Below are 230,686 nucleotides of genomic sequence, written 5' to 3'. Positions count from 1 at the left end.
GCTTGCCCATGGCAGGCCCTACCCGTTGATAATCAGGCGATTGAAACCATCAGTCGTCAGCATCCAGACGCAGAAAGCTTAATCGTCGCAGGTTAGTGGTGTTGCCTGATTCTCAGCAATCACGACCAGTTCCCGGTCATTTTCCAGCGTTGCCAGGGCAATCTGGTAGCAGTCCTCGATATGACGATTGCCCATCATCTTCATGGCAGTGTAGCTGATGCCGCCAGCCACGGCGCTGCCGACGAAGGGCACGAACCGGGAGACGGCAACCCTGACTCCCATCTTCTGTAGCAGCATCACGATCAGTTTTCTGGTGATGTATTTCCCCGCCAACCTACTGCCCGTATTGGAAATGGCCGTCATCACAAACAGCTTGGCTTCGGTATCCAGACTTTCGATCTGTTCAGGCGTTAGCCCGAACTGGTGGTTGATCCGGGGAATCAGCCGCATCAGAATAGCGACGTCCGACCCGACATCCATCCCCGGCAAAGGAATGATCGCCGCGCCGGCTGAAAGGCGCGAACTACTGGTGACCATCGCTTGGCACGACTGCTTGATGGCGTCGAGATCTTCTCGTGACGTAATCATCATGCGTTTCTCCTTTAAACAACGTCTCGTGAGCCAGCGCTTGCATGTCGATATGGCCACGAAACACCCACACTTCCACTACTTTGGCCCAGTACGGCTGTACTAATCCCACCATGAAACGTCTGTCGGCAGATGGTACTTGTGACATGAGCCAAGCGTAGGATACATTTGCTTAGCGACACGGGGTGCCCTGATAAGACACAAGGGCTGAGATAACACCCGCTGAACCTGATCCAGTTCATACCGGCGAAGGGATGTCATACACGCGGCCATTCATGTGTACGGTAGGCATCCTTGCCATTTATAAGGAACCTGCCCTGATGCTTATATCTCCTGCATTACCGCTTTCCCAACAAGTTGTGCTGATTACCGGCGCTAGCCGCGGCTTGGGTGCATGCTTGACGCGTACCTTTCTAGCCGAGGGCGCATGCGTTGCCGTGAACTACCTGAAAAGTCGCGAAGCAGCACAGACCGTGGTGGCTCAGGCGCCGGAGCGCGCCCTGGCCATTCAGACGGATGTGCGCGACCCTGACGCAGTGAGAGCCATGTTCAACGCTGTGCAGGCCCATTTCGGAAGGCCGGTAACTACTCTAATCAATAATGCACTCTCGGACTTTTCGTTTAACGGCGATGCACGCCCCACCGCCGACACCCTGAACTGGGAAAACCTTGATCAACAGCTGCAGGGTACGGCGCGTAGTGCACTCAACACCATACAGGCAGCGCTGCCAGGCATGCGTCAGCAGGGCACCGGGCGGATTATCAATATTGGCACCAACCTTTTCCAGAACCCGGTGGTCCCCTACCACGACTATACGGCGGCCAAGGCCGCGCTGCTCTCGCTTACGCGTACGCTGTCCAACGACCTGGGGCCTGACGGCATCACGGTCAACATGCTGTCGGGAGGGCTGCTGCGCACCACGGATGCATCTGCCGCGACGCCTGAGGCTGTTTTTGACCTCATCGCTGCCAATACGCCCTTGCGCCGGGTCACCACCCCGGAAGAGTTTGCCGATGCGGCCCTGTTTTTTGCATCGCCCTGGAGCCGAGCGGTCACTGGCCAGAATCTGGTGGTGGATGGCGGACTGGTCAAGAACTGATATTGCCAGGGTGATGGCCGCGTGAATGATGGCTCAGCGCTACACATCACCCATGGCCTGGGCACGAATAGCATCTGCCGCATGGGTTCCGGATAGCAGCGAACACTCACAGCTGCCCATTCGCGCGCCTGTACTGATGTAGTCCCCACAGAAAGCCACTCGGGAGGTGGGACAAAGCGATAGTGCCCTTGGCAAAGGCTGCCCCTCGGGAAAGGCATTACCCCAACGGTGCAGCAATGGGCCCAACACGTACCGCGATTTTTCAATTGCCGGCATCCCAGGGATATCGCCTAGCGCGGTTAACATTTCATCGACGATGGCCTCTTCTCGAGCGCTATCCGATGAGGCATCACCCACCCTTGCCGCACTGGATGAAGCCCCATATACCCCGGCATTGCCACGGGCGTAATCGATCGTGGAGTGCAAAACCACCGAGCAACTCTCCGGGCCACACGGCTGGATTGAAATCTTGGCCAGGACACTGTGGTGCTCGACCCGGCCATCATTGAAAGCCAGACGCTGCCATTGCTCAGCCTCATCACCGGTGCAGTGCATCAAGACCGTGAGCACCGGCGCTGCCGTTTGCCCGGCAATGACCCCAAGGGCTTCGTTTAACTGCCCGTCTGCAAGCTGCGAAGCCACTGCGACAAGGGGCGGCTCACCCCCAAAGGTGTCCGACCAGCGTGGATGGGCGACACCACTACCGGCCACCACCAGCCAGTCGGCACGCCCGACCTCTTCGGCGTTTTTATCCCGGAGTATCCAGGGAGCTTCCTCGCCGTCTGATCGCGATAGCCCCGTGATCATGGTTGAATACGCTGAATTGATGCGCGGCAGGCGTGCGTTGTGATCATCCAGCATCAGAGCCCCGGCGATGGCGGCCATCTCGCCATTGATACCGGTAATCAGCGCTTCACCGGCCAGCTGCTCGCGGCGCTGACACGCACCGGTGCTGCCATCGAGTACACAGCGAACACCCGTATAGGGCGTGATGGCATCACCCAGTGATGACAACAGCTCAAGCCCCTCTGGGGTCGTGATATCCGCATAGGGCGCTCCGTGGTTGATGCCCAACGCCGGGATCGCTCGTGTCTTTCGGGTTGAAGCCCGGCCACCGGGACCACGGCCGATCTCGTAGAGCGTGATGCGGTCAAGTTGCTCTGGCATCGTCAGTGAAAGCTGTCTTGCCGCGGCAGCGCCGGCGATGCCATTGCCGATGATGGCAACGCTGAGACCAGGCTTCGAAACAGAATCAGAAGAGGAAGAGACCATTGATATAGACACCTTGTATATCAGATATTTAAAGAATGCCTTTCGCGCTTAACCGGGCACAAGGATGGCACAGATTTGACACTACCAAAAACAAGGGCCTACGCATTTTGTATATATACTGACACTAAGACATTGACATCTTTGCAGGTTTGACTCAACCGACCCGGATGCCATACCCGCAGGAGATAGGACATGACAGAGGTTGCACACCCCGGTTTTGAGACTGTCATCATTACCGGCGCCAGCAGCAGTATTGGCAGTGCCACTGCTGAGAAACTCGCTGAGCAGGGCAAGGCCCTGATACTGCTGGCGCGCCGCAAGGCCCCACTGGAGGCCATGATGACCCGGTTGCGCCAGCAACACCCGCAAGGCACCTTTATCGCCATTGCCGGGGACTTGGCCCATCGCCAGAAATGCGAAGCAGTGATCAACGGCCTGCAACACACATTACACAGCCACTCATTCAGGCTGGAGGGCTTTATCCATTGCGCGGGAATAGGGACACCCACCGATGATTTGCAACATTGGAAGCCGGATGAACTTGAGGCAGCGCTGGCGCTGAATGTGATGGCCCCGCTAAGATTGATTCAGGCATTGCTACCCTATCTTGACGGCAACGCCCGATCTCATGCCCACTTCTGCCGGATGGTGCTTGTCGGTGCAGGCATTGACCGCCAAGCGCAACCGGGTACTGGTACCTATGGCATCAGCAAGATGGCTTTACGTCGTTTGTTCGAACAGCTTATTCTAGATCTGGCACCTTATTCCGCCACTGTTGCCCTCTTTCAGCCTGGGATGGTCGATACTCCCGGGCTACGCCAGCACATCCGTGCCGCCAGTTCACTCGCCCTGCCTCACGCCGAATATCTCCATCAGCGCCTGGTGCAAGGTAACTGTTTAATGCCAGAGAGGGTGGGAGATGCCCTTTCTGACTTACTTAATCAGGTTCCCATCGAGGAATTTAGCGGCAAGGAGTGGCATGCGCGACAGTTACTGTGAGCGTCGGACGTTAAAGGTTGAACCGTTCACACAGAAAACGGGCGATGCCATCATCGTTATGGTGCCCTATGGTGGCGGTGGCCAGCCGCTTTATTTCATCCGTGGCGTTGGACGGGGCGTAACTTTCATCTGCCAGAGAGAACATGCTGATGTCATTGTCGCCGTCACCAAAGCAGATGATCCGCTCGAACCCCAGTTCTTCTTTCAAGATAGACAACGCACTGCCCTTGCTGGCGGCACTGTGGTGGATATCAAGCCAGAAACGGCCCGGCGCATTCTTGACGTCACCCAGGTAGGCCACCAGATGATCTTCTTCGTCCAGCGCTTCGGAAATCCGTCGTATAGCCTTCTCCGGACCGAGCGCACTGATATTGGTAATACTTGACCTTGGGTTCAGCTTATCCAGTGGGTAAACAGGCAGTTGCCGAGTTTCGGCCAATGATTTCACCAGTGTGGCGCCATGCTCATCCAGAATGGCCGAGTGATACACCGCATGCTGGTTGTCGGGTTCAAGCGTGAATACAAAGGGGGTCAGGTGTACCTTGGCGAAGGCCTCAAGGACGGCTTGGATCTCTGAGGCCGTGAGAAAATTGGGGTGCCGGTAGACACTGGTGCCTGGGTCCCAGATGATCACACCATTCTTGTACACATGCGGCAGTCGGAAAGAATGGCCGGACAGACAGGGTTTGGCAGCATGCAGTGTTCGACCGGTCGCCACAGTATAAGCGATGTGGCGTTCACCAAGTTTGTGCAGCGTCTCCAGAGTGTACTTGGAGATCTGCTGATTATGGTTGAGCAGCGTACCGTCCAAATCAAAAACTACTAATTCCATGCTGATCCATCCGATCTGTACATTCCCTATACAATAACTGAATAGCGCACGGATTGTGAGAGTTAGCCTACAGAAAAGATGACCTGGCGGTTAGTGAAAACACAATGAACATCGGCTATCTACTTTTTACCCATTTTTCCATCCAGTGCTCGACACAGGAGGGCCGATCATAGAAGTAGCCTTGCAAGAGAACATCAGAAAATGGAGCAAAATATTTGGCTTGTTCAGCCGTCTCGACTCCTTCGACCACTGTGCGAGGATGTAAATGGTGAGCAGCTGACAAGGTGTTGGTCACCAACGCTGCATCTGCTTCATCATCAGGCAGACCGCCGACAAACGACTGATCAACTTTCAACTCAGAAACCGGGAGATATTTCAGGTAGGTCAGGGATGAGTAGCCGGTGCCGAAATCATCGATTGAAATGCCAACACCCAACGTCCGTAATACCTCTAACTATTAACGAGCAAGCTCCGGGTCGTCCGGAAACACACGCTCGGTAATCGGCGCGCTAGCCTAACATCTTAAGCATTTGACGGTCAGATCTCCGTCCACGGTAATTACGCCCCCGAGCAAGGCCTCTAAGCTGCGATCTACCACCAACAGATCACCTCGATATGTGGCGAAAATCTGGACAGCACTTCCGTCACCCGATGCGACATATCCCCATATAGCGCGTAGTTGCTCGACAGCAGGATCACCTGACGGCGCAAGCCCGGCGACAGCAGGTGCCAGGTAGTACCCATCGCAACGCCCAGCGCCTTCAGCTCATTGGAGCGGGCGACAATACAACCTTCATTATTGGACAGCCCCCCACCGGGCGCCCCTCCAGCGCCGGGTTGAAAACCCGCTCACAGGAGACATAGAAGTTGTTGCAATCCACCAATGCCACCATAGCGATATAGCACTTGTAGCACATATGTCGCCACGCCCCAGACGTGGGACTCACACTCTTCAAGCGGGATGGGCCGATACGCCGGGTTGCTGGCCCTCAGGTAGGCGCGCAGCCCAACCAGCTCCAGCCGCTTGACGGTCAGATCACCATCCACGGCAATCACTATCACACGCCCAGGCAAGACCCCCAGGCTGCGGTTCGCTAATAGCTTTGTCTCGTTTAAAAGCACATCAGCAATATTAGCATTATAATACATAAAGATTTATTATTTTACATTCTTAAAGGGCAAATGACTTTAACACCCACCTTATTCCTCCTGTTAGCCAATTTTTTTATATCAGGCAAGAGGATGATGGTGATGGAAACGAATGAAAATCAACGTGCACAACTTCTAGAAATACGGTTTTAGAGCGCTGCGGCATGAGCACATCAACGCTTTATCGGCTCATGGATCAAAAGCGGTTTCCGCCACCTGTTCGAATTGGAGGACGCGCGGTTGCATGGGTAGAGAGCGAGATAAATGAATGGATTGCAGCCCGGATCGAGGAGCGAGATAACGCCGCGTAAAACCATAAAACCAGGCACACCTTTTCATTGATGGGTGTGCCTCAGTCTTTATTAGCTACCTGGGTTCAAAGTGAAAACTGCGATTTGAGCTCGGAGGACACCTGCTGCGTATTGATTAGGCAGCCGGCATCTATCTACTCGACACGCGCACCCAAAAGTCAACAGTCATTGACTTGGGTACTCCCAGGGCAGTGGCATCGTGCCACCCGTAACTGGACACCACGCCAGGCGATCTAACTGAACCCTGATCAGGAAGATCCGCTTGCTTAACAGGAAAAACAGTTAGAAGCTGTATGGCCGCAGGTGCCAACAGGCCTGATCGGCATCGATTTTATCCAACTCAAAGCGGCGATGAGTGGTATCAAGGCAGTCACCTTGAGCACGAATACTATCCGATCAATCATCAATAAAGAATCTGCTGATCGTAACATTCTTGAGAGTCAAATAACTTCATGTGGTGTTGGGAAATCCACCATCACAGGCGACTGATGCGCCGAGAAAAAGCCCCTGACTAGACGCCAGTAGGCCATTCCAGTGCTTGCAAAACTAGGGGAACCCGAGGGAAAATCTAATATTTTGAAAATAAGAAGAGAAACTAACACATTGATTTTACTGGCGTCCCTGGCAGGATTCGAACCTGCGACCTGCCGCTTAGGAGTGGGATGAGCCGATAAGCCGGATTGTTGGCTTTCAGATAGGCGCGCTAGCCTAACAGCTTAAGCCGTTTGACGGTCAGATCTCCGTCCACGGCAATTACGCCCCCCGAGCAAGGCCTCTAAGCTGCGATCTACCACCAACAGATCACCATGGTGGATGCCATTACCGGTCATGGAGACCCTTCTGCACACACGTATGTTGGCCCTGCAAGCACCGCGTTGGATAGCAGGGGCAAGGTGAAGGTGTTTACTCGTCACGGCTAATAAAGAGACAGACAACTGCATCGAGAAGTTCACTCGAAAGACCGTTTATTTATCCAAAATAAGCAAGTGATAGTTGAGTACAAGCACTAACATGACGCACCAAACTTAAAAACACATAAAATCGCATAATTTTACATTTCAAAAGGGCAAACAGTTAAACAGCTCACCTTATTCCTCCTGTTAGGTAATTTTCATACCAGACAATAGGAAGGACAGATGACAGACACGAATGAAACCCAGTACCAACAGCTGCTGCGCCGGAACACTGTTTTAGAACGTTGCGGCATGAGCACGTCGACGCTGTATAGGTTGATGGATCAACAACAATTCCCGCAGCCGGTAAGGATTGGAGGACGTGCGGTCGCGTGGGTTGAGAGCGAGATCAACGAATGGATCGAAAAACGGATCGAGGAGCGAAATAGCGCCGCATAAGACTACAACTTGGCACGTCTCATTGATAGGCGTGCCTATATTTTTATCATCTACCTGGGATTAAAGCGCAAGCTGCGCTTGAACTCGGAGAGTAACCCGTGCATATACAGTTAGAAGTATAATTCACCTCACGATGAAAAGGCTTATACCTCACCATCAATGATTCTCACAGGAGGCAACATGTCCGTCATATTGCAGGTTCATTTCCCTTTTAATGGCCCTTTCGGTGAAGAGATGACCAATGCCATGACAACCCTGGCAGAAAGTATCAATCATGAGCCCGGCTTAATTTGGAAAATCTGGACAGAGGATGCTGATCAGCAGCTGGCAGGAGGAATCTATCTATTCGACACCCGTATCAATGCCGAGGCCTATTGCGAGATGCATACCGCACGATTAGGAGCAATGGGAGTGACCGGCATCAAAGCAGTCATTTTAGATGCGAATACCGCTCTCTCGACCATCAACAAAGGGCCTACTGATCCTAGTTATGAGCAAGAAAGTGCACCTGAGTTCAAAGCACAAAACCTGCTTTGAACTCATACCTATCTGCTTGCACTTCTGCAAACGCGACCTCGATACATCATTTATTTCTAATTAAAATGATTGACGCACACAGGCGATTGGATTCCGTTATAGAGCACACAAGCGGAACGTGGCGTTAACGTTGTTGATATGCAAGCTTGTTAAGTTCAAAAAATATTAGTTATTTCTAGAATATAGTGCATGGGCAAAAAATTAATTGGGTGAAAACAGCACCGAAACAAAAAAATTACGCTGTAGGCCGCATGGTCAAAAAGCCAGCAAAAAAGGGGGCATATATGGGGGCATATACTAAAAATACAACTCAATTATATTTTTATAAAACAATACCTTAATACAATTTTTAACGGGACGCCGCCTCCACCACCTTATTAAGCAAATCAAGCACCTACGGGTGCTTTTTTTTGTTTCTGCCGTCTGAAATAGACTTGTTTAGGCATAGCTTGGTCAGCTTTTTGGTATGCGACCGATGAACACACCTTCCGCTGAACAACGATTTCCTTGACGGTAGATGTCCACCTATTTCTTAGTGGACACTCCCATGACCGAATTAAGCGTGTTGGAAGCGCCTTGCAAGCGCCGCCGTTACAGTCCAGAATTCAAATCCTCGTCGCTGGGCGTACTGGACGGCGACGAAGTAATTTATATTGCCCGCTCTTCAGCTCCCCACCGGCTGGTGGCCATTACCTTATCAACAGGGACTCAGCTGCCGGCGGCCTATACTTCCATGGGGCGCATACTGCTAGCCCAGTTATCTGATGGTGAACTCGATGATTATCTGGAAGGTGTGAAACTGACGCCGTATACCGACAAGACCCTTAACCGCCGTGGCGACCTGAAAGCGGCCATTTTAACCGCACGGCAACAGGGCTATGCCATTGTCGATCAGGAATTCGATTCCGGGCTGCGCTCAATTGCCATTCCCGCCTTCGATACTGAGGGCAAGTTGCTGGGTGCTCTGAACATCAGTACCGATGCCGCCCGAGTCGATATGGATACCCTGCTGGACAGCTATTTACCGCTTCTGAAAGAAAAAGCCCGGCAGATACAGTTATCTGTCAGTTCCTGATGTGGCTTCGTAGCTACAATTTCCTTCACTACTTCGGCGCAAATTATTCGCTCTTTTCTGCGGGTAGCGGCTTTACAACCTTTGGACATTGATCTGCTACAATCATGCAATGACTTTTATTGCGTTTTCTACCAGTGACTTCGCTGTAAGTGAGCGTCTGGAGGCTGCACAGGAGGTTTACAGTGCAATCTCACAGGTATCGTTATTGACGCGTCGCAACCAAGTACCGCATGTTGAGACACGCATCAGGCTTTTACCTGGGGTATCAATTGCTAATGTGACGTCCTCCTCCTTGCGGGCAGCACGCGAGTCACCCCAGGTGGTTGATGGCAATGATGATATTACCTTTCTGATTCACCCTGGCGGTGAAGGCGGCTGGCTATCTCATCTGAAGTCCCACGATTCGTTGGCGCTGAAACCAGGCGGTGCACGGCTTGTTTTCAATCATCAGTCTGGCAGCGTTGATTTCTTCGGCGAAAGAACCAACTTTCTCAGCATTGCCTTTCCGCGAGCGCAGCTCGGCCCACTGATCAAGCAGATGGATCACCTGCCTAAAAACCTGCTGCCACCTAGCGAACCCTTACATCACCTGACCCGCCTTGCGCTCTCGCTGACCGCTTGCTCGGATGCGCTGGAAGTGTCGTCAACGCTATCTTATAGCCGTCAAATGCTGGACCTGGCCTGCCTGGCACTGATGGCCAAGCGTGATGCTGCCATGCATGCCCGGCGTGGCAGTTTAAGAGACGCACGCCTGAGAGCCATCAAATCAGATATCAAGCTACATGCACGGTCATCGCTGTCATTGGATCAACTGGCATCCCGGCATGGTGTCTCTCCCAGCTATATTCGCGCCCTGTTTAGCAGCCAGGGCACGTCCTTTACGGATTACCTACTTGAACAGCGGCTACAGCTTGCCTTTGCCATGCTGACCAACCCTAACGCCAGACGCCGCTCAATCAGCGAGATTGCTTTTCAATCTGGCTTCAATCACCTCTCCTGGTTTTACCGTGCGTTCAGAAACCGCTTTGGCTGCGCGCCCGGTGAAGCACGCGCAGCCGCTGATGGCTGTTCCTGAATTCAGGCAATCAATAAACCTTGCCAATGTAGCGCTGAGTGGAAGTCCTGTTTCAAAACCTGAAGCACACTGGCTATTCATTACGGTTAATGATCTAGGTGGTTAGTGTGGATACTGACTATAGCAGTTCGGATGAAGGCTTCCTGATGGGCATCGAGCAGGCATTTGCCGTACTTGAGGCGCTGCCTGACCCCGCTTTTGTGCTGACACGTCAGGGAAAATACGTGGCTGTCTTTGGCGGTAGAGATGCCCGTTACTATCATGATGGCAGTGGCCTGGTGGGGCTAACGATTGCCGATATCATCAAACCTGAAAAGGCCGACTGGTTTCTGGCACAGATTGAGCAGGCGCTGGCATCGAGACAGCTACTGATCACCGAATACGAACTTGATGGTTATGACGTAAAAGGCTTGCCTGATAAGGGGCCAGCGCAGCCGATATGGTTTGAGGCGCGTATCCAGGCGCTGGATTTTCGCGTGGATGGTGAACCGGTTGTTTTATGGGTTGCCAGCAATATCTCAGAGCGGCGCCGCTATGAGCTAAAGTTAAAGGAACTGGGCGAAACCGATCAGCTCACCGGACTTTATAATCGTCGCAAAATGGAGCGTGAACTGACCTTCCAGTTTGAGATTTTCAAACGTCACTCAGTGCCCACTTCGATTCTTATAATGGATCTGGATAACCTTAAACACGTCAATGATACCCAAGGGCATCATCTGGGCGACGGATGTTATTGAGTGTCGCTGACATATGCGCGTCAGAATCACGCAAGACAGATACGGTCTGCCGTTTTGGCGGCGATGAGTTTGTTTTTGTGCTTGCCAATACGGAGCATGATTATGCCCTCCAGTTTGCAAGGCGACTTCAGCGCTGTCTGAGGCAGAAACTGAAACGTTTTCAGCTGGATGACGTGGCAGTGACGGCCAGCATGGGCGTTACCGCCATGGCATCAAGCGATGAGAGCCATGAAGAGACACTCAAGCGCGCCGACAGCGCCTTATACAGGGCAAAGTTCTTGGGCAAAGACAGGACTATTCCCGCTTGAAGCAATCTAGGCCAAAGCTACTACACGGTTTCTACCCGTCTGCTTGGCTTGGTAGAGGGCGTCATCTGCTTTTTGACCAGCTCAAAAGCACTGTTGAAACCTTCGCTTGGCTTGCCCGCCGCGACGCCGAAACTGGCCGTTACTTTTTTGATTGGGGAGCCTTCATGAGCGATATCAAGCGCCTCCAGGCTATAGCGGATACGTTCAGCAATCGCTGCGCCTGACGCCTGGTCGCTATCCTGAAGAATGATGATGAACTCTTCTCCGCCATACCGCGCGGCTATATCGTTACCTCGCCGAGCATGCTGTTTTAACACCAGCGCCACTTCTCGCAGGCCTTGATCACCGACCTGGTGCCCATAGCGATCATTAAACGCCTTGAAGTAATCAACATCCAGCATGATAACGGTCAGGCTGAGGTCATTGCGTTGTGCGGTTAACCATTCTCGTGCCAGAATTTCCTCAAAGTAGCGCCGATTGGCAAGGCCCGTCAGGCCATCAGTGCGGGAAAGCTCCTGCAGCTGCTGGTTGGCTTCTTCAAGTGCCTGAGTGCGTTCCTTGACCTTTTCTTCCAGCTCCTCACTAATTTCGCGGTACCTTTCCAGTAGTTGCTGGGTTTCGGCATTTTCTCGCGAAAAACCTCGGAGGCTCTGGATAACTCCTGAAGCTCGTAGCCTGCTTCATGGCCAGGCTTGATGGGCGCCGTTTCTCCTCGGGCAAGACGCCGGAAAACGCCAGCCAAGTTTTCAATCGGCGTGGCAATACTGCGACCTAACGCATAAGAGAGTCCCACGATAAGCAGCAGCATTGTAACGCTGCCAATGAGCGCCAGCACAAACACCTGCTGCTTTTTATAGTCAACGCTTTCCTCAATCGCGAGCATTTCCTGGCGCAGCTCTTCGGCCAGTCGCTCCGATTGATAGAGAATTTCATAGGTTTCCGCCGCCATAACCACATTGACCAGGAAAAGATAACCCCGCGTGCGCTGCACCGCTTCAAGAATCGCCTCCTGATAAGCGAGTATCGACGCATCCATTCTGGGCAAAAGCCCCGCAAAAGCGTCCTCCTGATGCAACGCCTGAAGCTGTCGAATCAACGCCTGGGACTGGCGTACATTGCCTCTGATTTGGCGAATCAGGGCATTGTCAAGTGAATCAAAATAGTCGCGGGCAAAGCCTTCTATCTGCAATAGCGAGGTGCGTAGCCGCTCGACCAGGGCAGCGGATTCTGCGCCCAGCGCCCTGTCAGCAAAGTTATCGATCAGATTGCCATGCAGCTCGGCCTGGGCATGAATTGCCTCATTGGTCAGCTGGTTCTGGCGCTCGCGCTGCCGTTTGACCTCGGCAAACGCCTCCTGAAAGTTATTCAGATGAACGGCCATGATGCCTGCACGCTGGCTGATCGGCGCGCTGGCATCGTCTTCCAGCATAGCAAGCACAGTGTTAGCCTTTTCCAGGGCCAGATCGATCTGATCGGCGGAAAAACGGTCACCTTCCTGTATAAACTTCTCGGACAAACGTTGCAGAATCACCATTTGGGTAGACAGGTCATACCCCAGTTCAACCCGTTCGCTCACCAGATTAAAGCGGCGAAAGTCTGCATAGATATTGCTGATGGCCAGTCCCATGAAAAGCGCCAAGCCTCCACCTACCAGCCCTATCACCATAAAGCCGGCAAAAAGTCTGTTTTTCAGACGCCAATGGGAAAACCGCTTTATGCCAGCAATAGGTCTCTCTATTTGGTTAAGGAGTATTCATAGGTATCCATGACCGTATTCCAGACCGATACCCTTTCGAACCGGGTCTGATAACTTCCTCCCCGGCGCACTTCGCCGGGCACTGCGACTTCTAACCCATCGGTTCCCGGTATCGAATTTTCAGCAGGTTTGCCTTCATACCAGAAGTTCCACTCATCCGCATTGAGGTACTGCCTGGCCTGCTGAGGATTAGCAATATAGTAGCCCTGCCGGGCAATGAAGGCACCCGGCCACCCGGAAAGCCACCAGTTCATAAAGGCGTAAGCAAGCTCCTTGCGTTCTGAATTGACAGCAGATGACAGGCACATAACCCCATACCAGGCTCGGTAACCTTCTTTAGGCGCTGCGTAGGCACAAGGAATCCCCATACCGCGCAAGCGGAAGGCCGCTGGCGAAAACATACTGGAAATATCCACTTCGTTTCTTGCCATAAGATCAACAGAGTGGGGCACCGATGACCAGAAACCGCGAAACTGTCCTTGGCGCTTGTAATCAATCAGGATCTCAAACAGCTGATCGACTTCCTGTCGGCTCATGTTACCGATATCGCCAAACTGCATCAGGCCTTTGCTCTGGGCGGCTAGCGCCAGATCGAACAAACCAATGCTCGGTTCATTGATAATCGCCACCCGGCCACGCTGTTGCTTGTCCAGTAACCACCCCCAGCTTTCGGTTTCATAGGGAATGCCCTCTTCAATAACATCGGTGCGGTAACCGAAGGAATCTACATTATGGGCATAGGGCAGAAAGCTGATTCTGTCCGTGGGCGTGTGCCCCAGGGTGCCATCCGGCTGGGCATACAGCAGCCGGTGAGGTGCATCGCCCTGGCCCACCCGCGCCGCCGGTGAAATCTTGCCGGTTTTGGGCAGATTATTGATGTCTTTCCAGTAGGTCAGGCGCCGAGTGTCTATCGGTCGGATGGTATTGGCCTGCCAAAGTACGCGAATGCTGTTTGTCCATTGCTCATAGAGATCAAAGGCACCTGGGTCTGTCGCTGCCTTCAGCAGCACTTCGGCACTGCCACCGGGATGAAACTCGATGTTGATCCCCAGATCCTGCTCCGCGCGGCGCCTTATGGGTTCCTGAAGCGTGACATGGGTGCCCACAACGCGCAGGGTCGGCGGGCGATTGAGTGCTTTCACAATGGCAGGAAAGCCTGCTGTTCCCAACAGCAAACCGGCTCCCCCTGCTTTAAGCACATCGCGACGTTTCAACAGGATGCTCCCTGATTGTTGTTGTACTGCATCATGCCGGGTTTGAGTTCCTGAATACAAGACATCAATGCAATATCCAGGCACCTACCGCCAAGGCGCCTGCCTTTCAGGAGGAGAAACCACTGCCAGGCAGGTAGAATGCCGGTAACACCCGCTGATGTGGAGCTTATTGCCTGATGCCTTTTCGTTCGCTTGCCTTCAAGCTACCGGCCTATGTGACGGTCATTGTCATTATGGCACTTGCCATCAGCGGCTACCTGATTGACCGTAACCTGCTGGCCTATCATCGCGATGCCGCAGAAAGCACCCTGGCGACCAGCATTCAGCAGATCAACACCACTCTAAATGACATCAGTCATGAAATACACGAAGAAGCCCAGTGGCTGGAGAGCCAAGCCAGAGTTCTCGCGGCCCTCAGCCTGATCCGCGACTTTGAAGACCCGGAAAACTATCAAGCGATTATCTTCAACCCCGAAAAACAGCGTATCGCCGACGATCTGCAAGCCTTAATTCAGAACGGGCGGGCCAACAGCGCCTATGTATTCAGCCATGATAACCAGCTGGTCAGCTATGCCCGCCAGGGGAGCCAGGGGCTTGAGCAGGGCATTGTCAGCTTTGAGCAGGCCACGGCCAAACTGCAGCAGCATACTCGCCACACAGACAGTGACGATCTGCTGTTATTGGCCGAAATTAACGACGGCTGGCAGGCCGTCCAACATCAAGACGGCGACTACCATTTGATTCACGGTGCTCCTTACTATATTCATGTCCATCCGTTAACCCAGCAGAATCAAGCATTGGGCACCCTGGTTCTGGCCTATGCGTTAAGCGAAACGGTTTTCCAGCAGGTGTTGCCCAGCGGCGTTCAGGCTCACCTGATCAATAAGGCCGATGCTCTGAATCAATATAGTGACCAACCTCAACAAATGCTTGAGACGACGTCTTTACTGCATAACGACAGTGGTTTCTGGCAATACCAAGGGTTCGCCAGCCAGTCCGCTATTCCCGGTGCGCTGCTCCACTATCCAGCCAGCCAGTATCATGAGGAACAGCGTATCACCCGAGAAGGGTTGATCATTGCCATGCTGGTGACGGCTTTGCTGATGGTGCCTTTGTCGCTGTGGCGTATCCGGCAGCTTATCCTGACACCCCTGAATCAACTGATGCGTGGCATTGCCACTATTGGAGCCGGCCAGCATCAGCCTATCCGTAGCACCTTTTCTGTGCGGGAGCTGGATCACCTGGCCCAGACCCTGAACCAGATGGCCAGCAACTGCAGCACCGTGAGCAACGCCTGACAGATTATGCCCAGGAAATGGAGCGCTTAACTCAGGTCATGACCCATCACTTTCAGGAACCTTCTCGGCGTCTGATGGTGTTCTCCAGCCAGCTTGAACATGCCCGCCTGGACGACCCGCAGGATCGCCAGGCCGTTGCGTTTATCAACGCTCAGGCAGCCAGGTTAAGCACGCTTGTCGAGGGGGCCAGACACTATTTGGAGATGACCCAAATGCCACCTGAGCTTGCCGCCGTCGACCTCAATGATCTGGTCAACCAACTGCTGAGCGCACCAGCGCTGGCAGACCGCCTCCAAAAGCTGGGTGCGAAGGTGTCCTTCAGCCCTTTACCGATTGTGATCGGGGATCAGCGGCGGCTGTACCAACTTTTCGAGATACTTTTGGATAATGCCTGCCGCTATCATCATGCCGAAAAGTATCTTTGTGTTAAGCTATGGGCAGAAGAACGCCCCGACCACTGGCAGGTGTTCATCCAGGATAACGGAGTAGGCATCGCCCCGAAGCATCACGATCAGGCATTTTCCCTGTTCACCCGCTTGGTGACCGATAGTGAGCAGCCTGGCATTGGCCTGGGGCTTGCCATGGCCCGCCTGATCATGCGCCAACTGGATGGCGAACTCAGTATTAATGACAGCAGCCCGGAAGGCACTACCTTCAGGCTTTTATTTGTAAAAGGTTTAAGCCATGCACGAGGCGCGTAGACAAGGGGAGCACCGAATTCTCCTGGTTGAGGATGATCAGGCCGATGCCTATATCACCCAGCGGGTTTTCAGGGATATCACCCAGCACCTGCATCAAGGCATATCCCTTGAGCACAGCGAAACCGGTGAAAGCGCCCTGGCGCTGCTGGAAGCGCGTCTGGATGATAGCCAGCCTCTACCTGATCTGATTCTGCTTGACCTTAACATGCCCCGCATGGATGGCTTTACGTTTCTGGAACATATCAAGGCTGATCCGCGACTATGTCTGATTCCTGTTGTTGTGCTCACCACCTCCAGTGCGCAGAGCGACATTCGCCAATCCTATGCCCAGGGTGCCGCTGGTTATGTGGTGAAATCGACCAGCATGGATGAATTCACTCACCATATGCAGCGCCTGGCGATCTATTGGTTCGAACTGGTCCAACGGGCAGCCCCTTGAGTTTCAGGACATTATTATGCAAGCACTTGACATTATTTTGATTGAGGATGAAGACGGCGATGCTGGCCTGATCCGCTATAGCCTCAAATTCAGCGGTGGCGAGCACCAGATTACCTGGCTCAAAAGCCTGGAGGCATTGAACCGGCATCTTGAGACGCTTGATGCCGCCGCAGATGTCATCCTGCTTGACCTTAACCTGCCAGATTCCACCGGGCTTGAAACCGTCTCCCGCTGCAAGTCCATGGCGCGCGGCACACCGATCGTGGTACTGACCGGCCATGATGACATGGATTTTTCCCTGAAAGCCCTGGAAGCCGGCGCCCAGGACTATCTGATCAAGAACCAGCTGAAAGCTGAAAACCTGCTGCGCGCCATACGCTATGCCATGGAGCGCCACCAGTTGGAATACCGCCTGCAGCAGTCAGAAGAATTAATGATGGCCGCGATAGAAGGCGGCAACCTGGGGGTCTGGGAATGGAGCCTCAAAGACGATAGCTATTACAACAGTGAACGTCTGCTGGAAAATATCGGGTTTTATTCGGATGACCCTGAACTGCCCGCCTCGGCTTCGCAATGGATGGAACGGATTCACCCGGACGACCAGAGCGCGTTTCATCAAGCCCTCAACGAACACTTTGAGAACCAGGCTAAACGTTACCAGTGCGAATTCCGTTTACAGCATAAAAAGGGCCATTGGGTCTGGCAGTTTGCCTCCGGCCATGTGGTCAGCTGGGATAGCCACGGCAAGCCGGAGCGTATGGTGGGCATTCAACAGGATATTTCCGAACGCAAGGCCATGGAAGAACAGCTGCGCGACCTGGCCATGCATGACTCCTTGACTGGCTTGCTCAACCGGCGCAGCTTCATGAATGCCATGAACAGTGAATATGGCCGAGTCAAACGCCATAAAAACTACTCGGCCAGCATATTGATGCTGGATATTGACCATTTCAAGAAAGTCAACGATACCTATGGCCATGCGATTGGCGACGAACTTCTCAAAGCCTTTGCCACCACGATTGCCGATGAACTGCGCGAAAATGATATCTTTGGTCGTTTGGGAGGTGAAGAATTTGCCATCCTGCTGCCGGATACGCCAGCAGAAGGAGCCATGCAGGTGGCTGAAAAAGTCCGCGCCAGCATTGAGGCCATGCAGGTGGACACCGACGGCCAAGCCCTTGGCATTACCACCAGTATCGGGGTGGATAAATTACGCGCCGCTGATAATCGCCCGGACGGGGCTCTGGCCCGCGCGGATACCGCGCTTTATACCGCAAAGCAGAAAGGTCGCAACCGGGTATGTCAGCAGGCAGATAATGTTAATGAAAACGCTGTAGCCTCTGAGTAAGCCTGGGTTAACCGAGAATATTTATGCGTCCACCGTCTCATCCACCGCCCCTGTTGATCTGGTTCGTTCTGCTTGTTCTGCTCATATTGCCAGCCGTTACCCAGGCGATGCCAACCACCACCTTGGGCGTTTTTGCCTACCGTAACCCCGCGACCGTAGAGGCGCGCTTTACCCCTGTGATCGAAGCCATGCAGTGGGCCTTGCCCGGCCAGGACGTCCGCATGGAGATTCTCTCGCTTGAGGCCTTTGATATCGCTATTGCCGAAGGACGCGTTGATTTCATTCTGACTAACCCGCGCCATTTTCTGGCGGTGCGTCAGGACTATGCGGTCAGCGGTGCGTTGGCGACCCTTAAGCATATTCAGGGTGGACGTTATGTCAGCTCCCTGGCAGGTGTCATCCTGGTACCTGAAGGCTCAACGTTTAAGGGGCTGGAAGATCTGCAAGGGGCGGACATCGGGGTGCCCGGCAAACGCTTTTCTGGGCGGCTTTCTGACTCAGGTCTATGAGCTCGAGCAGAAAGGGTTTGACTCAAAAACCTTTGCCGATTACCGCGAACTGGGTGGCCACGATGCGGTGATCAGCGCCCTGCTTAGTGGCGACGTTGAGGCAGGGTTTGTGCGCAGTGGCATTGTCGAAGACTGGCTTGCCCAAGGGCGCCTGCAGCCGGGCCAGCTATCCGTAATTGAAGCGCACCCAGCAGACCCTTATTTCCCGCTGGTTCACTCCACCCGCCTTTACCCGGAATGGGCCCTGGCGGCCATGCCTCATGTACCCATGGAAGACATTCGCCGGGTCAGTAATGCCCTGCTTCAACTAAACGGCGTACTGGCAAAGAGGAGCAGTCTGTCGCCTTTGACCCGCCCCAGGATTATCTGCCAGTGGAACTGGCCGCCCGCGCTCTGGGCGTTGCTCCCTTTGCGCCCGAAGACTTGACCCTTTGGCAGCAATTAAAACAGCGCTACGGCAAGGGTCTCTGGCTGATGATTGGGCTGACAGTTGGCATCGTGTTGGCAACCCTGCTGCTGTTGATACTCTATTTGCGGACTTCACGCCTTTTCCAGCGCTTCAACGCCCTCTTTTATCATTCGCCCAGTGCCAAGTTGCTATTGCACGTCAACGAAGACGGGTCAACCCTCGTATCGGATAGCAACCTGGCGGCAATTGAGCTTTTTCAGGCTGATAGCAAACGGGATCTGATCGGTAAAGGCATTTTTGATCTTTCCCCTACTTGCCAGGCGGATGGCAGCCTATCCACAAAAACTTGCCGAGGAACTGATGGAGCGCGCCAACGACCAGCCTCAATCATTTATCTGGCAGCTTATTGACTTTAAAGGACAGAAAGTTACCGCCGAAGCCAAGCTGATCAAATTCAACCAGGATGCCTTGGTTGATAGGCTCGACCACGCACCCACTTATCTGGTCGCCCTGCATAACATCACTCAGCAGGAAAAGGATCACGCTGAACTTGAGGCCGAGCGCAACGCCTTGAAAAACATTCTGTGGGGCACCGCTGCTGGCACCTGGGAATGGAACGTCCAGACCGGTGAAACTCGCTTTAATGAGCGCTGGGCCGATATGGTGGGCTATCAGCTGAAGGAGATTTCACCGACCTCTATCGACACCTGGATGGCGTTATGCCACCCGGATGACCTGCCCTATTCCAAAGCCATGCTGGACGAGCACTTTGCCGGCAAACGCGATGCCTATGATGTGGAAGTCCGCATGCGTCACCGCGATGGCACCTGGATCTGGGTGCAAGACAGAGGTCGTGTGGTTGACTGGGACGACGACGGCAAGCCCCTGTGGATGGCCGGCACCCACAGCGATATCACCCCCGCAAAGAGGCCGAAGCCCGCGCCCAGGCGGCCATGGAGCAGACGAGACAGCACGCCGCCCTACTGCCCGGCATGCTTTACCAGTTCTGGCAACACCCGGATGGACGCTGCGCCTTCCCTTATGCCAGCCAGGGCATTGAAGAAATTTATGGATTCACACCAGAAGCGGTACGCGACGATGCGCGCCAGGTTTTCGCGGTCATCGACAAAGATGACATTCAAAGGATTGCCGATTCCATCCAGCGTTCTGCTGAACAGCTGACGACCTGGCGGGTTCATTATCGCATCAATCACCCGCGCGGCCATCAGCTCTGGGTAGAAGGTATTGCCACCCCGGAACGCCTCGACGACGGTAGCACCCTGTGGCACGGTTATATTCGGGATATCACGGAAGAATATGCCACTCAGCAAGAACTGGAACAGTATCGTGCATCGCTGGAGCGTTCCAATAAAGAGCTTGAGCATTTTGCCTATGCCGCCTCCCACGACCTGCGCCAGCCGCTGCGTATGGTCACCAGCTATGCCCAGCTGTTGGAACGCCAGCTGGGTGATGATCTGGACGAAGACACCAGTACCATGCTGCATTATATGCGTGATGGCGCTCAGCGTATGGACAGCATGCTGCTCTCCCTGCTGGATTACTCCCGGGTCGGCCGCAAGGGCCAGCCCATGCAGGTGATGGCGCTCAAGGAGGCCATTGATGAAGCCCTGCATTTTCTGACGCCTGCCATCCAGGAAGCCGGTGCTCATTTCAACATTGACGATGACTGGCCACAGGTTTACGCCAGCCCCGATGAAATGACCCGGCTTTTCCAGAACCTGATTGGTAATGCGTTAAAATACCGTATGCCTGGGCAGGGCGTTGTCATTGGCCTGCACGTCGCGCTCCGACGCCGATGCTCACACCTGGAAGGTGACCGTCAGCGATAACGGCATTGGCATTTCTCCGAAACAGCAAGACCGCCTGTTCAAGGTCTTTCAACGTCTGCATACCCGCGAGCAGTATGAAGGCACCGGGGTTGGCCTGGCGATCTGCCGCAAGATTGTGGAACGCCACGGCGGTGAGATCTGGGTGGAATCCGAGGGTGAAAACCAGGGCAGCCGGTTTATGTTGACGCTGCCAAAACGACATCAAACCGGGATGATTGGTAATGCGCGTATATAGGCGGTTTTGTCAATCACTCACCTTGGTACTGACCATGCTGGCGGCCGGTAGCAGTTGGGCCATGCCCGATTTCGACGCGTTTTTTAACCAGCACTCCACCCCCATGTGGATGATTGATGTCGAGACCGGCATTATCGAGCGTGCCAACCCGGCGGCTAAAACCTTCTACGGGTTTGAGCAACTGGAAGGCATGCATATCAATAAGATCAACATGTTGAACTCTGCACAGATTAATAGTGAGATTCGCCGCGCTGCCGAAGCCGAACGCAACCATCTGTATTTTCGTCATCGCCTGGCGGATGGCAGCATCAAGGTCATGGGCATCTATACCGACCCCTTCGAGATCGATGGGCGAGAGGTACTGATTTCATCCCTTTATGACACCAGCGACTTTGAGGCTTCCGCCGAGCGTCACTATATTCAGCGCGTGGAGGAGCAGATTGACCTGCAAACCGCAGAGCTGCAGGCCGCTCGCCAACGTACTTTCTGGATAGCGGTCATAGGTACTACGGTTCAGTTAGGTATCATTGCGCTCCTGGTGGCTCTCCTCTTACGCTTGCGTCGTGCGCAACGAGAAAATAAACGTCTGATCAAAGAGCTATCGTTTCGTAACCGGGAGCTGGAAAGGTTGAGCCAGGTAATGGCCCATCACTTCCAGGAACCCAGCCGTCGGCTGGTCAGTTTTGCCCAGCAGCTATCTCCAGCAGCTCTCTGAGCAACACCCAACAATCTTCATCAACAGTCTCAACAACAGTCTCACCATCTCAACAACACCAGAACACCGTCACCCTGGAGGCGGAAAGCACCCGGACAGCCGTTGGCTTTATTGATCATCAGGCCCGTCAGCTCAGGGCGCTGGTGAATGATATACAGCGTTATCTCAGCCTGGAAATGACGCTTAAACCCGAAACCATTGATATTGCAGGCTTGATTGAAGACGTCTGCGCCGAGCCCACCTTGGCGCCGCTGAAACACAGCGGCACTCTAAATATCATGACACCAATGCCTGACATCAAGGCCGATGCGCGCCAACTCAGGATGATTTTCCATGTGCTGTTGCACAATGCCTGGCAGTATCGCCGCCCAGACAAGCCGCTTCAGGTGCGCCTCTCAGCGGTCACCATTGGCGACAACGTCAGGTTCAGGATAGACGATAACGGCATGGGGATCAGCCCGGAATACCGCCCCCAGGTACTTGAGATGTTTACGCGCCTGGTCCCTCATAATGAGCGCTACCCGGGCACCGGCATGGGCCTGGCGCTGGTGGTGAAAGCGTTACGCAATCTGGACAGCCAACTCGACATACAAGATGGCATCGATGGCGGCACGGCCGTCTTGTTTGATTTACCCCTCGCGAGGTGACCCTTGAATACGCCCTGTAACCCATCCATCTCCCCACAACCGGAAGACACTGTGAATGACTTTGTGGTGCTGTTGGTGGAAGACGAACCTGCTGACGTCCATTTGACCCGCATGGCCTTCAAGAAGAGTCGGCTGCTGGTCCAACTGTGCGATGTCGGCGATGGTGTTGAGGCCCTGGCGTTTCTGCGGCAACAGGCCCCCTACCAGGATGCGCCTCGTCCGGATATCATCCTGCTGGATCTTAATATGCCACGCATGGATGGCAAGACCCTGCTGCAGCACCTTAAACAGGACGAAGACCTCAAGCGGATTCCGGCGATTGTTCTCACCACCTCGGAAGCAGAATCCGATATTGTCGATACCTATAATCTTGGCTGTGCCGGCTTTGTGACCAAACCCGTCGACCTTGTGCAGTTTCTGCAGGCGATACAGAACGTTGAAGACTACTGGCTGACCCTGGTCAAACGTCCCCAATGAACCACACCGGGCAAGACACTATGATCCCAGACACCCAGCAGGTGGACTATCAGGCACTCGCTGAGCACCACCCCTTTATGCTCAACCGTTTTCTGCCGGATACCACTCTGGTGTTTGCCAACCGCCCGATGGCGACCTTTTTTGGCACCACCACCTGAGGCCATGGTCGGCCAACGCTGGCTGGATGCCTGCCCGTGCGATGAGCATCATAAATGGATCGAGCTATACCCGAAGTTCACGCCGGACGCCCCTTGCCACCGTATTTGCAATCAGGCAACAAGCGCCGACGGCCAACCGCGTTGGGTCGAGTGGATCAATACTGCTTTTTTAATGATGCCGGTGATCTCCTTTACTTTCAGGGGTAGGGATTGATGTGACGCGGAGAGTCACGGCCCAGAAGGAACTCGAAGAAAACGAGGCACGCTACTCCCTGGCTCAGCAAGCCTCCGGCTTTGGCATCTGGGACTGGTACCCGCAGCGTGACGAGATCATATGGGATGCACATTGCTACCGGATGCTGGGGCTGACACCGTCTGATACTCCATTGACCTTTGCTGACTGGCAGGCGCGCCTGCATCCGGATGACCTTGAGCGCTGCAGCCACGCAGTACATAGCCAGCTTGAGGCGGGTGATGAGTTTATTATCGAATTTCGTTATCAGACGATCCAGGGCTACCGATGGGTTCAGGGGCGTGGTCAAATCGTAGAGCGTGATGCTCAGGATAGCCCTACTCGACTGATTGGCGTGCATCTGGATATTCACACGCTCAAGGAAACCCAGCTGGAGCTGACCCGCTCCAATGAAGAACTTGAGCACTTTGCCTATGCGGTTTCCCACGACCTGCGCCAGCCGCTGCGCATGGTCAACAGCTACCTGCAACTGCTGACTCAGGAGCTGGGCAACGACCTGAGCCGTGATGCCAAAGAAATGATTGGCTTTGCCCGCGAAGGTGCCGAACGCATGGATGCGATGATTCTCGGCATTCTCAACTATTCACGGGTAGGCCGTAAAACATCCCCCATGGCCTGGGTGGATAGCCGTGACGTGGTCGATGAAGTGCTCGCCTACCTTGGCCCACTACTAAAAGAGACGGGGGACACATTGAGGTCCGCGGTGACTGGCCCGAGGTGTATGTCAGCCGCGATGATGAACTGGTGCGCCTGCTGCAGAACCTGTACAATGCCCTTAAATACGTGGACGAAAACACAACGCCCAGGGTGATTATGTCGGGTCATCAGTCATACGATTGCTGGCATGTCACGATCAAGGACAACGGCATAGGCATTGCCCCTGACCAGCAGAACCGCCTGTTTCGAGTATTTTCACGCCTACAGCCACGCAGCCGGTTTGATGGCACAGGCATTGGCCTGGCTGTGTGCAAACGCATTGTTGAACATCACAGTGGCCATATAGACGTCGATTCTCAAGGCGACGGCCACGGCAGCTGTTTCCGGTTTTCCCTGCCGATCTACACTGAACCCTTAACGACCCAGAAATAGACAACCCGCTGATAAATATCAGCGGGTTGTCTAACGTTACTGCAAATCAGTCTTCTGCGGGTGCGTAAGAACCGTCTTCGCGGTGAACTTCGGTTCCCGTGATCGGCGGCGTAAACACGCAGGCTAGATGCATGGTTTTGGAAGCGCGCAGCAGATGGTCGTCGTGTTTATCCAGAATATAGATATCACCTGGCTTGATAGGCCAGACCTTGCCATCCGCCAGTGTTTCCACTTCGCTCCTTCAATGCAGTACACAGATTCGAAGTGGTGCTTATAGTGGATATGGGTTTCGGTTCCTGCATAAATGCGCGTTATGTGGAAGGAGAAATTTCCACCATCAGCAGCCAGTACCAGACGTGTACTGTCCCAGTTACCGTCTTCGGCCTTTACCAGACGCTCTGTTTGACGCGCTTCTTCAATATTACGAACGATCATGATGTTGTCCTTTATATAGTTGTAATGGTGGCGCTCACTCAACGCCACCTGTCCTGATGCAAAAGCGTTAAACGTAAAAGTCCAGGTCTTCCTGAGTCTTCAGTAGATCGCGCATCTTGATGGGGTCATCACCAAAGAAAAATACCAGCCCCCAATGGGTGCCAAATGCTGAGCGATCGGGCACTGTTTCTTCGGCAGGCGCGGTTAATTCGTGCGACTCGAAATACGGATGCTCAATACACTCTTTAGGCATTTCCAGCTTGCTGACCACACGGCGTTTCGGATATACGCCAAAGCAGCCTGCGTAACCTTTGGCATCCACCACTTCGCGTGGGAAAAAGGCAGCCACTTCCTCTTTTGTGCTCTTCGGATCAAATACCAGCATAGACGCCTGATAAGCATTGAACCCGTAAGCACGCTCAATCAGTTCAAACGCCTTGAAGCCCGGCGGACGATAAGCCACCTCACCAAAGTACATTTCACCATCGGCGGTAACAAAGTATTCAGGGTGAATCAGCCCGAACTGAATATCAAAAGTCTTGATCAACAGCTCAATCTGCTTGGTAATCAGGTGGCGCCAGCTTTCAAGCTCTTCGGTGGCAGGCACAAATACCGAATAGCCAAGCGTGACGTATTCGGAAATATTCAGAAACTGGATCTTGCCATCGTGGATCCATGCCTCCACGGCGAACTCCCAACCGTCGAGGTGGCTCTCCATCAGCAAGGGGTATTCTTCTTCGGGGATATTATCAATTTCTTCTACCGTACGGATCATACGGTGGCCAAGACAGCCTGCCTTATCAAAGGCTTTGACATGAATCGGATCATCCACGTCGCCATCAAGCTTCAGCAGCGTCTGGTTGACGCGCTTCATAAAGCGAATGATATCTTCTTTTTCGTGAGCTTCTTCGAAAATCCCGACGCGGATGCCGCCCAGCTGGGCACGGCGCTTCATCAATGCCTTATCGCGAAACAGGATCGATTGCCCAAACATGCGCGGGTTATCCAGCAACACGGAGTTAATCGCACCGGACCATTCCACGGTTTCTTCAAATAATGGAATGGCAACATCCACGCCCTCTGCCTTCAGTCTTTCGGCAATCTCCATTGAGCGGTCGTTAATACGCACAAAGTCCCAGGCAATAAACGGTATCTTGTTAGCCGCACAAAAATCGGTCGCCCATTCTGGCGCAACCACAACATAGCGGCGATCAAATTTCTGAGCCGCCTTGATCGCATTGATGCTCCAGCCCAGCAGGGCGATATAGCCTTTATTGGGATCTTTAGGTGTTTCGGTACCTTTGACGGAATCCATTTCCGGATCGCGCCAGGACAGAACTTCTTGAGACATTTTGTCTTGAGACATTTTGGATTCAGACATAGTCGACATTGATTATTCTCCAGAAATTTATACTTATAAAATCGTCGTCAGCTCATAAAAGGGCTTTAATTAACGCCCTTGAGCACCACGACGCAGCCAGTCATGAACAAAGGCCAGCTTGCGGTGAGCCGCCTCGGAGAGCACAAAGGGATAGATATCCGACAGCCCCATGGAGCGGTTGACGTGGTTGACCCGCATCACCAGGTTAGCAGCGACATTAACCAGCACCTGGGTATCAGGCTCTGCATAAGGGTCCCAGCGGTGGCTCGGCATTTCGGGCGTTAAAAGCCCAGTGGCAATAAAGCTGTCGGTGATATCGGTCAAGTGCAAAGGTGTGCGGCGGTTTCCGCCCAGTCTTCATGGGGGTGCAGACGCGTAGGATGTCAGGTAGAAAAGCTCCCAGTCTTGAGGTGGTCCTTGCTCATAATGCTTTTCAAGCGCAGCGCCATAGTCAGCGCGCTCATCACCAAACATCTCACGGAAAGCTACCAGGAAATCCTCACGCAGGCTGAGACGCCACCACAGCATGTGGGCAATCTCATGGCGCATGTGCCCTATCATGGTTCTGTAAGGCTCATTCAGTGCTTCCTTACGCGTCACGCGTACCACAGGGTCAGCTTCAGATACGCTAATGGTGACCACACCCTCACCGTGCCCCATCGGCGCAAGCGTATAACCATCGGCAAGCATGTGAAAAACAGGGCGTGTACCCGGATCTTCTGGCCTGAACCAGTGCCAGCGGCCCAGGTTATCAATCACCCAGCGCTTGGCCGCTTCGGTTTCGGCCCAATTGGGAATAACATCGGGAATTTCCAGGTCAGGGGCCAATGCGGTCATCGCACATGAGCGACAGAAAGCGCCCTGTTCAGGCGCAATCCAATTACAGCCAATCACATCCCGGTTGGCACAAAATGGAGGTGTCGGCAGAAAAGCCCGAGCCTGGGGATCATACGCAACTGGCGTACCTTCAGCGGTCAAGAGGTTGTGGAACCATAGCGTTCCGTAGCCTACCGGGTTTGAAAATGCCTGCATTAACATGCCCCTCGATAATTGAAAAATACAAAACCTTTAAAGTCACACATAAAAGCCGATAGCCGACACTATAGTTATTTTTTTAATAGAAAGTACCCATAAATTTTTAGCTAAAAACATAATTAAGTGCAAGCACTACTAGACAACAACTTAAAAAATAAGTTTAATTTTGTGAGTTAGACAGATCGCATCATGCTTTAACAATGCTCATTGTTTTACATGAAAACATCCATTCTAGATAACTTACAACACCATGTTTTCATGTCGTCATTGGAAGATGCCTGATCATTCGCTTGAGCCTGAATGCACTTATAAACACACCAAACAAAATACACAAGTATTAAATTAACAGTAATGAAGCTTGCCTGTACAGCGCAGCAAAATCACCACAGATGCGAAAAAGCCAGCACAGGCATAAACATTATTTTTTTAACTTTTTGCAGCAAATTTATAACCGAAACCGTTATTTTTAGTGGAATTCACTGGAAAACAGGGATTTTTTTGAACAACTTACCTTAAAAATGTCTGAGGCATCATGTGCGGCAATTTATGTTAAACGGTAATTAAACTATTTATCCTGCCTTCAGACAGACGAAATCTGAATTTCAAGACCATCTTCAGTCGCCTCCTTGGCATCAGTCAGGGTGCTCTGAAAGCCCAGCCTCTCAACTTTATTGGCATTTGAGGGGGATGACATCATGAGCTATGTCGCTAGCTCATGATAGGCATCAGATTTAGACGAGGAAGTGCCGTTAGATGATGGCGTGGCGAACCTTGGCTGAGATCCATTCCGAAACTAGCACAGTGGCAAAAATCATCACAAAGATGACGCTCACCTGATCCCAGGCCAGGCTGTTGATGGAGGCATTTAGCTGCAGACCAATACCCCCGCTCCCACCAGGCCTAGCACCGTCGATTCACGAATGTTGATATCCCAGCGGTAGACGCTAATACCGGCAAAGGCAGGCAACACCTGGGGCAGCACGCCATAGCTCATCACCTGCATGCGGCTGGCGCCGGTAGCCGCAATGGCTTCCACCGGCGTCGGGTGGATCTCCTCAATCGCCTCATAGAGCAGTTTGCCTACAAAACCAATCGAGCGCAGCGCTATGGCAATAATCCCTGCCAGCACCCCTGGCCCCAGAATCGTCACCAGCAGCATGGCCCAGATCAGGGAATTGATGGAGCGCGACGAAACAATAATTGTCAGTGCCAGGCTGCGAATCAGAGGATGCGGCGTGGTGTTGCGGGCAGCGAGAAACGCCACGGGAAAGGCCATCATGATTCCCAGCGCCGTCCCCAGAGTGGCAATATTGAGGGTATCCCACATGGGCAGCCAGAGTTGATGGGCATAAGTCCATTCAGGCGGCAGCATACGGCTGATCAGGTCTGTACCCTGGCGTCCGGCATCTTCGACAAATACCCACATGGTGTTGTCGGAGATGACTTTCCAGCACAATAGAAACAGGCTGATGCCCGCCAGCCAGGCCAGGTAGCCAAGCCATTGTGCTTTGGTGGTTCGCAGGCGCCACTGCGGCTGCCCCTGGGGAGAAGTGGAAACAGGCATGGTGAGTTCCTTGACTTAAATGGCTGAAGGCAGGCTACTGCGTCCAGCGCCGCACAAAGCTTGAGCTGTATTCAGACAGCAATACGATGGCAATAATGATCAGCAGCACCGCGGCGGAAGTATCGTATTCGTAGCGGTTGATCGAGGTGTTCAGGGTCGCGCCAATGCCGCCCGCACCGACAATCCCGATGACGGCCGATTCGCGGAAGTTGATATCCAAACGATACATAGAAAGCCCGATCAGACGCGGCATGACCTGAGGCTGTACGGCGTGGTTCAGGGTTTGCCACCAGCCAGCGCCTGTGGCCCGTACGGCTTCCACCTGGCGCTCGTCGAGGTCTTCAATATCTTCTGCCAACAGCTTGGCCATGAAACCAATGGTGGCAAACGCCAGGGTAATCATCCCTGCAAAGGGGCCAAAGCCAAACATCACCACAAACAGGATGGCAATAATCACTTCCTGAAAAGTGCGCGAGACGGCGATAATCCCACGGCATACCCAGTAGACCGGCATTGGGGCAATATTGCGTGCCGCCCCCAGCCCGACAGGCACGGCAAGCGCCACACCAATCACGGTGGATGTCACCGTCATGGTCAGGCTTTCCAGCAGGCCTGCCCAGATATCGTCCCAGCGGCTGATAAAGTCGGGTCGGGTAAAGGCAGCTAGAAACTCCAGCCCGCGCCCGGCCCCTTCGGCAACTCTGGCCCAGTTAACCTCGACGCTGCTCAGCGCCAGGATAAGATAGGTCACCAGTCCGACCAACAGAGTCAGGCGCAGGAGAGGGGACTGAATCAAAGGCAGCCGGCGCCACCGCCCTGCTAGAGCGTCTTGCTGGCGCTGCTCGCTGAGTGCTTCTTCGGTTAGCTTCACCGCGCACCTCCTGCGGCAACCCTGGCCATTGGCGTCGGCGGTGTTGGGTCATCCCGTTCATCAACCGAATTATCTTCTGGCTCGGGCGTTGTATCCCAGTCTTCCTCACCGTAGATGGTGGTCAGAATGTCGCTGGTAAGCTCACCGGGCGGGCCATCAAAGACAATCTCACCGGCGCGCAGGCCAACAATGCGGTCAGCAAACTGCTGTGCCAGGGCCACATCATGGATATTGATAATGGCGGCAAGCTCGCGCTCTGCACATAACTCGCGAATCAAGCGCATGATCTGGCGGGAGGTTTTCGGATCCAGGCTGGCGGTCGGCTCATCCACCAGCAGCAGCTTAGGGCTTTGTAGCAATGCTCGGGCAATACCCACCCGCTGGCGCTGCCCGCCGGAAAGCGCATCCGCGCGTTTATCCAGCGCATGTGGAAGGCCAACCCGCTCGAGCAGGCGAAAAGCTTCCACGACAGCCGATTGCGGATAACGGCGTAGAAAGCTGCGCCAGAAGCCCACATAGCCCAACTGACCGGAAAGCACGTTTTCCATCACCGTCAAGCGGTCAACCAACGCATACTCCTGAAATATCATGCCCATAGAACGCCGCGCCTGGCGCAGCTTTTGGCCGGAAAGCCGGGTCAGTTCGACGCCCTCCAGCGTCACACTGCCTTCGGTTGGCTCTACCAGACGATTCACGCAGCGAATCAGTGTACTTTTACCCGCGCCAGAAGGGCCAATCAGGGCCATCACCTGGCCTTTGGGCAGGGTCAGTTCAATATTGGTCAGGGCGCGGTCCCCGGTCGGGTAGCGCTTACCCAGGCCGCTTAACTTCAGCATGTTCTCAATCCCGTTTTTAGCTTGCCTGATACAGCAACACGGCCAGAAGGCAAGCCTCCTGGCCGTTAACATCTTGTTGAATCAGCGATTTAATCGCAGTCGTAGGTCACGCCGTTGGCATCGGCGATGGTGCGAATCACATTCCAGTGTTGCTGGTAAGTGATCGGGATGAACTGGGCTTCACCGGAGTTGGCGAACTCGGCTTTCAGGGCCGTGCCTTCCCAGTCATAGCTGAAGAAGGCTTCCTGAATCTGCTCCTGAAGCTCGGGCGTCAGATTGTGCGCCGTGCCGTAAGCGGTGGTCGGGAAGGTTTCGGAAGTAAAGATAGAAACGTAATCACTTTCCTCGATCACGTCTCGCGCCAGCATACGGTTGAGCACGGAGTTGGCAACAGCAGCAGCTTCATAGTCTTTGTTGACAACGCCCAGAATGGAGTTGTCGTGAGAGCCGGAAAACGCCGTTTCAAAGTCTTCGTCAGCTTCCATACCATACTCGGAACGCAACAGCGCCGAAGGCGCGCGGAAACCGGAGTTGGAAGTAGGCGACGTAAACGCTAGCTGGCTGCCCTGGATGTCTTCAACGCTTTCAATATCGCTGCCCGGGTAGGTAATGATTTCCATCTCATACCCGAAGCTGCCATCTTCTGCTGCCATAATGGTGAACGGACGGAAGCCGCCACAGTTGACCGCCACAGGCACGCCGCCGGTGTTGAAACCTGCCACATGCAGTCGGCCTGCGCGCAGCGCTTCCTGCTGAGCCGCGTTAGACTGCACTGGGAAGAACTGCACCCGCTTGCCAGTTGCATCCGCCAGATGGTCAAGGAAATCGGCCCACACATCGGCATATATGGCTGGGTCTTCCACAGGAGTGTAAGCAAAAATCAACGTATCAGGATCGACCCACTGGGATTCGTCGGCGGGAATATCTGCCACCAGATCGCCGTCACTATCTATGTAACGTGACGACATATCAGCACTTGCCTGAAGGGCAACAACGCTGAAAGCACCGGTAATGGCAACGCTGAGCAGCGAACGCAGAAAGAAGGGCTGCTTAAACGAAAGAGTATGAACGCGCATGGATCACCTATAGGGGATAGGGGGTGAAAAATCATTAACAGTTCAATCCTTACAGAACCGGATGACGTTTCCACGACAACTCCATGACACTTAAATGACACCTGAGGCGGACTGAACGCAATCACTGCCAACCCGCCTGATGGAAAATAACAACGACGATTTAAACCTTCGACACTTTCACCGCGGTGCCTGTGGCGACGAGGAACAGCATTGATTTACCGCCGCCAGAAATTTCGCTGTAGTCGAGGTCGATCCCAATGACCGCATTGGCCCCCATCTGCGCGGCTTCTTCTTTCAACTCATCAAGACAGGCAATGCGTGCATCGCGCAGAGCGTTCTGAGATGACTTGTTGCGACCACCAAAGAAATCACGCACCCCTGCAAACATGTCCTTGAAGACATTCATACCAAATACGCATTCAGCGGAGACGATATCGATGTGCTCTGTCACACGATAACCTTCCAGGTGTGATGATGTGGTAAGCATAACTCTCTGCGACGACATGGATACCTCACGTTTTAATGGATAAAAAAAAAGTAAGTCAAGCCTAAAATATAAGATAATACTTAAAAATACAAAAATACAGTAGCTACGGTTAAAGTATATAAGGCTAAAAAAGACTTTTCAGAAAGCAGAAATCAAATAATAAGTTATCATTTTTCACTTTTAAATGTATTAGCCATCATCACGCTTTTCAACTCTTTTCCAGTTTGTTCAGAAAATAACTAGAAATAGCTATCTGCTGCTTAAATTAGCCAACATCTGAGGTGGACCCAATCAGTTGGACAACCTGATGGTATCCCTAAGCTATAATCCGGTTGTTTCCCTGACTCAGGCTGCCAGAGATATGGGTTGCCCGTAGTACACCTCATCGGGCGTTTGGTAATCAAGGGTTTGGTGGTACCGGGTCTGATTGTAATGCCAGAAGTACCGGTGGAGCGCCTGCTTCAAGTGTTGTCCATCCTCGAAAGCGGCAAGGTAAACACACTCGTATTTGACGCTGCGCCAGAGCCGTTCCACGAATATATTGTCATGGTAGCAGCCCTTGCCGTCCATGCTGATCCGGATGCCATGATCTTTGAGAACGTTTGTGAAGGCCTCACTGGTGAACTGGACACCCTGATCGGTATTGAAGATCTCCGGCGCTCCATGGCGCTGTAGAGCCTCCTCCAGGACATCGACACAAAAGTCTGTGTCCATGGTGTTGGAGACCCGCCAGGACAGCACCTTGCGGCTGTACCAGTCGATGATGGCGACCAGATACATGAAGCCCCGGGCCAGCGGAATATAGCTGATATCTGTTGCCCACACCTGGTTGGGGCGGTCGATTTTCAGCCCTTTGAGCAGGTACGGATAAACCTTGTGCCCGTCGCCCGGAATGCTGGTTCTGGGGCGTGGATACACCGCCTGAATGCCCATGGTGCGCATCAGCCTCTGCACCCGCTTCCGATTGACCCGATAGCCCTGGTGCTGCAAATGGGCACGCATCTTGCGAGAGCCATAGTACGGCGTTTCCAGGTGTTGCTGATCAATCAGATACATCAGGTCCAGATCCTCCTGACATGGCTCACGAGGGACGTAGTACACCGATGAGCGGCTCAGCTTGAGCAGCTCGCACTGGCGTGAAAGACTGATTTGGGGATGACCACGCTCGATCATTGCCAACCGCTGTTGGCGGCTTACTGATCGAGCTTGCGCGACAAAAAATCGCGTTCCACCGTCAGTCGACCAATCTCACGGTACAGCTCGTCTGTGCTGGGCTCATCGGATTACTTGCCGACCTTCTTCTTGCCTTCGAAGAGGTCGGTAGCGTTCTCCAGCAAGTCGCGCTTCCAGGTGCTGACCATGGTGGGGTGGATCTGAAAACGAGCAGCAATTTCGGATGTGGTCTGGTCGCCCTTGATGGCGGCCAGAGCGACTTTGGACTTGAATGATGCGCTGTATTGTTTGCGTTTCTTGCTCATGATTCTCCTCCTTGTGGAGATGATGAATCATAGCTTAGGCACCTGTCCAAATTTTGGGGTCCACTTCAATCAACATCCTTGGAAAATCTGAAAAATTAAAGACAGCAAGCCTTCTTACAAAAAGTTCAGCTTGTTTAAACTTCACATAAATCATCCCCTATGGCATGCTGCAATGCGTTTTTCGATATTTCTCGCGGAGAAAACAATGAGCCTTGGGGCCCGGCTTATCCTGATTGCGGTTGGTCTGGTGTTAGTAGCAGCCCTGGCTACCTGGCAAGTCTTTGATCGAATGATCAATGGCGTTATTGAGCAATGGGGAACACAGGTCGCCGAAGTCCAGGTTCGCTACGATAGCGCCCGCCTGCTGCGACCTCTGGAACGCGAAATAGCCCTGGCGCGGCAAATGGCTGACTCTCCAATCATCCAGGACCTGGCGCATACCCCGGATAATGACAACCTTTTTCAGAATGCCCTGGCTGAAATGGAGCGCTTTCGCGGCAACTTTGGCGCCAATAACTACTTTATTGCCTACGCCCACAATGGCGCCTATTACTACAATAATGCCGATAATGAGTTTGCTGACCAGCGCTTGCGTTACTACCTGTCAGAAGACGACCCTGATGATGCCTGGTTCTACCGTTTGATCGAACAGGGCCGCGATATTCACCTCAACGTTAACCCTGATACCGAACTGAACGTCACCAAACTCTGGATTGATGTGCTGATGCGTGACCGGGTAACCAATGACATCCTGGGTATCGTGGGTACCGGCATAGACCTTGAAACCATCCTGGCTGAAACCGTCGCGATTGATCAGCCCGGCATTACCACTATTTTTGTTGACCATGGCGGTGCCATCCAGCTGTATCGCGACCGTAACTTTATTGAATATGCCAGCCTGGTCAAACCGGAGGGGCAAAAAGCCATCTGACGCAGTTGATCAGCGGGAGTGAAAGCCGCCAGCACACCCTCAGCCTGCTGGAGACGGCCAAGACAACACCGGGTGATATTCACACTGCATTTGTGTCAGTGGAGAACAAACGCCACCTGATGGGCGTTGTCTGGCTGCCCAGTGTTGGTTGGTATGAAGTCACCCTGATGGACCTGGATGTGATCATGCCCTCCTCGCATTTCATGCCTTTACTGCTGACGGGCATCAGCATTCTTATAGTCAGCATCGTGTTGCTGCATGTTGCCGTGCGGCGCTTTGTGTTGAAACCGATCAGCCAGCTCGAAGCCGCCATGCAGGCCCTCAAGGGCGGCTACTATGATAGCCGTGAGCTGCCCAAGGGAAACGGCGAGATGGCTCGGCTGATCTGGCATTTCCGCGACATGGCCAACACCATACAGACACACACCAACGAGTTGGAAAGCCGAGTAGAGGCACGCACGGCTGAACTCGACAAACTGGCCCGCTTTGACTTGTTGACAGACCTGCTGAATCGCCGTGGTACTGAAGAGGCCCTGAAACAGACCCGCCTTAGAGCCGATCGGGAAGAGCAGCCGCTTTGCCTGTTATGGCTCGACATTGACCGCTTCAAGCTGATCAACGATAACCACGGCCATGAAGCCGGTGATCTGGCTCTCCAGCAGGTCGCGGACTGCCTGCGCGAACAGCTACGCCCCTATGATGTAGCAGGGCGCTGGGGAGGCGACGAATTCCTGATCATGCTCTACCCCTCAACCCATCAGGATATGCAGCAGATTGCTGAGCGGCTGCGTCATCGGATAGCGGATCAGGTAAGCCTCAATGGCGAGCCGATTACCGTCAGTATCGGCGGATATTGCACTAACGAAGTCGAACCTCTCGCGGACATCCTCGCCTACGCCGACCGAGCGCTATACAAGGCCAAGTCAGAAGGGCGCAACCGGATCTGCACCGTCAAGGTGCCCCTGGCCATCCATACGCCGGGACGTCCAACCACCGCGAATAAACTCCATCAGATCATCGGCCAGCAGCAGCTCGCCATCCTGAGGGTGAATGCCAATGCGCAATGGGCGCCCCTGACGCCTGGCCTTGTGAGCCTGAACAGCATTCCAGCCGCGCAAAAAGTGGCGCGCAAGCGGGTATCCGCTTCAAACCCCACCAATGGCAGAGGCTCAAGCTGGCCGGAGCGGGTATCCAGCAGGCCACGGGTGACCTCGATACGCCGATAGGGCAGCATCGGCCAGCGTGCCTTGGGCAAGGCCCCCAGCGCCCAGGCAGGGGGCACGTAGCTGCTTGGCGCTGGCAGGCCATGGCGCTCAAACCAGGCAGCACTACGGCGCATCAAGGCTTCTATGCCTTCTGCGTCCAAGGCCAGATGTTCAGCCACATCGCGGGAGATCAGGGTGGAATGCAAGCGGTGCCAAAGCCCTTTTACATGCCGCACTTTATGGTGCCAGCCGTGGGCGGCAAGCTCGATGCCCTGGGCCGACCAGTCGGCCAGTTGGCGAATATCCTCCGCCTGCCAATCCCGCCCCGGCACCACCAGCAGGGTAATAGCGTCATGGCCATTATCCTGAAGCTGCCCGATCAACCCGCGTACCCGCTCCAGGGTTTCAGGCATCACATCATGAATACTGATCAGGGCCTTCATGACCGCCCTCCCCGTGCATGGCCGGCAAGCACGTCCAACCATTGCGCCACGGTTTGCTGGTTCAGTGTGATAGCCGCCTGGCGAGCCTTCTGCGCCATTTCCTGCCAGCGTTCAGCGGGCCACTCGGCCAAGGTATCGAGAATGCTGGCAACGCTCTCCCCCTGGCGCAGCGGAATCAGTACACCTGCCAGTTGCTGCCAGTCGTGAATACCGGCATTCTCGGAAACCAACGCTGGCCGACCGCGAGACAGGGCTTCCAGGGCAATCGAGCCAAACGTTTCCATATGCGAAGGCAGCACCAGCAGGCTCGACTGGTCGATCAAGGCGCGCAAATCATCGCGGCTCAGCCAGCCTCGGTAGTCAAGGTTATCAAGCTCCCTGGCGGCCTGCTCGACGACCTTGCGCAGCGGCCCGTCGCCGCCCATCACAAAATTCAATTCAGGATGGCATCGGGCAGCCTCAATAAAGGCATCAATATTCTTTTCCGCCGCCAGCCTTCCCGCATAGCAGACCTGGGCCAGGGTTCCCGGTGGGGGCACCGCTGGTGCTTCCAGAAACCCCGGTTCGAGAGGTGTTCCCATGATGTCCACCTGGGTGGCGCCAAGTTTTTTCACCTGCTGCACCAGATCGCTATTATTGACCAGCACGGTGCCACTGCGGCGGCTGATAAAGCGGTTAACTCCTTGCAGAAAGCCATTGATCACACGCTTTTTGACAGGCCCCCAGTACAGATCGGCCAGCCCCTCAAAATCCGTGTGATAGGCAGAAATAAAACCGCAGCCATGACGCCGCGCCATCCACAACCCCAGCATGCCAAAAGGCCCGGGCGTGACGCTGACAATGATATTGGGGCGCAACTCGGCCAGCTGGCGGTTAACCCGCCACAGGTTGGGCACCACCAGCCGCTGGGTGGCATCCCCGGGTAACGGGACAGAAAGAATATCCACCCGCCCACGGGGCTTGGGCTGGAGGGTTTCCACAGTAGCCACCTGCTGGTGTAAATGAGCCAGCAAGTCATGGTAGTAAGCGCCTGTGCCATTACGCTCGGCCAGTGAGTCCGAGAAGATCGCAACGCGTAGCTGTTTGGCCGCCAGCCGGGGCGCTTCGGGGGAATACTCGGCAGTCTCGTTCACGTCTTTGTCCGGGTTCGATGAGGAAGAGCTATCAGCTGATAGTAGAGAGGCAACAGGCGTTGCTCAAGCGGTGATTGAGCTAACACCAGGGCAGCGCCGCTATTGGCGCGCGGGCGATGGGGGCGCTTCGGCAGCGCAAGCAGATGGGTTTCCAGCCTCTCGCTCACTTTAACCTCTAACTGCTCAAGGGCTGCGGGAATCACCTCACCGGGGGCAGCGCCCAGGTCGGCCATATCCACCACGACCGCTCGCCCGGTTGGCCAGCGGGTCAGCGTCTCGTTCATATACTCCAAGGTATCCGCGAACTGCTCGGCAAACAGCTGCTGAAAAGCGTCAGCGTTCACGGCGCTGCCAAACAGCGCACGGGCGCTGTCGATGGAGCTGATCTGAGAGTTCAGGGCCGCCAGCGGCTCGCGCACGCAGATAATAAAGCGCCCATCCGGACACAACGCATAAAGCCCCTCAAGCCAGCTGCCGAAGGCGGCATTCTTGGACAGCAGACGCCGCTGGCCACCGTCCACATACATATGGCGCTGCAGACAGCTGTAATAGAATGCCAACAGCCGCTGTCGCCGCTCTCGCGGCATCTGCCGATCCAGATGGCCCAGCTGCTGCAGACCAACAGCAGCGGGAAAGGCCAGCAGCATGATAAAGCAGCCGGCCACCGGCAGCAGCGCCAGGTAATCTTCTTCGGCCGCCTCCAGCCCCACTTCGTGAATATCATCCAGCCCACCCGCAAGGCGTCGCGTCAAGGCATTCACGCCGCGCTGCCCCAGCCCGCCCAGGCGCTGATCCAGCCAGGCCAGAGCATGGATGATTTTGCGCTGAACAATGGACGGCGCCAGCAGCGCCTCCCAGGTGGTCAAGGTGGTATAGCGCTCGTGGTCGATGGCCAGGGTACGGTGCAGAAAAGTGGTGCCGCTGCGCGGAATACCGGTCACAAACAGCGGCTGTTTGATAACCACCTTCCGGTAGCCGGGAAACAGCAGCTCATCCAGCAGCAGGCAGACCGCATGGATCAGCTGCACCAGCAAGAACAGCGGCATCCCCAACAGCAGAACGGCGGCGCGCCTGAGTGTCATGGGTGCCAGCGGGTCGCGCCAGCGCACCAGCGCGCTCAGCCACCAGCCCAGATAGCGGCCAAGCCCTTCGGCCAGGGGGCGTAGATGCTTCATGGTTCCTTGAATACCAGCTTGTGAGAAAAGACGTAATTAAAGCTCATGCCCACCAGGCCTCCCAGCCAGACCCCCAACAGAGGCAGCCAGAAAGTTGCCTCTGGCATAACGCCCATTCGCCCACCCAGCGCCACCGTTAGCGCAAAAACGCCGTAGTTAAGCAGGCCACCCAGCGCAAAGACCGAATAGAACCGCCATAAATCCGCCAGCAGATGACGAAAGCGCCGCTGATGATGGAAGGTAAAATGGCGGTTCAGAAAATAACCGGCGGTCATGGCCATAAAATACGAGAATACCCGGGCCAGATAGACATTGGCATCAAGACCTTCATGCAGCCCGTACAGCGCGCCGATATCGATCAGAGCAATGCTGCAGGCCACCATCGCAAAACGCCCGAAGGTGGCCAGAGAACTGCTGGATGTTAGAAGACGCTTGATCATGCTTTGAGTTTATCTGGCCTGCAGCAGGATACCAGCGGGTAACCTTCATCCGCCAGGCGCAGGGCCAGGGCAGCGATATGGGCAGGGCCAACTTCGCAGCAACCGCCCACCAGGGTAGCGCCTTGCTTAATCCAGCCCAGGGCAATCTCGGCATAGGCGGCTGGGCCCAGATCCTTGCGCGAGGTCAGCTTGTCCACGGTGCCCCCGGTTGCAGCGGTGCCACTGAGGTAAAGCCATTGGCGTAGCCACCAAAGGGTACGCCCAACCCGGAAAGCTCCCCCATGGCAGCCGTCACCGCTTCAGGTACCGAACAGTTGACCAGCACCGTCTCGGCGCCTGCGGCAACCACCGCCTTGGCCGCAGCGGCCAGAGGCTCACCGGAACGCAGCCGGGTGCCATCGCCGTCATCAACGGAGAACGCCACCCACACCGGGAAGCGTCTTTCCACCGCTGCCTGGGTTGCGGCAAGCGCCTCGCGGGCCAGCGACATGGTTTCACACAAAAAGACATCCACTCCCGCGGCCTGCTGCTCAACCAGGCGACGATAATCACGCTGGCAGGTCGCCTCATCCGGCACGCTGTCAGGATGATAACTGGCCACCAGCGGCGGCAGGCAGCCTGCTATGCGCACCTCTTTCTGGCCGCTTTCGTCCCGCGCCTGATGGGCCGCTTTTAGCGCCGCAGTGTGCAGCGTCTCAAACATTGCAGGGTCGCCATCACGGGCCAGGCGCTGGGGCGTGGCGCTGTAGTTATTCAGCTTAATCACCCGAGCGCCCGCCGCGATGTAATCCCGGTGGGCCGCGACGACCAGATCAGGCTCATCCAGCATCACCTGGGCAGACCACAGCGGCGTGACCGGGCGCTGACTGCGCTTTCTCAGTTCCTGGCCCATGCCACCATCAAGCAATACGATATTTTCTTTCACTTGGCTATTCCCCTACCTGGAGGCCGTCGAGTTGCTATCTTCTTGCCCATCGCCAGTGTAACGTTTCAGGCCGATGGTAAGCGCCGAGGTTACAAGATTAACCTTACAATCGCGATGACTTTTCAGAAGGATTCAGCATGCAGTCTGACCCGCATTATTACCCCTGCTCCTCACGCCGCATGGTCACCTTTGGCCAGCACGGCATGGTCGCCACCTCGCAATCACTGGCGGCTCAGGTAGGCAGCGATATCCTCAGGCAGGGCGGCAATGCCGTGGATGCCGCGATTGCCACAGCCGCGGCGCTGACCGTGGTGGAACCCACCTCCAACGGGCTTGGCAGCGATGCCTTTGCGATTGTGTGGATGAAGGGCGAACTCTATGGCCTGAATGCCAGCGGCCCGGCGCCGCAAGGCATTTCCTGCGACGCCGTCACCGCCCTCGGCCATAGTGAGATGCCAGCCAACGGCTTGCTGCCAGTGACCGTACCCGGCGCTCCAGCGGCCTGGGCCGCGCTCTCCGAGCGTTTTGGCAAGCTCGACTTTGCACAACTGCTGACTCCAGCCATTCAACTGGCGGAACGCGGCTTTGCGGTCTCCCCGTGGTCAGCCAGCTTTGGCAGCAGGCGGAACATCGCTACCGCCAGTGCGAGCAGCCCGAGTTTGCCCCCTGGTTTGCTCATTTTGCACCCACAGGCCATGCGCCGCAGCCAGGGGAAAGCTGGCGCTCTCCTGATATGGCCAAGAGCCTGCAGCGTATCGCTGATACCCGAGGCGAGGCCTTTTATCGCGGCGAGCTGGCAGATGAAATCGACGCCTTCTCACTCCAGCACGGCGGTTTTCTGCGCAAACAGGATCTGGCGGACTTTACGCCGGAGTGGGTCACGCCCATCAGCGTGCGTTATCGCGGCCACGACATCTGGGAAATTCCGCCCAACGGCAGCGGCATGATTGCCCTGCAGGCGCTAGGCATGCTGGAAGCCCTTGGCAACGAACCACGCAACCCTGTGGATGCCCTGCATCGGCGTATTGAGGCCACCAAACTGGCCTATGTAGATGGCCTGCATTACATCACTGAGCCCGACGAGATGACCGCAAACCCTGAGCAAATGCTGTCTTCGGATTATCTGACCGCCCGCGCCCGCCTGATTGGCGAAAACGCCCTCCTCCCTAAGCACGGCAACCCCATCAAGGGCGGCACCGTCTACCTGGCCACGGCCGATGCGGAAGGCAATATGGTGTCGTTTATCCAGAGCAACTTTGATGGCTTCGGTTCCGGCATGGTGGTGCCGGGTACCGGTATCAGCCTGCAAAACCGTGGCTGGTCGTTTTCACTCAGCCCAAACGATGCCAACGTGCTGGCGCCGGGCAAGCGCCCTTACCATACGATTATTCCGGGCTTTATTACCCGCGGCGAACAGGCGGTGGGGCCCTTTGGCGTCATGGGTGGTTTCATGCAGCCCCAGGGGCATGTGCAGGTCGTCATCGCCTTACTGGAAGAATTGCTTAACCCCCAAGCGGCGCTTGATAAGCCGCGCTGGAAATGGACCCACGGCAAGACGGTTGAGGTCGAACCGGATTTCCCCGACCACCTGGCTCAGGCGCTGGCCCGGCGCGGCCACACTATTGTCAGAGCCAACGATGGCCTGACTTTCGGGCGCGGCCAGATCATTCTACGCTCAGCCAACACAGGCGGGTTGCAGGGCGGCACTGAACCCCGCGCTGACGGCGCGGTATTGCCTGTGTAGCGCTCATTGAGTGTCACGCTAGGCCTTCCACCAACCGGGCAATAACGCCTGCAGCTTTGGCGCAGTAAAGCGGTCATCCAGCAGTTCAATCAGGCCGTTATCATCCGGGCTGCGGATGACCCGTCCCGCTGCCTGCACCACTTTCTGCAGGCCGGGGTAAAGATAGGTATCGTCATCGCCCTGCCCAAAACGCGCCTGAAGCCGAGCCGCCTGGGCCTGCTTAAAGTGGCCAAAGGGCGGCAGACCCAGAGTGGCAATATAGACGCCGACCAGAGCATCGCCTGGCAGGTCGATCCCCTCGGCAAAGACTCCGCCCAGCATGGCCAGCCCGACCACCCCGCGCTGGCGGCGGAACACCTCGATAAAAGCCTCACGCTCCGCTTCACGCATACCGGCCTGCTGGGCATGCAGCGGCAGCGACGGGGCAACGGCAGCCAGGTGGTGCTGCAGGCGCTGCAGATAGGCAAAGCTGCTGAGGTAGATCAGATAGTTCCCCGGTTGCGCCGCATACTGGCGGCTGACCCGCTGGGCAATTGGCGCCAGCGAGCGGTCCCGGTCACGATAGCGGGTGCTGATCCGCGGATAACGCACCTCGACCTGGGCCGCACGGAACGGGCTGGCAATCGTCTGCGCCACCGTGCGGGGTGGCAGGCTCAACAGGTCACGGTAAAAGCGCGTCGGCGTCAGGGTAGCCGAAAACAGCACGCAGGCATGGGCGGCCTTGAAGCGCTCGGCAATCAGATCCCCCGGCACCACATTGTCAATCGCCAGGGTAGCCAAGCGCCCTCGTCGAGCGCGACCACCCTGGCGGCTCTGACGGCTGACCAGCGTTACCGAGCACAGCGAATGCTCGCCAAAGTCGTCCGCCAAGCGCATAAAGCCTAAGGCATCAAACAACAGCGTCTGCAGCTCGGGCACCACCGCATGCTCGGTCATATAGGCGGTCAGGTCATTCACCAGCCGCTGCAAGGCGCGATTCAGCTCGCCAGGCACCTCTTCCAGATAACGGGTCAGCGGTTCACCATTGGCCTGCTCGCTATCATAGGTCTTGATCAGGCGCCGCCAGGTCCGCTGAAGCGCCTCAAAGGTAGGCGCCAGGCTTTTCGGGGCGGCGCGCTTGGCAATACTGACATCCGCTTGGCGCAAACGGGCGGAATACATACCGCGGGCGCGGTCGACCAGATTGTGCGCTTCATCCACCAGCGGCATCACCCGCCAGCGGTTCTGACGGGTCAACCCATACAGCAGCGCCTGGCGGTCGAAGTAATGGTTCACATCGCCGACCACCACATCGCTCCAGCGGGCCATTTCCTGGCCGAGGTAATACGGGCAGATGGCATGCTCGGCCGCCAGCTGCTGAAGGCGCTGCCGGGTGAGCCAGCGTGCCTGGGCGGCCGCTTCCCTGGCCGCAGGCAAGCGGTCGAAGAAGCCGCTGGCCAGCGGGCAGCTATCGCCATGGCAGGCGCGGTCAGGGTATTCGCAGGCTTTTTCCTTGGCGGTCAGCTCGACGATTCTGAGCGGCAACGGCGAGGCAGAGGATGAGCTATCGACCAGCTGCTGCAGGCTGGCCAGCACGGGTTCGCGCCCTGTGGTGCGGGCGGTGAGTACAAACAGGCGATCAAGCTGCTGCGCTGGCATGGCCATCAAGGCAGGAAACAGCACGCCCAGGGTTTTGCCCAGGCCGGTGGGTGCTTCCAGCAGCAGGGTGCGTCGGGTGCTGGCAGCTTTATAAACCGTCTCGCTCAGGCTGCGCTGGTGGGGGCGAAAACCGGCAAACGGAAAGCGCAGCTGCTGCAGCGCCTGATCCCGCTCGCCGCGGTGTTGCTGCTCCTGACGGTGCCAGGCCTTGAACCGACGGCACAGGGCTTCCAGCTCGGCCATCAGCTCTGCCCGCGTCATGCACGCCTGCTCAACGGTTTCCTGGTGGCTGCTGATATCCACGTACACCAGACGCAGCTTCACCTCTTCCAGGCCATCGCGCTGGCATAGCAGGGCGCCGTAGACCTTGAGCTGCGCCCAGTGCAGACGATGCTGGCCCGCGCCGATGCGCGACAGGTCACCTCGGTGGGTCTTGATTTCTTCCAGATAAACCGGCATGGCTTCCGCGTGGTAGCCGTCTGCGCGACCGCGTAACTGAACGCCCAGGCACGCCCCTTCCAGCAGGTACTCCGCCTGATACCCAGCCGGGCGCTGCGACTGCGCCCATTGATGCCCGGCAATCCCCTCTTCCGCACTGGGCGAGGGCGTATAGCGATACTCCAGGCTACCGGTGCGGGCGGCAAACTCACACAGCGACCTGACCGCGACTTTCATAACGGGTCATCAGACGTCTGGGCGGTTTCGGCCTGCCAGCGCACATGGCAGACGCTAACGTTAACCCCCTGTGCTTGCAGGGCGTTCAGCCACAGCCGCTGGTGATCCTGCAGGCGGTCTCCCGGCCCTTTGACTTCAATCAGCTGATACGCCTCCGCCTGTTGATTAAAGGCAATCAGATCCGGCAGCCCACGGCTGTGATGGCGCAGGTCCAGCAATAGGTGTTCAAAGATAAAGCGCCAATCCGCGGCGGGAATACACGCCAGGGCCGCCTCCACGCGTTCGGGCGTCAGCGTTGGCCAATACACCAAGGAGCAGCGAATACCCTGCTTGCTGGCCAGCCGCTCGCGGATGATCTGGCGATAGCGACCGTCATCCAGCGCCTTGAAGGCCTGATCCACCAACGCCTGGCGCGCTTCAACAAACCCTGGCCGGAATAGATCCACAGGGCCCGCCTGGAAGGGGTGGAAAAAAGCACCGCGCACCGGCGCAAACAGCACCGGCCAGAACAGCAGCGCAAAAATACCGGTAAACAGATTGTTTTCAACGTGATAAAGCTGCCAGTCCGTATTGCTGAGCGCTTCAATCACCGCCTGTTCAACGCGCCCTGCCCCAGGCGGCAGGCTAAGTTCTTGCAACTTCAACGGCTCAACGCCCGGCTGCTCAACTACCAGCCCCGCCTTGCGGGCACTGCGTTGCAGAATGCGCTGGAGTTGAACGCGGGTTTCCGGCTGGGGAATCTGCGCCAGCGCCTCCACGGCCTCGGCGTATACCTGCTCAGGTGGCGCCAATTTTTCCTTCAGGCGCAGGGCGCGAACCCGGGCATCGCGGTGCTGGCTATGGGCATAAAGGGCCAGGGCAAGCTCACGCTCGCCCCGGCGTTCAGCTTCACGGCCAAGGCGAAACAGCACCCGTTGGCGGCGATAGTCCAGCCATTCGGTGCCCACGGCGTCAGGCAGCTGCTGGCTAAGCACCGCCAGCGCTTCACCTTGGGCGGCGCGCGCTTCCAGATCCGCCAGATGCAGGTACAGGTCTACTGCGTCACGCTGATGAAAAGGCCGCGATGCTGAGGTAAGGGGAACCTCTTCAAAGCGCTGCTGCTGCAGTTCGGTGACCACAAACTCTGACCACTGCTGGCGCAGGTTGCCAAAAAACATCAGCCGCAGGCGATCAAACAGTGCCGCCCGGCACAGCTCCACCACCTGCACCGGCGCTTGCGGCCACCAAGCGGTTAACGGCTGAGCACTACCGTCATCGGCCTCCAGCAGTTTCTCCACCAGCTGCGCCTTGCTGTGCGAGGCCAGCCAGCGTTCATTCGGCCTTAGGTGGCGCGCCAGCGCCAGGCACTCCGAGCGTTTCAGTGATTGGCAAAGCTGTTCCAGCGTCAACAAAGGGGCCACACTGACCCAGCCCGCGGTAGACAGAATTACCAGCGCCTGGTCAAGCTCCGGCACCTCCGCATACGTCAGGCCATCACGACGAAACAGCTCGCCTTTACGCATCACCATGCGCATCAACAGCGCCTGGGCAGGCTCAGGCAGCTGCAACAGCTCAGCCAGCGCGTCCGCTTCCTGCTGGGTCAGTAAATCCGCATAGTGGTTAAGGCAAAGGGAGATCACCTGCTCGGCATTGCGCAGGTAATAAAGCGGGTCATCCAGTGAGGTGGCCTTGATATCAGCGCTGGTCATGGTGGATTGAATGGTAATCTGGTTTCCTATGTGCATGATGGCATTATTAACCACAGTCAATCATGCCATCATAAACGTTCATCTTATGAGGACACCATGCGAACCTTGCAACTCAATGCCGATATGGGTGAAAGCTTCGGGCCCTGGGTGATGGGCCTGGATCATGAGGTGATAGCAATCTGTACTGGCTCACTGCCTTTACCCATGACCGTGAAGCCGACGCTTGTTGATCTGGTGCCTTCTGAGACTACCCTGCTGGCCCCAGCAAGAACACGTAATACAACACCATTTCCACCTTCATCATCCCAATACATGGAGAGGATTCTAGACGCTGAATCTTTGAATCCGTCGGGCGTATATGATTGCGTCAAAATCCTTTCTGGCCAGAATAACGCAAAGCTCTAAGGCCAGCTGGTGACTGCCATCTAAAGAAGCTGCGCCATTGTCATCGACATGGCGCAGTTGAATAGCAGTGCCGCTTCAGGGAACCTGACGGCGCGCTTTACGGTGATGGAAGTAAAGATATACCAGGCCAACTGGTGCAAGGAAAACTGCCCACCCCCAACACATAGTCATTGTGAATAGCTTCACTGGCAGCATGATAATGAGCGGGAGGTAAAACACGTTATTTCCCATAACGAAACCAATGATCTGTTCATAAACGAAGCGGGAGTAAGGATACAGCAGGGCATTGAGGACTAGCAGGGGAAACACTCCAAAGGGTACAGAGTCTGGTATGCCTTGGGTTACAGCGAAGTAGGTCAAGGCCGAAAGGCCAATACCGAATATTAGCTGGCGAAAGTAGTAGTTGCGGGACAGGCCGCCGAGGGTATCTTCGATAATAGGGAGCATATTCATCCTTCCATGGGGTTATTTTTTATAACGCAAATCGCTAATGAATAAGATTATATAATGGTATCTCTCAAAGTTCTAGAAGATGTGTAGCGTCTAAAAGTCTGTGCCGCGCAGATCCAGTCAAGGGCTGATGTTTTTATCCAGGTGCTTTTTGTCCAGTCAGAGGAGCTTTCTTATGCCCCAGAAAAAATTACAACTCAACGCCGATATGGGCGAAAGCTTTGGGCCCTGGGTGATGGGCCTGGATCATGAGGTGATGCCGTATATTGATCTGGCCAATATTGCCTGTGGCTTTCATGCCTCCGACCCGGATGTGATGCGCAGCACGGTGCGCATGGCCGTCGAGCATGGCGTGAAAGTGGGCGCTCACCCCGCCTACCCGGATCTGGTCGGTTTCGGGCGGCGCAGCCTGGCCTGTTCCGCGGCGGAAATCGAGAACCTGGTGCTATATCAGATCGGCGCGCTGGCAGCGATCTGCCGGGCGGAAGGCACCGAACTCAGCTACGTCAAACCCCACGGCGCCCTGTACAACGACAAGGCACGCAGTGAAGAGATCTTTACCGCCGTGGCCAAGGCAGTGGTCGCCTTTGACCCCAAGCTGCCCTTGATGACGCTGGCCATCCGCGACACCTCCCGCCTTAGACAGCTGGCCGAGGCGCAGGGCATTACCCTGCTGCTGGAAGCCTTTGCCGACCGTGGCTACGATGAAAATGGGCATCTGCTGTCGCGCCGCCTGCCGGGGGCCGTTCATCACGACCCGGATACCATCATCGAGCAGGCGCGGCGAATTGCTCAGGGCGAGGCGCTGACCGCCAGCGATGGCAGCGATCTGATACTCGAAGCGGATGCCCTGTGTGTGCACGGTGATAACGCCGAATCGGTGGCCTCGGTGCGCCGGATTCGCGAGATGCTGGAGACGCTATGACCATGGCTCAGCCCTTGCCCCGATTGGAGCGCGCTGGTCTGGATGGCTGGATGGTGCGCCTGTTTGAGCACATCGACGATAGCAATCTGCCCTGGCTGACGGCCCTGGCCCATGACTGTGAAGTCGCCTTTGGCTCAGCGCTGGTTGATCTGGTGCCCTCCTACACCACCCTGCTGGTGGTGTTTGACCCAGCCCAGCTGACGGTGGGGGCCGCGCGCCAGACGCTGACTCAACTGCTTACTAACTTAAGCCCGCAGGAAAACGCCACTGAAGGCAAGCTTCACGATATTCCCACCTGGTATGACGAAAGCGTAGGGCCGGATGCTAAACGGGTGGCAGCGCTCTCCGGGCTGTCGACTGAACAGGTGATCGAACGCCATGTTCAGCAGGAGTACCGCGTGTTCGCGCTGGGTTTTGCACCCGGGTTTGCCTTTATGGGGCTGCTTGACCCGGCGCTTCATTGCCCGCGCCTGGACACACCGCGTCAGCGGGTGCCGGCGGGCAGCGTGGCAATTGCCGGTCAGCAGACAGCAGCCTACCCCAGCGTCACCCCCGGCGGCTGGAACCTGATTGGGCGCACCGCCGTCAGGCTGTTTGACCGCCAGCGCGAAGGCTTCAGCCTGCTCAGAGTGAGCGACCGGGTACGTTTTGTCAGTATCGACCGCGCCCGCTTTGAAGCTGACGGTGGCGACACCACGCCGCTTAAGGCAGCACCCAGCCAACAGGAGGCACGCCGCTGATGAGTACGCTGATTGAAAAAGGCCTGGATGGCCTGCGTGTGACCCGCGCCGGGCCGCTGGCGCTGTTGCAGGATGCCGGGCGTTTTGGCGTTCGCCACCTGGGCGTGACCCAGGGCGGCCCTGTCGACCTGCATGCCTGGGCCTGGGCCAACCATCTGGCCGCTAACCCCTGGGGCACCACGGCGCTGGAAGTGACGTTTGGCGGGCTGGAACTGGTGGCGGAACGGGCCATGACCCTGGCCATCACCGGCGCCGACCTGGGCGCCCAGCATAACCGGCAGCCGGCCCCCTACTGGCAAGCATTCCAGGTCAAACCAGGCGACACCTTGACCTTTGCCACCCCAACAAACGGGCTGCGCAGCTACCTGGCCGTGGCGGGCGGCTTGCATGGTGAAGCGGTGATGGGCAGCACGGCCTGCGTGGTACGCGAACAGCTGGGGGAATCGACGGCCTGGGCCAACCCTTACGTGAGGGTGACCGCCTGATGGTGCAAAAAGCCACCCGCCAGACCCGTAAGTCATCGGCTACTGCGCCGCCAAGCCTCCCCGACTACAACGCCGACGCCACCCTCGATTGCCTGCCAGGCGCCCAGATCGACGCATTCAGCGGTAAAAGCATCTTCGATGCGTTCAATAGCCAGTGGCAGGTAGACCAACGCACCGACCGTATGGGCGTACGCCTCACCGGGCCAAGGCTGCGCTGTCACATCGACTCCATGATCTCGGAAGGTATTTCACTGGGTGCCATTCAGGTACCGCCAGATGGCCAACCGATTGCGCTGCTTAACGACAGACAGACAATTGGCGGCTACCCCAGGCTTGGTAACCTCACACTACTTGCTGCGTCACGCCTGGCGCAATGCCAGCCGGGGCAGAAGGTCCGGCTGCAGGCGGTATCTGTTGAGGTTGCGCAGCGCAAGCATCAGGTGTTTTTGGCGGGGTTTAGGGGCTGAGGTAGTGGGGGTTGGTAAGCGATCCACTGACCTCCTACTTGAAAACTCAATGGCTCTGACCCCATTGAGTTTTGAGAGATTTTGTTGGTATCGGCCAAAAACTGTCTTTAGAACTCGTGCATACTTGACCACAACCAATGCTCCTCCATGAAACCGTCCTTCCATTCTTCCTCAATCGTTGCTTGATTGCGATTGGCCAGGAATAAAACGCTGCAAGTTCAGCTTTCTTAAGCCACTTGCATGAATTTGGCTATCGGCGCGTGTGGCTACTTCTTCATCTTCCGATACCCTAAAACGAATCAGCCCTAAGCGCTGTCCGCCTGCCGTCATTATATCAACTCGCCACCGGCCCGTTGGATCCTCGGGGAATTGCAATTTGTGGCTCCAGGCGCGATATCCCTCCTCGCGTCCGCCATTAATATCGAGTTCGATGGAGTCGAGCAGCTCGCCGTTTTGGTGCCAATCGTGAGTAATGGTTTCGCTCAAGCCACGTGGTGCGCGAATCGCGGTATACACATAAAGGCCGCGCGATTTAAGTGCGCCGGGGGTTAATATCATCGCCCCTTCGGGTTCACGCTGCTCTTCATTAAGCGCAGGAGCGAGAGCACTCCCAGTCATCCAGAGCGTTGCCGGCGGTACCCATATCCGCCCAAGCCATCCTGCGCTTGCGAGTAAGAGCGCCAAACATCCGAATATCATCCAGTCTTGCCAGGTACGGCGTCTGAGTAAGTGAAAAAAGCTAGGAAGGCCGGTTAACACCATCACGCCGAGGGCGAGCAGCAAACTTTGCGCCGTGGTGAGCTTCAGCATGATGGGGAGCGTGACAAGGGTGACTAAGAAAACGCAGTGGGCGTGAAACACAAAGTAAGCGCTACGCCATTTCTCAGCGATTTTGTAATACAGCGGGTCGGTGATAGAAAAAATGGCCATCGCCACGACCATAAGGGCGAAAAGCGCTTGGCCGCTATGCCATACCGTGGTTGCGAGAATAAACGGAAGAGTGAAAAAGAGAGTCTCTTGGTGAACCATTTGCGTGATGAAGGTGATGACACTGCGCGGAAACGTCGGGTAGCCGCGCCGACCTAACCAGCGGCTCATCACGCCCTCAGTAAGCAAGAGCACCCAAGCGCAAAGCAGCCCTAAGGCTAGGGCAGCGCCTAGCCACTGTTGGCGGTCAATCAAAAACAAACTGCCAAGCCCCGTAGCAAAGGCTACCGGTGGCCACATCCATGTCCAGGGTTTAGCGAGTGCGACAAGACGTTCGATATGTTGTTGTAGTAGAGCAACGCGGACAGTAGAGAGCTTATGCATGGTGATTCATCATCGAAAAACATCCGTTATATTATCAGTCGCGGGGGTGAGCTCTCTTCGCCCAAAGTCAGGGCTTTACCCCGCCTTATTCATGTCGCAGGTCTGAAAATGAAGATGATCGGGTAGACCGGGCGATTGCTCGACCCGCCCTCCACAGATCCGAGCATGCGCGATTAACGCACTAGGCTCCTCAACCATCAGCTTCGCTGAAGGATTAACATGGGTGCACAATCCTCGCCTTGGGATGTAGTGGTCACCCCAACCCTCACCCACAAAAACACCAGCCTGGTCATGCTGAACCGGGCCGACTAGGTGTTGTTTAGGTGATTGGCATTTTTGCGTCATGTGGCCTCTTCCTTGGCGTCTTTTAACTCACAATATCAGCTAATGTAGTGGGTTTCTATAAGTTACATTTATTGGTTTGTGGCTCTGGGCGTCATTCACTGAGGTGGACCCAATCAGTTGGACAACCTGATGGTATCCCTAAGCTATAATCCGGTTGTTTCCCTGACTCAGGCTGCCAGAGATATGGGTTGCCCGTAGTACACCTCATCGGGCGTTTGGTAATCAAGGGTTTGGTGGTACCGGGTCTGATTGTAATGCCAGAAGTACCGGTGGAGCGCCTGCTTCAAGTGTTGTCCATCCTCGAAAGCGGCAAGGTAAACACACTCGTATTTGACGCTGCGCCAGAGCCGTTCCACGAATATATTGTCATGGTAGCAGCCCTTGCCGTCCATGCTGATCCGGATGCCATGATCTTTGAGAACGTTTGTGAAGGCCTCACTGGTGAACTGGACACCCTGATCGGTATTGAAGATCTCCGGCGCTCCATGGCGCTGTAGAGCCTCCTCCAGGACATCGACACAAAAGTCTGTGTCCATGGTGTTGGAGACCCGCCAGGACAGCACCTTGCGGCTGTACCAGTCGATGATGGCGACCAGATACATGAAGCCCCGGGCCAGCGGAATATAGCTGATATCTGTTGCCCACACCTGGTTGGGGCGGTCGATTTTCAGCCCTTTGAGCAGGTACGGATAAACCTTGTGCCCGTCGCCCGGAATGCTGGTTCTGGGGCGTGGATACACCGCCTGAATGCCCATGGTGCGCATCAGCCTCTGCACCCGCTTCCGATTGACCCGATAGCCCTGGTGCTGCAAATGGGCACGCATCTTGCGAGAGCCATAGTACGGCGTTTCCAGGTGTTGCTGATCAATCAGATACATCAGGTCCAGATCCTCCTGACATGGCTCACGAGGGACGTAGTACACCGATGAGCGGCTCAGCTTGAGCAGCTCGCACTGGCGTGAAAGACTGATTTGGGGATGACCACGCTCGATCATTGCCAACCGCTGTTGGCGGCTTACTGATCGAGCTTGCGCGACAAAAAATCGCGTTCCACCGTCAGTCGACCAATCTCACGGTACAGCTCGTCTGTGCTGGGCTCATCGGATTGCTTGCCGACCTTCTTCTTGCCTTCGAAGAGGTCGGTAGCGTTCTCCAGCAAGTCGCGCTTCCAGGTGCTGACCATGGTGGGGTGGATCTGAAAACGAGCAGCAATTTCGGATGTGGTCTGGTCGCCCTTGATGGCGGCCAGAGCGACTTTGGACTTGAATGATGCGCTGTATTGTTTGCGTTTCTTGCTCATGATTCTCCTCCTTGTGGAGATGATGAATCATAGCTTAGGCACCTGTCCAAATTTTGGGGTCCACTTCACACCTCCTCGCTGCCCCAAAGGCGTTGGACTGGGCTTAACGCCTGCTAACCCCTCTCGCCTGTAGCAAGTTGGCGGATTGCTTTGCGAAGCCATCCTAAAGAGTTTTGACTTTTTGTGTTAGTTGGCAGGGGCTTGGTCTTTAACGCTTTGCTAGCTGATTTTCAGGTCCAGCTTGAAATTACGAATGATTTTTTCATCCAAACAGCTGCGTAAAAACTGATTCATGGCGGTCATATCATTAGAGGAATAGAAGTCGAGCATCAGGGTGTTAAATTCTTGCTGACGCTTTGCTTGTACATTAATGATGGGAAAACCGTTAGCCAAAAGGATCCCATTCATCAGAAAACGACCTGTCCGTTTGTTGACGTCCCAAAAAAACTGCGCACGTGCCATTTGTAAAAATGCTGTGACTGCCTGATCGTAAACATCAGCTTCAGCATTCACTTGATACTCAACGTCAAGCCATTTTGCGTCCAACTCATCTGGTGCGGGCGGCTCATAATCTGCACCCGTAATGGAAACGTAACCAGAGCGGAATTTACCCGACTCTAATGCTTCTTCTTTCCCAGCGATATTGTGAATTTGCAAGGCGGTTGCTTTATTGAACTTAAGGAACCGCTGATCAATTCGTCTCTGAGCGGCTGAAGCGCTCAGGGCGGCATATTCACCGCGTCAGCAGTCACTTTCTGGCCACTGAAGGTGGCTTTTTTACCCTGGCAGCCGAGTTATCCTGCTGCCAGGCCAGATTCAAGACACACTGGCCCCGTCAGCATGGCTCTGGCATCGTCCAGCCAGCACCAAATTGCCGAGGGCGAACAGGGTGAACAGCTGCGCCTGGTTCTTGGCCAGCCCCTTGTAGCGAACCTTTCGGTAGCTGAAGAGGTTCTTGATGACATGAAACGGGTGCTCGACCTTGGCGCGGATGCTGGCCTTGGCCTTCTCGAATTCCAGCAGCAGCACTTTCATGGGACTGTCTTCCATCTTCTTGATGGTGCCGCGTTTGGCGGCGACACAGCACCGGGAATCCGGGTCATCCTTCTCTTCGTCCAGATGCTTCCACATACCGGTGTAACCCGCGTCGCCGTATATCCGCTTGTCATCCTCCCGGACCAGGTGGCCGGCCATGGTGACATCGGCGACGTTGGCCGAGGTGGCGGCGACACTGTGGGTCAGCCCGGTGACCGCATCGACACCGATATGGGCCTTCATGCCAAAGTAGTACTGCTTGCCCTTCCGGGTCTGCTTCATCTCCGGATCGCGTTGCTTGGCCTTGTTCTTGGTGGAAGGGGCGGCGGCCACAATGGTGGCGTCGACGATGGTGCCCTCGCGCATGAACAGGCCCTGCTCGGCCAAGTGGGCGTTGATTTCCTCAAAGATTCGCTGGGTCAGGGCATGCTTCTCCAGCAAATGGCGGAAGCGCAGCAGCGTGGTCGCATCCGGCACGCTCTCGACGGCCAGATCGATGCCGATGAAGTCGCGCATGGCTTGGCTGTCGTAGATGGCATCTTCCAATGCCTCATCGGCGAGCGCATACCACTGCTGAAGGAAGTAGATCCGCAGCATGCGCTCCAGGCCAATCGGCGGCCGGCCTCGTTTGCCTACCGAGTTCGGAAAGTAGGACGGCGCCAGTGCCTCGATCAGCCGCTGCCATGGCACCAAGGTATCCATCTGTGCCAGGAATCGCTCTCGGCGGGTGACCTTCTTCTTGTTCTGGTGCTCAGCCTGGGCGAAAGAGATCTGCTTCATCGGATGGCTCTGTCAGACGGTGGCGGAATGGTTAGATTCTACCCTATCGGTGGCGATCAGGCAGTTACAGTGGGATTTGTGCAGCGTTTCCTTAAAGTCACCTTGGCCGACCCGGTCAAAAATGAACGCCCATGCTTTAGCCTGATTAATGGCCATATTTTGATCACTGATGCGATGCCCCCTACGGTGATCCCATCAAGAATGGTCTGCACCTCAGGTAAGGTCATGGCAACACCTTCGAGATTAACAGCGTCATAAACCAAAGCTGGCAGATCCCTTTTGGCAAGTTGTTTAGCCAAAGGGATATTGGGCTTCATATTCCACCTAGTATCTGTCAATGCTGGCATGGTGATCTTCTTTAATTTCAGTAAAACTGCCCAAATCTACGCGTACAGTTGATGATGATAGTAGACGCTGGCAAACAGTGGCTACACAAAAAACCGGCCTGGCAGAGAAGTCTCTGCCAAGCCGGTGTGGTTAGCCTACCCTGCGTCTAGCTGAAGATCAGCGTTCCACGCCGATGGCGAACTCGTCGCCAGCGTCGAGCAGCCAGCGGTAGGTGTAGTCGGCGAAGCTGCGGCGGACGACCAGCTCCCAGCGGGTTTCGCTGGGGCGGCGCAGGATCACGGTGGCCTTGGCGAATACCGTGGTCACGCCCTTGCCGACCTTGAAGTGCGATGGGTGAACGTCGTAGATGACGCTTTTCATCAGTACCTCGGTGGCGCCCTCACCTTCCAGCTCAAGTAGGGTCTGGCCGCCGCTGACATCGCTGATGGCGTAGTGGGCATCGGCGAGCTCGTGGCGCAGAGCGGTTTCAAGCTCGAAGGCTTCGCCGTCGGGCACGATGACCAGCCATTCATCCGGGGATAACCACTGCACCGAGCGCTGGCCGGACTCATCCAGGGTGAGGGCTTGGGGCTCGCCGGGCAGGTTGATGCCCAGCACCTTGCGCACGGCTTCATCGAGCACGATGGCGCCGCCGCGCAGGATCAGATGCCCCTGCAGCGGGCGTTCGCGCAGCACCACGCGGCTTTGCGGGGTGACGGCAGGCGCACCGCTGTGCGCAAAGCTGTAGGCCATGGGGGTGGCGACCGGCAGGTCGGCCTCGGCACGGGTATCGAAAGTCGCGACCTTAGACATGCTGGCGCTCTCCCTTGGGGTCATAGAAAATCGGGCTGACAATTTCAGCTTCGTGAACCGTGCCATCGACGCAGGGCAGGAAGACGCTCTCGCCCATCCGCTGATGGCCGTCCTTGACGACGGCCAGCGCAAAGCCGCTCTTAAGAGTCGGGCTGTAGTAGCTTGAGGTCACGTGGCCGACCATTGGCATTGGGATATGGCGTGTTGAGGATCGCGAACGATCTGAGCGCCCTCTTCCAATACCACGCTGGGATCCTTGGGCTTCAGGCCGACAAACTGTTTGCGGTCACGGCGTGCCGTATCCGAGCGGGTCAGCGCACGCTTGCCGATCCAGGAAAATGGCTTGTCGTAGCCCACACACCACTGCATACCCAGATCTTCCGGGGTCACCGAGGCATCGGTGTCCTGGCCGACAATAATGAAGCCCTTTTCGGCGCGCAGCACGTGCATGGTTTCGGTGCCGTAGGGGTCAGGCCGTACTTCTCACCGTGCTCAAACAAGGTTTTCCAGACGTGTTCGGCGTAGTTGGCTTGAACGTTGATTTCAAAGCTCAGCTCGCCGGTGAACGAGATCCGAAAAATACGCGCCGGAACGCCCGCCACCTTGCCCGCGCGCCATTCCATAAACTTGAAGGCATCGCGGTTGAGGTCGATATCGGTCAGTTCGCTGACCAGCTTGCGGGCTTCAGGCCCGGTCACCGTCATGGTCGCCCAGTGGTCGGTGACCGAGGTGAAGTAGACATCTAGCTCTGGCCATTCGGTCTGGTGCCACAATTCCAGCCACTCCAGTACCGCCGCGGCACCGCCGGTGGTGGTGGTCATCAGGAAGTGGTTTTCACCCAGGCAGCTGGTAACACCGTCATCGGTAACCATGCCGTCGTCTTTACACATCAGGCCGTAGCGGCATTTGCCGACCGGCAGCTTGGCCCACTTGTTGGTGTAGACCCGGCCGATAAACTCACGGGCATCGGGGCCCTGGATATCGATCTTGCCCAGAGTCGAAGCGTCAAGAATACCGACCTTTTCACGCACCGCCAGGCATTCACGCTGAACGGCCTCGTGCATGCTTTCCAGCTTGCCATTCACTTTCTGTGGATAGTACCAGGGGCGCATCCACTGGCCGACTTCCTCGAATTCAGCGCCGCGTGCCACGTGCCAGTCGTGCATGGCGGTGTAACGCTCAGGGTCAAACAGGCTGCCGCAATGGCGGCCGACAATGGCGCCAAAGGTGACCGGGGTGTAGTTGGGCCGGAAAACGGTGGTGCCGACCTCGGGAATCGGCCGCTTCAAGCAGCGTGCAGCAATCGCCATGCCGTTGATATTACCCAGCTTGCCCTGATCGGTCCCAAAACCCAACGCGGTGTAGCGCTTGACGTGCTCAATCGACTCGAAACCTTCGCGTGTGGCAATCTCAATGGCAGAAGCGGTGACGTCATTTTGCAGGTCAACGAACTGCTTGGGTGCCTTGAGGGTGTCCTTTTCATGGGGCACCTGGAAAAGTGCCACCGCCTTGCCAATGCGCGGCTCATCCGTTGTCGGCAGGGTGATAGGCTCAGGGCTCATGCCCAGGGCAGCCACAGCGCGGGCGGCCACGTCAACGGCCTCAGAGAACAGCGAGCCAAGCGCATAGTTGGCATTGGCGCCGCCGCAGGCATGCACGCCTTCCACCAGGCCGGGCACAAAGCAGATCAGATCGTCGCGCCAGGTCGGGCGGGCGCCGGTGTGTGAGGCCAGGTGAATGACCGGGCTGAAACCGCCGCTGGTGGCGATGGTGTCACAGGCCAGCTCTTCCACCGCGCCGCTGACACAGAAACGCTGCAGGTCAACCTTGGCAATCCGCGCGCCGCTGACCCGGTTACTGCCCTTGGCTTCGATCACGGCACTGCCGGTGATGATGCGGATACCCAGTTCGCGGGCTTTTTCAACCAGGTCGCCGTCCGGGTTGTCGCGCACGTCGGCAATGGCGGCGACTGCATGGCCGGCCTGCTTCCAGGCAATAGCGGCACGGTAGCCGTCGTCGTTGGCGGTGGAAACCACCAGCGTTTTGCCCGGCACCACGGCATAGCGATGAATATAGGCGGTTACGGCGCTGGCCACCATATTGCCGGGAACATCGTTATTGGCGTACACCAGCGGCCGTTCATGGGCGCCAGTGGCAAGCACCACCTGACCGGCCCGCACGCGGTGCATGCGCGAGCGCACCTGGCGGCGACCGTCAACCTGCGGCGCGGTATCGGCCAGATGCTCGGTCCGACGCTCGTGCAAGGTCACAAAGTGGTGATCGTGGTAGCCGTTGGCGGTGGTGCGCGGCAGCAGGGTCACGTGCGGCATACTGGCTAGCTCTTCGACCACGCGTGCCACCCACTGCTCGGCAGGTTCGCCATCCAGAGTATAGGGCGCATCGAGCAATGAGCCGCCAAGCGCTTCCTGCTCGTCAGCGACAATGACCCGAGCACCACTGCGGGCCGCCAGCAGCGCAGTCGCCAGGCCCGCTGGGCCAGCGCCCACTACGAGGATGTCGCAATGCTGGTGAAGGTGATCGTAGATGTCGGCATCCGGCTCCATCGGGCTGCGGCCCAGGCCAGCGGCCTTACGGATGTACTTTTCATAGGTCATCCACATCGAGGCCGGGGCCATGAAGGTCTTGTAGTAGAACCCTGGCGGCATGAACTTGCCGCCAAGCTTACCAATCATGCCCATCATATCGAGCTGAACGTTCGGCCAGCCGTTGGTGCTGGCCGCGCTCAGGCCTGCATAAAGGGCCTGCTGAGTGGCGCGCACGTTGGGTACCTGAGCCGCTTCGCTCGCGCCCAGCTGAACCACCGCGTTGGGCTCGGCGGCCCCAGTGGTGACAATGCCGCGCGGACGCGAGTACTTGAAGCTGCGGTTGACGATATCAACGCCATTGGCCAGTAGCGCCGAGGCCAGGGTATCACCGGCATAGCCCTGGTAAGTCTTGCCATTAAAGGTGAAGTTCAGAGGACGGGAGCGGTCGATCTGCCCGCCTGCCTTGAGCCGGCGACCGGCAGTATCCTGATGCTGGCTCATGCGCGGACTCCTTCTTTCTGAACGCTTTCCGGGGTGGCGGTGGTGGCTGCAACGCTCTCGGCGGTCACCGAGGGCTTTTCGCCCATCTTGTAGGTTTCCAGAATCTTGTAGCTCACCGTGTGGCGGGTCACGTTGAAGAACTTGCGGCAGCCAGCAGCATGCACCCACATTTCATGGTGAACACCGCGCGGATTATCGCGGAAGAATAGGTAATCGCCCCACTCTTCGTCGCTGCAGGCCTCAGGGTCCTTGGGGCGTTCAATGTGCGCCTGGCCCTTGGGGTGAAACTCTTCTTCTTCGCGATATTCGCAGCAATATGGGCAATAAATAATGAACATGACGAAATCTCCTCAGTGCGCGACGCCGGCCGCGCCGTGTTCATCGATGAGCGCACCGCTGTGGAAGCGGTCGATGGAGAAAGGCGCTGCAATCGGATGCATCTCGCCCTTGGCAAGGCTGGCGGCAAACACATGGCCCGAACCGGGCGTGGCCTTGAAGCCGCCGGTGCCCCAGCCGCAGTTGAAGTAGAGGCCTTTGACCGGCGTCTTCGACAGGATCGGGCAGGCATCCGGGCAGGTATCTACCACACCGCCCCACTGGCGGTTCATGCGCACCCGCGAGAAGATCGGGAACATTTCCACAATGGCTTGCAGGGTGTGCTCCACCGTCGGGTAGCTACCGCGCTGGCCGTAGCCGTTGTAGCCGTCGATACCGGCACCGATAACCAGATCCCCCTTGTCCGACTGGCTGACATAGCCGTGCACATGGTTGGACATGACCACGGTATCCAGCACCGGCTTGATGGGTTCGGAGACCAGCGCCTGCAGCGGATGGGATTCCAGCGGCAGCCTGAAGCCAGCCATTCCTGCCAGCACGCCGGAGTTGCCGGCCGCTACACAGCCCACCGTTTTGGCTTCGATATCGCCGCGGTTGGTGTGCACGCCATAGATCTGGCCGTCACGGATCTTGAACCCGGTGACTTCTGTCTGCTGCAAAATATCCACGCCTAATGCATCAGCGCCGCGGGCATAGCCCCAGGCCACCGCATCATGCCGGGCTACCCCGGCGCGCGGCTGCCAGGACGCCCCCAGCACCGGGTAACGGGCATTCTTGGAGCAATCCATGATGGGGACGATTTTCTGCACGCCAGCGGTATCGAGTACTTCACTGTCGATGCCGTTGAGGCGGTTGGCGTTGACCCGGCGCTGAATGTCGCGCATGTCCTGCAGGGTATGCCCCAGGTTCATGACCCCGCGCTGGGAGAACATGACGTTATAGTTCAAATCCTGGGACAGCCCTTCCCAGAGTTTCATGGCATGTTCATAAAGGAAGGCCGATTCGTCCCACAGGTAGTTGGAACGTACGATGGTGGTGTTGCGCGCGGTATTGCCGCCGCCTAACCAGCCTTTCTCGATCACCGCGACATTGGTGATCCCGAATTCCTTGGCCAGATAGTAGGCGGTAGCCAGCCCATGGCCGCCGCCGCCGACAATAATGACGTCGTAAGCCGGTTTGGGAGTAGGGTTGCGCCACTGGCGCTGCCAGTTTTCGTGATGGCTGAGCGCATGCTTGACCAGCCCGAAGCCAGAATAGCGTTGCATGGAAGGCTCCTGAATGCGTCAGGCTTTCTGCAGGCGATTCATTCCACCCCGACAGCCCTACGTCATTATTGTTGGTGAGTAATAGGGATTTCTATAGGGCCTGTTGACGTTTCATCGCGAACCGCGTTGCTGCGCCAAAGAGCGTCAGGCAAGGCGCGACACGACGGCAATGGTGGTGCCCTTACCGAGTGGCGCAACGCCGCATGGCGTTCTTTGGCACGCAACCCGAAGGGACAGGGCCCTTTGGCGCAGCCCTTGCGTTGTTTGTCGCTGATTGGGAGCCACCCAACCACGCTCCTCACGCCTTGTTCTGCACCAAAAGGGCCTCTGTCGCGGTCGTGATGAAACGTCAACAGGCCCTAGGGTTTGATTAAAGGCGATTACGCGCGCCACGAATTGAACAAATGCGACAAAACGCATGAACATTTCAAATATTAACGACCCTGGAGCAAAACAGCTCCCAGCCGGAAGCGGCCGCTAAAGCGCTGGCTGGCCGTCCACATGCAAAAAGAAAGGGTCGACCTGATGGCCATTGGGCAGCGTTGCGTTTTTGCGCAGCTCTGAAGGGGAAGCGCCAAAACAGGCGCGAAACTGGCGGGAAAAGTGTGCGGTATCGGCAAACCCACAGCGGGCGCCAATATCAGTGACGCTCTTGCCGGTATAGTTCAACAGCCACAGGCCATAGCGCAGGCGCAGTTCACGGGCAAACTGCTGTGGGCTGACGCCCAGGGTGGCCTTGAAGCGGCGTTCCAGATTGCGCCGCGAGGTACCTACCCGCTCGGCCAGGGCATCCATGCTGATCACCTGGCCAAGATGCTGCTCAAGCACCAGTATGGCGCGCCTGACGATGCGGTCTTCCACCCGCCCAAATACCACCGGCTGGGGCTGAGGTGACGCGCCCTCACGAGCTTCATCCAGCAGCATGATATGCAGGCTTTTCATCGCCCAGGCCTTGCCGATATGCCGCTCGATCAGAAACGCCGCCAGATCCGCAGCGGCGGCCCCCCGGCGCAGGTGATGCGGTCGCCGTCATCAATGAACAGCTTATCCGCCACTGGCTCAGCGGTGGGAAAGCGTTTGGCCATTTCATGATAGTGATACCAGCTGACGCAGCAGCGTCGCCCTTTCATCAGCCCGGCCTGAATCAGCGCAAACACGCCGGTGCATAACCCTACCAGCGGGATGCCTGCATGATCGGCTTCACGCAGGTAGGCGCTGGTCGCGGCTTCAAGGGCAGCTTTGTCTTCCTGAACGCCGCCAATCACCACCAAGTAATCAAAGCGGGCAGGCGGTTGGAATGGCTGACACGCCGAGATTACCGCGCCGCAGCTGGACGCTACCGGTTCGCCGTGGGGCGTCATAAACACCCATTGAGCGCGCAGCGGGCGGCTACGATCACCCTCATCGGCCGCCAGGCGCAGGCAATCCACAAAGGCCGCAAACGGTAAGAGAGTAAAACGATGCAGCAACACAATACCTACCGACAAGGAAGGTGCATTATTGACTGCGACGCTCATTGAATCACCATGCTTGGCTCACTCCTAAAAACGCGATGCCCTGAATGGGGTCAGGTCAACATCCGTAGCCTTGCCCGCCAGCAGGTCAGCCACCAGCTTCCCGGTGGTGGCTCCCACCGTCAAGCCTAACTGGCCGTGGCCAAAGGCCATCGCCACGTTTTCCAGGGCGGGGGAACGGTCAATCACCGGTTTGGTATCCGGCAGAAAAGGCCGCCAACCGGCGCCAAACTCCATTCCGTTGGTGTTAAGCCCAGGCAATATGCCCTTGGCTTTTTCAAGTATCATCTCGGCGCGCTTGAAATTGGGCTCAGCGTGTTCACTGGCAAATTCTATCGTGCCGCCAATCTGCAGGCCACGCTCCAGAGGAATGATGCCGAAGCCGCCATCGGCATAAAAGCTAGCATGGGTCAGTTCCACACCCGGCGTGGGTAGTACCACCTGATACCCGCCCACCTTGATCAGCGGCACCTTGACACCCAGGGTGTCAAAAAATGCCTTGCTACCATTTCCGGCGGCCACCACAAGCTGTTCCGCGGGATGCCGATCACCGTTTTCCAGGGCCACCCCCACTGCGCGGCTGCCCTGGGTGTCAATCCGCGAGACGCTGCCCTGTACAAGGGTTCCGCCCTGCTCAACGAAGCTGTTGGCCAGCTCGGCAATAAAGGTTTCGGTATCACACACGGTGCGCCAGTCTTCCAGCAGCAAGCCGTGTGAAAAGCGCCCGGCCAGTGCGGGTTCTTTTTCGGCAATCTGCTCGGCATTGAGGACCTCGGAGGCAAACCCCAGCGAGCGGCGCAGCTCAACATACGTCTGCTCATGGGCAAGGCCGGCGGCGCTATCAAAAAGCTCCAGGGTTGGATGCTGGCCAATCAGGTCATCGCGGCGGCAGTTTTCCAGCAGCGGGGCGTAATCCTGAAAGGCGCGTTGAGTCAGGCTGGCCAACTCATGAGCAATGGTATTGATTCTGGACGGGCGGGCATGGGTGACAAAACGCAGCATCCAGGGCAGCAGGCCGGGCAACGCAGCAGGCCGCAAGGCCAGAGGACCTTTCTGGTCGAGCAACCAGCCAGGCACTTTCTTGATGATATCCGGCTTGGACTGGGGAATGATTTCACTGACCGCAATTTGCCCACAGCTCCACTTGGCCGTGCTGTCACCCAGTTTGGCAGGCTCTATCAGGGTCACGGCATGGCCGTCTTTTTGCAGATAAAGGGCACAACATATGCCAACAATCCCACCCCCAATGACAACCGTTTGACGGCTCAGGGTCATGACGTCTCTCCCACCGTTATTAATCTAAAAAACGTTCATCTCAAAAACGAACACCCCGCCTGCAAAAAGGGCGGGGTGTTTGCGGTTAGGTCTAACGCTAGTTCAGATGTTGGCTATTAGCCGTCTCACTAGGTATTGGAACCGGACGCTGGGCTGCTAACAGCCGCATCGGCAGCAGCACCTAACGCATCAGAGGAGGCAATGTGCTCACCCTGCTTTTCCCAGGTGGCGCGTTCTGCATCCGTTGCCTTGGGCGAGAATAGCCCTGTCTGCGCGTAGAAGATACCAATCAGCGGCGACAACCAGCAGGCAAAGGCCAGCGGGATGTATAGCAGGTTTTCGACGTTGCCTTCACCGATCCCCAGACCCAACACACTGATCACGAAGGCACCGCCCGCGTTCCAGGGAATCAGCGGCGACATCAGGGTTCCACCTTCCTCAATACCACGCGACAGGTTCAGGGTCGAGTAGCCCAGACCACGGTAGGTCGGAGCATACATACGGCCCGGCAGCGCAACAGAGAGGTAGGGGTCGCCTGCGACCAGGTTAGTCGCGAAAGAAGTAGCAATCGCAGAGGTCTGAACGCCTTTGAACGAGCGTACTTTGGCCATGATCGCTTTGATGATGGTTTCCAGGCAGCCGGTTTTTTCCAGCGCACCACCAAAACCCAGTGCAATCAGGATCAATGAAATGGTCCACATCATTGACTGGATACCGCCACGGTTAAGCAGGCTATCCATCTCTTCAACGCCGGTTTCAATCGAGTAACCGTAGTTGGCATAGGTCACAATGTCGTGCAAGCCAACGCCCTGGGTTACCATCGCCGTGAACGCACCGGCAAGCACACCGGCAAACAGGGAAGGAATCGGCGGCATTTTCATGACTGCCAGAATGATAACCAGCAATGCTGGCAGCAACAGCCAAGGCGAGATAGTGAAGTTTGCGTTCAACGACGTGGTAATGGCTTCAATGCGCTCAAAAGAAGCAGCCTGATCATCAATCATGGTGAAGCCCACCACCAGATAGATCACCAGTGCAATCAGCATGGCTGGGATAGTGGTTGGCATCATGTTTTTGATGTGCGAAAAGACGTCATTACCGGTGACGGCTGATGCCAGGTTGGTGGTGTCGGAGAGCGGGGAGATCTTGTCGCCGAAGAAAGCACCGGAAACCACTGCACCGGCTGTCCAGTAGATCGGGATATCAAAGCCAGCACCAATACCCACCAGCGCCAGGCCAACAGTACCGACTGTACCCCAAGAGGTACCCAGAGACACCGATACGACCGAACAGATCAGCATGGCGGCAGCCAGGAAGAAGGCCGGAGACAGCATCAGGAGGCCATAATAGATCAGGCTGGGAACGGTACCACTGGCGATCCAGACACCAATGATCATGCCGACCAGAATCAACACCGATACCGAGGGTAGCGAGACGTTGATAACGTGGAAGGCGCCATCTTCAATCCGCTTCCAGCGGAAGCCAAGTTTGATACCTACCAAAGAAGTGATGGCCAAGCCGATAGCCAATGGGATATGCGGAGTGAAGTCGCCAAAATAGAAAATCTGGGTACCGATAGCGATCAGCGTCAGTATGACAGGCGTCAGGGCAAGCCCGAGACCGGGTTTTTGACGAACCTTTTCTGGTTTCTCTTCCATCTTGTAAACCTCATTATTATTGAACGTGTGATGGTTTTGTATTAACGCAATCTATTAGCTGATGTATTCAGACTGGCCACAGAAACGCTTTTTAGGGGGCAAGCTGTTTCAATCTGAGGCCCGTCCCAGCTAATGATTAACGACGCCTGCAGTAACAACATTACTCTTGGCGCTGATTTTTTACATCCCCATTTCTAAAGAATACGAGGGTCGGACAGCATTCACGTGTCTATTCCGCGGGTTTTTATGTTGAATTCAGGGAAATGAAATAGAGCACTCATATAAAACCATTTAGACCTTGGTCTTGATTCGACCTTGGTATTAACTTCGTGATGCTTTATAATGCGCTGCAACAAGCCCTTTTTAGGCTTCTTGCAGGAGACCTTTATGACTCCCAACACATCAACCGCCGCGCATCTACAACGCAGCCTGCGTCAGTGCCTTGCGACAGCGGCTGAACTGCTTTATCACCACGGTCATGTGCTTGAAAGCATTACCTTGCACCATCGCGGCATTGGGCGCCGTGAACTGGCAGCCATCAGCAAGCAGGCGCCTGAATGGGCCACCTGCCAGAAAGTGCTGATCAACAGCGAAGCCGCCATTTATAATGAATACGGTTGCTTTGTGCTCACTTCCATGGGCCGTGAGCTGATGTTTGATATGTTTGGCGAAGGCGCTGCTGACTGCGCCTGACGAGGCTAGACCGATAGCGCGGAATTGAAGACCAGAACGCCACCGTTTCACAACGGTGGCGTTTTTTATTGTTCAGAAGACATTGATCGCCACCAGTACAAAGGTTGCCAGAGTCAGCAGGATACCGGCCAATACCAGACGACCATCGCGGGCGACCAATCCTAGCCCAAGTAACGTCAACGCCAGCCCGGCGCCGTTGGCCGAAAAAGGAATAAACTCCATGGGCGGCATCGCCAGGGCAATGATTAGCGCCGTCACAGCGGTGAGGCGGCTGCCCTGCTTGCCGGTCAGCCATGGCCAACGTACGCGCAGCCAGCGATCCACCCAGCGTGACGGTTTTCGGGCATGTTGTAAGCCTTTCATAAAGGTCGGTCGCGCCAACTGCCGGCGCAGTAGCCAGGCGGGAAGCCAGAACCGTCGGCGTCCGGCCAGCAGTTGCCCACCGATTAACAGGACGATGGTGGCCATCAGGGTCGGTACGCCGGGAATATCGCCAATCAGGGGCGCCAGTGTGATCAGCCCAGCCGCCAGCAGCAAGGGGCCAAAGCCGCGAAAACCGATGGCATCCACCACATCCGATACGCTGATATGCTCACTCTCCGGCGCCACCTGCTCCAGCATGTCAATCAAGCCGATAAGGCTTGAAACGCGAGGGGTATCCTGATCGTTCACTTAGTCATGCCCCTTGAGCTGTTCTTTAAGCTGCTTGGGTACCTGTTTGATAATCAGCCGATCAGCGGCCTCATCGTATTCAATACTGTTGCCGAGCAGGTGCGAGTCAAAACTGATCGACACCCCACCCGCACGACCGGTAAAACGACGAAACTGATTCAGAGTGCGCTTGTCAGGCGGTATCTCTTCTGCCAGGCCATAGTCAGCGTGGCGAATATGCTCATAGAACGCCTTGGGCTGGCGTTCATCCACCAGCGCAGATAACTCATCCAGGGTCATGGTCTCCCCGCGGCTCAGCTGGTCGGTGGCATAATCGACCAAGGCATCGGTCTTTTCGCGGCTGGCCTCTTCATCAAAGGCCTCCTTTTCGACGTAGTCGCTGAATGCCTTGAGCAGGGTACGGGTTTCCTGAGGCGCATCAAGGCCCTCGCCTACGCCCAGCCACTGGGCTACCACCTCGGCCACTTTCTGGCCACCGCGCTCTTTCAGAAAGGACACATACTGGGATTGGGCATCGCCCTGCTGCCACTGGGTCAGGTTGATGCGCGCGGCCAGGGTCAGCTGGCGGGTATTCAGCTGCACGGCAGGTATTGCATGGTGTTCAGCGTTGATACCAATGCCTTCGCGTTGATGCACCAGCGCCACCAGAAGGGTATCGGTATCCCCCTGGCGCTGGTGGGCAAACAGCAGGTAGCCCGCCACCGAAAGGTGCTCGGCCAGCGCCCTGGCCAGCTGCTCGGTCAGGTGCTGGGCCAGGGTAGTAAAGTCGCTGCCATCGGCCAGGTAGCGACGCAGCCCGCCAGCGAAGCTGGTGTCTACCTCTTCAAGGTCAGCGCTGAAACGCCCCCAGCCTTTGGGTTTGGTGTTGTAGGTATCATTCAGGGTAGTCACCAGGGCTTCCATGACATCACTGCCCTGGGGATGCACGTCACCTGCCGATACAATGTCCAGCCGCGCGCCATCCAGGGCAGGTTCCAGGCGATGAACAATACTTTGCAATAATGGCATAGGCGTTCGGGTTTCCTTAACAGCGGTATTAGGGCTTCAGCCGATAGCCGGTGCGGAATATCCAGGCAATCATCGCCAGACAGCCGACCAGAAAGAGCGAAATCACCACGACACTGGCCACGACGCTCACATCGCTGATGCCATAAAAACTCCAGCGAAACCCACTGACCAGATAGACCACAGGGTTCAACAGGGTTACCCCCTGCCAGAAAGGTGGCAGCATATCGATGGAATAGAAGCTGCCGCCCAGAAAGGTCAGGGGCGTAATCACCAGAAGCGGCACCAGCTGCAGTTTGTCAAAACCGTCCGCCCAGATGCCAATAATGAATCCCAGCATACTGAAGGTCAGCGCCGTCAGTACCAGAAACAGCAGCATCCACACAGGGTGAGCCACCTCTAGCGGTACAAAGAAATTTGAAGTCAGCAGAATGAGCAAACCTAATAGCACTGACTTTGACGCTGCCGCTCCCACATAACCAATCACGATTTCAAGATAGGAAATCGGCGCTGACAGCAGTTCATAGATACTGCCGGAGAACTTGGGAAAGAAAATCCCGAACGAGGCGTTGGAGACACTCTGGGTCAGCAGCATCAACATGATCAGACCCGGCACGATAAAGGCGCCGTAACTGATGCCGCCAATTTCTTCAATCCGCGAGCCAATGGCGGCGCCGAACACAACAAAATACAGCGACGTGGAAATAACCGGGGATACAATGCTTTGCAACAGCGTACGCCGGGTTCGTGCCATTTCCGACATATAGATGGCACGGACAGGGTAGAGATTCATGCGCGCTCCTTGACCAGATCAACGAAAATATCTTCCAGCGAGCTTTGTCGGGTGTGCAGATCCTTGACGCCAATGCCAGCGGCTTCCAGGGCGCGCAGCAGGGTCGAAATACCGCTGCTGTCGCGCTGTTTGGAGGAGCTTTCATAGCTGTAGATCAGTTCTTCCCCCGTGTCGCTAAGCGCCAGCTCAAATGTCGCCAGGGAGTCAGGAATGCTGTCCAGGGGGTCGAAAAGCTGCAGCGTCAACTGCTTACGGCCCAGTTTTTCGATCAGGGCATTGGTTTCTTCCACCAGTATCACTTCACCGTTATTGATGACGCCGATCCGGTCGGCCATCTCTTCGGCTTCCTCGATGTAGTGGGTGGTGAGAATAATCGTCACGCCCTGATCGCGCAGCTCGCGCACCACCTCCCACATCTCACGGCGCAGCTCGACGTCAACACCGGCGGTCGGTTCGTCCAGAAACAGGATGCGCGGTTCGTGGGAAAGCGCCTTGGCAATCAGCACCCGGCGCTTCATTCCACCTGACAGGGTCATCAGGCGGTTATGGCGCTTGTCCCATAAGGTCAGTGACTTGAGCACCCGTTCGATATGCTTGGGGTTGGGCGGTTTGCCAAACAGGCCGCGGCTAAAGCTCACCGTATTCCATACGGTTTCAAACGCCTCGTTGGTCAGCTCCTGGGGCACCAGCCCGATTCGCTCACGAGCATCCCGGTACTGTTTGACGTTATCAAACCCATCCACCCAGACAGTGCCCCGCGTGGGCGATGCCAGCCCACAGACCACGCTGATCAGGGTAGTTTTACCGGCGCCATTAGGCCCGAGCAGCGCAAAGATCTCGCCCCGCTCGATGCTCAAATCCACCTGCCGCAATGCCTGAAAGCTACCCACGTCTTCCTTACCTGAACCGCTTTTACCAGCATAGATCTTGTCGAGGCCTTCAATGCGAATGATCGGGTCGCTCACTGCCTACTCCTTGCTGTGTAAAAAAGACAGGCTTGCTGGCATGTGCTAACTGCAAATAGGCCAGCAAGTCAGTTGCTGGCCTATTGTACTGGACACAGACAGGTTTCCCTAAACGCGATAGCACTCTCTGCGCTGGCAGAGCAAAGGGCAATGCTGTTTATATCCCCCGGCCAGCCACAGGCAGGTCACAGTATCGCCTTTTTCAACCTGGGTCTGTGGGGGTATGACGGCCAGCGCATCGGCATCAATGCAGGAAGACAGCACCCCGGAATTCTGATCATCGAAGGCCTCGGCGCTCACCCCGGAAGACGAGAACAACAGCCTGACGCGCATATAATGCTGGCGTGGCCCGGTCGAGGTAGCAAAACCGGCCTTGGCAGTGATTTCCGGCAGCGACTGCAGGACCGGGCAGGCCAGCAAGGCACCGACCAACGGGCGCAGAAACAGCCAGGCGCCCACATAGCCTGACACCGGATTGCCCGGCAGGCCGACAAAATGTGCCTGGCCTTTACGACTGGGCAGCTGCCCCAGCGCCAGCGGTTTGCCCGGGCGAATCGCCAGCCGCCATAGCGTCAGCTTGCCCAGTTCCTCCAGAGCAGTCTTGACATGATCCTCCTCGCCAACGCTTACTCCGCCGGTGCTGACCACCAGATCCGCCTGTTCGGCGGCTTTTTGCAGCTGTTCACGGGTGCCTTGCGGGTCATCCGGCACGCTGACCAGGCTGACCACCTCAGCGCCGAAAGTTTCCAGCAGGCGTTTGAGCATGGGGCGGTTGGAGTTATACAGCTGTCCGGCCTTGAGCGGCGTTCCCGGGTCGATGATTTCATCGCCGGTGGATAAAAGCGCTACCCGCGGGCGGCGAACGACCTGCACCTCGGTCACTCCTTGCCCGGCCAGGTGCCCAAGCGCAGCCGCCTCCAGCCGCGTTCCGGCACGTAGTAGCGTCTGCCCGGCGCGTACGTCGCGGCCGCGTCGGCGGATATTATCACCCATGGGGATATCGGCAGGCAGCAAGGCGTGTTCGCCCTGGCGCTCCACACGCTCCTGCATCACCACGCAATCCGCCCCCGGTGGAATCTCGCTGCCTGTAAAGATCCGCGCACAGGTGCCAGGCATTAGCGGTTTCACGGCAGAACCCGCCGCAATCCGCTGGCTAATCAGCAGCTGCTGGCCCGCCTCAGCGGCGCGCAGGGCATAGCCGTCCATGGCGCTGTTATCAAAGGGCGGCACGTCCAGCTGCGCCTTCACATCTTCCGCCAGCACCCGCCCGGCGGCGTCAGTCAAGGCTACCTGCTCAGTGTCCAGCGCACGGGCATCCTGCAGTAATGCCTTCAGGGCCGTTTCTATCGGTGCCAACTCAGCCATGCTGGCCTCGCTCGGGGATGACCAGATTGGCGAAGTTACACGGCTTGTGACGGCTATCCAGCTGCTCGGCGAGAATACCGTCCCAGCCGGTGCGGCAGGCGCCGGTAGAGCCAGGCAGGCAGAAGATGACGGTGGCATTGGCCAACCCAGCCAGGCAGCGACTCTGGATCGTTGAGCTGCCGATTTCCTCGCCGCTGAGCAGGCGGAAACGCTCGCCAAAGCCTTCTATGCGCTTGTCAAACAGCACGGACATTGCTTCCGGGGTGGAGTCACGGCCAGTAAAGCCGGTGCCGCCGGTGGAGATAATCACCTGCACTTCAGGATCAGCGATCCAGGCGGAGACCACGGCACGGATCTGATAGATATCATCCACTACGATACGTTTGTCGACCAACCGGTGGCCAGCGCTGGTGGCGCGCTCTACCAGCGCCTGACCGCTGCGGTCGGTGTCTTCAGTGCGGGTATCCGAAACGGTCAATACCGCCACTCCCAGGGGAATCATTGGCTCACTCATGGTCGCTATGCCTCCTGGCTGCCGCTGGCTTTCTTGTTTGCCTGACGTGCTTCAAAGGCGGCCAGCTGTTCGGGGGTAGCAGGTGCCTGGTAATGTTCCTTCCATTCGCTATAGGGCATGCCGTAAACGTAGTCACGGGCGGCGTCATAATCCAGCTCGGCGCCCTTTTCCTCAGCGGCTGCCACCAGCCATTTGGACAGGCAGTTACGGCAGAAATCGGCCAGAATCATCAGGTCGATATTCTGCACGTCCTTGTTGTCGTCCAGGTGGGTTAACAGGCGGCGAAAGGCGGCGGCTTCAAGCTCTGTGCGTGTTGCCGGGTCGAGTTCATCAAAGGCTGGCATGATCTTTCCTCTCATTCAATGGGCTTGTCGCAACTGCCGACAGCATAACAAAAGACACCGCCCGAAGGCGGTGTCTTTTGTTATCAGAGCAGTTAAAAATCAGTTAGAGAGCGGTGACGTATCACCGCTTTCACATCGCTAGCCGGAGCTTGATGGCGCGCTGTCTGTACCTGCGCTACCGGCACTTTTCTGCGCAGCGATTTCGTCTTCCGTCAGCGCCTGATCCTTGACTTCTTCATACCAGAGATTGTGGTGCTCTTTCGCCCAGGTTTCGTCCACGTAGCCGGTTGTCATACCTTCCAGTGCCCCTTCAGTACCCAAGGTGCCGATATAGATATGGCCTAATGAGACGGCTGTCAGCCCCAGGGCACCCACCGCATGAATCAGGTTTGCCCACTGCATGGTATCGCGGCCCTGATTGAAGTTGGGGAAGTCGAGTACAAAGCCACTGGCCACGACCAGCAAACCCACTGACGCCAGCAGCCAGTACCAGGCTTTTTCACCGCCGTTGCAGAACCCGGCGTCGACATGTTCCTTACCGAACAGGCCACCGCCTTTCTTGAACCATTCAAGATCATGCTTTTTGGGCATGTTTTCCTTGATCATGCTGATCAACAGAATAACGAGCAGCACACCAAAGATTGGCCCGAGGTAGTTGTGCAGCACCTTAGAGGTGGACACCATCCACGCCCAGGCTCCATCACCCAACAGGCTGCGAAATACAAACTTGCCAAACAGCAGGTTAAGGCCAGTGAGCGCCAGGACGATAAACAACGAAGCAACCGTCCAATGCAACGAGCGCATCAACAGCGACCAGCGAAACAGCTTGCGACCTGTGCGCGGCTCCTCCAGATATTTGCGCCCAATGATGATGTAAAACAGCGCAATGGCTGCTGCCATACCCCCGATGGCGATCAAGCCGAACGGTGAGACCCAGCGGTTACGCCACTGGCGCCAGGTTTCACCGCTTGAGTTGACGAGGTTGTAGTTGCTGTCAAAGCGCGTATCACGGTAGTTGGGGCCAGTTTCGCCGCTGCGCACCTGGCGCCATTGATCAGCATCAATGCCCGGCGCCGCCGTGACCATTTCACTTTCCGAGGTGGACTGTGCACTGGCCAGCGACGCCATGCCCAGGCTTGCCAGCAGCATCAGCGTGACACACAGCCAGCGCCACAGGCCCGTTTTGTTATGAGTCATGACAAGCCTCCTTACCCTTTGCGGGCGGCGTCATAGGCGAGGTCATCAGCACTGGCCTGAGGGTTGCCTGACCAGGCACCGTCCGGATGGCCACGCTGAACCACACGCTGGCGGAAGATATCGGCCACTTCCTGAGCATCACCGGCCAGCAGCGCCTTGGTGGAACACATTTCTGCACATAGCGGCAGCTTGCCTTCGGCAATGCGGTTGGCGCCGTATTTCTCGTACTCTTCTTCCTTGGTTTCCGCCGGGCCACCGGCACAGAAGGTGCACTTGTCCATCTTGCCGCGCTCGCCAAAGGCGTTCTGCTGCGGGAACTGGGGCGCGCCAAAGGGGCAGGCATACAGGCAGTAACCACAGCCGATACACAGGTCTTTATCGTGCAGGACAATGCCGTCATCGGTCTTATAGAAGCAGTCGGTCGGGCAGACGGCCATACACGGCGCGTCGTCACAATGCATACAGGCTACCGAGATCGACATCTCGTCGGCTTCACCATCATTCAGGGTAACCACGCGGCGGCGCTGAATGCCCCACTCGACGTCGTTGGCATTCTTACAGGCGGTGACACAGCCGTTGCACTCGATGCAGCGTTCGGCGTCACACATGAATTTCATTTGTGCCATGATGTTTCTCCTCGCACGGCGCGGGGTTTACCCGCGCCGCTTGGCTGTCAGTCAGGGTGTCAGGCGCGCTCAAGGCGGCACAGTGTGCATTTGGTTTCTTGCATCTGCGTCACGGTGTCGTAGCCGTAGGTGGTCGCCGTATTGGCCGCTTCACCCAATACATAGGGGGCGGTTCCATCCGGGTAGCGGTCATGCAGGCTTTCACCCTGGAACATGCCACCGAAGTGGAACGGCATGAACACCACCTCACGCGCCACGCGGGGGTCACCAGGGCTTTCACCTTGACGCGCCCGCCTTCGGCACCCTCCACCCAGACCATGTCGCCATCACGGATACCGTGATCATTGGCCAGTGCCGGGTTGATCTCGACAAACATTTCCTGCTGCAGCTCAGCAAGCCACGACATGGAACGGGTTTCTTCCCCACCGCCTTCGTATTCCACCAGGCGTCCCGAGGTCAGGATGATCGGGTAACGGTCGCTGTTGTCGTTTTCCTGAATGCTCTTGTAAAGAGTAGGCAGGCGATAATGCGAGGCCACGTCGTCCCAGGTCGGGTAATCCTCAACCAGATCGCGGCGGCTGGTATAAAGCGGCTCGCGGTGCTTGGGAATCGGATCCGGGAAAGTCCACACATTACAGCGCGCCTTGGCATTACCAAAGGGCGCACAGCCATGGGCAATGGCAACCCGTTGAATACCACCGGACAGGTCAGTTTTCCAGTTCTTGCCGTCGGCGGCGGTTTTTTCTGCTTCGGTCAGGTCATCCCACCAGCCCAGATCCTTGAGCATCTGGGCGGTAAACTCAGGGTAGCCATCTTCGATATCAGAACCGGCACTGAAGGAGCCGTCCGCGAGGAGATTGTCACCGTCACGTTCAACCCCGAAGCGGGCACGGAAGGTCAGCCCGCCTTCAGCTACCGGCTTGCTGGTGTCGTACAGAATCGGCGTACCGGGATGGCCCATTTCAGCGGTGCCCCAGCAGGGCCACGGCAGGCCGTAGTAATCGCCATCCGCTGGGCCACCTTCCGCCTTGAGGTCGCGGAAGCTGAAGGTGTGCCAGTTCTTCTGGTGTTCCTTCAGGCGCTCCGGGCTCTGGCCGGTGTAGCCGACCGTCCACATGCCAGCATTGAACTCACGGGTAATATCTTCAGTCACCGGGCGGTTGTTCTCGACGCGAATGTTCTTGAACAGCTCGTTGGCAAAGCCGAGCTTCTGCGCCAGCAGGTACATGATTTCATGATCGGGTTTGGACTCGAACAGCGGCTCGATAACCTGATCGCGCCACTGGATAGAGCGGTTAGTGGCGGTCACACTGCCGGTGGTTTCAAACTGGGTAGCCGCGGGCAGCAGGTAGACGCCATCGGTGCGGTCGTGCATGACGCCTGCCACGGTCGGATAAGGGTCGACGATGACCATCATTTCCAGCTGCTTCATGGCCTGCTGCATTTCCGTGCCACGGGTCTGGGAGTTGACCGCGTGGCCCCAGTAGAACATCGCCTTCAGCTTGGAACGCTGGGAGATGTTTTCATCTTCTTCCAGCACGCCGTCGATCCAGCGCGAGACGGTAATCCCACTGGAATGCATCGGCTTGCCATCGGTGTACTCGGTCTGGTCAAAGCGGCTCTGCAGCCACTCGTAGTCCAGCCCCCAAACGCCAGCCCAGTGGCGCCAGGCACCTTCAGAAAGGCCGTAATAGCCAGGCAGCGAGTGGGACATCAAGCCAAGATCGGTGGCGCCCTGAACGTTGTCATGGCCACGGAAGATGTTGGCACCGCCACCGGATTTACCGATATTGCCCAGCGCCAGCTCCAGAATGCAGTAAGCGCGAGTGTTGTTGTTGCCCGTGGTGTGCTGGGTGCCGCCCATACACCAGACAATGCAGCCCGGGCGGTTATCCGCCAGACGCTTGGCCGTGTCAAACATGGCCGCTTCGGGTACGCCGGTAATCCGCTCAACTTCGGAAGGTGTGAAATTAGCCACTTCAGCGCGCACTTCATCCAGCGCATAGACGCGCTGGTCAATGTACTCGCGGTCTTCCCAACCATTTTCAAAGATGTGCCACAAAAGGCCCCAGATAAAGGCCACATCCGAGCCTGGGCGAATACGCACAAAGCTGTCTGCCTTGGCCGCCGTGCGGGTGAAGCGCGGGTCGACCACGATAATCTGGGCGTGGCTGCGCTCCTTGGCCAGCAGGATATGCTGCATGGCCACCGGATGGGCTTCGCTGGGGTTGGAGCCGATAAACATGATCGACTTGGAGTTCTGGATATCATTGAGCGAGTTGGTCATCGCCCCATAACCCCAGGTATTGGCCACCCCTGCCACTGTGGTGGAGTGGCAGATACGCGCCTGGTGGTCAGTGTTGTTGGTACCGGCCAGGGCAGCAAACTTGCGCATCAGGTAGGCCTGTTCGTTATTGAACTTGGCCGAACCCAACCAGTAGATGCTGTCGGGGCTGTACTGTTCAGACAGCTCCAGCACCTTGCTGCCGATTTCTTCGATAGCATCTTCCCAGCTCAGCCGCTGCCACTCGCCATCCACCAACTTCATGGGATATTTCAGACGACGGCTGGAATGGCCGTGCTGACGCAGCGCCGCACCCTTGGCACAGTGGGCGCCGCGGTTGATGGGATGGTCAAAGGCAGGCTCCTGCTTGGTCCAGATACCTTCCTGAACTTCGGCATAAACACCACAGCCCACTGAACAGTGGGAGCAGACCGTGCGCTTGGTTTCAACGGGGGAATCCAGCACTGGGGTCTTATCGGCAGACTCAGCGCGCTGCATCATCGGCGCGCCCATAAAGCCAGCAGCGGCAATACCGCCGGTCGCGGCACCGCTGCGCTTCAGGAACTGGCGGCGGCTGATACCCAGCCCGCTCGCCTTGGTGTTAGTTTTGCGAGTTAAACGCATGGCAGTTCTCCTGGCGGTGGCCGGTTAATCACGCAGGGTCGCGTAGAAGGCGCGAATATGCTCGGTTTCACGGTAGTTGAGCGAAGGTGCTTCACTGCGAGCAGGCGTTTCCTTGGCATTGGCCAGGGTCACATGACCTACCGCTGCTGCGGCACCGGCCGCCGCTGTACCTAAACCCACCGTTTTCATGAAACGACGCCGCTCAGGGTTTTGGGCGCTGCCATCACTCGGGTTAACGGGACTTGATGTGGACATCGGGGCTCTCCTCTCTGCACGGATCAGGTGTTGTCGGCCACAGGAGAATACGTTCTGATGCAGCCGATGCCTGATATTTTTATATAGTCCGGTCTTACTCGGCGGGCGAGACGATCCGCACCGCCGACTGGCTTGCCGCTTCTTGCAGCCGAGCCGATTCGCTTTCCATAAAGGCGCGGCCCAAGTCACCTAGGGCCGCATAAAACGCACTATCCACCCTGGCCAGATCACCCCAGCAATGGGGCGCCCAGGGCGCAAGATGGTGAAAAAGAAGCTTGCCTGACGAGGCTTTGCCGCATCCGTGACCAGCATCGCCATCACTTCACACAGCGCCGCCAGATGATCTTCCGGCTCCGGTGTATTTGTCGTTCGCTCAAAGCCCAGCGCCCTGAGATCCTGGCGCAATTCCAGCAAGGCGGTTTCCATCAGCTCACCCTGACGATACCAGGAAGCGTAAGGGGTAATATCACCCTGAATGACGCCGACCAGATGACGAAAGTGGGCGCGCTCAAGGGTATCGGGGCTGGCCGCCTGGGCGGCCTGCGACAGCGCCCGCCAGGCCAGGGTCAAGGGGTGCCGTCGGCGTCAATTTCAAGCCCACTCAGCCAGTCAAGCAGCTCAGCATCCGGGGCCTGGCGCAAAAGCACAGCGAGTAACCCATAGATATCGGCGCGCAGGGCATCTTCCTCACTCAGTTCAAGGGCCGCTTGCGGTGAGCCAGAGGCTACATCATGTGATGTTGTGCTCATCGTGGTCATGCATTACACCTTCAATTGTGCATCAGGGTCGCGAGCCATATTCTGCCAGACATCTTTCACTCGGCAGTCCTCGCACATTTCCAGGCGCGCCATGGCATCGCCCGCAAAATAGGGGTGATCCGCCAGTTTCTGCTTGATGGCTGCAACGGTGCTGACCGTGGCAAACGGCTTGCCGCAGTTGATACATTCAAACGCCGCCTCTTCATGGCAGACCTGGCGCGTTTCGCGCTCAGGGGCCGCCAGAAAACCGGGCATCAGAGTAATCGCCTGCTCCGGGCAGGCGTCAGCACATAGCCCACACTGCACACAGTCGGCTTCCAGAAAGCTTAATGCGGGCCGGTCACCACCCGCCTTGAGGGCCGGTGTCGGACAGCTGCTCACGCACGCCATACACAGGGTGCAGGCATCGCTATCTACCGCGATGGCACCATAAGGTGCGCCGGCAGGCACGGCCTGACGCTCAGGCGTTGGCTCCCCCAGTTCCGCCAGGCGCGCCAGCACCTGATTGAAACGCGCGCGCTTTTGAGGTGCCGTCAGGGTCAGCGACTGCTCGGTGAGCGGCATCCTCTTGGGTAGCGCATCACGCGCCGCGTGATCATCCGGGGATAGGGCCTGAACGCGTTCACTCTCCAGCCCAAACGAGGCCAGTAGCGCGCGCGCCTGTGCCAATTGGGCGTCCAGAAATGCGCTCAGCCGTGCCGGCATGTCAGGATGGTACTGAACGCGAATTTCAGCGGCACCTGCCGCCAGCCCGGTCAGCCATTGATCGTGGCCTGCCGACCCCAGCTCTTCCAGCGGGATATCCAGCACATGGCCAGCGGTCTGGTCATTCGCCTGCTGCTCAGCTGCCAGGGTGTCGTGGGTCACAAAGCGCAGTACCGGATGGGTACCACCCGCCTCACGATAGGCGCCGAGCCAGCTGCTCAGGGTTTCCTGCTGGCGGCGGGTTTCCGGCAGGCGGAATTCAATCGCCCCAGTGGGGCAAGCGCTGGTACAGCTGCCTACGCCCTGGCAAAGGAAAGGGTCAATCTCGATACGCGACTCAATCCGCCCCTGATGGCTGCTAATGGCATCCGCCGGGCAGACATCCAGGCAGCGGGTACAGCCGATGTTACCGCTGGAGGAGTGCGCGCACAGATCAGAGTTGACCTGGAAATAGCGTGGCTTATCGAATTCGCCCGTCAAGGCAGCAAAATCGGCCAGCGTCTCTTGACGCCCTTGATCAGCCTGCCAGTCAAGAAGCATATACCCCGGCGGTGGAAGTTCAACTGCCATACAGGGCGTCGGGGTCAAATCGAGAATCAGGTCGAACGCCTCACGCTGGATCAAGGCGCGGGCCAGATCCAATGGCTCGTCGCCGCCAATGCAAACATTGAAGGCGCCCAGATAGCCGCTGATCTGCAGTTGCTCAACCTGATGCCGGGTCAGTGCCTGAGTGGTCAATGCCTGGGTAGCCGCCAACAGATCACTATCGCTATCCAGCGCGCCGCCTTGCGTGGCTGCGGTAAACAGCAGGGTGATGGAAGCCAACCCCTGACCCGCCGGGGTGTTGGCATCCGTCATCAGCAAGCGCGCTGCTTGGCGGGCTTCGCGCTCACTACCCACTACCAGAGCATGGCCACGGCTGTGATAGGTCACGTTGGCAGGCGTCAGGTTTACCGGCCAGGAGACACGCTGGCGTACGGCTTCCTTGGCTTGACTATTACGCTGGTCGTCAACAGACGCCAGGGGGATTGGCTGATTCATGTACTCTCACGGTCAGATATTTATTGTTGTTATTTTTAATAGTTTTGGATTTCAGTTGGCGTCTTGCTTTGTCACGTCTGCAAAAGACGCGTCTTAATATTGGTTTAAGTTTATGGCGAAACTGAGGCGTTTTCCAATCTCATTGGTGACACACTTCAACGCAGCGATGACGCGGGTTAAGCCTATTGGCCTTTATCGCCACTTGCATCACGGGCCTGCTGCCTTGACGGCGACACCCCTGAGAGTCGGCAATTTCGCCTGGCGTGGCATCTTTACCCTCTTCCGTTGCTTGATGACCCTCTTCTATTGGGTGCGTATCCGGCGCATCATCTGCGGGCGGTTCCTCCAGAGCGTCTTCAACTCTTTTAGACCATTGTCTAACCTTGTCGGCCATGTCAGCGGCCATGGGTTTCAGCTGCGCCTTGAAATCCTGATCGTAGTCGTTGAGCCCATCGCGAAGGTTATAATCACCGGTTGACCACAGCTGGCGAAGCGCCCTGCGTCGCAACGCACTACTGACCCCAGGGGACATGAAAGCACTGAAGTCGCTGCCGGCATCGAGGGTTTCCGGGTCAGGCAGGGTGTGATCCAGACTTCCCGGTGCAGGAGGCGTCTCCTCATGAGCTGCCCCTTCTAGCGGCTCGTCAACCTCTCGCCCCCCTTCTTGACGGTTCCATCATCCATCACTTCCGACGACGAAAACGATTCAGCGGTATAGGTGTTCTCTTCCGGTGCTGACGAATCGTCTACCGGCAGGCCGCGCTTGGCCCGCGACCAGCGTTCAAAGCGACTCATAGGCTTGGCTCCTCACTATCTGTCTGACCCGTTTCTGGCGTTTTTCCAGTCGGTTGCTCGCTACTGCGGGAAGTTGGCAGCTCACGTGCCCGCCCGGCGCCCTTGCGTTTTTCTTACGCCCTTCAACAGGTGCCTCACCGTGGCGCGCCAGATAGCCTTCTATCCATACCTGAATGGCCATCGGCATGGGCGCTTCAAAGACCTGCTGTTCACCGTCCATCCAGCCCGCCGCCACTTCCTGACTGGCGCTGATGGTTTCCGGGGCAGGCACGTCACCGCTGAACCCGGCGCGCACAAACAGCTGCGGCGTGTCGGATCTCAGGTTGAAGCGATACGCCGCTCGCTCCGTCATGCTGAGCTGCAACCACACCACATGCGGGCCCTGCTCACCTGGGGTCAGCTGGCCCAGGCGCCATTGACGAATGCTGAATCTGCCGACTTTCTTGGATTCTTCTGTCAACGTAACGCTGAACGGGCGTTGATTATCATGCATGGTTCGGCATCTCTTGGCAGGTGATGTTCAAAGGGGCTGGACAAGTAAGCCTGCTCAGCTCCATCATCGTCAATAATGTTTAAGGCTGACAGTTTTACTCAACTATAAATAAAAATAGTTTTGTACCTGAAAATAGTACTGCACCTAAAAATAGTACTGCACCAAAACCAACCTGTTTATAACGAGGAGCGGCGTATGCCTGATATCGCTTTGAGCCACGCTCGGCTTCCGGCCACTACGCTGGTCGAAGTAGTAGATGCGTTTGGCGATACCCGCGAGCAGGCAATTGCCGCTGAGCGCGCCCTGACGGTTTATCTGAACAAACGGGAGATCGTTACCCTGATGTCACTCGGCGATGACCCTGAAGCGCTGGTGGTGGGCTACCTGCGTAATCAGGGGCTGTTGCGCAGCGCCGAGGACCTGGTGGCGGTTCAGGTCGATTGGGACGTAGAAGCCGCCGTCGTGATTACCCGCCACTTGCCAGCAGACCTGGAAGAACGCCTGGGTACACGTACCGTAACCACCGGCTGCGGCCAAGGCACGGTATTTGGCAAGCTGCTGGATCAGACCGCGCTGACTGCCCTGCCTGACACTGCCCTCGCCCAGTCCACGCTTTATGCGCTGCTCAACAACCTCAACAGCTACAATGAAACCTATAAAAGCGCCGGCGCCGTGCATGGCTGCGCCCTCTGCCAGCAGGCTCAGGTGCTCGATTTTGTTGAAGATGTGGGGCGTCATAACGCTGTGGATACCCTGGCGGGCCGCCAATGGCTACAGGAAGCCGAGAGTACCTCTGCCGATATCTTTTACACTACCGGGCGATTAACCTCGGAAATGGTGCTCAAGGTCGCCCAGATGGGTATCAGCATTCTGGTTTCCCGCTCCGGCGTAACCCAGAAAGGCGTTGAGTTGGCCGAGCGCTTTGGTGTCATGCTGGTTGCCCGCGCCAAGGGCAAGCAGTTCCAGGCCATTAATGCCGGCCAGCGTCTGACTCTGGATGCCATTCCGCCCCGCCCTCCCAGGGCGCGCAGCTCCCAACACGCCATGCAGCTTGACAAAGAATCTGCAAAAGACCGCCTGACCGCTCAGGAGCAGACGCCATGATTGCCACACAGGACCTTACCGCCATGATCCTCGCCGGTGGCGAAGGCCGCCGAATGGGTGGGCGCGACAAGGGCCTTGAAACCTTCAGCGCCCCTGGCTTGCCCGAGGCTCCGCTGATTCGCCACGTTGCCGAACGTTTTCACGGCCAGACCGCTGAGCTGCTGATCAATGCCAACCGCAACCTTGAGAGTTACCGCCAGCATGGCGACCGCGTGATCGAAGACGCTGAAGGCGGCTTTCAGGGGCCACTGATGGGCATCTACAGCGGCCTGCGCGCCGCGCAAACGCCCTGGCTGGTGATTGCCCCCTGCGATTCTCCGGCTCTGCCGATGGATCTGGTGGCGCGCATGGTCGCAGGGATTGGCTCGCATGCCATTGGCGTTGCCGATGATGGCGAGCGTATGCACCCTGTGGTGGCGCTGATTCGCACTGATCTGGCGGATGATCTTCTTGATGCATTACAGGCGGGCGAGCGCAAGATAGACCGCTGGTATGCCCGCCACCCCTGGTGCCGGATTGATATCAGCGACTGCCCGGAGGCCTTTGCCAACCTGAACACGCCAGAAGAAAAATCCCGACTTGAAGCTGCTCTGCTTTCTCGTTCATCATTTCAACAAGGTGCCGTATGAGTCACGCGACCCTTTCCGCGCCTGGCTCACTGTCCTGCTTTGAGTTGGGCGAACAGATGCTCAGCGTTGAGCAGGCGCGCACGGCACTGGCCACCCTGATAGAAGCACCGCTAGGGCACGAAAGGCTTAACTTGGCGCAGGCTCATGGCCGCCGTTTGGCGGAAGCCATTCATGCTCCTATCAATGTACCGCAGAACACCAATGCGGCCATGGACGGCATCGCCCTGGCCTGGCCCAGGCAAGTGACAAAAAGGAGTTAGCGCAGACCCGCTGGCCGCTGGCGGGCAGCGTCTTCGCCGGGGAACAGTTTACCGGCCAGGTCGCGGCGGGGGCCTGTGTGCGTATCACCACCGGCGCCCCTTTGCCTGCGGGTACTGATACCGTCATCATGCGTGAGCAGCTGCAGGAAAACGCCGATGATGTCGTGGTCTTACAGCCCGAAAGGGTACGCCATGGTCAGAATGTGCGTCAGGCTGGGGAAGATATTCAGCAAGGCGAGGTGGCCCTGCCCGCCGGTATCCGCCTGGATGCCGCCTCATTGGGGCTGACGGCATCACTGGGGATCGACAGTGCCAACGTCTGGCGTCGCCCGAAAGTGGCGGTGTTTTCGACCGGCAATGAAGTCACCGCCCCTGGCGATCCGCTACCGCCTGCAGGTATTTATGATGCCAACCGCTTTACCCTGGCAGGGCTTTTAAAGCAGCAGGGCGCTGAGGTCATGGATCTGGGTATCCTGCCGGATGACCAGGCAAAGATTCAGGCAGCGCTCGAATACGCCGCTCAGCACAGCGATCTGGTGCTGACCAGCGGTGGGGTTTCAGTTGGCCAGGCAGATTTCACCCGTGCCGCTCTTGAATCGCTTGGCCAGCTGGCCTTCTGGCGGGTGGCCATTCGCCCTGGTCGCCCGCTGGCGTGCGGGCTATTGACCGAAAGGCGTACCCCTCTGGTGGGATTGCCGGGGAACCCCGTGGCGGTTATGGTCACTTTTCTGCAGTTTGTCGTACCGCTGCTCAAGCGCCTTGAAGATCAGCCTGCCACACCGCCGGATTACCTATATGCCATTGCTGATGAAGCTTTGCCAAGCCGCGCCGGGCGCACTGACTATTTACGTGGTATTTTTCACAGCAAAGCAGATGGCCGCTTGCACGTGCGCAGCACCGGTGCCCAGGGGTCTGGCATCCTAAGCTCCATGGTCGCTGCCAACTGCCTGATTGAACTGCCTGACAGCTGCACAGGTGTCGTCTCTGGCGATATTCTCAGGGTGCAGCCGCTGATGCCAATGGCAGGGGAGAAAACCGTATGACCGAACAACTGATTGATGACTTTGGCCGCCGGGTCAACTATGTACGCCTGTCGGTCACTGACCGCTGTGATTTTCGCTGCGTTTACTGCATGAGCGAGGAGATGACCTTTCTGCCACGTGCCCAGGTACTGACCCTGGAAGAGATGGGCATGATTGCGCGTGCGTTTACCGAGATGGGTGTCGAGAAAATTCGCCTGACCGGCGGCGAGCCCCTGGTACGCCGCGGCATTGAGCAGCTGGTCGATGAAATTGGCAGCCTGCCCGGGTTGAACGATTTCACCATGACCACCAACGGCGCCAGCCTGCGCAAACATGCCAAGCGCCTGCGCGATGGCGGCATGAAACGGTTGAACATCAGCCTTGATTCCCTCGATCCTGAACGCTTCAAGCAACTCACCCGCACCGGTGATCTCAACAAGGTCATCGATGGGCTCCGCGCCGCTCAGGAAGCCGGCTTTGAGCGTATCAAGCTCAATGCTGTGATCCTCAAGGGGCGCAATGACGACGAAGTACTCGACCTGGTGGCGTTTGCCCGCCGCGAAGGCGTGGATATCAGCTTCATAGAAGAAATGCCGCTAGGCGATGTCTCCGACCATAGCCGCGATGAAACCTACTGCTCAAGTGACGAGGTTCAGGCGCTGATTGAGCATCGCTACCCTTTGGTGCCCACCACGGAAACCACTGCCGGGCCCTCGCGCTATTTCAGAATGGCCGACAGTGCTTCACGGATTGGCTTTATCTCGCCTCACAGCCACAATTTCTGTTCCAGCTGCAATCGGGTACGGGTCACGGTGGAAGGCCGATTGCTGCTGTGCCTGGGTAACGAGCATTCAGTGGATCTGCGCGCCGTACTGCGCCGCTACCCCGGTGATATGCCGGCACTGAAAGACGCTATTCGCAAAGCGTTACCACTGAAACCCGAGCGACATCACTTTACGACCGACGGCGACGTTCAGGTCGTGCGTTTCATGAACATGACAGGCGGCTAGACATGGCAATTCCGGTACATATCGTCACGGGCTTTCTGGGCAGCGGCAAGACAACACTTATCCACAACCTGATTTCAAACAAGCCTGTGGATGAAACCTGGGCCATTCTGGTCAACGAGTTTGGCCAGATCGGCATCGATCAGACCATGTTCGAACAGCGTGATGACGTGGTGGTTAAAGGCCTGCCTGGCGGTTGTCTGTGCTGTCAGCTGGCTTTTGTGCTGCAGGCCGGGCTGGTTAACCTCTTGGCCCGTTCCAAGCCCGACCGGGTGATCATTGAGCCCTCTGGCCTGGGTCACCCGGCTGGCCTGATTGACCTTTTGCGCAGCGAAGCCTTTGAAGGCGCCCTGGAAATCCGCGATATCATCGCCACCCTTGACCCGCGCCGCCTGGATGACCCCAAGGCCCGCGAGCATGAGACCTTTAAGGATCAGCTAGCCATGGCTGATGCGATTGCCATCACCCAGTGCGAACACAGCAGCGCCGACCAGCTGGCCCGCGCCCATAAACTTGCCAATAGCCAATGGCCGCCACGCAAATGGGTACAAGAAGCCGTGCATGGTGAATTGCCCATCGATCTGCTGCTGGATAGCGGAACCCATCAGGCACCCGCGGCCAGCATCCCCAGCAGCCATCAGCCCAGTGCGTTACCGCCACAGCTGGAAGGCGGCTTTTTTGACCTGCCGCCTGCGCCGGGCAATCCCCAGCTGGAAACGGGTACCTCGCTGGGCTATACCAGCCTGGGATTACGCTGGCATCCGGCCGACTTGCTGGATCTTGACCTGTTCAGTGCGGCGTTGATCCAGCTGCCTGATGCAGCGCGGATCAAGGGCGTTCTGCATACCCCGGACGGCTGGAAACAGCTCAACCGGGCTGGCGGCGCCTTTCAGCTAGCCGCCACCGCCTGGCGGCAGGATTCACGCTTGGAAATCATCCTGCCTGACGATGTTGCGCTGGATACACAAACGTTTACTATCCAGCTCAAGGCATGTTTGATGGAGAGCCAAAGCACAACCGCCTGACCCTGTAAGCTGCTACATCAGCTTTTCAAAAGCCTAGGGTTTAAAAATTTCATCTAGGTGAGTTGCAAACAGGACGTCGCGCATCCAGCCTTTCAGCCGATCATGATCGGCTTGTACAAGTCGTGCCTCTACCCAGTCAGGCACGTCGCCAAACTTTAAGGCGAGCTGCCTGCGCACAACCTCCCGCGCTTCTTCCAGCCGCCCTTTCTGAATCCCCAACTGTTCGCCTTCCTGCCGTCCTTCCTGCCGTCCTTCCAGACGCTCTTTCTTGACCAAGTTTTCTAAGTTCTCTGCCAACATGTCTTTATCCTCCATCAGGCTATCAAGCCGCTTCAGATTGATCTCCTCCGCACCCAACCGCGATAGATGCCGCCTGAGCCAACGGGTAATGATTCGGTCAATGCGTTCCTTGTCAGGGTCAGCTTGGATAATTGCCACTACACGATCCACTGCATTCTGCAGGGCTTGCCAACTTTCTCCAGCGTTTTCAACACCAAATACGCCGCTAAGCGGTGTCTGACGTAAACCTAACTCTTCATGAGTATAGCGCCCTTCGTCAATCAGATAGTAACGCAAACGCGGTTGATAGACTTGCAGAAAACTGGGCGGTTCCGGCTGCAACATCTCGTAGATATCCTGCGGCGCTGTCCAAGGCTTTGACCCGTTGTAAAGCACCAAAGGAAACACAGGCGGCAGTCCCTTGCCTGGGGTGGTGGCCTTTTGTTTGAGCAGTTCACTGTAAAAGCAGGCAACATAGTGCATCATCCGAATCGGCATGGTGCGATCAACCGCTGACTGAAACTCCAGCAGAATGAACAAGAATACCCGCTGAGTGGTACCTTCCCAAGTGACCTCCACAGACCACACTACGTCTTCTATTTTTTCCTCGAACAACGGCGTGATGTAATGACCATTATATTTCTTGAGCGTCGAGAAATTCATCAGTTCAGCAATTTCTACTGGTGCAAAACCTTCCATCAACTGCTGAACGAACTCAGGATGACTGAATAGCTCTTTGTAACCTGTATCATGGTGGTGTGCGGCCATAACCTGTCCCTGTTAAGCATGTAACAGCAGCATATCACGGTTAAGCAGCAGTAAAATCGTGTGGTGCTGCCACCACCAGCTACATCAGCTTTTCAAGCTCTGCTGCCGACATGGGGCGCCCGAACAGGTAGCCCTGGTAGTGCAGGCAGCCATGATCTTTCAGCCAGCCCCGCTGTGTTTCGGTTTCGACCCCTTCGGCAATGACGCTGAGGCCAAGGCTTTTAGCCAACACTATCGTACTTTCCACGATGGAGGCATTGGCCCGGCTGTCGAGCACCTCACGCACAAAGCTCTGGTCAATCTTGAGCTGATCCAGCGGCAGGTGCGCCAGGTAAGACAGAGATGAATAGCCGGTGCCAAAGTCATCCAACGAGAAGCGTACGCCCTGGTGTCGTAAATGCGACATCTTGCGCAGGGCGTTATCGCTAACGTCCACAAACAGGGTTTCGGTCACTTCCAGTTTGAGTTTATCAGCAGGCGCCCCGGTACGACGCAGAATGGCCTTAACCTTGGGTACAAAGTTGTCTTCCCGGAACTGCACAGGGCTGATGTTCACTGCCATACTCAAGCCTGCTGTCTGCGGTTTTTCCTGCCATTCGGCCAGCTGCTGGCAAGCCGTTTCCAGTACCCAATTACCTACTTCATTAATCAGACGGGTACTTTCCAGCAGTGGGATAAACTCACCGGGTGAGATGATGCCCCGCTCCGGATGCTGCCAGCGTAGCAACGCCTCAACGCCGATAGGCATACCATTGACATCCACCTGAGGCTGGTAGACCAGTTTCCACTGTTCATTGGCCAGTGCCAGACGCATATCATTTTCCAGACGTGCCCGGGAAATCAGCGCGGCCTGCATTTCCGGGTCAAAGAAACTCAGCGTCGCGACCGGCCTCCTTGGCCTGGAAAAGGGCCATATCCGCCTGTTGCAGACAGTTATCTACGCCATGGCCAGCGCCTTCAATCAAGGTAATACCAATGCTGCCGGTGACCAATACGGTATCGTCGTTGACCTCGATCGGACGGCGTATCGCAATCAATAGCTTGCGGGCAATATTTTCTGCCAGTTCTGCTGTCTGTTCTCTATTGTTACCCAGGCCTTCAATCAGAACCGCAAATTCATCGCCGCCCAGGCGCGCCAGAGTATCGGTGTCACGCAGTACATCTGTCAGTTCAAGTGCCATGCTTTGAAGCAGTTTGTCACCGGCGTAATGGCCCAGGGTATCGTTGACCTGCTTGAAATTATCCAGATCAATGAACAGCAAAGCGCCCAGCTTATTATGCCGTTCATGGGCTTTGACCACGGCTTCCATCCGATCAATGAACAGACGCCGATTGGCAAGGCCGGTCAATGGATCATAAAACGCCAGCTGATGAATTTCCTGTTCGGCAGCCTTGCGCGCGGTAATATCGCTTAGCGTCGCCACATAGTGGGTCAGGTTGCCCTGCCCGTCCTGGACGGCACTGATGGTCAGCCACTCGGGGAATATCTGGCCATTCTTGCGCCGATTCCAGATTTCACCTTCCCAGCTGCCTTTTTCCGCTACGCTGGACCATAGCGCCTTGTAGAAATCATTGCCGTGTCGTCCAGAGCTGAACATCCGCGGGTTTTCCCCGAGCACTTCGTCCTCACGGTAACCGGTAATTCGGGTAAAGGTGTCGTTGACCTTGATAATTCTCCCCTGACTATCGGTAATCAGAATACCCAGATGAGTCTGGAAAGCCGTAGCAGCGATGCGCAACTCTGCTTCATTAAGGCGCGCTTCAGTGACGTCACGTACGGCGGCCAGCACACCGTTGAAATCTCCACCGGCATCCGCCAGCGGGCTTAGCACCGCATGGAAATAACGCACACCGTCCGCTAAGGGCAGAGAGTATTCCAACTCTTCAACCTGCCGGTTATGCTGCACGCGATAGAAAACACTGTTAAGTGCTTCGGTAACTTCGGGGGCATGACATCACTGTAGTGCTGACCCAGCACGTCTTCCTTATCCTGTAGCAGTCGTCCTTCATTTAGCGCATGGACATAGGTAAAGCAGCCACGCTGATCAAACACGAAAATCATATCCTGTATCGACTGGACTAATGCTTCCAGGCGCGCTTCACGCATCTGCGCCTGTGCGCGTGCCTCTTCACGCTCTTTAACCCGATGCTGTAGCTGCTCAGCCAGATACAAACGCTTGCAGTAATGGCGCACCACCCAGGCACCTAGCAGGGCAATCACGCTGGCAATCAGGGTTAATATCCAAAAACGCTGTTTCCAACCGGCCAGCAACCGCTCAGTACTTTCCCCCACCACCACGCTGAAGGGCAGCCCTTCAAGACGCTTCATCCAGTAAAGACGTTCCTCACCGTCAACTGGCGAATGAAGCCGCATGGCACGCTGTCTATCATGACTTCCCAGAAAAGCGGCGGTTTCAGGGTTCTGGATAGTTGCCATACCCAGCTCAAACGTAGTGTCAGGGCGACGGGCTAACAAGCGTCCTTCAGTATCCATGATCGCAATACTTTCTCCTGACTGTATATCAAGATGCTGCAGGGGTTGTGAAAACACCTGGGGGCCAACTGCACCACAATAAAGCCTGAAAAACTGTCAGCGTCGTCATGCAGCGCCTGAGCATGGATAATCCGGTAATCGCGATCAAAGGCTGACCAGAAAAGCGGGCTGACATAGGAAGCACCTGGGCCTTCTTTCAAGTGGTGAAAGAAAGGCATACGGCGCATATCGTAACCGGGCGGATGTACCGAGCCGGTGCTGGCCAGAACGCTGCCATGGCGGTTGATAACCGAAATCTCGCTGATCAGGGCCATACTGTCAGCCTTGGCCATCAGTAAGTCTTCCAGGAGAAGACCGTCTCTCAGGGAGATCTTCAACGGCGATGCCAAAAGCAGTACAACGTCTTTTAATACGTGATCGCTTAGTGCAAAGGTGGTGTGAACCCATTCAGCAATGAGGCTGGCTCGAGTGGCATTATGTTCATGGGCATTGCGCACTTCCTGATGGTATTGGTCGAACAGAAGCCCGGAAAAGATGGCTACCATCAAGATCAGCGACGCTACATATATTCCCACAGCGCGCCGCCATAAACGTCGACCAGGTAATGACAGGGAATCAACAGAAGGGTCAGGCAGATGAGGCATATCAATCAGGCACCGGCGCAAAAATTAATAAGCGTTAAACTACAGGATGCCTGATTGAAAGCCTATACACACTACATTGTTATATCTGCTACTTTTTGTATCATCCCGCCAATGCGTCGGCCATGGCAGGGGCTGGGCTGGCAGCTTCTGCATACACCGGGTGCCGCGAGCAGATATCCGCTACCTGCTGGCGAACAGCAGCTTCAACACCTGCACTGCCTTCTTCTGTTGCCAGCGCATCAAGAATATCGCAGATCCAGCCCGCAAGCTCAGCGCATTCCAGGGCATTGAATCCACGTGTTGTCACCGCCGGCGTACCAATCCGTAAGCCTGAAGTCACAAAAGGGCTTTGCGGATCATTGGGCACCGAGTTCTTGTTGACCGTGATATGCGCCCGCCCCAGAGCGGCATCAGCGTCCTTGCCGGTAATGCCTTGGCGAATCAGCGATACCAGAAAGAGGTGGTCATCCGTGCCGCCAGAGACGACATCATAGCCGCGCTCGATAAACACCTCGGCCATGGCCTGGGCATTATCTATGACCTGCTGCTGGTAGCGCACAAACTCCTGGCTCATCGCTTCGCGGAAGGCCACCGCCTTGGCAGCAATCACATGCATCAATGGGCCACCCTGCTGGCCGGGGAAAACAGCGCCGTTGAGCTTCTTGTAGAGGCTTTCATCGTGGTAGGCAGAAAGAATGATGCCACCGCGTGGGCCACGCAGGGTTTTGTGGGTCGTCGAAGTGACCACATGAGCATGTGGCAGCGGGCTGGGGTAAAGCCCTGCCGCCACCAGGCCAGCCACATGGGCCATATCGACCAACAGCCAGGCGCCCACTTCATCGGCGATGTTGCGGAAACGCCGCCAGTCGACCACGCGAGAATAGGCTGAGAAGCCAGCAATGATCAGCTTGGGTTTATGCTCACGGGCCAGGCGTTCCATCTCGGCATAATCAATTTCCCCGGTTTGCGGATCAAGACCATACTGGAAGGCATTGTAGTGCTTGCCGGAAAAATTGGGGGCCGCGCCATGGGTCAGGTGGCCACCATGGGCCAGGCTCATACCCAGCACCGTATCACCGGGCGATACCAGTGCCATAAAGACAGCGGCATTGGCCTGAGCGCCCGAGTGTGGCTGAACATTGGCGTAATCCGCCCCGAACAGGTCACAGGCGCGCTTGATTGCCAGCGCTTCTACCTGATCAACATGCTCACAGCCGCCGTAATAGCGCTTGCCTGGATAGCCTTCGGCGTATTTGTTGGTCAACTGGGAGCCCTGGGCTTCCATCACCGCTCGGCTGGCATAGTTTTCCGAAGCAATCAGTTCGATATGAATTTCCTGACGGCTGACTTCTTCAGCCATGGCCACCGCCAGCGAAGCATCGTAATCCGCCAGTTTCTGATTGGACAATGTCATCCCCATCCCCTTTCCTGAAAGTTGTTGTATGCGTTGTATGCCTTGATAGCTGCCGATGGTAGCGCTGCCCCTCATGGTCAAGATGCCTGTTCACGCCTTGCCAGGGCGTATTTACGACACACTGGATAATGACCGATGCAGGCCGTTCAATCGGTTAAATGATTCAAGGCGGGGTGGCTCAGAATTCAATCACCACATTGCCCCGTGGCTTGCTGCAGCAGGACAGGATCTCGCCCGCCGCCTCATCTTCTTCGGTGATACCGCCGTTGTGCTCCATATCGACCTCACCCTCGAGTAGCGTTACCTTGCAGGTACCGCAGATACCCATACCGCAGGCCTTAGGAATATGCAGGCCAAGTTTGGCAGCCGCATTGTGCACGGTATCCCCGGATGAATGCGGACACTCTTGCCCGTCAGGGCAAATTCAACGCCCAGCATATCGGTCACTTCAAGGTCTTCGGCTTCGCTTTCCGCCTGCTCCGCCAGCTCAAGAACATCCTCCTGAACCTGGGCAGGCGTCGCCCCGAAGGATTCATCGTGATAGTGGCTCATATCAAAGCCGTTGCTGCGCAGCAATGACTTGACGGCGTTCATGTAAGGCTCTGGCCCACAGCAGAAGATTTCACGCTCCATGAAATCAGGAGCCATCAACTCAAGCATGGGCTGATTGAGAAAGCCTCTGAATCCTGACCATGCTTCCCCCAGGTCATCACCGCGCTCACACACGATGTGCATCCTGAAATCGGGTATCCGCGAGAAAATATGCTCAAGCTCTCGATGAAAAATCACATCTTTCGGCGTGCGCGCACTGTGTACAAATTCAATATCAACGGCGGCATTGGTATCGAAGAACCAGCGCGCCATCGACATCAGGGGCGTAATGCCCACGCCGCCAGAGAGCAAGAGTAATTTGTCTGCCGGGTAATCAATCGCATTGAAGTTGCCCACAGGGCCATGGACCGCCAGTTCATCATTTACCTGAAAATTGTCGTGTAGCCAGTTGGACACCTTGCCGCCGGGAATCCGTTTCACCGTTATCGAGAAGCTATAAGGAACAGAAGGCGAACTTGAGATGGTGTAAGAGCGCATCACCTGTTCGCCGTTGATCTCAAGTTCAAGCGTCACGAACTGGCCAGGCTTGAAGAAAAACAGGATGGGCTGTTCGGCCATAAAGCAGAAGGTACGCACATCCCAGGTTTCCTGAATGATCTTGACGCAGCGGACCAGATGGCGGCCGTTGGCCCAGGTCTGGGTGGTAACGGGGTTCAGAAAGTTCATTGTCATAGGGGGTCGCCTGAGATGTACCTGGTAAAGGGATATTCAATCAAGACGCTCGCCCTGATTGCGGCCCTATTCTGCTACCACAGGTGGCGTTGCCACATGCCCATTAGCGACATCAACATACCTCTGCCAACCCTTTATGAACGCGATAATACTGGGGTATGTCGCGGGTTTACCCAAGGCTGTCGCTGACAAGTAAACGCTGACACCTCCTGCCACTTAAAGTTGGCTCAAACAACTCGCCAACGTCAGCTCACCCAGTGCTTTTACGTGTTGAACTCTCTGCCTGAAAGGATAGCCCCATGACGACTCAGCCGATCACCCTGATCGATGACCCTCTTGCTGCTGCACGCCAATCCACCATTGACTTGCTGCACTCGCACCAGCAAGGGTTCTCGCTGCCACAGCCGTTCTATAACGACGAGCGTTTATACGCTATCGATATGGAAGAGATATTTGGCCAGGAGTGGCTGTTTGCGGGGATGACCTGTGAAATTCCGGCCAAGGGTAATTTCATCAGCCTGGATATCGGCGACAATCCGATCATCGTGCTGCGCGGCGCTGAAGGCAAGGTAGCGGCGTTTCATAATGTCTGCCGCCATCGTGGTTCACGGCTGTGCATGAAGGAAAAAGGCAAGGTCGCCAAGCTGGTCTGCCCTTACCATCAGTGGACCTACGAGCTGGACGGTCGCCTATTGTTTGCCGGTAGCGATATGGGTGATGATTTTGACTTGAGTAAATATGGCCTTAAGCCTGTCCACGTCAAGACGGCCGGTGGTTTCATATTCATCAGCCTTGCAGACGTGCCGCCGGCCTTTGAGGAATTTCCTGCCGCTCTTGACCATTATCTGGCCCCCTATGATATGGAAAACACCAAGGTTGCGGCCGAATCCACCCTAATTGAAGAAACCAACTGGAAGTTGGTCATCGAGAACAACCGCGAGTGCTACCATTGCAGCGGCTCTCACCCCGAACTTCTCAACTCACTGATGGAGTTTGACGATACTGAAGACCCACGGGCCACGCCTGCCTACAAGGCACTGGTCGCCAAAAAAGGCGCCGACTGGGACGCCCAACAGGTGCCCTGGACGATGACTAAGGTCGGGCTTCAGAACCGCATGACGCGCACCCCCTGCTCGATGGTGCGGTCTCGATGACGGCTAACGGCAAGCAGGCCTGCCGCAAACTGATGGGCAATCTGCAGAGTGCCGATATGGGTTCACTGCGTATTCTGCATTTGCCCAATTCCTGGAATCACTTCCTGGGTGATCATGCAGTGGTCTTCCGGGTATTACCGCTTGGCCCGCAGAAAACCATGGTGACCACCAAATGGCTGGTGCATAAAGATGCCGTCGAGGGCATTGATTACGACCCACAGGCCATGCGTATGGTGTGGGATGCCACCAATGATCAGGATCGCAAACTTGCTGAAGAAAACCAGCGGGGCATCAACTCAAAGGCCTATCAGCCAGGGCCTTATTCGCCGACATTTGAACGCGGTATCATTGATTTCCTCGACTGGTACAGCGAACGTATGCTGAGCCACCTGGGCGCCCAGTCACCCTACCTCTACGCGGTGGAATCCTGATCGTTCAGAGCGTTCCGGTTGCGAGGTGTGCCCAGCCGTTCGGGGCACACCTTGTAAGGCTTTAATTGCTTATCAGACTGCACTTACGCCGTGCACTTGATGCACGGCGTACCCGTAGCAAGCGCCGTAATGCGCGCCTCAAAGAAAACACTGCCATCGATATCATGGTCAACGCGGTTTTCATCCACCTCAAATACCACGTCCACCTCACCTGCACCGGATTGCAACGCCAACTGCTCGGCACGCTGAGCAGCACTCTCTCGAGCCGCAGCGTAGGCTGCATCCTGGGTATCGTAGTCTTTGGGGCCATTGGGCAGAAACACCCGGAAACAGCCGCGAAACGGCTGAATGACGGTGGCATGCACTCGCTGAACCACCTGCCCCAACACGGTTCCAATGGCGTTAGCCACCTCCCCGTTGACGGGCAATATGACGGCGGCCCCTAGCGCTTCCCCGACGCTTGGGTAATAGCTGGCCGCTGGGCCACCCACGGCTACCACAGGAGCGTCCGGGGAGATGTTCAGCGCAAAGACGGAATCCGCATCACGCTGCCCCCGCTGTAATATCAGGCCTGCCAACGACTGGGCCAATTGGGACGGATCGCGGTTGGTATCAGCATCATGCAAACCTGCTTCAATCAGCTTGGTGGCAATCGCTTTCACCACCCGTTGAAATACATCCTGCGCCGGGCCCTCGGCATCTCCGTCAGCCCAGCGCCCGACACCGTACTGGCGACGCATCCGGCGCGCCCAGCTCAGCGCCGCCAGCCGCGCGGCTTCCACATTCCAGTGGGCGGATAGCCCCAGCACATGAGCCGCATCCGTCGGCGTAAAACCACTGAAAATCACCAGCCCGCGGCGCTCAAGGCTAGCCAGGGCACGCGCCAGCCAGCGCTCATGCTCCACGGCGGTCAACATTTCGATAGGGCCGTCAGCAAGGCGCTCCCAGGCGGCTTTTTCGTTGCGTCCCAACTGGTTGAGGCGCGTGGCATCCGCCTGCAAACGCAGCGCAAAACGCAGATGGTTACTGGTGGGCAGAATATTCAGCTGGCGGCGTAAGGCGTCAAGAAGATGCGGGTATTGGCTCACCAGCAGGCTTAACGGCACCACCCGACGTGGGCCAATTGCTACCCCATGCGCCGTATCGTGAGCCACTTCGCTATCGCCCCCAGGCCGATGGCGTACAGCTTGATCGCTTCAACCATCGGCTGCCAGCTACCTACCCTGGCGCCATCATGGCAAAGCGTTGGTCGGCCGTTGCGCACCACGGCAATGTCCGTGGTGGTGCCACCCATATCGGCCACAATCAGGTTGCGCTGCCCGCTTAGTAGCATAGCCCCGTTGACGCTGGCCGCCGGGCCAGAAAGTACCGTGGTGATAGGCTGCAGGATGGCGCTGTCGGCGGAAATCAGCGAACCATCACCCTTGACGATCATCAGCGGCGCCTGGATGGCGTGCTGTTCCAGAATCCCGCGCACCGCCACAATCAGCTCACCTACATAGGCAATCATGCGGGCGTTCAGCGCTGAGGTCATCGCCCGCCGTGGCGCTCCCAGAGACGCTGCCAGCTCATGGCCACAGGTGACCGGGCTAGCGGTCATTTCACGCACGATCTCGGCAGCGCGCAGCTCATGGGCCGGGTTGCGCACACTAAAAGTCGACGATACCGCAAACGCCGATACCCGCCCCTGCCAGGCGGCAATACGCTCGCGCAGGGTGGTTTCATCCAATGTGCATAGCGGTTGGCCATCGGCATCATGGCCGCCGTCGATATTGGCCACCTCCCGACTGCCGAGCAGCGAATGCAGGCCTGTAGCCTGGGACTGACGCTGATCGTAGCCAATCAGGATGACACCAATCGGCGCGCCTTTGCCTTCAACCGCCGCATTGGTGGTCAGGGTTGAGGAAAGCGCCACCAAAGTGACGTTTTCAAGCAGCTCAGCCGGTAAGGCATCAAGGGCATCGGCGATTCCCTGCTGCAGGTTCAAGCGTGTTGTCAGGCGCTTGGCGGTAGCCACCACAGCGTCGTGCTGATCCAGTATTACGGCGTCGGTATGGGTGCCGCCGGTATCAATACCCAGCCGATAAGTCATTGTTGGCTCACACTTCATCCTAGTGCACCTGCTGCTGGCGACGGCGACGACGGCTACCACGTGATTCACCGCTGCCCTGAGCGTTGACAGGTGCAGGCAACATGACGTGCTGGCGCAGCAGCGGGAAGGGGTCGGTTTTATGCGGAATCGCCATGGCTCCGACAAAGTGCTCCTGAAAGCGCGGCTCAGTGGCAGTTTCAATTTTCTCCACCTGGCGCACCACCTCTTCAATATCCCGGCGTGCCTTACGGCTGAGCAGGGCAATACGCGCACCGGTGCCCGCCGCATTACCGGCAGAGGTGACGTGTTCCAGCTCACAGTCAGGGATCAATCCCAGCACCATGGCGTACTTGACATCAATATGCGCACACCAAAGGCACCGCCAATGCGGATACGGTCAACATGCTGCGTACCAAACTGCTCCATCAGCAGACGAATACCGGCATACAGCGCCGCCTTGGCCAGTTGAATGGCGCGTATATCCGTCTGGGTAATCGCAATGGTGCGCTGATCATCCTGGTGAAGCACATAGCTGAAGGTTCGCCCATCGGCAATAATGCGCTCACTACGTTCAGCCAGCTCCCCCTGAATGACGCCATCCTGATTGATAATACCGGCCAGGAACATTTCTGCGACGACCTCGATAATCCCCGAACCGCAGATGCCCGTCACACCGACCGCTTCTTCTGCAAAGCCGGGCTGGTTGGACCATAGGTCACAGCCAATCACGCTGTAGCGCGGCTCCAGGGTCAGTGGGTCAATGCGTACCCGCTCAATGGCGCCTGTGGCTGCCCGTTGGCCACCACTAATCTGGGCACCTTCAAAGGCCGGCCCCGTAGGGCTTGAGCACGCCAATAAACGGTGACGATTGCCAAGTACAATCTCGGCATTGGTGCCCACATCGACCAGCAGCATCAACTCTTCGCCGAGGTAAGGCGTTTCGGAAAGAATCATACCGGCGGTGTCCGCGCCGACGTGCCCGGCAATACACGGCAGGCCATATACGCGGGCATTAGGGTGAATCACCAGGTCCATCTCGGTGGCCCACAGGCCATCAATGGCTTCATCCGTGGCCAGGGCAAAAGGCGCGCCACCCAGCTCCACCGGGTTAATACCAAACACCAGGCTTTGCATGATGGGGTTACCAACAAAGGTGGCTTCCAGAATGGCATCCACGTTAACGCCCGCTTCCTCGGCAAGCTCTACGGTCAACTCATTGAGTGCATCACGCACTGAGCGGGTCATAGCCTCATCGCCACCTGGATGCATCATGATATAGGACACCCGACTCATCAGGTCTTCGCCATAGCGGATCTGTGGGTTCATACGCCCCGCTGAGGCCACCACTTCACCGGTCTGCAGGTTACACAGGTGGGCCGCTATCGTGGTGGACCCCACATCTACTGCCATACCGTAGACCTGGGACTGGAAACCCGGCCAGACGCCGATGATGCGCTGGTCGTCATACACGGCCACAGTCACCTGCCAGTTGCCCTGGCGCAGCGCTGCCTGCAGTTGCTGCACCACACGGATATCGTTACCCAAGTCACTCAGGTTCCACTCGTAGGCTAGCGCCTCCTTGAGGCGACGTAGATCAGAGGCAGGCAGATGCATGTCCGGCTCCTGCACATCCACCACGTACAGGCGCACAATAGGATCCAGAGCAATATCCAGTACTTCAGCGCGCTTGCGAACGATCTGGCGGTGCACCTGGCTGGCAGACGGCACATCAATCAGCACATCGCCCAGCAGCTGGGTGGAGCAGCTCAGCCTGCGCCCTTCGCGCAGGGCGCCACGGCGTTTTTCCCAGGTACTTTCAGTGTCGCTCTTGTCAGTCAGATGATCAGCGCGGGATTCCACTCCATGCTTGGTAAAGTTGCCTTCACACAGGTCTACCTGACAGCGCCCGCACAGGCCGCGGCCACCACATACTGAATCGATATCGACACCCAGCGCCCGTGCCGCTTCAAGCACCGGCGTACCAACGGGAAAGCGCCCGCGCCGACCGGAAGGCGTAAACACGACAAGCGCATCGACCGCGGCCTCTGGGGTTGCAGATTGTTGATTAACCGACATGCCAGCCTCCATACGTCATCAGACGTGGGCAAAAAGAGCCTCGAAGGAGGCTCTAGGGAATATAACCAGGATATAAACGCAGAAAATCAGCGTACTCAGGTCACCGCACGGCGACGGCGGGTCTGGCGGCGACCACGCCCTTCGCTGCCATCCGCATTGGCGGCAGGCGGTTCGCGGAATTTCTGGATCCAGCGCATGCAGTCGGGGTCATGGTTCATCATGACGTCAGCCCCCATGATGGAGGTCATGATTTCCTGGTGCAGCGGGTTAGTGATCGCTGAGGTCATGCCCGATGCAATCGCCATGCTCATAAAGGCCGCATTGATGCCGTTGCGGTTGGGCAAACCAAAGCTGACGTTGGACGCCCCGCAGGTGGTGTTAACCTTGAGTTCCTTCTGCAGGCGATGACAGAGGGCAAACACCTGACGGCCAGAACTGCCAACCGCGCCAATCGGCATGACCAGCGGATCAACCACCACATCGCAGGCGGGAATGCCATGATCAGCGGCGCGCTCGACAATCTTCTTGGCAATGCTGAAACGTACGTCCGGGTCCTGGGATATGCCGGTTTCATCGTTGCTGATGGCGACGACAGCAGCGTCGTGTTTCTTGACCAGCGGCAGCACCGCTTCGAGGCTTTCATCCTCACCGGTTACCGAGTTGACCAGCGCCTTGCCCTTGTAGACATTCAGGCCCGCTTCAAGCGCCTTGATAATCGAGGAATCGATACACAGCGGCACATCGGTAATCGACTGCACCAGCTGGATGGTCTGGGCCAGGATCGCCGGTTCGTCTGCCAGCGGAATACCGGCGTTAACATCCAGCATATGGGCGCCATTGGCCAGCTGGGCTTCGACATCCTGGATCACCCGGGTGAAATCACCTGCGGCCATCTCAGCGGCCAGCTGCTTGCGGCCAGTGGGGTTGATGCGCTCGCCAATCACCACGAAGGGGCGTTCGAAGCCAATCACGACTTCCTTGCTGGCTGAGCTGATGACGGTGTCAGTCATGAGTCTTCCTCTTTGTGCTTGTTAGTGTTGTTACCAATGCGGCGCAGGTTTTGGCGCCTCACCGCCATCCTTAAACAGTTTCAGGCGTGCTACTGAGGGCATCCGGCGATTCAGGGTTGAGGTCTTCAGGGTTGTCCCGCCCCGGATACCAGGGCACACGGCCCTCCAGCACACCGGTCTTTTCAATGATTTCAGCGACAGCATGTTCCTGGCGATAGGCCATGATATGGGCGCCGCTGACGCCAGGGATTTCACGGATTTCCTGCAGCAGATCCATACACAGGCGTTTGCCTTCTTCCTTCTGGTTCTCGGCGCCTTCCAGACGCTTGATCACCGCATCCGGAATATGCACACCTGGTACATTCTCGCGGATCCATTTGGCACCTCGGGCCGAGGCCAGAGGACCGATTCCCGGCAGGATGAAAATCCGGTTCGGCCCTTCAAGCAAGCCCAGGTCATTGACCTTGGCCATGTACTCACGCAAAAGCGGGACATCAAAGCAGTACTGGGTCTGGATAAACTGAGCACCCGCCGCCGCCTTCTTGGCCGTACGATGGGGGCGCCAATCACGCGGCGGCACAAAGGGGTTGGCCGCACCGCCCAGAAACAGTTTGGGAGGGCTGGTCAGCTTGCGGCCACTCTGAAAGCGGCTCTCATCGCGCATGGTGCGGGCCGTTTCCAGTAGCGACATAGAGTCCAGGTCAAACACCGGCTTGGCCTGAGGATGGTCGCCTGCCTGCACGCCGTCACCGGTCAGGCACAGCAGGTTGCAGGCGCCCATGGCTGCCGCCCCGAGGATCTCGCCCTGAATGGCAATCCGGTTACGGTCACGGCAGGAAATCTGCAGAATGGTTGAATAACCCACTCGTGTCAGCAGCGAGCACACGCCTACGCTGGACATATGGCAATTAGCGCCCGAGCCGTCAGTGGCGTTGATCGCATCCACATAGCCATCAAATACTGCTGCCCGCTTGAGCACTTCGGCCGGGTCGGCGGAATCAGGGGGATCAATTTCACTGGTGATCGCGAACTTGCCTGCGCGCAGCACCCGCTCAAAGCGGCCAGGTGAGGTGTGCCCAGGCAGGATTGGCAGCGAGTAGCCCGGTACGGGTTCATCATCAAATTTCATGGGCGGGCTCCTTAGTTTGCAGGGCTGTCAGGGTCGTGAGTTTCGACCACCTGGCGGACTTCTCGCAGCCAGGAAGAAGACCCCTTGATGCGGTTATCCACCGGCAGCTGTACCGCATGAATCTTGTCACTGCCTTTCATCTGCTGGCTGCCTTCCCAGGCATCCACCCAGACGCAGCGCATCTCGGGCTCAACCTCACAGTGACCGTTTGCCCGCACGCCGCCACAGGGGCCATTACGCAGGTTTTTCGGGCAGTTCATCGGGCATGACATCCCGGTTGAAGACAACGCACACTTGCCGCACATCTGGCAATCAAACAGGAATCCCTTGACGTTTTTTTCAACAAACCTGACCGGCGCTTCAACGCGTCCGTAGCCGATACGCTTCCATACCGGATGCAGCTTGATGATGACCGGTTCAAAGGTCCGGTAAACCGCTTCAAAAAAACGGGAGTGGCGCACCACCCAGCGTCTGACCTTATACATGGCATTTCCCCTGACAGCGTCGGCATAAAACAGCATCGCAAACACATGGCCGGTGGTTATTCTGAACGTCTTTCGCCGTTAATATTTCAATATCCGTATTTCACACTGCATCAGTGGCATCAGTTACTCCTTTCTGGCGAATAAGCTGTTTGAGATCTTCATCGCTGTAGGCGGCTTCAAGGCGCGCGGCTTCGCTTTCTGCTTCGGCTTGCATGTCATCGCCGCAAGGTGTGGGAGCACTGCGCTTCCAGTCCTCCATATAGGCATCAGAGCCGCCTTTGCCGGCGCGCATGGCAGAGCGGTCAATGGCATGCTGGAAACGTTCCGACAGCATCACCTTGGCTGTTCGGCGACCCTGCTTGACGATGATCTGGGCCGGAATATCCCGCCAACTAACAACAATCATTGAGGCCATTCAGGCTCCTCGCTGCCCGACAAGGCAGCCACTGGGGATTCAACAAAGCGCACCAGGCTGGTTTCAAGGCCACCGTAACCGGTATGGCGCTTCTCAAATGCCAGCCCTAACCGCTGTGCGGCACGCTCAGCGAGACGCTGAAGCTCAGCGTCATCACGCTGGGACAAGTACACCAGGCGCTGATACTGGCCAAAATACAGCTGGGCCAGTTCAGGGTGGCGCTCAATACCGAGTTCGTGGAGTACCAGTCGATCAAAGTGTCGCGCCAGGAAATCGGTCAGATAGAAGGTGCCGGGCGCCTGCTCGGCCAATGCAGCAATCACCGCTTCCCCCGCAAACACATCGTAGCAGTGAGCACCCGGTAAACGCTCGGCACCAAACTCCGCCAGCACGCCATCCAGACGCCCGCCGGTACCGCAATCGGCATAGGCCACAAACACCTGCTCGCCTACTTCAAGCTGCAGCAGCTTTTCCCTGACGGCTTCCGGAATGCGGTGGGGCTCGTTGTGCAGGTGTGCCGGTAGGCATTCCAGCCGGACATCCTGCCAGCCGTTAGCGGCTACCACTGCCTTGATCTCACGCGCGAGGGCGCCGCAGGCCAGAATCACCATCGCCATTGATCTACGCGGCTCAGGCGGCGCGACGGCGGGCGATAAGATCCTTGGCCATATCCACAGCCACCCCGGCATCACGGCAGTAGGCATCTGCGCCAATTGCCTGACCAAACTCTTCATTCAGCGGCGCACCGCCCACCATGACGATGTAGTCGTCACGCAAGCCTTTCTCGACCAAGGTATCAATCACTACCTTCATATAGGGCATGGTGGTGGTTAGCAGTGCTGACATGCCGAGAATATCCGGTTTGTGCTCTTCCAGAGCGGCCAGGTAGTCTTCCACCGGAATATTGATACCGATATCAACCACCTCAAAACCGGCACCTTCCATCATCATCGACACCAGGTTCTTGCCGATATCGTGAATGTCGCCTTTCACCGTGCCAATCACGATCTTGCCGATGGTTTCCGAATCGGACGCGGCCAACAGCGGGCGCAGCACTTCCATGCCGCCTTTCATGGCGTTGGCCGCCATCAATACCTCAGGAACAAACAGAATGCCGTCGCGGAAATCCACTCCAACGATTGCCATACCACCGACAAGCGCTTCGTCTAGCACCCGGCTGGCACTCCAGCCGCGCTCCAGCAGAATTTCGGTTCCCTCAACCACTTCTTCACGCAGGCCGTTATAAAGGTCGTCATGCATCTGCTCAACAAGCTCATCGTCCGGTAGCTCGTTGAGATCAAAATCTTCGTCGTCGTAGGTATCTGTCATGGCCTTGCCTCTTGCGTTCATGGGCCTTTAATGCCCAGCGGTTCTGCACACCCCTCAGCGTAAACAGGTTTGAAAATTGCCTAATGCTGGATGGGTCGGAATTATCTGAATTGGATTTGAAGAGTAGGCCCAGCCCAGCAGCGTCACTTCTGCTTGAACGACCTATGGATGCCGAGAAACGTCATCCACCCAAAAAACTTCCGAGTTTTCAATTTCCGCCCCAAGCCACTGATTTACCAATTATTAACGCGATTTTTTATTTTTCAGCAGCCGTCGCTGGAACGACGCTGAACGTCGCCTGCGGGAATGCGCAGCTGGGCAAGCGGAGTAGATTCTCCGAATCAACAAAACCGACACAACAATACGAAGACACAACAATACAAAGACACAACGACAATAACAGGCAAGACAGACGAGGGCCGCTATGACTGCAATGACTCAGGGCAAGAATATCTACGTACTCAAAGCCAGCTGCCGTGGCGCCATCGGCACAGTTTCCCGTGTGAGCACCTATCTGGCACAGCGCAACTGCTATATTTCCGAGCTGGCGCAGTTTGATGAAATCTCCACCGGTAACTTCTTTTTGCGCTGCCTGTTTTCCACCACGCCCGGAATTACACCCTCACTGGAGGAAATGCGCGAAGAATTTGGGAATGGCGTGGCTGATCGCGACAAGATGGAGTGGGAACTTCACGACACCTTGACGCAGCCCAAGGTGCTGATCATGGTCTCCAAGTTTGACCACTGCCTGGATGACCTGCTCTACCGCCAGCGCACCGGTGAGATCAATATGCAGATTCCTGCCATCGTCTCCAATCATCCTGATCTCAAACGCCTGGCCGACTGGTACGAGATTCCCTACTACCATCTGCCGATCACTCCGGACACCAAGCAGGAGCAGGAACAGCGTCTGCTGGACATTATTGACGAAACCGGTGCTGATCTGGTGGTACTGGCACGCTATATGCAGATTCTCTCACCGGAACTGTGCGAAAAGCTCTCGGGTCGTGCTATCAATATTCACCACTCCTTCCTACCCGGATTCAAGGGCGCCAAACCCTATCACCAGGCGTTCGAACGCGGCGTGAAGCTGATTGGCGCCACCGCCCACTACGTCACCACTGACCTGGACGAAGGGCCGATCATCGAGCAGGTAGTCGAACGCGTTGATCATGGTTACAGCCCCGCCCAGCTGGCCGCTGTTGGCCGCGATGCCGAAAACATGGCGCTCTCCCGAGCTGTACGTTTCCACCTGGAACACCGCGTCTTCCCCAACGGCAACAAGACCGTTGTATTTCGGTAACCAGTGAACCGATTGGTCTGCGCTTGAAAAGTAGGTGTTTTAGAAAGTACGTGGTTTGAACAGCACCAGGAGTGAAATATGCCCCATTTGGTAGGTGATAAGCGGGTAGATGGCAAGTTGATAGATGGCAAGGCAATGGCGGCCAAGCTAAGAGAAGCCATTGGTGAGCAGGTAGCCCATCTGCATACCCATCATCAGGTAACCCCAGGGTTGGCGGTCGTGCTGGTAGGTGAAGACCCGGCCAGCCAGGTGTATGTACGCAATAAAGCCCGGCAGGCGGGCGAGGTAGGCATGCAATCATTTGAGCACCGCCTGGATGCCAGCGTCTCCGAGCAGGCGCTGCTGGCACTGATTGACCAGCTCAATCAGGACCCAGCCGTCAACGGTATTCTGGTACAGCTGCCCTTACCTGACCATATTGCCGAAACCCGCATTATCCAGGCCATTGCCCCGGCCAAGGACGTCGACGGCTTTCACCCTATCAACGTGGGCCAGGTTGCCATTGATGGCCAAGGTATGACGCCCTGCACACCGCTGGGCTGCAAGCTACTGCTTGAACATCAGCTGGGCGACTTGAGCGGGCAGCATGCGGTCGTTCTCGGGCGCTCCAACATTGTTGGCAAACCCATGGCCAACCTGCTGCTGCAGGCTAACTGCACCGTTACCGTCGCCCACTCGCGCACCCATGATCTACCTGCTATCTGCCGCCAAGCCGATATTCTGGTGGTGGCGGTAGGTCGACCCGGCATGGTCAAGCGCGACTGGATCAAACCCGGTGCTGTGCTGATTGATGTTGGTATTAACCGTATTGAGGAAGATGACAGAACCCGCCTGACCGGTGATATCGATTTTCAGTCAGTACAGGATCTTGCTGGTGCCATTACGCCTGTGCCCGGTGGTGTTGGCCCCATGACCATTGCCTGCCTGCTGTTGAACACCCTACAGGCCAGTTACCAGCAGCTGAATCTACCTTTCCCCGACGACCTGGCAGAACGTGCCTGGCAGCCTCAGGCGGCAACAACCCCCTGAGCCACAATAAAAAATGCTGGCAAGCCAAGCTCGCCAGCGTTACGCAATCATCACGGAGTTGTCCCATGACCACCACTACTCGTCGCCGTTCTTCACGCTCCAGCGCCTCACGCCGTGGCGCCCAGGCTGCCGCCCCCATCCAGCCTTACATCACCCGCCAGATTCCCTATTTTGAGGTGCTCGGTGACGAGGGCTTATCGGTCATCGAAAACAACGCCGAGACCATCCTTGAAGAAGTCGGCATCGATTTTCGCGATGATGAAGAAGCGCTGCAGATCTGGCGTGACGCGGGTGCAGACGTTCAGGGCGAACGCGTACGCATGCCGCGTGGCCTGTGCCGCCAGCTGATTCAGGCAAGCGCCCCGCGCCAGTTCACCCAGCATGCCCGCAACCCGGAACGCAACGTTGAAATTGGCGGCGCCAACACGGTGTTTGTACCGGCTTATGGAAGCCCCTTTGTGTATGACCTGGACAAGGGTCGCCGCTACGGCACCCTGGAAGATTTCCAGAATTTTATCAAGCTGGCTTATATGTCGCCGAGCATCCACCATTCCGGTGGCACCATCTGCGAGCCGGTCGACCTGCCCGTCAACAAACGGCACTTCGATATGGTCTACAGCCATATGAAGTATTCCGACAAGCCCTTTATGGGTTCGGTCACCCACCCGGATCGCGCCCAGGACACGGTGGAAATGGCCAAGATCCTGTTCGGCGAGCGCTGGATCGACCCGGACACTGGCAAACCGCGCACCTGTGTCGTCAACCTGATCAATGCCAACTCACCGATGACTTTTGACGACACCATGCTCGGCGCCGCCAAGGTCTATGCCCGTGCCAACCAGGCCTGCATCATCACCCCCTTTATTCTGGCCGGGGCCATGTCGCCGGTCACGGTCGCTGGCACTGCCGCCCAGACCCTGGCCGAAGCCATGGCCGGTATGGCTTTCGTCCAGCTGGTTAACCCGGGTGCCCCAGTGATCATGGGCAGTTTTGCCAGCTCCATGTCGATGCAATCCGGCGCGCCCACTTTCGGCACCCCGGAACCCGCCCTGGTGCTTTATATCATGGCTAATCTAGCCCGCCGCCTGGGTGTTCCCTTCCGCTCCGGCGGCTCGCTCACCGCCTCAAAATTACCCGACGCCCAGGCTGCCAGCGAAAGCGCCAACACCCTGCTGCCAACCACCCTTGGTGGGGTCAACTTTGCGCTGCATTCAGCGGGCTGGATGGAAGGCGGGCTGGCCATGGGCTATGAGAAATTCATCATGGATGCCGATCAGACCGGCATGATGCAGACCATGCTCAAAGGCGTGGATCTTTCTGAAAACGGCCAGGCCATGGATGCCATTCGTGAAGTCGGCCCCGGCCAGCACTTTCTCGGCTGCGCCCATACCCAGGCCAACTTCAAGAACGCTTTCTACCTCTCACCGATCACCGACAACAACAGCTTCGAACAGTGGGATGTCGACGGCCGCCTGGATATGGGCCAACGCGCCAACGCCCGCTGGAAGAAGCTGCTGGCGGAATACCAGGCGCCTGAGCTCGACCCGGCCATTGATGCAGCTCTGCTCGCCTATATCGAGGAGCGCAAGGCCTCCTTCCCTGACTCCAACATTTAACCCACTGCCGTGCCCGGTGCTGCCTGACCGGGCACGGCGTTCATTCACCTACCAGGCAACCTAAGCTAAATAATAATAAACGAGGTTATGGCTTATGCAAGATGCAAAACCAGAAACGTCTGATGGCTTTCCAGCTCCAGAAGGCAAGGCTGATTCGACAACCTGATGGCTTACCTTCAGTATCTGCCAGCACTTTCACAGCCCTTCGGGCGTGAAGATGCCAACTTCAGCCAGGGTTGGACAGCCTTCTACTGGGCGTGGTGGATTTCCTGGTCACCCTTCGTTGGCATGTTTATCGCCCGTGTTTCTCGTGGCCGTACCGTTCGCGAATTCCTGATCGCTGTGCTGCTGATTCCGTCTGTGGTCTCGGTGATCTGGATGACCGCCCTGGGCGGCACCGCTGTTGATCAGCTTGTGGCAGTTGGCTTTGAAGGCGTCAGGGATGCTGCCCTGGAGCTCAAGCTGTTCGTGATGCTGGGTGAGCTCCCCCTGACGGCGATTACTTCCTTTGTCGGTATCATTCTGGTGATTGTGTTCTTTATTACCTCATCAGATTCCGGCTCTCTGGTGATTGATGCAATCACAGCAGGCGGCAAGGTGGATGCACCCAAGCCTCAGCGCGTGTTTTGGGCCATTATCGAAGCCATGATCGCAATTGCCCTGATCACAGGCGGCGGCCTGGTCGCCTTGCAGGCCATGGCGGTTTCCACCGGCTTGCCCTTCACCATCGTGCTGCTGGTTAGCTGTATCGCCGTGGTCAAGGGGCTGTTGAGCGAACACCGCCTGATCACCACAGGGAGTGCAGAAAAGGTCAAGAAACCCGCCGTGACCTGATAGATACGCAAGGCGGCCACAGCGCCGCCTTGCTGACATCCCACAACCATAAAACCGGCCCAATGGCCGGTTTTTTTTGCAGACAATATCCACTGACGCGCATAAGCTCAGAAGATGTATTTGAAAGCGACTTGGAGACTATGATGTCGTGTAGGCGGCGCTGGGGAATGCCCGCCTGCCAGATGGTCATGCGCTCCAGTGGTAGTGTCACTGTTGCCGGCATCATCTACAAATTCCGACTACCGCGTGAACATGGTATCCAGGTGATCAGCAAACAGCACTTCACGCATCCACTGTTGTAGTTGCTCATGGTCAGCTTGCATCAGCTGGGTTTCTACCCAATCGGGTACCTCGCCAAACTTCAAGCCAAGCTGGGTGCGCAGCACGTCGCGTGCTTCAGTCAAGCGCCCTTCCTGACGCCCTTTTGAATCCCTACCTGCTCACCTTCCAAACGTTCTTTCTTGACCAGGTTCTCTAAATTCTCTGCCAACATGTCTTTATCCTCCATCAGGCTGTCAAGCTGTGCCAGGTTCACCTCGGTGCCTAGCCAGGCCAGGTGGCTTCCACCGACCACATGACGTCTTCGATTTTTTTCCTCAAACAAAGGCGTGATGTAGTGGCCGTTCCAATACATACACATGCCCGTCCAGGTTTCCAAAATAGGTCCGCCCATTAACTAAATAGCGTGCTGTTCAAGCACCATACGCACGGCCAGATTGGCACTGTCCGGCAAGCCATAAAGCGTGTAGTGCGGCAAGTCATCTCGCGGTTTCAAGATGTGTCATCCTGGCTGGTCAATCACCGGCAACAGGCTTTTCTCAATCGCCTCAAGCACTTCCGGCAGCATGACATCCTTGTAGCGCAGCAGATCCGCGACGGTTTCCGGCAGCGCAGCCAGGCCACCTGCCTGATAGCGGCAGGCGGCGATTTCGGCTAAGTCAGCGGGGCTGGCATCCACCGGCGGCACCAGGCCAATACTGATCAGGCGCTGGCGAAAATCTTCGCCATCCACCAACTCAGTGATCATCATGAGGTGACCTCCTCTTTTTCGACGGCGGCCAGGCGGCAGGCGGCGTATTTGAACTCGGGGATCTTGCCGTCCGGGTCCAGCGCGGAGTTGGTCAGCAGGTTGGCGGCCGCTTCGGCATAGGCGAAGGGGATAAATACCATGCCATCCGGCATGCCGGGGTCAACCCGTGCGGCCAGTGTGATACGGCCACGCCGGGTGGTGATGGTCAGGCGGTCTCCCGGCGCCAACTTCAGCCGCTGCATTTCATTGATGGAGAGACTGGCCACAGCTTCCGGTTCCAGCTCATCCAGCACCTTGGCACGCCGAGTCATCGAGCCGGTATGCCAATGCTCCAGCTGGCGGCCGGTGGTGAGCACCGTTGGGTAGTCGTCATCCACCGGTTCATCTGGCGGAATGGGCCGGGTGGCGGCGAACTTGGCCTTGCCCCCTTCGCGGGGGAAGGCATCGCCAAAGACGACGTCCTGGCCGGGGGCGTCGTCACTCGGGCAGGGGTAGGTCACCGACTGTTCGCGTTCCAGGCGTTCCCAGCTGATATGATCAAGCGAGGCCATGCCCTGCTTCATTTCCGCAAACACCTCACTGGGGTGCTGGTAGTGCCAGCCCAGGCCGAAGCGGTTGGCCAGCTGCTGGATGATCCACCAGTCCGGGCGGGCATCGCCGGGCAGCGGCATGGCCGCACGGCCCAGCTGCACCTGACGGTTGGTGTTGGTCACGCTGCCGTCTTTCTCGGGCCAGGCCGAAGCAGGCAGAATCACATCGGCGAACTGGGCGGTTTCGGTCACGAACAGGTCCTGCACCACCAGATGCTCCAGCTTGCCGAGCGCCTCACGGGCATGGGTGAGATCGGGGTCAGACATGGCCGGGTTTTCACCCAGGATATACATGCCGCGAATGGTGCCTGCATGAATGGCATCCATGATCTCGACCACAGTCAGGCCGGGCTGATTATCCAGCGGCGTATTCCACAGCTCCTCAAAGGCGGAGCGCAGTTGATCATCGCCAACCGGCTGATAGTCAGGCATCACCATGGGGATCATACCCGCATCCGAGGCGCCCTGAACGTTGTTCTGGCCACGCAGCGGGTGCAGGCCGGTACCGGGGCGGCCGGTATGGCCACAAGCCAGGGCCAGCGAGATCAGGCAGCGGGCGTTATCGGTGCCGTGGGTATGCTGGGAGATGCCCATGCCCCAGAAGATCATGGCGCGCTCGGCATTGGCATACAGGCGCGCCACCTCGCGAATGGTCTCAGCCTCTACGCCACACTGCTCGCTCATGGCCTCTGGGGTCATGTCGACCACATGAGCCTTGAGGGCCTCGAAGCCTTCGGTATGCTCGGCAATGTAGGTCTCATCAAAGAGACCTTCAGTGACGATGACATTGAGTAACGCATTGAACAGCGCCACGTCAGAACCGGGTTTAAAGCGCACGCTCAGGTGGGCGTAAGCATCCAGCGCCTGGCCACGGGGGTCGATAATGATGAACTGGGTGCCGCGCTTGGCGGCCTGTTTGAAGAAGGTGGCCGCGACCGGATGGTTTACCGCCGGGTTGCAGCCGGTGAGAATCACCACATCGGCGTTGGCCGCCTGCATAAAGGACGCGGTAACCGCGCCAGAGCCCAGGCATTCCATCAGCGCCGCCACTGAACTTGCGTGGCACAGCCTTGTGCAGTGGTCGACGTTATTGGTGCCAAAGCCGGTACGGATCAGCTTCTGGAACAGCCAGGCTTCTTCGTTGGAGCATTTGGCGCTACCAAAGCCCGCCAGCGCTTGCGGCCCCTGTTCTTTTTCAGGTTGATCAGGCCGGTGGCGGCAAATTCCAGTCCCTCTTCCCAGCTGGCCTCACGGAAGTGAGTCAGCGGCTGGGCGGGGTCGAAGTCTGGATCAAGCCCCTTGGCCACACCCTCACGGCGGATCAGCGGGGTGGTCAGGCGTGACGGATGGCGCGGGTAGTCAAACCCGAAGCGGCCTTTCACGCACAGGCGATTATGGTTGGATGGCCCGTTGCGGCCTTCCACATAGACAATCTCGTCGTTCTTGAGGTGGTAGGTCAGCTGGCAGCCGACGCCGCAATAGGGGCAGACGGAGTCGACCTGTTTATCGGTCGCGGCACTGTCCCCCCGCCGTGTTCGTCAACCAGGGTGGCGGGCATCAGGGCTCCGGTCGGGCAGGCCTGCACGCATTCGCCACAGGCCACACAGGTGCTGTCGCCCATGGGGTCATCAAAGTCGAAAACGATTTTTGAGGCACTGCCACGATGGGCCAGGCCGATGACGTCGTTGACCTGCACTTCGCGGCAGGCGCGTACGCACAGGTTGCATTCAATGCAGGCATCGAGGTTGACCGCCATGGCACTGTGCGAGCGGTCTTTGACGACGGCGCTTTCGCGCTCGGCCACATGGTGCACGGTGGGCGTAGTTCGTTCACTGCGCTTGGGTAAGCGCTCACTTACCTCACCGACATCAATCGCCAGCTGATCGGCCATGGCCCAGAAATGACTGGAGGCGTCCGGACTCTGCTCGCGGGGCGGCTGGTCCACGGCGAGCATTTCCAGCACGCCTTCGCGGGCCACCCGCGAGCGTTCAGAGGTGGCACTATGCACCACCATGCCAGGCTTGGCCTCACGCAGGCAGCTGGCGACCAGGGCGCGTTCGCCTTGCACCTCGACCATGCAGGCGCGGCAGTTGCCGTCGGCACGGTAGCCCTCGGCATCCTTGAAGCACAGGTGCGGAATGGTTTCTCCGGCGCGCTTGGCGACCTGCCAGAGGGTGTCGCCGGGGTAAGCCGTCACGGCTGCGCCATCCAGCGTGAGGGTAAAGGTCTCTTGGTTCATAAGGTTCTCCTTACCCTTTGATAATGACGTTCTGGGCGGCAAGCTCAGTGCGGAAATCGCGCAGCAGCCCCAGTACCGGGTTGGGTGCGGCCTGGCCTAACCCACAGATGGAGGCATCCATCATGACCTGGGAAAGCCGCTCAAGGGTGGCAACCTCCCAGGCATCGCGTTCCAGCAGGGTGAGCATCTTCTCGGTACCCACGCGACAGGGCGTGCACTGGCCGCAGGATTCATCAGCAAAGAAGCCCAGCAGATTGGTGGCGACATTACGCAGGTTGTCCTGCTCGGAAAACACCACCACGGCGGCTGAGCCGATAAAGCAGCCGTGCTCCTGCAAGGTGTCAAAATCTAGCGGGATATCGGCCTTGCTGGCGGGCAGAATACCGCCCGAGGCGCCTCCCGGCAGATACCCGGCCAGGGTGTGGCCGTCCTGTAGGCCACCGGCGTATTCGTTAATCAGTTCGTTCAGGGTGATACCCGCCGGGGCCAGATGCACGCCGGGGTTATTCACCCGGCCAGAGACCGAAAAGCTGCGCAGGCCGCTACGCCCGTGGCGGCCGTGGTTGGCAAACCATTCGGCGCCCTGGGCATGAATGGCCGGAATCCAGTAGACGGTTTCGACGTTATTGACCAGGGTCGGGCGGTCAAATAATCCACGCTGGGCCACAAAGGGCGGCCGATGGCGAGGCTTACCGGGCTTGCCTTCCAGCGATTCGATCATCGCTGACTCTTCCCCGCAGATATAGGCGCCTGCTCCGCGGCGCACCACGATATAGCCCGGTGCCACCAGCCCGGCGGCTTCCAGCTCTGCAATGGCCTGATGCAACACCGTATGCAGCGCCTGGTATTCATCACGCAAGTAGATGTACAGGGCGTCTGCTTCCACGGCCCAGGCGCTGATCAGGGCGCCTTCGAGAAACTGATGGGGCGCGCGCTCCAGGTAATAACGATCCTTGAAAGTGCCCGGCTCGCCTTCATCGGCGTTGATGGCGCAATAGCGCGGCCCGGCCTCGGCGCGGACGAAAAACCATTTTTTAAAGGTCGGGAAACCCGCGCCCCCAGCCCGCGCAGATTGGCCTTTTCCAGGGTGTCCATCAGGCTTTCAACACTCACCTCCCCCGCCCAGCAGGCGCTTAGCAGGGCGTAACCACCGGTTTGCCGATACGCGTCAAGGCGTGGCCAGTCCAAGGGTTCAGGGTGAATGTGATCGGCAGCGATGGCCGCCTGAACGCGCTCAACACTGGCATGGCCCAGATGGTAGTGACCCACTTCCACCACAGGCGCCGTATCACAGCGGCCCATGCAGGGGCGCGCAACACGCGCACCTCGGCGGGGTCGGTGCCTGCCGCAAGTTCATTGCGCAGAGCGTCAGCACCGGCCAGCTGGCAGGACAGGGAATCACATACCCGCAGCGTCAGCGCTGGAGGCGGCGATTGATCGTCGTGGATGACATCAAAGTGGGCGTAGAAGGTGGCGGTTTCGTACACCTCGGCCATGGGCAGGTTCATGTAAGCGGCCAGGGCGCGTAGATGGGTCAGCGGCAAGTGGCCAAGGGCATCCTGAATCACGTGCAGATGTTCGATCAACAGATCACGTTGGCGCCGCTGCGGCTGCTCGCGTTCATCACCGAGCAGTTGACGCAAGGCATCCAGGGCGTCCGGGGCAAGTGAGCGTCCGCGTGGCTTGCCGCGCAGGTGGCGCTTGGGGATCTCTGTGTGAACAGTCATGGCATCTCGATCTTAATGCTGGGGGAAAGAATATAGGGTCGATAGTGGCAAAACAGAGGTGAAAACACGATACCTAAAAACGACTTCGCCCAGCGGATAGCGATTCTGGGCAGGTTGCTTTCCGTTCGCACTTTCACACAGGCCATGCAATCGCACTGAAGAACCCAAGAGGGTCGCCTGGTCTCAGGCGGCCCATCAAGGCATCAGGCGGCGACGCTGCCGTGCGGGTCCATGACAAACTTCTTGGCCACACCACCATCAAAGTCAGCATAGCCTCGCGGCGCATCGTCTAGGGAGATAAACTGAACGTTGACCGCCTTGGCAATCTGCACCTTGTCAAACAGGATTGCCTGCATCAGCTGACGGTGGTATTTCATCACTGGACATTGACCGGTATGGAAGGAGTGCGACTTAGCCCAACCCAGCCCGAGGCGCATGGACAGGTTACCCAGCCTGGCTTCGCTGGTAGCGGCGCCCGGGTCTTCAGTGACGTAAAGGCCAGGAATACCAATCTGCCCCCGGCACGGGTAATATCCATACAGGCATTGAGCACAGTGGCAGGCTGCTCATGGGCGTGATTATGGCCATGGCAACGGGCCTCGAAGCCCACAGCGTCGACTGCACTGTCAACCTCACGCTCGCCAAGAATAGGTTCAAGCATGTCAGCCATCGGGGTGTCCTGACGCAGATCCAGGGTCTCGCAGCCAAACTTACGGGCCTGTTCAAGGCGCTCGGGGTTCATATCACCCACAATCACACACGCTGCGCCAAGCAGCTGTGCCGATACCGCAGCGGCAAGCCCCACCGGGCCAGCACCGGCAATGTAGACAGTACTACCGGGGCCGACGCCTGCGGTATAGCAGCCATGGAAGCCGGTCGGGAAGATATCCGACAGCAGGGTAAGGTCGCCGATTTTTTCCATCGACTGCTCTCGATCTGGGAACTTGAGCAGGTTGAAGTCTGCGTAAGGCACCATGACGTATTCCGTCTGACCGCCAACCCAGCCGCCCATGTCGACATAGCCATAGGCAGCCCCCGGGCGTGCCGGATTAACGTTCAGGCAGATACCTGTCTGGCCTTCCTTACAGTTACGGCAGCGCCCGCAGGCAATGTTGAACGGTACCGAGACGATGTCACCCACGCTCAGAAATTCCACGTCACGGCCACACTCGATGACCTCACCGGTGATCTCGTGACCCAGCACCAAACCTTCCGGAGCCGTGGTACGGCCACGCACCATATGTTGGTCGCTGCCGCAGATGTTGGTGGTGATAACTTTAAGGATGACGCCATGCTCGCACTTGCGCTTGCCAAGTGAGAGCTCCGGGAACGGAATGCTTTCAACGGCCACCTTACCCGGCCCTTTGTAGACGACACCGCGATTACCCTGGCTCATGATGATTTCCTCTTTCATTGTTGTAGTTGTAATGATGGTTGTAGCTGTAATAGTCGTGGCAATGGCTAAAACGCTAGCCTTGCCCTTTCTGACACTGCGACTGATTCGGGGTCAGCGCAGCACACCTTCTTCATTAAGCAGCTTGAGAATGGCATCAGCACCCTGGTCGGCACTCACTCCATCAAGCACCTGGCCACTGCCGCCTTCGGCCTTGGCGGCGGCGGCTTTGAAACGCTCCCGTGCAGAAGCGGCCTTGACAATCTTCAGCCGTTTTGGCCGTTTGCGCGCTGCTGAAAGCGACCATTGCGCCAGCTCAGCATCAGGCTCGGAGGCCAGCGCCTGAGAATCAAATTGTGCCCGCCGCGCGGGGCCAAAGGCACTCTGACGTGGCGCCGGGGCAGCGCTATCCACGCTCATGAGGGCGGGCAGGCGTACCTGAAGGCGTTTGCGCTGGCCACGTGGCAAGGCCTGAAGCACCGTGGCCACCCCGTTTTCAATGCGCTCGATCACCGCCAGGTTGTTGACGACCGGCCAGCCCAGGCGCTCCGCCAGCGCGTAGGGCAGCAACCCGGAGCCTTCACCGCGTTCTGCGCGGCAACCGGTCAGCACCAGTTGAGGCTCACGCTGGGCAAGGTAGTCACCCAGCACCGGAATGACGTCAGCGCCCTCCTCCTGCTCCAGCAGGGTCATCGACGGCAGGCCGGCCATACCCGGATAGCTTCGCAGTGCGGTTTCACTCTCGGTGTTACAGGCGCCAGCGTGAACCAGTTCCAGCTGGGCGTTGGCGTATTGGGATTCCACCCCCAGCGCCAGCTCAACGCCGCGAGCATCGTGATCGGCGCGCCGTGGGCGCCCGGTGAGCGGGTGGCGGCCCAGGGATACCAGCACGGCAATATCCAGCGCTTTATCAGGCTGCATCGCGCGCCCCTCCTTGTTGCTGAACCTTGGCCACCAGCGCGGCCAGAATCTGCGTACTGTCGCCAATCACGGCCAGATCAGCGCGTTTGATCATGTCACAGCCGGCATCCATATTGATGGCAATCACCTTGTCACAGCTCTGAATACCCTGCAGGTGTTGAATGGCGCCGGAAATGCCGACTGCCAGATAAACCCTTGCCGTCACCCAGGTGCCACTGGCGCCCACCTGGCGGTCACGCGCCATAAAGCCATCATCGACGGCCACCCGTGATGCGCCTTCGGTGGCGCCCAAGGCTTTGGCGGCCTGATGAAAGCCCTCCCAATCCTTGACGCCGTTACCGCCGGAAAGGATAAATTCCGCCTCAGCCAGGGCAATGCTGGCCGGGTCGACGGCCACCGCCCCCTGATCATTGATACGCGTGGCAAACGCCGACGGCGTGCCTTCCAGCGTCAGCGCCTCGGCAGCATGACGGCTTTGGTCAACCGGCTCAGCGCATTCCGCCAGCGCCAGCACCACCCTGGGCAGCGGGCGCTGGATGTCCAGGCTGTCCGCCGCTCCGCGAGCCGTGCACCCCCAACCCAGCGGTGCTGAGTCGTCCGGCTCGATCCGCCACACGCCGGTGGCGGGCCTTTCCTGCAAACGCATGGCCAGGCGGCGGCCAAGGTCTCCACCGCCCAGGGCAGAATCCGGCACCAGCCAGTGGCGCGGGCCAAAGGTGCGCTCAACGCTTTCCAACAGAGGCAGCTGATGATCAGGGCCAAACTGGCCTGCCGGGGCTTCGGGCAGAATAATCACCCTGTCAATGCCTGCGTCCCCCAGCTGCTGCTCCCTGTGTTCCGCCGGGAGAATAGCGAGCACGGCTCCTGGGACATCTTCCTTGGCGTCCGCCAGCTGGCGGGCCAGGCCAAGCAGGTCTTTATCGTGGGATGACAGGCGGCCGCCCGTCATATCCGGCACTACAGCGATATAAAAGGCAGGAGACTCAATCACCACCGCGCGGCGGCTTTCCTGCACCTGGGCTGCCCCACCGGCCTGGCGGGCGCTTCCCTGCTGGGCACCGCTTCGGTCAATCCGCTTGATGCCGTTAGGGCCCATAAAGCCGATGGCATGGGGATTCTTGCGCCTCAGGCCATTGGGGCCCTGCCATTCGCTGGCTTGCCCCTGACCCAGTGTGGCCAGCACGCTGGCATGCTCTGGATGCAGACGGTTGCGGGCAATCCACTCAAGGCGTGGGTTACGGCGTTTGAGTTCACTCATGCAGTTACCTCCTCAGCCTGAATACTGGCCGGAGACGCCACCAGGGCATCGGCCACCAGTTCGGCTATATCACGCACCTCGGCGGTAGCATCCACCACGCCTTCCAGCATGGCCGTACATTGCGGGCAGCCCACCGCCACCAGGTCAGCCCCGGTTTCGCCGACATCCTGCATGCGCATGTCAGGAATCCGCTGCTTGCCGGGAATATCGGTGATCGGCGCCCCACCGCCGCCACCACAGCAGCGCGAACGGTAGCCGGAACGCTGCATTTCCCTGACCTCAATACCCAGCGCTTTCAACACATCACGCGGGGCGTCATATTCACCGTTATAGCGGCCCAGATAGCAGGGGTCGTGATAGGTCACACTACCGCCTTTCCAGGGGCTGAAGGCTAGCCGCCCCTCACGGTAAAGCTCGGCAATATAGGTGGAATGATGATTAACATGGTAATTACCCCCAGCTCGCCGTACTCATTTTTGAGCACATGGAAGCTGTGCGGATCACAGGTGACAATTCTCAAGAACTGATACTGGTTAAGAGTGGCGATATTGCGTTTTGCCAAGGCCTGAAACGTCGCTTCATCACCCAGGCGCCGCGCTACATCACCGCTATCGCGCTCGGCATTACCCAGCACCGCAAAGTCGACACCGGCGGCTCTCAGCACCTTGACGAAGGCTCTCAGGGTCCGCTGGCTGCGCATATCAAACACACCGTCACCCAGCCACAGCAGCACATCCACCTGGCCAAGATCGGCAATGTTGGGCAGATTCAGATCCGCCGCCCAGTGCAGGCGCGAGTCGGGGTCAAAGCCGCCGGGGTTATCCGTGGCAATCAGGTTTTCCAGCACCTCGGCGCCCTTGTTGGGGGTCTGGCCGCGTTCCAGAGTCAGGTGGCGGCGCATATCCACAATGGCGTCAACATGCTCGATCATCATCGGGCACTCTTCCACGCAGGCTCTGCAGGTCGTGCAGGACCATAGCGTCTCGGCATCCAGCAGCGCCTGGCCTTCGCGAGCAACGATGGGGCCGTGAGGGTCGCCGTGGTGCTCACCCACGGCCTTGCCCGGATAGGGGCTGCCCGTGTAGGCCGCATCTGAGCCGCCTACCATGCCAACCACCATATCCTGAATCAGCTTTTTGGGGTTGAGCGGCTGCCCGGCAGCAAAGGCAGGGCACACCGCTTCACAGCGCCCGCACTGTACGCAGGCATCAAAACCAAGCCGTTGGTTCCAGGTAAAGTCAGTCGGCTTCTCGACCCCCAGCGGTGCCTTATCATCGTCCAGATCCAGCGCTTTAAGGCCAGTGGAACGCCCAGCACCCTCGGGTGTGGAAAAGCGCTCCGGGCGACGATGAAAGGCCAGATGAAGCGCGCCAGCAAAGGCGTGTTTCATCGGCCCGCCCCAGGTCATACCGAAAAACATTTCGGCCAGACCGCCGCTGACGACGACCAGAAGCACCAGCCCAAGCAGCCAGTAGCCTGCATCCGGCGGCAGCACGCCGACGGTTGGCAGGGTCACCAGAAAGACACCGGCTGAAAACGCCATCAGACTCTTGGGCAGGCGCATCCAGGGGCCTTTGGAGAGGCGTGCGGGCGGGTTGATCCGGCGTTTTGCCACCAGGATGCTGCCCACAAACATGGTCGCACTGGCCAGCAGTAGCAGCCAGCCCAGCACACCGCCCGCCAGCCCCAGGCCATGCACTATCAGCGTCAGCACGGCGGCGGCCACAAAGCCCCCGCTGTCGCCACGTGGGTATGCGAGATATAGCGGTCGCGCTCCACAATATGATGTAGATCCACCAGATAGCGGCGGGGCAGAGCCATCAGCCCCTTGAGCAGATCAACACGGGCCGCGCGCCCTTGGCGCCACAGGCTGATGCGACGCCAGGCGCCTACACCAGCCAGCGCCAGCGACGCAAAAATGACAATGGGCAGCAGCGTTTCAAGCATGGCAATCACCTATTTCCAGAAGCTATTTCCAGAAGCTATTTCCAGAACATTTTTCCAGCACATCGCAAACGCTGGGCGCTCAGAAATCCTTGCAGATCCGCAGGGCATCATAGATGGCCGCATGGATATTACGCGGTGCGGTGCAGTCCCCCAGCCGGAACAGCAGGAAACCTTCACCCTCACTGCTCAGACAGGGTTGCGCCTGAGCGGCATACAGGGCTTCAAGATCAAGCTGACCATGATTGCGCGCCTGCTCCTTGAGCGCGTAATACAGCGCTTCATCCGGACGAACGCCGTTTTCGACTACCACCTGATCGACGACCCGCTCTTCCTGCTGACCGGTGTACTCGTTTTCCAGCACCGCCACCAGCTGATCCCCTTCACGGTAGACCTTATGCAGCATCATGTCTGAGGTCATGATGACCTCCTTTTCATACAGGCTGCGGTAATAGGTCGGGAAGGTGGTGCCCCCTACCGCTGCGCCGGGCTTGATATCGTCGGTGACGATTTCCACCTTGGCGCCTTTATCCGCCAGGAAGTCAGCCGCTGAAACGCCGGCAAACTCACAGATGGTGTCGTAGATCAGCACGTTATTGCCGGGCGCGACCTTACCGCTGAGAATGTCCCAGCTGCTGACCACCAGGCTGTCTTCCGCCACTGGTGAGTAGCCCCACTCCGGGGTCTGCTCCAGAAACGGCTGGCCACCAGTGGCGAGCACCACAACATCCGCCTGCAGGGCGCTAAGTTCCGCAGCGTCAGCGCGGGTATTCAGGCGCACATCGACTTTCAGACGCGCCAGCTCCAGCTGGTACCAGCGGGTAATACCGGCAATCTGGTCGCGCTGGGGTGCCTGGGCGGCAATGGTGATCTGCCCGCCAAGCTCTGACCCAGCTTCATACAGCACCACATCATGGCCACGCTCGGCGGCCACGCGAGCCGCTTCCATCCCACCCGGCCCGCCGCCGACCACCACAACCTTGCGCTTTGGCCCTGTGGATTTTTCGATGATATGCGGCAGGCCCATATATTCCCGCGACGTCGCCGCATTCTGGATACACAGCACATCCAGCCCCTGATACTGGCGGTCGATGCAGTAGTTGGCCCCCACACACTGCTTGATCTGGTCAACCTGATTCATCTTGATCTTGGCAATGATATGCGGGTCGGCAATATGCGCTCGGGTCATACCAACCAGATCCACATAGCCACCTTCCAGAATGCGCTGGGCCTGGTTGGGGTCCTTGATATTCTGGGCGTGAATCACCGGTACGCTGACCACTTCCTTGATGCCCGCCGCCAGATGCAGGAAAGGCTCCGGCGGGTAGCTCATATTGGGAATGACGTTGGCCAGGGTGTTGTGGGTATCGCAGCCGGAGCCCACAACGCCAAAGAAATCCACTTTGCCGGTGGCATCGTAATAGGCAGCGATCTGCTTCATGTCATCCTGGTTGAGGCCGTCCGGATGGAATTCATCGCCACAGATACGCATACCCACCACAAAGTCGTCACCGACTTCCGCACGTACGGCCTTGAGCACCTCCATACCAAAGCGCATGCGGTTCTCGAAACTACCGCCCCACTGGTCGGTGCGCTTGTTGACCCGTGGGCTCCAGAACTGGTCGATCAGATGCTGATGCACGGCAGACAGCTCAACGCCATCCAGGCCGCCTTCCTTGGCCCGCCGAGCGGCCTGGGCGAAGTCACCGACAATCCGCCAGATTTCTTCTTCCTCAATAGTCTTGCAGGTGGAGCGGTGAACCGGCTCACGAATGCCGGAGGGCGACACCAGGGTCGGCCAGTCGAAGCCGTCCCAGCGCGAGCGCCGTCCCATATGGGTAATCTGGATCATGATCTTGCCGCCGTGCTGGTGTACGGCATCGGCCAGATTCTGAAAATGGGGAATGATCCGGTCAGTCGACAGGTTGACCGAACTCCACCAGCCCTGAGGGCTATCAATCGAGACAACCGATGAACCGCCGCAGATACACAGACCACACCCACCCTTGGCCTTTTCCTCGTAGTATCTGACGTAACGTTCGGTGGTCATGCCACCATCCGTGGCATGCACTTCTGCATGGGCTGTGCTGACAACCCGGTTACGGATAGTGAGTTTGCCAATCTCGATCGGCTGGAAGATTGCCTCGAATGCCATCGGTGTTGTCTCCTTTAAAGCGTGGATTGCGAACGCGGAGTGACTTCAAAGTAACCCACGTCGCAGCCTGGTTCGGCGCCACTCTGGGTCTGCTCGGCGACGGTGCGCAGATCACTGCCGGACGCTTGCAGAATCTGATCCATGGCACCGGCAAACCAGCCGGTGAACATGTATTCCACCTTGCGGCCGGTTTTGCCCAGCTGATAGACAAAGGCGCTGTGCTCCAGGCGCACCTTGGCAGTGCCTGCCGACAGGTCGATCTGTTCGGTAATAAACCGGCCCCAGCCACGCTGGGAAAGCCTCAGCATGTAATGTTCAAACACCTCAGTGCCGCTTAACCCATGCAGCTCGGCTTCTTTTTCGCACCAGTGCCAGGCGCTTTTGTAACCGGCGTGATAAAGAATCTCGGCATACTTTTCAGCGCCCAGGGCGTCCTCTACCGCCATATGGTTGTTGATAAAAAAATGGCGTGGCACGTACAGCATGGGCAGCGCATCGGTTGTCCAGACACCGGTTTCGCTATCCACTTCAATAGGCAGTTCAGGGGCGGTCTTGGTCACGGTGGTGTTCCTTGTAGCGTTATTATTGGTTTGCTAGAACGTCAGATGGCTTACTCGCCCCATACATCTTTAAGAATACGCACCCAGTTATCGCCCATGATCTTGCGCACCTGGGATTCGCTGAAACCGTGCTTCAGCAGTGCTTCCGTCAGGTTGGGGAACTCGCCAATGGTGCGGATACCCTTAGGGTTGATGATTTCACCGAAGCTGGTCAGACGGCGGGCATAGCCCTTGTCATGGGTCAGCCATTCAAAGAACGCCTGATCATGCCCCTGGGTAAAGTCCGTGCCGATACCGATGGCATCCTCACCGACAATATTCATGACGTAATCAATCGCTTCTACGTAGTCATCCACAGTGGCGTTGACACCCGCACGCAGGAAGGGCGTGAACATGGTGACACCGACAAAGCCGCCGTGGTCGGCAATGAACCTGAGCTCTTCATCAGACTTGTTGCGCGGGTGTTCCTTGAGGCCGGAAGGCAGGCAGTGGGAATAGCACACCGGCTTTTGCGATTCGAGAATCACTTCTTCGGATGTCTTGCTTCCCACGTGGGAAAGGTCGCACATCATGCCGACGCGGTTCATTTCAGCGACAATCTCGCGACCAAAATCGGAAAGCCCGCCGTCACGCTCATAGCAGCCGGTACCCACCAGGTTCTGGGTGTTGTAGCACATCTGCACGATGCCAACGCCAAGCTGCTTGAAGATATCCACATAGCCAATCTGATCTTCAAAGGCATGGGCATTCTGGAAGCCAAAGATAATGCCCGTCTTGCCTTCTTCCTTAGCACGCAGGATATCGGCCGTAGTGTGGACAGGCCGCACCAGATCGCTGCTCTCTGCCATCAGCTGGCGGGTGCTGACGATATTATCCACCGTGGCCTGAAAGCCTTCCCACACAGACACCGTACAGTTGGCCGCTGTCAGTCCACCACGGCGCATATCTTCAAGCAGTTCACGGTTCCATTTGGCAATTATCAGGCCATCAATAATGATACTGTCATCGTGTAATTCACGCGGGGTCATGGCGGCACTCCAACACGTCTATAAAAAGGTCTATGAAATTAATGTGTCGGCAGCATAGCGCCCCCACCTTTGCAGCGGCGTTTGAAAACGACAGGTAGAATTCCAAAAACGTCAGCGGTGTCGCAATTGCGATACGCCTGGGACTGACTTACAAAATTAACCGCGCCCTATTCGCATAAGGCGCGGTTAACGAACCATCAGAACAGCAGGCTGTTGCTATAACAGCCGGACGCTGGCGTAGGTCGGCTCTCCCTGAGCCTGGGCCAGTGCCAGCACAGCGCTGGAAACCGGTGATGTAGGCTCATCATGGCGGGCAGAGTCGAGAGCGGCCATTTCCATCACCGACTTCGCCGGTGCTCGGCCATTGATCCCCAGGCGTTCATCCCGCGGTGGGATGCCAAAGAATTCCCGGTAGCACTTGGAAAAGTGCGGCGTGGAAACAAAACCGCAGGCCGTGGCCACTTCGATAATCGGCATGGAGGTCTGCTTGAGCAGCTGGCGGGCACGGGTCAGGCGTAACTTGAGGTAGTAACGCGAGGGCGAACAGTGCAGGTATTTCTGGAAAAGGCGCTCCAGCTGGCGGCGCGAAACGCTGACATAATGCGCCAGCTCGTCCAGGCCAATCGGCTCCTCAAGATTGGCTTCCATCAGGGCGACAATTTCCAGCAGCTTGGGCTGGGTCGTGCCCAGCACATGCTTGAGCGGCACCCGCTGCAGATCCTGCTCGCCGCGTACCCGTTCGCAGATAAACATCTCGGAAATACCGGCCGACAGCTCACGGCCGTGGTCACGCCCGATCAGGTTAAGCATCATATCCAGCGGCGCCGCACCGCCGGACGCCGTTGCCCGGTCGCGGTCGATAGTAAACAGACGAGTGGATAGCGCCACCCGTGGGAAGGCCTCCTGCATGGCCGCCAGGCATTCCCAGTGAACGCTGGTTTCGTAGCCATCCAGCAACCCGGCCTTGGCCAGCGCCCAGCTGCCGGTACACACAGCGCCCAAACGCCGCGATGCCCGCGCCTGGGACTGCAGCCAGTTGAGATGTTCACGCTGCACGCTGCGGCTAGGCCCTACGCCTCCGCAAACGATAACCATATCCAGCGCTAACGGCGTTGAGGTGGTGGCATCCGGCACGGTTTTCAAGCCATCACTGGCGCTCACTGTGGTGCCATCCAGGCTGATGGTGAACCAGCGATAAAGCTCGCGCCCAGCCAACTGGTTCGCCATGCGCAGTGGCTCAATGGCTGATGCCAGTGAAATCAGAGTAAAATTATCCAACAGTAAAAAGCCAATGGTCTGCCGCAGGCGCGCAAGCCCTCTCTTTGTTTGTTGTCATGGTTGAATCTCCTCTCAGCCACCCATCGCTTCAGCGATTTTCTTTTTGTATCTGTTATCTGTCTTTCTGCGACCTTTCCTGAGGGTGGTCTGTCGCTGAAAGGCAAGCCCTAGGGTCTGTTGACGTTTCATCGCGAACCGCGTTGCTGCGCCAAAGGGCATCAGGCAAGGCGCGACACGACGGCAATGGTGGTACCCTTACCGAGTGGTGCAACGCCGCATGGCATTCTTTGGCGCGCAACCCAAAGGGACAGGGCCCTTTTGGCACAGCCCTGCGTTGTTCGTCGCTAATTGGGAACTACCCAATCACGCTCCTCACGCCTTGCTCTGCACCAAAAGGGTCTCTGTCGCGGCCGTGAGTAAACGTCAACAGACCCTAGCTCGAATGTAACGCTTATGTCGTATTTTGACATACGCATTTTCCACTAATTAATCTTTCAACCCTTCACAGTCCGGCAAGTGTCGTTTTTGAATATATGGGCGTCGCTCTCAAACTTAGCTAAAAAAGAAACGCCGGACGAGATTTTTCTCTGCCCGGCGCGCGCTCAACTGTTTGCCAATACCTGAGTCAGACACTCAATGATCAGCATTCAATCGCATTGACCGCCAGACCTCCTTTGGAGGTTTCCTTGTATTTGTCCTGCATATCGCGGCCGGTATCGCGCATGGTGCGAATCGCCTTATCCAGTGAAATAAAATGCTCACCGTCGCCGCGCAGCGCCATCTGGGCAGCATTGATGGCCTTGACGGAAGCGATTGCATTACGCTCGATACACGGCACCTGCACCAGCCCCCTACCGGGTCGCAAGTCAGCCCCAGGTTATGCTCAAGACCAATTTCAGCGGCGTTTTCCACTTGTCCCACGCTGCCCCCATAACCTCGGCCAGCCCAGCAGCGGCCATGGCACAGGCCGAGCCAACTTCTCCCTGACAGCCCACCTCGGCACCGGAAATCGACGCGTTTTTTTACACAGGATCCCCACCGCCCCAGCCGCCAGCAAAAAATCCACCACATTGCGTTCGCAGGCATCCGGCTGGAATTTCATATAGTAATGCAGCACCGCAGGGATGATGCCTGCAGCCCCATTGGTGGGAGCAGTGACCATGCGCCCACCCGCGGCATTCTCTTCGTTAACCGCCAGAGCAAAGACGTTGACCCAATCCATGGCCGAAAACGTTGAGGTAATCAGGCTGGGGTTATCCTCAAAAATCTCCAGCCGCCGATGCAGGCTGGCGGCCCGGCGCCTGACGTTCAAGCCTCCAGGCAGGATACTTTCAGTGCTTTGCAACCCAGCCTCAACGCAGGCCTGCATGGCCCGCCAGATATCCCATAGTCCTGCACGCACCTGCGCTTCGCTACGCCAAGCTTTTTCGTTTTCCAGCATCAGTTCACTGATGCTCAAGCCATGCTGCTGGCATAGCGCCATCAGCTCAGCCGCGGAATTGAAATCATAAGGCAGCACGGTGGTGTCGCTATCCAGCACGCCTTCGCAAGCCTGGGCTTCATCCACCACAAAGCCGCCCCCGACGGAGTAATAGGTATTGCGATGCAGTTCCCCCTTGGCACCGTAGGCAATCAAGCGCATGGCATTGGGATGATGAGGCAGACACTCATCATGCAACTGCATATCCCTGAGCCAATCAAAGGCGATGGCCAACCGGTTGTCGAGCAGCAGTGTCTGGGTTTCCAGCAAGGTTTCGATACGTGGGCTGATGACGTTTGGATCAATCTCGTCAGGGCGCTCCCCCATCAGCCCCATGATCACCGCTCGGTCGGTGCCATGCCCGATGCCAGTGGCAGATAGCGAGCCGTATAGCTGCACTTCGACCCTTGCCACCTGGGGCAACACTTGCTGAACGCGCAGTTCAGCCAGAAAATCAAAGGCCGCCCGCATTGGCCCGACGGTATGCGAGCTTGATGGCCCTACCCCAATCTTGAACAGATCGAACACACTGATTGACATCCTGCTTACCCCCAGGCGACATCAAGCATCGCCATTAAGACAACATTATCGTTATAGGTTAATTTTACTAAACTATCTGTTATTTTATCGGCCTTACCCAAGCTTATGCGCTATTGTTGGTGGGATATACAGGTCAGCACAATCGAAAATATCTCTTCCTTGATTTAGTAAAACTAAACCATGAACCGACATCTCAATGCCCAGACCCATGCCTGGCTCAAGGTATTCAGCGTCAGCGCCCGGCACCTTTCTTTCACCCGTGCGGCGGAGGAACTGCATGTCACTACCGGCGCCATCAGCCAGCAGATCAAGCAGCTTGAAGCGCGCCTGGGATTTCGCCTGTTCCGGCGTTTGACCCGGCGCCTGGAATTAACTGATGAAGGGCAACGCCTGGCGGCAGTGACCGAAGAGGCTTATCAGGCCGTCGAACAGGAAGTGCACCGCCTGCGCTCTGGGGTGATGAGTGGCATTCTGCGCCTGCGCAGCGTGCCATCGTTTCTGAACAAGTGGGTGATGCCGCGCCTGCCAACGCTTCAGGCGCGCTTTCCGGATATTGAACTGCAGATTATCGCTGAGGACAGCAATATCTCGCTGCGCGACGGGGATTTCGACCTGGCGATTGATCTCAACGATGGCTATTACCCGGGCTTCAGCATTACCCCTTTGATGGATGAGCTGATTTTTCCGGTATGTGCGCCCGCCCTGTTGACAGGCAAGCCACCGCTGGAACGCCCGGAAGATCTGGCCTATTTTCCACTGCTGCATGATGTGACCGCCTGGCGCGGCAGCCATGACTACGCGGAATGGGAGCACTATCTGAAAGCCATCGCCGCGCCGCATATCAACGTGCGTCGCGGTTATACCTTCAACCGCAATCAGCTGACCATGGAAGCTGCCATTGCAGGGATGGGTGTGGCGATTGCGCGCCGCACCCTGATCACCGATGAACTCGAGAGCGGGGCCTTGACCACTTTGTTTGGCCAGCGTGTGGCCACCGGCGGCAACAGTATGGCATTGTGCATGCGCCGGGGGCACTGGATGACCGTCGGGTAGCCGCCGTGCATGATTGGTTGGTCGAGGAAGCCCGGCGTGACCAGCGCGCAGATATGGGCCAGGCGTAACCTCAAACATGGCAGCCCTCAAAGCACGACGTCATAGCCCTCGAACTGCGGCGGGCCAAGATAGATCCCTTCGGGCGCCTTGGCGTTGGCATGCGCCTTGCGGAATGCCTCGGATTTGGTCCAGGCGCGAAACGCGGCTTGTGACGTCCATTCGCTGTGAGAAATAAATACTGTACAGTCTTCTTTGCTCTCACCCTGGAGCATATGAAACGACTTGAAGCCCGGTACTTCATCCAGGTAACTATCGCGATTACGCCAGATATCCAGGAAATCCTCTTCCCGACCCGGCGCAATGCGAAAGCGGTTCATGGCGATATACATACTGATGCCTCCTTAACGTAACCATCTGATGCTGGAAAAGTTAACGCTACCCTGTTCCAGCGCGCTTGAAAACCGCCACCTACCGCAACGATACTCGACGCCTATCACCTGCGGCCTGGAGCGAAGTGTCGCACAGCGAGGAAGTTGCGTCGGTAAAATGCTTATAATGAAAACTGCAGACCATCAATATTAGTGACCCCTACTTTTTCTACCGCCACGCCAGAGAATTCTTATGTCAACATTACGCTTTGCTACGCTTGCCTTGGGCAGCCTATTATTTGCCGCAACAGCCACTGCCGCTACCGTGACCGCCGACGATCCTTACGTGCGTGAGGTACCACCCGGCTCGCCTGCCACCGCCGCTTTCATGACCTTGCATAATAGTAGTGATAGCGCGGTTCGCCTGATCAGTGCCGACAACAGCATTGCCGAGCATACCGAGCTGCATAACCACGTGGATGTAGACGGAGTGATGCAGATGCGTCAGATTGAAACCATCGAAGTACCCGCCGGTGGCTCTGCCACATTGGCACCCGGCGGCCTGCACCTGATGCTGATTGGCCTGCAAAACCCAGTGAGTGAAGGCGATCAGGTCGGGGTAAGCCTGAACTTTGATAACGGCGAAACGCTGGAACTTGACGCCCCCGTGCGACCGGTCATGCCAATGCGTCACCATCAGGAATAGCGTCTCAAGCGCCATCAGCCCAGCAAGGTGGCCTCTCCCATAGGGTGACCCCATGGCAGAAGACCGTATCGTCCAGGTCGTGTGGTTCAAGCGTGACCTGCGCATTCATGACCACCAGCCCTTGCAACAAGCAGCTGCCCATGGCCCGGTTCTGCCTGTTTTTGCCATTGAGCCTGAACAGTGGCAAACGCCAGACAGCGCGTTACGCCACTGGCAGTTTGCGGCTGACGGCCTAATAGACCTGGCTGAGGCGCTTGCAGGCCTTGATCTGCCACTATGCTGCTGGCAAGGCAGCGTACTGGCGCTGCTAGATGCGCTAAAAGCTTGCTACGGCGACTTTGCCCTCCATTCGCATCAGGAAACCGGCAATGCCTGGAGCCATGCCCGTGACGATGCCGTCGCCGCCTGGTGCCAGACAAACGCTGTCAGCTGGCACCAGAGTCGTCAGCATGGCGTTATCCGCGGGCTAACGCAGCGCCAGCAGTGGGAGACCCAATGGGAAACCCTGATGGCAGCGGCGACTTGCCCCGCCCCGGCCAACGCTGAACCGGCCAGCGGCTGGGAAGCCTTTCATCATGTCAGCATTGCTTCGCTCCCCGCACTCACCTTAGGGTATGACCAAACACCCTGCACTCAGCGCCAGCCTGGTGGCCGTCAGGCTGGCCGGGGCCTGTGGCGGAGTTTCGTGCAACACCGCGGGCGGCGCTATCGCGGGTCGCTTTCCAACCCCTTGTTGGCCTGGGAGTTTGGCTCACGCTTATCGCCACATCTGGCCTGGGGCACTCTGTCCCTGCGCGAAGTCGTCCAGTCCCTGCGCCGCCAACGTCAAAAGCATCAGCATGACCCACGCTGGTCGGCGTCCCTAAGAGCATTTACATCGCGGCTTTACTGGCACTGCCACTTCATCCAAAAGCTGGAAAGCCAGCCAGATATGGAATACCGCACGCTTCACCCTGCGCTGCGTGGCCTGCGCGAACGCGACCCGAAGCATCCGCACCTGCTGGCCTGGCAGCAGGGGCAGACCGGCGTGCCACTGGTGGATGCCTGCATGCGCAGCCTGATCGCCACTGGCTGGCTGAATTTTCGCATGCGCGCCATGCTGATTTCCTTCGCCACCTTTGGGCTGGGACTGCATTGGCGGGAACCCGCACTGCATCTGGCACGGCTGTTTACCGATTACGAACCTGGCATTCACTACCCCCAGATCCAGATGCAGTCCGGGGCAACCGGCACCAATGCCCTACGTGTCTATAACCCACTCAAACAGGCGGAAGACAACGACCCAAAAGGGGATTTCATTGCCCATTGGGTGCCGGAGCTGGCGGCCTTACCGCTTGAGTGGCGCAGAAAGCCCTGGGCATTGCCAACATCTTTACGCCAGCACTTCGGGTTTCAGCCGGGAAGTGACTACCCTTTGCCACATGATTTCGAACGCGAAGCACGCCACTGGAAAGATTGCCTTTATCAGCTAAGACGTACACCGCAGGCACGCCAGCAAAGCCAGGCACTGCTGGGTAAGCTTGCCAGCCAGAGTTCTGCCCCAGGGCGCAAGCGCTCGAAACGGCGCACAGTATCCAGTCGCCAGCTAACACTTTTCGTTGACGGCACGCCCGCTAGTGACAGTTAGAAGCATGGGCACGTCTCTGCACCAGCTAGTAAACTTGTATCGGATTAAGTAGTACGCTCCAAACCCCCATGCCAGAACAAAACGGTTAACGATAATGCACCGAAAATCACTGCTACGGTTATTCAGCCTGCTAGGCCTGGCCTCTATCATGACCGGCTGCGCCATGCTGGCCCCCAGCCCACCGCAGGAACAAAGCAATATCTGCGAGATCTTTCGTGAACAGCCGGACTGGTACGATTACGCCCACGATTCCCAGGAAAAGTGGGGCACATCGATTGCCACCCAGATGGCGTTCATCCAGCAGGAGTCGTCATTCAGAAGCCATGCCAAACCGCCGCGCAGTAAGATTCTAGGCTTTATTCCCGGCCCCAGGCCGTCGTCAGCGAAAGGCTACGCCCAGGCTCAGGATCCGGTGTGGGGAGAATACCGCGACCAGGCGGGCAGCACTTTTGCTCGGCGTACCCATATGAAACATGCCACCGATTTTATCGGCTGGTATAACACCCGCACCCAGGCACAGACGGGCATCTCCCTGAACAACCCCGAACACCTGTATCTGGCCTATCATGAAGGTGCAGGCGGTTATCAACGCGGCAGCTATCGCCAAAAACCGGCTGTTCAGCGGGCAGCGCGTCAGGTCGCTCAGCGCGCCAGTCGTTACAGCGCGCAACTGGCCAGCTGTGAAAGTGAGTTCCAGTGCGACAGTTTTTATCAAATATGGCCATTTTGCCGTGCGGATTGACAGAACCCGAGGATGCCGCTAGATTAAATGAGAATAAATATTATTTGTAACCCTCCTTCGGCCTGAGTCGTTATCCTTAAACCGCCGGGGTCTTCAAAGGTTTGGCACGATGAACTCTGAAACACGTCAACTGCGTCAAACGCTGATCTTTATTCGCACGTCCTTCGAGGCTATTCAAGGCTCCATGGCGGGGCGCCTGGATGACCCTCTGCCCTGCTGGCTGGATGCCAGCCTGCTCACCCTGCTGAGCCGTGAGCTGAAACTCTGTTATCAACAGGCCGCTTTCGGCGCCCCTTTGCTCGCCAAGCAGTTGCTGGTGGCCTCCCAGGGCAGCGACCTGCTGCTTAAACAGTGCCCCGGGGTGCTTAGCAGCGCTGTCTGCTACCGCCAGCTCAGCGCCATTCTGGAACCGCTTAATGCAGCTATTATTCAGCTTGGAGAGACAAAAAAACGCCGCTGGCCCTGGCAGCGGCGTTAATTCAGAGATTGCTGGTTGCTATTGAATGCTCAACCACTGGCGTCAATCATCGTAATGGTCAGAAGGTTTCCCAATCGTCCTCATCCTGTGACGGTGTCTCAACAGGCTTGCGCTGATACAACGTCTTGGGCGCCGTGGGGCGGCTTGAGCCATTGGCTTGCAACGCAGGACGCGCTGCTTCGGCAGGCGGCGTCATCAACGCTGGGCGCGCTTCGCCTTGACGGATTCTGAAGAAGGCGACTGCTTTAGCCAGGTCGCGCGCCTGTTCTTCCATAGAGGCAGACGCATTGGCGGTTTCTTCCACCAGCGCCGCATTCTGCTGAGTCACGTCATCCATCTGGTTGATCGCCGTGCTCATCTGGTCAATCGCCGAGGTCTGCTCATCAGATGCCCGGCTGACCTCTTCCATCAGGTCTGACACCTTGCCGATATTGGTCACAATCTGCTGCATGGAATCACCCACGGCTTCCACCAGCGAACTGCCCTGCTTGACCACCTCATCGTTTTCTACAATCAGCCCCTGAATCTGCTTGGCGGCATCGGCGGAGCGCTGGGCCAGGCTGCGCACTTCCTGGGCTACCACGGCAAAGCCGCGCCCCTGTTCACCGGCACGTGCCGCTTCTACAGAGGCGTTCAAGGCCAGGATGTTGGTCTGAAAAGCAATGCCGTCGATCAGGCTGACGATACCGCTGATTTTCTCCGAGCTTTCGGTCAACTCGTGCATTTTGCCGACGGCTTCAGAGACCTTGTCGCCCCCATAGCTGGCCGACCGGCTGGCGGTATGGGCGAGCTGGTTGGCTTCACCGGTATGCTGGGTATTGTTTTTCACCGTAGACGCTACCTGCTCCATGCTTGCCGCTGTTTCCTGCAGGCTGGAGGCCTGTTGCTCGGTACGCTGGGAAAGATCAATGTTACCGGTGGAAATCTGCGAGGAAGCGGTCGAAATCGCGTCAGCCGACGTCTGGATTTCACCGATCAGCGATTGTAACTTGCTTTGCATGTCATCGAGCTCAATCAGCATATCGCCGATTTCATCGCGATGGCTGGACGTGACTTTATGGGTAAGATCTCCCTCTGCCATGGCATGGAAATGCTTGCGCGCCATCGCCAAAGGTTGAGTAATACGCTGAATCAGCAGCCAGCCCATGATGCCGCCAAGCAGTACGGCAATGATCAAGGCACCAATCATCAGATTACGCATAAAATCAGCGCGCGACAGCGCTGACTGGTATTCATCCTGTGCCGCCCGCTCTTCAAGCTCAATCAGCTCTGTCAGGGTGTCACTCATCTGGCGATAGGCAGGCAATGCTTCAGTAAACGCCTGTTCATCTGCCTGTTCGAAATTGCCCATGCTGTACATCGGCATGATCGGCGCAATAATAGACAGCAATACGCGATAGTCTTCCCGGAACTGTTCTGCCAGCGCAGCGACGTCAGCCGGAAGGTCGCGGGCCATCAAGGCTTCCCAGGTCGCATCAATGTTGGAAAGGTTCTGGACAATGTTGTCCATATGCAGCTGCACCGGGTGATCATGCAAGCGGCTGACCGGCAATATCGGGTTGTGCTGACCCGACAGCGACAGCTCCATGATCATATCCTTGGCATACTCATTCAACGCCGCAATGCGCTGCGTGTTGCGCAGGTTATCCTGATAAATGGTATCCACTGCTCGGTTGGATGACAGCATGCCGCTAAACCCCATAGCACCTACTATCAGCATCAATATCAACATCACGCTGATCACCGTAATCAGGCGTGCCTTTATGGTTACGCGCATTTGTACTCCTTCCGGCAGGATAAGGGATCAGGCAAAGAACCTACTCTGATAAAAAACGTGGTTAGTGATAGCCAGCATCTTCTGTCTTGATAGCTATATTTAACAATAATACATATTCTTGGCGTAAAGTGTCAGTCCGCCATTTGATGTACATCAACAAGGCATGATTTTTATTTTCATGACTGGGAACTACACCAGAGCGGAATGCATGAAGGCTCAAAAACCCTGGCCTATTAGGGGCTTTTTTAGCCCGCTGCAGCCAGCAACAGGCTGTTAGATTGATCATCAAACCTACGCTACAAGCTTCGAGGAGATGTCAATGGATAATTCACTGGTCATCGCGCTGGCCGCTTGCTCGGTGTTGCTGGGCCTGGCTGCAGTGGCCGTGCTGATTGTTATGGCAACCCGGGGTAGCAGCGACAAGGATGAGCAGCATTCTCAAGACGCTCTAGACACCCAAACAACTAAATCTGGCGCGATTGACAGCCCGTCAGAAACAGAGACGGGTGGCAGCAATAAAACGCGGGCCAAGGGTAAGCAGCACTCACTCTTTGTGATTTTTGCACATCCCGATGAAGCCACCGACCAACGCCTGACCGAATGGCTGGAAGACAAACAGGCCCGCTTTGACCCGATCAAGAAGGTCTTTCATATCGACGGCGTGCAGCCTTCCAACCCAATCACCATTGCCAATGCCTTTCCGCCGGGGAGATGCCTGATCTGTTACGCGGCGAGGTGCATCAGCCTATCCGCGGGATCAGCCTGCTGGTCAAGCCGCCGCTGCACAAAAGGCGCAACAAGCAGATGATTGCCTATGTCGATATCGCCAAGGAAATTGGTGAACTGTTCGAGGGTGACATGCTGGACGCCAACCGTGAGCCCGCCTCGGATGAGACCTACCGCAGGATTATTGGCTGACAGTTGCCAAACGTCGATCGAACATCCAGAAACTCAGCATTCCAGCAGACATTGACCTTCCAGCACGGTAGCAAGGCGTGACTGCAGAATCTCGACAATGCCGTCATGCTCTCCCACCAGCCGGGTAGATACGATTTTTAATGTCGGACGTTCCTGCATGGCAGCGGCATTAATAGTGGCAATATCCCCGCCTTCACCGGCATGTCGGCCTGGCGATAAAAACAGCATGGCGAGAATGACTTCGCCTTCTGGCAGCGCCGGATTAGCCAGCAGAGTCTCCAGCAGGGGCTCGTTAAAGCGATAGGCATCGCCTTCGCGCCGCTCCATGGAGGCCGAGGTAACACAGCGAACCTCATCCGCCAGCAGCATACTTAACTGCCCGGTCAGGCGCTGACGAATGGCCGCCACCTCCGGGATAGGGCTGCCGTGATCCACCAGCACCACGCTGGGCTGAGTCTCCGGCATCAATTGCTCACGTACATTATCAGCCAGCAATTGCGCCAGGCCCGTATCCACCTCGCCCAGCTCATCCACCAGCGGCATGGCTACACGCACGCGCAGACCCGGAAAACGTGCCTGTGCTGCCGCCATACGTTCCGGTAGGTAGTCGGTCAGGGCGCGGCTAGGGCCAAAAAAGAACGGCAACACAATGATATCTTCGGCACCTGCCAGGGCCGCTTTCTCAACGGCAGGCCCCAGCGTAACAGCAGGCTCGCCGCCCAGCGCCTCAGCAGGCACCTTGTTGGAATGCAGCAATGAGGCTGCCTGCACCGAGTGGCCGCTACGTTCACTCAACAGAGCCGCCACGCGGCGCAGATTAAGGGTGGCCTCGGGCCGCAAGGAACCGTTATCGACCAGAAAAATTGCCTGCATGCTGTCTCCTGACTATGTATGGGTCATCTGATTCAACCACTGGCTAACACATCGGCGGCGGCACGATGCAGCTGGGCATGGCGCGCGGCCAGAGCGGCAATATCACGATCGTAACCACCGCCAATGACTGCGGCGACCGGAATATTGCGCTCGCGGCAGGCGGTCAGCACGTAATAGTCACGCTGATACAAGCCAGCATCACTCAGCGCCAGATAGCCCAGCCGGTCATCCCGGTGTACGTCCACCCCGGCATCATACAGCACCAGATCCGGCTGATAGGCGGCGAGCAGCCCCGGCAAGCGCGCCTCTAGCGCACTGAGATAGTCAGCGTCTTCCAGGCCGTTCTCCAAGGCGATATCCAGATCGCTACGTGCCTTGCGCGCTGGAAAATTGCGGCCAGCATGGATGGAAAATGTAAACACACCCGCCTCATGGGTAAACAGCCGCGCCGTGCCGTCGCCCTGATGCACATCGAGATCCACAATCAGCACCCGGGAGACCCAGCCCCTGGCCAGGGCATCGGCAGCGGCCACCGCCAGGTCATTGATCAGGCAGTAGCCGCTGGCCGCATCCGCGTGGGCATGGTGAGTGCCACCGGCGGAATTGCACGCCAGCCCAGTGGCCAGCGCGGCTTCCACCGTTAGCAGGGTGCCGCCGGTCTCAAGCCGCACCCGCTCAACCAGAGCAGGCGACCAGCCAAAGCCGCTGCGCCGCTGGGCGGCACGGTCAAGCTGCCCGCTGATCAGTGCACTGATATACTCTTTGTGGTGTACGCGATGTAACGCCTGCAAGCTGGCCGGCTGTGGCTTTTCCCAGCGGATTGGCATCGCTAGTTGCGCATTCGCCAACTGTTCGCGCAGCACGCGAAACTTCATCATCGGGAAAGGATGATTATCAGGCAGCTCAATGGTATAGCCAGGGTGATGAATAACGGTCAGCGGCATTGTCAGACACTCGATTTCACACGGGAGCAAACATGATGCAGGATACCAGCGCGCTCAACCAGCAGCGCCACCCGATTGCGGATGACGAATCAGTCTGGCTGTTTGGCTATGGCTCGCTAATCTGGAAAGCGGACTTCCCTTACCTGGAGCGCCGCCGAGCCACGATTTATGGCTGGGAGCGGCGCTTCTGGCAGGGCTCCCACGATCACCGCGGCACTCTTGAATCACCGGGTCGGGTAGCAACCCTGATCGCCTCGCCGGGCACGCCCTGCCATGGCATGGCCTACCGGATCAGCGGCGAGACGCTCAAACCGCTGGATATCCGTGAAAAGAATGGCTACCTGCGGGAAACCGTTAGCCTGCACTTCAGCGATAACAGTACCGCGAGTGGCCTAGTTTACATGGCCACTCAGGATAATCCGGCCTTCCTGGGAGAATCGCCTCTCGCGGCTATCGCCGAGCAGATTGACCGCGCCCACGGCCCAAGCGGCCCGAACCGTGATTACCTGCTTAATCTGGCTCAAGCACTACGCGAGATGGCCGTTGAGGATGACCATATCATGGCGCTGGAAAGGCACCTGCTGGCCCTGCGCTAGGGTCGCCACGAAGCGGCTAGGTCAACAGCCAGGATAGAATCATCAGTCCCAGCACAATGCGCACAATGGCGCCCAGCAGAGCACCGCGCAGCAGAGCGCTGATGCCCCGCCACAGCACCCACAGCCCGATCACCAGCACCAGTATGCTGAAAAATGACGGGCTGATGCCCAGCGACCCGGCCAGCCCTCTGATAAAATCTTCAAAGGCACCCAGAGAACCCTCTGACAAGGACAAAAGCCCGGTTACCAGGGCGCTGATCGCCTCGCCAATGGTTTCTCCTACGCCTTCAAAAAATCCATTTGTGTGTATCATCCGCTTGCCTGCCTTTTGCATTCATCAAGGCGGAGAACTACACCACGGCAAGGCACGGGCTGCAATCCCATTTATCCCCACTGTCTAGTCATTCACACCCAGCGCTGCCAGCGCCTGGTTCAGCGAGGTTTTTCACGCTCTGCATACAGGCTGATCTCGTCGGTTACCTGGGCGCCCAGCGCCTGTTCAAACTGCGCCTGGTTAGAGCGGCTCTGGTATTCATCACGGTTGGCATCGCCCAGATTGGATTGAAAGATACCGGCAGCACTGATGGGCAGAAAATCTTCGTAGATCATCGGCGTGGCGACCAGAGCGCCTGCGGCAATCAACGACTCGATATCCTGTGAAGGGGTAACGCTCACACCTGGATCAGCCCGGTAGTGGAAGAACGCCAGCTTTTCACGCCGTAAGGTGTTTTCATCATCCGGAAAGTCACTGAAGGCGTCCTGCAGCGCCGCTTGATGGGCAGCGTTATCTGCAGCAGGCGTTTGACGTGCCTTGGCCAGCAAGCGGTCATACAGGGCCCGGCCTTTATGCGTCAGGGCCACACCGCGCTGCTCAATCTCACCAAAACGGGCGCTGTGGTAGCCTTCAGCGGCATCCGCAAAACGGATCGGCTCATCCAGCGCCTTGAAGCTGGTCTGGCGCAGCAGGATAGGACACTGACGGCGGGGTGGCCCTTCAATCACCGCCTTGGGGTCGATGCCGTATTCCGGCATCTGCCGCTGAACAGCATCAATATCCAGGGTGCGCGGGGTAAGGTGATTGATATGCGGGCCGCGGAAACATACCACGTCAGCGATCAGACGATGTTCCTGGCTAAGCGCCTGATAGGTGGCCACCTCTACCGTTGCCTGCTCATGCCAGCGGAAGGTCTCCAGCGCCTGCTCAACAAACTGCTCAGCATCCTGCTCGTTCAGGCCGCCCTGTTGTTCGTAGCGTGCGATCAGCGCCTTGGCCTGTGGCGTGAAAATATCCCGCTCGGCCAGAATGGCACTGGCCTGCTCGCGCAGTGCCGGGTCATCAATCAGCTCCAAGCGCAGCAGCGAGGTAAACACCCTGAAGGGGTTGTAACCTAGTGACGCCTCGTCAATCGGCCGAAAAGCCGTTGAGTGAACCGGCACACCGGCTTCAGAAAGGTCGTAATACCCCACCGGGAACATGCCCATCACCGCAAACAGGCGGCGCAACATGGCAAGCTCGGCAGGCGTACCCACCCGGATAGCGCCGTGACGCTCCACCCCCAGGCGCGGCAGCTCGCCACCTTGCTGCATGCGGGTGTGCAGTTCAGGCGACTGGTTCAGCACCTGCTGATTGACGCTCGCCACCAGTTCCAGCAAGGTGCCGTATTGAGGCACTTCGCTCTGATACATGGCCGACATCGCCTTGGAAAAACGGTCGCGTATATGATCGGGGCTAACCCACTCAGTCATGATGCACTCCAGAAGATGGTAAGTATCCAATAGTTACCATAAACCAGTGGCGCGGCTGACTCGTTCGAAAATTCCCGCTCTTCGTGCAGATTGGCGCCAACAGATCCTAGGGCCTGTTGACGTTTCATCACGGCCGCGACAGAGGCTCTTTTGGTGCAGAACAAGGCGTGAGGAGCGTGGTTGGGTGGCTCCCAATCAGCGACAAACAACGCAGGGCTGTGCCAAAAGGGCCCTGTCCCTTCGGGTTGCACGCCAAAGAACGCCATGCGGCGTTGCGCCACTCGGTAAGGGCACCACCATTGCCGTCGTGTCGCGCCTTGCCTGACGCTCTTTGGCGCAGTAACGCGGTTCGCGATGAAACGTCAACAGGCCCTAGTTGTGGCGTTCCTGAGCCGCTTCCTCCAGGCTGGCATCAAATACTTCTGGGTACTTGCGCCGCACCCTCAACAGACGCCAGATGGTAATGGCATTGGTCACCACCACCAGGCCTTCTGCCAGGGTGCCGCCAATCGAGCCAATCAGGATGTTGTTAAGCATCCACGCCAGCGCAGCCAGCCCCAGCCCGACCCGCATGGCAATGCCGCGTAGCAGGAACATGCTCAATGACCCCAGGGTCGCGGCGATCAGCGGAAACACATCAACCCAGTGCTGCCAGGTGAGCGCTGCCGCCAGCAGGTTGGCGAGCAGTACCCCCACCAGCACCTTGCGGCTGCCCACATAACGCCGCGCCAGCATGATGCGCACAATCACCAACAGGGTCAGCACCGCAGCCGTCCAGCTGGCAAAAAACATGAACTGCAGCGCAAAAGCCACATTGGCGGAGATCAGCAGCACCATCAAGCGATCATCCTGCTTGCTGGCAAAGGCGGCTATGCAGATTGCCAGGGCCACCAGGCCAAAAAACTGCCCTGCCAGCAGACTGACACCGTATGTTTCCCACATGATTGTTAAATCTCCTTAAAGTAGCCAGCCCCAATGAATTCAACATTTTTATGCAAGCGGTATGCGACAGATCATTACTCAGGTACGTTTTAAAGCGGTTAACGTGGTTTTCAGCTACAATTAATGTAACTTAATTCTAGATTAGTGATGCCATTACAGGCTGACGCCCGCCGGCAATCTTGCTGTGTTCGAACTCCGTAACAGGACCCTTTTCATGGAGCATCAACACAATGCTATCTGCACCGCGTCAGATAGCCCTTTACTCTATCGCTATCGCGCTGCTTTTCTGCAGTCTCGTGAAGCTATCGTGTTTTTCAGACACGGGCGCATCATTGACTGTAACCCTGCCACCTTGGCACTTTTCGCCATTCCTCAAGACGAGGACCTGGCCACACTGGATATTGAACGTCTTTCCCCCACCACCCAACCTGATGGCAAGCTCAGCAAGGTACAGGGCGCCAAACTGATCGCGCAGACGCTGGAAAGCGGCCGATGCTTTTTGAATGGTGCCTTAAGGATCTGCACGGTCGCGAATTCAGCGCTGAGGTCATGCTTTACCGCCTCGACCTTCCTGATGAGGGTACCCTGTTACAGGCCACGGTGCGCGATATCAGTGAACGTAAAGCCCAGCGTATGGCCCTGCTGCAGCGCGAAAAAGATCTGCTGGAAGCCCAACGTATTGCGCGTCTGGGCAATTGGGTTTCAGACTTTAACAGCGGTGAGATCCGCTGGTGTGAACAGATTTACCAGATGTTTGGCCGCCCTTTCGGCGAGCGGATCAGCCACGATATCTTCATGCAGGCTATCCACCCGGAAGACCGCAACGCCGTGCAGACCGCCTTTGATGCAGCCTTGAAAGGGGCGCCCTATGATGTCATTCATCGCGTCGTGCGCCCGGACGGTAGCATTCATACACTACACGAGCGGGGCCAGGTTGAATTCACCCCGTCAGGCTGGGCGCTGCGCATGATTGGCACGGTGCAGGACATCACCGAACAGCAACGCCTGGAAGATGAGCTGGCACGCAATGCCATTACTGACCACCTGACCGGTGCTTACAACCGCAAACGCTTTGATGAAGAAATTGAAAAGACCCTGGCACGGCGGCGGCGTAATGGTGTGATCAGCGCCCTTATCATGCTGGATATTGACCATTTCAAGCCGATCAACGATACCCACGGCCATGACGTAGGCGATGATGTTCTGGTGGCTCTCACCCGGCTGCTCAGTGCCAACCTGCGTGTACCCGACCTGCTGGCCCGCTGGGGCGGCGAAGAATTTGTGATCATTCTGCCTGACACTGACCTGCTCGAAGCCCGCCATCTGGCCGAACGCCTGCGCCGCCTGATTGCAGAACACTCTTTCGCGGTGATCGGCCATCTCACCGCCAGCCTGGGTGTCACCACTCTACAGCCCACCGATAACCCGCGCAGCTGCATGAAACGCCTCGACGACGCTCTCTACAAAGCCAAGTTTGCAGGCCGTAACCAAGTGGTTGAAGCCCAGCCGGTGATGGATAACTAACCGTTAGCAAACGTGTCCTGTTCTGGTAATGATCCAGCTCAGTAAAAACATCCTTTGCGGCCGTACGAGTCGCTTTGACGCACTCCCCTTGGTGAAACTCATCTTTCGTCGTAGTCTTTAATTCCAGTACACAATCTGTACACGTAATTGAGGAATGATTATGGCGGCGCTTGGCGCACAACAATTATTGACCCGGCTGGCAGCGACTGAGCGGCGGCGCTTGGCGATAGCGGTTGTGTCCGGCACCCTGGCGGGCGCATTGACCTGGGCGCAGATGTTGCTGTTTGCCTGGCTGGTTAGTGCTCTGGTGGTGGATGCGCAGCCACTGGAAAGCCTGACGGCGTTGTTTGTATTGTGGCTGCTGATTCTGCCGCTACGCGGCCTGCTCACCTACGCTCAGGAAAGCGTTAGCCAGCAGGCGTCGCTGGCCATTCGCCAACGCCTGCGCGGCGAGCTGCTATCACACTTGGCCGCGCTCGGGCCGGTGCGCCTGGCCAGCTATCATTCAGCCTCATTGGCACATCAGCTGGTTGAGCAGGTGGAAGCCCTGGACGGCTATTTTGCGCGCTTTCGAGTGCAGATGTGGCTCTCAGTCTTACTGCCCCTGGGCGTGCTGATCATCACCTTGAGTCTTGACTGGCTGGCAGCGCTGTTTCTGTTTCTGTCCGCGCCGATGATTCCGCTGTTCATGTCGCTGGTCGGCATGGGGGCCGAGCGCCTTAATCGTGACCAGTTTGCCGCCGTGGCGCGTCTTTCCGGGCACTTTATTGATCGGGTACGCAGCCTGACCACGCTGCAGCTATTTGGCCAGACCGCCAGCGCCCAGGAAAGTGTTCATCTGGCCTCCGAAGGCTACCGTGTCCGCAGTATGCGCACCCTGCGGCTGGCGTTCCTGTCCTCAGCCGTGCTGGAGTTTTTCGCCTCAGTCGCGATTGCCGTAGTCGCTATTTACATCGGCTTTGGGCTACTGGGCTATATTGACTATGGCCCTTCTGATCAGCTCACCCTGTTCAGCGGCTTGCTGATTCTGCTGCTGGCCCCTGAGTTCTTCCAGCCATTGCGCAGCCTGGCGCAGCACTATCATGATAGGGCTGCGGCACTGGGCGCTGCCGATAGCCTGGTCAAGCTGCTGGATGAGACACCGCCGCCCAACCGTCAGGGCGAAGAGCAGACAACCCCTGCCGTCTTACCCTCTGAGGGTTTGCTGAGCCTGGAAAACGCTACGGTGACTCACCCTGGTCGCGGGCGCGTACTTGGGCCGCTGACACTGCAACTCCAGGCGGGGGAAACTGTCGTACTAACAGGCCCATCGGGCAGTGGCAAATCAACCTTGCTGCAACTGCTGGCCGGCTTTATCGACGCAGGGGAAGGCCAGCGCCACTGTGCTGCCGACCTGCGATTTGCCTGGATGGACCAGCGCCCGCTGCTGATTCAGGGCACTCTGGCGGATAATCTGCGCCTTGCCGCGCCAGACGCCAGCGATAGCCAATTGCTTGAAGCGCTGAAAAAGCGCATTTGGGAGCCTTGGTAAGCCAATTAGCTGACGGCATCAATACGGCCATCAGCGAGCGAGGCGTAGGGCTTTCCGGCGGACAAGCCCAGCGCTTGGCCCTGGCGCGCATTTTCCTTTCCCATGCACCGCTGGTACTGCTTGATGAGCCCACTGCCAGTCTGGATGAAACCACCGAGCAAGCCGTCATGAGCGCGCTAAAAGCGCTTCAGCAGGAAGGTCGCAGCCTGGTAATTGCTACTCACCATCCGACGCTGATGGCTCTGGCGGATCGCCACTGGCATATCGAACAGGGCCAGTTCAGCGAGCGTGACAGCGCAGCGGAGGCTCACCATGACGACACATGATAGCTTGATTGTCACCCTACGCCCGTGGCTGGCCGCGCTGAACAGACGGCGCAAGCGCCTATGGTTGGGCGCCCTGATCATGCTGCTGACGCTGCTCTCGGCGCTTGGCCTGCTGGCGGTGTCGGGCTGGTTTATTACCGCCACCGGGATTACCGGCTTGTTGCTTGCTGCAGGCATCGCCGCCAGCTTAGAAGTCTATGTGCCGGGCGGCGCGATTCGTTTTTTCGCCGTCAGTCGAACCGTTACGCGTTATATCGAGCGCATCTACAACCACGATACGGTACTGCGCCTGCTGGCCGACTTACGCACCCAGATGTTTGGCGTACTGTCGCAACTGGATGGTCACAGCCTAGCCAAGCGCCGCGCCAGTGACTGGCTCAACCGCCTGACCGCGGACATCGACACCCTGGACAGCCTTTATCTGCGCCTGATGGCGCCGCCGGCGGTCGCCCTGCTGGCGATCTTGCTGCTCAGCGCTGGCGTGGCGATTTTCGTCCCGCAGGCAGGGCTGCTGCTTGGTGTTGTGCTGTTACTCGGCTGGCTATGGCTGACGCTTGGCCAGGCACGGCTGGGGATGGCCGCCAGTGAGCGTCATGTTCACCAGCTGGAAGCCCTGCGCAGCCGGACAATCGAACAGCTCCAGGGGCTGGCAGAACTGGAGGCCTACTCAGGCCTTGATGATCATCGCCGCAAGCTGGACGCTATTGAACAACAGCTGCAGCAGGATCAGCGCCAGCTTGGCCGCTTTGCTGCCCTGGGCAATGCCCTGCAGGCCTGGCTGGTCAGCGCCGCGACCCTGATGACTCTGTGGCTCGCGGCCCTGGCCTGGCAGGCAGGCAGTATCAGCGGGGCGGTCATGGTCATGCTGCCCATGGCAGTGCTGGCCATGAATGAAGCCCTCGGTGCGCTGCCGGCGGCCTTCACCTGGCTGGGCGCGACCAAGGGGGCAGCGGCTCGGCTGAATCAGCTAGACGCTAAGCGAATGACGTATTCAGCAGGCACCACGGCGCCACCGCAGGACGCTAAAACGCTTTTGCTCGACGCGGTCAGCGTCGTCTATCCAGGCGCCTTGCAGCCCGCGCTTGATACGCTGTCATTCACTCTGGCACCCGGTGAGCGCCTGGCGATTACCGGCAATTCCGGGTCAGGCAAATCCACCCTGGCGGCGCTGATCAGCCGCCAGCTAGCGCCCTCTCAGGGGCATATCATGCTGGGCGGCATTAACCTTGCCGACTGGCCTGAACATGAGCTGCGCCAGCGGGTAGCCGTACTCACCCAGCACAGTGAACTTTTTGATGACAGCCTGGCTGCCAACCTGCGCGTGGCCTATCCTGAAGCAGATGATGACTTGCTTTGGCAGGCACTGGAAAACGTCGACCTTGCCGACTGGGCTAAAAGTCTGCCCAAGGGGTTGCGCACCCGGGTCGGTGAAGGGGGCGTCAGCTTTCCGGCGGCCAGGCGCGCCGAGTGGCACTGGCACGCCTTTACCTGCGCGACCCGGATCTGGTGCTGCTGGATGAGCCCTTTGCCGGCGTCGACAGCGCAACGGCACAGCGGTTGGCCGCCAGGCTGGACACCTGGCTACAACAACGCAGTGTGGTTTATCTGGTGCATCAGCGTCGGCACTCTCCGTCTCAACAGAGTGAGAGCAATTTACCCGGCGTTAGCCAACAGCGGGCACTTGCACCACGCTGACGGATCCGGCGCCACAAGCGCCAAGGAGCACTGCGACAATACGCCGTGCCAAAACGCGCTTTAAAAGCTGATAGGAGATTTGGTTTACTTTAAAATAAACATTATGCAATAAACTTATTCTTAAAAAGAATATTTGCATCGGTTTTTCCTGACACAAGCTGGAGGTCAACATGGACTTAGATCCGCTATTGTTATCCAGGCTGCAGTTCGCCTTTGTGGTGTCTTTCCACGCCATCTTCCCGGTGTTCACCATCGGCCTGGCATCCTATATTGCCGTGCTTCACGGCCTGTTCTATAAGACAGAAAACCCCGCCTGGGACCGCCTGGCCCTGTTCTGGACCAAGGTGTTTGCCGTGGTCTTCGGCATGGGGGTGGTATCGGGCATCGTGATGTCGTTCCAGTTTGGTACGAACTGGAGCAACTTCTCGTATGCCACCGCCAACTTCCTGGGGCCGGTTCTCAGCTATGAAGTGGTGACGGCCTTCTTCCTGGAAGCCGCCTTCCTCGGGGTGCTGTTGTTCGGGCGTAATAAGGTGCCAGAGGGTGTCCACCTGTTTGCCGCCATCATGGTGGCCATTGGTACTTTTATCTCATCGTTCTGGATTCTGTCTGCCAACAGCTGGATGCAGACACCCGCAGGCTTTGAAATGATCGACGGTCGTTTCCATATCGTTTCCTGGACAGAAGCGATCTTTAACCCGTCGTTCTGGTACCGCTTCACCCACATGGCATTGGCCTCCTTCCTGACCGGTGGTTTTGTGGTGGCAGGCGTCAGCGCCTGGTTCCTGCTACGCAAGCGTGATGTAGAAGCCAACAAGAAGGCGTTGTCCATGTGCCTGTGGCTACTGTTGATTCTGACCCCTGCCCAGGCAGTGGTCGGTGATTTCCACGGCCTGAATACTCTTGAGCACCAGCCAACCAAGGTCGCCGCTATGGAAGGTAACTGGGAAACCAGCGGCAATGTACCGCTGCTGCTGTTTGCCATACCTGACAAGGATTCTCAGAGCAATCTGTTCGAGATCGGTATTCCCAATCTGGCAAGCATCGTGCTGACCCATCATGCAGACGGTGAAGTGCCAGGCATCAGTGCTGTGCCGGTAGACGAGCAACCCCCAGTGGCGATTGTATTCTGGTCGTTCCGCATCATGGTGGGCCTGGGCTTCCTGATGATAGGGGTGGCTCTGGCGGGGCTCTTCCTGCGTCGCAAAGGCCGCGTTTTTGAAAGCCCTCTTTACCTTAAAGTGCTGGTCGGCATGATTGCCTCACCCTTTGTGGCGGTACTGGCAGGCTGGATCGTGACCGAAGCAGGTCGCGCGCCCTGGCTGGTGTATGGCGTGATGTCTCATGCCCAAGGTTTAACGCCCTCACTGACGGGCGGCATGGCACTGTTCACTCTGATCGGCTATATCGGCGTCTACAGCGTGGTCTTCCTGATCGGTGCCTACTACCTAAGCCGGGTAGTCCGTAATGGTATGCTGGAAGAACCTGTAGAAGTTGAGGGTGAAGTTGAACGTCCTAAGCGTCCATTGTCAGCTGCCCATACGCCTTTTGATGATGATACGGACAATAGCATTGAAGGAGCAAAAGCATGATTACTTTTGACCTAGCTATTATCTGGGCCGGCATCATCGGCTTCGGCATCATCATGTATGTTCTTATGGATGGCTTTGATCTGGGGTTGGGGATTCTCTACCCCTTCGCCCCAGATGAAGAGTCCCGAGATGTGATGATGAATTCGGTCGCTCCGGTGTGGGATGGCAATGAAACCTGGCTGGTACTAGGGGGCGCCGGGCTGCTCGGCGCCTTCCCGCTGGTCTACTCAGTATTCTTGCCAGCGCTTTATATCGGGGTGTTCCTGATGCTGGCCGGGCTTATCTTTCGCGGTATTTCCTTTGAGTTCCGCTTCAAGTCAAAGAAAAACCGCCATTGGTGGAACCGTGCATTCTGTTGGGGTTCTGCCATTGCCACTTTTGCTCAGGGGGCAGTAGTCGGTGCCTATATCCAAGGGTTTGCGGTTGAGGACTTTGTCTACGTCGGCGGCCCGCTGGATTGGCTGTCTCCTTTTACCGTACTGACTGGCCTCGGCATGATGGCAGGTTACTCGCTGCTGGGTGCCACCTGGCTGATTCTAAAATCTGAAGGACACGTTCAGCAGTGGGCCTACCGGATTGCGCCCAAGCTGCTGCTTGCGGTTCTGGCAGTCTTCGCCATTGTAAGCCTGTGGACGCCTCTGGTTAGCATGGAGGTGCGTGAGCGCTGGCTCAATCAGCTACATCTGATCTGGATATTCCCGATCCTTGCCCTGGTGTGTGCAGGCATGCTCTTTCGGGCCATCAAACGTCAGAGTGAAGGCTTGCCTTTTGTCATGGCGTTGGGCCTATTCATCTTTACCTACCTGGGCCTGATTGCCAGCAAGTGGCCGGTGATTGTACCGCCTAACTACACCATCTGGGATGCCTCCTCAGCACCGGAATCACAGCTGTTTCTGCTGATTGGCGTGCTGTTTGTCATCCCGATTGTGCTGGCTTATACCGCCTGGTCCTACTGGGTCTTCCGCGGCAAGGTCAAGGTGGGTGAAGGCTACCATTAATACGCAATAGATATTTTCTCCTCTGGCCAAGTGGCCGGACTTCAGGCGCCCCTAGTGGCGCCTTTTTTGGCTAAAAGGCTGCCATAACCTGCGCCTATCTTATTGATAAATTTGCTCCACTTGCTTATATAATAAAATGCGCTAAGATTATAACATATTCAGCAAGGGCGCCTTGAACGCGCTGACTGAACGACATTCACCCACTTGAAGAAACAGGAAACTATTATGGAAGCCCAGTTAGAAAAGCAGCCTGTCATGCCGCAATTGAATCGTCCGGCTCCGGATTTCAACGCCAAGACTACTCACGGCCAAAAGTCGCTGAGCGACTATAAAGGCCGTTGGTTGGTGCTGTTTGCTCACCCGGCTGATTTCACCCCAGTGTGCACCACGGAATTCTCCGGTTTTGCGACCCGCGCCGATCAGTTCGAAGCACTTAATACTGATCTGCTGGGCCTGTCGATTGATAGCATCCACGCACATATCGCCTGGACGCGCAGCATCAAGGATAACTTTGGCGTCGAGATTCCCTTCCCGATCATTGCCGATCTGGACATGAAAGTCGCCAATGCCTACGGCATGATCCAGCCCGGTGCCAGCGATACCGCAGCTGTCCGCGCCACCTTCGTCATCGACCCTGAAGGCATCCTGCGTGCCATGCTCTATTACCCGATGACCAATGGCCGCTCGGTGGATGAAATCGTGCGCCTGGTGCAGTCACTGCAGACCAGCGATGAACATGGCGTGGCCACGCCGGAAAACTGGCTGCCGGGCGAGCCGGTTATTGTTCCGCCGCCTAGCACGGCAGAAGCCGCTGACGCTCGCCATAGCGAAGGCCAAAAGGAAGGTTACGAATACACTGATTGGTATTTCTGCAAGAAAACGCTTTAACCGGCTGTCGATGGGGCGCAGACACGTCTTAGCCTTGTAAAAGCACCCTATCACCAGCATATACATGGATAGATACGTGCATAATCTCATCACTTATTGATATATCCTGTCCCCTGGGGTGGCCATGCCACCCTTGTGGTTCCAGCGCAGATATTTCAGGAGGCCGACATGCAAAGGTTTTCTCTCTCAAAGCACCGGCGCCCATACCCCAGACGTTGCAGGCTTTTTTGAGCCGCGCACCTTCAGCGTCCAGTACATCGTCAGCGACCCGGCAACGAAAAAATGCGCCATCATTGACCCAGTCCTTGATTACGATGAAAAATCAGGTGCTACCGCGACCCATCACGCTGATGAATTACTGGCGTATGTGGCAGAACAGGGGTTTGAAGTCGAGTGGATTCTTGATACCCACCCTCACGCCGATCACTTTTCCGCTGCCCACTATCTGAAGGAAAAAACCGGAGCACCCACCGCCATTGGCAGCTATGTCAAGGATGTTCAGGAGCTCTGGAAAGGTATTTATCACTGGCCAGACTTCCCAGCCGATGGCCGCCAGTGGGATCATCTGTTCAGCGAAGGCGATACGTTCAAAGTGGGTGACATGGACGCGCGTCATGTTTTCTCCCGGTCATACGCTGGCGTCAATCACCTACGTGATTGGCGATGCAGCCTTTATCCATGACACGATTTTCCAGCCGGATTTTGGCACCGCCCGCGCTGACTTCCCCGGCGGCAGCGCTAAGACACTATGGGATTCCATTCAGGCCATTCTCGCTCTGCCGGACGATACCCGCCTGTTTACCGGCCATGACTACATGCCTAATGGCCGTGAGCCCCAGTGGGAAAGCACGGTAAAAGAGCAGAAGGCGGTCAATCCCCATCTGGCCAATGTCAGCGAGGAAGGTTTTATTGCCCTACGCAACCAACGCGACAGCGAACTGCCGATGCCCAAGCTGATTCTGCATGCCCTGCAGGTCAACACCCGGGGTGGGCGTCTGCCTGAACCGGAAGCCAATGGTAAGCGCTATCTGAAAATTCCTCTCGACGCCCTGGAAGGCGCCGCCTGGGAATAACGCAACAGCGCTGCGCTATACTCAATAACGCCATCGCAAAAACCGCGATGGCGCTTGGTACTAAGGAGATGTCCTTGAATATTCACGAACTCGAACCCGGCTTTGCTATCAGCGAAGCTATAACTCCCAGTGACCTGGATGAAGTGGCCCAACGCGGCTTCAAATCAGTGATCTGCAATCGCCGCCCCGGCGAAGCTGACGATCACCCAGATGACGCTGCCCTGAGTGCCAAGGCCAAGGCGCTGGGCATTGAATGGCGTTGCATCCCGGTGACGCCGGGTGACTACAGCGACGCTGATATCGCTGCTTTTGGCCAGGCCCTTGATGACCTGGCAACGCCCATTCTAGCCTTCTGCCGGAGTGGCAAGCGTGCTGTTCATCTTTGGGCACATTCGAAAAGCCAGGGCGCCAGCTGTGATATTCCAGCTCTGCTGGCCGCAGCGCGTGAAGCCGGGCACAACCTCGAAGAGCATCGCTCTTTGCTTGAACAGGCGGCCGCCAATCAACAATAAGGCCACAGGCGGTTGACTATCATCCGTAATTTCGCGGTGTAGGCAAAGCCATCAGCGATGGACGCTGCACTGGGAGGTCAGCAGCCACTAAGCCAACAGGAGGGCTTTTATGTCAGTCGATGTCACCTTATGGGTTGTGTTTCTTGCCGCCTTGATTACTGCTTTGGCGACTGGCCTTGGGGCACTGCCCTTTCTGTTTGTAAAGTCCTTCAGCACCCGCTGGCTGAGCCTGTTCAATGCCCTTGCCGCCGGCCTGATGCTGGCCGCCAGCCATAGCCTGGTCAGCGAAGGCGGTCGCGATGGCCCTTGGTTAACGCTTGTTGGCATGGCGATAGGTCTTGTACTGGTGCTCGTTTCGGATTGGAGTATTCAGCGGCGTGGTTCGCCCGATGTCAGTGAACTCAGCGGTGCCAATGCGCGCAAAGCCTTGCTGATTCTCGGCATCATGACCATGCACTCCTTTGCTGAAGGGGTTGGCGTCGGCGTTTCTTACGGCGGCGGTGAATCCTTGGGCATGTTTATCAGTGCTGCCATTGCCATCCATAATATCCCTGAAGGGCTGGCGATCAGCCTGATTCTGATCCCCCGCGGCATGTCTGTGCTGAAAGCTGCTGGCTGGAGTATCTTCACCAGCTTGCCGCAACCCTTGATGGCCATTCCGGCTTTTCTGTTCGTCACCTGGTTTGCCCCCTTCCTGCCGATAGGGCTAGGCATTGCGGCGGGTGCCATGATGTGGATGGTATTTTCAGAAATTCTCCCTGATGCCCTTGAAAACGCATCTTCCAGCTCAGTCGCCACCACTGTTGTGCTGGCTTTTTTGCCATGTATGCGTTTCAGCATGCTATTCATTAAAGACTTCCATTGATAACACTTTTCATTCACATCCAACAGACAAGATGTAAGACGTTTGTCCATGCGGCAAAAAACCACATTTGTTACACGTCATTCTCAGCTATCCTGAAGTTATAGTTATTTACTTATAAGGATTAGCTATGAAAAGTGTCCATAAGGCAACGAAAAACTCCATTTTCCGCTATGCTATTCCACTGGCGCTGGTCTCCGCCCTTGCAGTGAGCACTACTGCTCAAGCAGAAGAAGATGCTTCCGCCTACCGTGAAACCCAGTTGGGTCTCTATGTCACCGCCGTAGAAGCCTACAACATGATTCAGCAGGACGACGACGCACTCTTGATTGATGTGCGTGACCCGATTGAGATCAAGTTCACCGGTTTTGCTGAGCCTACGGATATCCATGTGCCCTGGGTACTGGCTGACCGCACCCAATTTGATGCTGATGCTCAAACCTGGCCGATCAGTCGTAATACCGATTTCGAAGCGCAGATACGCAGTGCACTTGAAGAACATAACGCTCAGGAAAACACACCCATTATTGTCATGTGCCGCTCAGGCTCGACACGCAGTGCTCCCGCTGCCGACCTAATCGCAGAAATGGGCTTCTCGCAAGTTTATTCCGTCAGTGATGGCTTTGAAGGCGGCAGGCTGGCCGAAGGTGATTCTGCAGGTGTACGTGCCCGTAATGGTTGGCGCAACTCTGGCCTACCCTGGAGCTATTCGGTTGACCCTGATGTTGCCTGGCACGCAGACGAATAACCCTTTTTACCCGCTTTAATCTGCTTCACTCTATCGTTTGATCATTTGTGAACCATTACCTGAATTATTGGAGAAATTATGCGCCTGACACTGATTGCAACCGCCACGCTGGCAGCCACCGCTGCCCTTTCTACTCATGCCCTGGCCGAAAATCATGGCGACCACGCTGAGACAAATGATCAGGCTCTGATGATTGTCACCAGTGATGCGATTGAAACCCAGAGCATGGCTATGATTCTGGGTAACGCCATGCGTCAGCAAGGCACTGACCTGCACATCCTGCTTTGCGATGCGGCAGGTGATCTGGCCGTTGACGGTTACGCCAGCGAAGCGCCCATTAACACACCGCCCAGCAACCCCATGGAAAAGCTCGCACCGGAAGGCCTGCTTAAAATGATGATGGGAGAAGGCGTTTCAGTGGATGTGTGCGCCATCTATCTGCCCAATACCGATTACGCTGAAGATGACCTACTTGAAGGGGTTGGCGTTGCCGCGCCTGGCCCGATGGCCGAAATGATGCGCGACCCTGCCATTCCGGTTTTCGAATTCTAATTGCTACTTTCGAATATCGAAAATTGCACTAAGCATGCTTAATGACTGCCCGGCACTCACGCCGGGCACTTGTCTTGACCAGTCAGCGCTTATTGAGTAGCGAATCACAACCCATTGGACTAAATGACGATGACAATCTGGCAAGATTAAGACTACATTAATTATAAAAATATAACTAAATTTCATCGAGGCACATATCTCGGAGCTCGTTATGAAAAAATCCCCTTTCACTCTCAGTCGCCGCCAGCTGCTCAAGGCTGGAGCGGGCCTTAGCGCCAGCGGTTTGCTCTACACCAGCGCATTGCAGGCCAATACCATCGATACTCAGGCAAGAATTGTGGTGGTCGGTGGTGGTGCGTCAGGCATGGCTATGGCTAACCGCCTCGCTACCCGTCTGCGTGGTGGCACCATCACCCTGATTGAGCCGCGTGATACTCATCACTACCAGCCCGGCTGGACGCTCGTCGCCTCCGGCGTATGGCATCCAGAGAAAACCATGCGCCCCAATGCAGACTTCGTACCCCAGGGCATTAACTGGGTACGCCAGTATGCCGCTGGTATTGATGCAGAGAACCGCCGCGTTGACCTAGCCAACGGTGAAAGCCTGGAATATGACTATCTGGTGGTCGCGACCGGCCTGCAGCTTAACTACAACCTGATTGATGGCATGTCGTCCGACCTGGTGGGCCAGCACGGTATTGGCAGTGTTTATGCCAGCGTTGAAGGTGCTGCTCGCACTCGCCAGGCCATTAAAGGCTGGATCGACAGCGGTGAAGGTAAGGGTATTTTCACCTCAGCGCCGACAGCGGTGAAATGCGCGGGTGCGCCGCTGAAAATGACTTTCACTACGCTTACTCACCTGGAAGAAAGTGGCCGCCGGGACGCGTTCGATGTCGACTTCATGTCGCCGACAGGGGGTCTTTTCTCACAGCCCTGGGTCAACGACTTCGTCAAGCAGCGCTTTGATGAGCAAGGCGTTAACCGTCGCCATCATTACCGCCTTTCGGCTATTGACCCACAGGCTAAGCAGGCAGAATTTACCTTTGAAGGTGATCAAGGCAGCCTGGTTGTACCCAACGACCTGCGTTCAGGCACAGCTAATGCGCAAGGCAAGCCCACTATTATTGCTGATTACGACTTTATCCACGTTGTGCCGCCCATGAGTGCACCTGACTTCGTCAAGCAAAGCGACCTGATTGCCCAGGATGGTCCCCATCAGGGGGAATGGCTGGATGTGGATATCCACACCCTGCAGCACAAGCGTTATCCAGAAGTTTTTGGTATTGGCGATGTGATCGGTGCACCGATCAACAAGACCGCCGCCAGCGTCAAGGCTCAGGCTCCAGTGGTGGAAGCCAACCTGCTTGCAGCCATTCAGGGCAAAAGCCTGACGGCGCGTCACGATGGCTATACTTCTTGCCCGATGATTACCGGTATCGGCAAGGCCATGCTGGTTGAGTTTGGCTATGAAGATAACTACGCTTTCATGCCTACTTTCCCGTTCATTGACCCCAAGGATGAATCCTGGGCCGTCTGGGTAATGAAAGACTACATGCTGCAACCCGCTTACTACGCCGTGCTTGAAGGCCAGGCATAACAGGAGGCTATTAATGTCAATATCGAGTATTTTTACCGTCCTGATGTATGCCCTTGCGCCCTTTGCCTGGCTGATTATAGCGGGTGTGGTGATTCTTCTGGCTGTTCATCTGCTTGCCTACATGCGCGGCTATCAGATCACCCAGTATCGTTGCATGCTGGCGACCGGCATAGCAGCCCTGATTGGACTTTCGGCTTTTTTCTGGGCGCCCTGGCTAACCAACTCACAGTTCACCTACATTAATACTGTATTTGACTGGGTGGCCGCCATTGGCAGCATTATTGGCGCCTTTGTTGTGGCATTCTTGTTACTTCACCCGTTGAGCTATCTAGTCAAAGGCCAAGACACCTGAACACTCTGCAATACCCATCAACGGCGGAGAAAGTCTTGTCTGCATTCAAGGCGCTATTCATGCGCTTTCCTATGCTCAGTGGTATGGCGTCAACCTTACTGGTTGGCGCCATACTTGTAGGCATTTATCAGCTGGCCACCCACGATATCAACCAGCGCGACCACTACGGCCGCACGGCGCTTTTCCTGGCCGTGGAAAACCAGCAGCAGGATGACGTAGAAGGTTTAATAAAACGCGGCGCCGCACTTGATTTGGCTGATAATTGTGGGTTTTCACCACTGATGAAAGCCGCCTCGTTAGGCAATATGGCCATGGTAAAAGCGCTGTATCAGGCAGGCGCCAGCCTGGAGCATCAGGATAACAGCCAATACACGCCCTTGATGATTGCGGTTGTCAGCGAGCAGCCAGCCGTCGCCAGCTTCCTGTTGAAAGAAGGTGCCAACCCCAACCATCAGGACGACCTGGGCTGGACAGCGCTGATATGGGCCGCCAAGCAAAACAATCTTGACCTGGCTAATGCCTTGCTGGAGCACGGCGCCAACCCTTTGCTGGCCGACCAGGATGGCCAGAACGCCCTGCACTGGGCGGCCCTGGAAGGTCATGACGCCATGGTGAAACTGCTGGGTGGCGAGGCTTGAACAAAGCCCCGACAACCTTCAGCGAAATAGCTTACCTCTATGCGATCTATTCGGACTGACTACCCAGCAACCCGAACGCCTGACCGATCAGAGCACTTCCCTGCCCTGCTGGGTCCTGACGAATCAAGCTTTCCTGTCTGCCAATCTCACTGAATAAAGCTTCCATACTGTTATCAACGACATAGCTCTCCAGATCCATCTCCGGCAGATTGGTCATGGGTAGCTGGTCGTAGACGTCCAGCATCGACTGGTACTGATCATAAAAGCCCGTCTGCTCAAGATTGCTTTGCACAATAGGTGCAAAGCGTGAACGCAGAGCGCTTTCAGTATTGGTACGGAAATACTGGGTAGCCGCGGTATCGCCACCGCGAATAATGCCCATGGCATCATCCACACTCATTTCACGCACCGCATTTTTGAACACCGGTGCGGCTTCCGCCACGGCCTGCTCGGCTCCGCGGTTCATGGCATCCTGCACAGGGTCAACATACTGCCCCATACCAAATTGACGCAAGGTATCAGCAATCTGCTGGCCAGCACCCGGCAGGGGTATATCGAAGGCCCCAGGCCTGGAAAGATTGGCGCTGGCCCGCTCTGAACTCAGCGCCAGCGCCTGCTTGATACCACGGGCCAGAGGAGACGCCTCAAGCTGGCTTGAAGTACCGCCCATTTGTGAGCCGGCATCCATCAAGGGCGCCATCGCATCCATATTCTGACAACCGCTGGTAATCACCATCATGCCTGCCAGTGCTAACCATTTTTTCATTCTGCCTTCCTGTATTAGCCAGTTAAACACGCAATAGTAATACATGGCTGCTTACTAAAGGCACCGCTAAATTTATATCCCCGCATTCGCTGATAAACCGATCAATGCTGCCTGATTAGATGGCAAAGATAGCGACATCTGACTGTCATCTGAAAGGCATAAAGTATTAGAAGTGTTTCTCGGCATTCACTCGCTTTACGCGTGTTTGCCGCTCGCGCTGACCTTCACTGTTGATTGATAGAGTATTCCCCGTATGCAGCCCAAACCTCTCGCCGCGGCTATTCTGGCCACACTTGTCAGTGGTGCTCTTGTGGCCAGTTACGGCCACGCTAGCGTTTCTGCTCAGCCAACCAAGGCGCATACGCTTTCTGCCATTGGTCACTATCAGAGCGGTGTTTTTGACGAAAGCGCCGCTGAAATTACCGCGTTTGATCCAGCGTCTGAGCGCACCTTTGTCATCAACGCGGCCAGCGGTCAGGTTGATATTTTCGATATGAGCAACCCCAGCCGTCTGAAGCTGGTGTCCACCATTGACGTTTCAGACCTGGGGGCAGACGCCAACAGTATTGCCGTCATGAATGGCACCCTCGCGATCGCGGTAGAAGCCCAGGAAGCCACGGACCCCGGCGTCGTGGCTTTTTATGACACCAACGGTAATCGCCTAAGCTTTGTTGAAGCTGGCGCCCTTCCTGATGCCCTGACCTTCTCACCAGACGGCCGTTACGTCGTCGTCGCCAACGAAGGTGAGCCCAATGACGACTATACTGTTGACCCCGAAGGCAGTGTCTCGGTCATTGACCTTTCCGTCGGTATCGAAAACCTGACCCAGGCAGACGTTCGTCACGCCCACTTTCAAGCGTTTAACGGCCAGGAAGATGCCCTGCGTGAAGCAGGTGTGCGGATCTTTGGCCCAGGCGCCAGTGCCGCCCAGGATATGGAACCTGAATGGGTAGAGGTTTCCGCCGATTCCAGCACCGCCTACATCTCTTTGCAGGAAAACAATGCCATCGGGGTTGTCGATATCGCATCTGCAACGGTCAGCGATATTTTCCCACTAGGTTTCAAGGATTGGTCAGCTGATGGTAATTGGTCGGGCAAGGGGCTCGACGCCAGCAACCGGGATGACGCCATCAATATCCAGCACTGGCCAATCATGGGCGTTTACCAGCCCGATACGATTCGCGTCTACGAGACCGACGGCGAGACGTATATTGTCACCGCCAATGAAGGTGATGCCCGTGATTATGATGCCTGGAGCGAGGAATTCCGGGTCAAGAACCTGCAACTGGACCCGACTGCCTTCCCGGATGCTGAAACTCTCCAGAAAGAAGAAAATCTTGGCCGTCTGCGCGTCACCTCGACATTGGGTGTGAGTAACGGCTGCGACCCGTCGGCCCTGTCAACGGATATTGAAAGTGCGTGCGTTTACGACACCCTGTATGCCTATGGGGCACGCTCCATGTCCATTTTCCAGGTGACTGCTGACGGCCTTAAGAAAGTCTTCGACACTGGATCACAGATGGAAGAAACCATCGCCGCAATGTTCCCGGATGACTTCAATTCAAACAACGACGAAAACGACAGCTTTGACGCACGTTCAGATGACAAAGGCCCAGAGCCTGAAGGCATTGCGATCGGCCGCATTGATGATAGCACCTATGCCTTTGTTGGCTTGGAAAGGATCGGTGGCATCATGATGTACGATATCACTTCACCGGCTGATACCACCCTGGTGGACTATATCAACCACCGTGACTTCAGTCTTGCCAACGAGCCTGAGGCACTGACCCAAACTGACCTTGGGGCAGAGGGCCTGTATTTTGTGTCTGCCGACACGAGCCCGGATGCTGACGGTCGGCCGCTATTGATTGTCGGTAACGAAGTCAGCGGTACCACCACGGTGTTTGCCATCGATCGGGCTAAGCAACAATAAGTAGCGACACGACACTTAGCAGGCTCGCAGTAAAAAGCCCCGATGATTCGGGGCTTTTTTCTTGGTCATTACTCTCTTATCAACACCTAAGCACTTAATAATGCCTACGAAGGTTCGCGCATTTGATCTCTCAGGGCGACCTTGCGGATCTTGCCGGTGGAGGTACGCGGAATGGTGGCGAATACAAATTCACGTGGCACTTTATAAGGCGCCAGGTGGTCACGACACCACTGCCGTAAGGTGTCTTCATCTGCCTCGCTGTTGGAGGTAAGCTCAATAAAGGCGCAAGGCGTCTCCCCCACTTTTCATGGGGCATGGCGACTACGGCTGCCACGCTGACGGCGGGATGACGATAGAGCACTTCCTCAATCTCGATGGACGAGATGTTTTCGCCGCCGGAAATGATCACATCCTTGGTGCGATCCTTGAGCTGCAGATAGCCATCCGGGTGTACTACGGCCAGGTCACCGGAATGAAACCAGCCGTTGGCAAACGCTTCGGCAGTGGCTTCCGGGTTGCGGAAGTAGCCTTTCATCACCACGTTGCCGCGAAACATCACCTCGCCCAGGGTTTCACCGTCATGGGGAACCGGTTCACCGCTGACCGGGTCAAGCACCTCCAGCTGTTCCAACGGCAGGTAGCGAACCCCCTGGCGGGCCTTGAGCCGCGCCTGCTCCTCCTGGGAGCAGTCTGACCAGTCAAGATGCCAGTCATTTACCACCGCAGGGCCATAGGTTTCTGTCAGGCCGTAGAGGTGGATAACATCAAACCCCAGAGTGTTCATACTTGCCAGCACCCGCTCGGGCGGTGGGGCGGCGGCAGTAAAGAACTGCACCTGGCGATCCAGTAGGGGCCGTTCGACCTCAGGGGTATCAATCAGCAGCGACATCACTATCGGCGCACCGCACAGATGCGTGACGCCTTCATTGGCCAGCGCTGCCCAGATGGGCTCGGCGCGCACCTGACGCAGACAAACATGAGTGCCGACAATCGCCGAAAGTGTCCACGGGAAGCACCAGCCGTTGCAGTGAAACATCGGTAGCGTCCACAGATAGACCGCATGCTTCTGCATTGACGTGGTCAGCGCATTGCCCTGAGCCAGTAGATAGGCGCCGCGATGATGGGAGACCACACCCTTGGGATTGCCGGTAGTACCCGAGGTGTAATTGATGGAAATGGCGTCCCATTCGTCTTCCGGCATCAGCCAGGCAAAGTCTGGGCTGCCGGTGGCGATCACGTCTTCATAGTCGGGAATATCGCCCGGCAGCTCAGCAGAGGAAAGGGGCGAATCGTCTTCGGGGTCATTGACCTCAATCAGTACAGGCCTGACAGAGGCCAACGCCAGCGCCTCTTTTACCAGCGCCATGAAAGCGCGATCGGCAATCACCACTTTTGACATGGCATGATCAAGCTGAAAGGCAATCGTCGCCGCATCCAGGCGCGTGTTGATCGAGTGCAATACGCCACCGCACATCGGCACACCGTAATGGCATTCCAGCATTTCCGGCGTGTTGGTCAACACCACGCTGACCGTATCGCCGCGGCCAATGGCATAGCGCTCGGTAAGCGCTGATGCCAGTTGGCGGGAGCGAGTATAGAAGTCCGCATAGTTACGGCGCAGGCGACCATGCACGATTGCAATATGCTCAGGGAAGACGCTGGCAGCGCGTTCCAGAAACTGCAGCGGCGTCAGCGGCTGAAAGTTGGCCGGGTTGCGATCAAGCCCCTGATTGTAGGGATTACTGCCCTGCCCATCAGTATGAGCGGCATGGCTTTCATTATTATTGGAATGATTGTTCATAGGCGCGGCTGTCCTTAACTTGACTGGATACCGATGGCAACATCGTCGGCCAGGGTATTGGCAATAAAGCAATAACGATGCGCGCGCTGCTGCATCTTGTCCAGTTCTGCAGCATCTACCTCAAAACCCTCGTCAAAGTGCACTTGCGGATACAAATCGATGCGCGTGACCGACATCTGCCCTTTGGCGTTTTTGCCAAGCTCGGCGGTTGCCTGATCATGGTAGCTGGCAACCGGCCAGCCTGCCTTTGCCGCCAGCGCCAGAAACGTCATCATATGGCAGCTGGAAAGTGCCGCTGCCAGTGCCTGCTCCGGGTTGGTGTTGTTAGGGTTACCGCCCCAATCCGGGGCGGCATCCACCATCACCGCGGTGTCGCTGTTATAGTCAATCCGGTGCGCCTTAGCGTAGGCACCCGGTTTCAGTTCAGCGGTATTGCGCGTCCATTCAAGCTCGATAGAGAGTGCTGACATAAAGTTACCCTTTCCGATGGATGAATTCAGGCGGCGGCCAGTTGCTTTTTAGGATCATAAAACGGCTTTTCAGCCACAACAGCCTGCACCGGTTCACCACCGATCACTACTTCTACCTGGGTGCCAATGTCAGCATAGTTAATATCCACCATGGCCAGGCCAATATTGCGCGCCAGCCTGGGAGAATGTACAGCCGAGGTGACCTTGCCAACGGTCTTACCCTGACAGTTAATCGGCCAGAAATCGCTATTCGGCCCGCTCAAGGGGTCGGTACCATCGATGCACAGGCCAACCTGCTTGCGGCGAATGCCTTCCTGCTGGATGCGCTTGAGCGCCGCCTTGCCAATAAAGTCTGCTTCCATGTCGAGATCCACCAGGCGATCCATACCCAGCTCAAAGGGGTTGGTGTGAATATCGGCATCGGCATGATAGGACAGCATGCCGCCTTCAATTCGGCGAATAGTCGAGGTATGGCCAGGCTGAAGACCAAAAGGCTGGCCAGCGGCCATGATTTTTCCCACAGCTCATCACCCCGGCTGCCATCACGCAGATAAAGCTCATAGCCCAACTCGCTTGACCAGCCGGTGCGCGACACAATCATCGGGATACCGTCCAGCTCCACCTCGCGCAGCCAGTAATAGCGCAGATCCATGATGCTATCGCCAAACAGAGCCTTCATGATCTCGCCAGACACCGGGCCCTGCAGCTGCAGAGGTGAAACATCCGGTTCGCTGATGGTGACATCAAGCCCTGAGTTAATGGCAACGCCTTGAGCCCATAGCAGGATGTCGCTATCAGCCAGTGACAGCCAGAAGTGGTTTTCAGCCAGGCGCAGCAAAATAGGGTCGTTGAGGATACCGCCGCTGGCATTGGTGATCAGCACGTACTTGCATTGCCCAACGGCCATGTTCGACAGGTTGCGCGGGGTCAGCAGCTGGGTAAATTCCGCTGCATCGGGTCCGGTGATTTCTACCTGACGCTCAACGCCCACATCACACAGGATGGCGGTGTTTACCAGGTTCCAGAAATTCTGCTCCGGGCTACCAAAATCACGGGGGATATACATGTGGTTGTAAACCGAATAGCCCTGGGCACCCCAACGCTGGGTAGCCGCGAAGTAGGGAGACTTACGGATCTGGGTACCGAAACCGGTATTGACAGCTGACATGGCGCTAACTCCTCTTTTTTATCATCGCCCACGCCGCTGTATGATGCCGTGTGGTGCGATAGTTGATTGTGTGAGAAGGATAGCGTCTGCCAAGCCATGATGCGGTCTGAAGTTGGCCTTGTAACACGACCGAAAAGACTACTTTTTGATTGACTGCAGACCAATTGGTTATGGGCTGGCATGTGACGTCAGAGCGACCAGATTTGGCTGGGTCGACTTGACCTGGCGAGTTATAAAATAGGTATAGTAGCGATCAATATTCAGGTCTTCGGATAGCAGCCGGTCCATCAGGTGCTGGAAGGCAGCGAGGCTTGGCACCACGACTTGAAACACATAGTCCATCCCTCCTCCGGTGACGTAACACTCGGTGATTTCTTCAATATTGCGAATGTAGGTCTCGAAACGCTCGAAATCCTGCTTGCGGTGATGCATCAACGACAGGTTGACCATGACACGTGTGATATCAAGCACACGTTCCAGTGCGATATCGGCATGATAGCCACGAATGTAGCCCGCCGATTTCAGGCGATCCAGACGTGCCCAGCAGGGCGTAGGAGAAAGATTGACCAGCTCGGCCAGCTTGGTCTTGCTGAGTTGGCCATGACGCTGCAGGGCGCTGAGGATACGGATATCAGCGGCATCAAGAGCAGTTTTTTTCATGCGCCTACTGGTTATCGACGTATCAAACATACCACCACCCTGATAAACGTTGTGTCGCGATGGTAGGCTAATCGCCCAAAATGAGCATGGTTATGCACGACACCGGCTAGCCTGATTACGTCGCCGGAGGGTGACTTAGCTGATCTGCGTCAAATTTAGAATATATTGATTATTAAATAGCATAACCATCAATTACAATGCGGCTTTTCTAAGCGCAATACTTTATTGAAAGGAGCAGAAACACATGCATAAAGACTGGCAGAAAACGACTCAGGACCTTTCCGCCTTGATGCAGGAAATCGGCAAGAATATCCCTGATGTTGCCAAGGGTTTCACCCAGATGGCCAAAGGGGCCAACAAGGAAGGAGCGCTGTCACACAAGCACAAAGAACTGATGGCACTGGCCATTGGCATCAGCATTCGCTGCGATGGCTGTATTGCCTTTCATTCCAAGGCAGCCGCCGAGCTGGGCGCTACCCGTGAAGAGTTCATGGAAATGCTGGGCGTATGTATGTATATGGGCGGCGGCCCGGCCTACACCTATGCCGCACAGGCATTGGAAGCCTTTGACAGCTTTTCCAAGCAGGACTGATGGCATTGCTATCTGGGGAATTAAAAGCGCTCGCTGAAGAGCGCTTTTGCATTTATGCGCAGCGCTCGGTGGCGGGCTTGTCAATGGCGGCATTCAGAAATGCCAACAGCTCATCACCGTGACGCGCCAGACTATCGCTCAGATCATGCCCTCCGGGCACCACCCGCAAGGTCACACCAGGCGTCTGTTTCTGAGTAAGCCGCTGAGCGTCGCTTAACGGAATGATATCGTCGCTCTCGCCATGCACCAACAAGACCGGGCAGCGGATCTGAGGGAGTGTCGTGACCGGTGCGATGGCATCAAAGCGATGGCCAATAACCTTTTCCACATAGCGGATCACGTACCAGCCCAGCGGGAAGAACGGCAAACCTTTGGCATCCAGCCAGCGGCGCATCATGCCATCCGGATGGGCAAAGCTGCTCAGGCTGACCACAGCGGCAATATCATCGCGCCGTGAGGCACACAGCAAGGTAGCCGCTGCCCCGACCGAGTGGCCAATCAGTGCCGTAGGTAAAGCGGGTTGATGGTGCTTCAGCCAGCTCAGGGCGGCGTCAATATCTTCGGCAAAGCGCGGCATGGAGGAGAAGGTGTCATCATCGCTATTGCCGTGGTTGCGCACGTCAATCAGCAGTAGGCTCCATCCTGCTTCAAGCAGCAACGGCGCTAGCGGCAGCAGGGTGGCGCGGTTGGCTCCCCAGCCGTGGGTAATCACTATCTGCCCTTGCGGCGCCTTTGCGGGCAGCCACCAGGCTTCCAGCATCCGCTCTCCCACCGTGGTAAAGCGTACGGTGTCACCTTGCAGCCCAACGTCTTCCAGTGAGCGGTTAACGGCTTCCCGAGGAGCAGCCAACTCGCGATGCAGACGACGATGGAAACGCCGCTGCAATGCCACGCCCAGCAGTACGACTCCTGCCAGCAAGCCTGCCAGATACCATGCTGTCATCACCTTCCATCTCCTCTCTGGGCCTGCTTGATGCTGTGGGTTAACGCTGCATTGCAACATAAACTAGTTTACAATATTATACTATTAGCTTAAAACTAAACGCTTAGATGACGCGTTCATCCAGCCTGGAAACCAAGGTATCTATATGTTCATCTATACCTACCGCCGTGCCTGGATTCGTGGCTTTATTGATGGCGAACGCGGTCAGCCGCACGAAACGCAAAAAGGCATTCCTGGGTTTCGCTATACCAATGGGTGGATTGAAGGTCATGCCAAACGCCATGGTCACGCCTATGGGTTGGGTGATATCAGCGAAGATGAGTTGGAAAAAGCGCGTGAGAACACACCGTCGCCAGAGCAGCATGCCTGGGATACGGTCAGCTGGCTGAGATAGCTTCCCGCACCACCACGACCTGATATACAACACCACCCTGACAGCTAGCCGTCAGGGTGGTTCAGGTTTATAGCCAATATTAGCGTCGCCACTTACTCAGGCAGTTTGGCTTTGCGCAGATACGGGAAGACCGTTTCGTATTCGCCAAACTTCGTCTTGGCATCTTCTTCGGAAACACTGGTAGGAATGATGACATCCTGGCCCAGCGTCCAGTCTGCTGGCATAGCAACACCATGGCTGGCACTGGTCTGCAGGGCATCCAGGGCGCGCAGTACTTCCGCAAAGTTACGGCCAACCGTCATCGGGTAAGTCATGGAAAGCTTCAGCTGCTTATCCGGGCCAATAATGAATACAGAGCGCACCGTCGCGCTGTCTGCCGGGGTGCGGCCATCCGGCATATAGGCTTCTGCTGGCAGCATGTTGAACAGCTTGGAGACTTTCAGCTCTTCATCAGCAATGATCGGGAAGTGGACATCGTTACCGCAGTAAGTCTCGATGTCGTTGATCCAGCGCTTATGCTCTTCAACACCATCAACGGAAACACCAATCACCTTGGTACCGCGCTTTTTCCACTCGGCATCCAGCGTAGCCACAGCGCCAAACTCGGTGGTGCAAACCGGCGTGAAGTCTTTGGGGTGTGAAAAAGAATCGCCCAGCTATCCCCAATCCACTCGTGGAAGCGAATCGGCCCCTGGCTGGTATCAGCTTCAAAATCCGGCACAACTTCATTAATGCGTAACGACATTAGATACTCCTTGTTTCAAGCAAGTTGAACAACCGCATGCTGGCTAATGACAGGCGCCAGCATGCGTTACCCATATAATCTATACCATGGGTACGCGGCAGCGATATTACAACCTCAACTCACCCACTGCGACATTATTGCGCATTAGGGAAGAACAGCTGTTGGCCGTCCACCTCAAAGGCGCCAATCGCCTGCTGACCGTCTTCCGAAAGCAGCCAACGATGCCATTGTGCTGCCAGATCATGCTTCAGGTGCGGGTGACGCTCGGCAGACAGCACCAGGCTGCCATACTGATTGAAAAGCACCTTGTCGCCTGCAAACAGCAGAGCCAGATTCTGAGGGTTTTCAAACGCTACCCAGGTAGCCCGGTCAGACATCACATAGGCATCCATGGCGGCGGCGGTATTCAGCGTTGGCCCCATACCGCCACCCAGCTCGCGGTACCATTCACCTTGTGGCTCTACGCCAGCGCTTTCCCATAACCGCAGTTCTGCGCGGTGGGTGCCGCTGTCATCCCCACGCGATGCAAAGGGCGCCTCAGCGTCGGCAATCAGCGCAAACACTTCTGCCACGTTTTCAGCATCGTCAATACCTGCCGGATCATCAGAAGGGCCAATGATCACAAAATCGTTGTACATGACGTCGGCACGCTCACTGGCGTAGCCGTCTGCCACAAACTGCTCTTCACCGGCCGTATCGTGAACCAACAGGCTATCGGCATCGCCTCGGCGGGCAATTTCAAAAGCTTGACCGGTACCCACCGCCACCACGCGTACTTCAATATCTGTGGAATCTTCAAATGCCGGCACAATGGCATCAAATAGCCCAGCGTTTTCGGTGGACGTTGTCGATGCCAAGGTAATGAAATCGTCTGCGTAAGCCTGAGAGACCAAAGTACCGCTGATGACGGTGGCAAGTGTAAGCGTTAACGTTGTTTTCATTGAATTTCTCCGTGCTGGAAGATAAGGGTATTTTCTAGCTTGAGTGCATGTAACACGCGAGTCACTCGACTAGTTCACCGCGCAGATAGGCCCGCGCGCCTGATGATTCCGGCTGATGAAAAAATTGAGTAGCGGGCGTGTATTCAAGTAGTTGCCCATTGGCCATAAACAGCACATCCGCAGCAAGGCGCCGCGCCTGATGGATATCATGGGTGGTCATCACAACGCGCGTACCCTGACGCTGAAAAGCCAATACGGCCTCTTCCACGGCCTTGATGGCAGCTGGGTCAAGTGCAGAGGTCGGCTCATCAAGAAACAGCACCTGAGGGGCCAGCACCCAGGCACGTGCCAGCGCCAACCGCTGCTGCTCTCCGCCGGAAAGCACTCTGGCAGGCGTTCTGGCCAGGCGACTCAGACCAAAACGCTCCAGCGCTGCTTCTGCGAGTTGCTGGCGCTGGCGACGCGGTGTCTTATTGACCGCTAACGCGTGAATCAGATTGGCGATCGCGGAACGACGCAGCATCACTGGCTGCTGGAAGACCATCGCCTGACGTGGGCGCTGCGGTAGCCATTGAACACTCCCGGACGCCGGTGCCAGCAAGCCGTGGGCCAGGCGCAGCAACAGGCTTTTGCCCGCACCATTAGGGCCCATCACCAGGGTCGGGCCAGCCCCTTGCAGCGTAAACGAACAGGGGCCCAACAGATGTTTACCCTGATAGCTGAACGTAACCTGATCAAATATCAGTGACGCCCGGGGGCAAACTGAAGCATGGGTATCCAGCGGCTGTAAAACTGTCATCCGGTTCGCCTCCGCGCCCACTCGCCGACGAGATAGGCGGCCGCATTGATCACCAGCACCAGAGTTAACAGCACGATCCCCAACCCTAGCGCCAGCGGAAGATTGCCCTTGCTGGTTTCAAGCACAATGGAGGTGGTCATCACCCGGGTCACGCCGTCTATATTGCCGCCGACCATCATCACCGCGCCGACTTCTGCGCTGGCCCGCCCGAAACCGGCCAGCAGCACAGTGAGCAGCGCAAAGCGCGCATCCCAGAGCAGAGTCTGTATCATGCGCAGGCGTGACATACCCAGCGACACAAACTGTTCCTGATATTCAGCCAAAAGCTCCTCAACCTTCTGACGCGACAGCGCCGCCAGAATCGGCAGCACCAGCACTACCTGGGCAATCACCATAGCATTTGGCGTAAACAGCAAGCCCCACTCGCCCAGTGGCCCCGCGCGGGAAAGCAGCAGATAGACAACAAGCCCGGCCACCACAGGCGGCAAACCCATCAAGGCATTCAATGCCACCACCACCAAACCCCGCCCTGGAAAACGCCATAGCGCTACTGCGGCCCCCAGGGGGAAACCGATCAGTGCCGCCAGACATACCGCCAATAGCGATACCTGCAGGGAAAGCAGCACGATATCGACCAGCGCCGCATCCAGGTTGATCAACAGGGATAGTGCCACACTAAGGGCATTGGAATCTGCAGCCATTCAATTCTCCTATCATAGGCTGCATAGTATGCTTGATCTGGCTGACTTTCACTTTGCTGTGACCCTTATCCTGCCCATGTTGGATCAAACATTATGCCCTCAGCCTCATCGTCTGACGTTCTGCCCCGTCATCTGGCCATTCCCCTGATGATGTCGGTCGCCACCCTGTTTGCCGCCAACCATGTCGCGGCACGGCTGGCATTTGATAATGGCACGGGCCTGCTGCTTGCAGTATTGATGCGCTCAGGAGTGGCCTGCCTAATCTTGCTGGCGCTCTTGATGATGCAGAAAAAGGGTTTTTGGCTGCCACCCGGCACCTGGCCCTGGCAGCTCGCTGCAGGCGTGCTGATTGCGATTCAAAGCGTCTGCCTTTATTCAGCGGTTGCTCGCCTGCCCGTGGTCATCGCCCTGCTGCTGGTGAACACTTTTCCCATCCAGCTGGCGCTATTAAGCTGGGCACTGGGTGGGCCACGGCCTTCATTGCGCAGCTGTCTGATCATGGGCACCATCCTGATCGGGCTCCTCGTGGTGCTTGATATTCCTGCCTGGCTGGCCAATGCCGAGACCATGGGGCCTGAATGGCTGACAGGTATTGGCTTTGGATTGACCGCCGCCTTTGCTCTGGCCAGCACCCTGTGGATTACTGAACACCGGCTAGCCAAGGTGGGTAGCACTTTACGCAGCTGGTTAACCATGCAGACGGTATTTATTGCCATGATCCTGGGTGGGCTGCTGGGCGCGATGCCTGGCGGCATGAGCTTGCCCGATAACACCACCGGCTGGACAGGACTGATGCTGCTGGCCGTGTTGTACGGCAGCGCATTTTCCATTCTGTTTATTAGTGTCCCGCGTCTGGATATGGCCAGAAATGCACCGGTCATGAATTTCGAACCGGTGGCGTCTCTACTGCTGGGTTATCTCTTTCTGGGGCAGCAGATGCTGACCCCTGGCCAGCTGGTAGGCGGTGCCGTGGTCATCGGAGGAATTATCGTGCTGGGGTTGTCCCGCGCGCGCTAACCAGAGAATAAAGGGGGTCAAATCCACATTAATAATCGCTAATCACCCAGGAAAGAGAGTGAAGCAATTAATTTGGATCTGACCCCCTTATTTCAGCTTACACTTCCTGGTACAGCTGGCTGCCTGTCTGGCGGAACTTCTCTGCCTGTTCCTGCATACCGCGCTTGACCGCTTCAGCGTCGCTATCGGCGGCATTTTCCGGCGCACGATCCCGATAGGTATCGCGTACTTCCTGGCTGATCTTCATGGAGCAGAACTTGGGCCCGCACATGGAGCAGAAGTGCGCCACCTTGGCGGAATCTTTCGGCAGGGTTTCGTCGTGGTATTCCCGGGCGGTATCCGGGTCCAACCCCAGGTTGAACTGGTCTTCCCAGCGGAATTCAAAGCGTGCCTTGGAAAGCGCGTTATCGCGGCGGCGCTGCCGCCGGGTGGCCCTTAGCCAAGTCTGCTGCGTGGGCGGCAATCTTGTAGGTGATAATGCCGGTCTTGACGTCATCCTTATTCGGCAGGCCAAGATGCTCTTTCGGCGTGACATAGCAAAGCATCGCACAGCCGAACCAGCCAATCATCGCCGCGCCAATGCCGGAGGTGATGTGGTCATAGCCAGGGGCGATATCAGTGGTCAGCGGGCCAAGCGTATAAAAAGGCGCCTCATGACACGCCTCAAGCTGCTTATCCATGTTTTCTTTAATCAAGTGCATGGGCACATGGCCAGGGCCTTCAATCATCACCTGAACGTCGTGTTTCCAGGCGATCTTGGTCAGCTCGCCCAGGGTTTCCAGCTCAGCGAACTGCGCTTCGTCGTTGGCATCAGCGACGGAGCCAGGCCGCAGGCCATCACCTAACGAAAACGCCACGTCGTACTGCTTGCAGATCTCGCAGATCTCTTCGAAGTGGGTATACAGGAAGCTTTCCTGGTGATGATACAGACACCACTTGGCCATGATCGAACCACCCCGGCTGACAATGCCGGTCACGCGGTTGGCGGTCAGCGGCACGTAGCGCAGCAATACGCCCGCATGAATGGTGAAGTAATCCACGCCCTGTTCCGCCTGCTCGATCAAGGTATCGCGGAAAACTTCCCAGGTGAGGTCTTCAGCCACGCCGTTGACCTTCTCCAGCGCCTGATAGATCGGCACGGTACCAATCGGCACCGGCGAGTTGCGGATAATCCACTCGCGGGTCTCGTGGATATTCTGGCCGGTGGAAAGGTCCATGATGGTATCCGACCCCCAGCGGATGCCCCAGGTCATCTTGTCGACTTCTTCTTCAATTGACGACGTGACCGCCGAGTTACCCAGATTGCCGTTGATCTTGACCAGGAAGTTACGGCCAATAATCATCGGCTCGGATTCAGGGTGGTTGATATTGTTAGGGATAATCGCCCGCCCACGGGCCACTTCGTCACGCACAAATTCCGGGGTGATTTCTTCCGGCAGGCTGGCTCCAAAGTTCTGGCCAGGGTGCTGATGGCCCAGGATGCGCTCGACCTCCGCCGTGCCTAACGTCTGGCGACGCTGATTCTCGCGGATGGCAATAAATTCCATTTCCGGCGTAATAATGCCCTGGCGCGCGTAATGCAGCTGGGTGACGTTTTTGCCCGCTTTTGCCCGGCGCGGCGTGCGGGTCAGATCAAAGCGCAACTGGGCAAGGGTTGGGTCGTTAGCACGGCGATTGCCGTACTCGCTGGTGGGGCCATCCAGAAACTCGGTATCGTTGCGCTCTTCAATCCAGGTACGGCGCAGCGCAGGCAAGCCCTGGCGTAAATCATTGTTGGCGGCCGAGTCGGTGTAAGGGCCGGAAGTGTCGTACACCAGCAGCGGCGGATTCTCTTCATCAATGCTGCTGGTTTTGGTCGGCGACAGGGTGATCTCGCGAAACGGCACGCGGATATCCGGTCGTGAGCCTTCCACATACACCTTGCGCGAGGCGGGCAGCGGTTGAATGGCGGCGGCATCGACCTGGGCGGTTTCTGCTAGAAAGTGGCTAGTTTTACTCATGATGATTTCCTTGGGTTTATTGTTTGCTTGTTGTTATGAAGCGGTTGTTATGCGGCGGTTGTGTTGTTTGGGTTCGCGGAGTTAATGAGCAAGATCCAGCCCCATCTGCCAGAAATCGATTTCCAGGCGGGTGGCATCGCTAAATATTCTGCTCAGTTCAGCAAAGCGGGCAGGGGTTACATCGGCAAGGCGGGCATTGAGCCATTCCAGCTCCGCCTGCATGGCGGCCTGAAATTCTTCGCTTGCGTACATGGCAATCCAGGCGTCATAGGGGTTTTGTGCGCCGCGTAGGGTAGACGCTTGAGCGTTCAGCCAGTTGGCAATTTCACCGTAGCCAATCAGGCAAGGGGCGAGTGCCACGTGAAGATCAAGCAGGTCACCGCGGTTGCCGGTATCCAACACGTAGCGGGTATAGGCCAGCGTTGCGCGCGCTTCCGGCAGCTGGGCCAGCTCGTCTTCAGAAATGCCCCACTCCTGGCAAAACCCCACGTGCAGACCCAACTCCACATCCACAATGGCTTTTAGGCCCTCATGGGCCTGGCGCAGATCGGCAAGGGTCGGGCTTTTATAGGCCGCCAGTGCATAGGCGCGAGCGAAGTGAATCAAAAACAGATAATCCTGTTTCAGGTAGTGGCGAAACGCGGCATCCGGCAGCGTGGCGGTGCCCAGCTGGCGGACAAAATCGTGCTCAATATAAGCGCGCCACTCGTCATGGCAGGCGTTGGTAAGGTCGGTAAAACAATAGCCCATGATGCCTCCGGTAATAATAATCCGGAGGATAGGCGAATGAGATCGAGGAAATGGCGCGGAAGGTGGCGTGCGATCGTGAGAAGAGCTAGCCAAGGCCATCGCTTGATCCCTACGCCGGTACCCGAGCTTCCCTCTTCATGAGGAGCCGCCCATTAGCCGGATCAGGTTCACGGGACCAGCGCTTTGGCAGTATCAAAAGGATACGCCCTGCGCCATCTCAGCCGGATTCACCGGCACCCCGTCAAGCAGTTGATAAAAGCAGTCTAGGAGGCATCATCAGGAGATGCAAGAAAGACATAGAAATTATAGTACTAACGTCACAGCGAAAAAATTAAGCTTTCCTCTAGACGCCCGATGAAAGTTACGCGAGGCTGTTAATTGTAAAATATTAATTCCTATACGCTATTCACTGTAGCACTGACCACTCGTCAAAACACAAAGAAGAGGAGCGCTAAAAAGTGGCAGTAAGCGGGAGCCATGTACAAAAAAGCCAGTCCCAACACTGGCTGTTCAGCAAGTTAAAGCGTGCTACAGACCTGGCCGCGTTACTGCTGTTGGTATGCCTGCTACCCACACCGGCCACTGCACAAGGGCTCGCGCTAAGCGCGCCGGAACGTGCGTACTTGGCAGAAAACGCGCCCATTGTGTTTGTTAGCCAGAGCAACTACCCGCCTTTTGAGTTCATGGATGATCAGGGCCAAAGTGATGGCATGATGGTTGAGCTAGCCCAGTGGATTGCCGATGAAGCAGGATTTGAGGCTCGATTTACCCATACCGACTTCAGCACGGCACAAGCGCAGATCCAGGCGGGCCGTGCTGACGTTCTGACCAGCTTTTTTATAGCCCTGCCCGAGATGCCAGCTACGAGTTTACCCAGACTGTCTTTGAAGTTCCTGCGGCTATCTTTGTGCCCGTTGATCGCCCCGACATTAACCAACTGGAGGATCTCGACGGCATGCGCGTCGCCACTCAGCGCGGTGACTATGCTGAGGAGTTTATGGAAGAAGCCGGTATCAATGTCACTCTCGTTTCTACCATCAATTTTGCGAATGCCGTGCTGGCCGTGCTGGGGGCGAAGCCGATGCCATGATTGGCGATGAACAGATCGTACTGTTCCAGCTTTATCGCTCAGGCTTGAACGTGGAGATGAAGCGGGTAGGTGAATCGCTCTACACCGGGCTCAACAGCATGGCGGTCAAGGAAGGCGAGCACCTGCTGAAGAATATTCTCGATAAGGGTATTGCTCATGCACGTGAACAGGGAGTCATTGAGCGCATTAACGCCAAGTGGCTGGGCGAAATGCTGCCATCGGCGCCGATCAAATGGCGTGAATACTGGCCTCACGCCCTGATTATCATCATCGGCGCCCTATGGGTGGTGGCGTGGAACCTGCGCCTGCGTCATCTGGTACGCCGCAAAACAGACGAGCTTCGCCTGGCCGCCAGTGTGTTCCGTAACGCCCACGACGCCATCATGCTGACTAATGAGCAGGGCAATATCCTGGACGTCAACGCTGCTTTCACACGAACCACCGGCTATGAGGCCGCTGAAGTACTTAACCAACCCTCAGCGCTATTGAAGCACCTTTTTGATACTCAGCGTGATAACAGCCCGCAGGCCACACTGGCCAATGATGGCGTCTGGCAAGGGGAAATCTGGGAAAAACGTAAAAATGGGGAGCGCTACCCTATTCAGCTGACGCTCTCGCTGGTCAAAGATACCGCGACCCGCAGCACTCATTTTGTGATTGTTTTTACCGATATTTCCCGCCAGAAAGAATATGAAAGTCGCCTTCAACACCTGGCTTATTTTGATCGTTTGACCGACCTGCCCAACCGTGAAGGGTTCACCCAGCGCCTTACCCAGATTATGCAAGAGGCACGGGAAAGCCAACATTCGGTGATGCTGGCCTATCTGGATCTTGATGGATTTAAAGAGATCAATGATCGCTACGATCATAGCCTTGGCGACCAGGTGTTGAGAGTCGTCGCTGAGCGCCTGCGTAGTACCTTGAAAAACAATGATATCGTGGCACGCCTCGGCGGTGATGAATTTGTCATGGTGCTGCCTCACCAGCCATGTGACCTGGAAATGCAGCGGGTCATCCAGCAGCTGATCCAGCGCGTCAATCAGCCTATCCGCTTCAAACAATGCGAGCTGCAGATATCTGCCAGTGTCGGCGTCGCGGCCTATGACGGCAATGAGGATATCGAACCGGATCAGTTCATTCGCCAGGCTGATCATGCCATGTATCAGGCCAAACAGCTGGGCAAGAACCGCTATCACCTGTTTGACCTGGCCCATGAGCGTGCCGTGCGCGGTCATCATCAGAGCATTGCCCGTATGCAGCAGGCATTAGCCGACGATGAGTTCGTGCTGTTCTATCAGCCCAAAATCAATATGCGTAACGGTAATATTATCGGTGTTGAAGCGCTGATACGCTGGCAACACCCAGAGCAGGGCCTCTTGCCACCCGCCATGTTCCTACCTGAAATCCAGCAGCACCCATTTGCCATCGCATTGGGTGAATGGGTCGTTAATAGCGCGCTGCAGCAGTGCAGCGACTGGAAAGCCAACGGCATTCATTGGCCTGTCAGCGTTAATATTGATGGCATTCATCTGCAGCACCCTCATTTTACCCAGTGGCTGTCTGACACCTTGGATACCTTTCCTGATTACGCGCCCGGCGACCTGGAAATTGAAGCCCTTGAAAGCAGTGCTCTAGATGATATGCAAGGCGTCGCCGACATCATGCGCCAATGCCAGACCCTCGGCGTTAACTTCGCTCTGGATGACTTCGGTACCGGTTACTCCACCCTGGCCTACCTGCGTTATCTGCCAGCCAGAATACTCAAGATTGATCGTAGCTTTGTACTCAATATGCTGGATAACGAAGAAGATCTGGTCATGCTCAAGGGCGTATTAAGCCTGGCAGATGCCTTCCAGCGCCGCGTTATTGCCGAAGGGGTAGAAACCACTGCTCATGCAAAGGCGCTGTTGGCCATGGGCTGCGAATATGGCCAGGGCTACGCATTTGCACGCCCCATGCCAGCCAGCCAACTGCTGGAATGGAAAACACATTTCACCCTGACTGAGGGCACAACAGCCCACCGCTCACCTTGAATCACAAAGTCACGACTCACGACTCACGACTCACGACTCACGACTCACGACTCACGACTCACGACTCACTAAATTATTGCAAAGACTGAGGGTATTTTTGTAAACCATCATGACACCACCGAGGGTTTAGCGAGCGATACTCGCTTCCTGAGCGCTGATCGGGCATTATTTGTGCAGTAGCTACTGATCATCCAGCATGAACGCCATTTGCATCAACCGGCCTGAAAGTGTCACGCTGCAAACCAGCAACGCTTTATATCGCTTTACAAGGGGTGCATGATGGCAGCCTTGACGGAACAGGCGACGTGCATTCGCAAGCGTCGGGAAGTAAACTAGTAATGGCCTTGCGGCCTGTGCACAGGCACTCCGCTTCGGCTCGGGTGCCGCGCGCGGCCAACAACAATCTCGATATTCGGAACGTTTCAGTGACCAAGCAACACTCTTTTGATCGCGACGAACTGCTGGCCTGCTCACGCGGCGAGCTCTTTGGCCCCGGCAATGCACAATTGCCAGCGCCCAACATGCTGATGCTTGATCGCATTACCAGCATTACCGAAGATGGCGGTGAAAGTAATAAAGGCGAGCTTATTGCCGAGCTGGATATCACCCCGGATCTGTGGTTTTTTGATTGCCACTTCCCCGGTGACCCGGTAATGCCTGGCTGCCTTGGCCTGGATGCCATGTGGCAACTGGTAGGCTTCTATCTGGGTTGGCTGGGCCACCCGGGCCGCGGGCGGGCACTGGGGTGTGGTGATGTCAAATTCACCGGTCAGATTCTGCCCGACGCCCAAAAAGTTACCTACAACATTAATATCAAGCGCATCATTACCCGTCGCCTGATATTGGGCATTGCCGACGGCACAGTGACCGTCGACGGGCGTGAAATCTATCAGGCAAACGACCTGCGCGTTGGCCTATTTACCTCCACTGCGAATTTTTAACAGGAGGCTCCCATGCGACGAGTGGTAGTCACCGGCCTGGGCATCGTGTCTTGTCTCGGCAATGATCAGCAACAGGTCCTGGATGCGCTCAAAAACGGGCGCAGTGGCATTCGCTTCAAAGAAGAGTATGCCGAACGCGGTCTACGCAGCCAGGTTGCTGGCAGCGTCGATATTGATCTTAATGCGTTGGTTGATCGCAAACTATTGCGCTTTATGGGCGATGCGGCCGCGTATGCCTATATCTCCATGGCGCAAGCCATTGAAGACGCCGGCCTTTCAGAAGAACAGGTTTCCAACGAACGTACCGGCCTGATTGCCGGTTCGGGTGGCGCATCCAGCGCCAACCAGGTGGAAGCCGCTGATGTGCTGCGTGAGAAAGGCTTGCGCCGGGTTGGTCCCTATCGCGTTACTCGCACCATGGGCAGCACGGTATCCGCCTGTCTGGCCACGCCGTTCAAGATCAAGGGCGTCAACTATTCAATTTCGTCGGCCTGTGCCACCTCGGCTCACTGTATTGGCAGTGCCATGGAGCAGATTCAGTTGGGCAAGCAGGATGTCGTTTTTGCCGGTGGCGGCGAAGAGGAACACTGGACGCTTACCTGCCTGTTCGATGCCATGGGTGCGCTATCCACTCAATACAACGAGACCCCAGACAAGGCTTCCCGCCCCTATGATCAGGCACGCGACGGCTTCGTGATTGCCGGTGGCGGCGGCATGCTGGTATTGGAAGAGCTTGAGCATGCCAAAGCGCGGGGTGCCCACATCTACGCCGAACTGGTGGGCTATGGCGCTACGTCCGATGGCTATGACATGGTTGCCCCTTCCGGTGAAGGCGCCGTGCGCTGCATGCAGCAGGCCATGGCCACCGTCGACGGCGACATTGACTACATCAACACCCACGGCACTTCAACGCCGGTGGGAGATGTCGCCGAGCTGCAGGCGGTTCGTGCGCTGTTTGGTGATACCACCCCGGCCATGAGCTCGACCAAATCGCTTACCGGCCATTCGCTGGGTGCTACCGGGGTACAGGAAGCCATCTACTCGCTGCTGATGATGAAGCATGACTTTGTCTCTGCGTCAGCGAACATTGATACACTCGATGAACAGGCGGATGGGTTTGATATCGTCACCCAGCGCCGTGATGGCGTTACCCTGCAGCGCGTGCTTTCCAACAGCTTCGGCTTTGGCGGCACCAATGCCTGCCTGGTGTTCCAGCGTTATGCCAGCTAACCGGCTATCGCACCAGATAAGCCTGCACTGACAAAACGGCGCCAACCCACAAGGTTGGCGCCGTTTTAGTTCTTAGGTACTGTCAGGTTTGTCTGTGGTCAGGACGCTTTCAGCGGACGTGGCACATCTGAGATTTCCTGCAGCTGGGTTTCAATCCAGGCTTCCACTTCGGCATTCACGTTATCGGATGTTTTACCGTCTGTGGTGATCGGTGCACCAATGCGTACCCGCAGGACCCCAGGGCGCTTAACCCAGTGACGCCCCGGCCAGCGCTCCCCTGCGTTGTGCGCCACAGGCAGCACCGGCACACCAGCGCGGCAGGCAATCACGCTGCCACTTTTGTTATAACGTTTGCGTACACCAGGCTCTACCCGAGTACCTTCAGGGAAAATCAACACCGACAAGCCGCTTTGCAGGCGAGTAACTCCTTGAGTAAGTACTTGCTTCATGGCACGGGCAGGCCGTGAACGATCAAGGGCAATCGGATGGAGCAGCCTCAGCGCCCAACCGAAAATCGGGAAACGCAGTAACTCCTGTTTCAGCACCGTGCATACCGGCGGCTTCATGACCTGCAAAAACACCGTTTCCCACTCGCACTGATGGTTGGCCTGAATCACACAGGGGCCACTAGGCAGATTTTCACGCCCTTCAATTTCATAACGCACCCCGCAAGCGACGCGAAACCAGACCATCAAAAAGTGGTTGTAGAGATTAAGCAGGCGGTAGCGCCCTGAAAGCGGCAGGAAAGGCGCGATGGGCAAACAGAACACGCCTATCAATAACATGGCACCAAAGTAGCCGATGTAAAAAATCACACTGCGCAGCACATTCATCAGGCGGTGCCCCCGCCGCGCTGGCATTATCGTCATCGCGCATCAGACACCAGGCATCCAGCATACGCCCGACTTCCAGCCGCCAGGGCTTCTGGTGAACCCCAAAGGTTTCCAGTACGCGCCGACAGTTCAACACCCGGCGCAATTTGGCGTCGTGATGGTGCTTCTGTGCCTGTACTTCGCCAAGTGCCACCTCTTCACCGCGCCCTTCCAGGTGGGTACCCAGTTGGGTGCGCACCATAGAGGTAAAGGTGAAGGCACTGACCGGTTCTGTGCCCGCCAGATGATAGGCTCCCCAGGCCTGCACCCCGCAGGCAAGCTGCTGGAGCATGCCCACCAGCGCCAGCGCCACCGCATCAGCACTGGTCGGGCAGAAAATCACATCCTCGGCGGCTCTGACATTCTCCCCGATAATCAGGCTGTCAATTACCTGGTTCAGCCAGGCATGGCTACCTTCCAGCGCAAACAGGGGGCCAAGGCGCACAATCAGGTGCTGGGCATATTCAGCGCGAATACGATCCCCCGTCTTGATCAGACGGCGTAGGCTGTCATCCCTGGGTGCCGGCACCAGATGCTCATCAATCGGCACCTCAAAACCGTCCTCATACAGCTGATCAGACACACACCATACCAGCGTTGTCTGCTGCGCCTTGCAGGCATCAAGGCAGGCATCTACGGCATCAGCATGGGCGGTGACATCCGCAGGCACCATGTTCAGAGGATGCGCCAACGGCGGTATAATCACGGCATCTGGCGCCACTTCCGCCACTCTTTCGGCACTCAGCGCCGTTCCTGCTTCTATCACCAACTCGGTATCCGAGCGGCGGCTGGCTTCCCGCGCCAGCGCCAGGCTCAGACAGTGTCCCGCATCCAGAATCAGCAGCTTCACGAAAGCCTCTCCCCTTGGGCGTGTTGATCACCACGCTGTATTCGATCTCGTTTATGGCTGACCATTCTAAACCCTAACGGACGAATCGGCACATGCCGTGTGATAACCAGCATGGTGCAGGGTATAGCAGCAATCGCCGTCACCAGACAGCAATTGCGGTAATTGCCTGTTCGCTGAATCAGTCGTGCCAACCACCCCTCCTTGGGTCTGGTCAATATAGGTAGCTTCATCTGCCAGCTCTCCTGATCTTTTCATGCGGATGCATGTGCCTAGCTTACAACCCTAGAGCCAGCGCTGTGAAACCGCACACTTTATCAGTTCAGCAGTAAGGCCGCTGATTAACCTTGACAGACAGAGGGTGGGTGCGAATTCATACAACGAGGGAAGTAGAGAATAGCAAGAAAATTTCTTTTTGCCTGGGGGCTGGTGAGGTAAGCCACCCTTGAGTCTCAGGCGTCACACTGCGAGACTTAAAACCCTGGTAACTTACCCACAACCCCTTCGGGAGGTGCCTGATGAGCATGAAGGTTAACTACACACCGGCGACTGCGCTGATCGTGGTCGACATGCAAAACGATTTCTGTGAAGGCGGTGCTCTTGGGGTGGCCGGTGGCGCTGCCCTGGTGCCAGGCATCAACGCTGAAATTGAGGCCGCCCGGGCGGCAGGTGCGCTGGTGGTGGCGACCCGCGATTGGCACCCGGTTGACCATGTGAGTTTTGAGCATCGCGGCGGGCCCTGGCCGGTACACTGCGTGCAGGATGCCCCGGGTGCTGATTTCCACCCGGATCTGCAACTGCCCGCTGAGGCCATTCGCGTCAGCAAGGCCACCGCCTTTGATACGGATGCCTATTCCGGTTTCGATGGCACCGGCCTGGGTGGTTATCTCAAGGAAAAAGGCATCAAGACCGTGGTCGTGTGCGGGCTGGCACTCGATGTGTGCGTTCACGCCACCGTGCTGGATGCCCGCCAGGAAGGCTTTGCCACCCTGCTGCTGGAACCCCTGAGTGCCGCCGTTGACCCGCAAGCCGTGCCCAAGTGTCGTCAGGCATTTCACGACGCCGGTGCCGAGGTGCACGAATGATGAACTCTCCAATGGTCGACGACAGCGAACTGGCCCTGCTGACCGACTTGTATCAGCTGACCATGACCCAGGCGTACTGGAAAGAAGCCTATGACCAGCGCGCCACCTTCAGCCTGTTCTTTCGCAAACTGCCACCCCAGAGGCGCTTCATGCTTGCCTGCGGCCAGCAGCATGCCGCTGCCCTGGTGAATGAACTGCGCTTTGGTGAAGCCGCGCTGACAAAACTTGCCGAGACCGGCCTGTTCGAGACGGGCTTTCTGGACTGGCTGCGCGACTGGCGCTTTGAAGGGGATATTCACACCCTGCCCGAAGGCACCCCGGTATTTCCCAACGAGCCACTGCTTGAAGTCGATGCGCCGATTGCCCATGCCCAGCTGCTGGAAAGCCTGCTGATGAACCTGGTGCAGCTGGAAACCGTGCTCGCCTCCAAGGCCGTACGCCTGGTGATTGCCGCCCAAGGTCACCCGGTGGTGGATTTCGGCATGCGCCGCATGCACGGAATCGATGCTGCCGTGCGCGGCGTGCGGGCCTACCGCAACGCTGGGCTGGCGGGCACCAGCAATGTGCTGGGCGGCTTGCGCCACGGCCTTGCCATCAACGGCACCATGGCCCATAGCTATGTGCTCGCCCATGACGATGAATACGAGGCCTTTCGGCTGTTCGCCCGCCATTACCCGAACACCACCCTGCTGGTTGATACCCACGATACCCTGGAAGGCGTCCGCAAGGTGGTTGAGCTGATGCGTGAGGAGCCCGACATACGGGTGCAGGCCATCCGCCTGGATTCAGGCGACCTTGGCGACCTGGCCAAACAGGCCCGCCAGCTGTTGGATAGCGCCGGGCACAGTGAGGTGCGTATCATCGCCAGCAGCGGTCTTGATGAAGATGCTATCAATGCCCTGCTGGAAGATGGCGCCCCCATTGATGCGTTTGGCGTGGGCACCCAGATGGGCGTCTCGGCGGATGCGCCCGTGATTGATCTCTCCTACAAGCTGGTGGCTTACGCTGGCGAGCCGCGCGTTAAACACTCCACCGGTAAGACCAACCTGCCCTGTGCCAAGCAGGTCTACCGCCGCTACGCGGAGGACGGCGGCTATCTCGGTGACGTTATCGCTCTGCGCGATGAAGCTTTGGCTGACAGCGCTGAGCGAGGTGAGCCCTTACTTCGCCCCTTGGTGGTGGCAGGCAAGCTCGACGCAGACGAGATGGCCCGCGCCGATAGCGCCAAGGAGCGAGTTGCCCAAGCGCTGAAGCAGCTGCCAGCCGATGCCCTTGCGCTTGATGACGGCGAAAGTGGTTATTCCGTGAGGCTGAGCCCTGAACTGGAACGACTGCGTTCAGAAAGTTGAGTGCGCTGTTTCAAACATCTGAACTGCATCAACGATGCCTAAACCATAAAAGCCTCTGAAAAGAGGCTTTTATGGAAACATGCAAGATCCAGCATCACGGCTGGCGTGACCAGATCAGAAATCTCGCTTGTCATGCACTGCTTTTGCTGTGCCTGGAAGCGATAGGGCTGCCCCTTGTTGCTGTTGTGATTCCTGCAGCGTTTCCAGCCCAGCGCCCGGCATGCGGTAAATACCCATCTGCAGCGCCAGGTGCTCCGCCTGACGTTCAAGCTGGACGGCAGCATGGGCGGTCTCCTGAACTCGGGCCGCATTTTGCTGGGTCATCTGATCCATTTCATTGATGGCCTGATTGATTTCAGTGATACCGCCGCTTTGCTGCTCGGACGCCGCGCTGATCTCGCCCATGATGTCCTTGACCCGGCGCGAGGCGTCCAACGCCTCATTCATCGCCGCTTCGGCCTTGCGTACTTCCTGGGCACCGCTGTCGATATCCTGGCTGGAAGAAGCAATCAGCGTGCGAATTTCCTTGGCAGCCTCGCCGCTACGCCCTGCCAGCTTACGAACTTCTTCGGCTACCACCGCGAAACCACGGCCCTGCTCACCGGCACGAGCGGCTTCCACCGAGGCGTTCAAGGCCAGGATATTGGTCTGGAAGGCAATGTTATCGATGGCATCCACCATCTCTTTCATATGCTGCGCGCTTTGGGTAATGCGCTCCATACTCTGCACCACGGATTGCATCAGGTCGCCGGTCTTATCCATAGTGACGGCATTCTCCCCGGCAAGCCCATTGGCCTGGCGTGCATTGTCAGTGTTCTGCTGAACGGTCGCGGTCATTTCCTCCATGCTGGATGCGGTCTGCTGCAGAGACGCGGCCTGCTGTTCGGTGCGTGCTGACAGCTCTTCATTACCTTGTGCAATCGAAGCGCTAGCGGGGGCCACCACCTCAACGCCGCTTTTGATCGTACGAGTGGTAGCCGTCAGGCTGTGGTGCATGATCGAAAGCGCTTTCGCAAGCTTACCCACCTCATCCCGGGTGATTCTGGGCAGGCGCGCTGCCAGGTTGCCCGAGGCAATCTGCAGGGTGGCATCGGTGGCTTGGCGCAAGGGCGTGGTAATTGCGCGGATCACCAGCAGGCCCAGCACCACCAGCCCCAGGATGCTCGCCAACAGGATGGCGCCCTGCGTAATCAACAGGTTGCGCTCCTGCTGAAGGCTTTCCTCTGCCAGCGTGTTGGCAAATGCCAGCTTGTCTTCGACCATGCTGCGGGTAATCTGGCCGAGTGCTTCAGCCTGCGGGCGCAGCACCTGATTGAAGGCGTCATCCGCATCAAAGCCATTACCGTCCAACAGCGCTGTCATGGTGGGTTCGATACCTTGTTCAATCACGGTGGTCAATTGATTATCAAAGCGCGCAGGGTCACCTTCAGGGTTGGCGTCAATGGCCTTGCCCGCCAGGAAACGCTCGCGAGCGGCATCAATCTGCTCTGCCGTAGCGGTGGTTTCATCGGCCAGGGCTTCAATCTCGGATAAGCGCATGGCACGCGGGTTACGCACGGGCTGTTCAAGATCAATGATCAGGTCAGCAAGCAACTGATCGATGCGCTGTAGATCCGCAATATCCTGAACGCTGCCGGTATTGATCTCGCTGATCCTGTCGCTGGAAGACGTTAGCCCATAAATGCTGACAACACCGGAAAGCAGTAACAACAGCACCGGCACCATGATCATCATCACCAGCTTGGCGCGCACCGTTCTTAGGTTGAGGCGCAAAAGCCAACCTGTCACACCGCGTCGGACGATAGCCCCGTGATCCAGGGTAAAGAAGGTTCGCTTGCCTTCACGCAGCCGGCGGTAACAGGTCTCGGCGCGCTGGATATCTTCGTCTGAGGGTTTCACGCGTACTGACGTATAGCCTTGGCACTGGCCGTCTTCCAAGATCGGCGTAACGTTGGCTTCTACCCAGTAGTGATCACCGTTCTTGCAGCGATTCTTGACCAGACCGCGCCAGGTCTCTCCACGCTGAATGGTGGCCCAGAAATCGGCGTATGCCGCTTCCGGCATATCAGGGTGGCGAATAAGGTTGTGTGGCTGGCCGACCAACTCATCCCACTCATAGCCGCTGGTGCTAATGAAATCATCGTTGGCGTAGGTGATACGCCCCTTGAGATCGGTACGTGATATCAGCAAATGCGTGTCGGTCAGTGGGTATTCACGCTGAGTGACAGGTTGATTATTGCGCATGACGATACCCTCTGGAAATGGTCAGACTTCCGAGAGAATCATGCACGTGCCATACCGAGTGTTCAATAGTTAAAGATTATTAAACAAACTTGAGCAAGCCCTGAAAGCATCTTTTCCTCGTCTTCCTCATCGATAAAACGCTTACTTACCTGTGGCGGGAGGGCTTAGCTATAAAAAAATCAACAGGCCATAAACGAAAGCAATAAAGCCCTGCATAAGCAGGGCTTTATTGGCTTAACTGATCTTAAAACGTCACAAGCTACAGTTACTCAGTCTCAAAAAGGAATCTCGTCATCAAAATCATCAAAGCTGCCCGGGTCCGGAGCGCCGTACTGACCACCCTGATTATTCTGCTGGTGGTTCGGTTGGCCGCCCTGCTGAGGTGGCTGGGGCGCGGGCTGCTGCTGAGGCTGGCGTTGTGGCTGCTGCTGTGGGGGCGGGTTATTGCCCTGGAACTGGTTATTACCCTGCGGTGGGTAGCCGCCACCCTGCTGGGGCTGAGCGTTCGGGTAGCCGCCGCCGCCCTGAAAATCACCGCCGCCGCGCGAGTCGAGCATCTGCATGTCGTTGGCGACAATTTCCGTGCTGTATTTATCCTGGCCGTTCTGATCCTGCCATTTGCGTGTCTGCAGGCGGCCTTCAATGTAGACCTTGGAGCCTTTTTTCAGGTACTGCTGGGCGATCTCTGCCGTCTTGTTGAACAGCACAATGCGGTGCCACTCGGTGCGTTCCTGACGCTGGCCGGTCTGCTTGTCCATCCAGGTATCGCTGGTGGCCAGGTTGAGGTTGGCCACGGCCGTGCCGGAGGGGGTGAAACGTACTTCAGGGTCCTGACCGAGGTTACCGATCAGGATGACTTTATTGATTCCGCGCGCCATAAAAGATGCTCCTTGATACCATTCATAATAATTTGAGGGCCGCCCGCTCGCTTGGCCGCCTTACCGCCGTGGGGGTGTCAGAAGGCGCGTTAATGCGTCCTGATCCAACTGCTGCCGATTCACCTTGAGGTAAGCCAGACGTTCTTCCGGCACGACCATTACGTCTTCAACACCGGCCACATCCGCCAAGCGCTCCATCAGGGTGTCGAGGGTATCACCATGGTTATCGCCAAGGGCCACCACCTCACTGGAAAGTGGTGGCGGTGCAGGCATCGACCACATGACCACCCACCACAGCAGGGCCAGGCCAGCACTGCCGAAAAATACCGCATCCAGGCCCCAATGATGGGCCAGAAAACCGCCCAGGGTGCCGCCTAAAAAGGCGCCTAGAAACTGCCCTGTGGAATAAACCCCCATGGCCGTGCCTTTTGCCCCCGCTGGCACCAGTTTACTGAGCATGGAAGGCAAGGTGGCTTCAAGCAAGTTAAACCCGGTAAAAAACACCAGCAGCCAGACAAAAAGCCCCCTGCCATCCGCTACCGGCAGACCCAGCGCCGCCAGGCTCAGAGTGATGGCGCCTACCGCCAACAGGCAGATCAGCTTCATATGCTGATACTTCTCGGCAATGATCACCAGAGGCAGCATCAGCACAAAGGCCGCGCCCATAATGGCCAGATAGGCCATACCGTGGCGGTCCACGCCAATCCCCGCCTCCAGCAGACGAAACGGCACCGCGACAAAAATCGCCATCAGCACCAGATGCAGGGCAAAGATCGAGACATCCAGGCGCCACAGATCAGGCCGAGTGATGACATGGCGCAGCTGGCGACGATCCATACCCACATCGCGGTGTTTGAGCCGCCGAGGAGCGGCCGGCACCCAACGCCATAGCACCAGCAGGCCTACCAACGTCAGCAGGGCAGTAAACCAGAAAACGCTGGCAAGCCCGGTGCGTGCAGCCAGCCAGGGGCCCAGCACCATAGCCAATGCAAAGGAAAGGCCAATCGACAAACCAATGGCCGCCATGGCCAGGGTACGCACCTGCTCCCGGGTCTGGTCAGCCAGCAGCGCCATGATCACCGCCGCCACAGCACCGCTGCCCTGCAGGGCACGGCCGATGATAATACCAGTAATCGAGTCCGCCAGCGCCGCCACCACACTGCCCAGCCCGAACAGCAAAAGGCCAATCACAATCATGCGTTTGCGGCCGAAACGATCCGACAGCCAGCCAAACGGAATCTGCAGGCAAGCCTGTGTCAGGCCATAGATGCCCAGCGCCAGGCCGATCAACAGCGGGGTGGCACCAGCCAGCTCATCGGCATACAACGCCAGCACCGGCAGCACCATGAAAAGCCCCAGCATACGCGAGGCATAAAGCCCGGCCAGGCCACTGATCGCGCGGCGCTCAGACGTCAGCAAAAGTGCAAAAACGTGTCGCATAAGGTCCTTGATTGACAGAGTCCTTGAAAACAGTCTTTGAAAACGGTTCTTGAAAACAGTCTCGATGAAAACAGGCTTGATCCGAAAACCGCACGAATCAAAAGACACAGCACAAGTGCGCAAGGCAGCCCGCTATTCTAACGCTTTGCGGGCAACGTTGACATTATCCACGCGGCAAAGACGTGGTTTGTTTGCGCATCCTTTTTGCCCCATAAGGTATAAGAAACGTATAATTATCTTTTTGCCGTACACCACGAGGTGTTGATGGACAGCATTCTGGTCAGGGGTGCCCGCACCCATAACCTCAAAGAGATCGATGTTGAGCTTCCCCGCAACAGGCTGATCGTGATTACCGGGCTTTCCGGCTCCGGCAAGTCATCGTTGGCGTTTGACACCCTGTATGCGGAAGGCCAGCGGCGCTATGTGGAATCGCTCTCGACCTACGCGCGCCAGTTCCTGTCGATGATGGAAAAGCCCGACGTTGACCATATTGAAGGCCTGTCACCGGCGATTTCCATCGAGCAGAAGTCGACCTCCCACAACCCGCGTTCCACCGTGGGGACCATCACCGAGATCTACGACTATCTGCGCCTGCTGTTTGCCCGCGCCGGCACGCCGCGCTGCCCGGAACACGGCGAGGATCTTGAAGCCCAGACGATTTCCCAGATGGTCGATCAGGTCATGAACCTCGCCGAAGGCACCAAGCTGATGCTGCTGGCGCCTGTGGTCAAGGGCCGCAAGGGTGAACACCTGCAGCTGTTGGCGGAACTGCGCGCCCAGGGGTTTGTGCGCGTGCTGATCGACGGTCAGGTGCTGGAACTGGATGATATCGCGCCGCTGGACAAGCGCAAGAAACACGATATCAGCGTGGTGGTTGACCGCTTCAAGGTGCGCGATGATATTGCCCAGCGCCTGGCGGAATCCTTCGAGACCGCGATCAATCTGGCCGACGGCACCGCCATGATCCACTTTATGGACGGCGATCAGGAAGACCTGGCCTTTTCATCGCGCTTTGCCTGCCCGGTGTGCGGCTACTCCCTGGCCGAGCTTGAACCGCGCATGTTCTCGTTCAATAACCCGGCGGGTGCTTGCCCGACCTGTGATGGCCTGGGGGTGCAGCAGTATTTCGATCCTGAAAAGCTGATCAGCCATCCGGAGCTTTCCCTGGCCGAAGGGGTGATCAAGGGCTGGGACCGGCGCAGCGTCTATTACTTCAGCCAGCTACAGGCGCTGGCTAAACATTATGGGTTTAAGTTGGAAACCCCTTGGCAGGAGCTTACTCAGTACGACCAAGACCTGATTCTAAACGGCAGCGGTGACGAGCCGGTGCCGTTCAGCTACGTCAGCGACCGAGGCCGTAAGGTCACCCGTGAACACCCGTTTGAAGGCGTCTTGCCTAACCTGCAGCGCCGCTACCGGGAAACCGAATCCAACATGGTGCGCGATGACCTTGTTAAATACATTGCCGTGCAGCCCTGCGCGACCTGTAGCGGCTCGCGGCTGCGCAAGGAATCCCGCCATGTGTTTGTCGATGACCATACCATTGCCGATATCGTCCACTTCCCTATCGGCGAGGCCTGGCGCTATTTTGCTACCCTGACGCTGCCGGGGCGCAAGGGTGAAATCGCCGAAAAGATCGTCAACGAGATTCATGCACGGCTGGAGTTTCTGGTTAACGTGGGGCTGGATTACCTCAACCTTGAGCGCAGCGCTGATACTCTTTCCGGCGGCGAGGCCCAGCGTATTCGCCTGGCCAGCCAGATCGGCGCGGGCCTGGTCGGGGTCATGTATATTCTCGATGAGCCGTCCATCGGCCTGCACCAGCGCGACAACGACCGCCTGCTGAAAACCCTGGAGCGCCTGCGCGACCTGGGCAATACAGTGATTGTGGTCGAGCACGATGAGGATGCCATTCGCGCCGCTGACCATGTGCTGGATATCGGCCCCGGCGCCGGGGTACATGGTGGTCAGATCGTTGCCCAAGGCACGCCCCAGCAGATCATGGATAACCCGGATTCTCTCACCGGCCAGTATCTTTGTGGCAGCCGCGAAATTGCCGTGCCTACCTACCGCATCCCCGCTAACCCGGAAAAGCAGCTGGTGTTAAGCGGGGCCACCGGCAACAACCTGCAGGATGTCACCCTGAGCCTGCCACTGGGCTGCTTTGTGTGCATTACCGGGGTGTCCGGCTCGGGCAAATCGACACTGATCAACGGCACTCTGATGCCGATTGCCGCCCGTGAGCTGAACCGGGCCACCACCTTGAAGGCCGCGCCTTACCGCAAGATCGAGGGGCTGGAGCAGCTCGACAAGGTCATTGATATCGACCAGAGCCCGATTGGTCGCACGCCGCGCTCCAATCCGGCCACCTATACCGGCATTTTCACGCCTATTCGTGAGCTGTTTGCGGGCACCCAGGAAGCCCGCTCACGGGGCTACAAGCCAGGGCGTTTCTCGTTCAACGTCAAGGGTGGGCGCTGCGAGGCCTGCCAGGGCGAAGGCATGATCAAGGTGGAAATGCACTTTCTGCCGGATATCTATGTGCCCTGTGATGTGTGCAAGGGCAAGCGCTATAACCGCGAAACTCTGGATATTCACTACAAAGGTAAAACCATCCATCAGGTGCTGGAAATGACCGTGGAAGACGCCCTGGAGTTCTTCAGCCCAGTGCCTGCCATTGCCCGGCGCCTGCAGACCCTGCTGGATGTGGGGCTTTCCTACATTCGCCTGGGGCAGAGCGCGACCACGCTATCCGGCGGCGAGGCCCAGCGGGTCAAGCTGGCTCGCGAGCTGGCCAAACGCGATACCGGCAAAACCCTGTATATTCTTGACGAGCCCACCACCGGGCTGCACTTCGAGGATATCCGCCAGCTGCTGACCGTGCTACACCGCCTGCGTGATCATGGCAACAGCATCGTGGTGATTGAGCACAACCTGGATGTGATCAAGACCGCTGACTGGCTGATTGACCTTGGCCCAGAAGGGGGTTCCGGCGGCGGGCAGATCATCGCCGAAGGGACGCCAGAGCAGGTGGCCAAGATGAAAGTGTCCCACACCGGGCGCTTTCTCCAGCCGCTGCTTGAGCGTCAGCTGCGCAGAGGAAAGGTCGGGTAAGTGGCCAGCAGGCCGTCCAGCTCGTTACAGACAAAGTGTGGTTCGATCCAGTGGCCAAGGTGCTCATGGACATAATGCAGAAAGCGCTGCGCCGATTGCGGCAGGCGCTGGTCACTGCGCACGATAAACTGCCAGTGGCTTTCAATCGGCAGGCCCGCCACTGGCAGCACGGCAAGCTCGGGGTGTTCCTTGGGCAGCACGTGCTCTGACAATACCGCCACGCCCATGCGGGCGGCGACGCCCACGCGGATGGCCTCATTGCTGGCCATCTGCAGGGTCTTCTGCATGCTCACGCCCTGCTCCTGCAGCCAGCTATCCAGCAGCATGCGGGTCGCTGAACCAGGCTCCCGCAGTAGTAAGCGTTCACTTAGTAGCTGTTCCAGGCTTATCGACGATTGCTGTGCCAGCGGATGGTCAGCGGCCGCTATCGCCACCAGAGGGTTACGCATGAAACGCGCCGCTACCGCATGGGCCAATGCGGGCGGATGGCTGAACACATAAAGATCGTCTTCATGGCGGTCAAAACGCGCCAGCACCTGGCGACGATTGCCGATATGCACAGTGACATCCACATCGGGAAACGCCTGGCTGAACGGCCCTAAAAGCCTCGGCAGCACATACTGGGCGGTGTTCACCAGCACAATGCTGAAACGCCCTTTACGGCCATACTGCAAATCGCTTAGCTGATCGGCAAAATCATCAAAACGCCCCAATACATCTCGGCTGGCCTGATACAGCGCCTGGCCGGTTGCCGTCATGGTCAGCCCTTGGGCATGCTGTTCAAACAGCGGGCTGCCGACCGCCTCACTCAGCCGCTTGAGCTGCTGCGACACGGTGGGCTGGGTAAGATGCAGCTGGCGCGCTGCGGCGCTGACCGAGCCACAGCGGACAACGGTGACGTAGACTTGCAGCAGCCGAAACGTCAGGTGGCGAATGTTCACAGCAAAGCTTCCTTGGTTTACATAGATAATTATCTATACTTTTCTTTGAATATATTATTAGTTATCTAGTGAACTCGCTCGCAAAATGCAGCTTCTTTTTTGTGATTCAAGCTTTGCTGACGTTAAGGAGCGCCTTGTATGCCGGATATTGTGGTGATGTTTTTCTTGCTGGGGCTGGTTGCCGGGGCGGTGAAATCCGATCTTGAAGTCCCCAAGGCCACCTACGACACTCTGAGCCTGCTGCTAATGCTGACCATCGGCCTGAAAGGTGGTATGGCACTTTACGGCAATATTCACTGGGGGCTGGTGCCCGAACTGCTGGGTGTCGCCCTGCTTTCGGCGTTCATCCCACTGCTGCTGATGCCGATACTGCGTCGCCTGGTACGCCTGTCATCGGCAGACAGCGCCAGCGTTGCAGCCCACTACGGCTCAGTCAGCGCCGGCACCTTTGCGGTAGCGCTTGCTTATGTAGAAGCCCGCGAGCTGACGGTCGGCAGTGAAGTGACGCTGTATCTGGTGGCCATGGAGCTACCGGCCATCATGGTGGCGATTGCCTTGTTCCGGCGCCACCAGGGCGCTGCCGTCAAGGAAAGCACCAGCAAGCTATGGCATGAAACCCTGACCAACCGGGGGTTATCCTGCTGACCGGCGGTGTGCTGATCGGTGCGCTTTACGGCCCTGTTCAAGGCGCTGCGGTCACAGATCTTTTCACCAATGCCTTCAAGGGCGTATTGGCACTCTTCCTGCTTGAAATGGGCCTCACCGCCGCACAGACCCTGCGCCCTACTCCCTGGCATCACTGGCGTCTGGTCACCTTTGCCCTGGTCACGCCGATAGTGCTGTCACTGCTGGGGATTCTGGTTGGCGCCTTGGTCGGCTTACCCATCGGCTCGGTGGTGATTCTGGCCGCCCTGGCCGCCAGTGCCTCCTATATTGCCGCCCCCGCTGCCATGCGCGCAGCGGTTCCCCAAGCCAATATCGGTTTAGCCATGCTGGCGTCCCTGGGCGTTACCTTCCCGCTCAACGTCATGCTCGGCATACCGCTTTATCATCGGCTGGTCGAACATCTGCTGGGCTAGCGCTGCTGTGCTTTAAATAGAAAAAACCCGGAGGCGAGAAACGCTTCCGGGTTTTCAGATGGGCTATTTAGCCAGACCTCAACCGCATTTGGACCAGCCGCAACCGGCGTAACAGGTCGGGCAGCCGTCCATCATAATCAGCTCACCGCGGCATTCAGGGCAATGGCCAACCACGGCGGGGCCACTGCCTTCAGGCTTTTTGCGCTGCTATCTGCCTCATTGGCCGCGCCACCGATCGGCTCGACGGCACCGCTTGCGGTAGCCGCTTCTGGCTCATCCGCTGGCGGCTGCCAGGCGTGGCCGTGCTGCATACGGTGATGATAGCGCTCCACCAGGGTTTCCACCGGTACCTGGTTGCCGTCCTGATCAAGAAACCCGCGACGGTAAAGAATCTGCTGGATCGACCAGGCAATCGCCGAGACTTCCGAATCATGGAACATTGGCTTGCCCCAGCGGTTCCAGCCGCAGCGCACCAGGCCCTTGTCCCAGGCCACTTTACGCAAGTCGGCCACGGCCTGCGTGACATAACCGCCGCGCGCCGCCAATGACAAGCTGCGCATGGTGGCGGTGATCCACTGGTGCTCGCTGGAAAGCTGGCCGGAGGGGAAGAAGAACTCCACCGGGCGCTCGATCACCACCCGCTTTCCGCCCACCACGCCTTCTACCGGCATGAAGGACACCAGCAGGTAGACTTTCTTGCGCCCTTCAGCGCCCACATAGGAAATTTTTTCAGACACCGCTTCCAGGGTGCCTTCCGGACGCGATGGAATGCGCACCGTCAGCGGGTCTTCTTCCAACAGCGCCGCCGCCTGGGGGCGGGCTCGTCCTGTTTGATGCGATAACCGACAATCTTCGAGGTAATTTCAACCGTCATGTGTGTTCTCCACGAAACCAAGCAAGTGATGGTAGCAGTATAGGATATCCGCTACGCCCGGCGGCGCAGCGGGCGGCCCTTACCATTTGCCGTAAGTGCCTTCTTTCAAGCCATCAAACAGGTTGGCGGCGTTGTGCTCTTCACCATCGTAAATGACTTTTTCATCACCGCTCAGCTCAACGGTTTCACCGTTTTCCAGCTCAAACACATAGGTGGTGTTTTTCAGGTCATCTTCGCGTACCAGTACGCCCTGGAAGGCTTCCGGGTTGAAGCGGAAGGTCGTGCAGCCTTTCAGGCGGCTTTCATAGGCTTGCAGGTAAAGATCCTGGAACTTCTCGAACGGGAATTCAGTGGGCACGTTAACGGTTTTAGAAATCGCTGAATCCACCCACTGCTGGGCAGCCGCCTGAACGGCAACGTGCTGCTCGGGGGTCACCGCATCAGCGGTAATAAAGTAATCCGGCAGATCGCTTTCTACCGCATCCGCGGCAATAAAGTGCCGGTAGGCGGCCAGCTCAAACGAGACAACCTCGACCTGCTCCTTGGTCTTTTTGCCCGACTGGATAATATTGCGGAAATAGCGGTGCGAGAACGAAGGCTCGATACCGTTGGAGGCGTTGTTACCCATCGACAGCGAAATGGTGCCGGTCGGGGCAATCGAACTGTGGTGGGTAAAGCGCGCGCCGTGTTCTGCCAGCTGGGCGACCAGTTCCGGCTCAAGCTCAGCGACCTTGGCCATATACTGGCTGTAACGGGCATGCAGAATGCGCCCCGGCACTTTATCGCCAATTTCGTAGCCGTCTTTTTTTCAGCTGGGGGCGCTCACGCATCATCTTGGCGGTGATGGTGTGCTCTTCTGCCAGCACCGGCGCCATGCCTTTTTCCTTGGATAGCTCCAACGCCTGCTTCCAGCCTTCCAGCGCCAGGTGGCGGCTGACTTCCTCGGTGAAGGCCAGTGATTCCTTGGAACCATAGGGAATCTTGAGCATGGTCATGGTCGAACCCAGGCCCAGAAAGCCCATGCCGTGACGGCGCTTGTTTTCGATTTCACGCTGCTGCTGGGGCAACGGCAGGCCAGCAATTTCCACCACGTTGTCGAGCATGCGGGTGAACACCGCAACGACTTTGCGGTAGCGCTCCCAGTCAAAGTGCGGTTTGTCGCCGAAGGGGTCAATCACAAACTTGGTCAGGTTGACCGAGCCCAAAGGCAGGCGCCTTCCGGCGGCAACGGCTGCTCACCGCAGGGGTTGGTGGCACGGATATCCTCGCAGAACCAGTTGTTGTTCATGCGGTTGACCTGATCAATCAAGATAAAGCCCGGCTCTGCGTAATCGTAGGTGGAAGACATGATGGTGTCCCACAGCTCGCGGGCCTTGATGACTTCCACGATGCGGCAGGCCACGCGGCCTTCGTCGTCAACCGTGTAGCCGTCTTCCACCACCGGCCAGTCGCGGTAGATAAGGTCTTCCGGCTTGACGTCGTCTTTCTCGCCCGGATGCAGCGGGAACGCCAGCGGCCAGTCGGCATTGTCCTTGACCGCTTCCATGAATTCATCGGTGATCAACAGGCTGAGGTTGAACTGGCGCAGACGCCCGGACTCGCGCTTAGCCTGGATAAATTCGCGCACATCCGGGTGGCCGACATCAAAGGTGCCCATCTGGGCGCCACGACGGCCACCGGCGGAAGCCACGGTGAAGCACATCTTGTCGTAGATATCCATGAACGCCAGCGGGCCATTGGTGCCGGCACCGGCACCGAATACAAAGGCGCCCTTGTGGCGCAGGGTCGAGAAATCATAGCCAATGCCAGCCCCGGATTTCAGGGTCATACCGGCATCGACTACAGAGTCAAGAATATCGCGCATGGAATCGCGGATGGTGCGCGATACGGTGCAGTTGATCAGGCTGACAGCAGGTTTGTATTCTTCAACGCCGGCATTGGAAAGAATCCGCCCTGCCGGAATGGCACCGTGTTCCAGCGCCCACTGAAAGCGCGGCAGCCACTCGTCTGCCTTGTCACCTTCTACCGCTGCCAGGGCGCGGGCCACCCGCTCATAGGTGGCGCTGACATCCTGATCCACCGGTTGGCTGTGGCGATCCTTGAGCCGATACTTGGAGTCCCAGATTTCCTGTGAAGGCGCCTGCAATGGAACAGCATTGGATGTTTTTACGGCTTTGGCAGCAGTACTCATGTGGCAAAACTCCTTCATCAACGGGTTATTCTCGGCCCAAAACGCAAGGCATTATACGGTCTGAAAATAGCAAGTATAGTCTTGACAGACACCATATAGGCTAATTTTTTTGTAAAAAAATACTAGATATAGAAAAATCAGTACCTTAGCCTTTTGCCTTGGCCAATGTCGTTGTAGGCTTGCATTTTTGCCTGGGAAGAGCCTGCCATGGGTACACGCACCTTTTGTAAGAATTTATCCTTTACCCTCTTGGCTATTGGCTGTTTACCCGCCCTGGCGTTGGCCACGCCCTATAACATCAGCGATGCCCAGCGCCATCAGCACTGGCAGTCAATGGCGCTATCGCTTGGGAATGAGCGGCATTTTCGCGCGGTAGAGACGCACAGCTATTCGGATGCCACCTTCAGCGTCAATGCTACCCAGGGTATTTGTGACCTGCCCTGGCTGGAAATGCGCGTCACCCTGGAAACCCTGCAAGGCGAGGACACCACCCTGAATATGGTGCCAACCCTGGTGCGTGTGGATGACCGGCCAATTCATCAAGGCGTCGCGGAATTTATCACCCAGCGCGGCGACGACGGCTTTTATGCCCATTTCTACCTGAACGGCCTGGAGACCCTGCTGGAGGAAATACCGACTGGTGATCAACTGTTTGTTGCCTTTGAACAGGGTGAGCGTGATCCCTGGCATATGACCTTCAGCCTGGCGGGCGCCGACGCCGCCCTTGCTCGCCTGCAGGCAAGCTGCTCAAATAATGGTAGTGAAAACAAGCAAGACGATGATTTACGCCCGCCGGTGTCACTTTACAGCGAAAGCGCTTCGACAGGCGACGGCCGCGAGAACCAGTAACCCTGATAGGTCCGGCAACCTTCGGCATACAGCCAGTCGCGGTGAGCGCCGGTTTCCACGCCCTCGGCGATGACCTCAAGCTCCAGGCTGTGGGCCAGGGCAATAACGGTGCGCACAATCGCCGCATCCGCCGGGTCTTCCAGCACGTCGCGTACAAAGGACTGATCAATCTTGAGCTGATCCAGCGGCAGGCGTTTGAGATACGCAAGGGAGGAATAGCCGGTACCGAAATCATCCAGCGAGAAGCGCACGCCCAGTTGGCGCAACTGCTCCATCCGGGTGCGAATCACGCCCAGATCTTCCATCAGCAGGTTTTCAGTGACTTCCAGTTTGAGCCGGTGAGGATTGGCCGCGGTGCGCGCCAGCACCGCTTCCACCTGGGCCACAAAGCGCGGCTGGCGGAACTGGTTGGGGCTGACGTTAACCGCAATCGTCAACCCTTCGGTGGCAGGTGAACGGCTCCATTGGGCCAGCTGCTGGCAAGCCGTTTCAAGTACCCACTCCCCGATCTCGCCAATCAGATGGCTCTCTTCTGCGACCGGAATAAAAATCCCCGGCGACACCATGCCGCGAACCCGGTGATGCCAGCGCACCAGGGCCTCAACGCCCATCACATCGCCTTCGGCGTTAACTTGGGTCTGGTAGAACAGCGCCAGCTCCTGGCGCTCAATGGCATAGCGCAGATCACCTTCCAACTGAGCACGATCAACCACTGCCGCATGCATCGAGGGGTCGAAGAAGCGCAGCGCGTTGCGCCCCGCGGCCTTGGCCTGATACATGGCTAGATCAGCCTGCTGGAGAATCGCACTCACCCCTACGTCATCGCCATGAAAAAGGGTAATGCCGATACTGCCGCTAATCTGTAAGGTGTGGCCTTCCACCTCAATTGGTTCCAGCAGGGCACTCAGCAATTTACGGGCAGTGGCCTCGGCACCCTGCATGGCGGCTGCTTCACTTTCGCCCAGCTCATGCAGCATGACCACAAATTCATCGCCACCCAGGCGCGCCACGGTATCGCTGTCTCTGACCACTCCCGCCAGCCGTTCGGCCACGCCTTTCAACAAGCCATCCCCCAGGTAATGGCCGAGGCTGTCATTGATGGTCTTGAAGTTATCCAGATCAATAAACATCAACCCGCTGTAGAGGCCTTCCCGCTGAGTTGCCTTGAGGGCGGCTTCCAGGCGATCAATTAACAAGCGGCGGTTGGGTAACAGAGTCAGCGAATCATAGAAGGCCAACTGGTGAATCTCCTGCTCGGCAGCTTTGCGCTGGGTAATATCACTCAGCGTTGCCACGTAGTGGGTCACCTCTTGCTGGTCATTGCGTACCACACTGATGGTTAGCCATTGCGGGTAAACCTCGCCGTTCTTGCGCCGATTCCACACTTCGCCTTGCCAGCGGTCATGCTTGTTCAGGTCTTGCCACATGGCGCGGTAGAAGGCCTTGTCATGGCGACCCGAGCTGAGCAGTGCCGGGGTCTTGCCCATCACCTCGCCTTCAAGGTAGCCAGTGATATCGCTAAAGGTGTGGTTAACCTGAATAATGCGATTGTGGGCATCGGCGATAAACATGCCCAGGTGGGTTTCGAACGCCATGGCGGCAATCTTGAGCTGGGCCGCTTCAAGCTCGGTGGCCTGCTGGGCGCGGGTGCGAGTGGCCACTTCCTTGGCCAGCTGATTGCGATGCTCACGCAGAGCCTGTTCGGCCACATACAGCTGGCGATAGTGACGCAATGCCAAAGAGCCTAGCCCTATCAGCAACAGGCACCCTATCAGCAACGCCCAGAAGCGCCGCCACCAGTCGTACAGGTAGACGGTGGTATCTTCTCCCACAATCACCAGCCAAGGCGCCATTTCCAGCTTATAGCCGGTGAACAGGCGCTGGTCGCCATCCAGCGGCGAGTGGCGTATCCAGCTGTTATTGTGGTGATGGGAATCCAGAAATCTGGCCAGCTGCGGCGTATCCACCCTGATATCCATCAGGGTGGCCGCTTGGCTGCCCTCGCCGCTGCGCTGCACCATCAGCTGCTGGGCAACGTCCAACAGCGCTACGCTGTCGCCTTCGCGTAATGGCAATTGGTTGACCAGATTTACCAGGTGGGATGGCGACAGCCAGGCTACCGCCAGCGCTTCCAGCTGCCCCTGGCTATCTTCAATCCGCAAGGCGTGTAGCAGGTATGGCGTGCGTTCGGCATCGCTGGCGTGAAAAACCCGAGAGACCCCACTTTGCTGGCCATTGTCAGTGGCCAGCGCCAACAGCAGCGTCCAATCTTCCGCTGATAAAGAAGAGGTATAAGTACCGGCTATCACACTGCCATCCGGCGTAAGAAGAGTCACCTCGTCCCACACTGGCAGGCTATGACGGCGGCTGTCGAGCAGCTCGCTCAGCTCAGTATTGGAGAGATGACCCGTGGTCATCAGTTGATACAATTCATTGACGCCGCGCAGCGAATGCAGTGAGGTCTCCAGAGCGCTTTCCAGCCATTGAGCCACCATTTGAGCACTGGTTTCGGTACGCGCCTGGGCTAGCTGTTGCTGATTAAAATAGTAGTGGCGCATCTCCCAGGCCACTAGCCCCAGTAGCCCAACCAGCAGGGCACAGGCACCCCAGGTGGCGCGGCGCGGTGACATCCAGCGGCTTAGCAGTGCACGTAGCATCAGGCTTGCCCCCTTCAGCCACTTCTACCCGATTACGCCCAGCATGCTTGGCACGATACATAGCCTGATCCGCCCGGGCCACCAGCGTTTTACAGCTGTCTTCCGGCTGCCAGGCGGCCACCCCCACGCTGACCGTCAGCGATGTATCCAGACCTTCAACGTGCAGGGTGGTAATCAGCACGCGCAAACGTTCCGCCAGCCCTGCCAGGGCCGCACAGTCAGCGTGGCGCGCCAGCACCACAAACTCCTCACCGCCCCAGCGCCCCAGATGGTCGCAGCCACGCAAAGACGCTTCTACCTGATGCGCCAGAGTCACCAGCACATCATCACCCAACGCATGGCCATAGGTATCGTTGATGGCCTTGAAGTGATCCACATCGAACAGTAACACCCCAAACTGTGCTCCGTAGCGCTGAGCAGCCACCAGCTCGGCGTCAATGGCCTGTTCAATCCGGTAGCGGTTCCACACCTGGGTCAGCGGATCAAAATGGGCCAACTGTTCAAGGCGCTGATTGGCGCTGGCAAGCGCCTTGCGCTCACGCTCCAGGTGGTCATTGAGCTGGCTGATCTCATAGCTGGAAATTGCCAGGGTCAGGTCTTCGCCCAGATCCACCGCCGCCAGACGTTCCACCCGCTGCCACGCCTCACTGCGTCGGGCGGTGGCCGCTTTCCGCCTGGCAGCGCTGGGTGGCGCAGTTAGTAAAGCCGTTGACGAATCAAGGGGGCGTATTGCCCAATAGCGGGTTTCTGACTGTTCGGGGCGGAATAACAGCATCCAGCCGTTTTGCTGCTGGCTGAAGGGTAGCGCCATGGCCAGGGCACCACAGCGATCCCCCATCGCCAGGGAACGGGTCAGCGGATTTTCGGCCAACTGGCGAGTACACCAGGGGCCGCTATAACCATGAGTGCGTGCCAGACGCTTGACCCACTGATCAATGACCCCGACCTCGAGCGTTTTTCCGGCTGAACAGACGTTGCCGTTTATCCATAGCGCTATACCATCGGCACGGAACAGCTCCATCCAGGTATTGGCCTGCGCTTCAAGCAGCTGTTGCGGGCTGCGCGGCTCCTTGCGGGCGGTGCTGGCCAGCACCAAGCTATCTTGAACACGCTGCAGGAAGCGGGCCTCCTGACGTGCTCGCAGCAACAACAGCCGCTGAGTGGTCATCTGCACCAGGGCACGAACCGCATCGCGCACGGGGGCGGCGTTGGGTGGCTAGCCGCTGAATGGCAGATCACCATCCCCCAGAGATCCTTGTCTCCCTGCATGGCAACATTCAAGGCACCACATACCCCCAGCTGCTTTAGATAATCTACCCGCGCGGGGCTGGGCGCGCGCACCAGGGTGGTATCCAGTGAACAGACTTGCTGCGCGCTGCTTTGCAGGCGTTCGGCAGGCGTGAAAAAGTCATCTGAACCGGCGGCACCTGAACATTGGGAATATAACGCATTGGATGGCGTTCGTAGCTGCGCCGCAATAACAGCGGAAAATCGCTGGCAGGAAAGTACTGACCAAGCAGAGTGGGCAGTTTTCCACCCCGAGATTCTGCCCGTATCAGGCCATTCCAATCGCTATCAAAATGGCACACCACGACCCGGTCGTGCCCGGTCAGTTGTTGAATGGCATCGACCAGATAGTCCAGCAACACTTGCTGGTGGGTGGCGTCAGCCAAGTGCATCAGCCACTCATTCACGGCCCCGAGAAGGCGCTGCTTGCCCAGCGACTGTAGCGCCTCAATTTCTATCAGTACGCAGTGGGCGCTGCGCACGGCATGTAGCTGGTAGCGTACTTGTCGCCCATCAGTATGGCGCACAAACGTCAGCGGCGCTGGCAGGCGCTCTCGGCCTTGCAAGTCATGGTGCAAGCGTTGGCAAAGCCGCTTGCCGAGCAGACAGGCAAGCGATAGGCGAGACGTTATTGCAGCATCCGCCCCCAGCAGGCCAATCAGGTTATCGCTAACCGCATGTACCTGGCGGCATGCACTGTCTGCCACCACCAGAGCACCAAAGGGCTGTATCTGCCATAGCGGTAGAGTGGATGCGCTATTCATGAACTATTTTTCACGGGTCGTATTTTATTGATCCCCATCACAGTCTATGACAATGATTGACGATAAATGATTAAGAATGGTGGCTTGTAGTCATGGCTGACCAGCGTTCAGAGTTGCTGACGCAGGATCAGTTCTACCCGTCGATTGGCGGCCCGCCCCTCTGGTGTTGTGTTATTTTCCATCGGCTGGGTATCCGCATAGCCCACGGCACGCATCCGATAGATATCCAACCCTTCACTTTCCAGATGACGAACCACGGCAATCGCACGGGCGGCCGACAACTCCCAGTTGGACGGAAAGCGTGCCGTGGCAATCGGAACATTGTCAGTATGCCCTTCCACCGAAATCTGGCCGTCAAAGGATTCCAGCACTTCCACCAGGCTTTCAATCACACCGCGCCCCTGGGCGGTCAGCTCTGCCTGGCCGCTGGCAAACAAGAGGCTGTCATCAATGCGTAACGTGACACCCTCACGCCCCTGTTCCACATTCACCCCGGGAATACTCAAGCCGGAAAACTGCGGTTGCAGGCCATCGCTGCGCGGCATGATCCCGGTCGCCAGAGTCGCCAGCGGGAAAGACGGCACGGCACCGGGTGGGCGCTTGGCCTCCGCATCACTGGCTTCGCCACTGCCTGCTGGCGTGAGTGCCAGCAGCAGTACAAAGAGCGTGATCAGCAGCGTCAGCACGTCCAGGTAGCTAGTTAGCCAGCTTTCATCATCCCCACTGTCGACGGCAACCGGTTCCAGAGTGCGCCGGGTATCACGATCCAGCATGGCCAATTACCCCTTACGTGGCTTGACATTAGGATCGCGGATTTCGTCGTGGTAGTTGGCCACGAAGGAGTTAAGCGTTTCCTCAATAAACGACGGCAGGCGGCGCTTGGTAATCAACGAAATACCTTCCAGCACCATGTTCATGGTAATCAGGCGCTCTTCGGTGCGGCGCTCCAACTTGACGGCGATCGGCTTGAAAATCAGGTTGGCCAGCAAAATCCCGTAGAAAGTGGTCAACAGCGCCACCGCCATACGTGGGCCGATGACTTCAAGATCACCGGCGTCCATCACTTCAAGCATATTCACCAGCCCGACCAGAGTACCAATCATGCCGAAGGCTGGCGCATAGGTGGCCATGGTGCGGAAAATCTGCGCTTCAGCATGCTCACGGGCCTTGAGACGGGCAATCCGCCAGCGCAGCATATCGAAGATCTCATCTTCCTTGGTATTGGCAATTACCAGCTGAATGCCAGAGCGCAAAAACGGATTGCGAGTGTACTGCAAGGCATCCTCGACTGCACGAACGTCGCCTTTGAACCATAGCCGCGACATATCCACCAGCTCTTTGATGTCATCGCGCACATAGGTATTTTCACGTCGGAATACCACGCCGACCAGGCGCACTACCCTCAGCACCTCGCGCAGCGGATAGCTGATAAAAGTGGCGGCTAGGGTGCCGGTCACCACGATCGCCAGCCCCGGCAGATTGAGAAAGCTTTCCGGCGATTCAGCCGTAAAAAAGAGAACACTGACCAGCAGCACAATGCTGGCAAACATACCGATTAGCGTTGAGGGGTTCATCAACGGCTCCTTGCCGGTCTTTCAATTAAATGGAAAACAGGCGCCCATGCGCCGGATATGGTCGTCTGCCTCAGGCAGAATCGTTGAGCTTTGCTCGCAAACGGCTAATGGCCTGGCTGTGAAGTTGGGAAACCCGTGATTCAGTAACACCTAGAACAACGCCGATTTCCTTCAGGTTGAGTTCTTCCTGGTAATACAGCGCCATCAGCAGCTTTTCGCGCTCAGGTAAGGCTTCAATACCGGCGACAAGATGCTGGCGCTGCTGGCTGTCGAGAAGCTGTTCGAAGGGGCGGCTCTGAGCGCCCTGATTCTCCGGCTCGCCGCCATCTTCCACCAAGGTTTCATAAGGCAACAGCTGACCGCTGTTGGTGTCCTGCAGTACCTGGTGGTAATCGCTTAGCGACATGTCCAGCCCAGCGGCAATCTCGCTTTCCTCCGGCGCCCGGCCAAGCTGCTGCTCCAGCTGCCTGACGGTTTCATCAATCGCCCGAGCGGAACGTCGCACGCTGCGTGGCAGCCAGTCTCGGGTACGCAGCTCGTCCATCATCGCCCCGCGAATACGCTGGCTGGCAAAGGTGGCAAAAGTGGCCCCCTGGCTGGCATCAAAGCGGCTGAGTGCCTCAAGCAGCCCGACCGTGCCCGCCTGAATCAAATCATCCAGCTCAATACTGGCCGGCAGGCGTACCTGTAGCGAGAGCGCCTGACGCCGTACCAGTGGCATGTATTGCGTCAACTGGTCCTGCTGTTCAAATCTGCCCTGTGCTGTGTACATCTTTTCGCCTCGCGGCTGGACTCGCGTTACTGATAATTAACGATGATCTGCATGCCCTGAACGCGTACCGGCCTGTGTCCTTGCGGCAAGGTAAAGCGAAAATGCAGCGGTGTCTGTGCACTTACCCCCGCAAATGCTCGGGTACTGCCGCGCTGCATCGGCAAGGCCAGGCAGCTTTGGGAGTGGCAAAGCCAGGCATTCACCGATTGCCCCGGAGGAAGCTCCCAGCGCCATTGCACCTGGCTTATCACCCCTTCGCCCACTGGCGTACCCGGCGGTGGCGTCGCGCGGCGCGTTTCGCTGGGGCGGTCACTCATGGCAACCAGGGTGCCCGGCACGCTGGCCACCCAGCTGCCGCTTGCTGCCAGGGCAGCGGCAGGCAGCCATAGCAAGGCAAACACCGCCAGGCCTGTTTGGCGTTGGAAGGTATGGCGCAATAATCTGATATCTAATTGTTTTCGAAACAAGATTTCATCCGTTCTAGCCATGCTGACGTTAACAGTGATCTTCCCTGAGGCCTCCTCCCTGTTTAATAGGTTGTTCTTAACGGCTGTGATGGCCAACACCCAACATTTGTTAATAGCATCTTAACAATTAGCTTAATGCAAAGCGCTCGCAAAGGCATCTATCTGGCTAAAATCAACAGTTCAATATCCAGGTAAGCCTGTGCTGCGGCTTGCAAATTGTTCAACAAACCGGCGCGTGGCAAATTAGGTTCATGCAGCGCCAGCAAGCGCTGCGGGCCGCCGGATTCCCTCAGCTGACGCAGGGTGCGAAAGGTATCCACAAAACTGTCGGCGTGGCTGTTGACCCACAACGCCCAGCGCGAGTAGCGGCGCGCATAGTCGTGCAGTGCAGGGTCGTCTGCCATTACCACATGAATATCCCAGTTTTCCGGCTTGCCCGCCCAGTGCCGCCCTAACGCTGACCACTGTTCCAGACGTCCGCGTACCCGATCGACCTGGCTATTGGCTATTGAAGGCAGCCCCACCACCATTAGTCTTTTCTTCAGCGCGGGTTCGGGGTTTGGTTCGGGTTTTGGTTCGGGTTCCAGCGATTCAGGTGCTGGTTCAGGCGCTGACGGCTGCTCAGTAGACAGAGCATCAACTCGGCCTTCCTCATCAACCTGCCCTTGCGGCTCCTGCTGCTGACGCTGCAGGTTGGCCCATTTGCGTAACCCTGATGCCTGATCCTGCCCGCTCACACCACGCCCTCCCGGTTAACGCTGCCCAACTGGCGAATCGCATCGCGGGCCATCAGGGCGTACAGCAGGGCATCCAGCAAGGCGGTGTCGCGGCGTTTCCGGCGCGCCCCCAAAAGCCCCATCAGATCACTGTGTAACGCCACCGCTGCTTCGTCATCGGCATTATCCAGATGCCCGGCAACCGCTGCCGTGCCGCTGGCCATCAACAGGCGCACCTCGGCGTTCACTTCGCCACCGTCATCCTGCTTGAGCTGTTGCCAGGCGCGCCGCGTCAGGGTGGCCAAGCCTTCAGCCTGCAGTTGAATAACCAGCAGGGAGAGAACGTCTGCCCCCAGGCGGCGCGGCGTCAGCCAGTAGCGACGGGTGACCACCCGGGCGCTTTCCGGGTCACGCACCTCGGCATACCAGGCCAGTAAGGCTTCGCTCTGGCCGCTGGCATTGCGCTCAGCACTGTCAACTTCGGCATAGGCGTTCCACAGCTGCATGGGCTGGCCACGAAAGCGCACCTCGACGCTATGGGTCAAGGTGCTTTGCGCAAACACCTGTTTAAGGGTCACCCGCTCACCATGAGCGACTACCCGTTGAGTAGCGCGCACCTGGCTGACCCAGGTAAGCTGCTGGGCGTTAAGCCAGGTGCGGCTGGTAGTATCCGGCAGTTGAGGCAATAGATGCACGGCCACGCCGCTTTGTTCAGTCACCGCTGCCAGGCGCGGCTGCCACCCAGCAGGCTGGCGATGCTGCAGCCAGGGCAGCGCCAGCCAGGCGCCGTCGGGGTCGAGGCCGGTATCCGGCATGGCCCAGTCACAGCCGCGCTCGTTACGCCGTGGCGCCCAGTGCATGCCCAGGGTCGCCTCGGCGGGCGGGTAATCCTCCAGCAGTTTATCCAGACGCTCAGCCTGGACGCGGATTGGCAAAGCGGCTAAATCCCAACAGGCTTCCAGGTGCGCAAAACCACCCACTCGTTCACGCAGGCGGCTTAGCAGCGAAGAAAGCCGCCGCCCCTGGCCGAGTACATCCCGCGACCAGCGCGGCAGGCTGAGTGAAGGCGCTCCCTCGGGTTCCGCCTGGGCCGAGCGCGGGGTGCGGGTTTTCAGCGCCTGTTCCACCAGCGGGGCGGCGGCCGCCAGGCTCATGTCTTCAGGCACCTGCTGGCCATGAGAGCCGAACAGCACACGCAGGCCATGGCGCATGACAATATCCAGCACCGGCGCCAGCCGCCCGGCTTCGTCCTGCTTGGTGATGATGCAGTCGTCAAGCTCTGCGCCTGCGGCACGTGCTGCCTGACGATAGCGCAGCACCACTTCTTCGAGGGTTTCTGGCTGGCTGGCGGCGTTCAGCAATAACACCAGCCGCACTTTGGATTGACCGCCCTGCAACTGGGCAATCTGCTCGATCACCCTTTGGTCGCGCTGACTCATGCCAACGGTATCGATAATCACCCACTGCTTGCCTTGCAGACGCCCCAGCAGGGAATCAATCGGCTGCTCGGAATCCAGCGCGTACATGGGAATATCCAGCAGGCGAGCATAGATACGCAGCTGCTCATGGGCACCAATACGGAAGCTGTCAGTGGTCACCAGCGCCACTGGCCGGGTGCCATGGCGCATAACAAAGCGTGCCGCCAGCTTGGCCGTGGTGGTGGTTTTGCCCACCCCGGTGGGCCCGACCAGCGCGACAATGCCGGCCTGATCAAAAAGCTGTTTTCATCCTTGAGAACGGTCAGCCGACTGGCCAGCCGGGTACGCAGCCAGGCCAGCGGTTGATCACTTTCATCGGCCAGCTGATTGAAATCCTCCGGCATGCCGGCCAGCAGCTCATTGGCAATTTCAACGCTAAAGCCGACTTCAAACAGCAGTTGATGCAGACGCTGTGCCCAGCCTCTGGGCGGTGTGACTTCCAGTGGCTGCCCGGTGCTGGCCAGTAGCGTGCGCATATCCTGCATTTCCTTGAGCAGGCGTTCGCTCATCGCCTGCAAGGGATCCGGCTTGGCCTGTTCGACATTGCCAGATTCTGTTTTTGCAGGCACTGACCGGGATGACGCTGCCGCCAACGCTGATTCAAACCTCGCCGAAGGCGCTGCTTTGTGCGCTACAGATGGCTCAGAGGGAGTCGGGTCCTCAGGCGCGGGGTCAAAGTGATCTGCCGCCGCGTCGGCCATGGCCAGAATCTCGACCCCCCTTCTGTGCGGCGGTTGGCCACGATCAGCGCATCATCTCCCAGCGCCTCGCGTACCTGGCGCATTACATCGCGGCTATTGGTGCCAACGAAACGTCTTACGCTCATGTTTCACCCTCTGCCCTTTGGTTCAAAAGTGGAGATACGTGCTCACTCGTTCAGGCTGCTGGCCGCATGACTATCGCCCGCCGACCAGCGTGACAACGCGCAGGGTGCGGTCATCGGGAATTTCGGCCTGGGACATCACCACCAGGTGGCGCATCCGGCGGCGTAAAAAGCGTGCCAATACGGCACGCAGGCTATGCTGAACCACCAGTACTAGCGGTTCACCGGCAGCTTCCTGGCGCTCCAGCGCCTGCTCAGCCTGGGACATCAGGGTATCCGCCAGGCCGGGTTCCAGGGCACCGTTACCGTTCATTGCCTGCAACAGCACTTGCTCAAGCTGGGCATCCAGGCCCATGACATTGAGCACGTCCTGACCAGCAAACCAATGTTGGGTAATCGCACGGCCCAGGGCTATCCGCACCAGCGCTGATAGCTCGTTGGCATCCTGCTGCTGGGGAGCGTATTCCGCCAAGGTATCCAAAATGGTGCGCAGATCGCGAATCGAGACGTCTTCATCCAGCAGGTTCTGCAGGATGCGCTGCAATACCGTCAGCGAAATCGCTTTGGGCACCACTTCTTCGACCAGCGATTTCTGGTCGCCGCTCAGCTTGTCGAGCAGTTTTTGCACCTCAGCACGGCCAAGCATTTCCGGTGAATGACGATGCAACAGGTGGTTCAGATGCGTGGCAATGACCGTACTGGCATCAACGACCGTATAGCCATACACCTGGGCATGCTCGCGCTGGTTGCTGTCGATCCATACCGCTGGCAGGCCAAAGGCCGGGTCCTTGGTCGGTGCGCCCTGCAGCTCGCCGGATACCTGACCGGGATCAATCGCCAGCCATTTGCCGGGATGGGCTTCGGCACGGCCGATTTCAGCGCCTTTCATGGTCAGCACATAGCTGTTGGGCGCAAGCTCCAGATTATCGCGGATATGCACGACAGGCGGCAAAAAGCCGACTTCCTGTGCAAACTTCTTGCGAACGCTCTTGATTCGCCCTAACAGCTCGCCTTTCTGGCGTGAATCCACCAGTGGAATCAGCCGATGGCCCACTTCAAGGCCCAGAGTATCCACCAGCTGGACATCCTCCCAGCTGGCCTCCGGCGCTTCCTGAACCGGCGCCGGGGCCTCGGCAATGTCCTGGCGCACCAGCAGCTGGTTCTTCTGGCGGATCAGGTACCAGGCCAGGGCGCCCAGCAGAGTAGTGAAAATCAGGAAGACCAGATTGGGCATCCCGGGCACCATACCAAGAAGGCCCATCACCGCAGCGGCCAGAATCAACACTTGAGGGTTGATAAACAGCTGGCTGATCATCTGCTGGCCAACATCCTGATCGGTGTTGACCCGTGACACCGTGACACCGGCGGCGGTGGAAATGACCAAGGCCGGAATCTGTGCGACCAGGCCATCGCCAATGGTCAACAGCGTGTAAGTCTCGCCCGCATCGGCAAAGCTCATACCGTGCTGCATCATGCCGATCAAAAGGCCACCGATGATATTGACCACCATGATCACCAGCCCGGCCATGGCATCCCCGCGCACGAACTTGCTGGCACCGTCCATGGAGCCGTAGAAATCAGCTTCCTGAGCCACCTCGGCGCGTCGTTGCTTGGCATCTTCTTCCCCGATCAGCCCGGCGTTGAGGTCGGCGTCAATCGCCATCTGCTTGCCCGGCATGGCATCAAGCATGAAGCGGGCACCGACTTCGGCGATACGCCCGGCGCCCTTGGTAATAACCATGAAGTTGATCACCACCAGAATCAGGAACACCACCAGGCCAACGGCAAAGTTACCGCCAACCAGAAAGGTACCAAAGGCCTCAATCACCTTGCCCGCTGCGTCGCCACCTTCATGGCCGTTCATCAGCACCACCCGGGTAGAGGCCACATTCAGCGAGAGGCGCAACAGAGTGGTAAACAGCAATACCGCTGGAAACGCCGCGAAATCCAGCGGTTTCTGGGTAAACATACTGACCAGCAGCACCATGACCGCCAGGGCGATATTGAACGTGAATAACAGATCCAGGGCGAAAGGCGGCAGCGGCAGAATCATCATGCCCAGAATCATGATGATCAGGATGGGACCGGCGAGCAGCTTCATGCGCACGTCGCCCATCCAGTCACGCTGATTGATCAGTTGGCCTAAGCCTTTCATAACGGTGTCTCATTGCCGCGTGAATCGCGGCTCTCCATTTCCGGTGGCACCGGCAGGTTATCGGGCGTCGGGGGCACGTCGCCTCCCTCCTTTGCGATATTTTTCAGGCGATAGGCCCAGGCCATAACTTCGGCCACTGCGGTATAAAGCTGGGCAGGCACTTCGCTATCCAGATCAACGTGGTGATACAGCGCCCGCGCCAGCGGCGGGGCTTCAAGGTGCGGCACACCGGCTTCCTGCGCCACTTCACGGATGCGCATCGCCACCGCATCGGCGCCTTTGGCAACCACCCGGGGGCGCCCATGCTGCCTTCCTGATACTCCAGGGCAATGGCGTAGTGGGTCGGGTTGGTAATAATCACATCGGCATCCGGTACCTTGCTCATCATCCGCCCCCGTGACATTGCCTGCTGCTGTTGACGAATGCGCGCCTTGAGCTGAGGGTCGCCTTCAGACTCCTTATGCTCGCGTTTGACTTCTTCCTTGCTCATACGCAGCTTTTTGGCATGGCTGTAAAGCTGGAAAGGCACATCAATCAGGATGACCACAATCAGCGTCAGCACCATCAAACCCGCCGCCTGGGCGGCCATGGTCAGGGTATTGGCCAGGGCCTGCTGGATGGGCTGGGTCATCAGGGCCAGAAACTTGCCTATATTGAGATACAGAAAGGCCGCACTCACACCGCCTACCAGCACTGATTTGGCCAGCGCCTTGGACAGTTCAATCAGCGCCTGACTGGAAAACATCCGCTTCAGACCCTTGAACGGATTCAGCTTGGAAAGCTTGGGCTGCATGGATTTGGCGGAGATCAGCCAGCCACCCAGCAGTGCCGGCGAGACCATGGCAATCACCGTCAACAGCAAAAACAAGGGCATGATGGCGTAGAGGGTGCGCTCACCAATATCCAGCGCATTGACCAGCATGCAGGGTTTCCATGGCTTCACGACGCTCAAACCCGAAGGCCTGGTCCATGACCAGACCCAACTGGTCATAGATCATCATACCCATTGCCCAAAGCCCGATAACGCCGCCTAACAGCATCAAAAAAGTGGTCAGCTCCCGTGATCGGGGTACCTGGCCTTCTTCTCGGGCTTTTTCCTCGCGTCGCGGTGTGGCCTCTTCGGTTTTTTCGTCGTCGCTATCGCTTTCAGCCATAAACTCTCTGTCCAGCTTGCTGCAATGGGAAACCGGCCACTACCGTCAAGGTTTCAATGCCTGTTCAAGACGCACTCAACCGCCCTGTTGGGCGGTTGAAGCCGGACAACCATTAAATCCGTACCTTACTGGCAATCAGAAACCCAGCTCGTCCAGAAGGTCGTCGACCTGATCCTGCCCGGAGACCACATCAGGTTCGTCCTGCTTAACCTGCGGGCCGTTGAGCAATTCTTCGTTACGCCGTGCGTTTTCATTTTTCCACTGGTCTTCGGCCTTACGCTGCATGGATTGGCGTGCCTGCGCTTCCGGCACGTTATCAATCAGCACCTGCACCAGCTGATGTTCAATCTCACGGATCACGTCCATCATCTTCTTGATCACCTGGCCGGTCAGATCCTGAAAATCCTGGGCCATCATGATTTCCAGCAGTTCCTTGCTGGTAGCGGAGGTCATATCCGGTACGTCACTCAGATACTGGCGGGTCTCCTTGACCAGCCGCTTGGCGTCATCCAGCTCCTGAGGAGCCTCAAACCACTCCGTCCAGCGCTTGTCCAGCGCTTCAGCGCGTTCGGTCAGCTGGTCCTGCATGGGCTGGGCCCGGTCAATCGCGTTGAGGGCACGTTCGGCTGCCTGCTCGGTCATGGCCGCGACGTAATGCAGACGGTCACGGGCGTCGGGAATTGCTTCCGCTGCCTTCTCAATTTCTTTATCGAGGCCCAGCTCCCGCATGTTTTCACGCAGCATGCGTGTCAGCTTGCCAATACGTTGGATCAGGTCTTCGGCGGCCTCTTCGGACAGCTGGGCAGAATCATCCTGCTCATTCTGACGCATTATGTTATCTCCTCATTATTCAGGCGCCTTAGCACCCTCACCGCTTTATTTGCCCATCTTGTCGAAGATCTTGTTCAGCTTTTCTTCGAGGGTGGCGGCCGTGAACGGCTTGACGACGTAACCACTGGCGCCCGCTTGCGCGGCGGCAATGATGTTTTCCTTCTTGGCTTCTGCCGTCACCATCAGCACTGGCAATTCTTTCAGCGCATCGTCCTGACGAATTTCCTTGAGCATCTCCAAGCCATCCAGGTTGGGCATATTCCAATCCGATACCACGAATTCAAACTTGCCCGCACGCAGCTTGTTGAGCGCATCCTGGCCGTCTTCGGCCTCCTCTACATTGGTAAAACCGAGCTCTTTGAGCAGGCTGCGGACAATCCGGCGCATGGTCGGAAAGTCGTCAACCACCAGAAAGCTCATGTTCTTGTCTGCCATTGGTTATCCTCACTCAGATCTTGCGGTGTTATTAACGGTTCGTTTGATGATGGCGACGCTTTATCACGACCAGCCAACAAGTATATCGCCATCATCTTATTTTAAAACATTGTAAAGCAGGCAGTTAAGCCTGCTTTTCAAAGGACACATAAGCCAGAAAGTACGCACCTATCAAAATTCCTCCCAGTCATCCTGAGCAGAGGTCTCGTGGGTACTGCGGGTCTGGCTGGCAGGACGCCGCAGCGATGTTGCTGCCTGCGTGGAGTGGGCTGGCGTCGGTGACGCCAAGGCAGGCGCTGCCTGTTTGGCACCCAACAGCTGGAAGACCGCAACCGCCTGCTCCAGACGGTTCGCCTGCTCTTCCAGCGAGGCCGCTGCCGCCGAGGCCTGTTGCACCAGTGCGGCGTTCTGCTGGGTGACCTGATCCATCTGGCCTACCGCCTGGCTGACCTGCTCAATACCGTCACTCTGTTCTTGAGAGGCGGCCGAAATTTCATCCATGATGTCGGTGACCCGGCGCACCGAGGTCACGACCTCTGTCATGGTGGCGCCCGCCTGCTCCACCAGCACAGAGCCTTCGTTGATCTGTGCCACCGAACTTTCAATCAGCCCCTTGATCTCTTTGGCCGCATCGGCGCTGCGGCTGGCCAGGTTGCGTACTTCACCCGCGACCACGGCAAAGCCACGGCCTTGCTCTCCTGCACGCGCAGCTTCCACCGAGGCGTTCAGAGCAAGAATATTGGTCTGGAAGGCAATCGAGTCGATCACCCCGGTAATATCCGCTACTTTCTGCGAACTGGTGGAAATACCGTGCATGGTGTTGACCACCTGCTCAACTACCTCACCGCCACGCTCTGCCGTACTTGAAGCATCTGCTGCCAGCGTGCTGGCCTGGCGGGCGTTGTCGGCATTCTGCTTCACCGTGGCGGTCATCTCTTCCATGCTGGCGGCGGTTTCCTGGATGGAGGCGGCCTGTTGCTCGGTACGCGATGAGAGGTCAGCGTTGCCGCTGGCGATTTCGCGGGTGCCGTGATAAATCTCCTGGCTGCCTTCTCTCACCTTGGACACAATGTCATTAAGGCTTGCTTGCATACGCCCCATCGCCGTCAGCAAACGACCAATTTCATTGTTGCCCCCTTCCGGCAGCGTTTGGGTCAGGTCAGCATTGGCAATCGCATCCAGCGCTTCAGCGGCGTGGTTCAACGGACGCAATACAATCGCCCTCAGGCTGGCATAGATAAGGATCACCAGTAGAATCGACAGCCCCAGAATCACCCACTCGATAATTGAATAAAAGCGGCTGATGTCGTTGAGTTCCTGCTGCAGCTGTTGGCCACGCAGGGTGGCGTAGTCAACAAATTCATCCAGCGCGGCCTCTTGCTGGGCACCCACAGTGGCAAGCTCGTTGCGCAACTCGTTGAACTGGGTGGTGCGCATATCATTCAATGCCGTCAACTGCTGGCGAGCAATCTCCATACTCCCCGCGAAGGTTGTCTCAACCCGGGCGCCAAGCGCTTCGCCTTGATCGGTGCGCGCTACTGAGGCAAAGTTTTCAAAGCGCGCTTGCGCACGCTCCAGCTGATCAGCGACGGCGACCAGGCGCTGGTCTGCCTGCTCACGGCGGCCTAACATGAAATCGTTGGAGGCGGCCTCTAGCTCCACCATGGCACCGCTCCACAGGGCATCGGCGCGATTGATTTCATTGAGCTGGTCGATGTTAATTGCTTCCAAGGTGTGCAGTGTGCGGTTGGTTGCCCTATCGGCAAGGGTAAAAATCACCACGTTAGCAGCAATCGCCAGGGTCAGCAGAACAAGCGCGACGAGAATGGAGACGTTCAGCGATACGTTGCGCAGTAGGCGGCTCATAGCGTGTTTCCTTGGTCAGCAGGCGTGTGTTATCAGCGGCCCGGTAAATGGCAAGTGATGATCAGACCCGCTGGGCGCGGCCAGACGCCGCTACCAGCGACATCATTCGGCCAGGAATATCGTCCAGGGCGGCCACTTCAGTGGCGCCGCCCATGGCGATAGCTTCCCGTGGCATACCGAACACCACGCAGGTTTCTTCATTCTGGGCAATCGTCGCCGCACCGGCCTCACGCATTTCCAGTAGGCCCTTGGCACCGTCCTTGCCCATGCCGGTAAGAATCACACCCACGGCATTTTTACCGGCATGCTGGGCCGCAGAATGAAACAGCACATCCACCGAGGGGCGATGGCGGTTAACCGGCGGACCGGTGTTTAACCGGGCCACATAGTTGGCCCCGCTGCGCGCCAGCTCAAGGTGCTGATCCCCCGGGGCGATATAGGCGTGCCCGGGCAGTACACGCTCGCCATCGGTCACTTCTTTCACCGAAATACGGCACAGCCGATCAAGACGTTCAGCAAACGAGCGGGTAAAGCCACCAGGCATATGCTGGGTGATCAGAATCGCCGGCGCATTGGCAGGCAATGGCTCCAGCACTGAGCGGATCGCTTCGGTGCCGCCGGTCGACGCGCCTATGATGATCAGCTTTTCACTGGAGGTCAGCGGTGCGGCCAGCTCTTTACGTGCTGGAGCATTCTTTTTGGGCAGCGCCTGACGGGGCCTTGAGCGCGCAGCGGCACGCAGTTTTTCAGCGATCTCATTGGCGTATTCCATCATGCCGTTGCGAATACCCAGGCTGGGCTTGGCAACAAAATCCAGCGCTCCAAGCTCTAACGCCCGTAGGGTGATCTCGGAGCCTGCCTGGGTCAGCGAGGACACCATCAGCACCGGCATGGGACGCAGGCGCATCAGGCGTTCAAGGAAATCCAGGCCATCCATACGCGGCATTTCAACGTCCAGGGTCAAGACGTCAGGATTATGCTGTTTGATCAGGTCTCGTGCGGCAATCGGGTCTGGGGCAACCGCCACGACTTCCATATCCGGCTGAGAGTTGATGATTTCTGTCAGTAGATCGCGAATCAGTGCCGAGTCGTCGACGCATAACACTTTTATTTTAGATGCGCTCAATGCACGCCTCCTGTCGTTGTTGGCCAGGTACCTTTGGCGACAAGTACCTTTGGCTAGTTGCCAGACGAGCGATGATGGGGCGCCAGGGTGTAAACCGTCTGCCCACGCAATTTGAACTCGTTGCTGATATACGAGAAGTTTTCCGAATGTCCGGCAAATAGCAGGCCATCCGACTTCAACAGCGGTGCAAACCGCTTGAGAATCTTTGCCTGCGTCTCTTTATCGAAATAGATCATGATGTTGCGGCAGAAAATGGCATCAAAAGGCCCTTTGATTGGCCATTGCGGCGCCAGCAGGTTCAAGGCAGAAAACGCGACCAGCTCGGAAACTTCAGGGCGGATTCTGGCTAACCCAATGCGCTTACCGGTGCCCTTATGGAAGAAGCGCTTGACGCGTACTTCATCTATCTTGCGCACCTGCTCAAGGGGGTAGACGCCGCTACGTGCCTTTTGCAGGGCTTCTGTATCGATATCGGTAGCCACGATGCGCGACTGACTGGCCTTGGGGCCAAGGGTTTCCAAGAGGGTCATGGCCAACGAATAGGGCTCTTCCCCAGTAGAAGCCGCCGCACACCAGATCGATACTGGCCCCGTCTTGTGTCTGATATGCTCCGCCAGCAATGGGAAGTGATGCGCTTCGCGGAAAAAAGCGGTCAGGTTAGTGGTCAGCGCATTGGTAAAGGCCTCCCACTCGCGCGCATCGGGCTGGCGCTCAAGGCGCTGAAGGTAGTCGCTGAAACGTGTCAGGCCATGGTGACGCAAACGCTTGGCCAGCCGACTGTAGACCATTTCACGCTTATGTTCGGCTAGCACGATGCCCGCCCGCTGATAGATGAGTTCGCGGATACGTTTGAAATCAGCGTCTGTCAGCACCAGATCACGTTCGATCTGGTTGCCAGAAGACCATTGGCTGGCCTCAACTCCCTCTCGTTGCTCGATCAAAAACACGTCTCCATTGTCGCGTCAGTCACAGGCCTGGCAAATCTGCGTTGAATGCCCTCTTTCAACGTCATCATTATTAACATTAAACACATTTTAACATTTTTTTGCCATGCCCAAGCGCTCCATGCTCTTCTCTGCGAGCACTACCCAAAGTGCCATCCATGGCGTTAATCCCTGGCCATTATCAGGATTGGCGAGTGGTATCCACCAGAGCCATTTCTTCACTGGTTAGCAGTTTGTCTATGTCGACCAGCACCAGCATGCGGTCTTCCAGACTGCCCAGGCCACTGAGAAAGTCCGATGACAGGGTAACGCCAAACTCAGGCGCCGGTTTAATCTGATCCGGCGTCAGGGTCATCACATCCGAGACGCCGTCCACAACGATACCGACCACGCGATCAGCGACATTAACGACGATCACCACCGTCTGCCCGCCGTACTCGACGCTGTCCAGATGGAATTTGATGCGCAGATCGACAATCGGCACGATCACGCCACGCAGGTTGGTCACACCCTTGATAAAGTCCGGCGCATTGGCGATCCGGGTGACGTTTTCATAGCCACGGATTTCCTGCACCTTGAGGATATCAATGGCGTACTCTTCTTCTCCCAGAGAGAACACCAGAAATTCACGGTTGTCCGCCTCAGCGGCAGCAAGCACTACACTACTGTTAGCCTGACTCATGACGACTCAGCCTCCTTTTGCGATGTAACAGCGGGGGTCGATTTAAAATGGGGTGATTGAACCTGTTTGCCAGCTTCTTTTTTATTCCGGCCTAAACGATGCAGGCCGGTAATGTCCAGGATGAAGGCAACGCTGCCATCGCCCAGAATGGTCGCAGCAGAGATACCTGGCACCTTGCGGTAGTTATCTTCAAGATTCTTGACCACCACCTGCTGCTGGCCAAGCAGCTCATCCACCAGCATGGCGTAGCGGCGCCCTTCGCCCTGGACGATCACAGCGATGCTCTTGGTCGGATCCGTGATGGCGTTTTCAACATCCAGCACTTCGTGAATGGCGATCACCGGCAGATATTCGTCACGCACTTTCAGTACCACGTCATCACCGGCCATGGCATACATGTCTTCCTTGGCAGGTTGCAGTGACTCCAGCACAGCGGACAGCGGCAAAATAAAGGTTTCCTGACCCACCTTGATCGACATGCCATCCAGAATGGCCAGCGTCAGCGGCAGCACGATACGGGTATTGGTGCCTTCGCCTTTTTTGGACTGGATCTCAACCCGGCCGCCCATCCCCTGGATGTTGCGCTTGACCACATCCATGCCGACACCGCGGCCGGATACATCGGTAACCTCTTTGGCGGTTGAAAAACCCGGGGCAAAAATCAGCTGCCAGACATCTTCATCGGTCATGGTGTCAGACACATTCAGACCATTCTCGCGGGCCTTGTTGAGCAGCACTTCACGGTCCATGCCGGCCCCGTCGTCTTTTACCTCGATCAGGATATTGCCCCCTGATGCCTTGCCGCCAGGGTCAGCTTGCCGGTACGCGGCTTGCCCTTGGCTTCGCGCTCATCGGGCATTTCGATGCCGTGATCCAGGCTGTTACGCACCAGGTGGGTGAGCGGGTCGGTAATCCGTTCGACCAGGCTTTTGTCCAGCTCGGTGGATTTGCCTTCGGTGACCAGTTCTATATCTTTTTGCAATTTGCCAGCGGTGTCACGTACCACGCGGGGAAAACGGCTGAACACGAATTCCATGGGAATCATGCGGATCGACATCACCGCTTCCTGCAGATCACGGGCATTGCGCTGCAAAAGACTCATACCGTTTTGCAGTGAACTGTTGCCAACCGATTGATCAGCCAGATCACTGACCGTCTGGTCAAGCATTGACTGGGTAATGATCAACTCGCCAACCAGGTTGATGATCTGATCTACTTTGTCGACCGAGACGCGGATAGAGGACGATTCAGAGGCAGCTTTTTTCGCCTTGGGCTTGGCATCAGCGGCCGGCTTGGTCGCTGTTTTTGCGGCAGCGGGCGGGGCTTTTTCAGGCGTGGGCGGAGCTTTTTCGGCCGCAGGCTCTAGCGCCGGAGGGGGCGGCGCAGGCGTGTCGGCGGCGGGTGACGCATCCAGCACCTTGATCTCGATCTGCTCTGGCTCGATGATAAAACACATTACCGCTTCGATATCGTCCGGGCTGGTATTGCCCTGGAGAATCACTTCATAGCGCTTCTCATCTCCAGACTGGGACTGGATCTCGCCCAGCTGCTCAAGCTCTTCGGCCAGCAGAATACGGTCTTTTTCACTGACGTTTAACAACGACACCTGTAGCAAATCACCGTCACTGCCCGCGCTTTGAGCGGGCTCAGGATTAGACTCAGAGACGGCTTCGCTCGACGAAGACGCAGATTTTTCAGCAGCAGAAGGGGTCGCATTGGCAATCGGCGCACCTTCGGCAGCTTCAAGGCCTTTGCCAATTTCCTCTAGTGCAATCTGCTGCAATGTCTGGCAGATACGTTCATAAGATTCCTGGTTGGGCTCTTCCTCGTTGCGGTAGGCATTAAGTTGATCGTGCATGATGTCTTTTGCCTCCAGGAAGGTATCAACAAGGTCGGCACGCAGGGCCAGCTCCCCCTTACGCGCGTGATCCAGCAGGTTTTCAAAAATATGCGTGGTCTTCTGCAGTACCGTAAACCCAAAGGTGCCTGCCCCACCTTTGATTGAGTGGGCAGCGCGGAAAATAGCATTAAGCTGTTCGCTGTCCGGATCTTCGACATCCAGTTCCAGCAAGTGCTGCTCCATATCGGCCAGCAGCTCTTCCGCTTCTTCAAAAAAGGTGTCAAAAAAGTCCGTGATATCCATGCAAACTCTCACCCTATGCGTCGTTTTTATGTCAGTTACTGCCGAGCTCAGCCACCGTTCGGGCTCACTATCAGCGGTATTTACGGGGTTACGCTACCTTCTGAAATCAGATCATTTTCGGGTGCTGGGCTATTGCCTGGCGTTACGCTGGGATTGCGAATCGCCTCGGCCACCTCAGGTAGCAGAACGACCAGCTCAATACGCCGGTTAATCGGATCCTGCGCATCGGCCTCCGGCAAGGTGACCCGGTCAGCAAAGCCGGAGACCCGCAGCAGCTGAGACGGGTCCAACCCACCGGCGACCAACTCCCGCCGCGAGGCATTGGCCCTATCACTGGAGAGCTCCCAATTACTGTAGCCGCGATAGCCACCGCTATAAGCCAGGCTATCGGTATGCCCGCCGATACTCAGATCATTAGGCAGCTCGTTAAGCAGCGGCGCTATGGTACGTAACAGATCACGCATATAGGGCGCTACCTGATCACTGCCAAGTTCAAACATCGGCCGCTGTTCGGTATCCAGCAGCTGGATACGCAACCCTTCCCGCGTCAGGTCAAAGCGCATCTGCTCTCGCATCAGGCTAAGTTCTGGCTGCAGTGCTATTGCCCGCTCAATACGTTCCTGAACGTCGCGAAAAAAACGCCGCTCCTGCTCGCTGGGGCGCGTGTGCTGGCGGATATCAAGACGCGCACGCTCGCCCTCCGTATGCATCGGGTCGGGGCCACCACCAGGAATCGGGCTGGTGCTTCCTGAACGCTCACCACCGGTTACTGCTTGTGTCAGTGGCATATTGAAATACTCCGCAACCCCCTGACGCTGCTCTTCATCGGCGGTGCTCAGGATCCACATCACCAGGAACAGCGCCATCAGGGCCGTCATGAAGTCTGCCAGGGCAATCTTCCATGAACCGCCATGATGAGCGTGTACGACTTTTTACGCCGGATGATAATCGGGCGCCGCTCACTTCCCCCTGGCTCATGCACTACCTGCCTTTTTGGCATCGCGCACGTACTCTTCAAGCTCTGTAAAACTCGGGCGTTCTGCGGTATGCAGGGCCTTACGGCCAAATTCCACGGCAATTTGTGGCGCATACCCATGCAGGCTCGCCAACAGCGTGACCCGGACACATTGCAGCATCTTTTCGGCTTCCTTGGCCTGACGATCCAGATAACTGGCCAGAGGGTTGATAAACCCATAGCCGAGCAGAATCCCCAGAAAAGTGCCAACCAACGCATGAGCAATCATCTCGCCCATTTGCTCAGGGCCTGCATCCGCATAGGTCAATGCCTTGACCACCCCCATCACCGCCGCCACGATGCCAAACGCTGGCATGGCATCGCCGACCTTGGCAATCGCATCAATAGGGATATGCGCTTCCTGCTCAAAACCCTCAATTTCGTGCAGCATCAGCTCATCAATTTCCATGGGCTCCATGCCGCCGCTGACCATCAAACGCAGGTAATCGGTCAGAAAGTTCATGATGTGCGTATCCGCCAGCACCCTCGGGTGTTCCTGAAACAGGGGACTGTCCTGAGGATTATCAATATCCCGCTCGATCCCCAGCATGCCTTCACGGCGCACCTTGGAGAGCACCTTGTACTGCAACGCCAGCAATTCCATGTACATGGCTTTGTTGTATTTTTTGGTGCGCCGCAAGCGCGGAAATATCTTGAATGTCGCCTTGAGCGCCTTGCCGTTATTGGCCGCTACAAAGGCACCGATACCGGCACCCCCAATCATCACGAGCTCTAATGGCTGATACAGTGGCCCTAGGCTGCCACCGGCAAGCACATACCCCCGAACACAGAGAGCAAGACCACCACATAACCGAGCGCAATTAACACAAGCAGTATCCTTATCGGTTTTGTGTCCCTTTGTTAGGGTGCCAGCGATACATGAACTTAATTAACACTATTTAACAGCATAATCGGTATGGCCGTCGACAGCAGACGTATGCTGTTTGGTAAAGGCAGGTAAAGAACACCTGAAACGAGCGTTGTCAGGTTATTTGTAGCGGGCAGTTTTGCGGGTTTTACCTGCACGGGAAGGCGGCTGACAGATCCCACAGACGTAATGCTGAGTGGGGCTATGGGCATGGGCAACAAAGTTCCCACCGCAGCGGGTGCAACGGCTCAGCTGGAGAAGGTCGCTTTCAAAAAAACGTACCAGCGTCCAAGCACGGGTCAGCCCAAGTACGGCTTCCATATCTTCGAGTTCAACCTGCTCATCGTACAGCCGGTAGGCTTTAACAAAAGCGTCAATACGCTCGCAGCTGCCTTCCTTAAGCAGGCTGCGGTAGATGTTATAGAACAATGATGAGTGGATATTGGGCAGCCAGGTAATAAACCAGTCCGCTGAAAACGGCAGCATGCCTTTAGGCGGCGACATCCCACGCACTTCTTTGTAAAGCTTGATCAGGCGGGTACGGCTTAGCTCTGTCTCGGTCTCCAGCACCTGCAGGCGGGCCCCTAGCTCAATCAACTCGATAGCCAGTTGCACCTGGTGCATTTCATCCACCAAGCTTTTTTGGGTCACTCCGCCTCCTCGTCAGACGACTTTGCACAGCCGCCATGTGACGGCTTGTCAATGGAGGCTTTTGCAGGTGACGAGTCGCAAAGGCTTTCCAGCGGTTCACCTGCCAACAATAAAGAGGTGTGTAGGCCGGATAGCCCCTGGTCGCGCGGATTGTGAGTAAGCTGACGCAGCTGCTCGGCACTTTCCAGCGTGAAGCGGCACAGTAGCTGGTTAGTTCGCGCCAGCTGGGTCAGCTGGCGCGCGTTGAGCGATGACAACATATCCGCCATCTCAGCATCCACTTTCAGCCGGAACATACCTATCTCACGGTCTTCCGACAGCAGGCGCTGGGCCAGAAGCAGATAGGCCAGATTGATTTCCTGAACTTCATCGAAAAAGCTGGTATGACTCATGCTGATTTATTAAACCCATACGGCAACATTGCCACTCAAGTGTAGCAATATCATTAACATTTTACGCTTATTTACTTTCTCGCATGGTTACATATTCGACTTTTATTAGCTAGAGCAATTTTAGTGGTTACAGGAGCGCTTGGGGTTTTGTCTGGGTTTCTATCCAGATTTTGGGGTGTCAGAGGGTGTCACGCCTTCTCCCGAGAGCTCGAACACCCAGACCAGGATTTCTGCTATCACTTGATAGAGGCTGGCAGGAATTTCTTCATCCAGATCCAGTTGCATAAGCAAGGCGACAAGTTCTGGGGCGTCATGCACATAGATACCCTGACGCTGCGCTTCTGCCATGATGCGTTCGGCCATTTCGCCATAACCTTTCGCCACGACACGCGGGGCACTGTCGTCACCCTGATAGGCAAGCGCTACCGCCTGACGGCGGCGCTCATGGGGAGTATTCATAGTGCCTCATAAGTATCCAGCTGGCGCACTTTCAGTTGCACCTTGCGTAGATCCAGCGCCGAAAGGCGCTGCTCCAGAGCAGGCAATTGCTCATCCAAGCGCTGTTGCACCTCGCCACTGGATGTTGTGAAGTCAACGCTCAAGGTGCCGCGATAGAGCCACAAGGCAACGCTGAACTCACCCAGCTCAGGGACATCGAGGTGCATTTCCGAACGCCAACCCTCTTCCGCTTCACTCTGTTCGCTTTCATCACCGCTGGCACCTTCTTCCTGGCCTGGCAGGTTGATCACCAGGGCCATGAAAATCCCAGCCCAGACATCACCTTCCCAGCGGATAGTGGGCGTGACCAATAGCTCTAACTGTTGGCGTACCAGGCCCTGCAGGTTTTCATTGACTACTTCACGCTGACGCATGGTATTCAGCTCAAGCAATTCACGTCCTGCGCTCAACTCACCGCCCTGACCTTGTATGCCAGCATTGCCTGGCGAAACACTGGCTGCCGAAACATTAGTAGCCGAAGGATTGCCACTCGTCGCGGGATTGGCACCTGGTAGCAAGCTGGATGCTTGAGCAGCATTACCAGCAATCGGCAGCAGAGCACTGCCTGGCTGAATCAGCGGGCCGCCGCCCCCTGGCCAAGCGCCTGCAGCAGCATATTCAGGGAAGAACTTGGTGGCAGCATAAAGGGCACAGAGGTAGGCAAAAGTAGCGGTGGCCCATTCAGGGAGAGCGGATTGTTGATCGCCGGCAGCCCGGCCACAGTGACGGTGGGCAACGGCCGTATACCAGGCTGCATTTGCGGTTCACGCAATAACTGCTGACGCGCTGCATCGCCTTGGAACCAGCGCTTGAGATGGGATTCATAAAATAGGCCGCTATCACGAATACTGCTTTCCAGGCGAGTTGCCAAAGTGGACGGCAACGCAGCCTCTGGCGATTGCATCAGGGGGCTTCAATACGCAGGGTGGACGGTGGCGCGGGAAAACGCAGCAGGACGTCAGCAATGCTGCGCGCAGCAAGGCTGAAATGCGTTTGTGTCGACCCCTGCTGCCCGGCGGGCAGTTCGCTGCGTCCACCCTGTCGCGCTAGATCCAGCGAGGGAGGCAAGCGGTTCAGCTCAGAAAGGCGCGGATCAGCACGTCCATCCAGGCGTGAATCACTGCGTAGCGCCTGTGGACCGGCCCCTGGGTCTACTGGGCGCACCGGTTCATTAAGAACCCGTGGTGCAGCATCACCCCGTTTGCCCAACACTTGATGCATGAGCGTATCAATCAGGGGGTTAATACCACTCACGGCGACCCCTTGGAGGGCGCCTCACCGAGTGAATAGATGGCATCTGAATCACCTTGCTGGGGGCATAGGCACGATGCAACTTGCGCTGCTGCTGGGCAAGGCCAATCAGCTTACCTAACTCATCGCGACGCGCGACCAGCTGGCGACGAATCTCCACATCGTGCTCCAGAATCGCCTCAAGCAGCTCTGCCTTGCGCTGCTGCCCTGTCGCGTCCAGCACGACGCTGGCGTCCATTTCACGCAGTTTTTCAACCAGCATGAGGTAATGGGTGCGCTGATCAATCAGCGCCGCCCATTCTTCCTTGTTTGCAAGCTCATGCATCTGTGCGGCGCTATCCAGCAGCGCCGCATAAACATCTAACAGTGACTGTTGGGTCAGATGATGCTGAGCCGTCCGAAATACTGACATTCAGGCCTCATGCGCTTTGCTGTTGGCCAATTTCCCGCCATGCCGAGGCAACATCTTCAAGCAGACTTTCGGCCTGATTGAGACTTTCTTCGTCATTGCGCAAATTGGCCGTAAGCAACAAGCGGGCAATGTAGTCGTAAAGCGAGCCAAGACGCTCGGCAATTTCACCGCCTTTTTCCTGATCCAGCGCTGCGGCCAAGCCGTTGTTGATGATATCCAGCGCCTTGGAAATTGCCTTGCCTTTTTCGGCTGTGTTGCCCGCCTGCATATGAATGCGGGCAGCGCGGATAGCCGCCTGGGCGCCATCAAAAAGCATAACGATCAGCTTATGCGGGTCTGCTGACATTACCCCGCTTTCTACCCCGACCCGTGCATAGGCATTTGCACCACGCGAGTACGTCATTTGGTGTCGCTCCTGTTTTAAAAACGCAGCTGGCAATGCCTGACTACGCTTATACAAGTGTAGATTTTATATCGGCAAGAGCCACCGCTACTTTAACAATGACGCACCTTTTTATAGCTTAATCACGGCTTAAGTGATCTGCCGGTCAAGCACTCGTCAGCGCTTAAGCGCCTCAGGTTGAGACGGCTATCTCGCTCACCGGGCGCCCCAGGCGCTCTCTGACATCACCTCTGACCAGGGTTCCGAGGTTGGTGTTACTGGGAGGTTCGGCATGTTGGGTCACCTGAACTTCCACCGGGTTACCCTCAGCATCAAGGCGCTGCACCCAGGCCAACTGATCACTGGAAAAACGCACCAAAGAGCCAATCGGCAGTGTTTTGAAGTGTTCCACGTAACGCTTCATCCAACGCGGGTCGAACTGATGAGGATGGCGCAGCATATGACGATAGATCTGCTGTACGGTACGGGCTGGGCGGTCAGGGCGATCACGGCGCATGGCTTCAACCACATCTGCAACGGCGCTGGCCTTTGCCAGTTCGTGGAGCTGCTCACCGCTGATACCTTTCGGGTAACCACTGCCATCCATACGCTCGTTGATACCCCCAATAACCGCATGGGCAATACTGGCAGACAGCCAGTGGCAGTTTTTCATCCGCATCAACAGCAGCTCGACGTGCTCACTCATGGTGTTGCGGTGCGAAGCATCAAAGGTTTTGGCTTGAAATAACACCTGAGGAACGAGCGCTTTACCCAGGTCATGCACCATGGCACTGGCAGCAATTGCCTTGCGTACATCCTGAGGAATATGATTGCCGACCAGGTCCAGCAGATGCACTGCCACGCCCAGGCTGTGGCGCACCAGCAGCGGCTCCCGCGTCATGCAGCGGCAAGCGAACAGCAGCGCTTCGCGATCCTCTTCGTGCAGCGCCAGCAAACGGTCTGCATAGCGCGATAGCTGGCGTGAATCAATATCACTGCCATTTTGCAGCAGCAACATCTGGGAATCGAGGTAGGCAGCGACCTTGGCCAGGCGACGCGCCATAGGGGTAGCATAAAGGCGCACCTCGCGCCGACCTGCATGGTCATCAGCGGCATGACGCTGTTGAGGCGCAGCAAACAGCGGGGAAGGTTGGCGCGCTGACTGGCTTTCGCGTTCATAGCGAGCAGCTTCACGTTCGATCTCGCACACGAAGTACCAGATCTGACGTTCCTGCTCACTGTCGCAGCGCTGAAAACGGAACCCGACCCGCAGCAATTGCTGATCAGGAGCAGTGCTCTGATGGCGTGCTTCGCCATAGACTTCAAAATAGGTGTTATCAGGGAAGGTCAGCGCCATTTTTACCGGTTGGCTGCCAGCCGCTGCCAGAATACCACTGGCCGTTATCGGCAACTCTACCTGGCAGCCCTCCTGGCTTAAGTCGCGCAGATCACCATTGACAGCCTGATGATCACCGCCCAGCAGCGTCACTTTCACCTGCATACCCATTCGAAGTTCAGCGCGGAAAGACTCGCGGCGCTGTAGCACATCCAGGTAACGTGGGTAGTCACTACAGCACAGGTAGCGGCCACCGGAACGACGCACTTCGGTCAGCCCAAGCGAAGGGGTGTGAACCACCTTGCCCTGGGCTTGTCCGCGCAGCGTAAAGGTTGCACCGTCCTGTAATTGCGTCAGCAGGTAATCAATCGAGGAAAGATCCATTACCAGGGTATTATCAGCATGCTGTTCCATCAGCACGATGGGTTCCTGACGCGCCTGCGGCTCATCCAGACAAAGCGAGACGCCACCGTTCTCAATCAGGTCATTCAACAGCATTTCGATCATCACCGGGCCGGTAATGCGTTCGTATTCATTGTCTTGCGCTGCCATCCACGCCTCGCTTCCCTATCCTTCACCATAAGATGTCATGCTCAGGCCATGCACTGCCAAGCGGGCAGCGGGTGGCATTCGAGTCGACGCAAAAGCATACCAGAACCCCTGCAAGCAGCGCACAGAATTAAGCTAACTTTTTTAACCTTAAGACCTACTTATTAGAGACTTATGGCTGACGCTGAAAAGCGCTAAAGTTGGCTGGATATTGGCCGATCTACCTTGAGCGTTTAAAAAAGCTTAAACAGCAAAATGCAGATCGCGATCAAATGGGGTCGAACCCTGAGCGGTCAGCTAAGCTATAAAAACATAAAGAAGAGGACATCAAGATGTATTCACCATTGATTGATGCCGTACCTACGCTGACACCACCGGCCAGACAGGAAAACATCCTGCGTCAGCCTATCGACCCCCATACCCAACCAACGATGCCTGCTACCGTCTTATCCGCACAGCAGGAAGAACAACAAAAGCGCCTTGACGCCGCCGAACTTGCTGAACCCGTTGAACGAATTAATGCAGTGATGAATCAGCGCGGGCTGGAGTTTGAAATCAATGATGAAAATTCACGGGTAATTACACGAGTGGTTGATCGCGAGTCTGGCGAGGTTATCCGCCAGATTCCGGCTGAAGAAGTGCTGCGCCTTGCAGAGCGCCTGGGTGAGCTGCAGGGTGGCCTGATCAGCGTTCAGGCCTGAGTGGCTATACCTGCATATTCATCACATCTCTATAAGCCGTCACCAAACGGTTTCTTACCTGTGTGCCCATCTGAAAGGCAACGCTGGACTTTTGCATATCTGCCATCACCTGGTTCAGCGGCAGATCAGACTCTCCCGTCTGGAAATCCATGGCCTGACTAGCCGCCATTTTCTGCAGCTCATTGATGCGCCGAATGGAGGCCTGCAGTTCACCGCCGAAACTCCCTTGCCCCACTGTTGAGGCCAGCTGGGCGCCATTTAGGCCGGGTTGATTGGCCGACTGGCTGGCCTGATTGGCCAGGCTTTGCATCTGCTGTAGCGCCGATTGAATAGCGGGTGAGCTCATACACATGCCTTCAGCGTTAAAAAATGAAATAATATTAACCAGCCTAACATCCGTGCGACTCACGTCATGCCAACAAATACGTATGGAAAGCCAACCTTTTCGTTCCTTTAGGGGTGACAAGCCACCGGATAATGGCGTTCATCATAATTCCGCTTGGACAGACAGCGGATCATCGCGATTGACGGATGTAGCCTATGTTTTCTTTGGTGATGTGCCTGGGCCGTCATCAGTTTTGCTTGTGCTCACGGAGGAGTGAATGAGCGAAACTGATTCTACGCCAGGCCGTCAGAACAGCACGACTCGAACACCGCCCACAAGTGACACGGAAGCGAACAATGCTTCCGTGTCGGCTTTTGGGCGGGTAAAACAACAGCTGCGCGGTAACCCTTTGATCGCCCTGCTGATTGCGGGAGCGGCCAGCATCGCTATTATTGCGGTGCTGTTAATGTGGGCCAGCAGCCCAGAATACCGCGTGTTGTACAACAATCTAAGCGAAGCGGACGGCGGGCGCATTATTGCCGAACTCGATACCCGCGGAGTGCCCTACCAGTTCAGCAATAATGGCCAGGCCATACTGGTGCCCAGCGAAAACGTCTATCCCTTGCGTTTACAGCTGGCTGAGCAGGGCCTGCCACGCGGTGGCGATGTCGGTCTTGAGTTGATGCAGAACCAGGCCTTCGGGGTCAGCCAGTTCACCGAGCAGGTCAACTATCAGCGCGGCCTGGAAGGCGAGCTTGCCCGCTCAATTCGTTCCCTTGGCCCGGTGGAAGAGGCCAGGGTGCATCTATCGCTGGCGCAACCCTCGGTGTTTATTCGTGACTCCGAGCCTGCCAAGGCGTCTATCGTACTTACCCTGCTGCCTGGCCGTGCGCTTGGTCAAGGTCAAGTCAGCGCAATTGTACACATGGTCTCCAGTAGCGTGCCGGAACTTGCGGCAGCTGACGTTTCGGTGGTCAATCAAGATGGGCGTCTCCTTTCGGCGGATACCGGCGGTAATAACGACCTGGACGGTTCACAGCTGGAATATATCAACGAGGTCGAGCGCTCCTATCAACGTCGGATTGAAAATATCCTCACTCCGATTCTGGGGGCCGATAACATCCGAGCACAGGTCGCTGCACAGATCGACTTTTCCAGCCGCGAAGAAACCACCGAAACCTATGGCCCCAACCAGGCGCCGAATGAAGCTGCTGTTCGCAGCCGTCAGCTAAGCCTCTCCTTTGATGGCGAAGACCCACTAGCAACCGGTATTCCTGGCGCGCTCAGCAATACGCCGCCGGGTACCGCCCCTTCACCCATTAATGCGCCTGATAACGAAGAAGGTGATAACGGTGAAGGTGAAAATGATCCCACTGCATTACAGCGCCTGAATCAGGATGATGTGGTCAACTACGAAGTGGATCGCAATGTCGCACACGTTCAATATCGGCGCGGTGATATTGAACGTTTAACCGCAGCTGTGGTGGTCAACTACCGTGAAGAACTCAACGAAGAAGGCGAAGCGGTGCCGGTTGCCCTGAGCAATGAGGAAGTCAATCAGATAGAACGCTTGGTACGTCAGGCAATGGGCTTCTCGGTCGCCCGCGGTGATGAAATTGATGTGGTTAACACTCCCTTCGCCCGTTCAGGTGAGGAAGAAGAGGTGCTGGAATGGTGGCAGCGCCCGGAAATCCTTGCCATGGCCGCCAATGCAGGCCGCTACCTGCTGGTTGGCCTGGCAGCGCTACTGCTTTATCTGCTGATCTTGCGTCCCTTGATCAAGCGTTACACCCAAGGCCCGGTGATGGCCACTGCCATGCCAGCGGGAAGCACCCTAAGCACCAGCGTGGGTGACGATGATGAGGAAGATGCCAGCGATACAGCCAGCGACGAAGATGACGAAACCTACCGTCGTCCCAAGCGGAAACGCAAAACATCGCTTTATGAACACAACCTTCAGGATCTGCGTGAAATGGCCCAGGAAGACCCCGTATGGTCGCCATGATCATTCGCAGTTGGATGAGCTCTAATGACTAGTCCCGTTGCCCAGATGAGCGGCGCACGTAAAAGTGCCATCCTACTACTGGCGCTTGATGAAGACAGTGCTGCAGAAGTTTTCAAGTACCTAGGCGCTGCTGAGGTGCAGGAAATTAGTATGGAAATGACTCGCCTGCACCAGATCTCTCATGAAGACATGAAGGCTGTTCTCGAAGCTTTCCATCAGGAAACTGAAGAGTTTGTGGCGCTCAACCTCAACTCCAGCGAGCACATTCGCTCCGTGTTGACCAAGGCACTGGGTAGCGAGCGCGCCACCAGCCTGATTGAGGATATTCTTGAAACCACCGGCGAAAATTCCGGCATTGATGCGCTCAATCTGATGGAAGCCTCCATGGTGTCCGAGTTGATCCGCGATGAGCATCCACAGATTATTGCCACCATTCTGGTGCACCTGGAACGCCATCAGGCCGCTGATATTCTTGAACTGTTTGATGAAAAACTGCGCAACGACGTGATTCTGCGCGTCGCCACCTTCAGCGGTGTGCAACCTGCTGCCTTGCAGGAGCTGACCGAAGTACTTACCAGCATGCTGGACGGCCAGAACCTCAAACGCAGCAAGATGGGCGGGGTAAGAACGGCAGCCGAAATCCTCAACCTGATGAATTCCTCTCAGGAAGAGACCGCCATCGAAACCGTGCGCTCGCACAACGAGGACTTGGCCCAGAAGATCATCGACGAGATGTTCCTGTTCGAGAACCTGCTGGACCTGGACAACCGCGCCATCCAGATGGTGCTCCAGGAGGTCGAGAACAATTCACTGGTGGTGGCCCTCAAAGGCGCCGAGGACGAACTGGTCGACAAGTTCCTACGCAATATGTCTCAGCGGGCAGCCGATCTGGTCCGCGAAGATATGGAAGCCCGCGGCCCAATTCGTGTGTCTCAGGTCGAAGCCGAGCAGAAAGCCATCTTGCAGATCGTCCGCCGCCTGGCCGATGCCGGTGAAATAGTCCTGGCGGGAGGAGATGACGCCTATGTCTGATTTCCAGCCCTCGGAATTTGATCGCCATGAAAGCTGGCGACGCTGGAAAATGGATGAGCTGGCCAAGCCGGTTCAGCGTTCTGACGAGCCGGAATCTCCGGCGGCCATCCACCGCCGCAAGGTAGCCGCAGCACAAAAAGCCGCTGAAGAGGCCCGCCAGCGCGAAGAGCAAGCGCGTAAAGCAGAATATCAGAAGGTTCGACAGCAAGCCGAGCAGGAAGGCTACCAGGCTGGCTTCAAACGTGGCCAGCAGGAAGGCCATGCTCAAGGCCTGGAAGCTGGCCAACAGGAAGCCAAGCAGGCGCTGGAGCAACAGATTAACCAGACCTTGGCGCCGCTGGCTCATCTCGCCAAGCAGTTTGATGATGCACTCGCAAGGCTTGATGAAAGCCTTGCCGATGATCTGGTGGAGCTGGCCCTGTTGACTGGCCGTCAGCTGGCAGGCGAAGCCCTTGAAGCCAACCCGGAAGAAATTCTGCGACTGGTGCGCCAACTGCTACATACCGAACCCCCGCTGGTGGGCCAACAACGCCTGTGGCTAAACCCGGAGGATCATGCCTTGGTCAGCCAACACCTGGCCGATAAACTCAGTGCTGCCAACTGGAAACTCCAGCCGGACGACCAGCTGGCGCGAGGCGGCTGCCGGGTAACCAGCGACCAGGGCGAGCTTGACGCGACCTTTGAAAGCCGCTGGCAAGCGATCAATTCGCATCGGCGCCAGCGTCATCATAAACTTTCCAAAGATAAAAACGCTGCGGAAATATCATCAGACGACAGGCGAGAATAGCCATGAGCACGACCGCCTCTGTTCATCAACAGCGCTGGCAGAAAGCCATGCAGCGCACCCAGACACGTATCAGCCAGCTATCGCTCTATCGCGCCAGCGGGCGAGTGATCCGTGCAACGGGCATGGTGATTGAAGTGGTTGGCCTGAAAGTGGCCGTGGGTAGCGCCTGCGTGATTGAGTTGCCTGGCCGTGATGGGCGCCTGGGCACCAGCGCCCATCACGCTGAAGCTGAGGTTGTCGGGTTTTCCGATGACAAGCTTTACCTGATGCCGCTGGAAGAAATTTCCGGCCTGATGCCTGGCGCCCGAGTCACTCCTCTGGGCGACACCGGCGGCCATAGCGCTCGGCGCTTCCCGCTGGGCGTACACCTGCTGGGCCGGGTACTGGATGGCAATGGCAACCCGTTGGACGACCGCGAAAGCCTTGATGATGCCCCCGAGCAACACTCAGCACGACGCCCTTGAACCCACTTTCCCGCGCCCCGATTGAACAGCAGATTGACGTCGGCATCCGCGCTATCAATGCACTGTTAAGCGTTGGACGCGGCCAGCGTATGGGGCTGTTTGCCGGCTCCGGGGTGGGTAAATCCGTGCTGCTTGGCATGATGGCGCGTTACACACGGGCCGATGTGATTGTCGTCGGCCTGATTGGTGAGCGTGGCCGTGAGGTGCAGGACTTTATTGACAATATTCTCGGCCCCGAAGGGCGTAAACGCTCGGTCGTGGTCGCGGCACCTGCCGACACTTCACCGCTGCAACGCTTGCAAGGGGCCGCCTATGCCACGCGGCTGGCCGAGGGCTTTCGCGATGAAGGGCGCGACGTCTTGCTGATCATGGATTCACTGACCCGCTTTGCCATGGCCCAGCGCGAAATCGCCCTGGCGATTGGCGAGCCCCGGCGACCAAGGGCTACCCACCTTCGGTGTTTGCCAAGCTACCTGGGTTAGTAGAGCGGGCGGGCAATGCTGAGCGCGGCGGCGGCTCCATTACCGCTTTCTATACCGTACTGACAGAAGGCGATGACCAACAGGACCCCATTGCTGACGCCGCCCGTGCTATTCTGGATGGACACATTGTATTATCACGTACTCTTGCAGAGTCAGGTCATTATCCGGCCATTGATATCGAAGCCTCCATCAGTCGTGCAATGACCGCCATCACGGATATGAAACAGCAGCAGCAGGCGCGCAATTTCAAACGTCTTTTTCACGCTATCAGCGTAACCGTGACCTGATCAGCGTCGGCGCCTACTCACCTGGACACGACCCGCAGCTTGATGAAGCGGTCAAACGCTTTCCGGAGCTTGAACACTTTCTTCAGCAGCGTATGAACGAGCAGGCCACGATCAACGATTCGCGCCAGGCATTGGTAGCCGTTGTTGGCCAGACCAACGCTGGAGGACAATCATGACGTCCAATACCGACACCTCCCAACTGGATATGCTCACTCACCTGGCACGGGATGCCCGCGACCAGGCCGGGCAACTATTGGCCAAGGAGCGCCAGACCGAACAGCAGACTAAAGCCCAGCTTCAGACGTTGTATCGCTATCGCGCAGAATACAGCGAGCGTCTGCAGACAGCCATGCACAAGGGTATTGACCCTGCCAGCATGTACAACTATCAGCAGTTCCTGGCTTCTCTGGATGCCGCCCTGGCACGCGCCAGGCAAGCGCTGGCAGATCAGGAGCAGCGCGTTGCCAAGACCCAGGAGAACTGGCGCCAGGAACAACGCAAACTCTCGTCGTACGATACGCTGACGTCAAGACGCCAGCTGGAGGCTCAGCGGCGTGACAACCGTCAAGAGCAGAAGACCAACGATGATTTGGTAGCCAGCCGCCGGGCCTACCGGCAATCTGACACGCCTCGTTAACGAGGCCGGAAGGTATTATGAACGTTAATGCTATGTTTGCTTCAATAAAAGATAATATTGGTACCACTCAACAAAGTAGTGCCCGTTCTCAGCCCGATCAGGACAGTTTTGTTAAAACATTGACTAAAGCCTCCGGCAAGTCATCGCCTACTTCTTCTGACACCCACAACTTGGCTACCCAGCTGACACATGAACCATCGCGTTCAGATGTCAAAGATTACTTGCAGGCACTGGGAATTGATAAAGAACAGTTGCAGCGCAACGATATACAGGAATTAATTGACGATATTATTGATCAACCGGCCCTTTTCAATGCCTTGGATATGCTTGCGAACAGCATATTAGCCGGAACCAGTGACGAAACAGTCATGCTTGATCAGATCGGCTCGACCGATAGTGAACCTAACGTTATCAGTCAGCTGGAACTTTTTCAGGAGATGACTCAGCGCCTGGCATTGGAAAACCAGCTCGGCCATGAATCTTCAGTTTCTAGCCTCGCCCAAGCCTCTTTTCTTCCAACCGACTTTCAGTTACGCCAGACTGCTGGACATACTATTTCATCAACTAAGCCTGACCTTCTCGGTGATGCATTAATAGGTGATAAGAACGGATCTCAAAGTGCGGAAAAGTTAATGGGGTTGCTACAGAGTATCCTGGCTGGAAAACATGGTTCACAAGTTAGCTTAGATTATCGCGGACCCGATAATGCATTGCTATCTGCCAGCCTTTCTTCATCTGGCGGGCTGAATGGCGACTCAACAACACTGCTTGACGCCACCCAGCGACCACACTCCTTGGCTGATAGCGGTGCCCCGCCGACACGTGGAAGCAGCGATTTATTGCTTGCGGCGCTCAACGCGGCCAACATGAGCAGCCGCACCAATGCTGGCCAGGATGGCTTTGAGCTGCCCACCCAAGGCATGAATGCTCAAGGGTTATCAATGTCTGCCCAGGCAAATGTGACCAGTTCATTAGCCCAAACAGCTCAAGGTAGCCTGCAAGCCCCGTTAACCAGTGCCGCCTGGCCGCGTGAGTTGGGCCAACAGCTGGTGCAGTTTGCTCAACGCGGTGGCGAACAGCAGATCAAACTGAATATTCATCCGGCAGAGCTTGGCCCGCTTTCTGTCTCGCTGAAAATGAGCGAACAGGGCACTCAAGCGCACTTTTTATCGGCTCATGCCCAGGTCAGGCAAGTGATCGAACAAGCCATACCTCAGTTACGTGAAGCCCTGGCCGAACAGGGCATCATGCTGGCAGATACGTCTGTTGGGGAGCAGCGCCAGCAGGATGGCGACGAGGCTGCATTGGCCGGTGGTGGTAATGGTCAAGGCGACAGCGCCTCGGGTCCGAATGAAAGCGAGGAACCGGGCAATATCCTCCCACAACGTCAGTCGCTTACCCTTGATGGCCGCGTGGACCTGTATGCATAAAAAATATCCTCCATCAGCGTGTCGCTGTGGTTAGGACACTGGCTCAATTAAGCTAAAAGATAGGCTCGCACTGCGAGCCTGTTCGTTTCATCACAACAAGGCGTAACGGGCATAATGGTGCCTAGCGCAAGGAGAAATAGGAAACACGATGGCAAAATCAAGCGGCGGATCTAAAAAACTGCTCTGGATTATGATCATTCTGGTGCTGTTGTCATCGGGTGGGGCAGCAGCCGCCATTTATATGGTGATGAATCAATCAGATAATGGAAATGGCAATGACGAGCAGGCTCAGGAAGTCGTTGCACAGCGTCAATCACCGATTTTTGTCGAAGTTGAGCCTTTTACCGTCAACCTGGCTGACGACCGTGCTTCTCGCCTGCTGTATACCGGCATTACGCTGCGCGTCGGTAATGAAGAAAGCAAAACCATTCTGGAAGAACATATGCCTCAGGTTCGCAGCCGTTTGATCACAGTCCTGTCAGCCATGCAGGCCAGTGAACTGACCTCGCTGGAAGGCAAGGAACTGCTTTCTCAGCGCATCAGCAACCGGCTAGAGGTGCCACTGGCTGAGAACCAACCTCCTCTGGATCTACGCGAAGTGCTGTTCACTGAGTTTATTGTGCAATAACCCCCGGGAACTCGGAGCCGTCATGTCACAGGACGATCTACTGTCCCAGGAAGAAATCGATGCCCTGTTAAAAGGCGTCAGTGGTGATGACGAGCCATCTTCGTCATCACCAAAAAGTGATGAATCACGGATTCGTCCGTACGATCCATCCACACAGCATCGCGTTATTCGCGAGCGCTTGCATGCGCTGGATTTCATCAACGAACGTTTTGCGCGCTACTTTCGTACCGGGCTTTTTAACTTGATCCGTCGCAGCGCAGATATCACTGTTGAATCAGTACGTTACCAAAGCTTCAGTGACTTTTCGCGTAATGTGCCAGTGCCGACCAACCTGAATATAGTGGCGCTCAAGCCGCTGCGTGGCTCGGCACTGGTCGTATTTCCACCCAACCTGGTGTTCATGGTGGTGGATAACCTTTTTGGTGGCGATGGACGCTTTGTCACCAAGTCTGATGGGCGTGAATTTACCAATACCGAGCAGCGTATTATCCAGCGCTTATTGAATCTGGCGCTGGATGCCTACCAGGAAGCCTGGAAGGTCGTTTATCCGCTGGAAACCAGCTTTTTGCGCTCCGAAGTGCAATCCAAGTTCGCCAACATTACCAATTCACCCAACGAAATTGTGGTGAACACCAAGTTCAACCTTGAGGTGGGTAACCTGAGCAGCCATTTTCAGATCTGTTTACCTTACGCCATGATCGAACCACTGCGTGACCTGTTGGCCAACCCGATCAACGACAGTAATCACGATCAGGATGGCACCTGGAACAAGCGCATGGCCAGCGAGATCCAGCATTCCGAGGTTGAGCTGGTGGCCGAATTTGCCCAGATATCCAGCCGCATCGGCCAGGTAATGGGGCTGAAAAAGGGCGACGTACTGCCTGTGGACATCCCTAACGTCGTTAACGCTCACGTAGATGGCGTGCCGGTGATGGAATGCCACTTCGGCAGCCAGAACAAGCAGCGTGCGCTCAGAGTACTGCGCATGATTGACCACGCGGCAATGAATAACAGCTCGTCCAATGACTTTTTAACCCAGTCCGTACGACAGAAAGCCAAGGAATCCAAAGCATGACTGATCCCAACAAGCCTGACGATCAGAACGTTTCTGACGATGATTGGGCGGCTGCCATGTCCGAGCAGGCGGCAGACAACGACAGCGCAGACGCTGATGATGCATTTGACCAGGCGCAGTCGGGCAAGGATGACCAAGGCAGCAGTGAAACCGGCATGGATGAAAGCGACGACCCTTGGGCAGCGGCCATGGCCGAACAGCAGGCGGTAGAAGAGGCTTCATCTGCAACTGAACAAGCCGCCCCCGAACCGGTTGAGGCCAAGCAGGCCAGCAGTGATGTTTTTCCGCCGCTGAGCCAGTCAAATGGCCATGGCCGCGCCCGTGATCTTGAAATGATCATGGATATCCCAGTCAAGCTGACCGTTGAGCTAGGGCGTACCAAGCTGACGATCAAACAGCTTCTGGAGCTGGCACAAGGCTCGGTGATTGAGCTTGATGGCCTGGCCGGAGAGCCCATGGATATCCTGATCAATGGCTACCTGATCGCTCAAGGTGAAGTGGTCGTGATTGAAGACAAGTACGGCATTCGAATTACCGAAATCATCACGCCGTCTGAGCGGATTCAAAAGCTGAACCGATGAGCGACGATGCTAACACGGCTGCCGCGGCAGGCTCAGGTGACGCAGCTTCCAGCGCCCTGCAAAGCGCTGGAAGCAGTAGTGATGCCTTAATAGGCATGGCAGCGCTAGGCAAAACGGCGGCTGCTCTGGCGTTAGTCGTCGCTATTATCCTGATATGTGCTGCCCTTCTGAAACGCTGGGGTAATCGCCACGTTCGTCAGGGCGCCCGCCTACAGGTGGTTGGTAGCACAGCGGTGGGCAATCGTGAACGGGTCGTGGTTGTTGAGATAGAAGGCACCTGGCTGGTCTTGGGCGTCGGCAATGGCCAGGTCAGCAAGCTGCATGAACTGCCCGCGCCGCCAGACATGCATCGCGATGATAGCGAAGAACCCTTCGCCCAGCGCTTTGCCCACGCCATCAAACGACAAGGTGGCACCACCATGTTTTCTGATTCCGACAAGTCCGATTCAAGTT

216 protein-coding genes, 32 pseudogenes and 2 riboswitches are annotated in these 230,686 nt (G+C 57.0%); of the genes and pseudogenes, 95 read left to right on the top strand and 153 right to left on the bottom strand.

The window, feature by feature from the left end; translation table 11 throughout:
• Nucleotides 1–78: 78 nt before the first annotated feature.
• Nucleotides 79–591 (bottom strand): hypothetical protein, encoded by a 513-nt coding sequence (locus HLB35_RS13265; RefSeq protein WP_328731899.1) that lies wholly within the window; start codon nt 589–591, stop codon nt 79–81.
• A 168-nt stretch (nt 592–759) separates the two neighbouring features.
• Nucleotides 760–860: riboswitch (TPP riboswitch) on the top strand.
• Between the two features lie 48 nt (nt 861–908).
• Here HLB35_RS13265 and HLB35_RS13260 point away from each other — a divergent pair.
• A complete protein-coding gene (locus tag HLB35_RS13260) occupies nt 909–1,688 on the top strand; it encodes a 3-oxoacyl-ACP reductase (protein WP_171702940.1) in 780 nt (259 codons plus the stop codon).
• Between the two features lie 39 nt (nt 1,689–1,727).
• Here the strand turns inward: HLB35_RS13260 and HLB35_RS13255 are convergent, their stop codons facing one another.
• Complete coding sequence (locus tag HLB35_RS13255; RefSeq protein WP_171702939.1) at nt 1,728–2,960, bottom strand: NAD(P)-binding protein; 1,233 nt, start codon at nt 2,958–2,960, stop codon at nt 1,728–1,730.
• 192 nt (nt 2,961–3,152) lie between these two features.
• On the opposite strand from HLB35_RS13255, the gene HLB35_RS13250 reads away from it, so the two are divergent.
• Entirely contained in the window at nt 3,153–3,959 is an 807-nt protein-coding gene (locus HLB35_RS13250; RefSeq protein WP_171702938.1) for an SDR family oxidoreductase, read from the top strand.
• A 10-nt stretch (nt 3,960–3,969) separates the two neighbouring features.
• Here the strand turns inward: HLB35_RS13250 and HLB35_RS13245 are convergent, their stop codons facing one another.
• From HLB35_RS13245 to HLB35_RS13230, 4 genes are all read right to left on the bottom strand, one after another.
• Nucleotides 3,970–4,791: an HAD-IIB family hydrolase gene (locus HLB35_RS13245; RefSeq protein WP_171702937.1), complete on the bottom strand. Its 822-nt coding sequence runs from the start codon at nt 4,789–4,791 to the stop codon at nt 3,970–3,972.
• A gap of 115 nt (nt 4,792–4,906) precedes the next feature.
• Nucleotides 4,907–5,227, bottom strand: coding sequence for an EAL domain-containing protein (locus tag HLB35_RS13240; RefSeq protein WP_171702936.1), 321 nt, complete (start codon nt 5,225–5,227; stop codon nt 4,907–4,909).
• A 155-nt stretch (nt 5,228–5,382) separates the two neighbouring features.
• Nucleotides 5,383–5,535, bottom strand: a complete 153-nt coding sequence (locus tag HLB35_RS18975; protein ID WP_422822458.1) for a hypothetical protein — start codon at nt 5,533–5,535, stop codon at nt 5,383–5,385.
• Between the two features lie 105 nt (nt 5,536–5,640).
• Nucleotides 5,641–5,940, bottom strand: a complete 300-nt coding sequence (locus tag HLB35_RS13230) for a LexA family protein (protein ID WP_171702935.1) — start codon at nt 5,938–5,940, stop codon at nt 5,641–5,643.
• A gap of 155 nt (nt 5,941–6,095) precedes the next feature.
• On the opposite strand from HLB35_RS13230, the pseudogene HLB35_RS13225 reads away from it, so the two are divergent.
• From HLB35_RS13225 to HLB35_RS13200, 6 genes and pseudogenes are all read left to right on the top strand, one after another.
• Nucleotides 6,096–6,251: pseudogene (locus HLB35_RS13225) on the top strand (helix-turn-helix transcriptional regulator); the annotation flags it as partial.
• A gap of 1,136 nt (nt 6,252–7,387) precedes the next feature.
• The gene (locus HLB35_RS13220) at nt 7,388–7,603 is read left to right on the top strand and encodes a helix-turn-helix transcriptional regulator (protein ID WP_171702933.1); all 216 of its coding nucleotides are present in this window, start codon (nt 7,388–7,390) and stop codon (nt 7,601–7,603) included.
• Nucleotides 7,604–7,783: 180 nt separating this feature from the next.
• Nucleotides 7,784–8,140 (top strand): monooxygenase, encoded by a 357-nt coding sequence (locus HLB35_RS13215; protein WP_171702932.1) that lies wholly within the window; start codon nt 7,784–7,786, stop codon nt 8,138–8,140.
• A gap of 607 nt (nt 8,141–8,747) precedes the next feature.
• A pseudogene (locus HLB35_RS13210) lies at nt 8,748–9,215 on the top strand (IclR family transcriptional regulator domain-containing protein); the annotation flags it as partial.
• A gap of 205 nt (nt 9,216–9,420) precedes the next feature.
• Nucleotides 9,421–10,290 (top strand): helix-turn-helix transcriptional regulator, encoded by an 870-nt coding sequence (locus HLB35_RS13205; RefSeq protein ID WP_235937195.1) that lies wholly within the window; start codon nt 9,421–9,423, stop codon nt 10,288–10,290.
• Between the two features lie 146 nt (nt 10,291–10,436).
• A pseudogene (locus tag HLB35_RS13200) lies at nt 10,437–11,335 on the top strand (GGDEF domain-containing protein).
• Between the two features lie 20 nt (nt 11,336–11,355).
• Here HLB35_RS13200 and HLB35_RS13195 read toward each other — a convergent pair.
• The 3 genes from HLB35_RS13195 to HLB35_RS13190 form a co-directional block, all read right to left on the bottom strand.
• Entirely contained in the window at nt 11,356–11,829 is a 474-nt protein-coding gene (locus HLB35_RS13195) for a diguanylate cyclase (protein ID WP_235937220.1), read from the bottom strand.
• Complete coding sequence (locus HLB35_RS16600; protein ID WP_216601540.1) at nt 11,826–12,962, bottom strand: methyl-accepting chemotaxis protein; 1,137 nt, start codon at nt 12,960–12,962, stop codon at nt 11,826–11,828. The genes HLB35_RS13195 and HLB35_RS16600 overlap by 4 nt, the downstream gene beginning before the upstream one ends.
• Before the next feature lie 107 nt (nt 12,963–13,069).
• On the bottom strand, nt 13,070–14,305 hold the full coding sequence (locus HLB35_RS13190; RefSeq protein WP_235937193.1) for an ABC transporter substrate-binding protein: 1,236 nt from the start codon (nt 14,303–14,305) through the stop codon (nt 13,070–13,072).
• A 176-nt stretch (nt 14,306–14,481) separates the two neighbouring features.
• Between HLB35_RS13190 and HLB35_RS13185 the strand changes: the two genes are divergently transcribed.
• The 17 genes from HLB35_RS13185 to HLB35_RS16585 all read left to right on the top strand — a co-directional run bounded on the left by HLB35_RS13185 (nt 14,482) and on the right by HLB35_RS16585 (nt 24,433).
• Entirely contained in the window at nt 14,482–15,603 is a 1,122-nt protein-coding gene (locus HLB35_RS13185; protein WP_171702929.1) for a HAMP domain-containing protein, read from the top strand.
• 17 nt (nt 15,604–15,620) lie between these two features.
• Nucleotides 15,621–16,304 (top strand): sensor histidine kinase, encoded by a 684-nt coding sequence (locus tag HLB35_RS13180; RefSeq protein WP_171702928.1) that lies wholly within the window; start codon nt 15,621–15,623, stop codon nt 16,302–16,304.
• The gene (locus tag HLB35_RS13175) at nt 16,288–16,743 is read left to right on the top strand and encodes a response regulator (protein ID WP_171702927.1); all 456 of its coding nucleotides are present in this window, start codon (nt 16,288–16,290) and stop codon (nt 16,741–16,743) included. Before HLB35_RS13180 ends, HLB35_RS13175 begins: the two co-directional genes overlap by 17 nt.
• A 16-nt stretch (nt 16,744–16,759) precedes the next feature.
• A complete protein-coding gene (locus HLB35_RS13170; RefSeq protein WP_171702926.1) occupies nt 16,760–18,091 on the top strand; it encodes a GGDEF domain-containing response regulator in 1,332 nt (443 codons plus the stop codon).
• A 23-nt stretch (nt 18,092–18,114) separates the two neighbouring features.
• A complete protein-coding gene (locus HLB35_RS17480; RefSeq protein ID WP_235937192.1) occupies nt 18,115–18,600 on the top strand; it encodes a PhnD/SsuA/transferrin family substrate-binding protein in 486 nt (161 codons plus the stop codon).
• Entirely contained in the window at nt 18,485–19,027 is a 543-nt protein-coding gene (locus HLB35_RS13165) for a phosphate/phosphite/phosphonate ABC transporter substrate-binding protein (RefSeq protein WP_328731941.1), read from the top strand. Before HLB35_RS17480 ends, HLB35_RS13165 begins: the two co-directional genes overlap by 116 nt.
• Entirely contained in the window at nt 18,973–19,419 is a 447-nt protein-coding gene (locus HLB35_RS13160; RefSeq protein WP_171702924.1) for a hypothetical protein, read from the top strand. The genes HLB35_RS13165 and HLB35_RS13160 overlap by 55 nt, the downstream gene beginning before the upstream one ends.
• Nucleotides 19,370–20,191, top strand: a complete 822-nt coding sequence (locus HLB35_RS17475) for a PAS domain-containing protein (protein ID WP_328731882.1) — start codon at nt 19,370–19,372, stop codon at nt 20,189–20,191. Before HLB35_RS13160 ends, HLB35_RS17475 begins: the two co-directional genes overlap by 50 nt.
• Entirely contained in the window at nt 20,074–20,859 is a 786-nt protein-coding gene (locus HLB35_RS13150; RefSeq protein ID WP_328731939.1) for a sensor histidine kinase, read from the top strand. The genes HLB35_RS17475 and HLB35_RS13150 overlap by 118 nt, the downstream gene beginning before the upstream one ends.
• The gene (locus tag HLB35_RS16595; RefSeq protein WP_216601538.1) at nt 20,798–21,094 is read left to right on the top strand and encodes a sensor histidine kinase; all 297 of its coding nucleotides are present in this window, start codon (nt 20,798–20,800) and stop codon (nt 21,092–21,094) included. Before HLB35_RS13150 ends, HLB35_RS16595 begins: the two co-directional genes overlap by 62 nt.
• Before the next feature lie 61 nt (nt 21,095–21,155).
• Nucleotides 21,156–21,809 (top strand): PAS domain S-box protein, encoded by a 654-nt coding sequence (locus tag HLB35_RS13145; RefSeq protein WP_171702795.1) that lies wholly within the window; start codon nt 21,156–21,158, stop codon nt 21,807–21,809.
• Nucleotides 21,810–21,952: 143 nt separating this feature from the next.
• Nucleotides 21,953–22,456: a sensor histidine kinase gene (locus tag HLB35_RS17470; RefSeq protein WP_171702923.1), complete on the top strand. Its 504-nt coding sequence runs from the start codon at nt 21,953–21,955 to the stop codon at nt 22,454–22,456.
• 51 nt (nt 22,457–22,507) lie between these two features.
• Nucleotides 22,508–22,933, top strand: coding sequence for a response regulator (locus tag HLB35_RS13135; protein ID WP_328731878.1), 426 nt, complete (start codon nt 22,508–22,510; stop codon nt 22,931–22,933).
• Between the two features lie 20 nt (nt 22,934–22,953).
• Nucleotides 22,954–23,091, top strand: coding sequence for a hypothetical protein (locus tag HLB35_RS13130; RefSeq protein WP_171702922.1), 138 nt, complete (start codon nt 22,954–22,956; stop codon nt 23,089–23,091).
• Nucleotides 23,075–23,305, top strand: a complete 231-nt coding sequence (locus HLB35_RS13125) for a hypothetical protein (protein ID WP_171702921.1) — start codon at nt 23,075–23,077, stop codon at nt 23,303–23,305. Before HLB35_RS13130 ends, HLB35_RS13125 begins: the two co-directional genes overlap by 17 nt.
• 1 nt (nt 23,306) lies before the next feature.
• Nucleotides 23,307–24,155 carry a sensor histidine kinase gene (locus HLB35_RS16590; protein ID WP_216601537.1) on the top strand — a complete coding sequence of 283 codons (849 nt, stop codon included), beginning with the start codon at nt 23,307–23,309 and terminating at the stop codon, nt 24,153–24,155.
• Nucleotides 24,062–24,433 (top strand): sensor histidine kinase, encoded by a 372-nt coding sequence (locus HLB35_RS16585; RefSeq protein ID WP_328731872.1) that lies wholly within the window; start codon nt 24,062–24,064, stop codon nt 24,431–24,433. The genes HLB35_RS16590 and HLB35_RS16585 overlap by 94 nt, the downstream gene beginning before the upstream one ends.
• A gap of 46 nt (nt 24,434–24,479) precedes the next feature.
• Here HLB35_RS16585 and HLB35_RS13115 read toward each other — a convergent pair.
• From HLB35_RS13115 to HLB35_RS13075, 9 genes and pseudogenes are all read right to left on the bottom strand, one after another.
• A pseudogene (locus HLB35_RS13115) lies at nt 24,480–24,868 on the bottom strand (ectoine synthase).
• A 67-nt stretch (nt 24,869–24,935) separates the two neighbouring features.
• On the bottom strand, nt 24,936–26,183 hold the full coding sequence (locus HLB35_RS13110) for an ATP-grasp domain-containing protein (RefSeq protein WP_171702966.1): 1,248 nt from the start codon (nt 26,181–26,183) through the stop codon (nt 24,936–24,938).
• 135 nt (nt 26,184–26,318) lie between these two features.
• A pseudogene (locus HLB35_RS13105) lies at nt 26,319–27,086 on the bottom strand (putative zinc-binding metallopeptidase).
• Nucleotides 27,087–28,149: 1,063 nt separating this feature from the next.
• Complete coding sequence (gene phnE / locus HLB35_RS13100) at nt 28,150–28,848, bottom strand: phosphonate ABC transporter, permease protein PhnE (RefSeq protein ID WP_235937191.1); 699 nt, start codon at nt 28,846–28,848, stop codon at nt 28,150–28,152.
• Between the two features lie 34 nt (nt 28,849–28,882).
• The gene (gene phnE, locus HLB35_RS13095) at nt 28,883–29,719 is read right to left on the bottom strand and encodes a phosphonate ABC transporter, permease protein PhnE (protein WP_171702920.1); all 837 of its coding nucleotides are present in this window, start codon (nt 29,717–29,719) and stop codon (nt 28,883–28,885) included.
• The gene (phnC, locus tag HLB35_RS13090) at nt 29,716–30,555 is read right to left on the bottom strand and encodes a phosphonate ABC transporter ATP-binding protein (protein ID WP_171702919.1); all 840 of its coding nucleotides are present in this window, start codon (nt 30,553–30,555) and stop codon (nt 29,716–29,718) included. Before phnC ends, phnE (HLB35_RS13095) begins: the two co-directional genes overlap by 4 nt.
• An 89-nt stretch (nt 30,556–30,644) precedes the next feature.
• A complete protein-coding gene (phnD, locus tag HLB35_RS13085; protein WP_171702918.1) occupies nt 30,645–31,631 on the bottom strand; it encodes a phosphate/phosphite/phosphonate ABC transporter substrate-binding protein in 987 nt (328 codons plus the stop codon).
• Nucleotides 31,632–31,791: 160 nt separating this feature from the next.
• Nucleotides 31,792–32,136 carry a YbjQ family protein gene (locus tag HLB35_RS13080; protein WP_479694267.1) on the bottom strand — a complete coding sequence of 115 codons (345 nt, stop codon included), beginning with the start codon at nt 32,134–32,136 and terminating at the stop codon, nt 31,792–31,794.
• Between the two features lie 327 nt (nt 32,137–32,463).
• Nucleotides 32,464–33,596 (bottom strand): annotated as a pseudogene (locus tag HLB35_RS13075) (IS3 family transposase).
• Nucleotides 33,597–33,801: 205 nt separating this feature from the next.
• Between HLB35_RS13075 and HLB35_RS16580 the strand changes: the two are divergent.
• Both HLB35_RS16580 and HLB35_RS17465 read left to right on the top strand, forming a co-directional pair.
• Nucleotides 33,802–34,527 carry a hypothetical protein gene (locus tag HLB35_RS16580; RefSeq protein WP_216601534.1) on the top strand — a complete coding sequence of 242 codons (726 nt, stop codon included), beginning with the start codon at nt 33,802–33,804 and terminating at the stop codon, nt 34,525–34,527.
• A gap of 119 nt (nt 34,528–34,646) precedes the next feature.
• A pseudogene (locus HLB35_RS17465) lies at nt 34,647–35,462 on the top strand (GGDEF domain-containing protein); the annotation flags it as partial.
• Between the two features lie 74 nt (nt 35,463–35,536).
• Here the strand turns inward: HLB35_RS17465 and HLB35_RS17460 are convergent.
• The 6 genes from HLB35_RS17460 to HLB35_RS13050 are packed head-to-tail and all read right to left on the bottom strand — an operon-like array spanning nt 35,537 to nt 39,848.
• Nucleotides 35,537–36,175 carry a DUF2334 domain-containing protein gene (locus HLB35_RS17460; protein ID WP_235937190.1) on the bottom strand — a complete coding sequence of 213 codons (639 nt, stop codon included), beginning with the start codon at nt 36,173–36,175 and terminating at the stop codon, nt 35,537–35,539.
• Nucleotides 36,172–37,308, bottom strand: coding sequence for a glycosyltransferase (locus HLB35_RS13065; protein ID WP_171702916.1), 1,137 nt, complete (start codon nt 37,306–37,308; stop codon nt 36,172–36,174). Before HLB35_RS13065 ends, HLB35_RS17460 begins: the two co-directional genes overlap by 4 nt.
• On the bottom strand, nt 37,305–38,483 hold the full coding sequence (locus tag HLB35_RS13060) for a sulfotransferase (RefSeq protein ID WP_171702915.1): 1,179 nt from the start codon (nt 38,481–38,483) through the stop codon (nt 37,305–37,307). Before HLB35_RS13060 ends, HLB35_RS13065 begins: the two co-directional genes overlap by 4 nt.
• Nucleotides 38,480–38,923, bottom strand: a complete 444-nt coding sequence (locus tag HLB35_RS13055) for a GtrA family protein (protein WP_171702914.1) — start codon at nt 38,921–38,923, stop codon at nt 38,480–38,482. The genes HLB35_RS13060 and HLB35_RS13055 overlap by 4 nt, the downstream gene beginning before the upstream one ends.
• The gene (locus HLB35_RS17920; protein WP_216601532.1) at nt 38,920–39,120 is read right to left on the bottom strand and encodes a homocysteine S-methyltransferase family protein; all 201 of its coding nucleotides are present in this window, start codon (nt 39,118–39,120) and stop codon (nt 38,920–38,922) included. Before HLB35_RS17920 ends, HLB35_RS13055 begins: the two co-directional genes overlap by 4 nt.
• Nucleotides 39,108–39,848 (bottom strand): homocysteine S-methyltransferase family protein, encoded by a 741-nt coding sequence (locus tag HLB35_RS13050; RefSeq protein ID WP_216601531.1) that lies wholly within the window; start codon nt 39,846–39,848, stop codon nt 39,108–39,110. Before HLB35_RS13050 ends, HLB35_RS17920 begins: the two co-directional genes overlap by 13 nt.
• A gap of 137 nt (nt 39,849–39,985) precedes the next feature.
• Here HLB35_RS13050 and HLB35_RS13045 point away from each other — a divergent pair.
• Nucleotides 39,986–41,592, top strand: a pseudogene (locus HLB35_RS13045) (gamma-glutamyltransferase family protein).
• A gap of 18 nt (nt 41,593–41,610) precedes the next feature.
• Here the strand turns inward: HLB35_RS13045 and HLB35_RS13040 are convergent.
• Both HLB35_RS13040 and HLB35_RS13035 read right to left on the bottom strand, forming a co-directional pair.
• Nucleotides 41,611–43,905 (bottom strand): ATP-dependent DNA helicase, encoded by a 2,295-nt coding sequence (locus HLB35_RS13040; protein ID WP_171702913.1) that lies wholly within the window; start codon nt 43,903–43,905, stop codon nt 41,611–41,613.
• The gene (locus tag HLB35_RS13035) at nt 43,902–45,647 is read right to left on the bottom strand and encodes a VRR-NUC domain-containing protein (protein WP_216601530.1); all 1,746 of its coding nucleotides are present in this window, start codon (nt 45,645–45,647) and stop codon (nt 43,902–43,904) included. Before HLB35_RS13035 ends, HLB35_RS13040 begins: the two co-directional genes overlap by 4 nt.
• Nucleotides 45,648–45,689: 42 nt before the next feature.
• Here HLB35_RS13035 and HLB35_RS16565 point away from each other — a divergent pair, with 42 nt between their 5' ends.
• The gene (locus tag HLB35_RS16565; protein ID WP_216601529.1) at nt 45,690–45,998 is read left to right on the top strand and encodes a LamB/YcsF family protein; all 309 of its coding nucleotides are present in this window, start codon (nt 45,690–45,692) and stop codon (nt 45,996–45,998) included.
• Between the two features lie 75 nt (nt 45,999–46,073).
• Here the strand turns inward: HLB35_RS16565 and HLB35_RS13025 are convergent, their stop codons facing one another.
• Nucleotides 46,074–46,445, bottom strand: coding sequence for a hypothetical protein (locus tag HLB35_RS13025; RefSeq protein WP_171702912.1), 372 nt, complete (start codon nt 46,443–46,445; stop codon nt 46,074–46,076).
• 178 nt (nt 46,446–46,623) lie between these two features.
• On the opposite strand from HLB35_RS13025, the gene HLB35_RS13020 reads away from it, so the two are divergent.
• The 4 genes from HLB35_RS13020 to HLB35_RS18540 are packed head-to-tail and all read left to right on the top strand — an operon-like array spanning nt 46,624 to nt 49,065.
• Nucleotides 46,624–47,373: a 5-oxoprolinase subunit PxpA gene (locus HLB35_RS13020; RefSeq protein ID WP_171702911.1), complete on the top strand. Its 750-nt coding sequence runs from the start codon at nt 46,624–46,626 to the stop codon at nt 47,371–47,373.
• Between the two features lie 2 nt (nt 47,374–47,375).
• Complete coding sequence (gene pxpB / locus HLB35_RS13015; protein ID WP_171702964.1) at nt 47,376–48,113, top strand: 5-oxoprolinase subunit PxpB; 738 nt, start codon at nt 47,376–47,378, stop codon at nt 48,111–48,113.
• Entirely contained in the window at nt 48,113–48,598 is a 486-nt protein-coding gene (locus HLB35_RS18545; protein WP_328731858.1) for a 5-oxoprolinase subunit C family protein, read from the top strand. The genes pxpB and HLB35_RS18545 overlap by 1 nt, the downstream gene beginning before the upstream one ends.
• Nucleotides 48,598–49,065: a 5-oxoprolinase subunit C family protein gene (locus HLB35_RS18540; protein WP_422822457.1), complete on the top strand. Its 468-nt coding sequence runs from the start codon at nt 48,598–48,600 to the stop codon at nt 49,063–49,065. The genes HLB35_RS18545 and HLB35_RS18540 overlap by 1 nt, the downstream gene beginning before the upstream one ends.
• Nucleotides 49,066–49,236: 171 nt before the next feature.
• On the opposite strand, the gene HLB35_RS13005 is transcribed toward HLB35_RS18540, so the two are convergent.
• From HLB35_RS13005 to nhaC, 13 genes and pseudogenes are all read right to left on the bottom strand, one after another.
• Entirely contained in the window at nt 49,237–50,376 is a 1,140-nt protein-coding gene (locus HLB35_RS13005) for a DUF5924 family protein (protein WP_171702910.1), read from the bottom strand.
• 512 nt (nt 50,377–50,888) lie between these two features.
• A protein-coding gene (locus tag HLB35_RS13000; protein WP_171702909.1) for an IS3 family transposase occupies nt 50,889–52,021 on the bottom strand; the annotation gives its coding sequence in 2 pieces (ribosomal slippage) (nt 50,889–51,751 and nt 51,751–52,021; 1,134 coding nt in all).
• Between the two features lie 219 nt (nt 52,022–52,240).
• Entirely contained in the window at nt 52,241–52,717 is a 477-nt protein-coding gene (locus tag HLB35_RS12995) for a Fic family protein (protein ID WP_328731931.1), read from the bottom strand.
• Between the two features lie 120 nt (nt 52,718–52,837).
• Nucleotides 52,838–53,836, bottom strand: a complete 999-nt coding sequence (locus HLB35_RS12990) for an IS5 family transposase (protein WP_171702908.1) — start codon at nt 53,834–53,836, stop codon at nt 52,838–52,840.
• A 56-nt stretch (nt 53,837–53,892) separates the two neighbouring features.
• Nucleotides 53,893–54,183 carry a hypothetical protein gene (locus HLB35_RS12985; protein ID WP_216601528.1) on the bottom strand — a complete coding sequence of 97 codons (291 nt, stop codon included), beginning with the start codon at nt 54,181–54,183 and terminating at the stop codon, nt 53,893–53,895.
• A 157-nt stretch (nt 54,184–54,340) separates the two neighbouring features.
• Nucleotides 54,341–54,976 (bottom strand): sarcosine oxidase subunit gamma, encoded by a 636-nt coding sequence (locus HLB35_RS12980; RefSeq protein WP_171702907.1) that lies wholly within the window; start codon nt 54,974–54,976, stop codon nt 54,341–54,343.
• A pseudogene (locus HLB35_RS12975) lies at nt 54,969–58,023 on the bottom strand (sarcosine oxidase subunit alpha family protein). The gene HLB35_RS12980 and the pseudogene HLB35_RS12975 overlap by 8 nt, the downstream one beginning before the upstream one ends.
• Nucleotides 58,020–58,361, bottom strand: a complete 342-nt coding sequence (locus HLB35_RS12970) for a sarcosine oxidase subunit delta (RefSeq protein ID WP_171702906.1) — start codon at nt 58,359–58,361, stop codon at nt 58,020–58,022. The pseudogene HLB35_RS12975 and the gene HLB35_RS12970 overlap by 4 nt, the downstream one beginning before the upstream one ends.
• A 12-nt stretch (nt 58,362–58,373) precedes the next feature.
• Nucleotides 58,374–59,624 (bottom strand): sarcosine oxidase subunit beta family protein, encoded by a 1,251-nt coding sequence (locus tag HLB35_RS12965; protein WP_171702905.1) that lies wholly within the window; start codon nt 59,622–59,624, stop codon nt 58,374–58,376.
• A 477-nt stretch (nt 59,625–60,101) separates the two neighbouring features.
• A complete protein-coding gene (locus tag HLB35_RS17455; RefSeq protein ID WP_235937188.1) occupies nt 60,102–60,566 on the bottom strand; it encodes a helix-turn-helix domain-containing protein in 465 nt (154 codons plus the stop codon).
• A gap of 29 nt (nt 60,567–60,595) precedes the next feature.
• Nucleotides 60,596–61,141, bottom strand: coding sequence for a GlxA family transcriptional regulator (locus tag HLB35_RS17450; RefSeq protein WP_235937187.1), 546 nt, complete (start codon nt 61,139–61,141; stop codon nt 60,596–60,598).
• A 24-nt stretch (nt 61,142–61,165) separates the two neighbouring features.
• On the bottom strand, nt 61,166–62,413 hold the full coding sequence (locus HLB35_RS12955) for an NAD(P)/FAD-dependent oxidoreductase (RefSeq protein ID WP_171702904.1): 1,248 nt from the start codon (nt 62,411–62,413) through the stop codon (nt 61,166–61,168).
• 128 nt (nt 62,414–62,541) lie between these two features.
• Nucleotides 62,542–64,071: a Na+/H+ antiporter NhaC gene (nhaC, locus tag HLB35_RS12950; protein WP_171702903.1), complete on the bottom strand. Its 1,530-nt coding sequence runs from the start codon at nt 64,069–64,071 to the stop codon at nt 62,542–62,544.
• 387 nt (nt 64,072–64,458) lie between these two features.
• Here nhaC and HLB35_RS12945 point away from each other — a divergent pair, with 387 nt between their 5' ends.
• A complete protein-coding gene (locus HLB35_RS12945; RefSeq protein WP_171702902.1) occupies nt 64,459–64,764 on the top strand; it encodes a hypothetical protein in 306 nt (101 codons plus the stop codon).
• 72 nt (nt 64,765–64,836) lie between these two features.
• Here the strand turns inward: HLB35_RS12945 and HLB35_RS12940 are convergent, their stop codons facing one another.
• From HLB35_RS12940 to HLB35_RS12865, 17 genes are all read right to left on the bottom strand, one after another.
• Nucleotides 64,837–65,436 (bottom strand): exopolysaccharide biosynthesis protein, encoded by a 600-nt coding sequence (locus tag HLB35_RS12940; RefSeq protein WP_328731850.1) that lies wholly within the window; start codon nt 65,434–65,436, stop codon nt 64,837–64,839.
• Complete coding sequence (locus HLB35_RS12935; protein ID WP_171702901.1) at nt 65,437–66,444, bottom strand: nucleoid-associated protein; 1,008 nt, start codon at nt 66,442–66,444, stop codon at nt 65,437–65,439. It lies immediately after the preceding gene.
• A 28-nt stretch (nt 66,445–66,472) separates the two neighbouring features.
• A complete protein-coding gene (locus tag HLB35_RS12930; protein WP_171702900.1) occupies nt 66,473–67,234 on the bottom strand; it encodes an ABC transporter permease in 762 nt (253 codons plus the stop codon).
• Complete coding sequence (locus HLB35_RS12925) at nt 67,231–68,199, bottom strand: ATP-binding cassette domain-containing protein (protein ID WP_171702899.1); 969 nt, start codon at nt 68,197–68,199, stop codon at nt 67,231–67,233. Before HLB35_RS12925 ends, HLB35_RS12930 begins: the two co-directional genes overlap by 4 nt.
• 108 nt (nt 68,200–68,307) lie before the next feature.
• Nucleotides 68,308–69,564: a molybdopterin molybdotransferase MoeA gene (locus HLB35_RS12920; protein WP_171702898.1), complete on the bottom strand. Its 1,257-nt coding sequence runs from the start codon at nt 69,562–69,564 to the stop codon at nt 68,308–68,310.
• Nucleotides 69,557–70,078: a molybdenum cofactor biosynthesis protein B gene (moaB, locus tag HLB35_RS12915; RefSeq protein ID WP_171702897.1), complete on the bottom strand. Its 522-nt coding sequence runs from the start codon at nt 70,076–70,078 to the stop codon at nt 69,557–69,559. Before moaB ends, HLB35_RS12920 begins: the two co-directional genes overlap by 8 nt.
• A gap of 5 nt (nt 70,079–70,083) precedes the next feature.
• A complete protein-coding gene (locus HLB35_RS12910; RefSeq protein WP_171702896.1) occupies nt 70,084–70,422 on the bottom strand; it encodes a DUF1244 domain-containing protein in 339 nt (112 codons plus the stop codon).
• A gap of 138 nt (nt 70,423–70,560) precedes the next feature.
• Nucleotides 70,561–71,619 carry a formate dehydrogenase subunit gamma gene (locus HLB35_RS12905; RefSeq protein WP_171702895.1) on the bottom strand — a complete coding sequence of 353 codons (1,059 nt, stop codon included), beginning with the start codon at nt 71,617–71,619 and terminating at the stop codon, nt 70,561–70,563.
• 11 nt (nt 71,620–71,630) lie between these two features.
• Nucleotides 71,631–72,245, bottom strand: a complete 615-nt coding sequence (gene fdh3B, locus HLB35_RS12900) for a formate dehydrogenase FDH3 subunit beta (protein ID WP_171702894.1) — start codon at nt 72,243–72,245, stop codon at nt 71,631–71,633.
• A 109-nt stretch (nt 72,246–72,354) separates the two neighbouring features.
• Nucleotides 72,355–75,153, bottom strand: a complete 2,799-nt coding sequence (locus HLB35_RS12895) for a molybdopterin-dependent oxidoreductase (protein ID WP_235937186.1) — start codon at nt 75,151–75,153, stop codon at nt 72,355–72,357.
• Nucleotides 75,154–75,177: 24 nt separating this feature from the next.
• Complete coding sequence (locus tag HLB35_RS12890; protein ID WP_171702893.1) at nt 75,178–75,408, bottom strand: twin-arginine translocation signal domain-containing protein; 231 nt, start codon at nt 75,406–75,408, stop codon at nt 75,178–75,180.
• 189 nt (nt 75,409–75,597) lie between these two features.
• Entirely contained in the window at nt 75,598–75,978 is a 381-nt protein-coding gene (locus HLB35_RS17445; protein WP_235937185.1) for a TorD/DmsD family molecular chaperone, read from the bottom strand.
• Nucleotides 75,975–76,166 carry a hypothetical protein gene (locus tag HLB35_RS17440; RefSeq protein WP_235937184.1) on the bottom strand — a complete coding sequence of 64 codons (192 nt, stop codon included), beginning with the start codon at nt 76,164–76,166 and terminating at the stop codon, nt 75,975–75,977. The genes HLB35_RS17445 and HLB35_RS17440 overlap by 4 nt, the downstream gene beginning before the upstream one ends.
• A 3-nt stretch (nt 76,167–76,169) precedes the next feature.
• Nucleotides 76,170–77,912: a 4Fe-4S binding protein gene (locus tag HLB35_RS12880; protein ID WP_171702892.1), complete on the bottom strand. Its 1,743-nt coding sequence runs from the start codon at nt 77,910–77,912 to the stop codon at nt 76,170–76,172.
• 139 nt (nt 77,913–78,051) lie between these two features.
• Nucleotides 78,052–78,492: a DUF3306 domain-containing protein gene (locus HLB35_RS12875; RefSeq protein WP_235937213.1), complete on the bottom strand. Its 441-nt coding sequence runs from the start codon at nt 78,490–78,492 to the stop codon at nt 78,052–78,054.
• A gap of 53 nt (nt 78,493–78,545) precedes the next feature.
• Nucleotides 78,546–78,707, bottom strand: a complete 162-nt coding sequence (locus HLB35_RS12870; RefSeq protein WP_171702891.1) for a hypothetical protein — start codon at nt 78,705–78,707, stop codon at nt 78,546–78,548.
• A complete protein-coding gene (locus HLB35_RS12865) occupies nt 78,694–79,200 on the bottom strand; it encodes a DUF3305 domain-containing protein (protein WP_235937183.1) in 507 nt (168 codons plus the stop codon). Before HLB35_RS12865 ends, HLB35_RS12870 begins: the two co-directional genes overlap by 14 nt.
• Nucleotides 79,201–79,395: 195 nt before the next feature.
• On the opposite strand from HLB35_RS12865, the gene HLB35_RS12860 reads away from it, so the two are divergent.
• From HLB35_RS12860 to HLB35_RS12840, 6 genes are read left to right on the top strand one after another with little or no spacing between them, the layout of a single operon-like run.
• A complete protein-coding gene (locus HLB35_RS12860) occupies nt 79,396–80,304 on the top strand; it encodes a formate dehydrogenase accessory sulfurtransferase FdhD (RefSeq protein WP_171702890.1) in 909 nt (302 codons plus the stop codon).
• Nucleotides 80,301–80,933, top strand: coding sequence for a molybdenum cofactor guanylyltransferase MobA (mobA, locus tag HLB35_RS12855; protein ID WP_171702889.1), 633 nt, complete (start codon nt 80,301–80,303; stop codon nt 80,931–80,933). Before HLB35_RS12860 ends, mobA begins: the two co-directional genes overlap by 4 nt.
• The gene (locus HLB35_RS18535) at nt 80,930–81,193 is read left to right on the top strand and encodes a hypothetical protein (protein ID WP_328731838.1); all 264 of its coding nucleotides are present in this window, start codon (nt 80,930–80,932) and stop codon (nt 81,191–81,193) included. The genes mobA and HLB35_RS18535 overlap by 4 nt, the downstream gene beginning before the upstream one ends.
• Nucleotides 81,163–82,236 carry a molybdopterin-binding protein gene (locus tag HLB35_RS12850; RefSeq protein ID WP_328731929.1) on the top strand — a complete coding sequence of 358 codons (1,074 nt, stop codon included), beginning with the start codon at nt 81,163–81,165 and terminating at the stop codon, nt 82,234–82,236. The genes HLB35_RS18535 and HLB35_RS12850 overlap by 31 nt, the downstream gene beginning before the upstream one ends.
• The gene (gene moaA, locus HLB35_RS12845) at nt 82,233–83,225 is read left to right on the top strand and encodes a GTP 3',8-cyclase MoaA (RefSeq protein WP_171702888.1); all 993 of its coding nucleotides are present in this window, start codon (nt 82,233–82,235) and stop codon (nt 83,223–83,225) included. The genes HLB35_RS12850 and moaA overlap by 4 nt, the downstream gene beginning before the upstream one ends.
• A 2-nt stretch (nt 83,226–83,227) precedes the next feature.
• A complete protein-coding gene (locus HLB35_RS12840) occupies nt 83,228–84,247 on the top strand; it encodes a CobW family GTP-binding protein (RefSeq protein WP_171702887.1) in 1,020 nt (339 codons plus the stop codon).
• Between the two features lie 33 nt (nt 84,248–84,280).
• Here the strand turns inward: HLB35_RS12840 and HLB35_RS12835 are convergent, their stop codons facing one another.
• The 7 genes and pseudogenes from HLB35_RS12835 to HLB35_RS12810 form a co-directional block, all read right to left on the bottom strand.
• Complete coding sequence (locus tag HLB35_RS12835; RefSeq protein ID WP_171702886.1) at nt 84,281–85,294, bottom strand: Rpn family recombination-promoting nuclease/putative transposase; 1,014 nt, start codon at nt 85,292–85,294, stop codon at nt 84,281–84,283.
• A 79-nt stretch (nt 85,295–85,373) separates the two neighbouring features.
• Nucleotides 85,374–86,150: a putative bifunctional diguanylate cyclase/phosphodiesterase gene (locus HLB35_RS18530; protein ID WP_328731835.1), complete on the bottom strand. Its 777-nt coding sequence runs from the start codon at nt 86,148–86,150 to the stop codon at nt 85,374–85,376.
• Between the two features lie 7 nt (nt 86,151–86,157).
• Complete coding sequence (locus tag HLB35_RS18525) at nt 86,158–87,174, bottom strand: diguanylate cyclase domain-containing protein (protein ID WP_328731833.1); 1,017 nt, start codon at nt 87,172–87,174, stop codon at nt 86,158–86,160.
• Nucleotides 87,153–87,788, bottom strand: coding sequence for a PAS domain S-box protein (locus HLB35_RS18520; protein ID WP_171702885.1), 636 nt, complete (start codon nt 87,786–87,788; stop codon nt 87,153–87,155). Before HLB35_RS18520 ends, HLB35_RS18525 begins: the two co-directional genes overlap by 22 nt.
• Nucleotides 87,764–88,363: a hypothetical protein gene (locus tag HLB35_RS18515; RefSeq protein WP_171702884.1), complete on the bottom strand. Its 600-nt coding sequence runs from the start codon at nt 88,361–88,363 to the stop codon at nt 87,764–87,766. Before HLB35_RS18515 ends, HLB35_RS18520 begins: the two co-directional genes overlap by 25 nt.
• Nucleotides 88,364–88,532: 169 nt before the next feature.
• Nucleotides 88,533–89,846 carry a serine hydroxymethyltransferase gene (gene glyA, locus HLB35_RS12815; RefSeq protein ID WP_171702883.1) on the bottom strand — a complete coding sequence of 438 codons (1,314 nt, stop codon included), beginning with the start codon at nt 89,844–89,846 and terminating at the stop codon, nt 88,533–88,535.
• Between the two features lie 178 nt (nt 89,847–90,024).
• Nucleotides 90,025–91,130, bottom strand: a pseudogene (locus tag HLB35_RS12810) (FAD-binding oxidoreductase).
• A 299-nt stretch (nt 91,131–91,429) separates the two neighbouring features.
• Here HLB35_RS12810 and HLB35_RS12805 point away from each other — a divergent pair.
• Nucleotides 91,430–92,715 (top strand): annotated as a pseudogene (locus HLB35_RS12805) (aromatic ring-hydroxylating oxygenase subunit alpha).
• An 83-nt stretch (nt 92,716–92,798) separates the two neighbouring features.
• Here the strand turns inward: HLB35_RS12805 and HLB35_RS16560 are convergent.
• From HLB35_RS16560 to HLB35_RS12765, 10 genes are all read right to left on the bottom strand, one after another.
• Entirely contained in the window at nt 92,799–93,869 is a 1,071-nt protein-coding gene (locus tag HLB35_RS16560) for a hypothetical protein (RefSeq protein ID WP_216601527.1), read from the bottom strand.
• The gene (locus HLB35_RS16555; protein WP_216601526.1) at nt 93,842–94,825 is read right to left on the bottom strand and encodes a hydantoinase/oxoprolinase N-terminal domain-containing protein; all 984 of its coding nucleotides are present in this window, start codon (nt 94,823–94,825) and stop codon (nt 93,842–93,844) included. Before HLB35_RS16555 ends, HLB35_RS16560 begins: the two co-directional genes overlap by 28 nt.
• A 1-nt stretch (nt 94,826) precedes the next feature.
• Nucleotides 94,827–95,138, bottom strand: a complete 312-nt coding sequence (locus HLB35_RS17915) for an ASKHA domain-containing protein (protein WP_216601525.1) — start codon at nt 95,136–95,138, stop codon at nt 94,827–94,829.
• Complete coding sequence (locus HLB35_RS12795; protein ID WP_216601524.1) at nt 95,135–96,883, bottom strand: ASKHA domain-containing protein; 1,749 nt, start codon at nt 96,881–96,883, stop codon at nt 95,135–95,137. Before HLB35_RS12795 ends, HLB35_RS17915 begins: the two co-directional genes overlap by 4 nt.
• 95 nt (nt 96,884–96,978) lie before the next feature.
• On the bottom strand, nt 96,979–97,893 hold the full coding sequence (locus HLB35_RS12790; RefSeq protein ID WP_171702882.1) for a dihydropteroate synthase: 915 nt from the start codon (nt 97,891–97,893) through the stop codon (nt 96,979–96,981).
• Nucleotides 97,894–97,963: 70 nt separating this feature from the next.
• Nucleotides 97,964–99,022, bottom strand: a complete 1,059-nt coding sequence (locus HLB35_RS12785; RefSeq protein ID WP_171702881.1) for a methylenetetrahydrofolate reductase — start codon at nt 99,020–99,022, stop codon at nt 97,964–97,966.
• An 11-nt stretch (nt 99,023–99,033) separates the two neighbouring features.
• Nucleotides 99,034–99,507, bottom strand: coding sequence for a methylenetetrahydrofolate reductase C-terminal domain-containing protein (locus tag HLB35_RS12780; RefSeq protein WP_171702880.1), 474 nt, complete (start codon nt 99,505–99,507; stop codon nt 99,034–99,036).
• 100 nt (nt 99,508–99,607) lie between these two features.
• Nucleotides 99,608–99,922 carry a virulence factor gene (locus HLB35_RS12775; protein WP_171702879.1) on the bottom strand — a complete coding sequence of 105 codons (315 nt, stop codon included), beginning with the start codon at nt 99,920–99,922 and terminating at the stop codon, nt 99,608–99,610.
• Nucleotides 99,910–100,539 carry a DUF1638 domain-containing protein gene (locus tag HLB35_RS12770; protein WP_171702878.1) on the bottom strand — a complete coding sequence of 210 codons (630 nt, stop codon included), beginning with the start codon at nt 100,537–100,539 and terminating at the stop codon, nt 99,910–99,912. Before HLB35_RS12770 ends, HLB35_RS12775 begins: the two co-directional genes overlap by 13 nt.
• Before the next feature lie 13 nt (nt 100,540–100,552).
• A complete protein-coding gene (locus HLB35_RS12765; protein WP_171702877.1) occupies nt 100,553–101,251 on the bottom strand; it encodes a corrinoid protein in 699 nt (232 codons plus the stop codon).
• A 164-nt stretch (nt 101,252–101,415) separates the two neighbouring features.
• Between HLB35_RS12765 and HLB35_RS16545 the strand changes: the two genes are divergently transcribed.
• The 5 genes and pseudogenes from HLB35_RS16545 to HLB35_RS12745 form a co-directional block, all read left to right on the top strand.
• The gene (locus HLB35_RS16545; RefSeq protein ID WP_216601523.1) at nt 101,416–101,679 is read left to right on the top strand and encodes a hypothetical protein; all 264 of its coding nucleotides are present in this window, start codon (nt 101,416–101,418) and stop codon (nt 101,677–101,679) included.
• Nucleotides 101,676–102,554, top strand: coding sequence for a formyltetrahydrofolate deformylase (purU, locus tag HLB35_RS12760; RefSeq protein ID WP_171702876.1), 879 nt, complete (start codon nt 101,676–101,678; stop codon nt 102,552–102,554). Before HLB35_RS16545 ends, purU begins: the two co-directional genes overlap by 4 nt.
• 78 nt (nt 102,555–102,632) lie before the next feature.
• Nucleotides 102,633–103,583 carry a bifunctional methylenetetrahydrofolate dehydrogenase/methenyltetrahydrofolate cyclohydrolase FolD gene (folD, locus tag HLB35_RS12755; RefSeq protein ID WP_171702875.1) on the top strand — a complete coding sequence of 317 codons (951 nt, stop codon included), beginning with the start codon at nt 102,633–102,635 and terminating at the stop codon, nt 103,581–103,583.
• Between the two features lie 65 nt (nt 103,584–103,648).
• Nucleotides 103,649–105,199 (top strand): trimethylamine methyltransferase family protein, encoded by a 1,551-nt coding sequence (locus tag HLB35_RS12750; RefSeq protein WP_171702874.1) that lies wholly within the window; start codon nt 103,649–103,651, stop codon nt 105,197–105,199.
• A 153-nt stretch (nt 105,200–105,352) separates the two neighbouring features.
• Nucleotides 105,353–106,033, top strand: a pseudogene (locus HLB35_RS12745) (BCCT family transporter); the annotation flags it as partial.
• Nucleotides 106,034–106,272: 239 nt separating this feature from the next.
• On the opposite strand, the gene HLB35_RS17430 reads toward HLB35_RS12745, so the two are convergent.
• The 19 genes and pseudogenes from HLB35_RS17430 to HLB35_RS12675 all read right to left on the bottom strand — a co-directional run bounded on the left by HLB35_RS17430 (nt 106,273) and on the right by HLB35_RS12675 (nt 124,176).
• Nucleotides 106,273–106,437 (bottom strand): hypothetical protein, encoded by a 165-nt coding sequence (locus HLB35_RS17430; RefSeq protein ID WP_171702794.1) that lies wholly within the window; start codon nt 106,435–106,437, stop codon nt 106,273–106,275.
• Complete coding sequence (locus HLB35_RS17425) at nt 106,434–106,706, bottom strand: hypothetical protein (protein ID WP_171702793.1); 273 nt, start codon at nt 106,704–106,706, stop codon at nt 106,434–106,436. Before HLB35_RS17425 ends, HLB35_RS17430 begins: the two co-directional genes overlap by 4 nt.
• A 108-nt stretch (nt 106,707–106,814) precedes the next feature.
• Complete coding sequence (locus HLB35_RS12730; protein ID WP_171702873.1) at nt 106,815–107,063, bottom strand: hypothetical protein; 249 nt, start codon at nt 107,061–107,063, stop codon at nt 106,815–106,817.
• Complete coding sequence (locus HLB35_RS17420) at nt 107,060–108,826, bottom strand: molybdopterin oxidoreductase family protein (RefSeq protein ID WP_235937211.1); 1,767 nt, start codon at nt 108,824–108,826, stop codon at nt 107,060–107,062. Before HLB35_RS17420 ends, HLB35_RS12730 begins: the two co-directional genes overlap by 4 nt.
• Nucleotides 108,766–109,113 (bottom strand): hypothetical protein, encoded by a 348-nt coding sequence (locus HLB35_RS17415; RefSeq protein ID WP_235937210.1) that lies wholly within the window; start codon nt 109,111–109,113, stop codon nt 108,766–108,768. Before HLB35_RS17415 ends, HLB35_RS17420 begins: the two co-directional genes overlap by 61 nt.
• Nucleotides 109,110–109,892: a 2Fe-2S iron-sulfur cluster-binding protein gene (locus tag HLB35_RS17410; protein ID WP_235937182.1), complete on the bottom strand. Its 783-nt coding sequence runs from the start codon at nt 109,890–109,892 to the stop codon at nt 109,110–109,112. Before HLB35_RS17410 ends, HLB35_RS17415 begins: the two co-directional genes overlap by 4 nt.
• Before the next feature lie 10 nt (nt 109,893–109,902).
• Complete coding sequence (locus HLB35_RS18970; RefSeq protein WP_328731924.1) at nt 109,903–110,187, bottom strand: NADH-ubiquinone oxidoreductase-F iron-sulfur binding region domain-containing protein; 285 nt, start codon at nt 110,185–110,187, stop codon at nt 109,903–109,905.
• 363 nt (nt 110,188–110,550) lie between these two features.
• Nucleotides 110,551–110,895, bottom strand: a pseudogene (locus tag HLB35_RS18655) (NADH-quinone oxidoreductase subunit F); the annotation flags it as partial.
• On the bottom strand, nt 110,793–111,005 hold the full coding sequence (locus HLB35_RS17395) for a hypothetical protein (protein WP_235937181.1): 213 nt from the start codon (nt 111,003–111,005) through the stop codon (nt 110,793–110,795). The gene HLB35_RS17395 and the pseudogene HLB35_RS18655, both read right to left, overlap by 103 nt.
• 20 nt (nt 111,006–111,025) lie before the next feature.
• Complete coding sequence (locus HLB35_RS17390) at nt 111,026–111,619, bottom strand: NADH-quinone oxidoreductase subunit NuoE family protein (protein ID WP_235937180.1); 594 nt, start codon at nt 111,617–111,619, stop codon at nt 111,026–111,028.
• Nucleotides 111,620–111,822: 203 nt separating this feature from the next.
• A pseudogene (fdhA, locus tag HLB35_RS12715) lies at nt 111,823–113,015 on the bottom strand (formaldehyde dehydrogenase, glutathione-independent).
• Between the two features lie 111 nt (nt 113,016–113,126).
• Nucleotides 113,127–113,933 (bottom strand): electron transfer flavoprotein subunit beta, encoded by an 807-nt coding sequence (gene etfB / locus HLB35_RS12710; RefSeq protein ID WP_171702872.1) that lies wholly within the window; start codon nt 113,931–113,933, stop codon nt 113,127–113,129.
• Nucleotides 113,923–115,191, bottom strand: coding sequence for an electron transfer flavoprotein subunit alpha (gene etfA / locus HLB35_RS12705; protein ID WP_171702871.1), 1,269 nt, complete (start codon nt 115,189–115,191; stop codon nt 113,923–113,925). The genes etfB and etfA overlap by 11 nt, the downstream gene beginning before the upstream one ends.
• Nucleotides 115,188–117,138: pseudogene (locus HLB35_RS12700) on the bottom strand ((Fe-S)-binding protein). Before HLB35_RS12700 ends, etfA begins: the two are co-directional and overlap by 4 nt.
• 79 nt (nt 117,139–117,217) lie before the next feature.
• Nucleotides 117,218–119,290, bottom strand: coding sequence for a dimethylglycine demethylation protein DgcA (dgcA, locus tag HLB35_RS12695; protein ID WP_171702870.1), 2,073 nt, complete (start codon nt 119,288–119,290; stop codon nt 117,218–117,220).
• Between the two features lie 14 nt (nt 119,291–119,304).
• The gene (locus HLB35_RS12690) at nt 119,305–119,850 is read right to left on the bottom strand and encodes a DUF5943 domain-containing protein (RefSeq protein WP_171702869.1); all 546 of its coding nucleotides are present in this window, start codon (nt 119,848–119,850) and stop codon (nt 119,305–119,307) included.
• A gap of 50 nt (nt 119,851–119,900) precedes the next feature.
• Nucleotides 119,901–120,878, bottom strand: coding sequence for a dipeptidase (locus HLB35_RS12685; protein ID WP_171702868.1), 978 nt, complete (start codon nt 120,876–120,878; stop codon nt 119,901–119,903).
• A 216-nt stretch (nt 120,879–121,094) separates the two neighbouring features.
• Nucleotides 121,095–122,183, bottom strand: a complete 1,089-nt coding sequence (gene gbdR, locus HLB35_RS12680) for a choline metabolism transcriptional regulator GbdR (protein ID WP_171702961.1) — start codon at nt 122,181–122,183, stop codon at nt 121,095–121,097.
• A 613-nt stretch (nt 122,184–122,796) separates the two neighbouring features.
• Nucleotides 122,797–124,176 (bottom strand): annotated as a pseudogene (locus tag HLB35_RS12675) (L-serine ammonia-lyase).
• 180 nt (nt 124,177–124,356) lie between these two features.
• Between HLB35_RS12675 and HLB35_RS12670 the strand changes: the two are divergent.
• Nucleotides 124,357–125,229, top strand: coding sequence for a LysR substrate-binding domain-containing protein (locus tag HLB35_RS12670; RefSeq protein WP_235937179.1), 873 nt, complete (start codon nt 124,357–124,359; stop codon nt 125,227–125,229).
• Between the two features lie 86 nt (nt 125,230–125,315).
• Here the strand turns inward: HLB35_RS12670 and hmuQ are convergent, their stop codons facing one another.
• Nucleotides 125,316–125,618, bottom strand: a complete 303-nt coding sequence (gene hmuQ / locus HLB35_RS12665) for a heme-degrading protein HmuQ (protein WP_171702867.1) — start codon at nt 125,616–125,618, stop codon at nt 125,316–125,318.
• Nucleotides 125,619–125,850: 232 nt separating this feature from the next.
• On the opposite strand from hmuQ, the gene HLB35_RS12660 reads away from it, so the two are divergent.
• The 4 genes from HLB35_RS12660 (at nt 125,851) to HLB35_RS12645 (ending at nt 129,150) form a co-directional block, all read left to right on the top strand.
• Nucleotides 125,851–126,303, top strand: coding sequence for a copper chaperone PCu(A)C (locus tag HLB35_RS12660; protein WP_171702866.1), 453 nt, complete (start codon nt 125,851–125,853; stop codon nt 126,301–126,303).
• A 52-nt stretch (nt 126,304–126,355) separates the two neighbouring features.
• Complete coding sequence (locus HLB35_RS12655; protein ID WP_171702865.1) at nt 126,356–127,930, top strand: cryptochrome/deoxyribodipyrimidine photo-lyase family protein; 1,575 nt, start codon at nt 126,356–126,358, stop codon at nt 127,928–127,930.
• A gap of 94 nt (nt 127,931–128,024) precedes the next feature.
• Nucleotides 128,025–128,672: a transglycosylase SLT domain-containing protein gene (locus HLB35_RS12650; protein ID WP_171702864.1), complete on the top strand. Its 648-nt coding sequence runs from the start codon at nt 128,025–128,027 to the stop codon at nt 128,670–128,672.
• 109 nt (nt 128,673–128,781) lie between these two features.
• Entirely contained in the window at nt 128,782–129,150 is a 369-nt protein-coding gene (locus HLB35_RS12645; RefSeq protein ID WP_171702863.1) for a hypothetical protein, read from the top strand.
• A gap of 58 nt (nt 129,151–129,208) precedes the next feature.
• Here the strand turns inward: HLB35_RS12645 and HLB35_RS12640 are convergent, their stop codons facing one another.
• Nucleotides 129,209–130,927, bottom strand: coding sequence for a methyl-accepting chemotaxis protein (locus HLB35_RS12640; protein WP_171702862.1), 1,719 nt, complete (start codon nt 130,925–130,927; stop codon nt 129,209–129,211).
• Between the two features lie 319 nt (nt 130,928–131,246).
• On the opposite strand from HLB35_RS12640, the gene HLB35_RS12635 reads away from it, so the two are divergent.
• Nucleotides 131,247–131,735: a hypothetical protein gene (locus HLB35_RS12635; protein WP_235937178.1), complete on the top strand. Its 489-nt coding sequence runs from the start codon at nt 131,247–131,249 to the stop codon at nt 131,733–131,735.
• Entirely contained in the window at nt 131,732–131,845 is a 114-nt protein-coding gene (locus HLB35_RS17385) for a cell division protein ZipA C-terminal FtsZ-binding domain-containing protein (RefSeq protein WP_235937177.1), read from the top strand. The genes HLB35_RS12635 and HLB35_RS17385 overlap by 4 nt, the downstream gene beginning before the upstream one ends.
• A gap of 33 nt (nt 131,846–131,878) precedes the next feature.
• Here HLB35_RS17385 and HLB35_RS12630 read toward each other — a convergent pair whose 3' ends face one another.
• On the bottom strand, nt 131,879–132,718 hold the full coding sequence (locus HLB35_RS12630; protein WP_171702861.1) for a sirohydrochlorin chelatase: 840 nt from the start codon (nt 132,716–132,718) through the stop codon (nt 131,879–131,881).
• Between the two features lie 32 nt (nt 132,719–132,750).
• Entirely contained in the window at nt 132,751–133,662 is a 912-nt protein-coding gene (locus HLB35_RS12625) for a histone deacetylase family protein (protein WP_171702860.1), read from the bottom strand.
• Between the two features lie 32 nt (nt 133,663–133,694).
• Between HLB35_RS12625 and HLB35_RS12620 the strand changes: the two genes are divergently transcribed.
• A complete protein-coding gene (locus tag HLB35_RS12620; RefSeq protein WP_171702859.1) occupies nt 133,695–134,258 on the top strand; it encodes a gamma-glutamylcyclotransferase in 564 nt (187 codons plus the stop codon).
• A 16-nt stretch (nt 134,259–134,274) separates the two neighbouring features.
• Here the strand turns inward: HLB35_RS12620 and HLB35_RS12615 are convergent, their stop codons facing one another.
• The 3 genes from HLB35_RS12615 to HLB35_RS12605 all read right to left on the bottom strand — a co-directional run bounded on the left by HLB35_RS12615 (nt 134,275) and on the right by HLB35_RS12605 (nt 136,946).
• Nucleotides 134,275–134,571 (bottom strand): hypothetical protein, encoded by a 297-nt coding sequence (locus tag HLB35_RS12615; protein ID WP_216601522.1) that lies wholly within the window; start codon nt 134,569–134,571, stop codon nt 134,275–134,277.
• Between the two features lie 119 nt (nt 134,572–134,690).
• A complete protein-coding gene (hglS, locus tag HLB35_RS12610) occupies nt 134,691–136,004 on the bottom strand; it encodes a 2-oxoadipate dioxygenase/decarboxylase HglS (protein ID WP_171702858.1) in 1,314 nt (437 codons plus the stop codon).
• 372 nt (nt 136,005–136,376) lie between these two features.
• A complete protein-coding gene (locus HLB35_RS12605; RefSeq protein WP_171702857.1) occupies nt 136,377–136,946 on the bottom strand; it encodes a YgjV family protein in 570 nt (189 codons plus the stop codon).
• Nucleotides 136,947–137,160: 214 nt separating this feature from the next.
• On the opposite strand from HLB35_RS12605, the pseudogene HLB35_RS18965 reads away from it, so the two are divergent.
• The 16 genes and pseudogenes from HLB35_RS18965 to HLB35_RS12535 form a co-directional block, all read left to right on the top strand.
• Nucleotides 137,161–137,352, top strand: a pseudogene (locus tag HLB35_RS18965) (PAS domain-containing protein); the annotation flags it as partial.
• 86 nt (nt 137,353–137,438) lie between these two features.
• Nucleotides 137,439–138,470 carry a sensor domain-containing diguanylate cyclase gene (locus HLB35_RS16530; RefSeq protein ID WP_235937176.1) on the top strand — a complete coding sequence of 344 codons (1,032 nt, stop codon included), beginning with the start codon at nt 137,439–137,441 and terminating at the stop codon, nt 138,468–138,470.
• A 160-nt stretch (nt 138,471–138,630) separates the two neighbouring features.
• On the top strand, nt 138,631–140,001 hold the full coding sequence (locus HLB35_RS12595; protein WP_328731812.1) for an ABC transporter ATP-binding protein/permease: 1,371 nt from the start codon (nt 138,631–138,633) through the stop codon (nt 139,999–140,001).
• Nucleotides 139,995–140,327: an ATP-binding cassette domain-containing protein gene (locus HLB35_RS18510; protein WP_328731811.1), complete on the top strand. Its 333-nt coding sequence runs from the start codon at nt 139,995–139,997 to the stop codon at nt 140,325–140,327. The genes HLB35_RS12595 and HLB35_RS18510 overlap by 7 nt, the downstream gene beginning before the upstream one ends.
• Entirely contained in the window at nt 140,314–142,086 is a 1,773-nt protein-coding gene (gene cydC / locus HLB35_RS16525) for a thiol reductant ABC exporter subunit CydC (RefSeq protein ID WP_328731810.1), read from the top strand. Before HLB35_RS18510 ends, cydC begins: the two co-directional genes overlap by 14 nt.
• Before the next feature lie 106 nt (nt 142,087–142,192).
• Nucleotides 142,193–143,614: a cytochrome ubiquinol oxidase subunit I gene (locus tag HLB35_RS12585; RefSeq protein WP_171702856.1), complete on the top strand. Its 1,422-nt coding sequence runs from the start codon at nt 142,193–142,195 to the stop codon at nt 143,612–143,614.
• Complete coding sequence (cydB, locus tag HLB35_RS12580; RefSeq protein WP_171702855.1) at nt 143,611–144,612, top strand: cytochrome d ubiquinol oxidase subunit II; 1,002 nt, start codon at nt 143,611–143,613, stop codon at nt 144,610–144,612. Before HLB35_RS12585 ends, cydB begins: the two co-directional genes overlap by 4 nt.
• Before the next feature lie 225 nt (nt 144,613–144,837).
• Nucleotides 144,838–145,500, top strand: coding sequence for a peroxiredoxin (locus HLB35_RS12575; protein ID WP_171702854.1), 663 nt, complete (start codon nt 144,838–144,840; stop codon nt 145,498–145,500).
• Nucleotides 145,501–145,624: 124 nt separating this feature from the next.
• Nucleotides 145,625–146,573 (top strand): annotated as a pseudogene (locus tag HLB35_RS12570) (MBL fold metallo-hydrolase).
• A gap of 68 nt (nt 146,574–146,641) precedes the next feature.
• On the top strand, nt 146,642–147,085 hold the full coding sequence (locus HLB35_RS12565) for a protein tyrosine phosphatase family protein (protein ID WP_171702853.1): 444 nt from the start codon (nt 146,642–146,644) through the stop codon (nt 147,083–147,085).
• Between the two features lie 109 nt (nt 147,086–147,194).
• The gene (locus HLB35_RS12560; protein ID WP_171702852.1) at nt 147,195–147,950 is read left to right on the top strand and encodes a ZIP family metal transporter; all 756 of its coding nucleotides are present in this window, start codon (nt 147,195–147,197) and stop codon (nt 147,948–147,950) included.
• Nucleotides 147,951–148,077: 127 nt separating this feature from the next.
• Nucleotides 148,078–148,695, top strand: coding sequence for a rhodanese-like domain-containing protein (locus tag HLB35_RS12555; RefSeq protein ID WP_171702851.1), 618 nt, complete (start codon nt 148,078–148,080; stop codon nt 148,693–148,695).
• A 78-nt stretch (nt 148,696–148,773) separates the two neighbouring features.
• Nucleotides 148,774–149,247, top strand: a complete 474-nt coding sequence (locus tag HLB35_RS12550; RefSeq protein WP_235937174.1) for a DsrE family protein — start codon at nt 148,774–148,776, stop codon at nt 149,245–149,247.
• Between the two features lie 211 nt (nt 149,248–149,458).
• Nucleotides 149,459–150,844, top strand: a complete 1,386-nt coding sequence (locus tag HLB35_RS12545; protein WP_171702850.1) for an NAD(P)/FAD-dependent oxidoreductase — start codon at nt 149,459–149,461, stop codon at nt 150,842–150,844.
• 13 nt (nt 150,845–150,857) lie between these two features.
• Nucleotides 150,858–151,196, top strand: coding sequence for a hypothetical protein (locus HLB35_RS12540; RefSeq protein ID WP_171702849.1), 339 nt, complete (start codon nt 150,858–150,860; stop codon nt 151,194–151,196).
• Nucleotides 151,197–151,231: 35 nt separating this feature from the next.
• The gene (locus HLB35_RS12535) at nt 151,232–151,834 is read left to right on the top strand and encodes an ankyrin repeat domain-containing protein (protein WP_171702848.1); all 603 of its coding nucleotides are present in this window, start codon (nt 151,232–151,234) and stop codon (nt 151,832–151,834) included.
• 46 nt (nt 151,835–151,880) lie between these two features.
• Here HLB35_RS12535 and HLB35_RS12530 read toward each other — a convergent pair whose 3' ends face one another.
• Nucleotides 151,881–152,600: a DUF4197 domain-containing protein gene (locus HLB35_RS12530; protein ID WP_171702847.1), complete on the bottom strand. Its 720-nt coding sequence runs from the start codon at nt 152,598–152,600 to the stop codon at nt 151,881–151,883.
• Nucleotides 152,601–152,853: 253 nt separating this feature from the next.
• Between HLB35_RS12530 and HLB35_RS12525 the strand changes: the two genes are divergently transcribed.
• Complete coding sequence (locus tag HLB35_RS12525) at nt 152,854–154,533, top strand: choice-of-anchor I family protein (protein WP_171702846.1); 1,680 nt, start codon at nt 152,854–152,856, stop codon at nt 154,531–154,533.
• Nucleotides 154,534–154,637: 104 nt separating this feature from the next.
• Here the strand turns inward: HLB35_RS12525 and HLB35_RS12520 are convergent.
• The 5 genes and pseudogenes from HLB35_RS12520 to HLB35_RS12505 form a co-directional block, all read right to left on the bottom strand.
• Nucleotides 154,638–156,334 (bottom strand): annotated as a pseudogene (locus tag HLB35_RS12520) (acyl-CoA synthetase).
• A gap of 14 nt (nt 156,335–156,348) precedes the next feature.
• Nucleotides 156,349–156,804 carry an OsmC family protein gene (locus tag HLB35_RS12515; protein WP_171702845.1) on the bottom strand — a complete coding sequence of 152 codons (456 nt, stop codon included), beginning with the start codon at nt 156,802–156,804 and terminating at the stop codon, nt 156,349–156,351.
• A 26-nt stretch (nt 156,805–156,830) separates the two neighbouring features.
• Nucleotides 156,831–157,166, bottom strand: coding sequence for a glycine cleavage T C-terminal barrel domain-containing protein (locus tag HLB35_RS17380; protein ID WP_235937173.1), 336 nt, complete (start codon nt 157,164–157,166; stop codon nt 156,831–156,833).
• Nucleotides 157,167–157,226: 60 nt separating this feature from the next.
• Nucleotides 157,227–157,870, bottom strand: a pseudogene (locus HLB35_RS12510) (aminomethyltransferase family protein); the annotation flags it as partial.
• 270 nt (nt 157,871–158,140) lie between these two features.
• Entirely contained in the window at nt 158,141–158,632 is a 492-nt protein-coding gene (locus tag HLB35_RS12505; RefSeq protein ID WP_171702844.1) for an Lrp/AsnC family transcriptional regulator, read from the bottom strand.
• A 244-nt stretch (nt 158,633–158,876) separates the two neighbouring features.
• Here HLB35_RS12505 and HLB35_RS12500 point away from each other — a divergent pair, with 244 nt between their 5' ends.
• Nucleotides 158,877–159,224, top strand: coding sequence for a carboxymuconolactone decarboxylase family protein (locus HLB35_RS12500; protein ID WP_171702843.1), 348 nt, complete (start codon nt 158,877–158,879; stop codon nt 159,222–159,224).
• A gap of 52 nt (nt 159,225–159,276) precedes the next feature.
• On the opposite strand, the gene HLB35_RS12495 is transcribed toward HLB35_RS12500, so the two are convergent.
• Complete coding sequence (locus HLB35_RS12495; RefSeq protein ID WP_171702957.1) at nt 159,277–160,167, bottom strand: alpha/beta hydrolase; 891 nt, start codon at nt 160,165–160,167, stop codon at nt 159,277–159,279.
• A 145-nt stretch (nt 160,168–160,312) separates the two neighbouring features.
• On the opposite strand from HLB35_RS12495, the gene HLB35_RS12490 reads away from it, so the two are divergent.
• Nucleotides 160,313–160,561 carry a hypothetical protein gene (locus HLB35_RS12490; RefSeq protein ID WP_171702842.1) on the top strand — a complete coding sequence of 83 codons (249 nt, stop codon included), beginning with the start codon at nt 160,313–160,315 and terminating at the stop codon, nt 160,559–160,561.
• A gap of 92 nt (nt 160,562–160,653) precedes the next feature.
• Here the strand turns inward: HLB35_RS12490 and HLB35_RS12485 are convergent.
• The 4 genes and pseudogenes from HLB35_RS12485 to HLB35_RS12470 form a co-directional block, all read right to left on the bottom strand.
• Nucleotides 160,654–161,306, bottom strand: a pseudogene (locus tag HLB35_RS12485) (peroxiredoxin).
• Nucleotides 161,307–161,440: 134 nt separating this feature from the next.
• Nucleotides 161,441–162,247, bottom strand: coding sequence for an ABC transporter substrate-binding protein (locus HLB35_RS12480; RefSeq protein ID WP_171702841.1), 807 nt, complete (start codon nt 162,245–162,247; stop codon nt 161,441–161,443).
• 61 nt (nt 162,248–162,308) lie between these two features.
• Entirely contained in the window at nt 162,309–163,046 is a 738-nt protein-coding gene (locus tag HLB35_RS12475; protein ID WP_171702840.1) for an ATP-binding cassette domain-containing protein, read from the bottom strand.
• A complete protein-coding gene (locus tag HLB35_RS12470; RefSeq protein WP_171702839.1) occupies nt 163,043–163,747 on the bottom strand; it encodes an ABC transporter permease in 705 nt (234 codons plus the stop codon). Before HLB35_RS12470 ends, HLB35_RS12475 begins: the two co-directional genes overlap by 4 nt.
• 93 nt (nt 163,748–163,840) lie before the next feature.
• Here HLB35_RS12470 and HLB35_RS12465 point away from each other — a divergent pair, with 93 nt between their 5' ends.
• Nucleotides 163,841–164,764 carry an EamA family transporter gene (locus tag HLB35_RS12465; protein ID WP_171702838.1) on the top strand — a complete coding sequence of 308 codons (924 nt, stop codon included), beginning with the start codon at nt 163,841–163,843 and terminating at the stop codon, nt 164,762–164,764.
• A 97-nt stretch (nt 164,765–164,861) separates the two neighbouring features.
• Here HLB35_RS12465 and thiC read toward each other — a convergent pair.
• Together thiC and tenA are read right to left on the bottom strand one after the other, a co-directional pair.
• Nucleotides 164,862–166,764: pseudogene (thiC, locus tag HLB35_RS12460) on the bottom strand (phosphomethylpyrimidine synthase ThiC).
• Between the two features lie 81 nt (nt 166,765–166,845).
• Nucleotides 166,846–167,514 carry a thiaminase II gene (gene tenA, locus HLB35_RS12455; protein WP_171702837.1) on the bottom strand — a complete coding sequence of 223 codons (669 nt, stop codon included), beginning with the start codon at nt 167,512–167,514 and terminating at the stop codon, nt 166,846–166,848.
• An 89-nt stretch (nt 167,515–167,603) separates the two neighbouring features.
• Nucleotides 167,604–167,765, bottom strand: a riboswitch (TPP riboswitch).
• 207 nt (nt 167,766–167,972) lie between these two features.
• Between tenA and HLB35_RS18960 the strand changes: the two are divergent.
• The 5 genes and pseudogenes from HLB35_RS18960 to fabB form a co-directional block, all read left to right on the top strand.
• Nucleotides 167,973–168,341, top strand: a pseudogene (locus HLB35_RS18960) (substrate-binding periplasmic protein); the annotation flags it as partial.
• A gap of 80 nt (nt 168,342–168,421) precedes the next feature.
• Nucleotides 168,422–168,604 (top strand): type 2 periplasmic-binding domain-containing protein, encoded by a 183-nt coding sequence (locus tag HLB35_RS18505; protein WP_422822461.1) that lies wholly within the window; start codon nt 168,422–168,424, stop codon nt 168,602–168,604.
• Nucleotides 168,601–170,637, top strand: a complete 2,037-nt coding sequence (locus HLB35_RS12445; protein ID WP_171702835.1) for an EAL domain-containing protein — start codon at nt 168,601–168,603, stop codon at nt 170,635–170,637. The genes HLB35_RS18505 and HLB35_RS12445 overlap by 4 nt, the downstream gene beginning before the upstream one ends.
• 425 nt (nt 170,638–171,062) lie before the next feature.
• Nucleotides 171,063–171,578, top strand: coding sequence for a 3-hydroxyacyl-[acyl-carrier-protein] dehydratase FabA (fabA, locus tag HLB35_RS12440; RefSeq protein ID WP_171702834.1), 516 nt, complete (start codon nt 171,063–171,065; stop codon nt 171,576–171,578).
• Between the two features lie 12 nt (nt 171,579–171,590).
• Nucleotides 171,591–172,808: a beta-ketoacyl-ACP synthase I gene (gene fabB, locus HLB35_RS12435; protein ID WP_171702833.1), complete on the top strand. Its 1,218-nt coding sequence runs from the start codon at nt 171,591–171,593 to the stop codon at nt 172,806–172,808.
• A gap of 98 nt (nt 172,809–172,906) precedes the next feature.
• Here the strand turns inward: fabB and HLB35_RS12430 are convergent, their stop codons facing one another.
• Complete coding sequence (locus HLB35_RS12430; protein WP_235937206.1) at nt 172,907–173,593, bottom strand: lysophospholipid acyltransferase family protein; 687 nt, start codon at nt 173,591–173,593, stop codon at nt 172,907–172,909.
• Nucleotides 173,520–174,530 carry a sugar nucleotide-binding protein gene (locus tag HLB35_RS12425; protein ID WP_328731794.1) on the bottom strand — a complete coding sequence of 337 codons (1,011 nt, stop codon included), beginning with the start codon at nt 174,528–174,530 and terminating at the stop codon, nt 173,520–173,522. The genes HLB35_RS12430 and HLB35_RS12425 overlap by 74 nt, the downstream gene beginning before the upstream one ends.
• Nucleotides 174,531–175,045: 515 nt before the next feature.
• On the opposite strand from HLB35_RS12425, the gene HLB35_RS12420 reads away from it, so the two are divergent.
• Nucleotides 175,046–175,612, top strand: a complete 567-nt coding sequence (locus tag HLB35_RS12420; RefSeq protein ID WP_171702831.1) for an isochorismatase family protein — start codon at nt 175,046–175,048, stop codon at nt 175,610–175,612.
• On the top strand, nt 175,609–176,961 hold the full coding sequence (locus HLB35_RS12415; RefSeq protein ID WP_235937171.1) for a nicotinate phosphoribosyltransferase: 1,353 nt from the start codon (nt 175,609–175,611) through the stop codon (nt 176,959–176,961). Before HLB35_RS12420 ends, HLB35_RS12415 begins: the two co-directional genes overlap by 4 nt.
• A 114-nt stretch (nt 176,962–177,075) precedes the next feature.
• Here the strand turns inward: HLB35_RS12415 and HLB35_RS12410 are convergent, their stop codons facing one another.
• From HLB35_RS12410 to HLB35_RS12400, 3 genes are all read right to left on the bottom strand, one after another.
• Nucleotides 177,076–179,205, bottom strand: coding sequence for a methyl-accepting chemotaxis protein (locus HLB35_RS12410; RefSeq protein WP_171702830.1), 2,130 nt, complete (start codon nt 179,203–179,205; stop codon nt 177,076–177,078).
• A 275-nt stretch (nt 179,206–179,480) separates the two neighbouring features.
• Nucleotides 179,481–180,083, bottom strand: coding sequence for a single-stranded DNA-binding protein (gene ssb / locus HLB35_RS12405; protein WP_171702829.1), 603 nt, complete (start codon nt 180,081–180,083; stop codon nt 179,481–179,483).
• A 60-nt stretch (nt 180,084–180,143) separates the two neighbouring features.
• Nucleotides 180,144–181,523 carry an MFS transporter gene (locus HLB35_RS12400; protein WP_171702828.1) on the bottom strand — a complete coding sequence of 460 codons (1,380 nt, stop codon included), beginning with the start codon at nt 181,521–181,523 and terminating at the stop codon, nt 180,144–180,146.
• A 264-nt stretch (nt 181,524–181,787) separates the two neighbouring features.
• Between HLB35_RS12400 and uvrA the strand changes: the two genes are divergently transcribed.
• Complete coding sequence (gene uvrA / locus HLB35_RS12395) at nt 181,788–184,637, top strand: excinuclease ABC subunit UvrA (protein ID WP_171702827.1); 2,850 nt, start codon at nt 181,788–181,790, stop codon at nt 184,635–184,637.
• On the opposite strand, the gene HLB35_RS12390 is transcribed toward uvrA, so the two are convergent.
• Nucleotides 184,610–185,578, bottom strand: coding sequence for a LysR family transcriptional regulator (locus tag HLB35_RS12390; protein ID WP_171702826.1), 969 nt, complete (start codon nt 185,576–185,578; stop codon nt 184,610–184,612). The two genes, uvrA and HLB35_RS12390, sit on opposite strands and share 28 nt — an antisense overlap.
• Nucleotides 185,579–185,716: 138 nt before the next feature.
• Between HLB35_RS12390 and HLB35_RS12385 the strand changes: the two are divergent.
• Nucleotides 185,717–186,657: pseudogene (locus HLB35_RS12385) on the top strand (sodium-dependent bicarbonate transport family permease).
• A 78-nt stretch (nt 186,658–186,735) separates the two neighbouring features.
• Here HLB35_RS12385 and HLB35_RS12380 read toward each other — a convergent pair.
• Together HLB35_RS12380 and HLB35_RS12375 are read right to left on the bottom strand one after the other, a co-directional pair.
• A pseudogene (locus HLB35_RS12380) lies at nt 186,736–187,531 on the bottom strand (ribonucleoside-diphosphate reductase).
• Between the two features lie 79 nt (nt 187,532–187,610).
• A pseudogene (locus HLB35_RS12375) lies at nt 187,611–189,722 on the bottom strand (adenosylcobalamin-dependent ribonucleoside-diphosphate reductase).
• Between the two features lie 207 nt (nt 189,723–189,929).
• Between HLB35_RS12375 and HLB35_RS12370 the strand changes: the two are divergent.
• Nucleotides 189,930–190,571, top strand: a complete 642-nt coding sequence (locus HLB35_RS12370; protein ID WP_216601517.1) for a hypothetical protein — start codon at nt 189,930–189,932, stop codon at nt 190,569–190,571.
• Here HLB35_RS12370 and HLB35_RS12365 read toward each other — a convergent pair.
• The 31 genes and pseudogenes from HLB35_RS12365 to HLB35_RS12235 form a co-directional block, all read right to left on the bottom strand.
• On the bottom strand, nt 190,526–193,228 hold the full coding sequence (locus HLB35_RS12365) for a bifunctional diguanylate cyclase/phosphodiesterase (RefSeq protein WP_171702825.1): 2,703 nt from the start codon (nt 193,226–193,228) through the stop codon (nt 190,526–190,528). The two genes, HLB35_RS12370 and HLB35_RS12365, sit on opposite strands and share 46 nt — an antisense overlap.
• Entirely contained in the window at nt 193,110–194,426 is a 1,317-nt protein-coding gene (locus HLB35_RS17370; protein ID WP_328731785.1) for a sensor domain-containing diguanylate cyclase, read from the bottom strand. Before HLB35_RS17370 ends, HLB35_RS12365 begins: the two co-directional genes overlap by 119 nt.
• 115 nt (nt 194,427–194,541) lie before the next feature.
• Nucleotides 194,542–195,279: a phytochrome family protein gene (locus HLB35_RS17365; RefSeq protein ID WP_235937169.1), complete on the bottom strand. Its 738-nt coding sequence runs from the start codon at nt 195,277–195,279 to the stop codon at nt 194,542–194,544.
• A 107-nt stretch (nt 195,280–195,386) separates the two neighbouring features.
• Nucleotides 195,387–196,052, bottom strand: a complete 666-nt coding sequence (locus HLB35_RS12355) for an OmpA/MotB family protein (RefSeq protein ID WP_171702824.1) — start codon at nt 196,050–196,052, stop codon at nt 195,387–195,389.
• A 6-nt stretch (nt 196,053–196,058) separates the two neighbouring features.
• The gene (locus HLB35_RS12350) at nt 196,059–196,853 is read right to left on the bottom strand and encodes a motility protein A (RefSeq protein ID WP_171702823.1); all 795 of its coding nucleotides are present in this window, start codon (nt 196,851–196,853) and stop codon (nt 196,059–196,061) included.
• 70 nt (nt 196,854–196,923) lie between these two features.
• Nucleotides 196,924–197,625: an RNA polymerase sigma factor FliA gene (locus HLB35_RS12345; RefSeq protein ID WP_171702822.1), complete on the bottom strand. Its 702-nt coding sequence runs from the start codon at nt 197,623–197,625 to the stop codon at nt 196,924–196,926.
• A 26-nt stretch (nt 197,626–197,651) separates the two neighbouring features.
• Complete coding sequence (locus HLB35_RS12340) at nt 197,652–198,092, bottom strand: flagellar protein FlhE (RefSeq protein ID WP_235937168.1); 441 nt, start codon at nt 198,090–198,092, stop codon at nt 197,652–197,654.
• A 158-nt stretch (nt 198,093–198,250) separates the two neighbouring features.
• Nucleotides 198,251–198,829, bottom strand: coding sequence for a hypothetical protein (locus HLB35_RS12335; protein WP_171702820.1), 579 nt, complete (start codon nt 198,827–198,829; stop codon nt 198,251–198,253).
• The gene (locus tag HLB35_RS12330) at nt 198,826–200,481 is read right to left on the bottom strand and encodes a flagellar biosynthesis protein FlhF (RefSeq protein WP_328731781.1); all 1,656 of its coding nucleotides are present in this window, start codon (nt 200,479–200,481) and stop codon (nt 198,826–198,828) included. The genes HLB35_RS12335 and HLB35_RS12330 overlap by 4 nt, the downstream gene beginning before the upstream one ends.
• Nucleotides 200,403–200,855, bottom strand: a complete 453-nt coding sequence (locus HLB35_RS18500) for a flagellar biosynthesis protein FlhF (RefSeq protein WP_328731780.1) — start codon at nt 200,853–200,855, stop codon at nt 200,403–200,405. The genes HLB35_RS12330 and HLB35_RS18500 overlap by 79 nt, the downstream gene beginning before the upstream one ends.
• Nucleotides 200,856–200,917: 62 nt before the next feature.
• Complete coding sequence (locus HLB35_RS18495; RefSeq protein WP_328731778.1) at nt 200,918–201,112, bottom strand: hypothetical protein; 195 nt, start codon at nt 201,110–201,112, stop codon at nt 200,918–200,920.
• A 70-nt stretch (nt 201,113–201,182) separates the two neighbouring features.
• Nucleotides 201,183–203,264 carry a flagellar biosynthesis protein FlhA gene (gene flhA, locus HLB35_RS12325; RefSeq protein WP_171702819.1) on the bottom strand — a complete coding sequence of 694 codons (2,082 nt, stop codon included), beginning with the start codon at nt 203,262–203,264 and terminating at the stop codon, nt 201,183–201,185.
• Nucleotides 203,261–204,418, bottom strand: a pseudogene (gene flhB, locus HLB35_RS12320) (flagellar biosynthesis protein FlhB). Before flhB ends, flhA begins: the two are co-directional and overlap by 4 nt.
• A 135-nt stretch (nt 204,419–204,553) precedes the next feature.
• Nucleotides 204,554–205,249 (bottom strand): protein phosphatase CheZ, encoded by a 696-nt coding sequence (cheZ, locus tag HLB35_RS12315; RefSeq protein ID WP_171702818.1) that lies wholly within the window; start codon nt 205,247–205,249, stop codon nt 204,554–204,556.
• A 45-nt stretch (nt 205,250–205,294) separates the two neighbouring features.
• Entirely contained in the window at nt 205,295–205,684 is a 390-nt protein-coding gene (cheY, locus tag HLB35_RS12310; RefSeq protein ID WP_171702817.1) for a chemotaxis response regulator CheY, read from the bottom strand.
• A gap of 171 nt (nt 205,685–205,855) precedes the next feature.
• Nucleotides 205,856–207,550, bottom strand: a complete 1,695-nt coding sequence (locus HLB35_RS12305; RefSeq protein WP_171702816.1) for a methyl-accepting chemotaxis protein — start codon at nt 207,548–207,550, stop codon at nt 205,856–205,858.
• A gap of 61 nt (nt 207,551–207,611) precedes the next feature.
• Nucleotides 207,612–208,676 (bottom strand): protein-glutamate methylesterase/protein-glutamine glutaminase, encoded by a 1,065-nt coding sequence (locus HLB35_RS12300; protein ID WP_171702815.1) that lies wholly within the window; start codon nt 208,674–208,676, stop codon nt 207,612–207,614.
• 53 nt (nt 208,677–208,729) lie between these two features.
• Complete coding sequence (locus tag HLB35_RS12295) at nt 208,730–209,617, bottom strand: CheR family methyltransferase (protein WP_171702814.1); 888 nt, start codon at nt 209,615–209,617, stop codon at nt 208,730–208,732.
• Nucleotides 209,618–209,801: 184 nt separating this feature from the next.
• On the bottom strand, nt 209,802–210,302 hold the full coding sequence (gene cheW / locus HLB35_RS12290) for a chemotaxis protein CheW (protein ID WP_171702813.1): 501 nt from the start codon (nt 210,300–210,302) through the stop codon (nt 209,802–209,804).
• Nucleotides 210,299–212,445, bottom strand: a pseudogene (gene cheA / locus HLB35_RS12285) (chemotaxis protein CheA). The gene cheW and the pseudogene cheA overlap by 4 nt, the downstream one beginning before the upstream one ends.
• Before the next feature lie 80 nt (nt 212,446–212,525).
• Nucleotides 212,526–213,445, bottom strand: a pseudogene (gene motB / locus HLB35_RS12280) (flagellar motor protein MotB).
• A pseudogene (motA, locus tag HLB35_RS12275) lies at nt 213,420–214,288 on the bottom strand (flagellar motor stator protein MotA). The pseudogenes motB and motA overlap by 26 nt, the downstream one beginning before the upstream one ends.
• Before the next feature lie 160 nt (nt 214,289–214,448).
• Nucleotides 214,449–214,979 (bottom strand): flagellar transcriptional regulator FlhC, encoded by a 531-nt coding sequence (gene flhC, locus HLB35_RS12270; protein ID WP_171702812.1) that lies wholly within the window; start codon nt 214,977–214,979, stop codon nt 214,449–214,451.
• Nucleotides 214,976–215,371: a flagellar transcriptional regulator FlhD gene (gene flhD / locus HLB35_RS12265; RefSeq protein ID WP_171702811.1), complete on the bottom strand. Its 396-nt coding sequence runs from the start codon at nt 215,369–215,371 to the stop codon at nt 214,976–214,978. The genes flhC and flhD overlap by 4 nt, the downstream gene beginning before the upstream one ends.
• Before the next feature lie 159 nt (nt 215,372–215,530).
• Entirely contained in the window at nt 215,531–215,830 is a 300-nt protein-coding gene (locus HLB35_RS12260) for an EscU/YscU/HrcU family type III secretion system export apparatus switch protein (protein ID WP_171702810.1), read from the bottom strand.
• Complete coding sequence (gene fliK / locus HLB35_RS17360) at nt 215,827–216,279, bottom strand: flagellar hook-length control protein FliK (RefSeq protein ID WP_235937167.1); 453 nt, start codon at nt 216,277–216,279, stop codon at nt 215,827–215,829. The genes HLB35_RS12260 and fliK overlap by 4 nt, the downstream gene beginning before the upstream one ends.
• A gap of 164 nt (nt 216,280–216,443) precedes the next feature.
• A complete protein-coding gene (locus HLB35_RS17355; RefSeq protein ID WP_235937166.1) occupies nt 216,444–216,773 on the bottom strand; it encodes a hypothetical protein in 330 nt (109 codons plus the stop codon).
• A complete protein-coding gene (locus HLB35_RS12250; protein WP_171702809.1) occupies nt 216,773–217,123 on the bottom strand; it encodes a hypothetical protein in 351 nt (116 codons plus the stop codon). The genes HLB35_RS17355 and HLB35_RS12250 overlap by 1 nt, the downstream gene beginning before the upstream one ends.
• The gene (locus tag HLB35_RS12245; protein ID WP_171702808.1) at nt 217,110–217,532 is read right to left on the bottom strand and encodes a flagellar protein FliT; all 423 of its coding nucleotides are present in this window, start codon (nt 217,530–217,532) and stop codon (nt 217,110–217,112) included. Before HLB35_RS12245 ends, HLB35_RS12250 begins: the two co-directional genes overlap by 14 nt.
• Before the next feature lie 7 nt (nt 217,533–217,539).
• The gene (gene fliS, locus HLB35_RS12240; RefSeq protein ID WP_171702807.1) at nt 217,540–217,935 is read right to left on the bottom strand and encodes a flagellar export chaperone FliS; all 396 of its coding nucleotides are present in this window, start codon (nt 217,933–217,935) and stop codon (nt 217,540–217,542) included.
• 172 nt (nt 217,936–218,107) lie between these two features.
• The gene (locus HLB35_RS12235) at nt 218,108–219,802 is read right to left on the bottom strand and encodes an HD domain-containing phosphohydrolase (RefSeq protein ID WP_171702806.1); all 1,695 of its coding nucleotides are present in this window, start codon (nt 219,800–219,802) and stop codon (nt 218,108–218,110) included.
• A 329-nt stretch (nt 219,803–220,131) separates the two neighbouring features.
• Here HLB35_RS12235 and HLB35_RS12230 point away from each other — a divergent pair, with 329 nt between their 5' ends.
• The gene (locus tag HLB35_RS12230) at nt 220,132–220,500 is read left to right on the top strand and encodes a flagellar protein FlaG (protein ID WP_171702805.1); all 369 of its coding nucleotides are present in this window, start codon (nt 220,132–220,134) and stop codon (nt 220,498–220,500) included.
• 4 nt (nt 220,501–220,504) lie between these two features.
• Here the strand turns inward: HLB35_RS12230 and fliE are convergent, their stop codons facing one another.
• Entirely contained in the window at nt 220,505–220,846 is a 342-nt protein-coding gene (fliE, locus tag HLB35_RS12225) for a flagellar hook-basal body complex protein FliE (protein WP_171702804.1), read from the bottom strand.
• 256 nt (nt 220,847–221,102) lie between these two features.
• Here fliE and fliF point away from each other — a divergent pair.
• From fliF to fliO, 10 genes and pseudogenes are all read left to right on the top strand, one after another.
• A pseudogene (gene fliF / locus HLB35_RS12220) lies at nt 221,103–222,862 on the top strand (flagellar basal-body MS-ring/collar protein FliF).
• A complete protein-coding gene (fliG, locus tag HLB35_RS12215; protein ID WP_171702803.1) occupies nt 222,855–223,862 on the top strand; it encodes a flagellar motor switch protein FliG in 1,008 nt (335 codons plus the stop codon). Before fliF ends, fliG begins: the two are co-directional and overlap by 8 nt.
• A complete protein-coding gene (locus HLB35_RS12210) occupies nt 223,855–224,649 on the top strand; it encodes a flagellar assembly protein FliH (protein WP_171702802.1) in 795 nt (264 codons plus the stop codon). The genes fliG and HLB35_RS12210 overlap by 8 nt, the downstream gene beginning before the upstream one ends.
• Before the next feature lie 2 nt (nt 224,650–224,651).
• Nucleotides 224,652–226,058 (top strand): annotated as a pseudogene (gene fliI / locus HLB35_RS12205) (flagellar protein export ATPase FliI).
• Nucleotides 226,055–226,519 (top strand): flagellar export protein FliJ, encoded by a 465-nt coding sequence (fliJ, locus tag HLB35_RS12200; RefSeq protein WP_171702801.1) that lies wholly within the window; start codon nt 226,055–226,057, stop codon nt 226,517–226,519. The pseudogene fliI and the gene fliJ overlap by 4 nt, the downstream one beginning before the upstream one ends.
• Nucleotides 226,520–226,536: 17 nt before the next feature.
• On the top strand, nt 226,537–227,949 hold the full coding sequence (locus HLB35_RS12195) for a flagellar hook-length control protein FliK (RefSeq protein ID WP_171702800.1): 1,413 nt from the start codon (nt 226,537–226,539) through the stop codon (nt 227,947–227,949).
• A 148-nt stretch (nt 227,950–228,097) separates the two neighbouring features.
• Nucleotides 228,098–228,577, top strand: a complete 480-nt coding sequence (gene fliL, locus HLB35_RS12190; RefSeq protein WP_171702799.1) for a flagellar basal body-associated protein FliL — start codon at nt 228,098–228,100, stop codon at nt 228,575–228,577.
• Between the two features lie 22 nt (nt 228,578–228,599).
• Nucleotides 228,600–229,652, top strand: a complete 1,053-nt coding sequence (gene fliM, locus HLB35_RS12185) for a flagellar motor switch protein FliM (protein WP_171702798.1) — start codon at nt 228,600–228,602, stop codon at nt 229,650–229,652.
• The gene (fliN, locus tag HLB35_RS12180; protein WP_171702797.1) at nt 229,649–230,233 is read left to right on the top strand and encodes a flagellar motor switch protein FliN; all 585 of its coding nucleotides are present in this window, start codon (nt 229,649–229,651) and stop codon (nt 230,231–230,233) included. The genes fliM and fliN overlap by 4 nt, the downstream gene beginning before the upstream one ends.
• The coding region (gene fliO / locus HLB35_RS12175; protein WP_171702796.1) for a flagellar biosynthetic protein FliO at nt 230,230–230,686 on the top strand (457 nt) is incomplete at its 3' end. The genes fliN and fliO, both read left to right, overlap by 4 nt.

It is taken from the genome of Vreelandella azerica (assembly GCF_013112225.1).
In the GTDB taxonomy this organism is placed as follows: Bacteria; Pseudomonadota; Gammaproteobacteria; order Pseudomonadales; family Halomonadaceae; genus Vreelandella; species Vreelandella azerica.
The sequence above is the reverse complement of the archived record's forward strand: the minus strand, read 5'-3'. Positions and strand labels throughout refer to the sequence as shown.

Bases quoted from the DNA above. Each gene is read 5' to 3' on its own strand.
- HLB35_RS13265 (WP_328731899.1), bottom strand. From the start codon at position 591: ATGATGATTACGTCACGAGAAGATCTCGACGCCATCAAGCAGTCGTGC.
- HLB35_RS13260 (WP_171702940.1), top strand. From the start codon at position 909: ATGCTTATATCTCCTGCATTACCGCTTTCCCAACAAGTTGTGCTGATT.
- HLB35_RS13255 (WP_171702939.1), bottom strand. From the start codon at position 2,960: ATGGTCTCTTCCTCTTCTGATTCTGTTTCGAAGCCTGGTCTCAGCGTT.
- HLB35_RS13250 (WP_171702938.1), top strand. From the start codon at position 3,153: ATGACAGAGGTTGCACACCCCGGTTTTGAGACTGTCATCATTACCGGC.
- HLB35_RS13245 (WP_171702937.1), bottom strand. From the start codon at position 4,791: ATGGAATTAGTAGTTTTTGATTTGGACGGTACGCTGCTCAACCATAAT.
- HLB35_RS18975 (WP_422822458.1), bottom strand. From the start codon at position 5,535: ATGGGTACTACCTGGCACCTGCTGTCGCCGGGCTTGCGCCGTCAGGTG.
- HLB35_RS13230 (WP_171702935.1), bottom strand. From the start codon at position 5,940: ATGTATTATAATGCTAATATTGCTGATGTGCTTTTAAACGAGACAAAG.
- HLB35_RS13220 (WP_171702933.1), top strand. From the start codon at position 7,388: ATGACAGACACGAATGAAACCCAGTACCAACAGCTGCTGCGCCGGAAC.
- HLB35_RS13215 (WP_171702932.1), top strand. From the start codon at position 7,784: ATGTCCGTCATATTGCAGGTTCATTTCCCTTTTAATGGCCCTTTCGGT.
- HLB35_RS16600 (WP_216601540.1), bottom strand. From the start codon at position 12,962: ATGGGACTGGCCATCAGCAATATCTATGCAGACTTTCGCCGCTTTAAT.
- HLB35_RS13185 (WP_171702929.1), top strand. From the start codon at position 14,482: ATGCCTTTTCGTTCGCTTGCCTTCAAGCTACCGGCCTATGTGACGGTC.
- HLB35_RS13180 (WP_171702928.1), top strand. From the start codon at position 15,621: ATGGAGCGCTTAACTCAGGTCATGACCCATCACTTTCAGGAACCTTCT.
- HLB35_RS13175 (WP_171702927.1), top strand. From the start codon at position 16,288: ATGCACGAGGCGCGTAGACAAGGGGAGCACCGAATTCTCCTGGTTGAG.
- HLB35_RS13170 (WP_171702926.1), top strand. From the start codon at position 16,760: ATGCAAGCACTTGACATTATTTTGATTGAGGATGAAGACGGCGATGCT.
- HLB35_RS17480 (WP_235937192.1), top strand. From the start codon at position 18,115: ATGCGTCCACCGTCTCATCCACCGCCCCTGTTGATCTGGTTCGTTCTG.
- HLB35_RS17475 (WP_328731882.1), top strand. From the start codon at position 19,370: ATGGAGCGCGCCAACGACCAGCCTCAATCATTTATCTGGCAGCTTATT.
- HLB35_RS13145 (WP_171702795.1), top strand. From the start codon at position 21,156: ATGCCCGATTTCGACGCGTTTTTTAACCAGCACTCCACCCCCATGTGG.
- HLB35_RS13130 (WP_171702922.1), top strand. From the start codon at position 22,954: ATGATCCCAGACACCCAGCAGGTGGACTATCAGGCACTCGCTGAGCAC.
- HLB35_RS13110 (WP_171702966.1), bottom strand. From the start codon at position 26,183: ATGGATTCCGTCAAAGGTACCGAAACACCTAAAGATCCCAATAAAGGC.
- phnE (WP_235937191.1), bottom strand. From the start codon at position 28,848: ATGCCTGTTTCCACTTCTCCCCAGGGGCAGCCGCAGTGGCGCCTGCGA.
- phnC (WP_171702919.1), bottom strand. From the start codon at position 30,555: ATGCTGAAGTTAAGCGGCCTGGGTAAGCGCTACCCGACCGGGGACCGC.
- phnD (WP_171702918.1), bottom strand. From the start codon at position 31,631: ATGCGCGTTCATACTCTTTCGTTTAAGCAGCCCTTCTTTCTGCGTTCG.
- HLB35_RS13080 (WP_479694267.1), bottom strand. From the start codon at position 32,136: ATGTCGTCGCAGAGAGTTATGCTTACCACATCATCACACCTGGAAGGT.
- HLB35_RS16580 (WP_216601534.1), top strand. From the start codon at position 33,802: ATGAGCCTTGGGGCCCGGCTTATCCTGATTGCGGTTGGTCTGGTGTTA.
- HLB35_RS17460 (WP_235937190.1), bottom strand. From the start codon at position 36,175: ATGAAGGCCCTGATCAGTATTCATGATGTGATGCCTGAAACCCTGGAG.
- HLB35_RS13060 (WP_171702915.1), bottom strand. From the start codon at position 38,483: ATGAAGCATCTACGCCCCCTGGCCGAAGGGCTTGGCCGCTATCTGGGC.
- HLB35_RS13055 (WP_171702914.1), bottom strand. From the start codon at position 38,923: ATGATCAAGCGTCTTCTAACATCCAGCAGTTCTCTGGCCACCTTCGGG.
- HLB35_RS13040 (WP_171702913.1), bottom strand. From the start codon at position 43,905: ATGAAAGTCGCGGTCAGGTCGCTGTGTGAGTTTGCCGCCCGCACCGGT.
- HLB35_RS16565 (WP_216601529.1), top strand. From the start codon at position 45,690: ATGCGAACCTTGCAACTCAATGCCGATATGGGTGAAAGCTTCGGGCCC.
- HLB35_RS13025 (WP_171702912.1), bottom strand. From the start codon at position 46,445: ATGCTCCCTATTATCGAAGATACCCTCGGCGGCCTGTCCCGCAACTAC.
- HLB35_RS13020 (WP_171702911.1), top strand. From the start codon at position 46,624: ATGCCCCAGAAAAAATTACAACTCAACGCCGATATGGGCGAAAGCTTT.
- pxpB (WP_171702964.1), top strand. From the start codon at position 47,376: ATGGCTCAGCCCTTGCCCCGATTGGAGCGCGCTGGTCTGGATGGCTGG.
- HLB35_RS18545 (WP_328731858.1), top strand. From the start codon at position 48,113: ATGAGTACGCTGATTGAAAAAGGCCTGGATGGCCTGCGTGTGACCCGC.
- HLB35_RS18540 (WP_422822457.1), top strand. From the start codon at position 48,598: ATGGTGCAAAAAGCCACCCGCCAGACCCGTAAGTCATCGGCTACTGCG.
- HLB35_RS13005 (WP_171702910.1), bottom strand. From the start codon at position 50,376: ATGCATAAGCTCTCTACTGTCCGCGTTGCTCTACTACAACAACATATC.
- HLB35_RS12990 (WP_171702908.1), bottom strand. From the start codon at position 53,836: ATGAAGCAGATCTCTTTCGCCCAGGCTGAGCACCAGAACAAGAAGAAG.
- HLB35_RS12985 (WP_216601528.1), bottom strand. From the start codon at position 54,183: ATGCCAGCATTGACAGATACTAGGTGGAATATGAAGCCCAATATCCCT.
- HLB35_RS12980 (WP_171702907.1), bottom strand. From the start codon at position 54,976: ATGTCTAAGGTCGCGACTTTCGATACCCGTGCCGAGGCCGACCTGCCG.
- HLB35_RS12970 (WP_171702906.1), bottom strand. From the start codon at position 58,361: ATGTTCATTATTTATTGCCCATATTGCTGCGAATATCGCGAAGAAGAA.
- HLB35_RS12965 (WP_171702905.1), bottom strand. From the start codon at position 59,624: ATGCAACGCTATTCTGGCTTCGGGCTGGTCAAGCATGCGCTCAGCCAT.
- HLB35_RS17455 (WP_235937188.1), bottom strand. From the start codon at position 60,566: ATGAAAAGCCTGCATATCATGCTGCTGGATGAAGCTCGTGAGGGCGCG.
- HLB35_RS17450 (WP_235937187.1), bottom strand. From the start codon at position 61,141: ATGAGCGTCGCAGTCAATAATGCACCTTCCTTGTCGGTAGGTATTGTG.
- HLB35_RS12955 (WP_171702904.1), bottom strand. From the start codon at position 62,413: ATGACCCTGAGCCGTCAAACGGTTGTCATTGGGGGTGGGATTGTTGGC.
- nhaC (WP_171702903.1), bottom strand. From the start codon at position 64,071: ATGGAAGAGAAACCAGAAAAGGTTCGTCAAAAACCCGGTCTCGGGCTT.
- HLB35_RS12945 (WP_171702902.1), top strand. From the start codon at position 64,459: ATGACTCCCAACACATCAACCGCCGCGCATCTACAACGCAGCCTGCGT.
- HLB35_RS12935 (WP_171702901.1), bottom strand. From the start codon at position 66,444: ATGCCATTATTGCAAAGTATTGTTCATCGCCTGGAACCTGCCCTGGAT.
- HLB35_RS12930 (WP_171702900.1), bottom strand. From the start codon at position 67,234: ATGAATCTCTACCCTGTCCGTGCCATCTATATGTCGGAAATGGCACGA.
- HLB35_RS12920 (WP_171702898.1), bottom strand. From the start codon at position 69,564: ATGGCTGAGTTGGCACCGATAGAAACGGCCCTGAAGGCATTACTGCAG.
- moaB (WP_171702897.1), bottom strand. From the start codon at position 70,078: ATGAGTGAGCCAATGATTCCCCTGGGAGTGGCGGTATTGACCGTTTCG.
- HLB35_RS12910 (WP_171702896.1), bottom strand. From the start codon at position 70,422: ATGCCAGCCTTTGATGAACTCGACCCGGCAACACGCACAGAGCTTGAA.
- HLB35_RS12905 (WP_171702895.1), bottom strand. From the start codon at position 71,619: ATGACTCATAACAAAACGGGCCTGTGGCGCTGGCTGTGTGTCACGCTG.
- fdh3B (WP_171702894.1), bottom strand. From the start codon at position 72,245: ATGGCACAAATGAAATTCATGTGTGACGCCGAACGCTGCATCGAGTGC.
- HLB35_RS12895 (WP_235937186.1), bottom strand. From the start codon at position 75,153: ATGCGTTTAACTCGCAAAACTAACACCAAGGCGAGCGGGCTGGGTATC.
- HLB35_RS12890 (WP_171702893.1), bottom strand. From the start codon at position 75,408: ATGTCCACATCAAGTCCCGTTAACCCGAGTGATGGCAGCGCCCAAAAC.
- HLB35_RS17440 (WP_235937184.1), bottom strand. From the start codon at position 76,166: ATGACCACGATGAGCACAACATCACATGATGTAGCCTCTGGCTCACCG.
- HLB35_RS12880 (WP_171702892.1), bottom strand. From the start codon at position 77,912: ATGAATCAGCCAATCCCCCTGGCGTCTGTTGACGACCAGCGTAATAGT.
- HLB35_RS12870 (WP_171702891.1), bottom strand. From the start codon at position 78,707: ATGAGTCGCTTTGAACGCTGGTCGCGGGCCAAGCGCGGCCTGCCGGTA.
- HLB35_RS12865 (WP_235937183.1), bottom strand. From the start codon at position 79,200: ATGCATGATAATCAACGCCCGTTCAGCGTTACGTTGACAGAAGAATCC.
- HLB35_RS12860 (WP_171702890.1), top strand. From the start codon at position 79,396: ATGCCTGATATCGCTTTGAGCCACGCTCGGCTTCCGGCCACTACGCTG.
- mobA (WP_171702889.1), top strand. From the start codon at position 80,301: ATGATTGCCACACAGGACCTTACCGCCATGATCCTCGCCGGTGGCGAA.
- HLB35_RS18535 (WP_328731838.1), top strand. From the start codon at position 80,930: ATGAGTCACGCGACCCTTTCCGCGCCTGGCTCACTGTCCTGCTTTGAG.
- moaA (WP_171702888.1), top strand. From the start codon at position 82,233: ATGACCGAACAACTGATTGATGACTTTGGCCGCCGGGTCAACTATGTA.
- HLB35_RS12840 (WP_171702887.1), top strand. From the start codon at position 83,228: ATGGCAATTCCGGTACATATCGTCACGGGCTTTCTGGGCAGCGGCAAG.
- HLB35_RS12835 (WP_171702886.1), bottom strand. From the start codon at position 85,294: ATGGCCGCACACCACCATGATACAGGTTACAAAGAGCTATTCAGTCAT.
- HLB35_RS18530 (WP_328731835.1), bottom strand. From the start codon at position 86,150: ATGCAGGCCGCGCTGATTTCCCGGGCACGTCTGGAAAATGATATGCGT.
- HLB35_RS18520 (WP_171702885.1), bottom strand. From the start codon at position 87,788: ATGGATACTGAAGGACGCTTGTTAGCCCGTCGCCCTGACACTACGTTT.
- glyA (WP_171702883.1), bottom strand. From the start codon at position 89,846: ATGACATTGTCCAATCAGAAACTGGCGGATTACGATGCTTCGCTGGCG.
- HLB35_RS16555 (WP_216601526.1), bottom strand. From the start codon at position 94,825: ATGAAGTGTGAGCCAACAATGACTTATCGGCTGGGTATTGATACCGGC.
- HLB35_RS12795 (WP_216601524.1), bottom strand. From the start codon at position 96,883: ATGTCGGTTAATCAACAATCTGCAACCCCAGAGGCCGCGGTCGATGCG.
- HLB35_RS12790 (WP_171702882.1), bottom strand. From the start codon at position 97,893: ATGACTGACACCGTCATCAGCTCAGCCAGCAAGGAAGTCGTGATTGGC.
- HLB35_RS12785 (WP_171702881.1), bottom strand. From the start codon at position 99,022: ATGAAATTTGATGATGAACCCGTACCGGGCTACTCGCTGCCAATCCTG.
- HLB35_RS12780 (WP_171702880.1), bottom strand. From the start codon at position 99,507: ATGTATAAGGTCAGACGCTGGGTGGTGCGCCACTCCCGTTTTTTTGAA.
- HLB35_RS12775 (WP_171702879.1), bottom strand. From the start codon at position 99,922: ATGGCCTCAATGATTGTTGTTAGTTGGCGGGATATTCCGGCCCAGATC.
- HLB35_RS12770 (WP_171702878.1), bottom strand. From the start codon at position 100,539: ATGGCGATGGTGATTCTGGCCTGCGGCGCCCTCGCGCGTGAGATCAAG.
- HLB35_RS12765 (WP_171702877.1), bottom strand. From the start codon at position 101,251: ATGACAGATACCTACGACGACGAAGATTTTGATCTCAACGAGCTACCG.
- HLB35_RS16545 (WP_216601523.1), top strand. From the start codon at position 101,416: ATGGATGCCGAGAAACGTCATCCACCCAAAAAACTTCCGAGTTTTCAA.
- purU (WP_171702876.1), top strand. From the start codon at position 101,676: ATGACTGCAATGACTCAGGGCAAGAATATCTACGTACTCAAAGCCAGC.
- folD (WP_171702875.1), top strand. From the start codon at position 102,633: ATGCCCCATTTGGTAGGTGATAAGCGGGTAGATGGCAAGTTGATAGAT.
- HLB35_RS12750 (WP_171702874.1), top strand. From the start codon at position 103,649: ATGACCACCACTACTCGTCGCCGTTCTTCACGCTCCAGCGCCTCACGC.
- HLB35_RS17425 (WP_171702793.1), bottom strand. From the start codon at position 106,706: ATGGGCGGACCTATTTTGGAAACCTGGACGGGCATGTGTATGTATTGG.
- HLB35_RS12730 (WP_171702873.1), bottom strand. From the start codon at position 107,063: ATGATGATCACTGAGTTGGTGGATGGCGAAGATTTTCGCCAGCGCCTG.
- HLB35_RS17410 (WP_235937182.1), bottom strand. From the start codon at position 109,892: ATGAACCAAGAGACCTTTACCCTCACGCTGGATGGCGCAGCCGTGACG.
- HLB35_RS17390 (WP_235937180.1), bottom strand. From the start codon at position 111,619: ATGACTGTTCACACAGAGATCCCCAAGCGCCACCTGCGCGGCAAGCCA.
- etfB (WP_171702872.1), bottom strand. From the start codon at position 113,933: ATGCAGCCTGATAAAGCGCTGGATATTGCCGTGCTGGTATCCCTGGGC.
- etfA (WP_171702871.1), bottom strand. From the start codon at position 115,191: ATGAGTGAACTCAAACGCCGTAACCCACGCCTTGAGTGGATTGCCCGC.
- dgcA (WP_171702870.1), bottom strand. From the start codon at position 119,290: ATGGCATTCGAGGCAATCTTCCAGCCGATCGAGATTGGCAAACTCACT.
- HLB35_RS12685 (WP_171702868.1), bottom strand. From the start codon at position 120,878: ATGACCCCGCGTGAATTACACGATGACAGTATCATTATTGATGGCCTG.
- HLB35_RS12670 (WP_235937179.1), top strand. From the start codon at position 124,357: ATGAACCGACATCTCAATGCCCAGACCCATGCCTGGCTCAAGGTATTC.
- hmuQ (WP_171702867.1), bottom strand. From the start codon at position 125,618: ATGTATATCGCCATGAACCGCTTTCGCATTGCGCCGGGTCGGGAAGAG.
- HLB35_RS12660 (WP_171702866.1), top strand. From the start codon at position 125,851: ATGTCAACATTACGCTTTGCTACGCTTGCCTTGGGCAGCCTATTATTT.
- HLB35_RS12655 (WP_171702865.1), top strand. From the start codon at position 126,356: ATGGCAGAAGACCGTATCGTCCAGGTCGTGTGGTTCAAGCGTGACCTG.
- HLB35_RS12650 (WP_171702864.1), top strand. From the start codon at position 128,025: ATGCACCGAAAATCACTGCTACGGTTATTCAGCCTGCTAGGCCTGGCC.
- HLB35_RS12645 (WP_171702863.1), top strand. From the start codon at position 128,782: ATGAACTCTGAAACACGTCAACTGCGTCAAACGCTGATCTTTATTCGC.
- HLB35_RS12640 (WP_171702862.1), bottom strand. From the start codon at position 130,927: ATGCGCGTAACCATAAAGGCACGCCTGATTACGGTGATCAGCGTGATG.
- HLB35_RS12635 (WP_235937178.1), top strand. From the start codon at position 131,247: ATGGATAATTCACTGGTCATCGCGCTGGCCGCTTGCTCGGTGTTGCTG.
- HLB35_RS17385 (WP_235937177.1), top strand. From the start codon at position 131,732: ATGATTGCCTATGTCGATATCGCCAAGGAAATTGGTGAACTGTTCGAG.
- HLB35_RS12630 (WP_171702861.1), bottom strand. From the start codon at position 132,718: ATGCAGGCAATTTTTCTGGTCGATAACGGTTCCTTGCGGCCCGAGGCC.
- HLB35_RS12625 (WP_171702860.1), bottom strand. From the start codon at position 133,662: ATGCCGCTGACCGTTATTCATCACCCTGGCTATACCATTGAGCTGCCT.
- HLB35_RS12620 (WP_171702859.1), top strand. From the start codon at position 133,695: ATGATGCAGGATACCAGCGCGCTCAACCAGCAGCGCCACCCGATTGCG.
- HLB35_RS12615 (WP_216601522.1), bottom strand. From the start codon at position 134,571: ATGATACACACAAATGGATTTTTTGAAGGCGTAGGAGAAACCATTGGC.
- hglS (WP_171702858.1), bottom strand. From the start codon at position 136,004: ATGACTGAGTGGGTTAGCCCCGATCATATACGCGACCGTTTTTCCAAG.
- HLB35_RS12605 (WP_171702857.1), bottom strand. From the start codon at position 136,946: ATGTGGGAAACATACGGTGTCAGTCTGCTGGCAGGGCAGTTTTTTGGC.
- HLB35_RS16530 (WP_235937176.1), top strand. From the start codon at position 137,439: ATGCTTTTTGAATGGTGCCTTAAGGATCTGCACGGTCGCGAATTCAGC.
- HLB35_RS12595 (WP_328731812.1), top strand. From the start codon at position 138,631: ATGGCGGCGCTTGGCGCACAACAATTATTGACCCGGCTGGCAGCGACT.
- cydC (WP_328731810.1), top strand. From the start codon at position 140,314: ATGACGACACATGATAGCTTGATTGTCACCCTACGCCCGTGGCTGGCC.
- HLB35_RS12585 (WP_171702856.1), top strand. From the start codon at position 142,193: ATGGACTTAGATCCGCTATTGTTATCCAGGCTGCAGTTCGCCTTTGTG.
- cydB (WP_171702855.1), top strand. From the start codon at position 143,611: ATGATTACTTTTGACCTAGCTATTATCTGGGCCGGCATCATCGGCTTC.
- HLB35_RS12575 (WP_171702854.1), top strand. From the start codon at position 144,838: ATGGAAGCCCAGTTAGAAAAGCAGCCTGTCATGCCGCAATTGAATCGT.
- HLB35_RS12565 (WP_171702853.1), top strand. From the start codon at position 146,642: ATGTCCTTGAATATTCACGAACTCGAACCCGGCTTTGCTATCAGCGAA.
- HLB35_RS12560 (WP_171702852.1), top strand. From the start codon at position 147,195: ATGTCAGTCGATGTCACCTTATGGGTTGTGTTTCTTGCCGCCTTGATT.
- HLB35_RS12555 (WP_171702851.1), top strand. From the start codon at position 148,078: ATGAAAAGTGTCCATAAGGCAACGAAAAACTCCATTTTCCGCTATGCT.
- HLB35_RS12550 (WP_235937174.1), top strand. From the start codon at position 148,774: ATGCGCCTGACACTGATTGCAACCGCCACGCTGGCAGCCACCGCTGCC.
- HLB35_RS12545 (WP_171702850.1), top strand. From the start codon at position 149,459: ATGAAAAAATCCCCTTTCACTCTCAGTCGCCGCCAGCTGCTCAAGGCT.
- HLB35_RS12540 (WP_171702849.1), top strand. From the start codon at position 150,858: ATGTCAATATCGAGTATTTTTACCGTCCTGATGTATGCCCTTGCGCCC.
- HLB35_RS12530 (WP_171702847.1), bottom strand. From the start codon at position 152,600: ATGAAAAAATGGTTAGCACTGGCAGGCATGATGGTGATTACCAGCGGT.
- HLB35_RS12525 (WP_171702846.1), top strand. From the start codon at position 152,854: ATGCAGCCCAAACCTCTCGCCGCGGCTATTCTGGCCACACTTGTCAGT.
- HLB35_RS12515 (WP_171702845.1), bottom strand. From the start codon at position 156,804: ATGTCAGCACTCTCTATCGAGCTTGAATGGACGCGCAATACCGCTGAA.
- HLB35_RS17380 (WP_235937173.1), bottom strand. From the start codon at position 157,166: ATGGAAGCAGACTTTATTGGCAAGGCGGCGCTCAAGCGCATCCAGCAG.
- HLB35_RS12505 (WP_171702844.1), bottom strand. From the start codon at position 158,632: ATGAAAAAAACTGCTCTTGATGCCGCTGATATCCGTATCCTCAGCGCC.
- HLB35_RS12500 (WP_171702843.1), top strand. From the start codon at position 158,877: ATGCATAAAGACTGGCAGAAAACGACTCAGGACCTTTCCGCCTTGATG.
- HLB35_RS12495 (WP_171702957.1), bottom strand. From the start codon at position 160,167: ATGACAGCATGGTATCTGGCAGGCTTGCTGGCAGGAGTCGTACTGCTG.
- HLB35_RS12490 (WP_171702842.1), top strand. From the start codon at position 160,313: ATGTTCATCTATACCTACCGCCGTGCCTGGATTCGTGGCTTTATTGAT.
- HLB35_RS12480 (WP_171702841.1), bottom strand. From the start codon at position 162,247: ATGAAAACAACGTTAACGCTTACACTTGCCACCGTCATCAGCGGTACT.
- HLB35_RS12475 (WP_171702840.1), bottom strand. From the start codon at position 163,046: ATGACAGTTTTACAGCCGCTGGATACCCATGCTTCAGTTTGCCCCCGG.
- HLB35_RS12470 (WP_171702839.1), bottom strand. From the start codon at position 163,747: ATGGCTGCAGATTCCAATGCCCTTAGTGTGGCACTATCCCTGTTGATC.
- HLB35_RS12465 (WP_171702838.1), top strand. From the start codon at position 163,841: ATGCCCTCAGCCTCATCGTCTGACGTTCTGCCCCGTCATCTGGCCATT.
- tenA (WP_171702837.1), bottom strand. From the start codon at position 167,514: ATGGGCTATTGTTTTACCGACCTTACCAACGCCTGCCATGACGAGTGG.
- HLB35_RS12445 (WP_171702835.1), top strand. From the start codon at position 168,601: ATGATTGGCGATGAACAGATCGTACTGTTCCAGCTTTATCGCTCAGGC.
- fabB (WP_171702833.1), top strand. From the start codon at position 171,591: ATGCGACGAGTGGTAGTCACCGGCCTGGGCATCGTGTCTTGTCTCGGC.
- HLB35_RS12430 (WP_235937206.1), bottom strand. From the start codon at position 173,593: ATGTTATTGATAGGCGTGTTCTGTTTGCCCATCGCGCCTTTCCTGCCG.
- HLB35_RS12420 (WP_171702831.1), top strand. From the start codon at position 175,046: ATGAGCATGAAGGTTAACTACACACCGGCGACTGCGCTGATCGTGGTC.
- HLB35_RS12415 (WP_235937171.1), top strand. From the start codon at position 175,609: ATGATGAACTCTCCAATGGTCGACGACAGCGAACTGGCCCTGCTGACC.
- HLB35_RS12410 (WP_171702830.1), bottom strand. From the start codon at position 179,205: ATGCGCAATAATCAACCTGTCACTCAGCGTGAATACCCACTGACCGAC.
- ssb (WP_171702829.1), bottom strand. From the start codon at position 180,083: ATGGCGCGCGGAATCAATAAAGTCATCCTGATCGGTAACCTCGGTCAG.
- HLB35_RS12400 (WP_171702828.1), bottom strand. From the start codon at position 181,523: ATGCGACACGTTTTTGCACTTTTGCTGACGTCTGAGCGCCGCGCGATC.
- uvrA (WP_171702827.1), top strand. From the start codon at position 181,788: ATGGACAGCATTCTGGTCAGGGGTGCCCGCACCCATAACCTCAAAGAG.
- HLB35_RS12370 (WP_216601517.1), top strand. From the start codon at position 189,930: ATGGGTACACGCACCTTTTGTAAGAATTTATCCTTTACCCTCTTGGCT.
- HLB35_RS12365 (WP_171702825.1), bottom strand. From the start codon at position 193,228: ATGCTACGTGCACTGCTAAGCCGCTGGATGTCACCGCGCCGCGCCACC.
- HLB35_RS17365 (WP_235937169.1), bottom strand. From the start codon at position 195,279: ATGAATAGCGCATCCACTCTACCGCTATGGCAGATACAGCCCTTTGGT.
- HLB35_RS12355 (WP_171702824.1), bottom strand. From the start codon at position 196,052: ATGCTGGATCGTGATACCCGGCGCACTCTGGAACCGGTTGCCGTCGAC.
- HLB35_RS12350 (WP_171702823.1), bottom strand. From the start codon at position 196,853: ATGAACCCCTCAACGCTAATCGGTATGTTTGCCAGCATTGTGCTGCTG.
- HLB35_RS12345 (WP_171702822.1), bottom strand. From the start codon at position 197,625: ATGTACACAGCACAGGGCAGATTTGAACAGCAGGACCAGTTGACGCAA.
- HLB35_RS18495 (WP_328731778.1), bottom strand. From the start codon at position 201,112: ATGAGCGTAAGACGTTTCGTTGGCACCAATAGCCGCGATGTAATGCGC.
- flhA (WP_171702819.1), bottom strand. From the start codon at position 203,264: ATGAAAGGCTTAGGCCAACTGATCAATCAGCGTGACTGGATGGGCGAC.
- cheZ (WP_171702818.1), bottom strand. From the start codon at position 205,249: ATGCGTCAGAATGAGCAGGATGATTCTGCCCAGCTGTCCGAAGAGGCC.
- cheY (WP_171702817.1), bottom strand. From the start codon at position 205,684: ATGGCAGACAAGAACATGAGCTTTCTGGTGGTTGACGACTTTCCGACC.
- HLB35_RS12305 (WP_171702816.1), bottom strand. From the start codon at position 207,550: ATGAGCCGCCTACTGCGCAACGTATCGCTGAACGTCTCCATTCTCGTC.
- cheW (WP_171702813.1), bottom strand. From the start codon at position 210,302: ATGAGTCAGGCTAACAGTAGTGTAGTGCTTGCTGCCGCTGAGGCGGAC.
- flhD (WP_171702811.1), bottom strand. From the start codon at position 215,371: ATGAGTCATACCAGCTTTTTCGATGAAGTTCAGGAAATCAATCTGGCC.
- HLB35_RS12260 (WP_171702810.1), bottom strand. From the start codon at position 215,830: ATGAATACTCCCCATGAGCGCCGCCGTCAGGCGGTAGCGCTTGCCTAT.
- HLB35_RS17355 (WP_235937166.1), bottom strand. From the start codon at position 216,773: ATGCAATCGCCAGAGGCTGCGTTGCCGTCCACTTTGGCAACTCGCCTG.
- HLB35_RS12245 (WP_171702808.1), bottom strand. From the start codon at position 217,532: ATGTCAGTATTTCGGACGGCTCAGCATCATCTGACCCAACAGTCACTG.
- fliS (WP_171702807.1), bottom strand. From the start codon at position 217,935: ATGACGTACTCGCGTGGTGCAAATGCCTATGCACGGGTCGGGGTAGAA.
- HLB35_RS12235 (WP_171702806.1), bottom strand. From the start codon at position 219,802: ATGGCAGCGCAAGACAATGAATACGAACGCATTACCGGCCCGGTGATG.
- HLB35_RS12230 (WP_171702805.1), top strand. From the start codon at position 220,132: ATGTATTCACCATTGATTGATGCCGTACCTACGCTGACACCACCGGCC.
- fliE (WP_171702804.1), bottom strand. From the start codon at position 220,846: ATGAGCTCACCCGCTATTCAATCGGCGCTACAGCAGATGCAAAGCCTG.
- fliG (WP_171702803.1), top strand. From the start codon at position 222,855: ATGACTAGTCCCGTTGCCCAGATGAGCGGCGCACGTAAAAGTGCCATC.
- HLB35_RS12210 (WP_171702802.1), top strand. From the start codon at position 223,855: ATGTCTGATTTCCAGCCCTCGGAATTTGATCGCCATGAAAGCTGGCGA.
- fliJ (WP_171702801.1), top strand. From the start codon at position 226,055: ATGACGTCCAATACCGACACCTCCCAACTGGATATGCTCACTCACCTG.
- HLB35_RS12195 (WP_171702800.1), top strand. From the start codon at position 226,537: ATGAACGTTAATGCTATGTTTGCTTCAATAAAAGATAATATTGGTACC.
- fliL (WP_171702799.1), top strand. From the start codon at position 228,098: ATGGCAAAATCAAGCGGCGGATCTAAAAAACTGCTCTGGATTATGATC.
- fliM (WP_171702798.1), top strand. From the start codon at position 228,600: ATGTCACAGGACGATCTACTGTCCCAGGAAGAAATCGATGCCCTGTTA.
- fliN (WP_171702797.1), top strand. From the start codon at position 229,649: ATGACTGATCCCAACAAGCCTGACGATCAGAACGTTTCTGACGATGAT.